Source organism: Janthinobacterium leeuwenhoeki (genome assembly GCF_051380795.1).
Classification (GTDB): Bacteria; Pseudomonadota; Gammaproteobacteria; order Burkholderiales; family Burkholderiaceae_D; genus Janthinobacterium.
This window is the reverse complement of sequence record NZ_JBNYXT010000007.1, coordinates 1-226949: the sequence shown is the minus strand read 5'-3', so window position 1 is coordinate 226949 and position 226949 is coordinate 1. Positions and strand designations below refer to the sequence as shown.

General features: G+C 61.4%; 214 protein-coding genes, 3 tRNA genes and 1 pseudogene (1 of these 218 running past the window's edge). 90 read left to right on the top strand and 128 right to left on the bottom strand.

All coding sequences use genetic code 11. The annotated features are described in order from the left end of the window. Positions 1 to 2138: the 5' portion of an aminopeptidase N gene (gene pepN / locus ACQ4WS_RS09305; protein WP_436475607.1), read on the bottom strand. 517 nt of this gene lie to the left of the window's left edge; 2138 of the gene's 2655 nt are visible here — the first part of the coding sequence; the start codon lies at positions 2136 to 2138; its stop codon lies off the left edge, out of view. A gap of 196 nt (positions 2139 to 2334) precedes the next feature. Between pepN and ACQ4WS_RS09300 the strand changes: the two genes are divergently transcribed. Then, positions 2335 to 2952, top strand: a complete 618-nt coding sequence (locus ACQ4WS_RS09300) for a DUF4136 domain-containing protein (RefSeq protein WP_436475605.1) — start codon at positions 2335 to 2337, stop codon at positions 2950 to 2952. A 318-nt stretch (positions 2953 to 3270) separates the two neighbouring features. Here the strand turns inward: ACQ4WS_RS09300 and ACQ4WS_RS09295 are convergent, their stop codons facing one another. From ACQ4WS_RS09295 to ACQ4WS_RS09280, 4 genes are all read right to left on the bottom strand, one after another. Then, on the bottom strand, positions 3271 to 4260 hold the full coding sequence (locus tag ACQ4WS_RS09295) for a quinone oxidoreductase family protein (RefSeq protein WP_436475604.1): 990 nt from the start codon (positions 4258 to 4260) through the stop codon (positions 3271 to 3273). 23 nt (positions 4261 to 4283) lie between these two features. Further along, positions 4284 to 4673 (bottom strand): methylglyoxal synthase, encoded by a 390-nt coding sequence (locus tag ACQ4WS_RS09290; protein WP_436475602.1) that lies wholly within the window; start codon positions 4671 to 4673, stop codon positions 4284 to 4286. Between the two features lie 29 nt (positions 4674 to 4702). Next, positions 4703 to 5623, bottom strand: a complete 921-nt coding sequence (locus ACQ4WS_RS09285) for a DMT family transporter (RefSeq protein ID WP_436475600.1) — start codon at positions 5621 to 5623, stop codon at positions 4703 to 4705. 158 nt (positions 5624 to 5781) lie between these two features. Then, complete coding sequence (locus tag ACQ4WS_RS09280) at positions 5782 to 8253, bottom strand: alkaline phosphatase D family protein (protein ID WP_436475598.1); 2472 nt, start codon at positions 8251 to 8253, stop codon at positions 5782 to 5784. 155 nt (positions 8254 to 8408) lie between these two features. On the opposite strand from ACQ4WS_RS09280, the gene ACQ4WS_RS09275 reads away from it, so the two are divergent. The 13 genes from ACQ4WS_RS09275 (at position 8409) to ACQ4WS_RS09215 (ending at position 19024) form a co-directional block, all read left to right on the top strand. Further along, a complete protein-coding gene (locus ACQ4WS_RS09275) occupies positions 8409 to 9134 on the top strand; it encodes a YebC/PmpR family DNA-binding transcriptional regulator (protein ID WP_034786485.1) in 726 nt (241 codons plus the stop codon). A gap of 70 nt (positions 9135 to 9204) precedes the next feature. After that, positions 9205 to 10473 carry a phosphoribosylamine--glycine ligase gene (gene purD / locus ACQ4WS_RS09270; protein WP_436475596.1) on the top strand — a complete coding sequence of 423 codons (1269 nt, stop codon included), beginning with the start codon at positions 9205 to 9207 and terminating at the stop codon, positions 10471 to 10473. A 373-nt stretch (positions 10474 to 10846) separates the two neighbouring features. After that, complete coding sequence (locus ACQ4WS_RS09265) at positions 10847 to 11068, top strand: hypothetical protein (RefSeq protein WP_436475595.1); 222 nt, start codon at positions 10847 to 10849, stop codon at positions 11066 to 11068. Positions 11069 to 11071: 3 nt separating this feature from the next. Next, a complete protein-coding gene (locus tag ACQ4WS_RS09260; RefSeq protein WP_436475593.1) occupies positions 11072 to 11719 on the top strand; it encodes a hypothetical protein in 648 nt (215 codons plus the stop codon). Further along, on the top strand, positions 11716 to 12519 hold the full coding sequence (locus tag ACQ4WS_RS09255; protein WP_436475591.1) for a hypothetical protein: 804 nt from the start codon (positions 11716 to 11718) through the stop codon (positions 12517 to 12519). The genes ACQ4WS_RS09260 and ACQ4WS_RS09255 overlap by 4 nt, the downstream gene beginning before the upstream one ends. Positions 12520 to 12620: 101 nt before the next feature. Then, complete coding sequence (hemF, locus tag ACQ4WS_RS09250) at positions 12621 to 13535, top strand: oxygen-dependent coproporphyrinogen oxidase (RefSeq protein ID WP_436475589.1); 915 nt, start codon at positions 12621 to 12623, stop codon at positions 13533 to 13535. Then, positions 13532 to 14227 carry a nicotinate-nucleotide adenylyltransferase gene (locus ACQ4WS_RS09245; protein WP_436475587.1) on the top strand — a complete coding sequence of 232 codons (696 nt, stop codon included), beginning with the start codon at positions 13532 to 13534 and terminating at the stop codon, positions 14225 to 14227. Before hemF ends, ACQ4WS_RS09245 begins: the two co-directional genes overlap by 4 nt. Then, entirely contained in the window at positions 14228 to 14917 is a 690-nt protein-coding gene (gene rsfS, locus ACQ4WS_RS09240) for a ribosome silencing factor (protein WP_436475585.1), read from the top strand. It abuts the gene before it with no gap. Between the two features lie 6 nt (positions 14918 to 14923). Beyond that, positions 14924 to 15394 (top strand): 23S rRNA (pseudouridine(1915)-N(3))-methyltransferase RlmH, encoded by a 471-nt coding sequence (gene rlmH, locus ACQ4WS_RS09235; protein ID WP_034747108.1) that lies wholly within the window; start codon positions 14924 to 14926, stop codon positions 15392 to 15394. Positions 15395 to 15402: 8 nt separating this feature from the next. Further along, entirely contained in the window at positions 15403 to 16023 is a 621-nt protein-coding gene (locus ACQ4WS_RS09230; RefSeq protein ID WP_436475582.1) for a Maf family protein, read from the top strand. A gap of 43 nt (positions 16024 to 16066) precedes the next feature. After that, positions 16067 to 17530, top strand: a complete 1464-nt coding sequence (gene rng / locus ACQ4WS_RS09225) for a ribonuclease G (RefSeq protein ID WP_010401074.1) — start codon at positions 16067 to 16069, stop codon at positions 17528 to 17530. Positions 17531 to 17532: 2 nt separating this feature from the next. Then, the gene (locus ACQ4WS_RS09220; protein WP_436475581.1) at positions 17533 to 18321 is read left to right on the top strand and encodes an AraC family transcriptional regulator; all 789 of its coding nucleotides are present in this window, start codon (positions 17533 to 17535) and stop codon (positions 18319 to 18321) included. A gap of 79 nt (positions 18322 to 18400) precedes the next feature. Then, positions 18401 to 19024 (top strand): LysE family translocator, encoded by a 624-nt coding sequence (locus ACQ4WS_RS09215; protein ID WP_436475579.1) that lies wholly within the window; start codon positions 18401 to 18403, stop codon positions 19022 to 19024. On the opposite strand, the gene ACQ4WS_RS09210 is transcribed toward ACQ4WS_RS09215, so the two are convergent. After that, positions 19000 to 19539, bottom strand: a complete 540-nt coding sequence (locus ACQ4WS_RS09210) for a hypothetical protein (protein ID WP_436475577.1) — start codon at positions 19537 to 19539, stop codon at positions 19000 to 19002. The genes ACQ4WS_RS09215 and ACQ4WS_RS09210 overlap by 25 nt on opposite strands. 73 nt (positions 19540 to 19612) lie before the next feature. Beyond that, the gene (locus ACQ4WS_RS09205) at positions 19613 to 20638 is read right to left on the bottom strand and encodes a LacI family DNA-binding transcriptional regulator (protein ID WP_436475575.1); all 1026 of its coding nucleotides are present in this window, start codon (positions 20636 to 20638) and stop codon (positions 19613 to 19615) included. A gap of 207 nt (positions 20639 to 20845) precedes the next feature. On the opposite strand from ACQ4WS_RS09205, the pseudogene ACQ4WS_RS09200 reads away from it, so the two are divergent. The 4 genes and pseudogenes from ACQ4WS_RS09200 to ACQ4WS_RS09185 form a co-directional block, all read left to right on the top strand. Beyond that, a pseudogene (locus tag ACQ4WS_RS09200) lies at positions 20846 to 22084 on the top strand (malic enzyme-like NAD(P)-binding protein); the annotation flags it as partial. Positions 22085 to 22337: 253 nt separating this feature from the next. Further along, the gene (locus ACQ4WS_RS09195; RefSeq protein WP_436475573.1) at positions 22338 to 23549 is read left to right on the top strand and encodes an O-antigen ligase family protein; all 1212 of its coding nucleotides are present in this window, start codon (positions 22338 to 22340) and stop codon (positions 23547 to 23549) included. A 49-nt stretch (positions 23550 to 23598) separates the two neighbouring features. Continuing rightward, complete coding sequence (gene msbA, locus ACQ4WS_RS09190) at positions 23599 to 25332, top strand: lipid A export permease/ATP-binding protein MsbA (RefSeq protein WP_436475571.1); 1734 nt, start codon at positions 23599 to 23601, stop codon at positions 25330 to 25332. Between the two features lie 35 nt (positions 25333 to 25367). Next, on the top strand, positions 25368 to 26468 hold the full coding sequence (locus ACQ4WS_RS09185) for a glycosyltransferase family 9 protein (RefSeq protein WP_436475569.1): 1101 nt from the start codon (positions 25368 to 25370) through the stop codon (positions 26466 to 26468). A gap of 15 nt (positions 26469 to 26483) precedes the next feature. On the opposite strand, the gene ACQ4WS_RS09180 is transcribed toward ACQ4WS_RS09185, so the two are convergent. From ACQ4WS_RS09180 to ACQ4WS_RS09165, 4 genes are all read right to left on the bottom strand, one after another. After that, a complete protein-coding gene (locus ACQ4WS_RS09180) occupies positions 26484 to 27095 on the bottom strand; it encodes a response regulator transcription factor (RefSeq protein ID WP_436475567.1) in 612 nt (203 codons plus the stop codon). Continuing rightward, on the bottom strand, positions 27082 to 28677 hold the full coding sequence (locus ACQ4WS_RS09175; protein ID WP_436475565.1) for an ATP-binding protein: 1596 nt from the start codon (positions 28675 to 28677) through the stop codon (positions 27082 to 27084). Before ACQ4WS_RS09175 ends, ACQ4WS_RS09180 begins: the two co-directional genes overlap by 14 nt. Before the next feature lie 119 nt (positions 28678 to 28796). Continuing rightward, positions 28797 to 30185: an ATP-binding protein gene (locus ACQ4WS_RS09170; RefSeq protein WP_436475563.1), complete on the bottom strand. Its 1389-nt coding sequence runs from the start codon at positions 30183 to 30185 to the stop codon at positions 28797 to 28799. Then, on the bottom strand, positions 30182 to 30868 hold the full coding sequence (locus tag ACQ4WS_RS09165; RefSeq protein ID WP_436475561.1) for a response regulator: 687 nt from the start codon (positions 30866 to 30868) through the stop codon (positions 30182 to 30184). The genes ACQ4WS_RS09170 and ACQ4WS_RS09165 overlap by 4 nt, the downstream gene beginning before the upstream one ends. A 157-nt stretch (positions 30869 to 31025) precedes the next feature. Here ACQ4WS_RS09165 and ACQ4WS_RS09160 point away from each other — a divergent pair, with 157 nt between their 5' ends. The 3 genes from ACQ4WS_RS09160 (at position 31026) to ACQ4WS_RS09150 (ending at position 33400) form a co-directional block, all read left to right on the top strand. Continuing rightward, positions 31026 to 31847 (top strand): MipA/OmpV family protein, encoded by an 822-nt coding sequence (locus ACQ4WS_RS09160; protein ID WP_436475559.1) that lies wholly within the window; start codon positions 31026 to 31028, stop codon positions 31845 to 31847. A 206-nt stretch (positions 31848 to 32053) separates the two neighbouring features. Continuing rightward, a complete protein-coding gene (locus tag ACQ4WS_RS09155) occupies positions 32054 to 33112 on the top strand; it encodes a VirK/YbjX family protein (RefSeq protein WP_436475557.1) in 1059 nt (352 codons plus the stop codon). Positions 33113 to 33169: 57 nt separating this feature from the next. Further along, positions 33170 to 33400: a DUF6139 family protein gene (locus ACQ4WS_RS09150; protein ID WP_436475555.1), complete on the top strand. Its 231-nt coding sequence runs from the start codon at positions 33170 to 33172 to the stop codon at positions 33398 to 33400. 63 nt (positions 33401 to 33463) lie between these two features. On the opposite strand, the gene dnaE is transcribed toward ACQ4WS_RS09150, so the two are convergent. Next, the gene (dnaE, locus tag ACQ4WS_RS09145) at positions 33464 to 37003 is read right to left on the bottom strand and encodes a DNA polymerase III subunit alpha (protein ID WP_436475554.1); all 3540 of its coding nucleotides are present in this window, start codon (positions 37001 to 37003) and stop codon (positions 33464 to 33466) included. Positions 37004 to 37140: 137 nt separating this feature from the next. Here dnaE and ACQ4WS_RS09140 point away from each other — a divergent pair, with 137 nt between their 5' ends. After that, positions 37141 to 38037 (top strand): sulfurtransferase, encoded by an 897-nt coding sequence (locus tag ACQ4WS_RS09140; RefSeq protein ID WP_436475552.1) that lies wholly within the window; start codon positions 37141 to 37143, stop codon positions 38035 to 38037. A gap of 37 nt (positions 38038 to 38074) precedes the next feature. On the opposite strand, the gene ACQ4WS_RS09135 is transcribed toward ACQ4WS_RS09140, so the two are convergent. From ACQ4WS_RS09135 to ACQ4WS_RS09070, 14 genes are all read right to left on the bottom strand, one after another. Further along, positions 38075 to 39313 carry a lipopolysaccharide biosynthesis protein gene (locus ACQ4WS_RS09135; protein ID WP_436475551.1) on the bottom strand — a complete coding sequence of 413 codons (1239 nt, stop codon included), beginning with the start codon at positions 39311 to 39313 and terminating at the stop codon, positions 38075 to 38077. Positions 39314 to 39408: 95 nt separating this feature from the next. Then, the gene (locus tag ACQ4WS_RS09130) at positions 39409 to 41319 is read right to left on the bottom strand and encodes a polysaccharide biosynthesis protein (RefSeq protein ID WP_436475549.1); all 1911 of its coding nucleotides are present in this window, start codon (positions 41317 to 41319) and stop codon (positions 39409 to 39411) included. A gap of 117 nt (positions 41320 to 41436) precedes the next feature. Beyond that, positions 41437 to 42615 (bottom strand): DegT/DnrJ/EryC1/StrS family aminotransferase, encoded by a 1179-nt coding sequence (locus ACQ4WS_RS09125; protein WP_436475547.1) that lies wholly within the window; start codon positions 42613 to 42615, stop codon positions 41437 to 41439. A gap of 1 nt (position 42616) precedes the next feature. After that, the gene (locus tag ACQ4WS_RS09120) at positions 42617 to 43285 is read right to left on the bottom strand and encodes an acetyltransferase (RefSeq protein WP_436475545.1); all 669 of its coding nucleotides are present in this window, start codon (positions 43283 to 43285) and stop codon (positions 42617 to 42619) included. Next, positions 43286 to 43891 (bottom strand): sugar transferase, encoded by a 606-nt coding sequence (locus ACQ4WS_RS09115; RefSeq protein WP_436475543.1) that lies wholly within the window; start codon positions 43889 to 43891, stop codon positions 43286 to 43288. Between the two features lie 5 nt (positions 43892 to 43896). Continuing rightward, on the bottom strand, positions 43897 to 45135 hold the full coding sequence (locus ACQ4WS_RS09110) for a glycosyltransferase family 4 protein (protein WP_436475542.1): 1239 nt from the start codon (positions 45133 to 45135) through the stop codon (positions 43897 to 43899). A 23-nt stretch (positions 45136 to 45158) separates the two neighbouring features. Further along, complete coding sequence (wecB, locus tag ACQ4WS_RS09105; RefSeq protein ID WP_436475540.1) at positions 45159 to 46289, bottom strand: non-hydrolyzing UDP-N-acetylglucosamine 2-epimerase; 1131 nt, start codon at positions 46287 to 46289, stop codon at positions 45159 to 45161. Positions 46290 to 46292: 3 nt separating this feature from the next. Next, complete coding sequence (wbjC, locus tag ACQ4WS_RS09100; protein WP_436475538.1) at positions 46293 to 47420, bottom strand: UDP-2-acetamido-2,6-beta-L-arabino-hexul-4-ose reductase; 1128 nt, start codon at positions 47418 to 47420, stop codon at positions 46293 to 46295. Next, complete coding sequence (locus ACQ4WS_RS09095) at positions 47401 to 48435, bottom strand: polysaccharide biosynthesis protein (RefSeq protein WP_436475536.1); 1035 nt, start codon at positions 48433 to 48435, stop codon at positions 47401 to 47403. The genes wbjC and ACQ4WS_RS09095 overlap by 20 nt, the downstream gene beginning before the upstream one ends. 33 nt (positions 48436 to 48468) lie before the next feature. Further along, positions 48469 to 49665 carry a hypothetical protein gene (locus tag ACQ4WS_RS09090; protein ID WP_436475534.1) on the bottom strand — a complete coding sequence of 399 codons (1197 nt, stop codon included), beginning with the start codon at positions 49663 to 49665 and terminating at the stop codon, positions 48469 to 48471. Further along, positions 49658 to 50650: a glycosyltransferase family 2 protein gene (locus ACQ4WS_RS09085; RefSeq protein ID WP_436475532.1), complete on the bottom strand. Its 993-nt coding sequence runs from the start codon at positions 50648 to 50650 to the stop codon at positions 49658 to 49660. Before ACQ4WS_RS09085 ends, ACQ4WS_RS09090 begins: the two co-directional genes overlap by 8 nt. A 15-nt stretch (positions 50651 to 50665) precedes the next feature. Continuing rightward, positions 50666 to 51895 (bottom strand): oligosaccharide flippase family protein, encoded by a 1230-nt coding sequence (locus ACQ4WS_RS09080; RefSeq protein ID WP_436475530.1) that lies wholly within the window; start codon positions 51893 to 51895, stop codon positions 50666 to 50668. Positions 51896 to 51976: 81 nt separating this feature from the next. Then, positions 51977 to 54178, bottom strand: a complete 2202-nt coding sequence (locus ACQ4WS_RS09075; protein WP_436475528.1) for a beta-glucosidase family protein — start codon at positions 54176 to 54178, stop codon at positions 51977 to 51979. Positions 54179 to 54896: 718 nt separating this feature from the next. Beyond that, the gene (locus ACQ4WS_RS09070; protein WP_436475526.1) at positions 54897 to 56450 is read right to left on the bottom strand and encodes a DEAD/DEAH box helicase; all 1554 of its coding nucleotides are present in this window, start codon (positions 56448 to 56450) and stop codon (positions 54897 to 54899) included. Between the two features lie 170 nt (positions 56451 to 56620). Here ACQ4WS_RS09070 and ACQ4WS_RS09065 point away from each other — a divergent pair, with 170 nt between their 5' ends. Continuing rightward, positions 56621 to 57043, top strand: coding sequence for an oxidoreductase-like domain-containing protein (locus ACQ4WS_RS09065; RefSeq protein ID WP_436475524.1), 423 nt, complete (start codon positions 56621 to 56623; stop codon positions 57041 to 57043). 10 nt (positions 57044 to 57053) lie between these two features. On the opposite strand, the gene ACQ4WS_RS09060 is transcribed toward ACQ4WS_RS09065, so the two are convergent. Together ACQ4WS_RS09060 and ACQ4WS_RS09055 are read right to left on the bottom strand one after the other, a co-directional pair. Next, entirely contained in the window at positions 57054 to 57263 is a 210-nt protein-coding gene (locus tag ACQ4WS_RS09060; RefSeq protein WP_436475523.1) for a hypothetical protein, read from the bottom strand. Next, positions 57260 to 57430, bottom strand: coding sequence for a hypothetical protein (locus ACQ4WS_RS09055; RefSeq protein ID WP_436475521.1), 171 nt, complete (start codon positions 57428 to 57430; stop codon positions 57260 to 57262). Before ACQ4WS_RS09055 ends, ACQ4WS_RS09060 begins: the two co-directional genes overlap by 4 nt. A gap of 539 nt (positions 57431 to 57969) precedes the next feature. Between ACQ4WS_RS09055 and ACQ4WS_RS09050 the strand changes: the two genes are divergently transcribed. Next, a complete protein-coding gene (locus ACQ4WS_RS09050) occupies positions 57970 to 58689 on the top strand; it encodes a Crp/Fnr family transcriptional regulator (RefSeq protein WP_035828139.1) in 720 nt (239 codons plus the stop codon). A gap of 48 nt (positions 58690 to 58737) precedes the next feature. Here the strand turns inward: ACQ4WS_RS09050 and ACQ4WS_RS09045 are convergent, their stop codons facing one another. Beyond that, on the bottom strand, positions 58738 to 59166 hold the full coding sequence (locus tag ACQ4WS_RS09045; RefSeq protein WP_436475519.1) for a GFA family protein: 429 nt from the start codon (positions 59164 to 59166) through the stop codon (positions 58738 to 58740). Between the two features lie 121 nt (positions 59167 to 59287). Between ACQ4WS_RS09045 and ACQ4WS_RS09040 the strand changes: the two genes are divergently transcribed. Both ACQ4WS_RS09040 and ACQ4WS_RS09035 read left to right on the top strand, forming a co-directional pair. Then, entirely contained in the window at positions 59288 to 59779 is a 492-nt protein-coding gene (locus ACQ4WS_RS09040) for a DUF4265 domain-containing protein (protein WP_436475517.1), read from the top strand. 168 nt (positions 59780 to 59947) lie between these two features. Beyond that, positions 59948 to 60268, top strand: a complete 321-nt coding sequence (locus tag ACQ4WS_RS09035; protein ID WP_436475515.1) for a hypothetical protein — start codon at positions 59948 to 59950, stop codon at positions 60266 to 60268. Here ACQ4WS_RS09035 and ACQ4WS_RS09030 read toward each other — a convergent pair. Next, positions 60259 to 60984 (bottom strand): pyridoxine 5'-phosphate synthase, encoded by a 726-nt coding sequence (locus ACQ4WS_RS09030; RefSeq protein WP_436475513.1) that lies wholly within the window; start codon positions 60982 to 60984, stop codon positions 60259 to 60261. The two genes, ACQ4WS_RS09035 and ACQ4WS_RS09030, sit on opposite strands and share 10 nt — an antisense overlap. Positions 60985 to 61113: 129 nt before the next feature. Here ACQ4WS_RS09030 and ACQ4WS_RS09025 point away from each other — a divergent pair, with 129 nt between their 5' ends. Both ACQ4WS_RS09025 and ACQ4WS_RS09020 read left to right on the top strand, forming a co-directional pair. Next, entirely contained in the window at positions 61114 to 61827 is a 714-nt protein-coding gene (locus ACQ4WS_RS09025) for a YjjG family noncanonical pyrimidine nucleotidase (RefSeq protein ID WP_436475511.1), read from the top strand. A 97-nt stretch (positions 61828 to 61924) separates the two neighbouring features. Further along, positions 61925 to 62401: a DUF2726 domain-containing protein gene (locus ACQ4WS_RS09020; protein ID WP_436475510.1), complete on the top strand. Its 477-nt coding sequence runs from the start codon at positions 61925 to 61927 to the stop codon at positions 62399 to 62401. A 16-nt stretch (positions 62402 to 62417) separates the two neighbouring features. Here the strand turns inward: ACQ4WS_RS09020 and ACQ4WS_RS09015 are convergent, their stop codons facing one another. The 19 genes from ACQ4WS_RS09015 to ybiB all read right to left on the bottom strand — a co-directional run bounded on the left by ACQ4WS_RS09015 (position 62418) and on the right by ybiB (position 80909). Beyond that, positions 62418 to 62753 carry an FKBP-type peptidyl-prolyl cis-trans isomerase gene (locus ACQ4WS_RS09015; protein WP_436475508.1) on the bottom strand — a complete coding sequence of 112 codons (336 nt, stop codon included), beginning with the start codon at positions 62751 to 62753 and terminating at the stop codon, positions 62418 to 62420. A 221-nt stretch (positions 62754 to 62974) separates the two neighbouring features. Then, a complete protein-coding gene (locus ACQ4WS_RS09010) occupies positions 62975 to 63415 on the bottom strand; it encodes a type II toxin-antitoxin system YafO family toxin (protein ID WP_436475506.1) in 441 nt (146 codons plus the stop codon). A 113-nt stretch (positions 63416 to 63528) separates the two neighbouring features. Next, entirely contained in the window at positions 63529 to 63723 is a 195-nt protein-coding gene (locus tag ACQ4WS_RS09005; RefSeq protein ID WP_436475505.1) for a hypothetical protein, read from the bottom strand. 274 nt (positions 63724 to 63997) lie between these two features. Beyond that, positions 63998 to 64882 carry a tyrosine-type recombinase/integrase gene (locus ACQ4WS_RS09000; RefSeq protein WP_436475504.1) on the bottom strand — a complete coding sequence of 295 codons (885 nt, stop codon included), beginning with the start codon at positions 64880 to 64882 and terminating at the stop codon, positions 63998 to 64000. 59 nt (positions 64883 to 64941) lie between these two features. Next, complete coding sequence (locus ACQ4WS_RS08995) at positions 64942 to 65844, bottom strand: rolling circle replication-associated protein (RefSeq protein ID WP_436475502.1); 903 nt, start codon at positions 65842 to 65844, stop codon at positions 64942 to 64944. 219 nt (positions 65845 to 66063) lie between these two features. Next, positions 66064 to 66333: a hypothetical protein gene (locus tag ACQ4WS_RS08990; RefSeq protein ID WP_436475500.1), complete on the bottom strand. Its 270-nt coding sequence runs from the start codon at positions 66331 to 66333 to the stop codon at positions 66064 to 66066. A 237-nt stretch (positions 66334 to 66570) separates the two neighbouring features. Next, positions 66571 to 67878 carry a type II secretion system protein GspD gene (locus ACQ4WS_RS08985; protein ID WP_436475499.1) on the bottom strand — a complete coding sequence of 436 codons (1308 nt, stop codon included), beginning with the start codon at positions 67876 to 67878 and terminating at the stop codon, positions 66571 to 66573. Beyond that, a complete protein-coding gene (locus ACQ4WS_RS08980) occupies positions 67875 to 69020 on the bottom strand; it encodes a zonular occludens toxin domain-containing protein (protein ID WP_436475497.1) in 1146 nt (381 codons plus the stop codon). Before ACQ4WS_RS08980 ends, ACQ4WS_RS08985 begins: the two co-directional genes overlap by 4 nt. 346 nt (positions 69021 to 69366) lie before the next feature. Beyond that, complete coding sequence (locus ACQ4WS_RS08975) at positions 69367 to 70584, bottom strand: hypothetical protein (protein ID WP_436475495.1); 1218 nt, start codon at positions 70582 to 70584, stop codon at positions 69367 to 69369. A gap of 366 nt (positions 70585 to 70950) precedes the next feature. After that, complete coding sequence (locus tag ACQ4WS_RS08970; protein WP_436475494.1) at positions 70951 to 71166, bottom strand: major coat protein; 216 nt, start codon at positions 71164 to 71166, stop codon at positions 70951 to 70953. A 514-nt stretch (positions 71167 to 71680) separates the two neighbouring features. Beyond that, positions 71681 to 72022, bottom strand: a complete 342-nt coding sequence (locus tag ACQ4WS_RS08965) for a hypothetical protein (RefSeq protein ID WP_436475493.1) — start codon at positions 72020 to 72022, stop codon at positions 71681 to 71683. A 45-nt stretch (positions 72023 to 72067) separates the two neighbouring features. Beyond that, a complete protein-coding gene (locus tag ACQ4WS_RS08960) occupies positions 72068 to 72286 on the bottom strand; it encodes a hypothetical protein (RefSeq protein ID WP_436475492.1) in 219 nt (72 codons plus the stop codon). 480 nt (positions 72287 to 72766) lie between these two features. Next, a tRNA-Ile gene (locus ACQ4WS_RS08955) sits at positions 72767 to 72845 on the bottom strand. A gap of 108 nt (positions 72846 to 72953) precedes the next feature. Beyond that, positions 72954 to 75194 carry an RNA polymerase sigma factor RpoD gene (gene rpoD, locus ACQ4WS_RS08950; protein WP_436475490.1) on the bottom strand — a complete coding sequence of 747 codons (2241 nt, stop codon included), beginning with the start codon at positions 75192 to 75194 and terminating at the stop codon, positions 72954 to 72956. Positions 75195 to 75659: 465 nt separating this feature from the next. Further along, the gene (gene dnaG / locus ACQ4WS_RS08945; protein ID WP_131685402.1) at positions 75660 to 77456 is read right to left on the bottom strand and encodes a DNA primase; all 1797 of its coding nucleotides are present in this window, start codon (positions 77454 to 77456) and stop codon (positions 75660 to 75662) included. 129 nt (positions 77457 to 77585) lie between these two features. Then, positions 77586 to 78038 carry a GatB/YqeY domain-containing protein gene (locus ACQ4WS_RS08940; RefSeq protein ID WP_034746974.1) on the bottom strand — a complete coding sequence of 151 codons (453 nt, stop codon included), beginning with the start codon at positions 78036 to 78038 and terminating at the stop codon, positions 77586 to 77588. Between the two features lie 211 nt (positions 78039 to 78249). Further along, on the bottom strand, positions 78250 to 78462 hold the full coding sequence (gene rpsU, locus ACQ4WS_RS08935) for a 30S ribosomal protein S21 (protein WP_008451879.1): 213 nt from the start codon (positions 78460 to 78462) through the stop codon (positions 78250 to 78252). Between the two features lie 183 nt (positions 78463 to 78645). Then, positions 78646 to 79860: a BaiN/RdsA family NAD(P)/FAD-dependent oxidoreductase gene (locus tag ACQ4WS_RS08930; protein WP_436475488.1), complete on the bottom strand. Its 1215-nt coding sequence runs from the start codon at positions 79858 to 79860 to the stop codon at positions 78646 to 78648. 56 nt (positions 79861 to 79916) lie between these two features. Continuing rightward, on the bottom strand, positions 79917 to 80909 hold the full coding sequence (gene ybiB, locus ACQ4WS_RS08925; RefSeq protein WP_436475486.1) for a DNA-binding protein YbiB: 993 nt from the start codon (positions 80907 to 80909) through the stop codon (positions 79917 to 79919). 161 nt (positions 80910 to 81070) lie between these two features. Between ybiB and ACQ4WS_RS08920 the strand changes: the two genes are divergently transcribed. After that, the gene (locus ACQ4WS_RS08920) at positions 81071 to 81748 is read left to right on the top strand and encodes a hypothetical protein (protein ID WP_436475484.1); all 678 of its coding nucleotides are present in this window, start codon (positions 81071 to 81073) and stop codon (positions 81746 to 81748) included. Positions 81749 to 81908: 160 nt separating this feature from the next. After that, positions 81909 to 82970 carry a 3-deoxy-7-phosphoheptulonate synthase gene (locus ACQ4WS_RS08915; RefSeq protein WP_436475483.1) on the top strand — a complete coding sequence of 354 codons (1062 nt, stop codon included), beginning with the start codon at positions 81909 to 81911 and terminating at the stop codon, positions 82968 to 82970. 111 nt (positions 82971 to 83081) lie between these two features. Here ACQ4WS_RS08915 and ACQ4WS_RS08910 read toward each other — a convergent pair whose 3' ends face one another. Beyond that, the gene (locus tag ACQ4WS_RS08910; RefSeq protein ID WP_436475481.1) at positions 83082 to 83489 is read right to left on the bottom strand and encodes a nitrite reductase (NAD(P)H) small subunit; all 408 of its coding nucleotides are present in this window, start codon (positions 83487 to 83489) and stop codon (positions 83082 to 83084) included. A gap of 210 nt (positions 83490 to 83699) precedes the next feature. Here ACQ4WS_RS08910 and tsaD point away from each other — a divergent pair, with 210 nt between their 5' ends. Then, entirely contained in the window at positions 83700 to 84740 is a 1041-nt protein-coding gene (gene tsaD / locus ACQ4WS_RS08905; protein ID WP_436475480.1) for a tRNA (adenosine(37)-N6)-threonylcarbamoyltransferase complex transferase subunit TsaD, read from the top strand. 108 nt (positions 84741 to 84848) lie between these two features. Here tsaD and eutC read toward each other — a convergent pair whose 3' ends face one another. The 21 genes from eutC to ybaK all read right to left on the bottom strand — a co-directional run bounded on the left by eutC (position 84849) and on the right by ybaK (position 106055). Then, positions 84849 to 85622 (bottom strand): ethanolamine ammonia-lyase subunit EutC, encoded by a 774-nt coding sequence (eutC, locus tag ACQ4WS_RS08900; protein WP_436475478.1) that lies wholly within the window; start codon positions 85620 to 85622, stop codon positions 84849 to 84851. A gap of 9 nt (positions 85623 to 85631) precedes the next feature. Further along, positions 85632 to 87020, bottom strand: coding sequence for an ethanolamine ammonia-lyase subunit EutB (locus ACQ4WS_RS08895; RefSeq protein WP_436475476.1), 1389 nt, complete (start codon positions 87018 to 87020; stop codon positions 85632 to 85634). 44 nt (positions 87021 to 87064) lie between these two features. Continuing rightward, positions 87065 to 88528, bottom strand: a complete 1464-nt coding sequence (locus ACQ4WS_RS08890) for a TIGR01777 family oxidoreductase (protein WP_436475474.1) — start codon at positions 88526 to 88528, stop codon at positions 87065 to 87067. Then, on the bottom strand, positions 88525 to 89169 hold the full coding sequence (locus ACQ4WS_RS08885; RefSeq protein WP_436475472.1) for a DUF4166 domain-containing protein: 645 nt from the start codon (positions 89167 to 89169) through the stop codon (positions 88525 to 88527). The genes ACQ4WS_RS08890 and ACQ4WS_RS08885 overlap by 4 nt, the downstream gene beginning before the upstream one ends. Beyond that, on the bottom strand, positions 89166 to 89720 hold the full coding sequence (locus ACQ4WS_RS08880; RefSeq protein ID WP_436475470.1) for a GbsR/MarR family transcriptional regulator: 555 nt from the start codon (positions 89718 to 89720) through the stop codon (positions 89166 to 89168). The genes ACQ4WS_RS08885 and ACQ4WS_RS08880 overlap by 4 nt, the downstream gene beginning before the upstream one ends. A 67-nt stretch (positions 89721 to 89787) precedes the next feature. Continuing rightward, on the bottom strand, positions 89788 to 90903 hold the full coding sequence (locus ACQ4WS_RS08875; protein ID WP_436475468.1) for a fatty acid desaturase family protein: 1116 nt from the start codon (positions 90901 to 90903) through the stop codon (positions 89788 to 89790). After that, the gene (locus tag ACQ4WS_RS08870; protein ID WP_436475467.1) at positions 90900 to 92012 is read right to left on the bottom strand and encodes a sterol desaturase family protein; all 1113 of its coding nucleotides are present in this window, start codon (positions 92010 to 92012) and stop codon (positions 90900 to 90902) included. The genes ACQ4WS_RS08875 and ACQ4WS_RS08870 overlap by 4 nt, the downstream gene beginning before the upstream one ends. Then, positions 92009 to 92632, bottom strand: a complete 624-nt coding sequence (locus ACQ4WS_RS08865; protein ID WP_436475465.1) for a phosphatase PAP2 family protein — start codon at positions 92630 to 92632, stop codon at positions 92009 to 92011. Before ACQ4WS_RS08865 ends, ACQ4WS_RS08870 begins: the two co-directional genes overlap by 4 nt. 11 nt (positions 92633 to 92643) lie before the next feature. Beyond that, complete coding sequence (locus ACQ4WS_RS08860; protein WP_436475463.1) at positions 92644 to 93957, bottom strand: F390 synthetase-related protein; 1314 nt, start codon at positions 93955 to 93957, stop codon at positions 92644 to 92646. Beyond that, the gene (locus ACQ4WS_RS08855) at positions 93954 to 94784 is read right to left on the bottom strand and encodes an MBL fold metallo-hydrolase (RefSeq protein ID WP_436475461.1); all 831 of its coding nucleotides are present in this window, start codon (positions 94782 to 94784) and stop codon (positions 93954 to 93956) included. Before ACQ4WS_RS08855 ends, ACQ4WS_RS08860 begins: the two co-directional genes overlap by 4 nt. Then, positions 94777 to 95814 (bottom strand): NAD-dependent epimerase/dehydratase family protein, encoded by a 1038-nt coding sequence (locus tag ACQ4WS_RS08850; protein WP_436475459.1) that lies wholly within the window; start codon positions 95812 to 95814, stop codon positions 94777 to 94779. Before ACQ4WS_RS08850 ends, ACQ4WS_RS08855 begins: the two co-directional genes overlap by 8 nt. A gap of 10 nt (positions 95815 to 95824) precedes the next feature. Beyond that, positions 95825 to 96805 (bottom strand): 3-oxoacyl-[acyl-carrier-protein] synthase III C-terminal domain-containing protein, encoded by a 981-nt coding sequence (locus ACQ4WS_RS08845; protein ID WP_436475457.1) that lies wholly within the window; start codon positions 96803 to 96805, stop codon positions 95825 to 95827. Positions 96806 to 96854: 49 nt separating this feature from the next. Next, on the bottom strand, positions 96855 to 97763 hold the full coding sequence (locus ACQ4WS_RS08840; protein ID WP_436475456.1) for an ion transporter: 909 nt from the start codon (positions 97761 to 97763) through the stop codon (positions 96855 to 96857). Between the two features lie 80 nt (positions 97764 to 97843). Beyond that, positions 97844 to 99595 (bottom strand): cation:proton antiporter domain-containing protein, encoded by a 1752-nt coding sequence (locus tag ACQ4WS_RS08835; RefSeq protein WP_436475454.1) that lies wholly within the window; start codon positions 99593 to 99595, stop codon positions 97844 to 97846. A 111-nt stretch (positions 99596 to 99706) separates the two neighbouring features. Then, the gene (locus ACQ4WS_RS08830) at positions 99707 to 100939 is read right to left on the bottom strand and encodes a metal-dependent hydrolase (RefSeq protein ID WP_436475452.1); all 1233 of its coding nucleotides are present in this window, start codon (positions 100937 to 100939) and stop codon (positions 99707 to 99709) included. A gap of 103 nt (positions 100940 to 101042) precedes the next feature. Continuing rightward, positions 101043 to 102695 (bottom strand): GDYXXLXY domain-containing protein, encoded by a 1653-nt coding sequence (locus tag ACQ4WS_RS08825; RefSeq protein WP_436475450.1) that lies wholly within the window; start codon positions 102693 to 102695, stop codon positions 101043 to 101045. Positions 102696 to 102700: 5 nt separating this feature from the next. Next, positions 102701 to 103663, bottom strand: a complete 963-nt coding sequence (locus ACQ4WS_RS08820; RefSeq protein WP_436475448.1) for a DUF2157 domain-containing protein — start codon at positions 103661 to 103663, stop codon at positions 102701 to 102703. A gap of 41 nt (positions 103664 to 103704) precedes the next feature. Further along, entirely contained in the window at positions 103705 to 103995 is a 291-nt protein-coding gene (locus ACQ4WS_RS08815) for a DUF427 domain-containing protein (RefSeq protein ID WP_436475446.1), read from the bottom strand. 70 nt (positions 103996 to 104065) lie between these two features. After that, positions 104066 to 104731: a DsbA family oxidoreductase gene (locus ACQ4WS_RS08810; protein ID WP_436475444.1), complete on the bottom strand. Its 666-nt coding sequence runs from the start codon at positions 104729 to 104731 to the stop codon at positions 104066 to 104068. A 90-nt stretch (positions 104732 to 104821) separates the two neighbouring features. Continuing rightward, complete coding sequence (gene plsY / locus ACQ4WS_RS08805) at positions 104822 to 105466, bottom strand: glycerol-3-phosphate 1-O-acyltransferase PlsY (protein ID WP_436475442.1); 645 nt, start codon at positions 105464 to 105466, stop codon at positions 104822 to 104824. 97 nt (positions 105467 to 105563) lie between these two features. Beyond that, entirely contained in the window at positions 105564 to 106055 is a 492-nt protein-coding gene (ybaK, locus tag ACQ4WS_RS08800) for a Cys-tRNA(Pro) deacylase (protein ID WP_436475440.1), read from the bottom strand. A gap of 37 nt (positions 106056 to 106092) precedes the next feature. Here ybaK and ACQ4WS_RS08795 point away from each other — a divergent pair, with 37 nt between their 5' ends. Continuing rightward, entirely contained in the window at positions 106093 to 107055 is a 963-nt protein-coding gene (locus ACQ4WS_RS08795) for an endonuclease/exonuclease/phosphatase family protein (RefSeq protein WP_436475438.1), read from the top strand. On the opposite strand, the gene ACQ4WS_RS08790 is transcribed toward ACQ4WS_RS08795, so the two are convergent. Beyond that, positions 107052 to 109586 carry a sensor domain-containing protein gene (locus ACQ4WS_RS08790; RefSeq protein ID WP_436475436.1) on the bottom strand — a complete coding sequence of 845 codons (2535 nt, stop codon included), beginning with the start codon at positions 109584 to 109586 and terminating at the stop codon, positions 107052 to 107054. The genes ACQ4WS_RS08795 and ACQ4WS_RS08790 overlap by 4 nt on opposite strands. Positions 109587 to 109979: 393 nt before the next feature. Between ACQ4WS_RS08790 and ACQ4WS_RS08785 the strand changes: the two genes are divergently transcribed. The 4 genes from ACQ4WS_RS08785 to ACQ4WS_RS08770 all read left to right on the top strand — a co-directional run bounded on the left by ACQ4WS_RS08785 (position 109980) and on the right by ACQ4WS_RS08770 (position 115725). Next, positions 109980 to 111212 carry an efflux RND transporter periplasmic adaptor subunit gene (locus ACQ4WS_RS08785; protein WP_436475434.1) on the top strand — a complete coding sequence of 411 codons (1233 nt, stop codon included), beginning with the start codon at positions 109980 to 109982 and terminating at the stop codon, positions 111210 to 111212. Positions 111213 to 111215: 3 nt separating this feature from the next. Then, complete coding sequence (locus ACQ4WS_RS08780; protein ID WP_436475432.1) at positions 111216 to 114329, top strand: efflux RND transporter permease subunit; 3114 nt, start codon at positions 111216 to 111218, stop codon at positions 114327 to 114329. 362 nt (positions 114330 to 114691) lie between these two features. Beyond that, entirely contained in the window at positions 114692 to 115414 is a 723-nt protein-coding gene (locus tag ACQ4WS_RS08775) for an MgtC/SapB family protein (protein WP_436475430.1), read from the top strand. Further along, positions 115414 to 115725, top strand: a complete 312-nt coding sequence (locus ACQ4WS_RS08770) for a hypothetical protein (RefSeq protein ID WP_436475429.1) — start codon at positions 115414 to 115416, stop codon at positions 115723 to 115725. Before ACQ4WS_RS08775 ends, ACQ4WS_RS08770 begins: the two co-directional genes overlap by 1 nt. Here ACQ4WS_RS08770 and ACQ4WS_RS08765 read toward each other — a convergent pair. After that, positions 115717 to 117114 (bottom strand): HAMP domain-containing sensor histidine kinase, encoded by a 1398-nt coding sequence (locus ACQ4WS_RS08765; protein WP_436475427.1) that lies wholly within the window; start codon positions 117112 to 117114, stop codon positions 115717 to 115719. The two genes, ACQ4WS_RS08770 and ACQ4WS_RS08765, sit on opposite strands and share 9 nt — an antisense overlap. After that, entirely contained in the window at positions 117107 to 117787 is a 681-nt protein-coding gene (locus ACQ4WS_RS08760) for a response regulator transcription factor (RefSeq protein ID WP_353660083.1), read from the bottom strand. Before ACQ4WS_RS08760 ends, ACQ4WS_RS08765 begins: the two co-directional genes overlap by 8 nt. 227 nt (positions 117788 to 118014) lie before the next feature. Here ACQ4WS_RS08760 and ACQ4WS_RS08755 point away from each other — a divergent pair, with 227 nt between their 5' ends. The 3 genes from ACQ4WS_RS08755 to ACQ4WS_RS08745 are packed head-to-tail and all read left to right on the top strand — an operon-like array spanning position 118015 to position 123500. Next, positions 118015 to 119139: an efflux RND transporter periplasmic adaptor subunit gene (locus ACQ4WS_RS08755; RefSeq protein ID WP_436475424.1), complete on the top strand. Its 1125-nt coding sequence runs from the start codon at positions 118015 to 118017 to the stop codon at positions 119137 to 119139. Next, positions 119132 to 122236, top strand: coding sequence for an efflux RND transporter permease subunit (locus tag ACQ4WS_RS08750; RefSeq protein ID WP_436475423.1), 3105 nt, complete (start codon positions 119132 to 119134; stop codon positions 122234 to 122236). Before ACQ4WS_RS08755 ends, ACQ4WS_RS08750 begins: the two co-directional genes overlap by 8 nt. Next, the gene (locus ACQ4WS_RS08745; RefSeq protein WP_436475421.1) at positions 122223 to 123500 is read left to right on the top strand and encodes a TolC family protein; all 1278 of its coding nucleotides are present in this window, start codon (positions 122223 to 122225) and stop codon (positions 123498 to 123500) included. Before ACQ4WS_RS08750 ends, ACQ4WS_RS08745 begins: the two co-directional genes overlap by 14 nt. 76 nt (positions 123501 to 123576) lie before the next feature. On the opposite strand, the gene ACQ4WS_RS08740 is transcribed toward ACQ4WS_RS08745, so the two are convergent. The 6 genes from ACQ4WS_RS08740 to ACQ4WS_RS08715 form a co-directional block, all read right to left on the bottom strand. After that, complete coding sequence (locus ACQ4WS_RS08740; RefSeq protein WP_436475419.1) at positions 123577 to 123777, bottom strand: hypothetical protein; 201 nt, start codon at positions 123775 to 123777, stop codon at positions 123577 to 123579. Positions 123778 to 123857: 80 nt separating this feature from the next. Continuing rightward, entirely contained in the window at positions 123858 to 124775 is a 918-nt protein-coding gene (xerD, locus tag ACQ4WS_RS08735) for a site-specific tyrosine recombinase XerD (protein ID WP_436475417.1), read from the bottom strand. After that, positions 124772 to 125284: a methylated-DNA--[protein]-cysteine S-methyltransferase gene (locus ACQ4WS_RS08730; RefSeq protein ID WP_436475415.1), complete on the bottom strand. Its 513-nt coding sequence runs from the start codon at positions 125282 to 125284 to the stop codon at positions 124772 to 124774. Before ACQ4WS_RS08730 ends, xerD begins: the two co-directional genes overlap by 4 nt. A gap of 364 nt (positions 125285 to 125648) precedes the next feature. Further along, positions 125649 to 126929: a TRAP transporter large permease gene (locus ACQ4WS_RS08725; protein WP_116745490.1), complete on the bottom strand. Its 1281-nt coding sequence runs from the start codon at positions 126927 to 126929 to the stop codon at positions 125649 to 125651. Next, entirely contained in the window at positions 126926 to 127498 is a 573-nt protein-coding gene (locus ACQ4WS_RS08720; RefSeq protein ID WP_077408389.1) for a TRAP transporter small permease, read from the bottom strand. The genes ACQ4WS_RS08725 and ACQ4WS_RS08720 overlap by 4 nt, the downstream gene beginning before the upstream one ends. 118 nt (positions 127499 to 127616) lie before the next feature. Further along, a complete protein-coding gene (locus ACQ4WS_RS08715) occupies positions 127617 to 128609 on the bottom strand; it encodes a TRAP transporter substrate-binding protein (RefSeq protein WP_436475619.1) in 993 nt (330 codons plus the stop codon). 136 nt (positions 128610 to 128745) lie between these two features. On the opposite strand from ACQ4WS_RS08715, the gene ACQ4WS_RS08710 reads away from it, so the two are divergent. Then, positions 128746 to 130779, top strand: coding sequence for a sensor histidine kinase (locus tag ACQ4WS_RS08710; RefSeq protein ID WP_436475413.1), 2034 nt, complete (start codon positions 128746 to 128748; stop codon positions 130777 to 130779). Positions 130780 to 130797: 18 nt separating this feature from the next. Continuing rightward, positions 130798 to 131382, top strand: coding sequence for a response regulator transcription factor (locus tag ACQ4WS_RS08705; protein WP_034780029.1), 585 nt, complete (start codon positions 130798 to 130800; stop codon positions 131380 to 131382). Positions 131383 to 131464: 82 nt separating this feature from the next. Here the strand turns inward: ACQ4WS_RS08705 and ACQ4WS_RS08700 are convergent, their stop codons facing one another. From ACQ4WS_RS08700 to queG, 3 genes are all read right to left on the bottom strand, one after another. Beyond that, a complete protein-coding gene (locus tag ACQ4WS_RS08700; protein WP_436475411.1) occupies positions 131465 to 132292 on the bottom strand; it encodes a siderophore-interacting protein in 828 nt (275 codons plus the stop codon). Between the two features lie 22 nt (positions 132293 to 132314). Beyond that, the gene (locus tag ACQ4WS_RS08695) at positions 132315 to 132989 is read right to left on the bottom strand and encodes a PadR family transcriptional regulator (protein ID WP_436475410.1); all 675 of its coding nucleotides are present in this window, start codon (positions 132987 to 132989) and stop codon (positions 132315 to 132317) included. 178 nt (positions 132990 to 133167) lie between these two features. After that, entirely contained in the window at positions 133168 to 134259 is a 1092-nt protein-coding gene (gene queG / locus ACQ4WS_RS08690; RefSeq protein WP_436475409.1) for a tRNA epoxyqueuosine(34) reductase QueG, read from the bottom strand. Positions 134260 to 134337: 78 nt separating this feature from the next. On the opposite strand from queG, the gene tsaE reads away from it, so the two are divergent. From tsaE to ACQ4WS_RS08675, 3 genes are read left to right on the top strand one after another with little or no spacing between them, the layout of a single operon-like run. Then, positions 134338 to 134826: a tRNA (adenosine(37)-N6)-threonylcarbamoyltransferase complex ATPase subunit type 1 TsaE gene (gene tsaE / locus ACQ4WS_RS08685; RefSeq protein ID WP_436475407.1), complete on the top strand. Its 489-nt coding sequence runs from the start codon at positions 134338 to 134340 to the stop codon at positions 134824 to 134826. Beyond that, positions 134790 to 136187: an N-acetylmuramoyl-L-alanine amidase gene (locus ACQ4WS_RS08680; protein ID WP_436475405.1), complete on the top strand. Its 1398-nt coding sequence runs from the start codon at positions 134790 to 134792 to the stop codon at positions 136185 to 136187. Before tsaE ends, ACQ4WS_RS08680 begins: the two co-directional genes overlap by 37 nt. A 14-nt stretch (positions 136188 to 136201) precedes the next feature. Continuing rightward, positions 136202 to 137038: a D-hexose-6-phosphate mutarotase gene (locus ACQ4WS_RS08675; protein WP_436475403.1), complete on the top strand. Its 837-nt coding sequence runs from the start codon at positions 136202 to 136204 to the stop codon at positions 137036 to 137038. Here ACQ4WS_RS08675 and ACQ4WS_RS08670 read toward each other — a convergent pair. After that, positions 137035 to 137934: a carbonic anhydrase gene (locus ACQ4WS_RS08670; RefSeq protein WP_436475401.1), complete on the bottom strand. Its 900-nt coding sequence runs from the start codon at positions 137932 to 137934 to the stop codon at positions 137035 to 137037. The genes ACQ4WS_RS08675 and ACQ4WS_RS08670 overlap by 4 nt on opposite strands. On the opposite strand from ACQ4WS_RS08670, the gene ACQ4WS_RS08665 reads away from it, so the two are divergent. Then, a complete protein-coding gene (locus ACQ4WS_RS08665; protein ID WP_436475399.1) occupies positions 137933 to 138136 on the top strand; it encodes a hypothetical protein in 204 nt (67 codons plus the stop codon). The two genes, ACQ4WS_RS08670 and ACQ4WS_RS08665, sit on opposite strands and share 2 nt — an antisense overlap. A gap of 99 nt (positions 138137 to 138235) precedes the next feature. Here ACQ4WS_RS08665 and ACQ4WS_RS08660 read toward each other — a convergent pair whose 3' ends face one another. Continuing rightward, the gene (locus ACQ4WS_RS08660) at positions 138236 to 138886 is read right to left on the bottom strand and encodes a VTT domain-containing protein (protein ID WP_436475397.1); all 651 of its coding nucleotides are present in this window, start codon (positions 138884 to 138886) and stop codon (positions 138236 to 138238) included. Positions 138887 to 139134: 248 nt separating this feature from the next. On the opposite strand from ACQ4WS_RS08660, the gene ACQ4WS_RS08655 reads away from it, so the two are divergent. The 9 genes from ACQ4WS_RS08655 to ACQ4WS_RS08615 all read left to right on the top strand — a co-directional run bounded on the left by ACQ4WS_RS08655 (position 139135) and on the right by ACQ4WS_RS08615 (position 149425). Beyond that, the gene (locus ACQ4WS_RS08655) at positions 139135 to 140073 is read left to right on the top strand and encodes a peptidylprolyl isomerase (protein ID WP_436475395.1); all 939 of its coding nucleotides are present in this window, start codon (positions 139135 to 139137) and stop codon (positions 140071 to 140073) included. Between the two features lie 69 nt (positions 140074 to 140142). Next, complete coding sequence (mutL, locus tag ACQ4WS_RS08650; RefSeq protein WP_436475394.1) at positions 140143 to 142050, top strand: DNA mismatch repair endonuclease MutL; 1908 nt, start codon at positions 140143 to 140145, stop codon at positions 142048 to 142050. Positions 142051 to 142167: 117 nt separating this feature from the next. After that, positions 142168 to 143109, top strand: a complete 942-nt coding sequence (gene miaA, locus ACQ4WS_RS08645) for a tRNA (adenosine(37)-N6)-dimethylallyltransferase MiaA (protein ID WP_436475392.1) — start codon at positions 142168 to 142170, stop codon at positions 143107 to 143109. A gap of 208 nt (positions 143110 to 143317) precedes the next feature. After that, positions 143318 to 143394: transfer RNA gene (locus ACQ4WS_RS08640), tRNA-Met, on the top strand. A gap of 61 nt (positions 143395 to 143455) precedes the next feature. Continuing rightward, positions 143456 to 143532: transfer RNA gene (locus ACQ4WS_RS08635), tRNA-Met, on the top strand. Positions 143533 to 143697: 165 nt separating this feature from the next. Then, the gene (locus ACQ4WS_RS08630; protein ID WP_436475390.1) at positions 143698 to 144243 is read left to right on the top strand and encodes a sigma-70 family RNA polymerase sigma factor; all 546 of its coding nucleotides are present in this window, start codon (positions 143698 to 143700) and stop codon (positions 144241 to 144243) included. Then, the gene (locus ACQ4WS_RS08625; protein WP_436475388.1) at positions 144240 to 145244 is read left to right on the top strand and encodes a FecR family protein; all 1005 of its coding nucleotides are present in this window, start codon (positions 144240 to 144242) and stop codon (positions 145242 to 145244) included. The genes ACQ4WS_RS08630 and ACQ4WS_RS08625 overlap by 4 nt, the downstream gene beginning before the upstream one ends. An 81-nt stretch (positions 145245 to 145325) precedes the next feature. After that, positions 145326 to 147806: a TonB-dependent siderophore receptor gene (locus ACQ4WS_RS08620; RefSeq protein WP_436475386.1), complete on the top strand. Its 2481-nt coding sequence runs from the start codon at positions 145326 to 145328 to the stop codon at positions 147804 to 147806. 110 nt (positions 147807 to 147916) lie between these two features. After that, positions 147917 to 149425: a histidine-type phosphatase gene (locus ACQ4WS_RS08615; RefSeq protein ID WP_436475384.1), complete on the top strand. Its 1509-nt coding sequence runs from the start codon at positions 147917 to 147919 to the stop codon at positions 149423 to 149425. Positions 149426 to 149484: 59 nt separating this feature from the next. On the opposite strand, the gene ACQ4WS_RS08610 is transcribed toward ACQ4WS_RS08615, so the two are convergent. The 7 genes from ACQ4WS_RS08610 to ACQ4WS_RS08580 all read right to left on the bottom strand — a co-directional run bounded on the left by ACQ4WS_RS08610 (position 149485) and on the right by ACQ4WS_RS08580 (position 156458). Then, entirely contained in the window at positions 149485 to 150783 is a 1299-nt protein-coding gene (locus tag ACQ4WS_RS08610) for an MFS transporter (RefSeq protein ID WP_436475383.1), read from the bottom strand. 517 nt (positions 150784 to 151300) lie between these two features. Continuing rightward, a complete protein-coding gene (locus ACQ4WS_RS08605; protein WP_436475381.1) occupies positions 151301 to 151624 on the bottom strand; it encodes a thioredoxin family protein in 324 nt (107 codons plus the stop codon). A gap of 18 nt (positions 151625 to 151642) precedes the next feature. Beyond that, positions 151643 to 152338 carry a fumarylacetoacetate hydrolase family protein gene (locus ACQ4WS_RS08600; protein ID WP_436475379.1) on the bottom strand — a complete coding sequence of 232 codons (696 nt, stop codon included), beginning with the start codon at positions 152336 to 152338 and terminating at the stop codon, positions 151643 to 151645. A gap of 76 nt (positions 152339 to 152414) precedes the next feature. Further along, positions 152415 to 153710 carry an MFS family transporter gene (locus ACQ4WS_RS08595; RefSeq protein ID WP_436475377.1) on the bottom strand — a complete coding sequence of 432 codons (1296 nt, stop codon included), beginning with the start codon at positions 153708 to 153710 and terminating at the stop codon, positions 152415 to 152417. Positions 153711 to 153863: 153 nt separating this feature from the next. After that, complete coding sequence (pcaF, locus tag ACQ4WS_RS08590) at positions 153864 to 155066, bottom strand: 3-oxoadipyl-CoA thiolase (protein WP_436475375.1); 1203 nt, start codon at positions 155064 to 155066, stop codon at positions 153864 to 153866. Beyond that, positions 155063 to 155749, bottom strand: a complete 687-nt coding sequence (locus ACQ4WS_RS08585; protein WP_436475374.1) for a 3-oxoacid CoA-transferase subunit B — start codon at positions 155747 to 155749, stop codon at positions 155063 to 155065. Before ACQ4WS_RS08585 ends, pcaF begins: the two co-directional genes overlap by 4 nt. 10 nt (positions 155750 to 155759) lie before the next feature. Then, positions 155760 to 156458 (bottom strand): 3-oxoacid CoA-transferase subunit A, encoded by a 699-nt coding sequence (locus ACQ4WS_RS08580; RefSeq protein ID WP_436475372.1) that lies wholly within the window; start codon positions 156456 to 156458, stop codon positions 155760 to 155762. A 165-nt stretch (positions 156459 to 156623) separates the two neighbouring features. On the opposite strand from ACQ4WS_RS08580, the gene ACQ4WS_RS08575 reads away from it, so the two are divergent. After that, positions 156624 to 157451 carry an IclR family transcriptional regulator domain-containing protein gene (locus ACQ4WS_RS08575; RefSeq protein ID WP_436475371.1) on the top strand — a complete coding sequence of 276 codons (828 nt, stop codon included), beginning with the start codon at positions 156624 to 156626 and terminating at the stop codon, positions 157449 to 157451. Between the two features lie 98 nt (positions 157452 to 157549). Continuing rightward, complete coding sequence (locus ACQ4WS_RS08570; RefSeq protein WP_436475369.1) at positions 157550 to 158518, top strand: IS1595 family transposase; 969 nt, start codon at positions 157550 to 157552, stop codon at positions 158516 to 158518. 2 nt (positions 158519 to 158520) lie between these two features. On the opposite strand, the gene ACQ4WS_RS08565 is transcribed toward ACQ4WS_RS08570, so the two are convergent. The 4 genes from ACQ4WS_RS08565 to ACQ4WS_RS08550 are packed head-to-tail and all read right to left on the bottom strand — an operon-like array spanning position 158521 to position 160645. After that, a complete protein-coding gene (locus ACQ4WS_RS08565; protein WP_436475367.1) occupies positions 158521 to 159375 on the bottom strand; it encodes a ChaN family lipoprotein in 855 nt (284 codons plus the stop codon). Positions 159376 to 159418: 43 nt separating this feature from the next. Then, complete coding sequence (locus ACQ4WS_RS08560) at positions 159419 to 159850, bottom strand: DUF6691 family protein (RefSeq protein ID WP_436475365.1); 432 nt, start codon at positions 159848 to 159850, stop codon at positions 159419 to 159421. 8 nt (positions 159851 to 159858) lie between these two features. Beyond that, positions 159859 to 160284 (bottom strand): YeeE/YedE family protein, encoded by a 426-nt coding sequence (locus tag ACQ4WS_RS08555; RefSeq protein WP_436475364.1) that lies wholly within the window; start codon positions 160282 to 160284, stop codon positions 159859 to 159861. 7 nt (positions 160285 to 160291) lie between these two features. Further along, on the bottom strand, positions 160292 to 160645 hold the full coding sequence (locus ACQ4WS_RS08550; protein WP_436475362.1) for an ArsR/SmtB family transcription factor: 354 nt from the start codon (positions 160643 to 160645) through the stop codon (positions 160292 to 160294). Between the two features lie 333 nt (positions 160646 to 160978). Between ACQ4WS_RS08550 and ACQ4WS_RS08545 the strand changes: the two genes are divergently transcribed. After that, the gene (locus ACQ4WS_RS08545; RefSeq protein ID WP_436475360.1) at positions 160979 to 161386 is read left to right on the top strand and encodes a hypothetical protein; all 408 of its coding nucleotides are present in this window, start codon (positions 160979 to 160981) and stop codon (positions 161384 to 161386) included. 70 nt (positions 161387 to 161456) lie between these two features. Here ACQ4WS_RS08545 and ACQ4WS_RS08540 read toward each other — a convergent pair whose 3' ends face one another. From ACQ4WS_RS08540 to ACQ4WS_RS08525, 4 genes are read right to left on the bottom strand one after another with little or no spacing between them, the layout of a single operon-like run. After that, positions 161457 to 161636 (bottom strand): hypothetical protein, encoded by a 180-nt coding sequence (locus tag ACQ4WS_RS08540; protein ID WP_436475358.1) that lies wholly within the window; start codon positions 161634 to 161636, stop codon positions 161457 to 161459. Then, a complete protein-coding gene (locus ACQ4WS_RS08535) occupies positions 161633 to 161908 on the bottom strand; it encodes a DUF3224 domain-containing protein (RefSeq protein WP_436475356.1) in 276 nt (91 codons plus the stop codon). Before ACQ4WS_RS08535 ends, ACQ4WS_RS08540 begins: the two co-directional genes overlap by 4 nt. After that, complete coding sequence (locus ACQ4WS_RS08530; RefSeq protein ID WP_436475354.1) at positions 161908 to 162495, bottom strand: DUF1697 domain-containing protein; 588 nt, start codon at positions 162493 to 162495, stop codon at positions 161908 to 161910. Before ACQ4WS_RS08530 ends, ACQ4WS_RS08535 begins: the two co-directional genes overlap by 1 nt. 15 nt (positions 162496 to 162510) lie before the next feature. After that, entirely contained in the window at positions 162511 to 164073 is a 1563-nt protein-coding gene (locus ACQ4WS_RS08525) for a sensor histidine kinase (protein WP_436475352.1), read from the bottom strand. A gap of 205 nt (positions 164074 to 164278) precedes the next feature. Between ACQ4WS_RS08525 and ACQ4WS_RS08520 the strand changes: the two genes are divergently transcribed. Together ACQ4WS_RS08520 and ACQ4WS_RS08515 are read left to right on the top strand one after the other, a co-directional pair. Beyond that, positions 164279 to 164617 (top strand): hypothetical protein, encoded by a 339-nt coding sequence (locus ACQ4WS_RS08520; RefSeq protein ID WP_436475350.1) that lies wholly within the window; start codon positions 164279 to 164281, stop codon positions 164615 to 164617. Then, the gene (locus ACQ4WS_RS08515; protein WP_436475348.1) at positions 164614 to 165459 is read left to right on the top strand and encodes an HDOD domain-containing protein; all 846 of its coding nucleotides are present in this window, start codon (positions 164614 to 164616) and stop codon (positions 165457 to 165459) included. Before ACQ4WS_RS08520 ends, ACQ4WS_RS08515 begins: the two co-directional genes overlap by 4 nt. Before the next feature lie 166 nt (positions 165460 to 165625). On the opposite strand, the gene ACQ4WS_RS08510 is transcribed toward ACQ4WS_RS08515, so the two are convergent. Continuing rightward, entirely contained in the window at positions 165626 to 165952 is a 327-nt protein-coding gene (locus tag ACQ4WS_RS08510; protein WP_101482733.1) for a hypothetical protein, read from the bottom strand. Between the two features lie 641 nt (positions 165953 to 166593). On the opposite strand from ACQ4WS_RS08510, the gene miaB reads away from it, so the two are divergent. The 11 genes from miaB to ACQ4WS_RS08455 all read left to right on the top strand — a co-directional run bounded on the left by miaB (position 166594) and on the right by ACQ4WS_RS08455 (position 178013). Further along, the gene (gene miaB / locus ACQ4WS_RS08505; protein ID WP_436475346.1) at positions 166594 to 167961 is read left to right on the top strand and encodes a tRNA (N6-isopentenyl adenosine(37)-C2)-methylthiotransferase MiaB; all 1368 of its coding nucleotides are present in this window, start codon (positions 166594 to 166596) and stop codon (positions 167959 to 167961) included. Further along, positions 167958 to 169022: a PhoH family protein gene (locus tag ACQ4WS_RS08500; protein ID WP_436475344.1), complete on the top strand. Its 1065-nt coding sequence runs from the start codon at positions 167958 to 167960 to the stop codon at positions 169020 to 169022. Before miaB ends, ACQ4WS_RS08500 begins: the two co-directional genes overlap by 4 nt. After that, entirely contained in the window at positions 169006 to 169470 is a 465-nt protein-coding gene (gene ybeY, locus ACQ4WS_RS08495; RefSeq protein WP_436475342.1) for an rRNA maturation RNase YbeY, read from the top strand. Before ACQ4WS_RS08500 ends, ybeY begins: the two co-directional genes overlap by 17 nt. Positions 169471 to 169474: 4 nt before the next feature. After that, positions 169475 to 169894: a DUF4259 domain-containing protein gene (locus ACQ4WS_RS08490; RefSeq protein WP_436475341.1), complete on the top strand. Its 420-nt coding sequence runs from the start codon at positions 169475 to 169477 to the stop codon at positions 169892 to 169894. Positions 169895 to 170011: 117 nt separating this feature from the next. Beyond that, a complete protein-coding gene (locus tag ACQ4WS_RS08485; RefSeq protein WP_034746750.1) occupies positions 170012 to 170890 on the top strand; it encodes a CorC family transporter in 879 nt (292 codons plus the stop codon). Positions 170891 to 170969: 79 nt separating this feature from the next. After that, a complete protein-coding gene (gene lnt / locus ACQ4WS_RS08480) occupies positions 170970 to 172496 on the top strand; it encodes an apolipoprotein N-acyltransferase (protein ID WP_436475339.1) in 1527 nt (508 codons plus the stop codon). Between the two features lie 145 nt (positions 172497 to 172641). Then, the gene (gene glyQ / locus ACQ4WS_RS08475; RefSeq protein ID WP_436475337.1) at positions 172642 to 173559 is read left to right on the top strand and encodes a glycine--tRNA ligase subunit alpha; all 918 of its coding nucleotides are present in this window, start codon (positions 172642 to 172644) and stop codon (positions 173557 to 173559) included. A gap of 39 nt (positions 173560 to 173598) precedes the next feature. Beyond that, positions 173599 to 175701 (top strand): glycine--tRNA ligase subunit beta, encoded by a 2103-nt coding sequence (glyS, locus tag ACQ4WS_RS08470; protein ID WP_436475335.1) that lies wholly within the window; start codon positions 173599 to 173601, stop codon positions 175699 to 175701. Next, positions 175701 to 176288 carry a D-glycero-beta-D-manno-heptose 1,7-bisphosphate 7-phosphatase gene (gene gmhB / locus ACQ4WS_RS08465; protein WP_436475333.1) on the top strand — a complete coding sequence of 196 codons (588 nt, stop codon included), beginning with the start codon at positions 175701 to 175703 and terminating at the stop codon, positions 176286 to 176288. The genes glyS and gmhB overlap by 1 nt, the downstream gene beginning before the upstream one ends. 16 nt (positions 176289 to 176304) lie before the next feature. Next, positions 176305 to 177045: a lysophospholipid acyltransferase family protein gene (locus ACQ4WS_RS08460; RefSeq protein WP_100874414.1), complete on the top strand. Its 741-nt coding sequence runs from the start codon at positions 176305 to 176307 to the stop codon at positions 177043 to 177045. 44 nt (positions 177046 to 177089) lie between these two features. Next, the gene (locus ACQ4WS_RS08455) at positions 177090 to 178013 is read left to right on the top strand and encodes a M48 family metallopeptidase (RefSeq protein ID WP_436475617.1); all 924 of its coding nucleotides are present in this window, start codon (positions 177090 to 177092) and stop codon (positions 178011 to 178013) included. On the opposite strand, the gene waaA is transcribed toward ACQ4WS_RS08455, so the two are convergent. The 4 genes from waaA to ACQ4WS_RS08435 all read right to left on the bottom strand — a co-directional run bounded on the left by waaA (position 178010) and on the right by ACQ4WS_RS08435 (position 182128). Then, on the bottom strand, positions 178010 to 179287 hold the full coding sequence (waaA, locus tag ACQ4WS_RS08450; RefSeq protein WP_436475330.1) for a lipid IV(A) 3-deoxy-D-manno-octulosonic acid transferase: 1278 nt from the start codon (positions 179285 to 179287) through the stop codon (positions 178010 to 178012). The genes ACQ4WS_RS08455 and waaA overlap by 4 nt on opposite strands. A gap of 32 nt (positions 179288 to 179319) precedes the next feature. Next, on the bottom strand, positions 179320 to 180342 hold the full coding sequence (gene waaC, locus ACQ4WS_RS08445) for a lipopolysaccharide heptosyltransferase I (protein WP_436475328.1): 1023 nt from the start codon (positions 180340 to 180342) through the stop codon (positions 179320 to 179322). A gap of 4 nt (positions 180343 to 180346) precedes the next feature. Next, positions 180347 to 181729, bottom strand: coding sequence for a phosphomannomutase/phosphoglucomutase (locus ACQ4WS_RS08440; RefSeq protein ID WP_436475327.1), 1383 nt, complete (start codon positions 181727 to 181729; stop codon positions 180347 to 180349). Positions 181730 to 181819: 90 nt separating this feature from the next. Beyond that, positions 181820 to 182128 carry an H-NS histone family protein gene (locus ACQ4WS_RS08435; RefSeq protein WP_436475325.1) on the bottom strand — a complete coding sequence of 103 codons (309 nt, stop codon included), beginning with the start codon at positions 182126 to 182128 and terminating at the stop codon, positions 181820 to 181822. A 452-nt stretch (positions 182129 to 182580) separates the two neighbouring features. Between ACQ4WS_RS08435 and ACQ4WS_RS08430 the strand changes: the two genes are divergently transcribed. The 7 genes from ACQ4WS_RS08430 (at position 182581) to ACQ4WS_RS08400 (ending at position 189018) form a co-directional block, all read left to right on the top strand. Beyond that, positions 182581 to 183420, top strand: a complete 840-nt coding sequence (locus tag ACQ4WS_RS08430) for a symmetrical bis(5'-nucleosyl)-tetraphosphatase (RefSeq protein ID WP_436475323.1) — start codon at positions 182581 to 182583, stop codon at positions 183418 to 183420. 93 nt (positions 183421 to 183513) lie between these two features. Beyond that, positions 183514 to 184434, top strand: coding sequence for an AraC family transcriptional regulator (locus ACQ4WS_RS08425; protein ID WP_436475321.1), 921 nt, complete (start codon positions 183514 to 183516; stop codon positions 184432 to 184434). A 118-nt stretch (positions 184435 to 184552) separates the two neighbouring features. Continuing rightward, positions 184553 to 185107 (top strand): carboxymuconolactone decarboxylase family protein, encoded by a 555-nt coding sequence (locus ACQ4WS_RS08420; RefSeq protein WP_436475319.1) that lies wholly within the window; start codon positions 184553 to 184555, stop codon positions 185105 to 185107. Between the two features lies 1 nt (position 185108). Next, positions 185109 to 186194, top strand: a complete 1086-nt coding sequence (locus tag ACQ4WS_RS08415; RefSeq protein ID WP_436475317.1) for an acyl-CoA dehydrogenase family protein — start codon at positions 185109 to 185111, stop codon at positions 186192 to 186194. Next, positions 186191 to 186985, top strand: coding sequence for an ABC transporter ATP-binding protein (locus tag ACQ4WS_RS08410; protein WP_436475315.1), 795 nt, complete (start codon positions 186191 to 186193; stop codon positions 186983 to 186985). Before ACQ4WS_RS08415 ends, ACQ4WS_RS08410 begins: the two co-directional genes overlap by 4 nt. A 21-nt stretch (positions 186986 to 187006) precedes the next feature. Beyond that, positions 187007 to 188251 carry an ABC transporter substrate-binding protein gene (locus ACQ4WS_RS08405; RefSeq protein WP_436475313.1) on the top strand — a complete coding sequence of 415 codons (1245 nt, stop codon included), beginning with the start codon at positions 187007 to 187009 and terminating at the stop codon, positions 188249 to 188251. Between the two features lie 2 nt (positions 188252 to 188253). Then, a complete protein-coding gene (locus ACQ4WS_RS08400; protein WP_101482751.1) occupies positions 188254 to 189018 on the top strand; it encodes an ABC transporter permease in 765 nt (254 codons plus the stop codon). Positions 189019 to 189027: 9 nt separating this feature from the next. Here ACQ4WS_RS08400 and ACQ4WS_RS08395 read toward each other — a convergent pair whose 3' ends face one another. The 6 genes from ACQ4WS_RS08395 to ACQ4WS_RS08370 form a co-directional block, all read right to left on the bottom strand. After that, positions 189028 to 189774 (bottom strand): lysophospholipid acyltransferase family protein, encoded by a 747-nt coding sequence (locus ACQ4WS_RS08395; protein WP_436475311.1) that lies wholly within the window; start codon positions 189772 to 189774, stop codon positions 189028 to 189030. 107 nt (positions 189775 to 189881) lie between these two features. Further along, positions 189882 to 191183 carry a dihydroorotase gene (locus tag ACQ4WS_RS08390; protein WP_436475309.1) on the bottom strand — a complete coding sequence of 434 codons (1302 nt, stop codon included), beginning with the start codon at positions 191181 to 191183 and terminating at the stop codon, positions 189882 to 189884. A gap of 24 nt (positions 191184 to 191207) precedes the next feature. Then, entirely contained in the window at positions 191208 to 192173 is a 966-nt protein-coding gene (locus ACQ4WS_RS08385; RefSeq protein WP_034746695.1) for an aspartate carbamoyltransferase catalytic subunit, read from the bottom strand. Beyond that, positions 192166 to 192690, bottom strand: a complete 525-nt coding sequence (gene pyrR, locus ACQ4WS_RS08380; RefSeq protein ID WP_436475308.1) for a bifunctional pyr operon transcriptional regulator/uracil phosphoribosyltransferase PyrR — start codon at positions 192688 to 192690, stop codon at positions 192166 to 192168. Before pyrR ends, ACQ4WS_RS08385 begins: the two co-directional genes overlap by 8 nt. 38 nt (positions 192691 to 192728) lie before the next feature. Beyond that, the gene (ruvX, locus tag ACQ4WS_RS08375; RefSeq protein ID WP_223278885.1) at positions 192729 to 193127 is read right to left on the bottom strand and encodes a Holliday junction resolvase RuvX; all 399 of its coding nucleotides are present in this window, start codon (positions 193125 to 193127) and stop codon (positions 192729 to 192731) included. Continuing rightward, complete coding sequence (locus tag ACQ4WS_RS08370) at positions 193124 to 193726, bottom strand: YqgE/AlgH family protein (RefSeq protein WP_035822086.1); 603 nt, start codon at positions 193724 to 193726, stop codon at positions 193124 to 193126. Before ACQ4WS_RS08370 ends, ruvX begins: the two co-directional genes overlap by 4 nt. A 387-nt stretch (positions 193727 to 194113) precedes the next feature. Here ACQ4WS_RS08370 and ACQ4WS_RS08365 point away from each other — a divergent pair, with 387 nt between their 5' ends. After that, positions 194114 to 195577 (top strand): cryptochrome/photolyase family protein, encoded by a 1464-nt coding sequence (locus ACQ4WS_RS08365; protein ID WP_436475305.1) that lies wholly within the window; start codon positions 194114 to 194116, stop codon positions 195575 to 195577. A gap of 105 nt (positions 195578 to 195682) precedes the next feature. Here the strand turns inward: ACQ4WS_RS08365 and ACQ4WS_RS08360 are convergent, their stop codons facing one another. The 6 genes from ACQ4WS_RS08360 to ACQ4WS_RS08335 all read right to left on the bottom strand — a co-directional run bounded on the left by ACQ4WS_RS08360 (position 195683) and on the right by ACQ4WS_RS08335 (position 204937). Next, on the bottom strand, positions 195683 to 200953 hold the full coding sequence (locus tag ACQ4WS_RS08360) for an Hpt domain-containing protein (RefSeq protein ID WP_436475303.1): 5271 nt from the start codon (positions 200951 to 200953) through the stop codon (positions 195683 to 195685). A 40-nt stretch (positions 200954 to 200993) separates the two neighbouring features. Further along, positions 200994 to 203231: a methyl-accepting chemotaxis protein gene (locus ACQ4WS_RS08355; protein WP_436475301.1), complete on the bottom strand. Its 2238-nt coding sequence runs from the start codon at positions 203229 to 203231 to the stop codon at positions 200994 to 200996. Beyond that, positions 203231 to 203866: a chemotaxis protein CheW gene (locus ACQ4WS_RS08350; RefSeq protein WP_436475300.1), complete on the bottom strand. Its 636-nt coding sequence runs from the start codon at positions 203864 to 203866 to the stop codon at positions 203231 to 203233. The genes ACQ4WS_RS08355 and ACQ4WS_RS08350 overlap by 1 nt, the downstream gene beginning before the upstream one ends. 8 nt (positions 203867 to 203874) lie before the next feature. After that, positions 203875 to 204240, bottom strand: a complete 366-nt coding sequence (locus ACQ4WS_RS08345; protein ID WP_034780235.1) for a response regulator — start codon at positions 204238 to 204240, stop codon at positions 203875 to 203877. Between the two features lie 36 nt (positions 204241 to 204276). Then, entirely contained in the window at positions 204277 to 204699 is a 423-nt protein-coding gene (locus ACQ4WS_RS08340; protein WP_436475297.1) for a response regulator, read from the bottom strand. A gap of 85 nt (positions 204700 to 204784) precedes the next feature. Then, positions 204785 to 204937 carry a rubredoxin gene (locus tag ACQ4WS_RS08335; protein WP_010401308.1) on the bottom strand — a complete coding sequence of 51 codons (153 nt, stop codon included), beginning with the start codon at positions 204935 to 204937 and terminating at the stop codon, positions 204785 to 204787. A gap of 96 nt (positions 204938 to 205033) precedes the next feature. Between ACQ4WS_RS08335 and thiD the strand changes: the two genes are divergently transcribed. After that, a complete protein-coding gene (gene thiD / locus ACQ4WS_RS08330; protein WP_131685497.1) occupies positions 205034 to 205891 on the top strand; it encodes a bifunctional hydroxymethylpyrimidine kinase/phosphomethylpyrimidine kinase in 858 nt (285 codons plus the stop codon). A 45-nt stretch (positions 205892 to 205936) separates the two neighbouring features. Beyond that, positions 205937 to 207226 (top strand): glutamate-1-semialdehyde 2,1-aminomutase, encoded by a 1290-nt coding sequence (hemL, locus tag ACQ4WS_RS08325; RefSeq protein WP_436475295.1) that lies wholly within the window; start codon positions 205937 to 205939, stop codon positions 207224 to 207226. Between the two features lie 6 nt (positions 207227 to 207232). On the opposite strand, the gene ACQ4WS_RS08320 is transcribed toward hemL, so the two are convergent. Next, a complete protein-coding gene (locus ACQ4WS_RS08320; RefSeq protein ID WP_436475293.1) occupies positions 207233 to 207949 on the bottom strand; it encodes an HAD family hydrolase in 717 nt (238 codons plus the stop codon). On the opposite strand from ACQ4WS_RS08320, the gene ACQ4WS_RS08315 reads away from it, so the two are divergent. Next, positions 207948 to 208181 carry a hypothetical protein gene (locus tag ACQ4WS_RS08315; protein ID WP_436475292.1) on the top strand — a complete coding sequence of 78 codons (234 nt, stop codon included), beginning with the start codon at positions 207948 to 207950 and terminating at the stop codon, positions 208179 to 208181. The two genes, ACQ4WS_RS08320 and ACQ4WS_RS08315, sit on opposite strands and share 2 nt — an antisense overlap. A 53-nt stretch (positions 208182 to 208234) precedes the next feature. On the opposite strand, the gene corA is transcribed toward ACQ4WS_RS08315, so the two are convergent. From corA to mpl, 8 genes are all read right to left on the bottom strand, one after another. After that, complete coding sequence (gene corA, locus ACQ4WS_RS08310) at positions 208235 to 209200, bottom strand: magnesium/cobalt transporter CorA (protein ID WP_034746658.1); 966 nt, start codon at positions 209198 to 209200, stop codon at positions 208235 to 208237. Between the two features lie 211 nt (positions 209201 to 209411). Then, positions 209412 to 210158 carry a monofunctional biosynthetic peptidoglycan transglycosylase gene (mtgA, locus tag ACQ4WS_RS08305; protein WP_436475614.1) on the bottom strand — a complete coding sequence of 249 codons (747 nt, stop codon included), beginning with the start codon at positions 210156 to 210158 and terminating at the stop codon, positions 209412 to 209414. Beyond that, positions 210140 to 210967, bottom strand: coding sequence for a shikimate dehydrogenase (aroE, locus tag ACQ4WS_RS08300; RefSeq protein WP_436475290.1), 828 nt, complete (start codon positions 210965 to 210967; stop codon positions 210140 to 210142). The genes mtgA and aroE overlap by 19 nt, the downstream gene beginning before the upstream one ends. Positions 210968 to 210978: 11 nt before the next feature. Beyond that, entirely contained in the window at positions 210979 to 211836 is an 858-nt protein-coding gene (locus tag ACQ4WS_RS08295; RefSeq protein ID WP_436475613.1) for an energy transducer TonB family protein, read from the bottom strand. Between the two features lie 138 nt (positions 211837 to 211974). Next, positions 211975 to 214062: a ribonuclease catalytic domain-containing protein gene (locus ACQ4WS_RS08290; RefSeq protein ID WP_436475288.1), complete on the bottom strand. Its 2088-nt coding sequence runs from the start codon at positions 214060 to 214062 to the stop codon at positions 211975 to 211977. A gap of 2 nt (positions 214063 to 214064) precedes the next feature. Next, positions 214065 to 214679 carry a chorismate--pyruvate lyase family protein gene (locus ACQ4WS_RS08285; protein WP_436475286.1) on the bottom strand — a complete coding sequence of 205 codons (615 nt, stop codon included), beginning with the start codon at positions 214677 to 214679 and terminating at the stop codon, positions 214065 to 214067. After that, on the bottom strand, positions 214676 to 215260 hold the full coding sequence (locus tag ACQ4WS_RS08280) for a YqiA/YcfP family alpha/beta fold hydrolase (protein WP_436475284.1): 585 nt from the start codon (positions 215258 to 215260) through the stop codon (positions 214676 to 214678). The genes ACQ4WS_RS08285 and ACQ4WS_RS08280 overlap by 4 nt, the downstream gene beginning before the upstream one ends. Next, positions 215257 to 216645 (bottom strand): UDP-N-acetylmuramate:L-alanyl-gamma-D-glutamyl-meso-diaminopimelate ligase, encoded by a 1389-nt coding sequence (gene mpl / locus ACQ4WS_RS08275; protein WP_436475282.1) that lies wholly within the window; start codon positions 216643 to 216645, stop codon positions 215257 to 215259. Before mpl ends, ACQ4WS_RS08280 begins: the two co-directional genes overlap by 4 nt. Before the next feature lie 114 nt (positions 216646 to 216759). Between mpl and ACQ4WS_RS08270 the strand changes: the two genes are divergently transcribed. The 8 genes from ACQ4WS_RS08270 to ACQ4WS_RS08235 all read left to right on the top strand — a co-directional run bounded on the left by ACQ4WS_RS08270 (position 216760) and on the right by ACQ4WS_RS08235 (position 223708). Further along, positions 216760 to 217398 (top strand): hypothetical protein, encoded by a 639-nt coding sequence (locus tag ACQ4WS_RS08270; protein WP_436475281.1) that lies wholly within the window; start codon positions 216760 to 216762, stop codon positions 217396 to 217398. 19 nt (positions 217399 to 217417) lie between these two features. Beyond that, entirely contained in the window at positions 217418 to 217972 is a 555-nt protein-coding gene (locus tag ACQ4WS_RS08265; RefSeq protein WP_436475279.1) for a TlpA family protein disulfide reductase, read from the top strand. Positions 217973 to 218054: 82 nt separating this feature from the next. Next, positions 218055 to 218492, top strand: a complete 438-nt coding sequence (aroQ, locus tag ACQ4WS_RS08260) for a type II 3-dehydroquinate dehydratase (RefSeq protein ID WP_436475278.1) — start codon at positions 218055 to 218057, stop codon at positions 218490 to 218492. A gap of 90 nt (positions 218493 to 218582) precedes the next feature. After that, on the top strand, positions 218583 to 219044 hold the full coding sequence (accB, locus tag ACQ4WS_RS08255; protein ID WP_436475277.1) for an acetyl-CoA carboxylase biotin carboxyl carrier protein: 462 nt from the start codon (positions 218583 to 218585) through the stop codon (positions 219042 to 219044). Positions 219045 to 219145: 101 nt separating this feature from the next. Continuing rightward, positions 219146 to 220561, top strand: a complete 1416-nt coding sequence (accC, locus tag ACQ4WS_RS08250) for an acetyl-CoA carboxylase biotin carboxylase subunit (protein WP_436475275.1) — start codon at positions 219146 to 219148, stop codon at positions 220559 to 220561. Beyond that, positions 220558 to 221502: a 50S ribosomal protein L11 methyltransferase gene (gene prmA / locus ACQ4WS_RS08245; protein ID WP_436475273.1), complete on the top strand. Its 945-nt coding sequence runs from the start codon at positions 220558 to 220560 to the stop codon at positions 221500 to 221502. Before accC ends, prmA begins: the two co-directional genes overlap by 4 nt. A gap of 8 nt (positions 221503 to 221510) precedes the next feature. Continuing rightward, positions 221511 to 222758, top strand: a complete 1248-nt coding sequence (locus ACQ4WS_RS08240; RefSeq protein ID WP_436475271.1) for a DUF3426 domain-containing protein — start codon at positions 221511 to 221513, stop codon at positions 222756 to 222758. Between the two features lie 11 nt (positions 222759 to 222769). Continuing rightward, positions 222770 to 223708 (top strand): carbohydrate kinase family protein, encoded by a 939-nt coding sequence (locus tag ACQ4WS_RS08235; protein ID WP_436475270.1) that lies wholly within the window; start codon positions 222770 to 222772, stop codon positions 223706 to 223708. Between the two features lie 117 nt (positions 223709 to 223825). Here the strand turns inward: ACQ4WS_RS08235 and ACQ4WS_RS08230 are convergent, their stop codons facing one another. Continuing rightward, positions 223826 to 224359 (bottom strand): YggT family protein, encoded by a 534-nt coding sequence (locus ACQ4WS_RS08230; protein WP_436475269.1) that lies wholly within the window; start codon positions 224357 to 224359, stop codon positions 223826 to 223828. Positions 224360 to 224665: 306 nt separating this feature from the next. Between ACQ4WS_RS08230 and ACQ4WS_RS08225 the strand changes: the two genes are divergently transcribed. Beyond that, on the top strand, positions 224666 to 225652 hold the full coding sequence (locus ACQ4WS_RS08225; RefSeq protein WP_436475268.1) for a hypothetical protein: 987 nt from the start codon (positions 224666 to 224668) through the stop codon (positions 225650 to 225652). Between the two features lie 778 nt (positions 225653 to 226430). On the opposite strand, the gene ACQ4WS_RS08220 is transcribed toward ACQ4WS_RS08225, so the two are convergent. Then, positions 226431 to 226949: group II intron maturase-specific domain-containing protein (locus ACQ4WS_RS08220; protein WP_436475267.1), on the bottom strand; the 519-nt coding region annotated here is incomplete at its 5' end.

The following is a 226949-nucleotide window of genomic DNA, read 5'->3' as shown; positions in this document are numbered from 1 at the left end:
GCCAGGTCCAGCTCCGCCGCTTCGGGCGCGATCAACAGATACGACAGGGCCAGGTTTTTCAACGCCCGCTTGCCGGCCGACAGTGCATCCGGGCTGTACTCGCCCGGCGTCTGGTTGGCGTGGTATTGCGCCAGCAATTCAGGCTTCAGCGCGGCCGCGATGGTGCGGCGCATGAACTGGCGCGCCGCATGGATCGCTTGCGGGTCGACTTGCGCCATGCGCTCGGCGATGATGGTTTCCGACGGCAGGATCAAGGCCAGCTCGCGGAAGGCAGGATCGAGGGTTACGTCGGCCAGCAGGGCGCGCTGCGCTTCGATGAAGGTGTCGTCCAGCGCCAAAGCCTCTCCGGCGGCGACGGCGCTGGTCAGTTTCAGCAGGCGCTCCATGGCCAGGCGCTGACCCGCTTCCCAGCGGTTGACCGGGTCGCTGTCGTGACGGAACAGGTGCAGCAGTTGCGCATCGGTGTAATCGTATTCCAGCACCACGGGCGCGGAAAAGTCGCGCAGCAGCGACGGCACGGGCGATTCCTTCACGTTCGTAAAGCGGAAGGTTTGCGACGCTTCGCTCAGCTCCAGCACGACGCTGGTGGTGCCGTTCGACGCCACGCCATCGATCTGCAGCGGCAGGTCGCGGCCGTCCGCGCCCAGCAAGCCGACGGTGACGGGAATGTGGAATGGCAGTTTCTTCGGCTGGCCCGGCGTGGCGGGGCAGCTTTGCGCCAGGGTCAGCTCGAACTTCTGGCTGGCGGCGTCGTAGCGCGTGGATGCGTTCACGATGGGCGTGCCGGCCTGGCTATACCAGCGCTCGAACTGCTTAAAATCGCGGCCATTCGCGTGCGCCATGGCGGCGCGGAAGTCGTCGCACTGCACGGCCTGCCCATCGTGGCGTTCAAAATACAGGTCCATGCCCTTGCGGAAACCGTCGCGGCCCACCAGGGTCTGATACATGCGCACCACTTCGGCGCCTTTTTCGTAGATCGTGACCGTGTAAAAGTTATTGATTTCGACGAAAGAATCGGGACGCACAGGATGCGCCATCGGGCCTGCGTCTTCGGGGAACTGCGCCTGGCGCAGGGTGCGTACCTGGTCGATGCGCGTGACGGCGCGGCCCGTGTCCGTGCCGATCATGTCGGCCGAGAATTCCTGGTCGCGGAACACCGTCAAGCCTTCCTTCAGCGACAGCTGGAACCAGTCGCGGCACGTGACCCGGTTGCCGGTCCAGTTATGGAAGTATTCATGGCCCACCACCGCTTCGATGCCCGCGTAATCGACGTCGGTCGCCACGCGCGAATTGGCCAGCACATACTTGGTATTGAAGATGTTCAAACCCTTGTTTTCCATGGCGCCCATATTAAAATCGCCCACGGCGACGATCATGAAGCGGTCCAGGTCCAGTTCCAGGCCGAAGCGCTCCTCGTCCCAGCGAATCGAGTTTTTCAGCGACTGCATGGCGTAGTCGGTTTTATCGAGGTTGCCCTCTTCCACCCACACCTGCAGCAGCACTTCGCGGCCCGACTTCAGGGTGTAGCGCTCTTCCTGACACACCAGGCGCGCCGCCACCAGGGCAAACAGGTAGGACGGTTTCTTGAACGGGTCTTCCCACTTGGCGTAATGGCGGCCGTCACCGAGGTCGCCCTCTTCGATCAGGTTGCCGTTCGATAGCAGCACCGGATATTTATCCTTGTCGGCGCGCAGCATGACCGTGTACCTGGCCATCACGTCAGGGCGGTCCGGGAAGAAGGTGATGCGGCGGAAGCCTTCGGCTTCGCACTGCGTGAAGAAATTGTGGTTCGACACGTACAGGCCGGACAGCGAGGTATTGTCTTGCGGCGCCAGCACGGTTTCGATATCGAGCGTAACATCGTCCGGTGCCTTGGGGATGGTCAGCATGCCGGCCGTCAACCTGTACTGCGACGGCTTCAGCACTTTGCCGTTCAGGCGCACCATCACCAGTTCGATATGTTCGCCGTGCAATTCGATGCTGCGGCTGCTGCTGGCGGGGTTATGGCGCATGCGGATCCGGCTCGCCACCACTGTGCGGGCTGGATCAAGATCGAAACCAAGTTCGACGCTGTCGACCAGGAAGCTGGGCGGCGTGTAATCTTTGCGGTAAATCGTCTGAGGGCTGTCTGTGCGCATAGGGAATGGGTGGGAGCGGAGGCAAAAGCCTATTTTACCAACACCAGCCCCCGATAGTCGCGATTCAGCTCAGGAATGTTGGATTCCCTTGCACTCAGACATGCCAGGTAACATTCTGTAATAATGAATGGAAACAAATAGAACTATTCTTATAATACTAAGCGATGAATTGTGTCTACTATCAGGAGGTCATGCAATGAAACGTTATCTCACCATCATGATGGCCGCATTGACCGTGTTGCTGACCGGATGCGCCACCACCATACGCAGCGATGTCACCGTCTTCCATGAATGGCCTGCGCAATTGCAGGACAAATCGTATGCGTTTGAAGCGCCAGCGGCGGAAAACGACACGCTGGAATACCGCAGCTACCAGAACCTGGTGCGCGCAGAACTGGCCAAGCACGGCTTCGGCGAAGCTTCCGGCCCGGCGGCAGCCAATTTGCGCGTGGCGATGCAGTTTTCCACCGTCGACTATCCTGAACGCGTGCTGCAGGCGTCCGATCCATTCTGGTATGGCCCTGGCTACTGGCCTGGCCGCTACGGCGCGTGGCCAGGCTATGGCCGCTTCAGTTACAACCCCTACTGGTATGGTCCGATGGATCTGGAAGAAAGCGTGCGCCATAAATATGAACGCGAATTGCGCGTGACGATCAATGACCGCAACGGCAAGAAACTGTACGACGTGACCGTGCAATCGACCAGCAACAAACGCGCCACCCCGCAGGTGATGCCGGCCATGGTGGCCAGCGCCTTTGCCGACTTCCCCGGCCAGAGCGGCGTGCCCCGTAAAGTCGAAGTCAAGGTGGAATAACTGAAAGCGCCAGTCAAAACCTACTGCGCGTCGTGATCTACGGCCTGCGATGCTCACTGTACCTTCGTACAGTTGCGCTTCTCGACCGCAGCTCCCTTCCGCTCGCTACGGTTTTGTCAGGCGCGAGAAGTCTGGAGTATTTTTAAAAAACCGGCTTGTGCAGCAATGCGCAAGCCGGTTTTTTTATGTCTACGTTTTATGCCTATGAGTAATACGCCTCGGCGGCAAAGGTGAGCACGCCGATCAGGGCCACGGCCAGTAACAGCACGATCAGCAGGCGGCCGAACTTCGGCGTGCCGTCTTTTTCGCTGCCGCCGCTCATGGCACGATGATGGTCGAACCGGTCGTCTTGCGCCCTTCCAGGTCCGTGTGCGCCTGGGCAATATTGGCCAGGCCGTAACGCTGGTTGATCTCGATCTGCACTTCGCCACTGCTGACGACGCCAAACAGCGAGGCCGCCATCTCTTCCAGGTTCGCGCGGTTGGAGGCATAGCTGAACAGGGCCGGGCGCGTGAGGAAGAGCGAGCCGCGCGAGGCCAGCTCACTGAGGGTGAAGGCGGGCACGGGACCGGACGCGTTGCCGAAGCTGACCATCATGCCCAGCGGCGCCAGGCAGTCGAGCGAGCCCGTAAACGTATCCTTGCCGATGGAATCGTAGACCACCGAGACGCCCTTGCCGCCCGTGATCTCGCGCACGCGCTCGACGAAGTCTTCCGTGTTGTAGTTGATGACGTGGGCCGCGCCGTGCGCCTTGGCCAGCGCTGCCTTCTCATCGGAACCGGCCGTGCCGATCAGGTTCACGCCCAGCACCTTCGCCCATTGGCAGGCAATCAGGCCGACACCGCCCGCAGCCGCGTGAAACAGGATAGTATCGCCCGCCTTTAAGGCTACCGTGCGATGGAACAGGTATTGCACCGTCAAGCCTTGCAGCATCATGGCGGCGGCCGTATCGAAAGCGATGCGCTCGGGCAGCACCAGCAGCAAGGCCGCCGGCAAGTTACGCTGCTGCGCATACGCGCCATTGATGCGCGCCGCGTAGGCCACGCGGTCGCCGATTTTCACTTCCGTGACGCCCTCGCCCACCGCCTCGACGATGCCCGCGCCCTCGACGCCGAGGCCATTGGGCAGCGGCTGCGGATACAGCCCCGTGCGGAAATACACGTCGATGAAATTGAGGCCGATGGCCTCGTGTTTTACGCGCGCCTCGCCTGGACCGGGCGGCGGCAGTTCCACGTCCACGTATTCCATCACTTCCGGGCCGCCCACGCGCTGTACGCGAATGGCTTTGGTGGTGATCGTTGCGCTCATGCTCATCTCCTCATCTAGGTGAATCAGGCGGCCGCGTTGGCCAGTGCCTGCAGCTGCGACAGCACCAGGTGCGCCGACGACAGATTCGTCGCGCACGCCACGTTGTGCACGTCGCAGGCGCGCACCAGGGCGTTGATGTCCGGCTCATGCGGCTGCGGCGTCATCGGGTCGCGCAGGAAGATCACGCAATCGATCAAGCCTTCCACCAGCAGCGAGCCTATCTGCAAGTCGCCGCCGAACGGGCCGGAATGCTTGCGCTCCACTTGCAAGCCCAGCTCGTTGATCAGGCGGCCGCCCGTGGTGCCCGTGGCCGACAGTTCGCAACCCTTCAAAAAGTCCAGGTATTCGCCCGCCAGGGTAATCATGTCATCTTTTTTCTTGTCGTGGGCAATCAGGGCGATGCGTGTTTTCATGGTGAGGACCATTTCAGTGGGTGGAGGAATTATTTCTTTTTCGACAGCAAGTAAATACCGGCCAATACGAGGCTGGTGCCAGCCAGTTGCCAGTTGGTGATCGGTTCATCGAGGATCATGGCGCCCAGGAACAGGGTCGACACGGGGCCGATCATGCCCGCCTGCGAGGCGACGGGAGCGCCGATGCGTTCGACGGCGATCATCGTCATGAAGACGGGCATCACCGTGCAAAAGATGCCGTTCAGCAAGGACAAGCCATACACGGGCATGGGCTGAATCAGCAACTCGACGGGGCGCAGGATGAAAAACTGGGCGATGCACGCAAAGCTGGCCACGCACATCGCGTAGGAAACGAGCCGCATCGAGCCGATGCGCTTCACCAATTCGCCGGAGCCCAGCAGATACACGGCATACGCACAGGCCGAGCCCAGCACGAGAGTCGACCCCAGCGCCACATTGCTGGCGCCGCCCTGCAAGTCGTGCACGAAGACCAGCACGATGCCGCAATACGAGGTGAGCAAGGCCAGCCACTGCAAGCGGCTGATGCTCTGCTTGAAGTACACGGTGGTAATCAGCAGCACGAAAGTGGGCGTGAGGAACAAAATCAGCCGTTCCAGTCCCACAGAAATGTATTGCAAGCCAAGAAAATCCAGATAGCTGGACAGGTAGTAACCGACGAGACCCAGCCCAACGAGGCGCCAGCGGTCGCTATTCGACAACGGCGGCTCCGTGCGCATCTTCCACCAGGCGATGACGGCGAAGACGGGTAGCGAAAAGATCATCCTGAAGGCGATCAGGGTGACGGCGTCGATCTGGTAGCGGTACAGCAGCTTGGCGACGATGGCCTTGGTGGAAAACAGCACCGCCCCGCCCACGGCGATGGCCAGGCCACCGAGGTAGAGGGAACGGGGAAGCGAAGATGGGGTTGCTTGCGGGGAACTGGAGCTCATGCCCAGATTGTAAGGCAAAAGCCAAAGGCGACTGATAACCCCAACAGCAAATACTGGGGTCGGACCCTGAGGGTCCGACCCCGGCCCTTGCCTTGGGGTAGGGCGTAGGTCGGGTTAGCCCAAAGGGCGTAACCCGACAACACCACCATTGCCCGCCTTTACGCCACCACCACCGCCGCCGCGCCCGCCGTCACTGTCGCCGTCGTCACCCTTGCAATCACCTTGCTTGGTGCCGCCATGCCGATCAGTTTATTTACCTGCTTGAACTGCGCCACCAGCTTGCCCGGCGTCAAGGTCACCACCGTGTAACCCTGCGCGTCCGTGTTCAGATGCTTGATCCACGGATTGTTGCCCAGGCCGGACAATTGCTGCGCCAGGCCCAGCAGGGTCGTATTGAAGTCAGCGCTCGCTTTCAAGCCCGCCTGTACGGCTGCCACCGTCGCATCGAGCTGCGCTTCCGGCATGCCCTTGGCGGCCAGGGCGCCGCGCAGTTGCACGCGCAACTGCTCGAGCAGGCTGTCGACGGTAGGTGCCGCCTTGCCCATGGTGTAGTCGAGCAGGTTGATGTCGAGGTTGAGCGTACCCAGGCCCGTCACGGGAATCGCCAGCGGATAACTGACGAGGGTACCGATATCGCCCATGCTGCCGGCAGCCGACTTCAGGTAGCTGAAGAAGGAATCCGAGCTCACGCCCGCCGACACCAGATCCACCATGACAGGCGTGCCGCCGCCAGCCGCATCGAAGTCGTCGCTGACCGTGCCGGCAAAGAAGGAGTGGATATCGCCGGTCAGGGCCACCACGTTGCCGATGGCATTCGTTTTCAGGTGCGCCATCAAATTCTTGCGTTCGCTGTTGTAGCCATCCCACTGGTCGCAATTGAGCAGGAAACGCGTGAAGAAAGGCGCCAGCGCCGCTTGCTGGCCGGAAGCGGCGACAAAGCTCGATGCCGCGCCCTTGGCCTGCACGTCGGGCTTGATCCAGCCGAAGGCGATCACTTGTGCGGCGGCGGCCGGCGAAGCACTGTTATAGGCAGCTACCGTGATGCCGGCCTGGGCCGCGCTCAAGCCGGCGCCCACGGCAGCGGCGCCTTGCGCGCCGGCGTTGGCTGGCGCGCCGGCAATCGCCATGGCCGCCGTTTGCGCCAGGGTCGTCGATGCGCCCGCCGTCGAGGCAGCCACGATGGCCGAGGCCAGCGGCACGCTGCCGCCCACCAAAGGCAGCGTGCTGGCGATGGCCTTGCCCACGTTAGCCATGGCGCTCAGGGCCAGCAAGGTGGCAATCGCATCCGTGCCATTCAAGCCCATGCGCAGCAATGACACTTCATTGCCCCACAGCTTCCAGGTGGACGTGGCCGCCTTCATCTTGCCTTTCCACCAGTCACGCTGCGTGCTGCCCAGCATGCCAACGGCGGCCAGCGGATCGGCGCCAGCCTTGGTGGCGACGGCCATTTTCTGCCCTTCCACGCTGTCGAACAGCGCCTGCGGCACCAGGTAGCGGCTGCCGACGCTGCCCAAGGGCTTGCCCGTGGCCGGGTTGATGGTCGACTCGGCAATCGCATGGTCGGCACGATACAGGCGCTCGTCCGTCATCACCAGCTGCATCAGTTTGCCGAACTGGAAATCGCGGTAGATCTGGATGTTCTGGAACGTTGTCGCGGCGGCATCGAAGGTGACGTCGGCCGGCATGTATTCGAACCAGGCCTGGTTGGCGCTGCGGCGCCGCGCCGGCTGGTGCAAATCGCTGCCGTCGGCGGCCACGATACCTTCGTAGGTGGACGCGTCCTGCCAGGCGTCGTCCGTGAATTCATGGTCGTCCCAGATGGCGATGAAGGCAAAGCGCTCGTGCACGGCTTGCAGGCGCGTGTCGGTGCGGTATTTCTTGTACAGGTAGCGGTAATCGGCCACCGTGGTGGCGTATTTGGCGCCCGCGTTGCCGCTCTTGTAAGTGCCGTCGGGCAGTTTCAGCTGGTCGTGGCGGCCTTCCACGGCACCGCTCTGGAAGGCCTCGCCCACCGTTTCATAGATGTAATCGCCCAGGTGGACGATGAAGTCGAGCGCCTCGTTGGCGGCGATGTGCGACAGCGCGCCCCAGTGGTTGATGCTCCAGTCCTGGCACGTCAGGTAGGCGAACTGCAGCTGTGCCACGTCGCTGGTCGCGGCGGGGGCCGTCTTGAAGCGGCCCACGTTCGAGCGCACGTCGCCGGCGATGAACTGGTAAAAATACACCTGGCCCGGCTGCAAGCCTGTCACCTTGTGGCGCAGGGTATTGTCGAAATCGGCTTTCAGGGGCAATTTCGCATCGACGATGGGCGTGCCAAGCAGAGCCGTGTTGCCGCCCAGGGCAGCCGTATTGTCGCTGGCACTGACGATCAGCCGCACGGCCAGGTCGGACTTGCCGGCCACGGCGGGCGCGACGGCGTCAAAACTGGCGGGCACGACGCGCGTCCACAGCATGGCACTGTCGGCGCGCGGGTCGCCAGAGGCCACGCTTTGCGGGAATTTCCAGTCGCCGCCCGTAGCGAGAGGCACGCCGGGATCGCTGTAATCGGTGCTGCCGCAGGCGGCGAGGCCGGCAGTGGCCACGGAGACGGTGATAAAGCCTCCCAATTTCAGAAATTGCCGCCTATCCATTTGACTTGCCATGATGTAGCGCCCTCGATATGGTGAAAGCGCGTCACTTTAGCAACAGATTGTGTCATCCTGATGACGGGGCCATGCCGCTTCGCAGGGGGCCGATATGCTAAAATGTCGGCCACAATTGAACACCCGTCTAAGGAAGATTCGACATGGCAGGACATAGCAAATGGGCCAATATCAAGCATAAAAAGGCTGCCACCGATGCCAAGCGCGGCAAAATCTGGACGCGCCTGATCAAGGAAATCACGGTCGCGGCCCGCATGGGCGGCGCCGATGCCATCACCAATCCGCGCCTGCGCCTGGCCGTCGACAAGGCGGCTGACGCCAATATGCCAAAAGACAACGTCCAGCGCGCGATCAACCGCGGCAGCGGCGGCGTCGATGGTGCCAACTATGAAGAAGTGCGCTACGAAGGCTACGGCGTGGGCGGCGCGGCCGTCATCGTCGAATGCATGACCGACAACAAAGTACGCACGGTGGCCGAGGTACGCAACGCCTTCAACAAAAACGGCGGCAACATGGGCAACGAAGGCTCGGTCGCCTTCATGTTCCAGCATTGCGGCCAGCTGCTGTTCGCGCCGGGCACCGATGAAGACAAGCTGATGGAAGCGGCGCTGGAAGCGGGCGCCGACGACGTCATCGCCGATGAAGAAGGCGGCTTCGAAGTCGTCACTCCCGTGCACGATTTCGCCACCGTCAAGGAAGCGCTGGAAGCGGCCGGCTTCAAGGCCGAAGTGGCCGAGGTCATCATGAAGCCGGCGACGGAAACCGTCTACGCGGGCGACGACGCCATCAAGATGCAAAAGCTGATCGATGCGCTGGAGCTGCTGGACGACGTCCAGGAAGTGTTTACGAATGCCCTGATCGAAAATTAAGCAAAAAATAAGCTGTATACCTCAAGGGCGGCAGCGCCGCCCTGCAACCCACATTGAACGAACGGTCCCTATGAAAATTCTGGTAGTCGGCTCTGGCGGCCGCGAACACGCCCTGGCCTGGAAACTGGCCCAGTCCGAACGCATACAGATGGTGTATGTCGCGCCGGGCAATGGCGGCACCGCGCGCGATGCGCGCCTGGTCAATCTCGACATCAGCGACCCGCAATTGCTGGCCGACTTCGTTCAACAGGAACACATCGGCTTGACCGTGGTCGGCCCGGAAGTGCCTCTGGCGGCGGGCATCGTCAACCTGTTCCGCTCGCGCGGCCTGAAAATCTTCGGCCCGACCAAAGAAGCGGCGCAGCTGGAATCGTCGAAAGACTTCGCCAAGGCCTTCATGCAGCGCCACGGCATCCCGACGGCCGCCTACCAGACGTTCTCCGACGTCGCTCCCGCGCATGCCTACATCGACGCCGTGGGCGCACCGATCGTCATCAAGGCCGACGGCCTGGCTGCCGGCAAGGGCGTGGTCGTTGCCATGACCCTGGAAGAAGCGCACCAGGCGGTCGACATGATGCTGTCCGATAACCAGTTCGGCGACGCCGGCGCGCGGATCGTCATCGAGGAATTCCTCGCCGGCGAAGAAGCGAGCTTCATCGTCATGTGCGACGGCAAGAACATCCTGCCGCTGGCCACCAGCCAGGATCACAAGCGCCTGAAGGACCACGACCAGGGCCCGAACACGGGCGGCATGGGCGCGTACTCGCCGGCCCCCATCGTCACGCCGGCCATGCATGCGCGCGTCATGCGCGAAATCATCGTGCCGACCATCCAGGGCATGGCCAAGGATGGCATCACGTTCACGGGCTTCCTGTACGCGGGCCTGATGATCGACGACAAGGGCACGCCGAAGACGCTGGAATTCAACTGCCGCATGGGCGACCCGGAAACGCAGCCCATCATGGCGCGCCTGAAAACCGACCTGGTGACCGTCATGGAACATGCCGTCAACGGCACGCTCGACGCCGTGGAACTGGAATGGGACCGCCGCACGGCCGTCGGCGTCGTCATGGCTGCCGCCGGCTACCCGGACGATCCGGTCAAGGGCACGCAGATCGGCGACATCCCGGCCGAAACCGTCGATTCTGTCACCTTCCATGCGGGCACCCGCATCGAGGGTGAGCGCCTGGTCACCAACGGCGGCCGCGTGCTGTGCGTGGTGGGTCTGGGCGACAGCATCAAGATGGCGCAAAAGCAGGCGTATGAAACCGTGGAAAAAATCCATTTCGACGGCGCCCAGTACCGCCGCGACATCGGCTGGCGCGGTTTGAAGCACTAAGCACGCCCCTGGCGAAAAACGGCGGGGCCGGCGCGGAATGCATCCGCCCCGGCCCGTTTTCATTTTGATTGCCCGCCATTGCTCGCCATGACAAGGAAGTATTGTCCGGCGTGCTTTCGTGCCGCCGGCTGCTGGCCCATGACGACCTTGCGCCCGCTGTCGCAACAAAGGTGCTGGCAGTGTCGGTGCTGCAGCGAGGCGACTTTGCTTTCCAGCGCAGCAAGGAAGGCAAGAACTGCTCAGCAACACCGTAGTTCAGGATAGAACTGGATCAGGCGCAACTTCAATAGTACGCTGGGGAAACGAGATTGCATTGTAAAATTTATCATCTTGATTCTTGATAAACCCACCCTCGATGACAAGCTATCTACCTATGTGCACGCATACTTGCGTCGAAGCGCTTGCGCATCCCGACTTGCCACAGCTCGCCATCGGTACGCCGCTACCCGACACCTTGATGTGCTTGTACCGGCGCCAGATCATGCTGGAAGGCAACTTCACCTTCCAGCGCGGCAGCGAAGAAAGCGCCGGCAAGGGCTGGTCGGTGACGCCGCAGTTTGCCGGCGAACTGCGGCAGGCCAAAGTAAAAGAGTAAGCCATGCATAGCGAACCACCGCACGCATCGCTGCAGCAGTTGCACCAGCTTGGCCTGATCACCGCGCAGCAACTGGACGAGGCCAGCTCGGAACGCGATATCGCCGCCCATGAACGCCTGCACCCGCCCGAGGATCCGGTCGACATGCCGGAACTGGCGCAGGACGCCGACCTGGTCAGCACCCTGGGCTGGCTGCTACTGACCGATCTGCTGCCCAAGAATGACTTCGACCAGCGCGTGGCCAAACTGCCACCCAGGCAACAGGCGCTGGCAGCAGAGGGGGTGCGCCACTACAACCGCCGCGAGGTCGACGCCTTGTACGAGCTCGATTTGCTGAACCAGTTCCAGCGCGATGCTGCACACGCGGCGGTGCCAGCCGACCGCATGTTTTATACGCCCTGGATCGCCATGCGCTGGCTGGTGGTCAACGACATCCTGCCAACGGCGCAGTTCGAGGCGCTGGAAGTGCACGTGCGTGAACATGGCAGCGAACTGGCGCGCGAAGTCATGGAAGCGTCCAGGCTACGCCATGGTCACGACCGCATCCCGTACAAGCGCCCACCGGCCTGGAAAGGCGCGCTGATCGTGCTGGGGTTGATCCTGGTGACGTCCGTCGTGTATGGCTTGCTTACCGGTGGCCTGCAGCCATGAGCACCGATCCACGCCTGCTACCGCTGGCAGAACTGCTGCGCCTCGGCCTGATCACCAGCGACGAATACGACGATACGCTGGCCGAGCTGGAGATCATCGAGCTGCAGCGCGCGCACAATGCTGCCGAAGACATTGATGTGCCGGAACTGGCGATGAATGCCGACCAGGTCAGGACGCTGGCCTGGCTGCTGAGCGCCGAACTGGTGCCCGAGGAGCGTTTTTTCAAGATGCTGCACAAGCTGCCCGCCGATGAACCACGCCGGCAACTGGCCAGCGCCGCGCTGCAGCAAGTGAACCGGCAGGCGGTCGACGCGCTGCACGAGCAGAACCTGATCAACCCGTGGCAGCGCGACGCCGCCCACAACAGCCTGCCAGCCGATCACCTGGCCGCCACGCCCGTCGCGGCCTTGCGCCATATGCTGAAACAGGGCACGCTATCGCCGCTGCAATACAAGGAGCTGCAAGCGCGCACACGCGCGAACGGCTCGCAACTGGCGCGCGTGATCGTCGATGCTGCCGGCAAACCGCCGGCCCAATATGGTCGGCGCGCCGCGCGCCCGTTCAACGTCCTGATGATAGTGCTGATACTGGTGATGCTGATGAGCGTGGCGATTGTGGGACCGTTGTGGTTCAAGCGCGGGCAGCCAACGCCTGTGGCACCGCTGGCGCAGCCGGTCGACACGGTGGAACGCGACGACCTGCAGCAGCGTGCGGCGCAAGCAATCGACGCCGCCCGCCAACCGCGCCTTGACAGCGTGCAATATGATGTCCATGTGGTGCAGGACAAACCACCTCAGTAAAGCAGGGCGGGCAACAGCATCGCCGGTTTTGCTATCACAAAAATCCGCAACAGGGTACAATCCCTCCTCAGTTTTTTATTCCGCCTTTCACGGCCCCCAAGATGTCGTCAACTCCCTCTGCTTCGGCTGTCAAGGCCTATTTGCTCAATTTGCAAAGCCGTATCGTGCAGGCGCTCGAAGCGCAGGACGGCAAGCCCTTCCTGACCGATGCCTGGCAGCGCCCCGAGGGCGGCGGCGGCATTTCGCGGCTGATCGAGGAAGGCAATGTATTCGAGCGGGGCGGCGTGAATTTTTCGCACGTCACCGGCGCCGCATTGCCGCCATCGGCAGCGGCCGCGCGCCCTGAACTGGGCGGCAAGGCGTGGGAAGCGATGGGCGTGTCGCTGGTGCTGCATCCGCGCAATCCATACGCGCCCACGGTGCACATGAATGTGCGCTTTTTCAGCACCGTGAATACCGATGGCGAAGCCGTATGGTGGTTCGGCGGCGGCATGGACCTGACGCCGTATTATGGCGACGCAGGCGACGTGAAGCACTTTCACCAGGTATGCCATGATGCGCTGGCGCCGTTTGGCGCGGAACTGCATCCGAAGTTCAAGCAGTGGTGCGACGATTATTTCTACCTGAAGCACCGGCGCGAAGCGCGCGGCGCCGGTGGCATTTTCTTCGACGATTTCAATGCCCTGGGCTTTGACGACAGTTTCGCCATGATGCGCAGTGCCGGCGACGCTTTCATCGACGCCTATGTGCCGATCCTGGCGCGCCGCAAGGATACGCCCTATGGCGAACGCGAACGCGATTTCCAGTGCTACCGGCGCGGACGCTATGTCGAGTTCAACCTGGTGTTCGACCGCGGCACCCTGTTCGGCCTGCAGTCGGGTGGCCGCACCGAGGCGATCCTGATGTCGATGCCGCCCGTGGTCAAGTGGCGCTACGACTGGCACCCGGAAGCGGGCAGTGCCGAAGCGGCGTTGTATACTGACTTCCTCGTGCATCGCGACTGGCTGCAGGCGTGACGGAAGCTGGCACGGCGGGTAGTACTGCGAGTAGTACGGCATGCGTGGCGCTGCTGGGCGGCAGCTACGATCCAGTACATATAGGCCATGTCGCGCTGGGCACGCATTTTTCCAGCCTGCTGCACGCCGATGAACTGCGCGTGATTCCGGCCGGCGCGCCCTGGCAAAAGGGTGACCTGGGCGCCACCGGCCAGCAGCGCGCCGAGATGGCCAGTCTGGCGTTTGGCGGCCTGCCCCTGCCGGTCGTGATCGACCGCCAGGAAATCGAGCGCAGCGAACATGGCCAGGCCAGCTACACCATCGATACCTTGCGCCAGGTACGCGCCGAGCTGGGAGCGCGTGCATCCATCGTTTTCCTGATGGGCGCCGACCAGTTGCAGCGGCTCGCGACATGGCGCGAATGGCAGCAATTATTTGAATACGCGCATATCTGCGTCGCGGCCCGCCCCGGCTTCGCGCTGAATGACACCGCAGTGCCGCAAGTGGTCGCCGAAGAATTTTCGCGCCGCCTGGGGTCACTGGAAAGCATCCGCAACACGCCGCACGGTCTGACTTATCTGGCACAGGACTTCGCGGTGGATATCTCCGCCACCGAAATACGTGCGGCATTACAACGGGGGAATCGGGCAAACTCGCTTGTTTCCCCGCTAGTGCTAGACTATATTGAACAACATAATTTATACAAAAGCTAAATGGACATCAAAAAACTGCAAACCCTCGTCGTTGACGCCCTTGAAGACGTCAAAGGCCAAGACATCGCCGTCTTCGAAACGAGTCACCTGACCAGCCTGTTCGACCGCATCGCGATCGTCTCCGGTACCTCGAACCGTCAAACCAAGGCGCTGGCCGCCTCGGTGCGCAACAAGGTCAAGGACGCCGGCGGCGATATCATCGGCATGGAAGGCGAGGAAACCGGTGAATGGGTGCTGGTCGATCTGGGCGACATGATCGTCCACATCATGCAAGCGCCTATCCGCGCCTACTACCGCCTGGAAGAAATCTGGGGCGACACCCCGGTCAAGCTGGGCGCCGCCAAGCGCGCGCCGAAAAAAGCGGCCGGCGACGAGCCGAAAAAGGTCAGCGGCCATCTGGCAGCGAGCAAGGCCAATGTGGAAGCTTCGCCTGTGATCGAGAAAAAGACACCGGCCAAGAAAGCCACGGCAACCACCGCCGCCAAGAAAGCCCCGGCGAAGAAAACCACCGCTTCCAAAGCCGTCGGCAAGACCGTAAAAGTCGCGCCAACCAAGACCGAAGCGGCCGCCGTGAAAGCCTTGAAAGCGCTGCCAGAGAAAAAAGTGCGCGCCCCACGCGCGGCCAAGCCGGCAGCCGATGCTGCACCGGCAAAAACCGTGATCAAGCGTATCAAAAAAGTCGAAGCGTAAGCCTCGATGCAGCTCATCATCGCTGCGGTCGGCCATAAAATGCCGGCCTGGATAGAGACGGGCTTCGCGGAGTATGCGAAGCGCATGCCGCCGGAATTGCGCATCGTGCTGAAAGAAATCAAGCCGGTGGAGCGTTCCGGCAGCAAGACCGCCGCCACGGCGATGGCGCTGGAACGCGAACGCATCGAAGCCGTCCTGCCCAAGGGCGTGCGCATCATCGCCCTCGACGAACGCGGCAAGGACCTGACCAGTGTCGGCCTGTCGCAGCAGTTGATGGCGTGGCAGCAGGATGGCCGCGACACCGCCTTTCTGATCGGCGGCGCCGACGGCCTCGATCCGCAACTCAAGGCACGTGCCGAAGGCATGCTGCGCATTTCCAGCATGACTCTGCCGCACGGCGTGGTGCGCGTGATCCTCGCCGAGCAGCTGTATCGTGCCTGGTCGATCACGCAAAACCACCCCTATCACCGCGTCTGAACTCCCCCATGAAAACGGCTGATCACAAGATCTACCTTGCTTCCAAAAGTCCGCGCCGGCGCGAACTGCTGCGCCAGATCGGCATCGATTTCGAATTGCTGCTGCTGCGCAGCGATGGCCCGCGCGGCGCCGACGTCACCGAGGAAGTCCTGCCCGGCGAATCGGCGCTCGACTATGTCGCCCGCGTGTCGAATGAAAAAGCCGCCTTCGCCTGGGACCTGGTGCGCCGCCGCCACCTGACCCCGCGCCCCGTGCTGGCAGCCGACACCACCGTTACCATCGACGGCGTCATCCTCGGCAAGCCGGCCGACCGCGCGGAAGCCGTGGCGATGCTGCAGCAACTGTCGGGCCGCACGCACGAAGTGCTCACCTCGATCGCCGTGCATTACAAGGATTTCGCGGAACAGCGCACACAGGTGTCGCAAGTACGCTTCGGCCTGCTCTCGCCCGCCTCGATCGCCGCCTATTGCGCCACGCCCGAGCCCTACGACAAGGCCGGGGGCTACGGCATCCAGGGCAGCGCCGCCCTGTTCGTCGAGCATATCGAAGGCAGCCATTCCGGCATCATGGGCCTGCCCCTGTACGAGACGGCGCAATTGCTGCGTGAAGCAGGTTTGCCCCTGCCCTGATCCCGGGTATGATGTCATTCGTTGCCTCCACTCCCGCGCCTCCATGAACGAAGACATCCTGATCAATATCACGCCGCAAGAAACGCGCGTCGCCCTCATCCTGCAGGGCGCCGTGCAGGAATTGCACATCGAGCGCACGCTCACGCGCGGCCTGGCCGGCAATGTGTATTCCGGCAAAGTGGTGCGGGTGTTGCCGGGCATGCAATCGGCCTTCATCGACATCGGCCTGGAGCGCGCCGCCTTCCTGCACGTGGCCGACATCTGGGAAGCACGCGGCCACGACGGCCAGAACACGACCCCGGCGCCGATAGAAAAAATCCTCTTCGACGGCCAGGTGCTGACGGTGCAGGTGATCAAGGACCCGATCGGCACCAAGGGTGCGCGCCTGTCGACGCAGATTTCCATCGCCGGGCGCATGCTGGTGTACCTGCCACAAGACAAGCACATCGGCATCTCGCAAAAAATCGAGAAGGAAGCGGAACGCGAACAGTTGCGCGTGCGCCTGCAAAGCCTGCTGCCGCCCGATGAAAAGGGTGGTTACATCGTGCGCACCATGGCCGAAGACGCGTCCGACGCGGACTTGAAGGCGGACGTCGACTATCTGCGCAAGACCTGGAGCACCATCACGCACGGCGCGCGCACGCGTCCCGCCACCAGCCTGCTGCACCAGGATTTGAGCCTGGCGCAGCGCGTGCTGCGCGACTTCGTCGGCGATGAAACGGCCACCATCCAGGTCGACTCGCGCGAAAACTATGTGAAATTGCGCGAATTCGCGGAAATCTACACGCCCAGCGAACTGACGCGCCTGCAACACTACACGGGCGAACGCCCGTTGTTCGACTTATATGGCGTAGAAGAAGAAATCCTGCGCGCACTGGGCCGCCGGGTCGACCTGAAATCGGGCGGCTACCTGATCGTTGATCAGACGGAAGCGATGACCACCATCGACGTCAACACGGGCGGCTTTGTGGGCGGGCGCAATTTCGCCGACACGATTTTCAAGACCAACCTGGAAGCGGCGCACGCCATCGCGCGCCAGCTGCGCCTGCGCAACCTGGGTGGCATCATCATCCTCGACTTCATCGACATGGACAATGCCGAGCACCGCAACGCCGTGCTGGCCGAACTGAAACGCACCCTGTCGCGCGACCGTACCAAGGTGTCGGTGAGCAATTTCTCGCCTTTGGGCCTGGTGGAAATGACGCGCAAGCGCACACGCGAATCGCTGGCCCACATCCTGTGCGAACCGTGCCCCGCCTGCGCCGGCAAGGGACAAGTCAAGACCTCGCGCACGATCTGCTATGAAATCTTGCGCGAACTGCTGCGCGAGGCAAAACAGTTCAACCCGCGCGAATTCCGCATCCTCGCCTCGCAGGAAGTGGTCGACCTGTTTTTGGAAGAAGAATCGCAGCACCTGGCCATGCTGGGCGATTTCATCGGCAAGAAAATCTCGCTGCAGGTGGAGAATGCCTACCACCAGGAGCAGTACGACGTGATTTTGATGTAGCCATGCCCGGCAGCACCGCCTTCTGGCGCGACCCGCTCCTGCCCCACGTGGAGAGCCGGCGCGCCTGCCACAGCCGGGCGTGCTACAAGCAGCACAGCCATCCCACGTTTTCCATCGGCGCCGTCGACGCTGGCGGCAGCATCTTTGCGGGCAGCAAAGACGGCAAGGTCGCTCTCGGCAATGGCAGCCTGGTGCTGGTACCGGCCGGCTGCGTACACGCCTGCAATCCCCTGCCTGACTCCCTCTGGAGTTACCAGATGCTGCATCTCGATGCGCAGTGGCTGCAAGCACACGCACCGGCGCTCGATGGCGACACGGCGGCGGTGTTGCATTGCCCAGTACTGTACGCGCAGTTTTGCGCCATGAATGCGCTGCTGTTTTCAAGGGCCAGCGCGGCGCAGAAGGATGCGGCGCTGCTGGCGTTTCTGGGCGCCTGCGCCAGTGTCCGCACAGACCTGCTGCCGTCGGAACGCAAGCCGCTGCCACAGCAGTTGGCGCCCGTGCTCGAAACGCTGCAGGCGCGGCCTTCGGCCAGCCTGCGGCAACTGGCGCAAGCGGCAGGCCTGAGCCCGTATCAACTGATCCGCGCCTTCCGCGCCGCCACCGGCATGACGCCGCATGCCTACCAGCTAAATATGCACGTCAACCGCGCGCGCAGCCGCTTGCAGGCAGGGACGGCGCTGGCGCAACTGGCGCATGAGCTGGGCTTTGCCGACCAGAGCCATCTGCAGCGCGTCTTCAAGGCGCATGCGGGCATCACGCCGGGGCGCTATCGCGGCCAAGGCGGCTAAGGCGCCTGCAATTTTCTTCAATACAGCTTGTCGCCGGCCCCAGCATACTCGCGCATCGCCATTGCCGGAGCCGACTTACATGCAGGATTTCCTCTTCATCGCCGCTGCCCACTTTCTTTCCCTGCTGTCGCCCGGTCCCGATTTTTTCCTGATCGCGCGCACCTCGCTGGCACACGGCTGGCGCAGTGCCGCCGGCACGTGCATGGGAATTACCGCAGCCAATGCGGTGTTTATCGTGGCGGCGTTTGGCGGACTATCGGTGCTAAAGGCGGGCAGTACGGCATTCATGCTGGTGCGCCTGGCGGGATGCGCCTATCTGCTGTACCTGGGCTGGCTGTTCTTGCGCCATGCGGGCAAGAGCAGCCTGGATGCAAAGCCCGCCACTGGCAAGGCGCACTGGCGCGGCGGTATCGTGATGGGGTTTGTCTCCGCCATCCTGAACCCGAAGAATGCGCTGTTCTATGTCAGCCTGGCCACCGTGCTGGCCGGCAGGCAGACCAGTCCCGCTGTGATGGCAGCGTATGGCGCGTGGATGGTCTTTGCCGTGCTGGCATGGGATATGGCGGTGGCGCTTGCCATCGGCAGCAACGCCCTGCGGCAGCGCTTTGCGCGCGCGCTGCCGCTGCTGGAGCGGCTGTCGGGCGTGATGCTGATCGTGCTGGCGGTGGCGCTACTGGCTCAAGCTGGCAGTGGATCCAGGTAAAACACGGCATACACTTTCAGTGGCGACGTCTCAGTGGCTTTTTCCGAGCGCACGACGGAGCAATCGTCGGCGGCCAGGCTGCGCCAGTTCTGGATGCCGGCCTTGGCGAACATGGCGTGCGCGGGGGCATTCGCGGCCAGGTCCAGCACCAGGCAGGCGTTGCGCGGGCCGGCACCGTAGTTGACGGCGCGGATCTCGATGCCGAAGGTCGTCATCCACGGTTCCCACAAGCCTTTTTCCTTGCCGGCGGCCATGCGATCCAGCATCTCGCCGAAGGTCAGGCCTTTCTTGACGGTGTCGCGCAAGGCTGACAGCGACGGCGCCAGACGGGGATCGGGCTGCTTGTTGCCGGCGCGGATCTCGGCAATGGCTTTCAATTCCTTGATGATGGCCGCATCGCGCTCCGTGTAGTCGCGCATGCGCGCGTAGAACTCGGCATCGAGGAAGGGATTGACGGTCAGCTTGGCGACGCCCTCTTCGCGGCGTTTCGGGGAAGGCGTGTTGGTTTTGGTCATGGCGATAGAGGGGCAAAATACGTTGAGGGGCGCCAGTGTACCACCTTGCAGCGGCGCGGCCCCAGGGGCGGCTTCAGCCCTTGGGGGCGGCCGTCGATTCGCGCACCACCAGCTCGGGTTTCAGGCGCACGTCGAGCACCGGGGAATCGGGCGAGGCGATGGTTTGCAGGATCAGCCGGGCCGCTTCCGTGCCGATGCCATGGTGGCGGATGCGGATGGTGGTCAGGGGCGGACGGATCATGTCCATGTATGGCATGTCGTTGTGGCCCACCACGGAAATATCTTCGGGGCAGCTCAAGCCCAGTTCGCGGATGGCGTCGTAGCAGCCGAGGGCCACCAGGTCGCTGCCCGTCACCACGGCCGTCGTCCGCGGCGACTGGCGCAGCAGTTCCAGCAGGGCCGCCTTGCCGCATTCGCGCGAATAGCCACTGCTTTCAAACACAAAGGCTTGCGAGGGATCGAGTTCGCTGGCCTGGATAGCGGCCAGGAAACCGAGGCGGCGCACGTGGCCCGTGGACAGGTTTTCCGGGCCAGCAATGTGCGCGATATGGCGGTGGCCCAGCGCCAGCAAGTGTTCCACGGCCAGGCGCATGCCGACCACGTCGTCGCTGACGACGCAGGACGCGACGCCCGTCTCGTCGCTGCGGTTGACGGTAACGACAGGCACATTCTGATCGATGCACATCTTGATGACGGGATCGTCGCGCCGTGCGGTAGCCAAAATCAGGCCGTCGACCTGCTGCCCCAGCAAGCGATTGATGACGAACAGTTGCTCTTCCTCGTCGGCGCCCACATTGGCGACGATGGCCAGGTAGCCATGCTTGCGCAAGCCTTCCTCGATGCCCAGCAGGATCGGCGGGAAAACCGCGTTGGTTATGTCGGGCAAGACCACGCCGATGATGCGCGACTTGCGCGTGACGAGGGTGGAGGCGGCGCGGTTCGGCCGGTAGCCGAGCCGGCCCGCTTCGGCCAGCACGCGCGCGGCCACCTCGGCGCTGACCATTTGCCGCGTTGCCGGATTCATCACGCGCGAGACGGTGGAAAAGTGCACGCCGCTGGCCCGCGCAACGTCGCTTAAGGTGGGGTTCTTGTTTGTCATGGGCTTCCCGGATCGCAATACCGTGATTTTATCGTAAAAATTCCCCATTCCGTCAAAAACCGAGCAAACGCTTGCATTGAAATAATACCGTTGCCCAAAGCGGTTTTGGCAGGATTAAGCACAATCCAGCCTTGACAGCGTGCAAACGCTTGCATAACATGCCCCGGATTGACCACTCGGGCCCAATATGCCCTCCCCAGAATTCTTATGTCTACTTCCCACAGCAAGCACGCCGAACAGAACGGCGAAACCTTCAACCTGAAAGAAGCCGCCCTCGCCTACCACGCGGAACCCCGCGCAGGCAAGATTTCCGTCACGCCAACCAAACCGCTGGGCGACGCCCGCGCCCTGACTCTGGCGTACTCGCCAGGCGTGGCCTTTGCCTGCGAAGCCATCGTGGAAGATCCGCGCACGGCCGGCATCTACACTTCGCGCAGCAACCTGGTGGCCGTGATCACGAATGGCACGGCCGTGCTGGGCCTGGGCGATATCGGCCCGCTGGCCAGCAAACCGGTGATGGAAGGCAAGGCTTGCCTGTTCAAGCAATTTGCCGATGTCGATGTGTTCGACATCGAACTGGCCGAGAACGATCCCGACCTGTTCATCGACACCGTGGTGCGCATGGAGCCGACCTTCGGCGGCATCAACCTGGAAGACATCAAGGCCCCGGACTGCTTCTACATCGAACAGCAATTGCGCAAGCGCATGAACATCCCCGTCTTCCACGACGACCAGCACGGCACGGCCATCATCGTCGCGGCCGGCATCCTGAACGGCCTGGAACTGGTGGGCAAGGATATCGGCAACGTCAAAGTGGCGGTCTCGGGCGCTGGCGCCGCGTCGATCGCCTGCCTGGACTTGCTGGTCTCGCTGGGCCTGAACAAATCGCTGCTGAAAGTCTGCGACAGCCAGGGCGTGATCTACCCGGGCCGCGATGCCAGCATGGAAGAGAACAAGGCGCGCTACGCGAACGACACGAGCGACCGAGACCTGGCCGACGCCATGGTCGGCGCCGACATCTTCATCGGCGTCTCGAAGGGCGGCGTGGTGAGCGCGCAGATGGTCGAATCGATGGCAGCCAAGCCGCTGATCTTCGCCCTGGCCAATCCACATCCGGAAATCGCCCCGGAAAAAGTCCATGCCGTGCGCGACGACGCTATCGTGGCCACGGGCCGCTCGGATTACCCGAACCAGATCAACAACGTGCTGTGCTTCCCGTACATCTTCCGCGGCGCGCTCGACGTGGGCGCCACCACCATCAACGAAGAAATGAAGCTGGCCTGCGTGCGCGCCATCGCCGCGCTGGCCAAGGAGCCGTTGCCGGGTCACGAGAGCAGCGCGCTGACGCCGCTGCAACTGATACCTTCGCCGTTCGACGAGCGCCTGCGCAGCTGGGTTGCACCTGCCGTGTCGCAAGCGGCCATCGCCACCGGCGTCGCCACCCGCGTGCCGACAACTGCCTGATGCACTTGGCAAGGACTTCCTTGCATTAGCAAAATAACAACAAGTTACCATTGCTTACAAAAAAACCATGGCTGAAAACCATGGTTTTTTTCATTCCCCCCTTGAAACCACCGATGCAGTTGCCAAAGAGTAAATTCCCAGGGACGTTTTTGCCACCGCCTTCGATTACAATGGCGCCTACTTTATGTTGCTACAGTTGCCAGAATGGCGACGACGTGCGTTACCAAGGATTTTCATGCTCGGCCTGACTTCTGTTTCTGTTTTTCTATTTTCGGCATTGACGCTGGCTGTCAACAGCGGATACTCCCTTGGCGCGCTGGTGCTGCTGCTGGCCAGCAGCTGGCTGCTATGGAAACGCCCCCGCCTGAACTTGCAACGCCAGGATTATCTGCTGCTCGGTGCGCTGCTGCTGTACTTCCTCGTCTTTACCGCCAATATGTTGTACCACGGCGATCCTGCCCGCGAACTCGATATGCCATTACGGGCACTGCTAGCCGCACCCGTGCTGCTGCTGCTGCTGGCATATCCGCCCCGGCCAGAGGCCTGGTGGAGCGGCCTGGCCATCGGCGCCATCAGTGGAGCGGCTCTGGCTTTCTGGCAATTTCTCGCACTCGAGATGTACCGCCCGCAAGCGGCAACCAGTAATGCCATTCATTACGGCAATGTCAGCATGCTATTTGGCATGCTAGCCCTATGTGGCATGGGATGGGCACGAGAGCATAGCCGCCGCCTGGCATGGAGCCTGCTCCTGCTAGCGGGCGGCCTGTCCGGTATTCTGGGATCCGTCATCAGCGGTAGCCGCGGCGGCTGGCTGGTATTACCCGTCTGTGGCTGCCTTTTTTCATACTATTATTCGAAGGGCCGCGGCACACGCTATCTGGCCACTACGCTCGGTACACTGCTGGCGGCGTTCATACTTGCCTACACACTTCCCAACTCCCCCGTGCCCGAGCGCGTGGCAGTGGCTGTCAATGACATCAAACAGTTCCAGGACAGCGACAATGTGACCACGTCCATTGGCCAGCGCATAGAAATGTGGCGCTCCGCATGGTCCTTATCAAGTAACCATATCTGGCTCGGCATGGGCCGCAATGGTTATTTGGCTGCAAAGCAACAGATGGCAGACGAAGGCAAAATGGATAAAGTCATCAAAAACCATACCAACGCCCACAACGACTACCTCGATGCCCTGGTCAAGCGCGGCATTATCGGTGTCTTGGCCTTGCTGGCACTCTTCCTCGTTCCATTTGTCCTGTTTGTCCGCGCCCTTCGCCGCAGTGCCCCAGCAGCCCAGCCCTATGCCCTGGCCGGCGTGGTGCTATGCGCTTGTTATATGATTTTTGGCCTGACGACAAGCTCGCTTACCCTGAATATCGGCATCATCATTCTGGTCTTCCCGATGGTGATACTGTGGGCCATGCTGCGCCAGCAAGAACGCATTGCCTGAGCTGTTTTCCGCCTGACCGTTTTTGCTGTCCCTGCAAGGAACCATACCGATGCTCACGCCCGACCTGAAGCGCCTCACCGCGCTGCACTCGCCCTACAAGAAACACCTGGCCCTGGCCTTGCTGGCGATGGTCGTCACGGCGGCCACGGAACCGCTGCTGCCGTATGCGCTCAAGTTGCTGCTCGACAATGGTTTTGGCGGCAAGGTGAGTTTTTCCTTCTGGCTGGTACCGCTGATCGTCATCGGCATCTTTGCCATGCGCGGCGCGTCGACGTTTGCCAGCAGCTATCTGATGAGCTATGTTTCCACGCGCATCCTCAACGAGTTGCGGCGCAGAATGTTTGCCAGCATGCTGAACTTGCCCATCGACTTCTACAACACGCACACGGTGGGCAAGGTCATCAATTCCATCATGTTCGAAGTGCAGCAGATCATCGAGATGGTGACCAAGGTGTTTACCTCGATCGTGCGCTCCTCGCTGACCGTACTGGGCCTGCTGGCGTGGCTGCTGTACCTGAACTGGGTGCTGACCCTGGTCACCCTGGTGCTGCTGCCCCTGCTGACCATCGTCGTGCGCACCACGGGCAAACGCCTGAAAAAACTCAACCGCGACTCGCTGGCCGTCAATGCCGAGCTGACCCAGGTCATCGAGGAAACCACGCGCGCCCAGCAAGTGATCAAGATCTTCGGCGGCCAACACTACGAAAAGTCGCGCTTCGAAGAGCGTGCCGAGCAATTGCGCCGCTACAGCATGCGCATGACCACCACCTTTTCCGCCACCGTGCCTATCACCCAGGTGATCACGGCTGCCGCCGTGGCCCTGGTCATCGTAATGGCGCTGTTCCAGTCGGAGCAGGGGCAGATCACGGTCGGCGGCTTTGTTTCCTTCATCACGGCCATGCTGATGCTGCTGACGCCATTGAAGCAACTGGCTGAAGTCAACGGCCCCCTGCAGCGCGGCATGGCCGCCGCAGAGGAAGTCTTCCAGCTGATCGACAAGACGCCGGAACGCACGGGCGGCAAGCCGCTCGCTGGCCGCAGCAAAGGCCGCATCGAATTCAAGGACGTGAGCTTTGCCTATCCAGGACATCCGGAACCGGCCCTGCAACACATCGACCTGAGCATTGCGCCAGGACAAACGGTCGCCTTTGTCGGCATGTCCGGCGGCGGCAAATCGACCCTGGTCAGCCTGCTGCCCGGGTTTTACTCGGCCAGCAGAGGCGAGATCTTGCTCGATGGGCAGAATATCGATGCCATCGCCCTGACCAGCCTGCGCAGCCAGATCGCCATGGTCAGCCAGCAGGTAGTGCTGTTCGACGATACCCTGGCCGCCAATATCGCGTATGGCGATGCGGCGCCGGACCGGCAGCGCATCGAAGCGGCCGCCGCAGCCGCCTTCCTGTCGGACGTCATCGACGGTTTGCCCGATGGCCTGGAAACGCGCTTGGGCGACAACGGCTCGCGCCTGTCCGGCGGCCAACGCCAGCGCGTGGCCATCGCCCGCGCGATCTACAAGGATGCGCCCATCCTGATCCTCGATGAAGCCACCTCGGCACTGGATACGGAAGCGGAACGGGCCGTGCAAGCGGCATTGGAACACCTGATGCAAGGTAAAACCACCCTCGTTATTGCTCATCGGCTATCAACAATTGAACGTGCGGACCGTATCGTGGTATTGTCACATGGGAAAATAATGGAAACCGGCAATCACCAGCAATTATTGGATGCCAACGGCGCGTATGCCAATCTGCATCGCCTGCAATTTTCCCAGCAAGTGGTTTGACACCATCGAATGAATACCTGAAATCGTACTGATACATGACGCCTTTGATTCCCGCCGAACTTCTACAAAAGTCGGACAAAATTCTTTTCATCGCCCATCTGGCGCTGGGAGACTTTACCTACCTGCAGAACGGCTTCCGCGCCTTTGCCGCGGCCTATCCCCATATCCAGATCCACTTGTGGGTCGATGAAGTCCGCCGCACCTCCGACGCCCGGCAATGGGAAGGCTTGCGCACCTATTCGCTGTACGACTGGGTAGAGCAATCGGGCCTGTTCGCCAAGGTGTACCGCAAGACATACAGCCCGGCGCTGTACGAAGAGTCACTGCGCGAGGCCAAGGAGGAACACTATCCTGTCGTCGTGTCACTGGCCCACGTACGGCCACAGCAGTACGCGGATCTCGCCCGCGCGATCAGCCCTAACGGGCTGGTGATCGGCACGCGCAAACCGTTCAGCCCGCTGCGCCCCTGGCATTACCTGGCCTACCGCAAGATCGACGCCGTGCTGGCATCGTATGCGGGACAGGATGCCGGTGAGCACCATATCAGCAGCGTATACGCGGACTGGTTCCGTCAATTGACGGGACTCGACATTCCCGTGACCGAACGCTATCCCTTCGTGCACATTCCCGAGCCCGCGCTGCAGCAGGCTCAGCAACAGCTGGCTGCCTGGGGCTTTGCCCCGCGCCAGGGGCCGCTCGTACTCCTGAACCCGTTTGCCAAGTCGCACAAGCGCGGCTGGCCGCTGGAGCGCATCGCCGAGCTGATCGCGCGCATGCAGGCGATGCCGAAGTGGGAAAATGCTTGCTTCCTGATCAATGCCATGCCGCAGGAACTGGCCAAGGTGAATGCCGTCGTGCAGGCGCATGGCTTGCCGCGCACGCAAGCCTTCAGCGCCGTCGACAACTTTTTCCAGCTGCCGGCCATGCTGGCGCAATGCGACCTGATTATTTCGGTGGAAACGTCGATCATGCACCTGGCGAACGCCGTGCATGTGCCGGTGGTGGCATTGATGCGCAAGAAGAATCCGGAATGGGCGCCATTCGACAGCGCCAACAGCACCGTCATCACGGTGGCGCGGCGCAGCGACTGGGTCAAGGCGATCTCGGTCGATCAGGTATTGCAGACCATCGCCTAGACAACGCTGCAGTGGTTAACCGGTGCCCAGCATGCTAATGCGCACCAGGTCAGCCACATTGTCGACACCCAGCTTGTCCATCAGGCGCGCCTTGTGCACTTCCACCGTACGCACGGAAATGCCCAGTGCCGGGGCGATATCGCGGTTGTGCTGGCCCGTCACCACCAGATGCATCACTTCCCGCTCGCGCGGCGTCAAGGCGCGCAGCAAGGCTTGCCCCTCCACCTGGCGCAGCAATTGGCCGCGCGCATGCGCCTCGTGCGAAAACGCTTCATCGATGGCTGCCAGCAACTTGTCGTGGTCAAACGGTTTTTCCAGGAAATCGCTGGCCTGCGCCTTGAAGGCCTGGCGTGCCAGGGCGACGTCGCCATGTCCCGTGATAATGATGATGGGCAGCATGCATTTAAGCTCCAGCAAGCGTCGCTGCAGGCTCAGGCCATCCATGCCCGACATGCGGATATCGATGAGCAGGCAGCCGGCCCACTCGGGCCGCCAGCTGTGCAGGAAATCCTCGCCGCAGGAAAACAGGGCCGTGCGGTAGCCGCGTATGCCCAACAGCAAACCCAGCGCATCGCGCACGGCGGGATCGTCGTCGACGATAAACACCGTCAAATTACTTGTCACCATACTCTCCTCTAGCGGCCGCACTGGCGCACGCCAGGGGCAGGACAAAACGAAAAATGCCATGCTTGCCCACTTCGGCCCATAGCTGGCCGCCATGCGCTTCGACGATGCTGCGGCTGAGCACCAGCCCCAGACCCAGGCCGCTGGCCTTACTCGAGACGAACGGCTCGAACAGGCGTGCCGCCAGGCTATTGGAAATGCCGGGGCCGCTATCTTCCACGGACAGGCGCAGCCGCCCGCCTTCGCGCCGCTCGGCAGAGACCGTGATGCGGCGCCGGCCGCGCGGCTGGCCCATCACCGCATCCTGCGCATTGGCCAATAAATTACGCAGCACCAGCTCGATTTGCAGACGGTCCGCGTTGACGGCCAGCGGCGACGGCGGCGCCAGCACCAGCTCAATGCCATGCTCATGGAACAGCGGCGTGAACTGGCGTGCCATGCCCTCGATCAGGGCGCTCGCCTGCACCGCTTCGAGCTGCATCGCGCCCGTGCGGAAAAAGTCGCGCAGGCGGCGCACCACATCTGCGGCGCGCCCCGATTCGACGATCATATGTCCCACTGCGCCCTGCAGCAAAGCGCCGGTCTCGCCCCGTTCCAGCAAGTATTCGCATGCCTTGCCATAGGTCGACAAGGCCGTCAGCGGCTGGTTCAGCTCATGCGCCAGGGCGGCCGCCATCTCGCCGGCGGCCGCCAGGCGCAGCGTGTGTTTCAGTTCGTCGGCCACTTGCCGCATTTCATCGACGACGATGCCGATAAAAAAACCCACCAGCGCCAGTACGGCATCGAGCAGTTGCAATTCATAAAACTGGATATCGACCGCATGCGTCCATTTCACCAGGGTGATGATGCACAGTTGCAATACAAACACAGCCAGCACGGCGCCATGCAAGCCCTGGCGCGAGGCGGCCCAGATCACGGGAAGAAACAGGAAGTAGAAATGCTTGTATTCGGAACGCACAATGGAACCGAAGAGGCTCCACAGCACAAAACTCGCCAGGGCCAGATAGGCCAGGGTTTCCCAGCGCCAGACGGCGGCATGCAGGCGCTCACGCCCGCGCTCGCTGAACAATACCCAGATCAGCGGCATCGACACCAGCATGCCGACCATGTCGCCGATGCCGAAGCGCCAGACCGCCGTCCCCCATTCGCCGGCCGGGATGCGTCCCGTCAGCGACAGCAAGGAAATATAGCCGAGCGCATTGAGCACGGTGCCAAGCAGCACGATGGCGACCCAGGCGCTCAGGCGGCGCCGGTTGTCGAAGATGTCGCTACTGCTGAAACTGCGGCGCAGGACTGCGCCGATACCGCCATAGCCGAGCACCAGCCACGCCGAACAGAGCAAGGTCAAAGGCAGGCATGCCGGCATGCCGCGCACCAGCACCTCGCCAGCCAGCAAGGCGATAAACCACGGCAGCGCCGCCTTGCGGCCGTGGATCAGCCAAAATACCAGACCCAGCGCGGGATCGGGATTCCAGGGAGTGATGTTCAGCCCGTACATCGGGTCGATATACGTGGCCCAGTCAAACAGCAGATACAGCCCGACAAAGGCGGGATACGGCAGGTAGCGGGACAGAAATGGGCGCATAACGGTGTTTTTTTAACTGTCCCGCATTATGCATCGCAAGCGTGCGCCACGCCATGCCATCTTGCGTTATGAGCACATGCAATAATCTTCATGCAATATCGCAAGGCACGTCAGCGCAGTCAGGCCTCGGCCAGCGGCAAGCGCACCTCCACCAGCAAGCCCAGGCCGCCATTACCTCTGTGCAACTGAATCGTGCCGCCATGCTGGCGCACGACGGAAGCGACGATGGACAAGCCCAGGCCGCTGCCCGGCTGCGCTTGCTGCGGCGCACGGAAAAAGCGGTCGAATACGCGCGCATACAGGGCCGGCGCAATGCCCGGCCCCTGATCGGCCACATGCAACACGGCCTGGCCCCGCTCCGCATGCAGCGACACCGTCACGCTGCTGCCGCGCGGGCTGTACTTGATGGCGTTTTCCACCAGGTTGTCGATCAGCGAGACCAGGCTCTCGCGCTGTCCGGCTACGCTGAGCGAGACGCTGGCTTGCAATTCGAGTTCGATATCGCCCGCCTGGGCCAGGCCGGACAGGGCCGCCAGGCGGTCTTGCAGCAAGGTATCAAGCGCCTGCCGCCGGGGCAACTCGCCCCCGCCCGCCTGCACTTCGCTGCGCGTCAGCTGCAGCAACTGACCCACCAGGCGCGCGGCACGGTTGCCACTGTTCAATATCCCGTCCAGCAGTTCTTGCTGGCGTGCATCATGCGCCTGCCCCTGCAAGGCTTCGACATTCACGCGCATGGCCGCCAGCGGCGTGCGCAGCTCATGCGTGGCATCGGCGATGAAGCTGCGTTCACGCGCTGCACTGGCATCGACCCGCTGCAGCAGGGCATTGATATTGTCGACCAGTCCCGCCAGTTCGCCATGCGGGGGCTTGAACGCCAGCGGACGCAAATCCTGCGGCCCGCGCGCCGCTACCTCCTGCGCCACCTTGCGCCACGGGCGCATGGCAAGGCGGATCGACAGCCAGGCCGGCACCAGCAGGAATGGCAGGCTGATCAATAGCGGCAGCAGGTAATAGCCGTGTGAATTGATCGTGATGAAAAACTGCCAGGCGCCACCCACCTCCAGCACCGTCACGCGGGTGGTCCCCTCGGTCAGGCTGCGGCTGCGCCAGGCCTGGCCCTTGATGTAGATCACTTCCATCTGGTCGGGGCCGGCACTGCGGATACCGCTGGGCGCTGCGGGAGACTTGTAGACCAGCTTGCCTTCGCGCCAGACCAGGATGCGCGGCGCCAGTTCCGGCACCTGTCCCATTTCAAATTCCTCGCGCAAGGCTTCATCGATGGCGCGCAAGCTTTGCTCCTGGCGCTGCGGCTGCTCGGCCAGGTTGTCGGCCACGCTGATAATGGCATGCAGCACGCCCCGGGTCACATTGCTCGCTTCGCCCGTTCCCTCGAACAGCACATACGCCACGGCCAGGCTCCACAGCGCGGTCAGCATCAGCATTTGCGCCATCATCAGGCGGCGCACCAGGGTAGGCCGGCGCAGCATGGCCCAGAAACGCCCCATCATGCGCCAGCACCCGGCGCGGTGGATGTCTCACCCTGCTGGTCGATGACGTAGCCAACGCCGCGCACGGTACGGATATACCCTTCACCTATCTTGCGGCGCAGGTTGCCCATATGCACATCCAGGGTATTGCTGGCATTGGCCAGCCCGCCGGGCAGGATATGTTCTTCCAGCACGCGGCGCGTGATAACCCGGTTGGCGCGCATCAGCAGGGTCTTCAGCAGGGCATATTCGCTGGCAGTGAGTTCCACCGGCCGGCCATGCACGCTGACACGGCGTGTGGGCACTTGCAGCATAAGGCCGCGCAATTCGATGGTGTCGCCATCGAAGCCATAACTGCGGCGTGCCAGGGCGCGCACGCGCGATAGCAGCTCGGCCAGCACAAACGGTTTCACCAGGTAATCGTCGGCGCCCCCGTCCAGGCCCCGCAAGCGCTGTTCCAGCGTATCGCGGGCGCTGAGGATCAGCACCGGCAGGCGCGCCGCGCGCAGCCGGGCCAGCAAATCGAGGCCATCGCCATCGGGCAAGCCCAGGTCCAGCAGCACCAGCTCGCAACTGTCGTGCTCGATGCTGCGCGCCGCATCCTCCAGGCTGCGCACCCAGACCACTTGCATACCCTGGTCGCGCAAGGCGATCCGCACGCCATTGCCCAGGTCCATATCGTCTTCAATCAGCAGTATCTTCATGCTGAGCATTAAACCACCGCCAGCTGAAGAATGGGTAAAGAAGCGTTCTTCATGCAATCTTAATAAAAGACTCATTTTTCCTTCATGGCACGGACAGATACTGTCGGCTGTCAATCGAGCCACTCCGGACTCGGTTCTCCACCTGACGGAAAACTCCATGCACGCATCTACAACCTTGTTGACCTCGCTGGCACTGGCCTGCGGCCTGAGCTTGAACCCCCTGGCCGCTGCAGCGGCCAAACCGGTTGCGGAAAATGTCTTCACCATCGGCGGCGGCGTCGGCGCCGTGTCCAGCTATTCCGGCGCCGGCAAGCTATCGGCCTCGCCCCTGATCATCCTCGATTACGCCATGGCCAATGGCCTGTTCATCAGCACCTCGCGCGGTATCGGTTATGGCGGCCAGGCCGGGCCCTTCAGCTACAGCACCGCGCTGGGCTACCGCGGCAAGCGAGAAGACCACAAGCGCACGGGTGTCAACGGTTTCGGCGGCAGCGATTATCTGAAGGGTATGGGCGAAGTCAAGGGCAACGCCAGCGCCCTGCTCAGCGCGGGCTATTCGCCATTGCCGGGCCTGTCGCTGAGCTTCTCGAGCGACATTCCCCTGTCGAATCGCGAGAATGGCGCGAATGTGCATGTCGGCGCAACAGGGCAGATCTACGGCCGGGCCGATGCCAAGGGCGTGCAGCAGGACAGCGTGAGCATCGGCGGCCAGCTGGGCTGGGGCGAGCGCAAGTACGTGCAGACCATGTACGGCGTGACAGCCGCCCAGGCCGCGAATACCTCGTTCAAGCAATACACGCCCAAGGGCGGTTTCTATGAGGCGCAGGCCACCGTCAACTGGGAGCACCGTTTCGATGCGCGCTGGGGCATCAATACCCTGGTCGGCGTCGAACACCGCATGGGCGACGCGGCCAAGAGCCCCATCGTGCAGCGCAAGACATCGCCGGTCGGCGCCGTGTATGTCACCTACCGCTATTAATACCGGGGCGGCATAAGGGGAACCCGTACGCTGTTTCGCCAATTTACAGAGGGAGATGGCATGGATAACATGACCTGGTTTTCCGACTATGGTCATGCCTTCCATGCATGCATCGCGCCTTGCCCCGCAACGTCACCGCGCTGCGGATAACGCCCCGCACAGCGCTGCGGGCGCCCGGCTCCTCCCAATACACATGGAACCCTTTGATGACACAAGCCATTACCCTGCATGCGGGCCTGAGCAATATGCAGCCGGGCATGTCACGCGTGCGCGAGTTGCTCAAGCTGCAATTGCGGGCACAGCTGCAGCGCCGGCAGACGCGCATCTGGCTGCAGCTGCTCAATTCCCATCCCGTGTTCCAGGACTTGCTGCAAGCCTATCCGCGCATGATGCACAAGGTGTACCGCCATTACCTGAGCACGAACCTGTCATGCCGCCAGCGTGTCGCCTTGCTGGTCGAACACTATCATTTCATCCTGCAACAAGGCTGGGGCAAGCTGATGACGCAGGCGGCGCGCGCGCCCGTGCGGCTGGGCTGCGTGCCGGGAAAATCCGGCGCGCCCTACCACTTGCAGCTGTGTTCGCTACAACCGATGGACCGCGAAGGCGAGATGGTGCTGCAACTGGCGCATGGCGATGATGTGATCTACTCGGTCGCGTTTACCTTTTTCGGTTCCCGCGCGCGCGCCAGCATGGGCGTGGGCATCGGTTGCATCCAGGGTCCGCGCGGCGCGGAAGGCTTGCGCCGCGTGCGCGAGGCAACGCGCGACCTGCATGGCATGCGCCCCAAGGCCCTGATGGTACGCCTGGTGCGCCAGCTGGGACATGAACATGGCTGCCGCAACATGGTACTGGTAGGTAACGCCAACCGCGCCGTCCATCACTCCGCAAAAAAGGGCCGTTTGTTCGCCGACTACAATGCCCTTTGGCAAGAACTAGGCGCCCAGGCACGCAAGGATGGCGATTTTGAGCTGCCATGCGAAAACCTGCCCCTGCCGGCACTGGAAGACATTCCGTCAAAAAAACGCTCGGAAGCACGCAAACGCCACGAACTGACGCTGGCCATGATCGCCAGCCTGCGCAGCGGCCTGGACGCCCATCGCAGCCCGCTGCAGGTCGCCACGGCAGGCACTGCGGCCGCCGCCAACGAGGCACGCCAAGCGGCCGACCTGGACGACGAAGACTACGCTTCCGCTGCCGCCGGAGCGCCGCCCCTGCTGCAGCACACGCTTCAACCCAAGCGCGGCCCAATCCTGTTACGCTAGCGCTATCGGTACGCATTACGGTGCGCCGGTTCCCCCAACGTTTACTAGGAGGCATTCATGCGCGTAGACATCTACCGCCGGGCCGAGCACGACGGCATTTTTTCCTACCTCGCCGTGCCGGAAGGAAAGCTCATTCCGGAAGAAGTTACCAATACCGACTGGCAACTGGAAGTACGCGCCAGCGAAGTGGCCGACGATGCCCAGGCCTTGCCCGACTACCATATTGAACAGCCGCACCAGCAGATCGCCGCCAAGGGCTATGCGATCACGGGCCTGAAAGACATGTAAACGAAAAAAGCCAAACCAGCATGTCTGCGGTTTGGCTTTGTTGTAGGCGCCGGACGGTGCCGGTCAGTATTCGACCGCCACTTCTTGCGCGCCCAGCATTTGCTCCAGCGCCATCTGCAATTCATCCGATGGCGCCACTTTCCACTCGTCACCAAACTGCAGCACGCAGCTGACGCCTTGCGGGCTGACCCGCGCGGCAATCGGCAAGCCCGTCTCGGCCCGGTGCGGCAGGATCACGTCACGGATGCGCTTGGCGTCCAGGGTGGCGGGCAAGGTCAGGCCTAACTGGCGGCCATACTGCACGCGCGCAGCGATGATGTCGAAGGCGCTCTCGGCGGTGATGCGCAAGCCACCCGAAAAACGGTCTTCCGACACCTTGCCGACGACGGCCAGGAATTCATCTTCCTTGAAGATTTTCCGGTTGGCGTCGAACAATTCACCGTATACCGTCACTTCCACCGTGCCGCTCTTGTCATCGAGCGTGACGATGAGAATCTTGCCGCGCTGCGTCATCTGCGTGCGCAAGCCCGTGATGACGCCGGCCATCATGCGCGGTTCGCGCGACGGCGACAATTCAGACAGCTTCGTGCGCGCGAAACGGCGCGCCTCGGGCGCATACGAGTCGAACAAATGGCCGGACAGGTAAAAGCCCAACGCGATCTTTTCTTCCGTCAGACGCTGCTTGTCGCTCCACACGGGTACTTTGACGTACTCGGGCGGCGCCACCATGTCGCTGTCATCGCCACCGAACAGGCTCACCTGGTTCGCCGCCTTGGCGGCCTGGTCGGCGCATTCCATGGCGAACGCCACGGAAGCGAGCAGGATGGCGCGGTCAACCTTCAGGCAGTCGAAGGCGCCGCTGCGGATCAGGGACTCGATGGTGCGGCGGTTGATCTGCTTCTTGTCCACGCGCTTGCAGAAGTCGAACAGGCTCGTGAAGGGCCCGCCCGCCTCGCGCGCGGCGATGATGGCTTCGATGGCGTTCTGGCCGGAACCCTTCACGGCGCCCAGGCCGTAACGGATCTGCGTGACTTTCTTGCCGCTCACGGAAGGCGCCGCGCCGCTTGGCGTGAAGCGGTAATCCGATTCGTTGATATCCGGCGGCAACAAGGTCAGCTTGCAGATTTCCAGCGAGTCTTCCACCAGGATCTTGATCTTGTCCGTATCGTCCATGGCCAGCGACAAGTTGGCGGCCATGAAGGCGGCCGTGTGGTGCGCTTTCAGGTAGGCCGTGTGATACGACAGCAGAGCATAGGCGGCGGCGTGCGATTTGTTGAAACCGTAGCCGGCGAACTTTTCCATCAAGTCGAAGATCTCGTCGGCCTTTTCCGCCGTCAAGCCATCTTTTGCCGCACCTGCACGGAAGATCTCGCGGTGCTCGGCCATCTCTTCGGCCTTCTTCTTGCCCATGGCGCGGCGCAGCATGTCGGCGCCGCCCAGCGAGTAGCCGCCGACGATCTGCGCCATCTGCATCACCTGCTCCTGATACACCATGATGCCGTAGGTTTCGGACAGAATCGATTCCGTGCGCGGATCGGGATAATCGAAGCGCTCGCCATGCTTGCGCTTGCAAAAATCCGGAATCAGGTCCATCGGGCCGGGACGGTACAGGGCCACCAGCGCGATAATGTCTTCGAAACGGTCGGGCCGCGCATCTTTCAGCATGCCCTGCATGCCGCGCGACTCGAGCTGGAACACGGCCACGGTCTTGGCCTTGGTCAGCAAGTCGTACGATGGCTTGTCGTTCAGCGGCAAGGTCGCCAGGTCGAAGTTCGCCTGCGCCGGATCGAGCTGCTTGATGTAGCGCACGGCGCGGTCAAGAATCGTCAGCGTGGTCAGACCCAAAAAGTCGAACTTGACGAGGCCGACGGCTTCCACGTCATCCTTGTCGTACTGCGACACGACGCCCGAGTCGCCGCCCTGCGTGTACAGCGGGCAGAAATCCGTCAGCTTGCCCGGGGCGATCAGCACGCCCCCCGCGTGCATGCCGATATTGCGCGTGATGCCTTCGACTTGCTGCGCCAGGTCCAGCAGCTGCTTGACCTCTTCCTCGTTTTCCAGACGCTCCTTGAGCAGCGGTTCCTCTTCGATGGCGTCGGCAATCGACACGGGTTTGCCGGGTTTGAACGGAATCAGCTTGGAAATGCCGTCGCAAAAATTGTAGCCGAAGTCCATCACGCGGCCCACGTCGCGGATCGCGCCCTTGGCCGCCATGGTACCGAAGGTGGCGATCTGCGAGACGGCCTCCTTGCCATACAAATCCTTGACGTGCTGGATGACCCGGTCACGCCCTTCCTGGCAAAAGTCGATATCGAAGTCGGGCATCGAGACGCGTTCGGGATTCAGGAAGCGCTCGAACAGCAGGTTGTATTGCAATGGATCGAGGTCGGTAATGAGCAGCGAATACGCCACCAGCGAACCAGCACCCGAACCGCGGCCCGGGCCGACGGGCACGCCGTTTTCCTTGGCCCACTGGATAAACTCGGCCACGATCAGGAAGTAGCCGGGGAATTTCATGTTGCAAATCGTGTCCGTCTCGAACTTCAAGCGCGACTCGTAGCGCGGACGCTCCTTTTCACGCTTTTCCGGGTCCGGATACAGCTGGATCAGACGTTTTTCCAGGCCTGCCTGCGATTCGGCGACGAGGAACTGGTCGATCGTCATGCCGTCCGGCGTGGGGAAGTTCGGCAGTTGCGGCTTGCCCAGGGTCAGGGTCAGGTTGCAACGCTTGGCAATTTCCACGGAATTGGCCAGCGCGGCCGGCAAGTCGGCGAACAATTCCGCCATGTCGGCCTGCGACAGGAAGCGCTGGCTGTCATTGAAACGCTTTACGCGCTTGGCGTTGGCCAGCATTTCGCCTTCGGCGATACAGGTCCTGGCTTCGTGGGCAATAAATTCTTCGGGGGAAATGAATTGCACGGGATGCGTGGCCACCACGGGCAAACCCAGCTTGGCCGCCAGCGCCACCGCGTGGCGTACCTGCGCTTCCTGGTTGGCCTGGCCGCCGCGCTGGATCTCGACATAGAAATGGCCAGGGAAAATCTCGGCCCAGCGCTGGGCGTTGCGCTCGGCCAGGGCCAGGTTGCCATTTTCGATAGCAATACCGACATCGCCGAAGTGCGCGCCGGACAGCACGATCAAGCCATTCGCCGCGCTTTCGCCCGGATACAAATCATAAGTATTCGTCGCCAGCGCCTGCAGCCACTCGATGCGCAGTTCGGCGCGGCCCTTGTACTGGTTCGTCAGCCAGGCCATCGACAGCAATTCGCACAGTTGCAGATAGCCCATGCGGTTCTTCGCCAGCAACAGCAAACGCGACGGTTTTTCGCGGTTGTCGTCATTCGTGATCCACACATCGACGCCGACGATGGGCTTGATGCCCTTGCCGCGCGCTTCCTTGTAGAACTTGACCATGCCAAACAGGTTCGACAAGTCGGTGACGGCCAGCGCCACCTGCTTGTCCTTCGCCGCCGCCTTGACCACGTCGTCGATGCGCACCAGGCCATCGACGATCGAGTACTCCGAGTGCACGCGCAAGTGGACGAAGGCAGGACCGGGCTGCATCGCTTGCTGTGAACCTGCCGGAGCGCCGGCCTCTTGCATTACCATTTCCATCCTGTGTACCGTTTCGTGCAAAATTCAATGGGGTCTATTCTACCGCGTCGCGGGTACGGACCGGGTATCCTGCCTGGCCTGTCGGGCTTATAATATCGGCTGTTCAGTCTAACCCGATCGCCATCATGCAAGCCATCACCCCAGCCACACCCACCGTTTCCGTCGCCGTCAGCCCGCTGGCCGCCACGTTTGTCAATATCGCCGCGTATAAATTCATCACGCTAGCCGATACGGAAGCCATGCGTCCCTTGTATCAGGAGCAATGCCTGGCACTGGAACTGAAGGGCACGATCCTGCTGACGCCGGAAGGCATCAATATGTTCCTGTCCGGCACGCGCGAGCATATCGATGCCTTCCTCAACTGGGTGCGCAGCGACGAGCGTCTGGCCGATCTGGAATGGAAGAAAAGCTTATCGAACGAGCAATCGCACAAGCGCATGCTGGTCAAGCTGAAAAAAGAAATCATCACCATGCGCATGCCGCTGATCAAGCCGGAACTGGGCCGCGCCCCGTCCGTCGACGCACACACGCTCAAGCGCTGGCTCGATGCCGGCGTCGATGATGCGGGCAAACCGGTGGTCATGATGGAAACGCGCAACGCCTTTGAAGTGGACGTGGGTACGTTCAACAACACGCTCGATTACCGTATCGACAAGTTTACGGAATTCCCTGCCGTGGCCGCTGCCCACAAGGATGAACTGGAAGGCAAAACGGTCGTCACCTTCTGCACGGGCGGCATCCGCTGCGAAAAGGCCGCCATCCACATGAAGGAAATCGGCTACGACAGCGTGTACCAGCTCGACGGCGGCATCTTGAAATATTTCGAGGAAGTGGGCGGCGAGCACTACACGGGCGACTGCTTCGTCTTCGACTACCGCACGGCGCTGAACCCGAAACTGGAACCGACGGAAACCGTACAATGTTTCGTCTGCCGCGCCGTCGTCACGCCGCGCCAGCAGCTGGCGCCGGAATATGTGTATGAGGTTTCTTGCCCGCATTGCTACGGTAAGCACGCCGGATAAATTACCAGTAATTTATCCGACTGTCCCATCAACCGGCTTACGCAGCCGGTTTTTTTGATTTGGTCGTCACCCATTGACGCGCCAACACAAGCAGTCCGGAAAGCAATACACCTCCTAGGAAGCTCATCATCAAGGCGGTCGAAAGCCGGGTCGACGGATGTTCAGGCAAACTCGGGCCTGCAATGAAACGGCTTTTCTCAAGGTACACGTTCATTGCACTTTGATTATCAATAGTTATACGGTTATACACTTCCTTTACTAATTCATCATTCAAGTCCTTACCCTTGAAGACCGCATCTTTGACCTCCTCCAGCGCACGCAATACCGTCTCACCGGATTTGTTGTTATCGATTAAAACTTTGGCCTTATCATAATATTCGCGCATCAACAAGTTCTGCTTCTTCTCGCGCTGAAATTTTATAATCGATTCATTCGCCGATAGTGCTTCAAATTCTGTCGACATAAGATGAGTTAATGGCGACAAGTAACGAGAATTTTCTTCCGTAATAGTGACTACCTGTCTATTACCTTGGTTCGCCGCATCCGGATAATGGTTGACGATCTGCTTCAACGCTCCGCCTTGACGCTGGTAACTTACAAGCTTTTCCTTAAGGTCGATAATCTGATTATCCAGACGAGTTATTCGTGTCGTAATCTCAGCATGTTTAAAACGCAAGGCATCCGAATAAATCAAATAAACGATGCTATCCATTGCATATCGCCCCAGAAACGCAACCATTGCCTGTGCGTCGGCAGGATTACGCGCCTCAAAATTAATACGCAAACCGATCACATTGTTGTCGCTATCTTTTGGCGGCTCCATTAATTCTTTGGCATCGATTTTTGTGAACGGATATACCGGTTCAATAATCTTTCCAATTCCATCACGCGAAAAAAAGGCCTTGCGCAGCTCACTTAGACTTGGATCGTTCTGCAACTTTTTTTGCGCTACAAAATCATTAAACCTACCGCCGGTGCTGTAGGCTGCGGCGTAGCGTTTATAGTCTGCCAAGGAAATTCCATTCGCAGCTTCCTTGCTCGTGGTATTCTTCTCAATCTTGACCGGCAATGGGATGGGGCCACCAAACTGTAAAAATCCATCGCTGCGGTATTTGGAGAAATACATCGTGCCCGACACGCCCAATATCATGATCAGCGCCGTACCGCCCACTAATGTCTTCCGGCCATTCCACAGCGTAGAAAAGACCTCGCTCCATACGATAGGTTCATCATTGCTATTACTTTTCAATTCAGGCATATCATCTAATTTTTTCATAGTTCTCTTCTAACATTTCATTAACCATTGCCAACCCAAGTTACTACCTATATACGCCGTTTCTTCGTTCAACGTACCACTGTAACCACTGGATTTCAATCACATGTAGTCTGGCTATCTTGTACAGACCAAAGCAAATCCTCAATACCGCATTGCGGTGTGTATTCACGCACTATGCGCAATAACAAGGCACGTATTTGTTCATGGTCAAAATTATTACAGGCTTGAGTCATCTCGTTCAACATTGGCTCTAATTGTTGCCAAGGAATTTCCGACTCCTGCGCCCGCATAATCAGCGGATGTTCAGTCCCTTCCACATTCTCACCGATCAACAATTCCTCATACAGTTTCTCGCCCGGCCGCAAGCCCACATGATGAATCTCAATTGTTCCATCAGGGGTCAACTCGCTTTTCACTTCCAGTCCACTCAAATGAACCATACGCTTTGCGAGATCAACAATCTTCACCGGATCGCCCATGTCCAGCACAAATACATCACCACCAGCCCCCATCGCTCCTGCCTGCAATACCAGTTGAGCAGCTTCAGGAATCGTCATGAAGTAGCGGGTTATCTCCGGGTGGGTGATAGTAATTGGGCCACCTGCCATAATTTGCTTGCGGAATAACGGCACGACCGATCCGGAAGAACCCAACACGTTTCCGAAACGCACCATACAGAAACAGGTATGGGCTTGCTTGCGCGAAAATGCCTGCAAAATCAATTCGGCCATCCGTTTTGTCGATCCCATTACATTCGTCGGACGTACTGCCTTGTCCGTTGAAATCAATACAAAACGCTTGACTCTAGCCGATACTGCCGCCTGCGCCAAGCTCCATGTACCCAGCGCATTATTTCGAATGCCATCGATCGGATTATGCTCGACCAATGGCACGTGCTTATAAGCCGCAGCATGATAAACCGTTTCGACATTGAAACTGCGCAGAATCTTTTCACATTTCTCCGTTTCCAGCACCGATCCCAGAAAGGGAAGCAACTCTACCTCGATGCGCAAGGACTTGCGCAACGCTTGCAGTTCCTGTTCAATGGAATACAGCGCAAATTCCGACATTTCCAGCAAGATCAGGCGTGCTGGCTGCTGGCGCAATATTTGACGGCACAGTTCCGAGCCTATCGAACCACCAGCGCCACTCACCATTACGGATTTTCCAATAATGCACATGGCCATCAATTCATGGTCAGGCTCGACTGCATCTCGCCCTAACAAATCTTCGATCTCGATTTCACGGATGTCTTGCACCCTCGCAACGCCGCTAACCAAACTCTTGATTGGCGGCGTCACCAGGGTTTTGATCTTCAGCGGCTCCAACTGATCCAAGATACGGCGTTGCTGCGCCTTGGACAGTGAAGGCATCGCTACGAGGATCTTGCTAATCTGTTTATCGACGATCAAATCCGGCAACGCTTCTGGTGCATAGACACGAATACCACCCAGTGTTGCTCCTTGCAATTCCTTTTTATCATCAATAAAAAATAGAGGGCGATATTCACCAGCGCCGTTAAGTGCTTGAGCCAATTGATTTCCTGAGCTTCCTGCACCGTAGATGGCAACCCTCACGCCACCATCGGTTCTCGCCGTCCGCATAAAATAAGCACGCGCAAAGAACCGACTGGCCAACATGTACATGATGGCGTTCAGCCAATAGATGCCAAATACGCCCCTCGACAGGCCATTGAGTCCACTCACAAACGCCGCTAATGTCACCAGCACGGCAACAGACAGGGTCACCCCTATCATGACCACATACACAATTTTGTAGTCAATAAAGCGGATGACGGCCCGATATAAACCAAATCGGATAAAAATCGGAATGGCCACCAATGGCGCGGCAACGATCAGCCATACATATGGCCGGAACAAAGCGAGGTTGAAGCCGTCAAAACGCAAAAAAATCGCCACACAAAAAGTTAATGGTAAGAAAAACATATCCACCATTATCGCGACAATTTGTTTACGTAACCGCGAAAAACTTAATAACGGTTTCATTAATTATTACCCATCTAAATATAAACTACGGCACGTTCACGGGCCAGAACCGCATCGCTAAAATTCACACTAGCGCCTTCGCCGACACAAGCGCTGTGCCAAATGCGCTGCAGCCAGTTAATGCGATGCTTGCGCAAATACCTTCCGCAATACCTCACCGACCGCCTGTATATACTCAGGTGTCAACGTAGGATGAACCAGAAACATCAGGCTCGTCTCCCCTAGTTCGTGCGCCACTGGCGTATGCACGGCACGCTCAGGCAAGCTGTCGAATGCTTTTTCAAGATGTATTTCACTGCAAGAACCGGAGAAGCAAGGGACACCTGCGGCATTGAGTTCTGCCATGAGACGGTCACGACTCCAGCCAGGCGCAAGGCATTCCGGCCTTACGAACACATAATACTTATAGTAAGCATGACCAATCTCTGGTGGCGGCAATGTCAGTCGCAGCACGGGAATCGTGGAAAATAACTCTGTCAAGAAAGCCGCATGTAGTTTGCGTGTGGCGATCCAGTCATTTAATTTGGCAAGTTGCAGACGACCTATCGCCGACTGAACCTCGGTCAATCGCCAATTCGTCCCGAAGGTTTCAGTAAGCCAACGAAAGCCTGGTGGATGCTCGCGCCGATAGACAGCATCGTAGCTTCGACCAATATCTTTGTAGGCCCAGGCCTTTTCCCATACAGCCTCATCGCTAGTGGTCATCATTCCACCCTCGCCGCCAGTTGATATGATTTTATCCTGACAAAAAGAAAATGCCGCCGCATGGCCAATCGACCCAACTTGACGCCCTTTATAGGTAGCACCATGCGCTTGCGCGCAGTCCTCGATCACCTTCAGGTCAAACTCTTCAGCCAGTGTCATGATCGCATCCATGTCGCATGGCCAGCCAGCCAGATGCACAACTAGAATCGCTCTGGTTTTCGGCGTGATTGCTGCGCGAATAGCAGCAGGCGAAATATTTTGCGTGTCACGGTCAACGTCGACGATAACAGGCACAGCGCCTCGCATTACTGCACAACTTGCCGAAGCGATATAAGTACGACTGGTGGTAATGACTTCATCACCTGAGCCTATGCCCAGCGCGTACAAGGCAAGCTCCAGCGCTACAGTTCCATTGGCAACCGCAATGGCATGCCTGCTGCCGACATAGGCGGCATACTCACGCTCAAAAGCCCGGCCAGTATCGCCAGTCCAATAGTTAACTTTCCCTGACCGCAATATATCAGTCACGACAGCAATTTCATCTTCCGGATAAACAGGCCATGCCGCAGGAGGAGGTAATATAGATTTCATCTTATAATCCATGATGCCAGCCAGGCTGACGGGTTTTAATCACTTTGGCGGGAACGCCAACAACGGTAACGTCAGAGGTGACGTCATGTATAACAACAGTTCCGGCGCCGATAATCGACCAGGGACCTATACTTTTTCCCTGAATAATGGTACTACCAATTCCAAAATCGCAGCCTTCGCCAACTTGAACTGCGCCAGCAATATTTACTGACGGTGCAATAGTTACGTAATCATGAATACGTGCGTCATGAAAAATTCTGGCATCAACATTCACAATGACATGCTTGCCAATCACAATATCCGTTGTAAGCCGCGCGCCGGAACAAATAATCGCGCCATCGCCGATCACTACACGATTGCCGATCCAAGCATGCGGATGCACCAATTTAAGAAATTTCACCTCACAGCGTTGTTCAATGCTCGCAACGATCTTGCGTCTTGCGCTCGTATTGCCAATCGCAATTACGACGTACGTATCGCTGTGCTGCTCCAGCCATTCCAGACCGCCCAATACAGGAAAACCATGCACATCGCAGCCATGATTCTCACGCTTTTCGTCTAAAAAACCCAGAAAGTTAAATTCAGGCGCCGTTGCATTTATATCCTCGACGATCTGGTGCGCCTCGCGCCCCATGCCGCCGATTCCAAAAATCACTAAGTTCTTATACATTTAGCTTTTATCCTTGATACCCCCCTGAAAGCGTGGCATCGTCTCCACTCCGTCAGCGCTAATACCTTCCTTAACCAGTACTTTTTTTACTGTAAGAAACAATATTTTTATATCTAAAAGAAAAGACTGATGATCTACATACCATGCATCAAGTTCAAATTTTCTTTCCCAGCTAATAGCATTGCGTCCATTTACTTGCGCCCAACCAGTGATACCTGGCCGGACCAGATGCCGGCGAGCCTGCTCCGAGGAATAGAGTGGCAAATATTCCATCAATAACGGCCGGGGGCCAACCAGACTTACATCTCCTTTCAATACGTTGAACAACTGAGGCAGTTCATCGAGACTGCTGCGACGCAAAAACAAGCCAAAAGGCGTCAAACGTATTTCATCAGGCAACAATTCACCTGTTGCATTTTTCTCATCCGTCATGCTACGAAACTTATAGACAGTGAAAGGCTGCCCATGTAACCCAGGACGCGTTTGCGAAAATAGGATGGGCGCGCCAAGAAACAGGCGTACCAGCAGTGCCAGTAAGGCGATCAGAGGTGACAACACTATGATCGCTAACAAGGCGGTCATAAAATCGAAGGTTCTTTTCAACATATGAATCAGTACTTTCCCGCATTTTTTTTTGAAAACAAAACATGCTCAAAAACCTTGACAAATGCGGCGACACCCACACTCAAGGAAAGCTTGTTCTTATAGAACTGGACAGCCCTGTGTCCCATCGCCTCGCGCTCGGACAACGGTAACTGGGCTAATTGCAACACGCCTTGCGCAATCGACTCCGGGTTCTCCGGTATCGCCACGACGCCAGCATCAGCTTCACGCAGCAAATCAGCTGCGTCACCTCGCACCGCCATGATAATTGGCCGTCCTACAGCAAAATACGCTTGCGTCTTGGATGGAATGGTGATGGAGAACAAGGGATCATCCTTCAGGTGGACGAGCAAGGCATCTGCACGAGCCAATACCTCTCCAACCTCGCTCATCGGCATACGGGGCACAAAACGCAAATTTTGCAAGTTGTGCTTCGCGCATAACGCCTTCAGGTTTTCCACCTCAACCCCGCCACCAACCAGTACAAATTGTACGCTGCTATTTTCCGCCGCCACCAGCTGCGCAGCAGCGATGACCGCCTCCAGCGCCTGTGCTTTTCCCATATTTCCAGCAAACACCACATTAAAGCGGTCGTTCATAAACGACAGATCCCCAGCTCCGCCCACCGGCGCTTGCAGCCCAGTCTCGTCACACCAATTATAAATAAGCGACATCTTCTTGTCGGGTACCCCACGCTCGGCCAACAGGCTCCGAAAACCTGGTGACAATACAACGATATGGCTGGCTCGGCGATAAATCCAATTACATACGGCTCCCGCGACACCCAATATACGGGGATTGCCAATCATACCTGTCGCCTTTAGAGTATCCGGCCACAGGTCCTGAATATCATAGACAAAAGGCGTACGCCGGAACCAACCGATCAAGGCACCAGCGACACCAACTGTCATTGGTGGATGATAAACGTAGATGACTTCGGCCTTGCGCGCCATGAAAATCCCGTACAAGCTGGACGACAAAGCAAAACTAAAATAATTCAACAGACGCTTCAAGGCAGAGCTATCGTGGCTAGCATAAAGCGGTACGCGTGCTATTCGCACGCCGCCAATGATTTCGCGATGGCACCACGCCTGACGATAACCGGCATATATTTTTCCCTCAGGATAATTGGGAAAACCGGTAACTACCTCGACCTCATGTCCGAGTTCCTGCAATTTCTGGGCAAACAGCAGCCCCTTGAAAGTTGGTTCAGGATCGAACCACTGGGTTAACAAAAGAATACGCAAGGGGTTCCTTTTCGTGAGCGGGCTTACGCCTTTTTCCACACTACGCGATTAACATAGTCGGTATAGCTATGGATAATACGCAGCACCTTTTCCGACACGTTTGGCATGCTGTAATCGGCAATTTGGCGCAAGTTGCGCTGCGCGCCACGGGATTGCGTTTCGAGAATCGCCAATGCCTGTAAGATGCGCTCGCCATCCAGACCAGTCATCATCACAGACGCTTCTTCCATGCCTTCGGGACGCTCATGCGCCTCACGAATATTCAGCGCGGGAAAGTTCAGGATGGAAGACTCTTCGGTAATCGTGCCGCTATCGGACAACACGGCACGCGCCCGTGCTTGCAGATGTACATAGTCCTTGAATCCCAGCGGCTTGAGCAAGCGCACCAGCGGATGAAAAACGAAACCCTTGGCATCAATGCGCTTTTGCGTCCGCGGATGCGTCGACACAATGACGGGCAACTGATAGGTTTCCGCCACCAGATTCAATGCATGCATCAGCTTGAGAAAATTGATATCCGAATCGATATTTTCCTCACGATGCGCACTTACCACGAAATACTGCCCCTCTTCCAGGTCGAGGCGTACCAGCGCATTCGAAGCGTCGATGCCTGGCAAATAATGATGCAAGACTTCAAACATCGGGCTACCAGTCTTGATAATACGATCAGGCGGCAAACCTTCGCGCAACAGATACTCGCGAGCAATATCGCTATAGGTCATGTTGATATCGGCAGTATGGTCGACAATCTTGCGATTCGTTTCTTCAGGCACCCGTTGATCGAAACAGCGATTACCCGCCTCCATATGGAAAATTGGTATCTTACGACGCTTGGCAGGAATTGCCGAAAGGCAACTGTTCGTATCTCCTAAAATCAACACGGCATCAGGCCGCTCCTGCTCCAGCACCGCATCGACCGCAATGATGACTTTTCCAATGGTTTCCGCCGCGTTGCTTCCTGCAGCATTCAAAAAATGATCGGGCTTGCGTACTTCCAGGTCCTGGAAAAAAATCTCATTCAGCTCGTAATCATAATTCTGTCCGGTGTGGGCGATCACATGATCGCAATGCCGATCCAACACGGCCATGACACGCGACAGGCGAATAATTTCCGGACGCGTGCCAACCACTGTCATTACTTTTAATTTTTTCATCTCTTAAACCTCGTACGTAATTGTGTCTGGATGCGCCCGGTCAAATATCTCATTCGCCCACAACATCACAATCATTTCTTCCTCACCGATGTTAGTAATGTCGTGCGACCATCCAGGAATGGTTTCCACAACTTGCGGGGTCTCACCATCCGTGAGCAGCGTATAGGTTTCGCCAGTATCAATCTGGCGGAATCCAAACCGGGCACGTCCTTTTATGACAAGAAACTTCTCTGTTTTAGTATGATGATAATGTCCACCGCGGGTAATCCCGGGATGCGCTGTGAAATAGGAAAACTGGCCAGCATCGCGGGTTTTAAGCATTTCGACAAATACGCCACGCGGATCCGCATGGCGGGCCAAAGGATATGCAAACTGATCCGGGCTGAAATAGCTGATATAAGTGGAATACAAGGCACGTATCAGGCCTGTCCCAACAGCCTCGATGACCATGGATGTGCGGCTGTCGCGGAACGCCTGCAACTGTTGAGCAAGTGCACCAACTGTAATTGCATAGACAGGCGCGACCTCTCGCTCGCCAGCCACTGGTTTTGTATCTAGCGCGCACAAAAAGTCAGTAATCACATCATCAACATACACCAGCTGCAACGGCGCGGCCGGGTCATTGATCTGAATCGGCAAACCGTGCGCAATATTGTACGAAAACGTCGCTACGGCAGAATTGTAATTGGGCCGGCACCATTTACCGAACACGTTGGGCAAACGGTATATATAGGTTGGCGCCATGCCCTCGGACGACAGGGACCGTAACGCATCTTCCGCGCTACGCTTGCTGACGCCATACGGGTTTTCGCGGCTTGCCTGGGAAGACGATGCGTACAACACAGGGACACCCCGCCCATCTGCGCGCACAATTTCGCAAAGGCGCTGCGTCAGGTCGGTATTTCCCTCGACAAACTCCGCTTCATTCTGTGGCCGATTTACGCCAGCCAGATGAAAAATGAAATCAGCCTCGGCCACCTTCTCGGCCAGAGAGGACAGCCGTTCCCCACGTACGAAAGTAAGGATATCAATATTGCCGCGCTCGCGTAAACGAATCAACAAATTCTTGCCGATAAAGCCATTTGCGCCAGTAACAAGTACTTTCATGGCATTAGCTTTCTGCAACAGCATTTTCGCCGCGGACGATACTCTTGATGAATTCCAGTTTCATCAAGAGTGCCTGCATGCCCTTCACATCAAGGCGGTGCGTATTATGCGAATTATAGTCCTCGGCGGTCGAAATCTTCTGCTCGCCATGCTCGACAAATTTTCCATAATTCAAATCCCGCAAATCAGGGGGAACACGGAAGTAATCTCCACGATCCTCCGCCGCCGCCATTTCTTCACGGCTAAGCAACGTTTCGTAAAGTTTTTCACCATGGCGCGTGCCGATGATATCCACCTGATGGCCGGATTTGTCCAGCAATCCCAGCAATGCTTGTACGAGTGTATCCACTGTGGCAGCCGGCGCCTTTTGCACAAAAATGTCGCCATTGCTACCATGCTCAAAAGCGTACAACACCAGATCAACCGCATCTTCCAGGGTCATCATAAAGCGCGTCATAGCCGGATCAGTAATGGTGAGCGCGGCTCCAGCTCGTATCTGATCGACAAACAAGGGGATGACGGAACCCCGCGACGCCATCACATTACCGTAGCGGGTACCGCAAATGACAGTCTTGGCATCATCCACATTGCGTGACTTGGCTACCATGACTTTTTCCATCATGGCTTTAGAAATACCCATGGCGTTAATCGGATAGGCAGCCTTATCCGTGCTAAGACATACCACACGTCGGACACCGTTCTGAATTGCGGCCTCCAGCAGGTTTTCGGTCCCGATGATATTCGTCTTGACAGCCTCCATCGGGTGGAATTCACACGATGGTACCTGCTTTAATGCAGCAGCATGAAAAATAAAATCAACTCCACGCGTAGCATTGAGCACGCTGGAATAATCGCGCACGTCGCCGATATAGAACTTCAGCTTGGGATGATTATATTTCTTGCGCATGTCATCTTGCTTCTTCTCATCCCGACTGAAGATCCGGATTTCGCCAATAGATGTGTTCAAGAAACGTTTCAATACAGCATTTCCAAATGAACCTGTGCCGCCGGTAATCAACAAAACTTTATCTTTAAACATAATATTTTCTTTATAAATAATTTACATGACACATCATATACGACCGCGCATACGCGCCACGTATATTACCGACACCCATAAAATAATCGCAATCACTGGCTGGAAAAAATTCCCACTTGCAAAAAGCATATTTAGCATGGACATGAGGAAAATTAGTACGCTCACTTTCCGATCTATGCCTGCACTCACCAACGTACCAAAGTAATAAATTGCTTTATAAACCAGCGTGATGAAGTAGATCAACAAGGCACTAAACAACGGCAATCCTGCGATTGAAATTATATCAAAATACGCATTATGCATCATCGGTAAATCAGGATAACCAAGAGAGCCAGAACCACCAAATACGCCCATACCCCAGAAAAGCCGGTTTAAACCATAAAACTCGAAGACAATTCCAGGCAATTCAACAATACGATCAAAAGCACTTTGCAATAGGGAGACATCGGATTGAACATCCTCACCCGCTGCACCTAGCGAACTCTTAAATCCAACTTCAGCAATATCATATAGTCCAGTGCTCCACAAAACGACTGCGCCAATGATCAGAACAATCAAACCAACCTTAAATAATTGTCTAAAAGAAATCTTCTCAATAATCGCTATGCCCAATGCCGCAATGAAAATATTGGCAATCGCAGCTTTTTGCAGAGAAATAAAACCTCCGGAAACAATTATGGATATCAATAATATTCTCTTCCAACCCTGATAATAAAAATAGCTTGATATTATCGCCATTCCACAGATTACGCCGTATACGGTCAGGCTTCCTGCGAGTGAAGCATAACGTGAAAAACCAGCCCGCTCGCTTGATTCCGCAAACCAATCAATAGGACCAAAAATAAATTGAAAATACAATGACAAGGCACACAATGCCATGAACTGACTAAAGATCATCCAGAACACCTCAATCTTATCGCTCCGGATAACCATTAACGCGCTCAAAAATGCCATAATCAAGCTTGAGAATCGAAAAATACCAAGCGCAGCACCGCCATAATCATCATTATAAATAACGGACAATAACAATACATAAAAAAACACACAGCTAAGCATGACGATGGCAATGACATCGCTCTTTATTAGCTTATAATTCACACAAAACCAAGCACCAGTCGCCACAAAAATAATACCTTGAATTGCAACATATGCGCCATTTACATTTCGTAATAAATGAAGAAAAAATGACCATATGAGCAACGATATTAATAAATTATAGACTTTATTCATACCATCCCGCCCCAACAGCGGCTTCCGTCAGGCGATGTTCACGCGACCCGACTCCGGCAAGATAATTACACAGCAGAACATAACGATATGCTCTCGGAAAATAGAAATTTCTTTTTTTATCTGTTTTTTGTAGAAAATACTCAATGGCACGACAAAGGTATCGATTAAACAAAACTGAAGAAATTGCTCTTACCAAAATAGTCGGAACCTTTTTTCCAGAATAGATCATCTCGATCATACTCAGTTTTCGATGCGAAAACACGATTTCTGGTGCTAAACATGAAAGCATATACATCCCATCACGCGCAGTGCAAAATATTTTCCGCTTATATTTAACAATATCACCATCGTATTCATGATGATCAATACAAAACTCTCCCATCTTGATCTTCAGCCCTGCCTTAAGTACACGCCATGGAAATTCATGATCCTCGCAACCATAACCAATGAAGCGCTCATCATAAGACAACCCTGCTTGCATCAAATCTGATTTTTTCGCCACCATGTTCATTGAAACAAAACTCCACTGGTCCAACTCGCGAAATGGCCGAGATAAAAAAGTAGGATGTTTAGAATCTCGATAACGATAATAATTACTGCCCGTTACCAAGTTCGTCGGGAAGCGAATTTCGCCGCACAATATATCACCTGGATGTTTTAGCACGTCAAGGAAGACATTTTTCAAATAGTCCGCTTGTGGCACACAGTCATCATCAAGAAAAATCAACAAGTCATGACGAGCCTCGCGCATACCAACATTTCTTTTTTGTGCAACAATATTCTCACAATGCAAATGACGGATATTCAGGCATGGATATATTTTCCGAGCGCGAATAATAATTTCTTCAATTTGTCCGCCACTATGACTATCACACACCAGGACTTCAGCTTCTACGTCAAGTGGCATTTGTTCAGCCAAACTGGAAAACATCAGCTCTATCTGCTTCTCACGCTTCCAGTAAGGAATAATTATTGATATATTCATTTTCCTTGCTATTTCCTAGTTTTTATAACTACGTATGCGCAACGCCATACAGATGCCGACGACCAATTCGACCACCAGCAACGTCAAAGCACCGCCTGTTTCTTTAAGATAATATGCCGCCGGCGCCACAATCAGCAGACTGACTGCGGCTCCAGCAAAAATTGATCCCAAATAACCTTTCATATCACCACGAGGAATCATGAACAAGAGTCCCATCACTGAATTTATCAGAATAAAAAGCGGTGCAAAGGCGAGAACTTTTAATGCTGGGATAGCCGCCAAATACTTTACCCCAAATGCCTTTTCAATGATTATTTCCGACATAAAAAACAGAACTAAAGAGAGTACGAACAGCATCAACGCCATCCATTTTAATATCGTTTTCGCTAGAAAACGTGATGCTTCCGGTTGATCAATATATAGCGCGTTCACTTTAGGAAAATATGCTTGCAGAATGGGAGAAAACAACCCGCACACTGCCTGCTTGACAGTATTCGCGACATTCAAATAACCTACCGATTCGGGTCCGGCAACAAATCCAACTACTACCGGTGTCATCAGCGTATACATACTGGTCAATAGTGTCGATGAAAATACCTGGGCGCCTTCGAAAAATGCTTTCCGGATTTCAAAAAAAGAAAATGCCACCCAATAGACCAGACGCCCATAATATATCGTCATGATCGCAAATATTCCGGCCAATAAATTTGGAATGGCTAGCAAGAGCATCGCCATATTGATGTCCGACTCACCATTTACCACAAAATAAAATGATATCAATACGCAGGCACGAGACAGGATGGAAAAAGCGGTAATAGAACCCATCTTCTCAAGTCCCTGAAATAACCAAATTGGGTATATTACTGTGCCAATTACCGCCACGAAATTTATAAATAACAATTCTTTGATTGCACTAAAAGCGTCAAATACCGCAATCAAAATCAGCATCACGAATAATGAAACAATGCTTAATATCGCTTTCGCCCATATAGTACGAAAAAAAACAGCCGAAATAATCTGCTTGTCTTTTCCCGCTATCGAGATGCTTTTAGTTGCACTATAATTAAAGCCGAAGTCGGTCAGCAAAATCAAGAACTGCATTGTCGCCAGCGAGAAACTTAGAATGCCGAATTTTAAAGGGCCCAACGTATGCATCAAAAATGGGAGAACCAAAAGTGGCATCAAATAATTAACGCCCTGATTCCCCATAAGATATACAACATTCAACTTTTGCCGGGAAATCACATCCACTCCCCGTAAAAAAAGGAAACCATTGATCTAATTATTTCTTAAAGTAAAAACCAATCATTAATTCTAGCAGTATATTTACAATGACTTGGTATTGCGTAAAATGTTGCGGGCCCTTGATGAATTTGCGACACGAAACTCGTAACTGCCTTTGGGTATGAACCATTGCCGTTTTAGTGCATCCCATACCTGCAAGCGTTCCCGCGCAATTAATAACTCCACGGTTCGTTGTTGACCGCTGGTCAGATGTACTTTCGCCCACCCTATCAGACGTTGCGGTGGTTCGCCATCGGATGGTATCGATGCATAAATTTGCATGACTTCAGCGCCGCTGCGGCTGCCAGTATTTTTCAAACTAAAGCTGATTTTGACTTCACCATTCTGACTTAACTCAGTTTTCATATCTGTATAATCGAAACTGGTGTATGACAATCCATAACCAAATTCGAACAATGGCTCTATCTTATGATAATCGTACCACCGATACCCCATCATCAGCCCTTCGTTATAGATGACATTCAAATCGCTTGATGAAATTTTTCTCTGGGGTAAATCTTGCTCTGTTTTGGGAAAAGAAATGGGTAACTTTCCCGAGGGATTGACATCACCAAATAAAATATCAGCGATGGACTCCCCGCCACTATCTCCCGGATACCACGCGGCCAGCACCGCAGAAACGGAATTCAGCCATGGCATAGTCACTGCGGTACCATTTTCCAGTACTACTACAGTACGCGGATTCTTTTTGGCCACAGCCTCGATCAAGACGCGTTGATCATAGGATTGATTGGCGGGATCGGTATGCTGATCAGGCAATGCCAGGGAAATCAGATCCCGTCCTTCGCCGCTGAACTGCGAGGCAAAAATAATTGCCACGTCAGCAGTCGCTGCGGCATCCGAGGCTGCGCGGACATCATTGCCATCAAAATAACGCACTTGGGCAAGCCCAGCCTTAGCTTTGATTGCCTCCAATGGCGACGACGCGGAATAGGGGGCACATTCCGAAAACATTTTTTCTGGCAACAAGCAGGCCACTGGATTGCTCACTGAGGCGAAAGGGCCACCAGAGCCGCCTCCTGCCATCACCCCAACAGAAGCGTGGGCACCTATGACGACAATAGATTTGACAGCCTTGCCATCAAGCGGCAAGAGTTTTTTTCCCGCGCCATTTTCGCTTTGGTTTTTTAACAGTACGATGGAAGCGTCAGCAATTTTTTTTGCGACTGCTCGTCCATCGGCGCGGTTTATCACGCCACCAGAAACTGGTGGGGAATCCATAATACCGCCCTGAAACAGAGCTCGCAACTTCCGTGTCACCATGTCATCCAACCGGCCCATGGATACTTGGCCAGTAGCCAGTGCAGACTTCAGCTTCTGGTTAAAGTACGTTGGTTCCCCACCGGCACCCACAGCGTCATCCAGCGAGCCTGGCTGCTCTTCATCCAATCCAGCGTTGGCCGCTCTCACGGCATTACTGATGGCGAAACTCCAGTCAGACTGTACGTACCCCTTGAATCCCCACTCATTCTTTAACACAGAATTCAATAGATAGGAGTTTTCACATGCCTTGATCCCATTAACATAGTTATAAGCACACATGACATTGCCAGGCTGGCCTTCCTTGATCGCTATTTCAAACCCGAGCAGGTATAGTTGCCGCATGGTCCGTTCATCGACTACAGAGTTTGAAGTAAACCGGTTTGTTTCCTGGTTATTCAATGCGAAATGCTTGACCGTAGCGATAACCTTCTGCTGCTGCGTACCCCGAGTGCGCTGCGCCAAAAGATATCCTGCCAGTACAGGATCCTCGCCCAGATATTCGAAAGTACGACCGTTCCTCGGCTCTCGAATCAAATTAATGCCGCCCCCGAGCCCTTCAACGAAGCCCAACGTCCGCAATTCTCGCCCGATCAAAGCACCGTACTCAAATGCCATATCCCGATCCCAACTAGCAGCGAGGGCCAACGTCGACGGCATGACCGTCGCATTCACGTTGGCAACCCTGACACTGGTCGAAGAGTCAGCCATGTTAATATCTGGAATACCAAGACGCTTGATACCAGGAATATATCCCGCTCCGTTCAACGGTGAAGCACCGGGCCCAATCCCGTGAACCAATTGGATTTTTTCGTCCAGCGTCATCTTCTGTACCAGAGCGGAAGCCCGTGCATCGGGACCATTTTCTGCCACGCGCGGCACTTCAGCCCTATTGTTGCCACACCCCATGAGAAAGGTGCCAATAAAAAAGACAGCCGATGAAAAAAAAACCGATGACTGCATTGTTGTTTAACCCTTCTCTATTATTTGTATTGGCAATGCACTTGAGAATTCAATCTCAAACGATACCCCAGATGACCGCATCTCCAACACTCGTTGAGCTCTCGAATTTCCACTAAAAAACAATAGATTCAGACTGGCCATTCATAACAAGTATCGAAGTGGACAATGGAAACGACATGAGAAATATGAGGATGAAAAATCATTGGAAAGCGGCGAAAAAGTTAATAAAAACACATCAAAATTGACGGATTTAGTATTTTATACGAAAATACAAACCGCAACCACAGACGTTTTACATACTTCATTCTTTTTTAATGTTCACTCTTTTTCAATGAACAAGAAAAATATACAAACAACCAACAATGACAATGAAATACTATAATGCAATGAATTAAATTCTAAATAAGTTATCATAAATGAAACTATTTAAATGAAATTCATACTGCACGCATCTTATCACGCAGGATAAACATGATTAGCACATGTAAAAATAAATCTTACAATTAGATATATTTGTTACAAAGTGAAGTCGCACCGATGCAAACAACCCATGCTGAAAATGCATGGGGCCGGGTAACACATAGACAGGAAAGCAACAAATGACTAAAGCGCTCAGGGAAAAATAGCAAAACCGCTCTTTCTTGCCTACGCCAAAATCAAATAAGGACAAGGTGGAGTTCAACGGAATGGCCGCACGGAAATACGGCCCCGAAAGATATCAATTCTTCAGCAGCCCACCCAGCAACGCGGCCACCTTCTGCTTCGGCTTGGCCGCGACAGGCGCCATGCTGGCGGCAGCCGGGGCTGCGGCCTTGGCGGGCTCATACGGCTTCAGGAACCAGGGATCGGCCTTTTCGCGGCGGGCGCCAGGACCAAAGGCGGGACGCGCACCGCGCTCGGCGGAGCGACTGTCGCGGCTGCTGTCCCCAGCATGGCGGCTCTCTGGGGCGCGTGCGGGACGCGCCTCGCCACCTTCGGTACGGCGCGGCGGACGGCGCTCGCTGTCGCTGCTGCGGGCAGGAGCCGGGTTGAAGCCCGTCAATTCACCGCGCTTGATGCTTTGCTTGATGAGTTTCTCGATGTCGGCCAGCAAGCGCTCGTCTTTATCCGAGTAGATCGAAATGGCGTCGCCCGAGGCGCCAGCGCGGCCCGTGCGGCCAATGCGGTGCACATAATCTTCGGCGTTGTACGGCAAGTCGAAGTTGATGACGCAAGGCAAGTCGGAAATATCCAGGCCACGCGCCGCCACATCGGTGGCCACCAGCACGTCGATCTCGCCTTTCTTGAACGATTCCAGCGCCGCCATGCGTTCCTGCTGGCTCTTGTCGCCGTGAATCGCCGTAGCGCTCATGCCTTCCTGCTCCAGCACGCGGGCCAGGCGCGAAGCGCCGATCTTGGTATTGGAGAATATGATGACCTGTTTCAGGTCACGCTGGCGCAGCAAATGGGCCACCACGGCGTGTTTCTGATCTTCCGTCACCTTGTAGACCACTTGCGTGACCTTGTCGGCCGTCTGGTTGCTGCGCGCCACTTCGATCGTCAGCGGATCGTTGAGGAAGGTGGCGGCCAGCTTTTTGATTTCTGGCGAGAACGTGGCCGAGAACATCAGGTTCTGGCGTTGTTTCGGCAGCAAGTTGATGATGCGCTGCAAGTCCGGCAGGAAGCCCATGTCCAGCATGCGGTCCGCTTCATCCATGACCAGCATCTGCACCTGGCTCAGGCTGATGTTTTTTTGCTCGATATGGTCGAGCAAGCGGCCCGGCGTGGCGATGACGATTTCCACCCCGCCACGCAGGATGACGGTTTGCGGCTTCATGTCCATGCCGCCGAAGACGACGGTCGAGCGCAGCGGCGTGTGTTTGGCGTAGGCCTTGACGTTTTCGGCCACCTGCACCGCCAGCTCACGCGTCGGCGTCAGGATCAGCGCGCGCACCGGGTGGCGTGCCGGCGACATGCTGCTGCTGGCATGCGCCATCAGCAACTGGATGATTGGCAGTGAGAAGCCGGCCGTCTTGCCGGTGCCCGTTTGCGCGGCACCCATCACATCGCGACCTTGCAGCACGACGGGAATCGCTTGTTCCTGGATCGGTGTCGGATGGGTGTAGCCTTGATCGGTCAGTGCGCGCTGGATTTCAGGCGCGAGGCCAAAGTCGGCAAAAGTCAGGCTGGGAGCAGCGGATGCGGCAGGTGCTGGTGCAGGTGCGGCGGCGACGGGCGCCGCTTCAGGGGCAATCGCCGGGCTGGGCGTAGGAGTCGATTCGGTTTCAGACATAAATTTTCTGGTGTGCCTCCGCACTGCGGAAGCCATGCTTTCTCAATAAACAACATTTCGGGGCACAGGCAGCTCCGTCTTGCAAGCCATGGATCATTGTTCTTGCGGCACCTCCGTGCTCCGGGACATGCTGTATGGCGTATGCGGGAGCGTCGAAGAGATGTGCTGCGATGGCGGCGGAGATCGCGCCGGCGGAACATCGCGCGCAGAAGATACAATATCAGTGCTGTAAACGATACCCTAATTCACCGCAACTGTACACGGAAACCGTGATTTTTGAGCAAAAATCGTTCCACCAACGGCACGTTGGGATGCCGTATGATGCCAGCTTCGATGCCAGTTCCGATGCCTCCTCCGCCGTCCCTGCCTTCACCATGTCCACCCCGCCTTCCCCCCATGATCCGCAACCACAAGCGCCCAGCAAACCGGGCAATGACGAGTGCTGCCACAGCGGTTGCACCTTTTGCGTACTGGAAATGTACCAGGAAGACTTGGCCTCCTACGAAGAGGCCCTGAGGGCCTGGCAGCAGCGCCAGCAAGCCGCTGCCGCGCCCGCTGCCCCAGGCATCAAGAAGCCGCGCAAGCCCGCTTAACTTCATCCAATCAAAAGCTTTCCCACTCATCCATTGGCGCCGCCACGCGGCGCACCGTGCTGGCCAGTTGACGCGGCGCCGCAGCCGGCGTCACGGCTGCCGGCGCCTTGAAGGTGACGGGCGCCCGCGCCCAGGGTGCGGCGGCGCTGGCGCCCGAGCGCACGCCGCCGGTCGTGTTAATCGACACCAGTTTATCCAGGGCCAGCAACATGTCCGTCATGACCTTGGCCGATGGCCCCACGGCCAGCGCGCGCGATCCGTCGACACGGTATTGATGCGCGCCACGGAAAAGATCGCCGACATGCCCAGCGCCGCCGTCAACAGCAGCACGGCGCCCAACGACAAGATGAGCTTGCTGGTAATTTTCAGATCAACAAACCATTTCATGCATTGCTTTCCAACATTAAACGGGTAAAGGGAACAAGATGACCCACGCGCCGACAAAGGCACGGCGCGGGCAGTGAAGTCAGACTGCACAGTGATGGAGAGCAAGGACAGCAGCGCATCCCGAAACACAAACCAAATTTCCGCAGTGCAATATTTCATCACCGTCGTACTGCAGCGCAGAGTGGTTTGATCAAGACATGCGGCCAAAGTTCGCGGGCAGCGGACAGCGTGGCGGATTTTTTGCCACAGCACGATTGTTTCCGCAGGGAAAATTCAGCAGCAGGCGTAGGAGTCGGATGACACAAGGCAATGTTCCTAGCCTACATAAGCGCGTCGGCTCATCCGATGCCCACCCGCCGCCCCTGGTTCTATAGTGGATACAAGATTCAGCACAACGCTAGCAAGCCAGAAAAGCAGCGCCATCCCACAAAATCAGAAGACGAGGCCCTACCATGTACAAAGCTTATAGCAACCTGACCCCAGCAACGAATAGCCACGCCGCCGCCCAGCACAACTGGCAAGCCGCTCCCGCCACGCCCATGATCAGCATCACGGGCGCGCAACAGAACGAATTGCTGCGCGCCTTGTCGCGCGCCGATCTGGAGCGCCTGTTTTGCCAACTGGAACTGGTCGCTTTGCCTGCCGGCAAGCACCTGTTCGATTGCGGCGGCAAGATTGAATACACGTATTTCCCCACCAACGCCATCGTTTCCCTGCTGTATGTGATGGAAGACGGCGCCACCACCGAGATCGCCGTCATCGGCCGCGAAGGCGTGGCCGGCGTGGTGCTGTATGAAGCCGAGCGCGCCACCTGCACCGCCATCGTGCAAACGGCCGGCTACGGCTACCGCCTGAAAACAGCCTTCCTGCGCGAAGTGTTCAATGAGGGTGGTGCGCTGGCACAATTGTTGATGCGCTATACCAGCGCCATGTTTGCGCAAATGGCGCAGAACGTGGTGGGCGGTCGTCATTGCAGCATCGAACAAAAACTGTGCCGTTGGCTGCTGGACCGCCTTGACCGTTCACTGTCGAACGAGTTGAAGGTAACGCAAGACACCATGGCCAACATGCTGGGCGTGCGCCGCGAAAGCGTCACCGTCACGGCACGCAAGCTGCAGGACGAAGGCTTGATCCAGTACCGCCGCGGCACGGTCGAAGTACTCGACCGCGAAGGCCTGGAAGCGGCCGCCGGCAATTGCTACAAGGCAGCCCGCGCCGGTTTCGAACAGTTCCGCAGCGGCATCAGCGCCCACAACTAACTCATCAGCGCCAAGTCATCCCCGCGAGCACGCTTCGGCGTGCTTTTTTCATTCCGGGGTGTTGACTCCATTGCAAACCGAACGCGCTTCATCAGCAGTAGTGGTGACCAAGCACCAGCGCGGCTTGCCATCTTCAAACGCGTGATATTCAGGCGCAAAGGCCGCCGGGGTGGGGTCATCAAAACTGCCCACCAGCAAGGCCACCGTGGGCCCATCGTCGATGGCGCCGATGGAACTGCCGCAAGCGGCGCAAAAGGCCCGGCTGGAATACTCGGAAGAGCGGTAGGTGGCCGGCGTACCGGCCGCGCCCGTCCAGCGCACCTGATCGCGCGCAAACTCCACCCACGCCACCGTCGGCGCGCCCGTGTGCTGCTGGCAATTTCGGCAGGAACAGCTGTGCGGATTGCTGCCCTCGCCCGTCACTTCGAAGCGCACGGCGCCACATAAACAGCCGCCTGCCCGCACCACATTCTCCATTGCATCTCCTCGTTTGCACCGTTGCGTACCCGGCCAGCTGGCACCTACCCGGTACAATATTGCCATAAACCCCAACCTGGCGCGACCCGCAGCGCATCGCGCCGGCACTATGAAAGAATGAATGGAAGACATCAATTGCGAAGGCTTGCCGCATATCCGCGTACTGGCAGGCGAAAACACCAACGGCCCCGTGTATGAAACACTGCCGGCGCGCCAGATCGACGAGCACGTCTACGAACTGCTGGCCTCGCCCGGCCTGACCCTGAACCTGGCGCGCGGCGACATCGTCAGCATCGCCGACCCACTCGCCCCCGCCAAAGTATTAAAGCGCGGCGGCAACTTCTGCATCCAGATCTACGCCGACGACGTGCCACAAGAAGCAGTGGACCAGCTCGAACGCGACGTGCAAGAGCAGCTGGGTGGCACCCTCGACGGCCAGTACAAGGGCAACCTCAGCTTCAGCGTGCCGGGACACCACGGCATCTACAGCGTCAACGGCCCCTTTGATGCCTTCCGCACAGCGACGGGCGTGGAATGGTACTTCGCCAATATCTACGTCAACCTCGATGACGACGATGATGAAACCTTGCTCAACTGGTGGGTGGATATGTAATCGCCACTCAAGAATCGGACTGCAGCCCGCCCTCGCCACCCGCCAGCGCCCCATGTGGCCGGCACCAGAGGAACTTGCCCGTGGCAGGCTGGTACAGCAAGGGTCCCTCGTCAGAAATGGCCAGCAAGCAAGGCCGGTGTCAGCGCATAGGCGCGCGCCCGGCTGGCCATGAAAGTGAGAAGAGAGAAATGCGGCCACGCGGCCCTCTTGCGCCGGGCGCTCGCCGGAAACAGCGTCAAACTCGGCCAGCCAATCCGGCCCCGATACCGTTGGCTGCAAGCGATGTCCCTCGCGCAGCTGCACGGGGTGTATTTCATCGGGATGGGCCGACACATGACGCGCCCACAACTGCGCCGCGGCATCGGGCGTCAGCGCGTGCACCTGCGCCAGCATCTTTGCCGACACGAAAAAATCGGCATCGAAGAACGGCCAGTCCGGTTCAGGCTGCAGCGGCCGGCTGGCGCCGTCGCCCAAGGCTGCTACGATTGACATATCTCAAGGTAACTGCCCAGCACCTTGTCCATGCCCAGCTCAAGGCATTCAACCACCAGCGCATGGCCGATCGACACTTCCAGGATGCCGGGAATGTCCAGGAAGCGCTCCAGGTTGTGCAGATCGAGGTCGTGCCCTGCATTCACGCCCAGGCCCAGCGCCTGCGCCCGCCGCGCCGCCTGCAGATACGTATCAAACACGGCATCGGCCTGCGCGCCGCCATAACTCTCGGCAAACCGCTGCGTGTACAGCTCAACCCGCGCCGCCCCTACCTCGCGCGCCCATTCCAGCGCCGGGTAATCGGCATCGACAAACAGGCTGACGCGGATGCCAAGGTCGTTCAATTGCGCAATGGCGGGACGCAACAGCGCCGCGTGCTGCGCAATATCCCAACCATGATCGGACGTCAATTGCCCCGGCATATCGGGCACCAGGGTGCATTGCGCCGGGCGCGCGCTTTTCACCACATCCAAAAAATCCGCCGCAGGATACCCCTCCACATTCAGCTCGCGTCCCCGCTGCGCGCACAGCCGCTGCAAAGCGGCAACATCATCGTAGCGTGCATGGCGCTGATCCGGGCGGGGGTGCAAGGTAATGCCGGCGGCGCCCAAGTCGAGAAAGCGCGCGGAAAACGCGAGCAAGTCGGGGAAATTGCGGCCGCGCGAATTGCGCAGCAGGGCGATTTTATTGACGTTGACGGAGAGCTGGGTCATGGGCAGGAAGTGAGTGAAGGTGACGAGTCTGGCAGCGATTGTAGCGGATCACCCGCGCAGGGCACGGCCAACCGAACTCAGCGCTACGTGCTACGATGCAAGACAAGTTCCACGCTCTCAATACTTACCATGACCTACCAGCTATTCCTGTTTGACCTGGACGATACCCTGCTCGATTTCCGGGCATCCGAAAAACGCTCGTTCCTGCACACCATGCACGAACTGGGCTTGCGCGACGGCATCGATGGACTGTTCACCCAGTACCAGGCGATCAACGTCGACCTGTGGAAACGTTTCGAGACGGGTGACGTGAGCAAGGATTTTCTGAAAGTGGAGCGCTTCCGCAAGACGTTTGCACTGAACCGTATCGCCATCGACCCGGAACTGGCCAGCCGTTTGTATCTGGACTCCCTGCCGGACACGGTCGTGCTCATCGATGGCGCCAAGCAAGTGTGCGAAACGCTGTCGCGCATCGGCGAACTGGGCATCATCACCAACGGCGTCGAGTCCATCCAGAACCGCCGCATCGCCGCCTCCGGACTGAGCAACTATATTTCTTTCGTCGCCACCTCCGAAGCGTGCGGCCACGCCAAGCCGGACGTGCGCTTCTTCGAATACGCGGCCAACATGGCGCGCACATTCAGCAAGGATGCGACCGTCATCATCGGCGACCGCCTGGACGCCGACATCCTCGGCGCCAACCGCTATGGCATAGCCAGTTGCTGGTTCAACCCGGACCGCGTGGCCAATGCCTCGGCCGCCATCCCCACCTATGAAGTAGCCCGCCTGCAAGACATCGTGCCGGCACTGGACATGCTGCAAGTCAAGCTGAAACAGGCTTGATCTTCCACAAGCGCGCCGCCTGAAATATGCTGGTAGCGGCACGAAAACACGCCACTACTCGCGTACCATCAGGACTTGACCATCCTGGTGCCAGCCCATGCCTCGCTTCATCGTCCTGCTCGCCATAGCGGCCTTGATCCTGTTCCTTGCCATGCTGGCCACGCGCCAGGCTGCCAAGTCTCGCAGGCAGCTGAGGCTGCACAAAAAAACCGTCATGACGGCGCGCGAGCGGCAGATGTACCACCTGCTGCAGACGGCATTGCCGGAATGCACGGTGCTGGCGCAAGTGGCGTTTTCCGCGCTGGTGACGGCGAAGGGATGGGCAAACAGAAACCGTTTCGACCGCAAGGTAGCCGATTTTGTCGTGTGCAGCCAGCAACTGAACGTCATCGCCGTCGTCGAGCTCGACGACCGCAGCCACGCCGGCCGCGAACGCCACGACAAGGAGCGCGACGCCATGCTCAGGCTGGCCGGCTACGTGACCTTGCGCTATGCAAACTTTCCCACGCAACAAGCGCTGCGCGCGGATGTCGAGCAACTGCTGCTGAAAAAAGCCGGCGTCGTATCTGCCTGACTACACCATCCAGATATCAATCGCGTGTCAGCACTTCCAGCAACTCAATCTCGAAGATCAAATTGGAATTGGGCGGAATCAAGCCCACCTGACGTTCCCCATACGCCAGCGCCGCCGGCACCCACAGCTTGCGCTTGCCACCGACCTGCATGCCAGACAAACCCACAATCCAGCCCTGAATGACCTTGTTATTGCTCAACACGCAGCGAAATGGTTCCCCACGTTGATGCGACGAGTCGAACTCCGTGCCATCTTCCAGCCAGCCACGGTAGTGGGCCGTGATCAGCGCGCCACGCGCCGCCGCCTTGCCGTCCCCCACCACGATATCGTCAATCTTCACTTCCGCCGTCATCTCGTTTCATCCCTCATCAATCGCCATGCCGCGATTGTACGACAGCATGAAAAAAGCCCCGGCAGTCACCCGCCGGGGCTCATTCTATTGCTGCAAATTCTGGTGGGCCTCCCGTGAGTCGAACACGGCACCAACGGATTATGAGACACATGCTCTACGAAATGCAGCCAAGCATCATCTCAAACCTTCACTAATAAAGCTTAAAAAAACATTATTTCATCTTAAGCAATAATCTTACCTGTATCCAAGAATTCTGCGGCCACCTCTGCAAAACCAGACATCACTTCACGATGCTCAGGTGTTTTCATCTCAGCCACCTCATGAGCATCCGGCTCTTCCAAGATAAAGATCAACAGATAGTCCCCCTTGCCGTTCGAAACGTACACGAGCGCCCGATCACTGGTCTTTCGAGTCTTACGCTTGAACTTGACGTTCCATTGCGCCAACTGTGCGATATCGGCAATGGGAACCAAATGAACATGCCTAAGCATATATTTCTTGCCATCTACGTTCGGACGCGCGTAAGCGCCATCCTTACCAAACCATTTGCTACTGTACTCGTCGCCTGCCTTCCAGTGCTCAAACTGCGACAAAAACTCATCAACGTTCAAGCCCTCAGCCAACATTGTTTTTTTCAAAACCTCAGTAATTTGTACGCCCATAGCTTTTCATTATAGTTTTTCACTCAGCCATAGAAAAAGCCGCTGAGATAGCAAGATGCTATTCTACAACGGCTTGGTGGCTTTTCTGTGAATTACCTACAGGCAATAGCCTATCAACGCGAGCGCTTGACTCCTGCGAACAACCTATGAGCAGTCTCAAAAGTAAATTGCTTACTGTTGTGAATACCAGTAAACAGCTCTAAAGCCTTGTCAGAATGATCAACAACGATTCCATCTTGCGCATGAGCGCCGCCCCCACTTTTCAGTGGAAAAGATGAATTCACTGCATGTTTTTTTGAATTTTTCATGATAGGGCCTCACCGTATGGGACCATCTACTTAATCGAATATGATTAATTCTAACATATAGTCCGTATCGCTATACACTATTCCGATGATGCGGCGATTCTTCTGAGGATGATGCGGCGATTCTTCTGAGGATGATGCGGTGACTCTTCAGAGGGTGATCCGATGACTCTTCGGAGGATGATGCGGCGATTCTTCTGAGGACAATGCGGCGACTCTTCTGAGGATGATGCGATCACTCTTCAGAAGATGATCCGGGAACACATCATTCAGCAGGTCATGCCTCAACCGGCGACTGTACAACGCCCAAGCTATAGTTTGAAACCATCAGCATAGGTAAATTGGCAGCATGAACAGCCAAATGACCTGCCGAAAAGTGAGCGTAACGCCTTACCATCTGCGCCGACTGCCAGCCGCCCAACTCCTGCAACACGTGCAATGGCGTACCTCGCTGCACATGCCAACTCGCCCACGTGTGCCGCAAGTCATGCCAGCGAAAATCGTCAATACCACAACGCTTAAGAGCCTTATACCAAGCTGCTGTAGTAGCAGCAACTACTGGCTCACCGTTGTACGCAAAAACTCGTGTCGCATGACGACCACGCTGCAACGTAAGCACGCGCATAGCGTCATCATTAAGGGGCACAACAATGGCCTTGCGGGTCTTACTCTGATCGGGATGTATCCAGGCAACACGCCTATCAAGGTCAATCTGCGACCAGCACAGGCCAATCACATTCCCCTTGCGTAGGCCCGTAGCAAGACTGAAGGTCACCATATGAGCCAAATGCTCAGGCAACTCAAACAATAGCGCAGACGCCTCCCCATGTGTCAGGTAACGCACCCGACGGTCAGGCTCCTTCAGCAGTCTAACCTTCGGAATAGCATCAACCCATTCCCAATCAACACAAGCTCGGATCAAAACTGAGCGTAACAAAGCTAACGTCCTGTTCACAGTACCATTCGTAACACCTGTAGCACGCTTTTTCTTCGTGATCGCATCCACAACAGAACGATTTATATCGTTTAGTTCATAACCAGACAAAAGCGGTTCAAGCCAGCGAAAAATACACTTGTCAGAATGCAAAGAAGCCTTATCAGCCTTCTCAGTTAACCAGCGATCAACTGCATCACACCATGTCTTACCAGACAGCGATTCCAACACCAATCCAGCAACTACCATCTTACGCCTCACAACAATGTTGCCATAAACCAACTATATCAGAATGGACATTCGTCCGTCGTATCAGGCAAACCGGGAGCCGTCGCAAGGTAGACAACCCCCAGTCCGTTATTGCACCAAGTCTGTAAACCGTCCATGCAATGCCCTTCAATCGCACGGAAAGCGGCCTGTGCGGCGCCGAGCATCGACGTGCAACCCAACAACCGCCAAGAGTGGACTTCGGGCACCACAATGCCCTTAGAACGAAAATAGCGCTTTTGATCGAGCGCCCTGCATTGCATTTCCTTGCCGCAGTATTTGGCAATGTAGCTGGCGATCTTGTGCGCACCAGTGACGCCAAAGCCGAAGCGATGCGGATCGCGGACGTTGACTTGCCCCATCTGCTCACCGTCCGGCCCACGCCCCAATACGCTTTGCCAGATCGAGCGCAGGAGCGCATACATTTGCCGACCGGCCACCGCCACATGGAAGTGCAACGCGCCGCGCTCCTGTTCCTCGATAACGGCGACATAGTGAAATTGCTTGTGCTTGCCGAGCTTGCGGCAAAATGCTTTCCAGTGCTTGAGTGCTGTCTCACGATCCACCATATTTTCTCGATACGTCAACGTGACCATGCGATCAGCGCCGATCTGTTTGCAGCAGTGCTTGACGTTCTTTTTCGCACGGCGGCCAGCATCATCATCGTTTGCTTCGCGGTTTTCAGACTCGCCGCGCTTGGCCTTCGTTTTGAGCAGCCTAGCGGGGCCTACAAAGTGCCGTTCCTTGGTTACTGTCACTTCGCACTGTCCGTCCGGAAAAACGCGCTTACGGGCCGTATAGTTGTCGTTCCACGTATTCTTGATCCTATCATCGTCCCACCACTCCGGGCGATGTTGCGCAGATGGCTCTACAGGCGAGAAATCAATTGACGCTAAAGCGTTTTCATAATCTAATTCGGTCATTCGGTAGTCCTGTAACGGCAGGTTTATCGAAGGCCCCAGAGATTTAGTAGATGCCTGGGGCTTTTTTTTTGTCCATCAAAAACTGGTCTGAAATCCTGTGCTGCACATGCCCGTAACTGCGATTTCTACTGCTGTGTTCTTAAGTGTCCCTAATACAAGTTTAGCGGCGCTTCGCGCCGCCACCCGCGCTGCGCACAGGTAGCGGCACGAAGCTTTCCGCTACCTTTTGCGCAGCAATTGCTGACGCAGTAATTTCTCTATCACCTGATCCGGCGTAATGTCCTTGAAGCGGATATACGCCTTCAATCCTTCCAACACCTGAGCATCTACATGCACCGTCAAAAATGCCTTGCCATCGTCACGCAAGCGATCCCTGCGATCTTTTTGCCGTTGCGCACTAGTCTTTGCCGCACCAGTAACCGGACGCCCCCTGCCGCGTTTAATCGGGCCGAGTAGATCAATCGTCTTGTCATCCTCAAGCTGTTTCATATGCATACTTTCAAAACGGTTTTTCAGAGTGGGCCGTACTGGCCGACGTGCAGCGACGCGGTGCTAAGCGTGGCAGCGGACTACCCGCTAAAACTTTGAAATCGTGTCGCTCCTCGCTCCGATGCGCACGGGCCGTCTGGCGCTATTACTTCAAAGTCAAACGCCGACTTCGATATGCCCTCAAAGATTTTGCCCTCCGGGCCGCTTGTGCCGTCACCCCGAAATTAACGTGACAAATCACTGTTTTTCAGAAGTACGCGGAACCTGCGCACTCAAGATCAGCACCAGATCGGTATGCAGCCTTGTCCCCGACCGAGCGGCCCACGAAGACGGCAGAAACGAGAAGCCAGAGGAGCTATCGACGGTTTGCGCATCGTTCAAGCCGCCAATCAACAGCACCTCGCCATCGTTGACCGTCACCGCTGTTTTGACCTGGCGCTTAATCAGCGTGGGCGAACCAGTCACGCCGCTTCCCGTGGGCTTGAAACTGGAAATTTGCCCATCGATGGCGAGATTGATTTTGCCGTTGCCAAGCACCTTAGGCAGCACGTCGACAATGACGCCGGAAGGCCGATAAACGATGTTTTGAACACTGTTGCCGGAATTGTCTTTACCCGTGCTGGCAATCGTTGGCGTTTCATCGCCTACCGTCAGCACCATCTTTTGATAGTCATCACCCACAATACGACTGTTCGACACTTGCTTAAAACGGCCGTCAGTATTGAGCGCGTCAATCACCAGCTGGAAATTTGTGTTGCGCAAGCTGATAGCGGAAGCCGAATTGACACTGCCAAGTGACGCGCCGAACTTAGCACCCAGCACATTGGCCATGATGGAAATACCGCGGCCCGAGCTGGCGTTATCCGTGACCTCGACCCACGACGCGGAAACGTCAACCATGCGCGGCAACTGATCGAGTGCACCGAGCAAGATACGCATCTTGCTTAACTCCGATGGGCTACCGGTCAACACAATTTGATTGCCAGCGGCAACCGCACTACGCGGACCAAACGCAGCCGCCACGACCCCAGCCAAGAAATCAGCCGAACGGCCAACCGGCGCGAATACCTCAGAATCATCATCACGACGCCGGCCGGCAACAACAGGACTCGAATCGACAGCGCCCTCATCGACATCGACACGCAAAGAACGCGATATCGACCTATCAGAAAAAGACGAAGAGGAACCGCCACCCGGCCCGTCTGCAGGCGCTAGACGGATAGCAGATAGCGAAGATGCCGAGGACTGTGCAGCGCGGAGATAGTAGACGCCATCGCGCAATTCAGAGGCTATACCCTGATCGCGCAAAATGCCCTCGACAAACGTCGGCAACCGATCAGCATCGAGGGAACTAACCGACACCGTGAGCTTACGATCAAGGGCCAATGCATCCGGCGATATTACAAAATCACGAGCAAGCATATTCTTGAAAGTGGCCTGAGCAAAAGCGACAAGCGACACGGAAGAAAGATGTATCGAAACAGGCTGACCAGCACCAAACGCGACACAAGGCAGCCAAATAAACAGAATAAACAGTTTTTTCATGACACACCCCTCACCCAGGTATCAGCATCGACAAGCGCAAGCCAGCCGCCATCGATGAAACGAAAGCGCAACGCCGTCACAATGCGGCCATCCGACAAAGTGACAACGTACACACTCCCCCGCGCGATATAACCGATGCCAGTGAGATTTTTTGATGGGACTATTTCAGGCTGTTTTTGAACGATTGCAGGAGCGAGAACTGGCCTGCCAAAGTGATAGCCGAACACGCCCAGGGCGCCGCCAAGGCACAGCGCAGCAAAGAGAAATTTAGTCATATGTTTGTGAGGTGGCTTCGGAGGAAGAGCGCGATAGCTCAACATCGACAGAGCGGCAGGCGTCGCCTGCAATGGCCCGATGAAATCGGGAGGAACACCAGCAATGGCAGACAAGTGCCAAGCCGAAAGCAAGGAGTGCGTTCCGTGCGGATAGGTATCCGAAAAAACTTGCGTCGTGTTGTAGGCCTTGTTCAGATCATCACCACGGAAATACCAACGATCCGCGACCAACGCGTCAGGAGACGCCCCCAATCGCACGACACCGATATGCAAACGCGGCATGCTACCGTTCGACGCCCCGGCGGTCATCAAGGCGATGGCGGGGCTCAAAACAGGCACACGCATACGATCCAACCGGTTCAGCCTGACGACATACTCAAGCAAGGAATCACGCAACTGTTTATCAACCTGGCTGATGTTCTGCATGATGAAAAAAACGTCCCATCCATACTTGCGCGCATGGATAGCCCATTCCAGCATTTCAGCACGACCCTTGTCTTGGAAATTGCGAGTGTTCAACCAAGAACCGCACTCATCGAGCAGAAGCGCGCCATTGTGTGACTCATCAAATCCTGGCAACAACTTAGGCGCCGGAGCAGACGCCGTAATCCCTGCGCGACCATGATGCAAAATTGGCTCAAAATCGATAAAACGATTACCGCTACCAATCATGTACAAATCCACCGCAGATGGCTTATCCGGCACCCTAATAACCACACTGCGATCCCGAGCTGGCATCAAGTGTTCAAGGAAGACATCACAGTTTGTAGCAACACGCTTGCCATCACGCAAGTAACGCCGAATTTGATCAATTGCAGCCTTGCCCTTGCCACTGCCCAATTTACCTGTAATCGCATAAACAGCCATATCTTTTGCCTATTTAATGACAAGATTCAAGCCTTTTTTCTGCATTACGTATAGTTGGCAACCAAGCCAGACAGTAACGTAACAAGTAGCGGCTGTAATAGTTGTGGAATTGAAAGCGATACCAAGACCAACGGCAAAACTAGGATGTGACGAAGACATACTAGAAATACCCTGTGAACAAACGCCCTTGGCACAGGAATACATCAGGCCGATCATGACGCTAGCAAGCGACAACATAAGAATCATTGCAGAGAGCCTGAAAGCTTTTTCCAATATCATAAATCTGGAAAATAGATTAATCAGAAATACGCATAAATTAATAAGCAAAGTACCGAGAAGAGGCATATTAAGCTTTCATTGCAGATTGAACCTGTTGAACGGAGCCGATAAGCGCAAAGAAACAAATAACACCGCTTATAAACTTAGCGAATATATTTACATAATCACATATATCGACTTTTACGCTAGCGCCCGTAATAGGATTAGGTACAGAGGGATTACTACACGCAGCAACAGGAATTACAGGGAACCAGTCACCTAAACCAAGTTTATCTTTAGTTATATCTTTGACACCATCAATATTATCTTTATTAGATGCATCAACAGCGTCGTAACCTTTTTTACCTAAATCGTCATCAATCTTTGGCATTCCAGTTTCATCGATTCGACAAGCAGGCTGGCCAGGAGCACCACAACCATCTTTACCCGTACCAGGAGTGCCGCCTGGATTACCACCTGGATTACCACCAGGATTGCCACCTGGATTTCCGCCGGGATTACCACCAGGATTGCCACCTGGATTGCCACCTGGATTGCCACCTGGATTTCCGCCGGGATTACCACCAGGATTGCCACCTGGATTTCCGCCGGGATCACCACCTGGATTTCCGCCGGGATTACCACCGGGATTTCCACCTGGATTTCCGCCAGGATTACCACCAGGATTACCGGGATCAGTTGGATTAGTTGGATTGGTTGGATCAGTGGGTTTAGTTGGATCAGAACCACCCTTATAAGGAGGGGCTTTAGTATCAGGAAGTTTATCCACCTTACAACGCGCGCCATCTTGGGTGAGCTTCATATTCCAATAAAACAAATACACGCCATTCGCATCTGAAGGCCCCTCAGAAGCATCACCTATGTCATTTTTTGACTTCACCTTAGCGATACACCGATCTACACAATATGAGGTGTTCATTAAACTAAGGTCTTCGATAATTGGCTGCACCATCTTATTATCGCCATTAGGAAAATGCCTGTAATAAGCTGATGGAATTTTATAGCTTCCCGCACTATCCCCATCCAAACAATCGCCTAATTTAGTAGCGTATACCCAACGCTCAGTATTCTCACCGTAACGTTTAATAACGCAATGGAAATCATCCTTTTGAACATCTTCAACAATACTAACTATTGTATTGAAATACTCAAAGGAAGTTTGAAATTTAGTACAAAGCTCAGTTAAACTAGGCCAAACAGTACCCATAGAATCCTGATAATAACTAGGCTTAGCAAAGACTGGCTGAATATAAAATAACGGCAAGAGGAATAAAATATATTTCATTTCTATCCAATAAAAAAGGGCGACATAAACCGCCTGAAAAGACAGTGATTTGAGCCAAGCAGATCAAGCATCTTGTCCCCCTCAAGCTGTTGCATATACATACTTTCAAAACGGTTTTTCAGAGTGGGCGTTACTGGCCAACGTGCAGCGACGAGGTGCTAAATAAAGCGGCAGACTACCCGCTAAAACTTTGAAAACATGTCGCTCCTCGCTCCGATACGCACGGGCCGTCTGATGCCATTACTTCAAAATCAAACGCCGACTTCAATATGCCCTCAAAGATTTTGCCCTTCGGGCCGCTTGTGCAGCCACCCCACAATTAAAAAGGGCGACATAAGCCGCCCTGTACGTCCCGACGCCGACGAATTAGCCAGCTTTCGAAAACGATTTTTTCATCATCTTGATACCCCAGAAGCCACCGGCAACCAAGACAGCAACGGCAAAGGCCGCAGTGATGTAACTGGAAGCCTGACCGGACAACGCCGTGATAGCATCGATACCCGGATCGCCAGCCGCCGCAGCAACGCCCGAAACAGCAACAGCGCCCACCAGAGCCAAACCACGAATGATATTTTTGTTCATTTGCACATCCTTTAAAAATGACGGTCTACATACGATTGACGACGACCCGGCGCCAAAAGACTACTAATCCAAAATTTCAATGGAGCGACGGATAACTCGCTGCATCGCACCGGCTGCATACCCGATACCAAAGGCACTCAAGGCGTAACCAACAGCTGCGGCAATGGTCATTATTTGTGCTCCAAAAATCGGGAAATAACGTACCTCACCAGATGCACAGCGCAGAAGAACAGGCCAGCTAAAAACAGAATCGGCCAGAGACTTTCAAGCAGCATCATCGTTGCGCCCCTGCGATCCAACCCAAAGCGAACAGCACGACCACCGCCGCCACGAAAAATATATCCAGGGCCTTATCCTGCGCAGCCAGAGCAGCCGAATATTCAGGGCCTGACTCAACCACATAAGCGCACTTAGACAGCTCTGTGGGAGCGCTAGACACCGTGTACAGCACGGCACCAGACGGAGCATCCGGCCCCGTCATTTGTGTGGAATCGACGCAGGAAGGCATGGAAAATTACGAGGCGGTTTGTTGACCTGGGTTCGCCTTGACGGCGGGAGCCGCTGCAGCGGATTTTGCTTGCGAGGCAGCAGTAATAGGAGTTATGGAGAAGACCTGTGCGCCGACACGCTTGTCTTGCGAGATAGATACTTCGAATTCGACCTCATACATGCCCGGCTGAGTGTCTTTGAAGCGCTCCGGCAACACCAGTTCACCGATTAACGGCTCGATGACGCCGGTCTCGCGGTTTGGCTTGTGGACGATGCATTGCGCCATGCGCATATCATAGTCATTGCCGGTTTTTTTCGAACGGCCAGCCACTTGGGTAACGTGCAAAATTTGAATGGTATTTTTCATGGTCTTTTCCTTGGAATGAGTCGCCCGCTAGAGCGATTATTTAGATTACTTAGATAAAGCCGGAATGCTGAAATTGACACGATCAGCAAGCCCATCAGCGTAGTGAGCGGAAGTACTCCACAAAGCTTCCACAACAGGCACATAGACGTAAGACATGCCTTCGTTACCAGCAGTCCCATCGACGATATCCATCGGCAAATTGAAGGACACCTCACCCTGTGGATCACATTGCTGCAACAGCGAGAGCAGTTCATGCACTTTCATGGCACACCTCCGAAATTTCGCCCACTAGAGCGATTGTGTTTTGCACGGATCAACAGCAGAAAAAACCTCCCAAGGCGTACCAGTGGGCAAACAGGCGGCCCGTGGGCCGGAGACTGAGCGGTTTACATTCAACCTAGATGTGCTATCGTTTACTTACCCAAACGGACAAGCATTTGCGCGTTTGGACAAATACATATTATTGTCCAAACGTGTAAATTGCAAACAGGAAATAACTATGAACTATGCGGAATTGATAGAAAATGCAATGAAGGGACGCCCAACGCTGGCGATGTCCAAGCTGTGGGGACTGCCAAACTCAACGCTGGTGAAGTATGTGAAGGGGGAGCGTATGCCAGACTTCAATACGGCCCTGAAGATCGTAAAAGAAGCTGGCGTAGACCCTGCCGTGGCCTTTGAGGCGCTGGCAGAAGAAGAACGCAACCACAAATCGAAAAATTTCAAATTGCAGTTGCAAGATAATGGTGGGCCTCCCGTGAGTCGAACACGGCACCAACGGATTATGAGTCCGCTGCTCTAACCAAGCATGAGCTAGAGGCCCGGGGACTGCGGCGTGGCGGCGCTGTTGATGCCCGCCTCGCGCGGCCGTTTTGGAAACGGACACGCGAGGATAGGGGTATCAGGGGCGCACGTCAAGCCCTATTGGCTTCTAGTTGCCTTCCAAGAAGCTTTTCAGCTTGTCGGAGCGCGATGGGTGGCGCAGCTTGCGCAGCGCCTTGGCTTCGATCTGGCGGATGCGCTCGCGCGTCACGTCAAATTGCTTGCCCACTTCTTCCAGCGTGTGGTCGGTGGACATTTCGATGCCGAAACGCATGCGCAGCACTTTCGCTTCGCGTGGCGTCAGGGAATCGAGCACGTCCTTGACCACGCCCCGCATGGAGGCGTGCAGCGCTGCGTCGGCGGGCGCCAGGGTGTTGTTGTCCTCGATGAAGTCGCCCAGGTGGGAATCGTCGTCGTCGCCGATCGGCGTTTCCATCGAGATCGGTTCCTTGGCGATTTTCATGATCTTGCGGATCTTGTCCTCGGGCATCTCCATCTTGATCGCCAGGGTGGCCGGATCGGGCTCCGCGCCTGTTTCTTGCAGGATCTGGCGCGAGATGCGGTTCATCTTGTTGATTGTCTCGATCATGTGCACGGGAATGCGGATCGTGCGCGCCTGGTCGGCGATCGAGCGCGTGATGGCCTGGCGGATCCACCAGGTTGCATACGTCGAGAACTTGTAGCCGCGGCGGTACTCGAACTTGTCGACGGCCTTCATCAGGCCGATATTGCCTTCCTGGATCAAGTCGAGGAATTGCAAGCCACGGTTCGTGTATTTCTTGGCGATCGAAATGACCAGGCGCAAGTTGGCCTCTGTCATTTCGCGCTTGGCCTTGCGCGCCTTCATTTCACCGGCCGCCATCTGGCGGTTGATGTTGCGCAAGTCCGGCAGCGGCAAGACGACGCGCGCCTGCAGGTCGATCAGGCGCTGCTGCAGTTCCTTGACGGTCGGAATGTTGCGGCCCAGGATGGCGCTGTACGCGTGTCCTGCGTTGACTTCGCCATCGACCCAGTCGAGGTTGGTTTCATTGCCAGGGAAGACCTTGATGAAGTGGGCGCGCGGCATACCGCAGCGGTTTACGGCCACGTCGAGAATCTGCTTCTCGATATGGCGCACTTCGTCAACCTGGCCACGCAGGGTGTCGCACAGCTTTTCCACGACCTTGGCCGTGAAACGGATGCCCAGCAACTCTTGCGAAATGGCTTCCTGCGCCTTGGCGTAAGGCTTGGAGTTGTAGCCTTCCTTTTCGAAGGCACGGCGCATCTTGTCGAACTGCTGCGAAATGATGGCGAATTTTTCCAGCGCCGTGCGTTTCAGAGTTTCCAGCTGTTCGGCGGAGAAGCCGGCCGCGCCCGAAGCGCTCGCCTCTTCCTCTTCTTCGACTTCCTCTTCTTCCGCTTCGCCTTCTTCCTCGTCTTCTTCGACAGGAGCGGCGACGACAGGGGCGGCGGCAACCGGCTCGTTTTCATCGACGAGGCCATCGACGATTTCGTCGATCTTGATCTCTTCGTTGGCGATGCGGTCGGCGGCGGCGATGATTTCGGCGATCGTCACGGGGCAGGCGGAAATGGCCTGTATCATGTCTTTCAAGCCATCTTCGATGCGCTTGGCAATCTCGATCTCGCCTTCGCGCGTCAGCAGCTCGACCGAACCCATCTCGCGCATATACATGCGCACGGGGTCGGTGGTGCGGCCAAAATCGGAGTCGACGGTCGACAATGCGGCCTCGGCTGCCGCTTCCGCCTCGTCATCGCTGGTGACGACGGCAACGTTATCGGACAGCAACAACGTTTCCGCATCGGGCGCGTGCTCGTAGACGGCGATACCCATGTCATTGAAGGTACCGATGATGCCTTCGATGGCTTCCGGGTCGACGATGTTTTCGGGCAAATGATCGTTGATTTCCGCGTAGGTCAGGAAACCGCGTTCCTTGCCGAACTTGATCAGGGTCTTGAGTTTCTGGCGCCTGCGCTCGAGTTCTTCCTCGCTCGCTTCCGTGTCGGACGAGAAGGCGTCCTTCAGCAGCGCGCGCTCTTTCGCCTTGCGGTCCTTGGCCTTGGCCTTGTCGACGGCCTTCAGTTCGGCCCGCTCGACGGCGTTCAGGGCGGCGACTTCATCATTTTCTGGCTGGAATTCTTTTGGCTTGCGGCCGCGGCGGCCTGGCACTTTTACCGACGGCAAGACATAGCCAGACGTATCGATGGCTGCCAGGGTGGCAGCGTCAGTGGTCTGGCTGACCACGGGCGCGCTGGTGACGCGCACTTCTGGCAGGTCGAGCGCCTTTTCGGCTTTCGTGGTAACTTTAGTGGGCTTTACAGCCGCTTTGGATTCGGGTTTCTTGATTGGCACAGGCGCTTTCGATTACACAACGACTTGCTTTACGGTGGATTAGGATAAAGTTTGCTGCCAGTTCCCTGTCTACCTGCGGGAACCACCATCTTCGAACCTGCCGACTACGCAAATTCGACACTGTTACGTTACTTACACCTCATCGGCCACGATCCGCGGGAAGCGCAGCAATTCCTGTCCACCGGCTGTTGCCAGCCTTCTCGGCAAAAATTCCTGCATCGACCGCGTTGGGAGCGAGAGCCTGGCGCGGCTTGCCAGCGTTTGCTGGCCACGCCCGCAACGCCGAAAAACGCCAGTTGGCCCTGGCTGCCGACACGATCCACCGCGCCGATCAAGAGCCTAACTTACTGAAAACAAATACTATTTACGAAACAGAACTAGCTTGCCAAAGCACACAATACTTAGCATTTAATTATAGCACGCGAAAAATGTTTTTCCAGTGCGCGACATAACTCCAAAGCAAGGTTAGCGATTCACCAACTCGGCATCGCGCTCGCGCTCCAGCTCGCCTTGCTCCTGCATGATTTCGCGGTAGCGTACACCAATTTTCTCGGATGGCAAACCCGACGCAAACAATTGCTGCAATTCCGCCTTCAAGGCGTTCAATTTGATCTCGCGGATGGTACTCACCAGCCACGACAATTCACTGTCATAATCGGATTCCGTGCCAGCCGCGATCTCGCCGATGATCTCGTCGTATTCGCTGCCCAGCTCCTTCAATTGCTGCGCCAGCGCGGCGAAACTGCCATGCTCGCCCAGCGCCTGGCCCACGGCCACCAGCTGCCCCAGGCTGTGGGCCGCATCCGGCCCCAGGTGCTGGAAGGCGGTGAGGGCGGCCTCGTCGATGCGCATGGTCAGGGGCGGGTGCGCCACCAGCATGCGCATGATCTTCAATTCCAGGCCCACAGGCACGGGGCGGCCCGATTTCGGCGGCGCGCGGCGCGCCACGGCAACGGGTTTCGCCAGCTCGAACAGGGCTTCGATCTCGGCCGGCGTGGACTGCGTCAGCTGCGCCAGGCCGCGCACGATCTGCAGGCGCAAGGACGACGGCGCCATCAGCTGCAGCAGGGGCTTGGCGTCGAACTGCACGCGGGCGCGCCCTTCCGGCTCCGACAGATCATGCTCGCCCGACACTTCTTTCAGCAAAAATTGCGACAACGGCATGGCTTCATGCACTTGCTGCTCAAAACCTTCGGCGCCAAATTCGCGGATATAGCTGTCCGGATCGTGTTCCGACGGCAAGAACAGGAATTTGATGGTTTTATTGTCCGATACGTGGGCCAGGCTCGCTTCCAGCGCGCGGCGGGCGGCGCGGCGGCCGGCCTTGTCGCCGTCGAAGCTGAAAATCACGTTATCCGTCTGGCGCAGCAGTTTTTGCACGTGGGTGGGCGTGCACGCCGTACCCAGGGTGGCCACCGCTTGCGGGAAACCCATCTGTGCCAGCGCCACCACGTCCATATAACCTTCCGTCACCAGCACATAACCGGCGTCGCGGATGGCCTGGCGCGCCTCGAACAAACCATATAGTTCGAATCCCTTGGAAAACAAGGGGGTTTCCGGCGAGTTCAGGTATTTCGGCTCGCCATGGTCGAGCACGCGACCACCAAAGGCGATGACCTGGCCCTTGGTATTGCGAATCGGAAACATGATGCGCTCGCGGAAACGGTCGTAGCGCTTGCGGTTATTGCCCTCTTCATCGACCTTGTCGATCACGAGACCAGCCTCGGCCAGGGCCACCACGTCGTAGTCGGGGAAGACGGAGCGCAAATTGTCCCAGCCGCCTGGCGCAAAGCCCATGCCGAAGCGAGCGGCCACTTCGCCCGTCAAGCCCCGGTTCTTCAGGTAGGCGATAGCTTCCGGCGCGTGGCGCAATTGCCCGCGGTAATAATCGCAGGCCTGCGTCATGGCGTCGGACAGGGCCATGCTTTGCGCCTGGATCTGCGCGCGCTGGGCCGGCGGGATCTTGTCGTCCGCTTCCGGCACGACCATGCCCACGTTTTGCGCCAGGTCCTTGACGGCGTCGACAAAGCCCATGCCCGAGTACTCGATCAAAAAGCCGATCGACGTGCCATGCGCGCCACAGCCGAAGCAGTGATAGAACTGCTTGGTGGGGCTGACGGTAAAGCTGGGCGATTTTTCACTGTGGAACGGGCACAAGCCCATGAAATTGGCGCCACCTTTTTTCAGTTGCACATAGCGCCCCACGACATCGACGATATCGACGCGGTTGAGCAAATCGGAAATGAAGGATTGAGGTATCACTGGCTAGGGCGGGTCTTGTTATAGGTCAGACTATACTACCGCACGTGGCCTGAGGTTGAGCCAGGTCAACGTGTGGGCGATTGAGCGGCTGCCAGCATGGGCCGGCAGCCGATGACTACTATTGTATGCTTACGCTGCTGGCGTCAAGGCTTTCTTGACCAGCGCGGACACCACGGTCATGTCGGCGCGGCCCGCCAGCTTCGGCTTGACGATGGCCATGACCTTGCCCATGTCTTGCGGACCGGCGGCGCCCGAGGCGGCCACGGCGGCAGCCACTTCGGCCGCCACTTCTTCGTCCGACAGGCCGGCAGGCATGTAGCCCGTCAGGTGCACCAGCTCGGCTTTTTCAATGTCGGCCAGGTCGGCGCGGCCACCGGCTTCGAACTGGGTGATCGAATCCTTGCGCTGCTTGATCATCTTTTCCACGATGGCCGTCACGTGGGCATCCGTCAATTCGATGCGCTCGTCGACTTCCTTGCGCTTGATTTCCGCCAGCAACAGGCGAATCGTGCCCAGCTTGCCCGCTTCCTTGGCGCGCATGGCGTTTTTCATGTCTTCGGTAATTTGTTCTTTCAAGCTCATGGCAATCCTCGTGTTGGTAAGTGGGGCTCGGTGCTCGTGTGGCCAGGTGCTCGCGTGTGCAGACTAAGCAGGCGGCCACAAAAGCGAAAACCCGCTGCGGCGAACCGGAGCGGGTATGCGACTCATCTGAAGTATCACTCCAGGCGAATCAAAACAAAACCCGTGGCGAACAATGCGCCGAACTACCCGGGTTGGTTCTGACTGAACAGTCTTAGAATAATTTTTTCGGCAGTTGTTGGCTGCGGATGCGTTTGTAATGACGCTTTACAGCAGCTGCCAGCTTGCGCTTGCGCTCAGCTGTTGGCTTTTCGTAGAATTCGCGTGCGCGCAATTCGGTCAGCAGACCCGTTTTTTCGATGGTGCGTTTGAAGCGACGCATTGCGACTTCGAACGGCTCGTTTTCTTTAAGGCGAATAGTGGTCATGTAAAATTCAAACCGTTGAGGTGGTGTATAGGAAGAGATGGATAGTAGCAGCTTTTATTCGGAAAGGGAAGCCCCTCCCCCACTTGCGTGCGGCATGCAGCCTGCGGTCGCTGCCGGAATGTGGCGTAAACCACGCACCGGAGTCGGCGCACCGGGCGCCAGAACCCCATCCTACAGACTTGCTTACTGCAAGGCAATACCTGCCGCCACGCCGGAAGCCCAGGCCCACTGGAAGTTGTAGCCGCCCAGCCAGCCCGTCACGTCGACCGCTTCGCCGATGAAATACAGGCCCGGCACTTTATTGGCCATCATGGTCTGTTGCGACAGTTCGCGCGTATCGATACCGCCTCGCGTCACTTCGGCCTTGCGGTAGCCTTCGGACCCGTTCGGCACGATGGACCAGGCATTGATGGCTTGCCCCAGCTTGCGCAGCTGCGCGTCGGGCATGTCGGCGATGCGCGCGTCCGGCGCCAGGCCATTCGTGGCCAGCAAGCAGTCGGCCAGGCGCTGCGGCAGCCATTGCGCGACGATATTGCCCAACTGCTTCTTCAAGGTGCCCTTGCCTTCAATCAAGGTCTGCGCCACATCCACTTCCGGCAACAGATTGATGACGATGGGCTCGCCCGGCAGCCAATAGCTGGAAATCTGCAAAATCGCCGGGCCCGACAGGCCGCGATGCGTGAACAGCAAATCTTCGCGGAAACGCGCGCCCGTTGCCTTGCGGCCTTTCAAGCTGCCCGTTTCCACATCGACTTCCAGCGCGATGCCGGACAATTCCGCAAACGGCGCCCAGCTGGCCGCATCGAACGTCAGCGGCACCAGGGCCGGACGCGGTTCGACCATCATCAAATCGAATTGCCTGGCGATGCGGTAGGCAAAATCCGTGGCGCCGATCTTCGGGATCGACAAGCCGCCCGTGGCGATGACGATGCTGGCCGTCTCGATGTCGCCGCTATCGGTCTGCAGCACGAAGCCGCCATCATCTTGCTGGACAACATTATCTATCTTGCACGGCATGCGCCAGTGCACGCCGCCAGCGGCGCACTCGTCCTTGAGCATGTCGATGATCTGCTCGGCCGATTCATTGCAGAATTGCTGGCCCTTGTGCTTCTCATGGTAGCCAATACGGTATTTCTTGACCAGCGCGAGGAAATCCTGCGGTGTGTAGCGCGACAGCGCACTCTTGCAGAAATGCGGATTTTCCGAGAGGAAATTTTGCGGGGTGGCGTTGACATTGGTGAAATTGCAACGCCCACCACCCGAGATGCGGATCTTTTCGGCCAGCTTGGCCGCGTGATCGATCAACACCACGCGCTTGCCTTGCTGGGCGGCAACAGCCGCACACATCATGCCGGCCGCGCCCGCGCCGATCACTGCCACATCAAATTGTTTTGCCATAAGAATTCCGCTCACCGCTGATTACAAAGACGCCATTGTAAACTGCGGCGACGCGGCTAGCGCGGCCGTGCTGCAATCTGTCGCGATGCCATCAGGCATTGCGCCACCTGCCCGGTGATCGATGGCGGCACGGGCACCTCGCCGCGCAGCACGGCCGCGATCCAGACCGCCGTGGTGGCCGCATCGCGCTCGGCCGGCAAATGCGGCAACTCTTCCACCAGCAACTGTTTTTCCACCAGCACCGTGCGCTCCACGCCATGGAACCAGTCGATCTGCTGCGCCTTGTTGGCGTTGGCCACCGTTTCTCCCTCCGTGCCGCGCATCAGGAAAGCATCGCCGCGCGCGGAATCTGAGGCGGTCAGGAAATATTCACCGAGCATTTCCAGGTATTCCGGATGCGTGTACGACACCAGGCGCAGGGCGGGCCCGGCGAAGGGCTGCATGATTTTCACCAGGGTATGCGTGGAATTGCGCACGCCCAGCACACGCCGCAGCGACAGCATGTGCGCCAGACGCGGCGCCAGTGATGCTATGGGCAGGAAGGCGGCTTCCCCGCGCGCCATGGCGGCCTCGGCCTGCGCATGGTCCGGCGAGGCCGGCACGCCCAGCGCAGCCAGCACTTCGGCCGTGGTGATGCGGCCCGGGTCGCTGGTGACGCCATGCACGAGCACGGGCGCCCCCGCGCGCGCCAGCAGCAGCGCCAGCAAGGCCGTCAGATTGGCCATCTTGCGGGCGCCGTTGTAGCTGGGAATGATGATGGGGGCAAATTCACCGGCCGGCAAGGCCAGCGGGGCGAACGACGCTTCGGCCGCATCGAGGAAGCCGGCGATCTCGTCCACAGACTCGCCCTTGATACGCATGGATAACAAAATGCCGCCCAGTTCCAGGTCCGACACGCGGCCGTCGAGCATGGCGCGGTACAGGGCGCGGGCGTCGTCGCGCGTCATACTGCGCGCGCCATTCTTGCCGCGTCCTATTTCTTTGATGAAACGTGCAGCGGGAAATGGCTCACCGGCCACATCGGTATGGGGGATGGATACAGTCGTCATGGCGCCAGCTTACACGGATTTTTCCCCGTGCAGAGGGGCTGAAAGACGGCTTGGGCGCCAATGCAACAGTCCCGGTGAAAAATATTTCATCCAAGAATATGCATCCACGCTGAATCCAGCCATGCCACCCCTGCGTATATCTTTGCAGGGGAGGACTCATCATGGAACACGCGATCAAACAGGAAAGCGCCTTCGTTGGCATCGAAACGAGCAAGCTGCTGCTGAAAGCCGTGCTGCTCTCGGGTGGAGAGGTGCTGTGCAAGGTGCTGGAAAACGACGTGGCTGGCTACCGCTGGCTACGCAGCTGGCTGCAAAGGAACGACGTGCCTGTCATGGGCTTGCGCGTCTGCATGCGCCTCGATATGCCGTACAGCGAGGCGCCAGCCCGCGCACTAGCGGACATGGGCATGCTGGTGTGCGATGCCCAGCCCGCGCAGCTGACAGACTATCTGCGCGGCCAGGGCTTGCCCGACGACGCGGCGCACGGCGCCGTGGTGCTGGCCAACTACTGCGAGCACAAACGCCCCGCGCGCTGGACGCCGCCCTCGCCCGCCTACGTGGAACTGCGCCTGTGGCTGCGCCGCCTGCATGCCATCGAAGGCGTGCGCAAGCAGGAGTCGGTGCGCCTCAATGCCCATCTGCAGGCCGGCCAGCAGGCGCTGTACGCCCTGTTGCGCCAGCAGATAGCCTGCCTGGACGCGCAGATACGCCAGCACGAAACGGCCATCCTGGAGCACGTGCGACGCCATCCCGGCCTGCCCCGGCCGCCCGAACTGGCCGGCAACTACCAGCGCATCGCCCGCTACAGCTTTGGCGCCAACCTGGCCGGCGGCCAATAGCGACCAATAAGCGCCCGGGAGCAAGGGGCCGGCAGCGTGCCGGCCCTGCCATAAAAACAACTCATGTATTCCCGTTTTGCCCCCATCCCCGCCGCCAGGCCGCATTTCCGCTACACTATTGCCTCTTAAAGAACGCAATAGCGAAAGCCGAGCCAGAATCATGAATACGCCAGACATCGAAAATATCAACGTCACCTCTTTCGCGCCCATGCCGACACCGGCCGAACTGCACGCCAAACTGCCCCTGTCGGAGAACGCCTTCGACACCGTCAGCCGCGGCCGCGAAGCGCTGCGCAACATCATCGACCGCAAGGACCAGCGCCTGTTCGTCGTCGTCGGCCCGTGCTCGATCCACGACCCCGTCGCCGGCCTCGATTACGCGCGCCGCCTGCAAGCGCTGCAAGAGGAAGTCAAGGACACGATGCTGCTGGTGATGCGCGTGTATTTCGAAAAACCGCGTACCACCACGGGCTGGAAGGGCTATATCAACGACCCGTACATGGACGACTCGTTCAAGGTTAACGAAGGCATGGAAAAGGCGCGCCAGTTCCTGCTCGACGTGTGCGAACTGGGCTTGCCCACCGCCACCGAAGCGCTGGACCCGATCTCGCCGCAATACCTGGGCGACCTGATCGCCTGGACCGCCATCGGCGCGCGCACCACGGAATCGCAGACGCACCGCGAAATGTCGTCGGGCCTGTCGACCCCGGTCGGCTTCAAGAACGGCACCGATGGCGACATCAGCATCGCCGTCAACGCCATTCTATCGTCGGCGCACCCGCACTCCTTCCTGGGCATCAACGCCGAAGGCAATGTGGCCATCGTGCGCACGCGCGGCAACGCGTATGGCCACGTCGTACTGCGCGGCGGCGACGGCCGTCCGAACTACGATTCGGTCTCGATCGCCATCGCCGAACAGGCGCTGGCCAAGGCCAAGTTGCCGGCCAACCTGGTAGTCGACTGCTCGCACGCGAACAGCTACAAGAAGCCGGAACTGCAACCGCTGGTGATGGCCGACGTGGTCAACCAGATCCGCCAGGGCAACCGCTCGCTGGTGGGCGTGATGATCGAATCAAATATCGTCAGCGGCAACCAGAAGATTCCGCAAGACCTGTCGCAACTGACCTACGGCTGCTCCGTCACCGACGGCTGCATCGACTGGGACACGACGGCCACCATGCTGCGCGACGCGCATGCGCATCTTCTCAATCGCCCAAAATAATGCCAGCGATGTTGTCGGATTACGGCGCTTTGCGCCTAATCCGACCTACGAATTGTGCCGCGTAGGTCGGCTTAGCGCGCAGCGCGTAAGCCGACACCACCACGAGGTATATCACGCCATCTGCACATGCGGCAGCACGGCGAACGATCCCGCCAGCGCCTGTTCGGCCTTGCTGGCCGGGATAGCGAGTTCATTAATGTCCAGGTAGATGCGCCCGTCCATGAGGCGCACGGCGTACATACGCGCCATGCCCTGCACGGGTGCCACCAGGCGGCCCGAATCGAGCTCGATGATCCAGCTGTTCTTCGGTCCCATCAAATTTTTCTCCATCAGCACCCCATGCGCCAGCGGGCCGCCCAGGCAAGGCACGGAGTCGAGCAAGGCGTACACCCTATCGTCAGCCGCGCGAAACAGCGCCACGCCGGGCAAGTCCTGCCACGCCAATCCCCGCTGCACCATGCGCACGCCCGCCAGCGGCATGTCCTTCAGGCGGCAAATCATTTTCCATTGTTCTGGCATTGCTAGCTCCCTTGAGAAAGGCACACGCCTGTCTAAGCAAGAGCGGTGCCAGTGGCGATGCAGGAGAAGAATGGTCAACATCCGGGCAGAAACGGCACCGCGGCGCACTGCGCAAGTGCACACTGCCGCCGAAATGGTGCGCTGGCCGCACGGTGGACTGCCCGGCTTTCCTTTACAATGGCGGATTACTCCTCCCTACTTAGCACCTTCATGATTGTTCTTGGCGTCGAATCCTCCTGTGACGAAACCGGCCTGGCCTTGTACGACACGCAACGCGGTCTGCTGTCGCACGCCCTCTATTCGCAAGTCGCCATGCACGAGCAATATGGCGGCGTGGTGCCGGAACTGGCGTCGCGCGACCATATCCGCCGCGCCATCCCGCTGCTGGAAGAGACGCTGACGAAGGCCGGCATCACCCTGCCCGAGATCGATGCCATCGCCTACACGCAAGGCCCGGGCCTGGCAGGCGCGCTGCTGGTCGGTTCCTCGGTTGCCTGCAGCCTGGGCCTGGCCATCAACAAGCCGGTGCTGGGCATCCACCACCTGGAAGGCCATCTGCTGTCGCCGCTGCTGGCGTCCGAGCCGCCAGAATTCCCCTTCATCGCCCTGCTGGTGTCGGGCGGCCACACGCAGCTGATGCGCGTCGACGGCGTGGGCCAGTACACGATGCTGGGCGAAACGCTCGACGATGCGGCCGGCGAAGCGTTCGACAAGTCGGCCAAGCTGCTGGGCCTCGGTTATCCGGGCGGCCCCGCCATTTCGCGCCTGGCCGAATTCGGCGACCCGCTGGCGTATAAACTGCCACGCCCGATGCTGCACTCGAAGGATTTCAATTTCAGTTTCTCCGGTTTGAAAACGGCCGTGCTGACGGTGGTGAAAAACCATGAAGAAAAAGTCATCGCCAATATCTGCGAGCAGGACAAGGCGAATATCGCGCGCGGCTTCGTCGACGCCATCGTCGACGTGCTGACAGCCAAATGCGTATCAGCCCTCAAGCACACGGGTTTGAAACGCCTGGTGATCGCCGGCGGCGTGGGCGCCAACACGCAACTGCGCGCTTCGCTCAACGCGGCCGCCGCCAAGAAGCGTTTCAAGGTGTATTACCCGGAGCTGGAATTCTGTACCGATAACGGCGCCATGATCGCCTTCGCCGGCGCCATGCGCCTGCAGATAAACCCGCAGGCCGCCAAGCACGATTATTCGTTTAATGTGCGCCCGCGCTGGGCGCTGGACGAGATCCGCGAAGTCTAATAAAAAACCCCTAAAGCGAAGGGCTGGGGTTAGTCCTTCAGGATCGGAATGTACCCCATTGGGGCACATTCCCCCTGAGGGTCTGACCCAGGTCGTTGCTATAGGGTTTTACTCCGCCAGCAAAAAATTCCGGCCCACCGCCACGCTACCCTCTTCCACCGTTTCATCCTTCAATGCCACGCCCGACAGCTGCCGGCTGAACGCCTGCGACAGCAAATAATGCAGCCGGTACGCGGCCGGCGCATACGCCAGGCCCTCGGGGCGCACGTTCGAGATGCAGTTGCGGCGCTCGTCCAGCAAGCCCACTTCGGGTGCCCACGTCAGGTACAGGCCCAGGCTGTCCGGGGAACTCAGGCCCGGCCGCTCGCCGATCAGCACCAGCACGGCCTTCGCATGCAGCAATTGCCCCACCTCGTCGCCGATGGCAACCCGTCCCTGCACCACGATGTGTACCGGCGACAGCGTCCACGCTTCCAGCGCCAGCCGCTCGCGCAAGGCAGCCAGGAAAGGCGCCGCGTGGCGCTGCGCGGCCAGCGCCGACAGGCCGTCGGCTGCCACCAGCGCCAGATCCACGCCTTGCGGCACGGCGGACAGCCGCGCGCGTGAAACGTCGTCGAGCCGGCGTCCCAGATCGGGGCGTTGAAGATATTCGGCGCGCGTGGCGGCGGCGCTATGCAGTTGCACGCAGTCTTGTCCTTGCCCGTCCAGCGCGCGCGCCAGGGCGTCGCCATCGAGTTCCAGGTGCACGGCGTCGCGCGCCTGCGCGTGAGCCAGCTGGAACGCCAGCTGCGCCTTGGTCGGCACGCTCACGCCGCGGCGTCCCAGCGCGATGCGCGCCGCCGTATGCGCGCGCAGCGCTTGCCAAGGATGGTTCCCGTCCATGCCTACCTCCTAGGTATCCAGGCGCAGCAGAGCCGCCTGGAAGGCTGGCGCCGGTACCACGCTCAGGCGGCCCTGCGCATCCGTGATCTGCATGCGCGCCAGCCAGGCCTCGAATTCGGGCGCAGGACGCAAGCCCAGCACGCGGCGCGCATACAGGGCGTCGTGGAACGAGGTGCTCTGGTAGCCGAGCATGATGTCGTCCGCGCCCGGCACGCCCATGATGAAATTGCAGCCGGCCACGCCCAGCATGGTCAGCAAGGCATCCATGTCGTCCTGGTCCGCCTCCGCATGGTTGGTATAGCATACGTCGCAGCCCATGGGCAGCCCAAGCAGCTTGGCGCAGAAGTGGTCTTCCAGCCCCGCGCGCATGATCTGCTTGCCGTCATACAGGTATTCCGGGCCGATGAAGCCCACCACCGAATTGACCAGCAGCGGCTGATACGCGCGCGCCACCGCATACGCGCGCGCCTCGCACGTTTGCTGGTCCATGCCGTGGTGGGCGCCGGCCGACAGGGCGCTGCCCTGCCCCGTCTCGAAATACATGACATTGTTGCCCAGCGTGCCGCGCCCCAGCGACAGGGCCGCCGCCTGACCCTCGGCCAGCAGCGCCAGGTCGATGCCGAAGCTGCGGTTGGCCGCCTGCGTGCCTGCCACCGACTGGAACACCAGGTCGACAGGCGCGCCGCGGCGTATCGCTTCCAGGGTATTGGTAATGTGCGTGAGTACGCAGGACTGGGTAGGTATTTGATACTGGCCGATGACGGCGTCGAGCAGCTGCAGCAGCGAGACCACCTGCGCCACATTGTCGGTGGCGGGATTGATGCCGATCACGGCGTCGCCGCTGCCCAGCAGCAGGCCATCGAGGATGGAGGCGGCAATCCCCGTGGCATCGTCCGTCGGGTGGTTCGGCTGCAATCGCGTGGACAAGCGGCCTTCCAGGCCCAGAGTATTGCGGAAAGACGTGACGACCTTGCACTTGCGGGCCACCAGCACCAGGTCCTGCAGGCGCATGATTTTTGAGACGGCGGCCGCCATTTCCGGCGTGATGCCGGGTGCGACATGGGACAGCACCGCCGTATCCGTCGCGTCGTCGAGCAGCCAGTCGCGAAAGTCGCCCACGCACAGGTGCGCGATGGGGGAAAACGCGGCGCGCTCGTGGCTATCGATGATCAGGCGCGTGACTTCATCGTCTTCATACGGCACCAGCGCCTCGTTGAGGAACAGCGATAGCGGCACCTCCGCCAGCGCCAGCTGCGCCGCCACCCGTTCCCGCGCGCTCGATGCCGCCACGCCGGCCAGCACATCGCCCGAACGCAACGGCGTGGCCTTCGCCAGCAGCTCCTTCAGGCTGGCAAACGCATAGGTATGGCTGTCTATCGTATGGCTGAAGCGGGGCATAGATTGAGCTCCAAGGCATCTCCAATGCCCCATTCTACGCCAGGCTACAGGCTGCGCAGCGCGCCTTCCAGCTGCGGATAGCGGAAGACAAAGCCGTCAGCCAGCATCCGGCGCGGGGCGACCCGCTGGCCTTCCACCAGCAAGTCCGCCTGCTCGCCCAGCAAGGCGCGCATGAGGAAGGCCGGCGTGGGCATGAAGCTGGGGCGGTGCAGCACCGCGCCCGCTACCTGGGCGAAGCGGCGCTGCTCGATGGCTTCCGGTGCGCAGAAGTTGTATGCGCCGCCCACTGCCTGCTCTTCGCTGCGGCGCGCCAAATGGGCGATGCCGCGGATCACGTCGCGCACGTGCACCCATGACACCCACTGCTTGCCGCTGCCCAGCGGGCCGCCCACGCCGAAGCGTATCGGCAGCAGCATCTGCGGCAGCGAACCCTGGTGGCCGAAGACGAGGCCAAAGCGCATGCAGCCCACTTGCACGCCATAGCGCTCCGCCTGGCGCGCGGCAGCTTCCCACTCCTGGCACAGCTGCGACATGAAGATGGCTTGCGGCACGCTGTCTTCGTCCAGTTCCGTCGCGTTGCCCTGCGGCTGCACGCCGTAATAGCCGATGGCCGACGCCGACAGCAGCAGCCGTGGCTTGTGCTGTGCGCGGGCGATCCACGCCACCAGTTCCTGCGTCAGCGCCACGCGGCTGCGGCGCAGGGCCGCCTTGCGCGCGTCCGTCCAGCGACGCCCGACGATGCGCGCGCCGGCCAGGTTGACCACCATGTCGATGCGCTGCGCATCCGACAATTCGTCCAGCGCCTGGATGCAGCGCACCTGGCCGCCGAACGTCCATGCGGCCTGTTTCGGCTGGCGCGTCAGCACCGTCACCGCATGGCCGTCGGCCAGCAGGGCGGCTACCAGTTGCTGGCCGATGAAACCCGCGGCCCCCGTCACCAGCACGGACTGCGGCGCGGCGGCAAAGCGCAGGTGCTCCTCTTGCTCTGCTGTCTCTTGCTCCTTGCGCCGGCCCAGCTGCCACACGGCATACGCATCGCGCAGGCCGGACAAGCCCACGCCCACTCCGCACAGGGCGAGGAAGACGCTGAGCCAGCCATACGGCTGCCACACGAGGGCCGTCGGCAAGGTCGCCCAGTGGCTGCTGTTGAGGGCCAGCAGCGCGATGAAGGCGCCCGCGTTAATCGCCAGCACCGTGTGCGTGACCCGCTCCGTAGCGGGCAAGAGGCGGGTCTGGTCTTCCACGACGAAGTCCCACAGGGTCAGCACGATTTCCACGCCAAACACGATCACCAGCACCCAGGCCCAGGCGCCATGCCATTCCCAGGCGGCCAGGCCGACGAACAGCAGGCTGTAGATCAGCGCACGCGTGGCGTGGATAGTCAGCTCCAGGCGCGCCGAGGCCTTTTGCGGCAGCGCCTCCGTGATTTCATGGTGGTAGATGGTGTCGAAGGCGCCCAGGCAGCCTTGCGCCGCCATCAGTTGCAGGGCCAGCAGATGCGTATTCATGGTGTCTCCTTGTGTAGGGCGGGCGCCGCGCTTTCGCGGAACACGCCGGCCTGGGTAAACGTGGTGCCGAACAGGGCGTGGCGTATCTCGATACGGATATTGAATTGCTGCGGCGTCTCATTGCGGTGGCACAGATAAGTCTTGCCGGGCGTGAGCACGCCCGGCAGCGGCATGCGCCAACCAAAAATATCCAAAAAATAGCCGTCGCTGGTGAAGTGCAGGTTGCCATCCTCGACATGCAGCAGCAGCTTCATGCCCAGCCCCATGCCCACGTATTCGAGCACTTCGCCCTTTGCGCTTTCGGCCATGTAGGACGTGAAGCGGATCGGTGCGCGTCCGTGCAGGCGATAGGTACGCTGCTTGAAGATGAAGGGGCAAGCGGGGCGCGAATAGACTTCGATATCCACGGGAAAATCCGCGTCGTCATACGGAATCAGGGCGCCGTCGATGAAGGGGCGCGTCAGCCAACCGAGGAGTTTCCCCAGGCGCGAGCTGGTCAGCTCACTGAGTTCACCCCGGTAGTACAGGGGCTGGCCAGGCGCGGGATTTTTTTCGAAGCGGCGGCGGATATCCGGATGCAGGGTAAGCCACTGCTCGCCCATGACCTTCTTGAACAGTTCTCCTTCCGAGGGGCCGTTCATGATTTTACACGCTTGCCCGGTTTGTCTTCCGGACTGAGGAACTTGGCCACCTTGCCGCCCATCGACAGCATGCGCTGCAGGGTCGCCGGCGGCAGGTTTTTATAGTCGCTGTAGGTGCTGCTGAGCATTTCCAGGAAGGCCAGCACTTCGCCCATGCGCGCCAGCGTTTCCGGCGGTATCGCCGCATCGTGCTCGCCCTCGATCGCACATTCACGCAGCACCGTCAGGGTGGGGTCGATCTCGCGCCGCTTGCGCTCTTCCATGATGACGCGGAAGATTTCCCACACATCCTGCAGGGCGACGAAATGGTCGCGCCGGTCGCCCATCACGTGCGTGATGCGCGCCAGGCCCCAGCTTTGCAATTCCTTCAGGCTGTTGCTGACATTCGAGCGGGCCACGTTCAGGCTGGCCGCGATGTCTTCCGCCGTCAGCGGTTCGTTGGCCAGGAACAGCAGCGCGTGGATTTGCGCCACCGTGCGGTTGACGCCCCAGCGCGTGCCCATCTCCCCCCAGTGAAGAATGTACTTCTGCGTAGTTGGACTCAGTTCCATGGCCTTCTCTTATTTCTGTCGTTACAGAAATGTAAGACAGAACGAAAACCCAGTCAAGCACGATTCGTCAAGACTTTGCGGGCGGCTGGCCCATGGCCCGTAGGAATTGCTGCTGCGAGGCGTGCAGCTGGCCGTAACCGAGTTCGCGGTAGACGAGGCCGTGGCGCGGCGCCAGTTCGGCCAGGATGCGCGCCAGCGCCGGGTAGTGGCGGTGATTCCAGGTGGGGAACAAATGATGCGTGAGGTGCAAATTCAAGCCACCGAGCCAGTAGCCTAGCCAGCGCAGGCGGCGCGGTTTCGGAGTCCAGTCGCAGGCCGTGTAAAACGTGTGCTGGTACCAGTCGTGCGGCAGGGTGCCGTCCTGGCCCGGCTGGAAAAACTCCACTTCGGCCCAGTGCGTGCCGAGGATCAGCGCCACCAGCGCGCACGAGGCGATCATCTGGCCCACGAAATACGCGCCCAGCACCACGCCCCAGCCTATGCCGTGCTGCTGCAGCACCCACATGGGCAGCGCCAGCACCAGCGCCACGTGGCCCAGTTTCCAGCCCAGGAACGACAGCCAGCCGCGCCAGCCCTGCAAGCGGCTGTGCGCCGCCACGGGCGTCTTGCCGAAGCGGTCGAGCCAGTCGCCATACCAGTTCAAATAAGGCAGCGACAGGGCCGCCACCACGGGCCAGTACAGGTATTGATAGCGGTACTGGGGCGCCCAGCGTTGGTACGGCGTCTGGCGCAGAAAGGGATTCGGTTCCGTGTCGAGGTCATAGCCTTCCACGTTGGCATACGTGTGATGAAAATGCACGTGGCGGATGGTCCAGAAATCCGTATCCACGCCCACGGGCAAGCCCACCAGGCGGATCAGGATGCGATTCCAGGCTCCCTGGCGGAAGACGGCGCTGTGGGCCGCATCGTGCAAGGTGTTCATGGCCAGCGCCATGGCCAGGACCAGGCAAGCCACGTAGCTGGCGACAAACGGCCAGGTGCTGTCGGCGTTCAAGGCCAGCGCATACAGCCCCACCGTCAGCGTGGCCAGGAAGACGGTTTTCGCATGCAGGCGCGCGTCGCCAAAGCGGTGTTTTCCTTCGTCCGCCAGATAGGCGTCGGCGCGCGCCCGCAGTTCGCGGCGGAAGGCGGAATCGCGTGTGGGCTGGAAGCGCAGCGGCGGCAAGGAAGGCACAGGCGTCACGCGCGCGTCCCCGCCGCCGGCCACCACAGGCGGCGCGCGCCGTCGAGGCCATGCGCCAGCAGCGCGGCCAAAAACACCATGCCCCACGCATCGCGCGCGCCATACCAGCCCAGGAACAGCAGCGGCATGGCCAGCGCGATGGCGACCCAGGCGATGGCGCCCCAACGTCGCGCATCCGACAGCCCGCCCAGCGCCAGCGTGCCGCCAAAAATCAGCGCGAACAGGATGGCTTGCTGCGCACCGGCCAGCGCAGCTTCGTGGTTGACGTAATAGATCACCAGGCCAAACAAAATCACGCCGCCGCTGCCGATGAACAGTTCGGGCACCTCGAAAGTGCCGCGCGACTGCCAGTGGGGAAAGCGCGCGCGCAGCCATGTGAACAATTTGCCGTTGCTGGCCAACAGGGGGTTGTGCGTGGGCGTCATGCCCTTCACGCCATAGCGCATTTCCACGCCCTCGAGTTCGGGCTGGAAGCTGCCGAACAGCCTGTCCCACAGCAGCAGGGTGCCGCCGAAATTGCGGTTGATGTAGCGTTTGTCCGTGCCGTGATGAACGCGGTGGTGCGACGGTGTGACCATGAAGCTATCGAGGATGCCGGACTTGTTCACCAGCGCATTGTGGTTATACAACTGCACCGTGTAATGCAGGGACGAGACGACAAGGAAGATTTCCAGCGGCACGCCCAGCACGGCCAGGATGGCGATGAAGGGGAAATTCGTCAGCGACGAATACCAGGAATTGCGCACGCCCAGCGACAGGTTGAAATGCTCGCCCTGGTGGTGCACCACGTGCACGGCCCACAGCAGCGGGATTTTATGGTGCAACCGGTGCATCCAGTAAAAGCACAGGTCCCAGGCAAAGAAAGCAAACACCCATTGCGCCGCCACCGGCCACTGGTCGACGATGTGCAGGTTTACATGGCGCAGCAGCAGGGCGAAGGCCGCCACTTCCACGCCGCGGAAGACCCACATCAGGATGTGGCCGGAATTGAGATTGAAGATCACGTCTTTCCACGGCACGGGTGTCTTGCGCACCCATTTCAGGATCAGCAGTTCGGCCAGCACGAAGGCCAGCATGATCAAAAATGACAGGGCAAAAGGATTCATCATGGTGCGGTTTTGATGGAAACGGCGCGGCGGGCAGCCAAGGATACCTGCATTTTCGCCAACATGCCGCCAGCGATGCCAACAGCCAGGCCGGCGGCCAGGTCGATGCTCACGTGCCGGCGCAGCGCGATGATGGCGTAGCAGATGGCCAGGCCCAGCACCACGGCCAGCGCTGAGCGCAGCAGGTGGCGTTTGTCGCACAAGGCCCACACGCACAGCAATGTCAGGGCGCCGTGCAGCGATGGCAGGCAGTTTTGCGTGGAGTCCGCTGCCTGCAGCATGCGCAGCGCCTGCGTGCTCCAGGCGCTGCCTTCACCGACGGGCGGATACGCGAGGGTGGTCGGGAACAGCAGGAAGACCACGCCGCACGCCAGCGCGGAAAGCGCCATGGCGCGCGCCAGCCAGCGCACGCGGGCCGCATCGGCAGCCAGGTAGGCGTACGGGATCAGGATGAAGAAGGACAGGTACAGCCAGATGGCGGCATCCGTGTAGGGGATGGCGCGGTCGATGGCTGTTTCAGGCAAAAGTATCCCCTGCCCTTGCAGCAGATCGCTGGAAAAATACACGAGGCCGACGCTGCCCCAGCCGGCCAGCAAATGCAGCAGGCGGCTGCGTACAGTCATGGAAGAAGGGTTCATGCGCTTGCAAGGCGCCGGATGCGGCGCCGTTTCATGGTGGGGTCAAAGGGAGGCAATTCGGCGCTCGTCGTCCAGGCCAGACCGTCGACGGCCACGCCGAGGCCCTGCAGCACCGTTGCCAGGTGCGCGCGCAGGGCGGCCAGGCCGGCATCGTCCAGGGCCGCGTGCAGTTGCAAGCCAGCTTCGCCCGACTGCACCAGGCGGTAATCGGCGTCCGGCGGCAAGGCTTGCGCGAAGGCGCGCGTCAGCACGTCGGCAAACACGGCGACGGGGGTGCCGCCGTTCGCCGACAACATGGATGGCAGGGATGGCAAGAGCAGCATATCGTCGCAACGCCCTTCGATGCCATCGATGGCGCGCGTGGCGCGGCCGCAAGGGCATGGCGTGGCGCGCGCGAGCAGGATATCGTCCAGCCGGTAGCGCACGATGGGCTGCGTGATGCGCGTAAAGTCGGTAATCACGGGTACGAAGCGACGTTGTTCATCATCCAGCCACTGCGGCTCGATGTGCACATATTCCTCGTTCAGATGCAGCACGCCATGTTCGCAGCTGCTGGCGAGGAAACCCTCGGTGGCCTGGTAGATTTCATGCACGGCGCCAAACGCCTGCACGATCAGCGCGCGGTCCTGGGCTTCCAGCACTTCGGCCACCGAGATGACTTTTTTCGGCGCCAGCGCCAGGCTGCCATCGATGACGCGCAAGGCCAGCTGGCGCAGCACCTGCGCGGGCGCGACGATGACGGAGGGCCGATATTGCGCCAGCTGCGCGCACAGGCTGTCGAACGGTTCGAACAAATCGTAGAAGGCAAAGGTCAGCCATGGCGAGCGCACGGCCGTATACAGATTGCTGTTCGCGCGCAGGAACAGCGCCACCTTTTCGCCGGAAAACAGGCCGTCGGGCAACGCCTTGGCCAGCATCACGCCTGCCCATTGCGCCTTTTCGCGGGGGCTGACGGTAAACACGGCGCGCCGCGACGAGGTGCCCGACGATAGCCCCACGGTGATGTCACCGACGGCGGGCGTGAAGTCGCGGCTATGCTCGGCCGCCATGGCCGCGTCCATCGCCTGCGCCAACGTCACCCCCTCAGTGTTCATGGCGTCGAAATGCTCGAGCATCAGCGCCTTGTTCATGGTGGGCCACTGCGCCAGCGGCAGCTTGCGGTACGGCGCAAAGTAGCGGCTGCGCGCACACAGGGTGTCGATGAAACGCGCCAGCTGCTTCCGCTGGTAGGCGTCGAGCTGCGCGCGGCTTGTAAAACGCAGGCGGCGCGTGCGCCAGTACGACAGCAATAACCAGAAAATACGCTTCACGGGCGGCCCGCCACTGGCAAATAATCGAGCGTATCTTCATGCGTGATGCGTATCTGCGCATTGCCCGACTGGTGCAACTGATGCAAGCGGTTCAAGGTCGCGTAATACGGCGCGCGCTTGTGCTGGATGATGAACGACAGTTCCGACGGCCCACGCAGTTGCTGAAAACTTTCCGGCACCCAGGCCGCGTCCGACGCCAGCAGGGTCCAGCCGCCCTCCTGCAGCACGAAGGCGCCCAGATGGCCGATGGCGTGGCCCGGCAAGTCGACGATGTAGATCTCGCCCGTGCCGCTGACGTCGCGCCCGTGCGCAAACGGCAGCAGGGCGGCCGGCAAAGCCGTCTCCGGGATGCTTTCAACAAAAGCCAGGCGGTCGGCAATGTCGGGCGGCAGCAGCTCGGGCACGAAGGCCTGGCGCACGGCGGCCACGCCGGACAGGCCGCGCACGGCGTCCCAGCCGGTTTTGGAGGCCATCAGCCGCGCGCCAGGAAAGTCGCGCAGGCCGGCGATATGGTCGGCGTGGAAGTGCGACAGCAGCAAGGTGTGGATGTCGCCGGGCGAGACGCCATGCGCGCGCAACTGGCCCTGCAGCGACTCATTCTCGTCGAAGAAAATCGGCGTCACCCACGCGTACATGCGGTACACGCCTTTCGACGTGGCGGCGCGGAAGTGTTCGGCGTAACCGGTGTCCCACAGGTACAGGCCCGCGCGCGTCTCGATCAGGTAGGCGCGCGAGGGGAAGCAGCGGCTGGCCAGCCCGCTGCCTTTCAAGACCATGCACGAAGGGTGGGTGCAGTGGCCGACGCGAAACGCGGTGATGCTAGCCATTGCGCTCCTTGCCCACCTTGTGCGCCGCCGCTTCCTGACGCATCCACTGCGCCGTGCGGGCGATGCCTTCCTGCAGGCTGACGATGGGACGGTAGCCGAGCACCTTGCGCGCCTTGGCGTTATCGAGCGTCATGTCGAAACTGAGCGCGCCGATGCTGTAGGGCGTCAGCGATGGTTCGCGGCACGTGAAGCGCGAGGCGAACTGCATCAGGCGGGCAAGCAGCGCCAGCACGCGATACGGCACGCTGACGATCTGGAACGGCTGCTGCAGATGCTCGCAAAACAGGCTGCGCAAAATGTCGCACAGACGCGCCGGTTCGCCATTCGTGATGTTGAAGGCGGCGCCCGAAGCGATGCTCTTGTGCACGGTGGCCAGCCACATCGCGTGCACGACGTTGTCGACATAGGTGATGTCGATGCTGACCGCGCCGCCATTGGGCAGGGGCAGCTTGCCGCCGCGCTGTTCCAGCACGCGCGCCAGGCGCGGAATCAAGACCTGGTCGTGCGGGCCGAAGATGGCGCGCGGGCGCAGGATCACGCAGGTCATGCCACGGTGGCGGTCGACGCAATCCTGCACCAGTTTTTCCGCCATCGCCTTGCTGCGCGCATACGCGTTGACGAAGGCATCGGGACGGAAGGTTTCCGGCACCTCGTAGCGGTTGCGGTAGTCGAAATAGATGGCCGGGGTGGAGATGTGCACGAAGCGCTCCACATGCAGGCTGGCGGCCGCGCGCAGCAACTGGGCCGTGGCCGTGACATTGGCGGCGATGAAGTCGCGCTCGGGGCCCCAGGGCGACGACAGCGCGGCGCAATGCCAGACGGTATCCATGCCGCGCACCAGCTCATCGACCTGGCGTGGCGATGCCTGCGCCAGGTCGAGCGCCACGAATTGCGCGCCCATGCGTTCGAGTTCGCGGCCGACGGCGGCGTTGCGCCCCGTGGCACGCACTTCCACGCCCTGCGCCAGCAGGGTGCGCACGGCATTGCGCCCCAGCCCGCCCGTCGCTCCCGTGACCAGTATCCGCCTCATCACACCACCTTCACAGGTCAAGAATCATGCCGCCGATGGTCAGGCCTGCGGCCGTGCCCATCATCAGCAAACGCTGGCCTGCCACGGCCCGCCCCGTCATCACCGCCTCGTGCAGGGCGGTAGGCAAGGACGCGGCCACCTGATTGCCATGCGTTTCAAAGATCTTGATGATTTTAGCATCGGGAACGTCAAGGATGCGCGCCGCATGCGCGAGCCCCAGCGGGCTGGCCTGGTGCGGCACAACCACGTCGACCTTTTCCAGTCCCGCGCCCGATTCGGCCATCAATTCCGCAAGAAAATCCGGCATCACCTTGACGGCCAGGCGGAACACGGCCTTGCCATCCATGCGGAACAGGTAGTCGCCCGGTTCGCAGCCGTTGCGCGGGTTGCGCTCGGTGCCGCCGCCGCGGATTTCGCAGTAGCGCCGCCCTTCCGGATACGTGCCCATCTTGTAGGCGCGGATGCCGGCGCTGCCGTCGCCCCGCTCGACGATGACGGCGGCAGCGCCGTCGCCAAAGATCATCGACGCTTCCGGCTCGCTCCAGTCGACGCCGCGCGACGCGAGGTCAGACGAGACGATGGCGATGCGGCGGTAGGCGCCGCCGGCCAGCATCGCGGCGGCCACGCGGAACGCTGCCATGAAACTGAGGCAGCTGGCATTGACGTCGAAGCTTTGCGTGCCTGGCGGCAATCCCGCATGTTCGGCAACGAAACAGGCCGTGTTTGGCAACGCTTGCTCGGGCACGCCGTTGGCGCAGATCAGCAAGTCGATGTCGGCCGGACGCAGGCTGGCGTTCTTCAGCGCGTCGAGCAGGGCGGCGGCAGCCAGCTGGCTTTGCGACTCATCGGGGGCGGCGACAAAGCGCGACAGCACGCCGCTCTTGCGCAGGGTGTAGCCGGCCGGATGGCCCAGTTTCAGATCCAGGCTGGCGGAAGTCACACTATGCGACGGCACGGCTTTGCCCGTCGCGATCAGGCGAACTGGAATCATGTTGGCCTTAAAAAAGTAAAGTAAATACGGTTGATGTACGGTCTATACGCTAATCGCGCGCCAAGGGCGGCAAATCGACACCGCAGTTCTTGCAGAAATTGGCATCATCATCGAGCCCTTCTTTCAGACACGTGGGGCAGGTGCGCGTGGTGACCAGCTTGGAACTGCGCTGTACCGTCATTTCCGCGCTGATAATGCCGGTAGGCACTGCCAGGATGCCCCAGCCGAGCAGCATCATCAACGAAGCGATGGTGCGCCCGATGTCGGTCTTCGGCGTGATATCGCCGAAGCCCACGGTGGTCATGGTGCTGATGGCCCAGTATATCGACGTGGGAATGCTGCTGAAACCGTTATCCGGCCCTTCCACGACATACATCACAGTACCCAACAGAAAGACCACCATCATGACAAAAGACAAGAAAATGAGGATCTTGCGCCGGCTGGCCAGCAAGGCCCGCCCCAGCACCGTGTATTCATGTACATACGACGTGAGCTTGAGGATACGGAACATGCGCAGCAGGCGCAAAATACGCACGTCGATCAGCACATGCGCGCCCGGCAGCAACAAGCCGATGTAGGTTGGCACGATGGCCAGCAAGTCGATGATGCCGAAAAAACTCTTGGCATAGCGCACCGGATGCCGCAGGCACGACAGGCGCGCGCAATATTCGATGGTAAATAAAATGGTGAAAAACCATTCCAGCGCCGTCAGCCAATTGCCATAGCGCTCGGCCACGGAGGCGACACTGCTGAGCACGACCACCGTCACGCTGATCAGGATGGCGGCGATCAGCAGCAAATCGAAGGCGCGGCCCGTGCGCGTTTCCGCCTCGAAAATGACGGTGTACACCCGCTCGCGCCAGCCCCGCTCGGGCTTGCCAAATTTTTGCTGCGTTTCCTGCGCCGCCAGCTGCTGCGGCGTCAAGGGCGCATCTGCGCTCTTCGTCGCGGCTTTCATGTGTTTAGTCTGCTCATATACTATTATTGTATAGATAATTTACAAAGCACGACGACACGCACGGTTGGCTACAGCTTGCACTACGGCAGCTTTTTCGCCAGCAACACGGCATTGCGCCGGTCGCGCTCGGCTTGCACGATGTCCGTCGTGCGCGCTTCCGAGAGGCCCACCGTGTGCAGCACGGTGGCCGTCAGCTGCAGCGCCGATTCCAGCGCCTCGGGCACGACCAGCGTAGCGCCCGCCTGTATCAAGGCCACCGCATGCGCCTCGTCGCGCGCGCGCGCATACACGGGCAGTTGCGGATATTCGCGGCGTATCGATTTCACGGCATGCAGCACGGAGGCCGCATGGTCCATGGTCAGCACCACGGCGGCAGCCCGGTCCGCATTCACCTTTTGCAACAATTCCGCGCGCGACGCATCGCCGAAATACACGGGGAAACCGCGCGGATGCAGGGTCGTCACCAGGCGCGCATCATTTTCAATCGCCACATACGCGATATCCTGCTCCGTCAGCACCTTGGCCAGCAACTGTCCCACCCGGCCGAAACCGGCGATGATGACGGTGTTGCCCTGCGGCGGCAGCGCGCCGTGCGCCAGGTCGGCCAGCTGATGGTGGTGGCGCTGTTCCCACCAGTTGCCGAAAGCGCGCGCCGCCTTGGCCAGCGCCGGCGTGGCGAACAGGCTCAAGCCCACCACCAGCATGACGAACTGTGCCACCTGCGGGCCGATCAGCTTGGTACCGAGTGCATACGCGACGACGATGAAGGCGAACTCGCCGCCCTGCCCCAGCAGCACGCCCGTTTCCACGGCGCGCCCCCAGTGAAAACCGCCGATGCGGAAAATCACGCTGATGACCAGGGTTTTCACCGCAAACAAGCTCAACACGGCCAAGGGAATCAAAATCGGCGACTTGAGGATTTCGCGCACGTCGATCTGCATGCCCACCGACATGAAGAACAAGCCCATCAGCAAGCCTTTAAAAGGTTCGATCGTCACTTCCACTTCGTGGCGAAATTCCGTTTCCGCCAGCAGCAGGCCGGCCAGCAAGGCGCCCAGCGCCATCGACAGACCCGCCAGGTAGGTCAGGCCCGCGATGCCCAGGGTGCTGAGCAGGGTCAAAGCCATGAACACGTCAGGCTGGCGTTTCTTGACGAAAAACTGGAACAGGGGGCGAATGACCCTGCGTCCCAACAGATAGATGAGCAAAATGGCGCCGGCCGATTTCACGGCCGCAAAGCTGAGCAGATACGCCAGGTCGTCGCTGCGCCCGCTGGCGAAGACATCGATCAGGATGAACAGCGGCACCACCATCAAATCCTGCAACATCAAGATGGAAAAGCCCGCCTGGCCGGCTGGCGTTTGCAGGGAGCGCTGGTCGGTCAGCAACTGCATCACCACGGCCGTGGACGACAGCGACAGCACCAGCCCCAGCACGATGGACGCTTCCAGCGACAGGCCAAAGTAGTACGCGACACTGCCGATCAGACAGGCGCTGACAGCCACCTGCCCCACGCCCGCGCCAAACACCCAGCGCCGCAGCGCCCACAGCCGTTCCGTTGACAGTTCCAGGCCGATCATGAACATCAAAAACATCACGCCCAGCTCGGCCAGGCCGCTGACTTGCTCGGCGCGCACGAACGAGAAATACGTCAGCCACGTGAAGTCGCCGGCCCACAAGCCGAAGCCGAAGGGGCCGAACAGGGCGCCGACGGCCAGGAAACCGAGCACCTGGTTGACCTTCAGGCGTTGCAATAGCGGAATAAAAATCCCGGCCAGGGCGAGAAACAGCAGGGTTTCCCGCAGATACGGTAAGGCGTGTTGCTCTTCCAAAATAGTCCTAACTAAATATCATTCTTGCTGAATTGGTAGTGTCGCATGCTGGGTCACGGCGAAGCAGGCCCACACGCGATATTTTTTGCCCAAGAGCAACACATCCGTTCTCTATTTCGGCGGCGCCAGCATGTCAGCACGGGGGCGGTCCCAGCCCGGCACGTAGGCGGGACACGGCCGGCTACGGAACTGCTGCAGCTCCACCGTCGTGAAATTGGGCAGCATGCCGGGATTGAAGCGCACGTCCGTCAGCTTGTCCGCATTCAATCTGGGCATGCGGGCAAAGCGGAACCAGGCGTCGACATAGCAATTGTCTTCCTGCAAGGTGCGCAGGGTGGTCAGGCTGCCCGCCGCCTGGGCAGACACGGCGATGCCGGGCGCCAGTTGCTGTCCCTGCTTGCCCGTCTCGGCCAGCCCGGCCGGGCAAGCGGCGGGCGCCAGCGACTCGGGCAGCAGGCTCAGGGTGCCGCGCCGCAGGGTGTACACGTCCGTCTTGCTGTCGAGCGAGACATAGATCCAGCACAGCGGGTTGCTGGGAAACGCCGTCATCGCCACATCCCACACGCGCGTGCCGGGGTCCAGGCGCTGCACAGCCGCTTCGATGCGGCTACGGCCAAGGGCCGAGGCCACGCCCTGCGTGCCGATAAAAGTGGCTGCCAGCGCGAAGGCCAGCAGCAGCGCTCCGCGCCCCCGCTCGACGGCCCGTCCTTGCAGCACGGCCAGGATCACGCCCAGCCCCAGCAGAATCGCCAGCGAGGCCGGTGCCAGATAGGTTTTATAGGTAAAGAAACACAGGGCCGCCGCCAAGGCCGCCAGCAGCACGCTTTTGACGCTGCCGTAGCGCAAGGACATGATCACGGGCACGCCCAGCAAGACCCAGAACATGGGCTCGACAATGAAGACCATGTCGCCATACAGCCAGCGGTTATCAAACGGGTAAAACGGGTGCAAGCCATAGGAATTGAGGAAATCCATGCCCATGTGCAAACAGAATCCCAGCAGCAAACAAGCCGCCAGGCCGATGCGGGCAGGTACGCTGCTTTTCAGCAGGCGGCGCGCGCCGGGCCATAGCAGCCATAGCAAGGCCAGCAACAGCAGCGCCTGCGGCAAGGCCAGCAGCAAGGTATGCGTGTGGCCCCGGTGGTGCAACATGTAGCCAAACGGACGCGGCAGCAATCGGGTCAGCACCAGATCCAGGTCGGGCGCGTTGCTGGCAAACCATGCCGAAAACCACAAGAGCGCGCGCCGGGTGCGCTGTGCGGGGGCTTGCGGCTCGGGCGGCAGGCTGCGGTGTACCAGTTCGCCAACCCCGAGGCCGATGACCGAATGCGTAATATTATCCATCGGGCAATTTTACAGGATGCAGCCACCCCAAGAGCAAAGGCTGGCGTCGTACCCTCAGGGTACGACCCCGGATTCTGCCATTGGGTTTGTTCAAATCAAGCGTCTACAGCACCTGTAAATCTTCCCCGCGCATACCTACCAGCAAGGCGCGGCCATCGGGCATGACACGGAACTCGCCATAACGGGCTTTTTCCCAGCGCGCCGCCTCGCCTTCCTTGAAGAACCAGGCATCGCTGACCAGCACCCAGTTGCCATCTTTCGGCGTCAGTTCGAGCAGGAATTCGCCGGGCGCCAGCGCCTCTTTGGTGTATGGACGCAGCAATTCTGCCACGCCGCGCGCATCGCGCGTGGCTACCACGAGAGGCCGGCCTGGCGCCCTGTCCACGCTGGCCAGAGTGGAGAGGACGCCCAGGTTGACGAAATTGAGGCGCATGTAGTCGCCCTGCATCAGTGAGCGGGGATCGACGGGTTCCAGTGCCACGAAGATCGCTTGTCCTTTGGCAATCAGCTGCTCTTTCTGCCAGATCCCGCCATTGGCGACCAGCAACACCAGCAGCAAGCCGCCCAGCACGCCCATACGCGCGACGCGGTGTTCGGCCGCTACGCTCACCGGTTTGCTTTCCACCAGGTGCAGCACGGCGCCGCGCATGACCAGCCACGACAGGGCGCACAGCACGGCGCCGGCCACGGCCAGCAGCGCCGCCTTGCTGGCCAGCGGCCAGGCCAGCTGATAATAAAAGCTGCCGAGTATCCACGCCGCCGCCAGCGCGGCCGCCACGGCCACGCGCGCGCGCCCGCTCGTCAGGCAATACGCAAGGATCAGCAGCACGGGCCCCAGCGCCGGCATGAACCACGCCAGCACGACCAGCACCAGCGCCACGCCGATGGCGGGCAACTGGCGCAACGCCGGCCAGCGCCATCCCGCCCAGGCGGCGGCGGCCGTGGCAAGCACGAGCGACACACCATTCAAGGCCTGCGCATACCAGGCTACGCCCTGGTGCCGGGTCACTTCACGCGCCACCTCGCCGGCAAAACCACCGCCCAAGGCGCCGCCCAGCATGAAGGTCATGCCGGACCAGAAGACCAGCCCCAGCAAGATTGCCAATACCCACCCCGTCGACAGCGATTCCAGGAAGGCGGCGACAGACGCGCCGCGGCCATCGTTGAAGGCTTGCTTCTGCAGCCAGTGGGCGCCCAGCCAGAGGGCCAGGGCCAGCATCCAGGCCAGATACAGTTGCGTGGGGTCATTCTCGAAAATCCAGTCGCGCGTGCTATCGACGATGCCCAGCCCCAGCAAGCCGCAGGCGACCAATCCCAGCAGCACGCGCAGCCAGTCGCGCGGCAAGGCCGCGGCCACCACCAGGCATGCCAGGCACAGCAGCAGCGATGCCGTCTGCGTGGAATAGTCGCGGTACAGGGCATAACCGAGCAAGCCGCCGCCTACCAGCAGGCAGGGCACGGCCAGCTGCTCGACAAACAGTGCCACGCCGCGTGCACGGATCAGCAGCACGGCCACCACCAGCACGATGGCGGCCACGACATACGCGCCGGGGCCCTGGCGCACCACGCTTTCCAGGCCCACGCCCAGCGCAATCATCAGGGGAATGGCGGCCAGCCAGGCGCCAAAGGCCGTCATCAGCACCAGCGGCCACGGCCGCACATCCTGCACCGGTCGGCTGGTACCAAGCGGCAACAGGCCGGCGCGCGTGGCGTCGTCGATCAGGGTAGCGAGCGCATCGGCTCGTTGACTATTCATATTGCTCATGCCGCCTCCTGGCGCGTGCGCCACAGGATGCCTTGCACGGTCAGCGCCAGCAGCACGGCTGCCAGCAAGCCCAGCATGGCCAATCTGCCGACGCCATCGCCATTGCCTCCATTAAGCAGCACGCGCGCCAGGCCACCCACCAGCAAGATATTCAAGCCCAGTGCGACGGCACTCAGGCCGAACACATCAAAAAGCTTGCGCGTGGCCAGCAGGACGCCGGCGATGGCCAGCAAGCCCAGTCCCGCCCAGTACGGCGACTCGATATTGCTGCCGAACAGGGCACTGACGGCCGTGCCCGTGATGAGGATGGTGGCGAGCACCAGGCCCAGGCGCAAGGCCCAGCTGCCTGCGCCCGTCCAGCGCGCCAGCAGGGGCGAGACAAACGCACAGGCCAGCAGCACGGCCAGCCAGCCGCTGACAAAAATGGACAAGTCGGCCGAATCGATGCGCCAGCTGTGGTGCGCATGCGCCTGCACCCACAGGGCGGCGGCCGTCGAAAAAATCAGCATCCACGGCGTCCACAGCACGTCGCTGCGCGCCACCAGGCACAGGGGCAAGGCCAGCGCGGCCCACAGGGCGAACAGCTGCCACGGATCGGCACCCGTCTGGTAGGTCTGGCCGAAATACGCGAACAGGCCGCCGATGGCCAGCAAGGCCAGCAGCAGCAAGGGCACGCGTGCCTTGGGCACGGCGAATGCGCCCACGCAGGTGGCGGCAAATACGCCTTGCAACAGGGCAAAGCGGCCCATGCGGCCCAAGTCTTCCCAGTTGGCGGCGACCCAGCAGATCAGGCCCATGCCCAGCAACGCGGCACCCAGCACGGCCACCCCACGCGGCAGCCAATAGGCCAGGCGCGCCGGTTCGCGCTGGAAACCGGCCACTTCCTGCAACTGCCGGGTTTGTTGGGCATCGAGCGCGTTGGCCGAGGCGAGCTGATACACGGCGAGGCGTAGATCCATCGTCTGCTTTCTATTAATTTTTAGTATTTTAGTATGGCGCGTCAGCGTTCGACGCTCACGCCGCGCCAGAAGGCGACGTGGCCGGCAATTTGCTTGGCGGCATCCTTGGGCTGGGGGTAATACCAGGCCGCGTTGGCATTCGTCTGGCCATCGACGACGAGGTCGTAATAGCTGGCCGTGCCCTTCCACGGGCAGATGGTGGTGTGGCTGCTGGGACGCAGATACTCCTGCGTCACCTTGGACAAAGGAAAATATACATTGTTTTCAACGACTTGCACCTGCGCATCGGTGGCTTGCGCAATGACGGCGCCATTCCAGCGGGCTGTTGGCATTTGACTATCCTCCTTCTGCGCCGAGTGTAGCGCAAAAAGTCTGCCATGGCGCGCGCCATTGGCGCCCGGCTTAACCGCCGGCGATGATCTGGCGCAAAGCTTGCTCAAACACTTCAGGCGGCTGGCCGCCGGAAATCAGGTGACGCTCGTTGATGATGACGGCGGGCACCGAGTTGATGCCGTTCTGCTGGTAGAACTGTTCCTGCGCGCGCACCTCGTCCGCATAGGCATCGGACGCCAATACTTCGGCCGCTTTGACGCTGTCCAAGCCCACCTTGCCGGCCACGGCCAGCAAGACCTCGTGCGAAGAGGGATTTTGTCCCTGCGTGAAATAGGCATCGAACAGGGCCATTTTGAGTTCTTTCTGGTGCCCTTGCAGTCCGGCCCAGTGCAGCAGCCGGTGCGCATCGAAGGTGTTGTAGATGCGGCCGCGCTTGTCCATGGCAAAGGTAAAGCCCAGCTGCTCGCCGCGCGCGCGGATGGCTTCGCGCGACTGCGCCATCTGTTCCGGGGTGGACCCGTATTTGCGAGCGATGTGTTCGCCGATATCCTCGCCTTCGGGCGGCATATTCGCGTTCAGTTCGAAAGGCTGGAAGTGGATGTCGGCCTGGACGGTGTCTTGCAGCTTGGCCAGCGCCTGCTCCAGCGATTTCAGGCCCACCACGCACCAGGGGCATGAAACGTCGGAGACGAAATCGATACGGATGGGAGTGGGTATGATGGGAGTGGAACTCATGGTGGGCAGCCTTTGCGCGAGTCGGTGGCGGCCGCACCGCGCGGCGCCGCAAGCACAGCATATGCGTGCGGGCCGCGGGAAATCAAGCGCTTACTTCTTCTTGCCGGCGGCCTTGGCCACGTCCTTCTTGCCGCCGATCTTGCTTTCCTTGCCAGAGAGCAAGTTAGCGATGTTCTGGCTGTGGCGGTAAGCCAGCAGCACGCTCATGATGATGACGGACAGCAAGATGGGATCGACGCCGAACAGCAAGCCATAGTAAAACGGCGCAAACAGGGCCGCCACCAGGGCTGCCAGCGAGGAATAGCGGAAGGCGTAGGCGATGATCAGCCAGGTGGCCAGGGTGGCCAGGCCCAGCCAGGGATTGATGCCCAGCAACACACCGAGGGCCGTGGCCACGCCCTTGCCGCCGACGAAGCGGAAGAACACGGGCCACAAATGACCGAGGAAGACGGCGATGGCCACCAGGGCCACGGCCATGTCGCCCACGCCCAGCGCCGTGGCAAAATGGTCGGCCAGGAACACGGCCAGCCAGCCCTTGGCGCCATCGCCCAGCAAGGTCATGATGGCCGCGCCCTTGTTGCCGCTACGCAGCACGTTGGTGGCGCCCGGATTTTTCGAGCCATAGGTGCGCGGATCGGCAATGCCGTAGACCTTGCTCATCACCACGGCAAACGATATCGAGCCGAGCAAGTAAGCGGCCACTGTCATTGCCACGGTTGTGATTACTGGATTCATTTCTTCCCTTTGTTGTGTTTATTGCACCAGCGTCGAGGCTGGCGCAGCAGAATATACACCATGCTCTATACCCAGCAACAGGCTTTGGACGATTTCCTTAATCCTGCAGGGCGCACTGCACCGGCTTGGCGTGCAACAAATCAAGCAGCACCTGCGGCGCCAGCGAGACGAGAAAACCGCGCCGCCCGCCATTGATGTAGATGCGTTCGAGCGCCAGGATCGATTGCTCCACGTACACGGGCATGGCCTTCTTGGTGCCGAACGGCGAGGTGCCGCCGATCATGTAGCCGGAATGGCGCTGCGCCACTTCGGGCTTGCACGGCTCGACGGCCTTGCAGCCGATGGCGCGCGCCAGGTTCTTGGTCGACACCTTGCAATCGCCATGCATGAGCACGATCATCGGCTTGGCCGCCTCGTCCTGCATTACCAGGGTCTTGATGACCGCGTGTTCGGGCACGTTCAGTTCGCGCGCCGAGACGCTGGTGCCGCCGTGCTCCTCGTACGGATAAGGGTGCTCGTCGAAGGAAACTTGATGCTTGCGCAGCAACTGCGTCGCCTGGGTTTCGGAAATATGCTCTTTTTTAGCCATGCGTGATACGCTGATCGTTCAGTGAGGAGTGCTAATTATGCAGGAAGAAATCCGCTTTGCCACATTCAATGTCTGCAACCTGGCTCCCGCCGGGGCGAAATTGTATGACAACCTGGAACCGTTGAGCCCGGCGCAATACGAAGCCAAGGCGGAGTGGACGGCGCGGCAAATCGACCTGCTCGACGCCGATGTGATCGGTTTCCAGGAAATTTTCTCGCAAGCAGCCTTGCGCGACGTGCTGTCGCGCACGCGCCATTACCGCGCAGCCATCCTGGCCGGCCACGACGCGATGGATGCTGCCGGACGCATGCTGCCCACGGTGGCGCTCGTGTCGCGCCTGCCGCTGGCCGGCGCCGGTGTTGCCTGGACGAATTTCCCCTCTGGCGTGAGCGTGCCCGCCGAAGACAATGCCAGCCGCTTCGCCCGCGCGCCCCTGCACGTGCAGGTCATCTTGCCTGGCGGACAACTCACCGACGTGGTCGTGGTACATTTGAAATCGCGCCGGCCCGACTACCGCCATGGCGACGGCAACGATGCCGCTGCCTATGCGCTGGCCAACCTGCGCTCGCTGCAGCGGCGCGGCGCGGAAGCCGTGGCCCTGCGCGTGCTGGCAAGCGAACTGGGCCACAGCGGCAGGCCCCGCATCGTGCTGGGTGACTTCAACGACATCGCCAATGCCGTCACCACGGCCATCGTCATGGGGGCGGGCGCGCCGTGCGAACCCGGCATGGAAATGCGCGCGCGCCTGTACGACGCCAGCGCCATCCAGCAGCGCCAGGATGCCTTGCGCCACATGGCTTACACCAACATCCACGACAGCGCCTACATGACGATCGACCACATCCTCGTGTCCGAACATTTCCACGCCGCCTCGCCGCGCGCCATCGGCGTGCTGCAGGAAGTGACTTATCTCAACGACCATTTGCTGCTGGGCTTGCCACATGCGTCCGACCATGGGCAGGTGCTGGCACGCATCAAGCTGCTGGGAAATATTAACTAATGTAACAACTTCGCCAGCGCGCTGCCCTCCACTTGCGCGCTGGCATAGCGTCCCTGGTATTGCTGGCAGCCCTGCCCCCGCAGATAGGCCAGCTGCTGGGCCGTTTCCACGCCTTCGGCAATCACCGTCAATTGCAGCTCGCGTGCCATGGCGATGATGGCGGCGGCGACGGCCGTGTCCGACGCTCCTGCCGCGCCATCCACCGCAGCGGGCAGGAACGATGGATCGATCTTGAGTTTATCCACCGGGTAATGGCGCAAATTGGCCAGGCGCGAATAGCCGGTGCCGAAGTCATCGATGGCCAGCCTGGCGCCCAGCGCGCGCAGCTGCGCCAGCACACCGGCCAGACGCGCGCCGCCCTTCATCAGCAAGGACTCCGTCACTTCCAGTTCCAAACAGCCGGCAGGCACACCCGACACGGCCAGCGCTTCTTGTACGCTAAGCAATAAATTATTGTGCAGGCATTGCGCCGGCGACAGATTCACGGCCACGCGCCAGGCATGGCCCGCATCGTACCAGGCGCGCGCGCGCTGGCAAGCTTGCTGCAGCACCCAGTTGCCAATCGATACCATCAAGCCGCACTCCTCGGCCACGGCGATGAAGCGCTCGGGCGGCAGCAAGCCCAGTTGCGGGTGGCGCCAGCGCAACAGGGCTTCGGCGCCGACGATTTGCCCACTGGCCACATCGAACGCGGGCTGGAACTCCAGCACGAATTCATCGCGGCCCAGCGCTTCGCGTAAGCTTTGCTCCAGGCTGGCCCGCTCGACGATTTGCGCATTCATCTCGGCATTGAAAAACTGGAAATTGTTACGCCCGCCTTCCTTGGCATGGTACATGGCGATATCGGCGTTGTGCACGAGGGTATCGATGTTGTCGCCATCGCTGGGAAAGATGGCCACGCCGATCGAGGTCGACACCTGCAGTTCGTGTTCGCCCAACTGATAGGGCTGCGTGACGGCATGCAGCAGGCTGGACGCCACATGGGCCACCTGGTCGATGCCGCCCACCTCGGCCAGGATGATGACGAACTCGTCACCGCCATGCCGGCTGACCGTGTCGACGCCGCGCACGCAGCGCACCAGGCGCCGCGCCACTTCCTTGAGCAGCAAATCGCCCACGTGGTGGCCCATGCTGTCATTGATGTGCTTGAAGTAGTCGAGGTCCAGGTACAAAATGGCCAGCATGCTCAGCTTGCGCCGCGCGGCCGCCAGGGCCAGCGACAGCCGGTCCAGCAGCAGCACGCGGTTCGGCAAGTCGGTAAGGAAATCGTGCTCGGCCAGGTGGCGCGTGTGCTCCTCGTTTTTCTTGCGTTCGCTGATATCGCTGAGTATGGCCAGGTAATTGCTCAATTGCCCTTGCGAGTCGCGGATGGCCGTCAGCGACAGCCAGGCCGGATAGCGTCCGCCCACCTTGCGCTGGCCCACGATATCGCCTTGCCAATAGCCATTCGCATCGACTTCGTCCCACACATGCTCGAAAAACGCCGGCACGTCCGGCTCCACGCCGTGCAGGACAAAGGGTTTACCCAGCATGTCGTCCAGACTGTAACCGCTGATCTCGCTGTACGCGGGATTCATGCTGACGACCCGCTGCTGCGGGTCCATCACGACGATGGCGACACTGGCATGCTCGATGACCTGCATCGACAGGTACAGGGCCCGCTCGGCCAGTTTGCGCGAGGAAATATCGCGGATCACGGCATAAAACAGATAGGTGTGGTCGAGCGTGACGGAAGTGAGCTGCACCTCACCCCAGAACATCTGCCCCGCGCACGTCTGATAGCGCCAGTCATAGCGGCAATTGCCGTCGGCGTGGGCCTGCGCCGCCAGTTGCCTGCCGCGCAGCGAGGACAAGGCACCATCGGGCTGGCGCAAGGGCGAAAAATCGCTGAGACGGCGCCCCAGCAGGCGTTGCCGGTCTTCGCATTGAAACAGGGCAATCGCCGCCGGATTCGCTTCGGCAATATGCTCATCGCGCAGCAGCAGAATGGAGTCGGCGGATTTCTCGTACAACTGGCGGAAATTGTCGCCCATCAGCAACAAGGCGCCCTGCGCGGCGCCATCCTGGCCGCTGGCCGTGATGTCGACATCGATGCAGACCACTTGCCGCACTCTTCCGGACTGCATGACAGGGAACACGGTGGAACAGATGCAGCGTGGCGCGGCGCCATCGGCGCCGAGCTTCCACAGGCGTGTGCTGCGCGCCTTGCCACTGTCCCACACTGCCGCCAATTCACCGGCAAGCTCCTCGGCGACGGGGGCGGCATCCGGCAGCGCGGCGGCCACCCTGGCCCACGGCTGCCCCAGCGCCAGCTCGGCCGTCACGCCATACAGGCGCACCGCGCCAGTACTCCAATAGCGCACGATGCCGTCGTGGTCGATGCCGCGCACGGCCAGGCCGGGTGCCTGTTCGACGGCGGCAACGATGATGGACAGCAAATCGAGCGCCTTGCCGGCCGCTCCCGGCAGCGGTTCGGCAGCAGCCAGCAAACGGCCCGGCGAAGGGGTGGCTCCGGCAATCCGATCAGACATCAGGCCCCCGTGGCGCGGCCGCGCGGCGACCGGCGGGTGAATGGCCTGTCCGGTGGCGCAACCATCCCGACCATTCTTGCGCGCCGGCGAATCGGCTTCTTGAGGATGCGCAAGCATCGTGACATGCACGGCGCCGATGCCGGCAGTGTCTCTGGTCGCCGTTTTTTGCATTCCAGCCCCGATTTTGTGCAATCTGTCGCACGGCGATGGCGGCCGGACTTGAATCTTCCTAAAGTGGCAACATGCGCATCGCCGTGAACGGCCGCAGCGGCAGGCGTGCTGCCTGCGGCCGCCACGGTGATGCGCTACCCGAATTCTCCCGGCCAGCAACAGGCCGGGTCCGCATCGAGACCTGGCGCCGAACCCCTGCGCCGCTCCTGACTACACATACCTATGAAAAACGAGACCCTGCCCCCCGCCTCCCCCCTTGCCGCCACGCGCCGCCGGCGCTGGCGCACCCCCGTGCTGATCCTGGTCGTGCTGGGCCTGGCCGGTGGCGGCTGGACGGTGATGCAATCGAAGCAGCAAGCCGCCAAGGCTGCCGAACTGCAAGCGAGCAAGAAGAAGGAACAGGAGAAGACGCCCGTGCATGAACTGGCGCAGGGCGACGTGGCCGCCATCGATGCGCGCGCGCTGGCAATCAGCCTGCCCCTGTCCGGCTCGCTGGCGCCCGTGACCCAGGCCACCATCAAGGCCAAGGTCTCCGGCGTGGTCCAGGAAACCACCTTGCAGGAAGGCCAGCCAGTGGCGAATGGGCAAATCCTCGTGCGCCTGGACGCTGCCGACCAGCGCGCCCGCCTGACGCAGCAGCAAGCCATGCTCGACGAAGCGCAGGCGCGCCTGTCGATGGCGAGCAAAAACGAAGCCAATAGCCAGGCGCTGCTCAAGCAAAAGTACATTTCGCAGACGGCCTACGACACCACGCAAAACTCGGTCGACCTGGCGCGCGCCAACGTCAAGTCCGCCGCCGCCATGCTCGATATCGCCCGCATCGCCCTGGCCGACACGGTGATCCGCGCACCGATGGCCGGCATCGTCAGCAAGCGCCACCTGCAGGCCGGCGAAAAAGTCTCGCCCGACATGCCCGTCTACACCATCGTCAACCTGGCGCAACTGACCCTGGAAGCGCCCGTGCCCAGCGCGGACATCCCCCGCATCAAGCTGGGCCAGGACGTGCACTTCAAGGTCGACGGCTTCGGCGCGCGCGACTTCGCTGGCAAGGTCGCGCGCATCAACCCCACCACCGAGAGCGGCTCGCGCGCCATGCTGGTCTACATCGCCGTCGACAATGGCGATGGCGCGCTGCGCGGTGGCATGTTCGCCAAGGGCAGCATCGTTACCGAGCGATCAAACGTGGCGCCGCTGGTGCCGTTGACGGCCGTGCGCAATGAAAAGCAGGGTCCCGTCGTGTATGCGCTGGTCAACAACAAGGTGGTCGCGCAACCCGTCACGCTGGGACTGCGCAATGAGGATGAAGGTTACGCCGAGGTCAAGTCCGGCCTGGTGCCGGGCACGAAAGTCATCATCGCCAGACTCGATGGCGTCAAACCGGGCCACAGCGTGACCTTCGCCGCGCCAGCCAGTGCGCCCGCCGCGCCGGCAGCCGTGCTGGCACGGAAGGATTAAATCATGTGGATGACCAAAGTCAGTATTCAAAACCCCGTCTTCGCCACCATGGTCATGGTGGCGCTGGTGGTGCTGGGCATCTTCTCCTACCGTGGCCTGGGCGTGGAAAGCATGCCCAGCGTGCAGTTTCCGTTCGCCGCCATTGAAGTGAACTACCCGGGCGCCTCGCCCGAAGCCGTGGAAAACGACATCACGCGCCCCATCGAGGACGCCGTCAACACCGTCAGCGGCATCAAGACCATCCGCGCCAACTCGTGGGAAGGACGCGCCGGCGTCTACCTGGAATTCGAGCTGTCGACCAACATGGACAAAGCCATGCAGGACTTGCGCGACAAGGTGGCCCTGGTGCGCCCGCGCTTCCCGAAAGAAGCCAAGGACCCGTTCATCGCCCGCGCCGAGGGCGACAACGAGCGTCCCATCGCCACCATCGTACTGACGTCGACCGGGCATGACCTGCGCTCGCTGTCGACCATGACGGAGCAGATCATCAGCAAGCGCTTCCAGGGCGTGGCCGGCGTGGGGCAAGTCAAGCTGCGCGGCTTGCGCGCACGCCAGATTCTCATCAGCATGAAGCCGATCGAACTCAATGCCCAGGGCATCGGCGTCGATGAAGTGATCCGCGCCATCCAGGCCACGAATACCAATTTGCCGGCCGGCTCCATCAGCCATGGCGCGGCCGAACAATTGGTGCGCGTGGAAGGCAAGATCAAGGATGCGCGCGAATTCGGCAAGATCATCGTCGCGCGCCGCGCCATCGGCCCCGTCTACCTGGACCAGGTAGCCACCGTGGTCGACGGCGAACAGGAAGAACTGTCGATCTCGCGCATGAACGGCCAGCAAGCCGTGACCATGGAAATCACCAAGGTACAGGACGCCAACGTGGTGGAAGTGGGCACCGGCATCCTGAAAGTGGCGGCCGACCTGCAAAAGACGCTGCCGCCCGATATCAAGCTGCGCGTGCTGGACGACGAATCGGAACGCGTGCAAAGCCAGCTCAATAACGTCAAGCGCACCATCATCGAAGGCGCCGTGCTGACCATGGTGATCGTCTTCCTGTTCCTGCACTCGTGGCGCTCGACCATCATCACGGGCTTGACCCTGCCGATCTCCGTGCTGGCCAGCTTCATCGCCATGAAGGCGTTTGGTTTTACCCTGAATTTCCTGACCCTGATGGCGCTGTCCCTGTGCATCGGCCTGTTGATCGATGACGCCATCGTCGTGCGCGAAAACATCGTGCGCCACCTTGGCATGGGCAAGAACCATTACAAGGCAGCCAACGACGGCACCAATGAAATCGGCCTGGCCGTGATGGCCACCACGTTCGCCATCGTCGCCGTGTTCGTGCCGGTGGCCTTCATGGACGGCATCATCGGCCGCTTCTTCCTGCAGTTTGGCATCACCGTGGCGGTCGCCGTTCTCGTCTCCCTGTTCGTCAGCTTCACGCTCGACCCCATGTTGTCGTCCGTCTGGCGCGACCCCGTCAAGGACCGCTTCAAGTACGCGCCGTGGCTGGGCCGCTTCATGGCCTGGATCGAGACAGGCATCGACCGCCTGCACGTCTGGTACGGCAAGGTACTGAAAGTGGCCCTGCGCTGGCGCAAGACGACGCTGGCCACGGCCGTGGCGCTGTTCGCGGGCAGCCTGATGCTCGTGCCCATGATAGGTGGCGAGATGTTCCCCGAGACGGACCAGGGCTGGGTCAACCTGCGCTTCAAGACGCCCGTCGGTTCCAGCCTCGCCTACACGGATTCCAAGGTGCGCCAGATCGAAACGGCCCTGAAGGAATTTCCCGAAATCGACAGTCTCGTGGCCAATATCGGCACGCCGGATGGACGCAATGCGGCCGAAGTGAACCTGAAACTGACGGACCTCAAGACGCACAAGCGCCGCTCGCAGCAGGAACTGGAAAAGCTGATCCGCGAACGCCTGGCGCCGATTGCCGGCATCACCCTGTCGGTCGGCAACCGCCCCATCTTCATCGCCATCCTGGGCACGGATGAAGGCAAGCTAGATGAAGTGGCGCACCGCCTGATGGACAAGATGCGCACCATCAAGGGCCTGGCCGACATGGAATACAGCCAGGAAGGCGCCAATCCGTCGACCACCGTGAAGATCAACAACGAGCTGGCCAGCGACCTGGGCTTGTCGGTGCAGCAGATCGGCAATGCCCTGCGTCCGTTTGTCGCGGGCGACACGGTCAGCCACTGGCTGGCGTCCGACGGGCAAAACTACGATGTCAACGTGCAGTTGCCGAAGTCGGGCCGTCAGAAAGTGGCCGACCTGGCCGACCTGTCGCTGGCGTCCAGCAAGCTCGATGCGAATGGCAAGCCGATCATGATTCCGCTGCGCCAGGTGGTCGAATTCGTGCCCTCGTCCAGCCCGCAGGTGCTGAAACGCCAGGCCTTGCAGCGCCGGGTCGCCATCTATGCGGGCGTGCAGGGCCGCCCTGCCGGCGACGTCGACGCCGACGTGCAGAAAGCCATCAAGTCCATCGACCTGCCGCCCGGCGTGCGCTTCGACGTGGCCGGCAATGCGCAACAGATGGCCGAAACCATGGGCGGCGCGATGATGGCGCTGGGGATCGCCGTGATCTTCATCTATCTGGTGCTCGCGTCCCAGTTCGGCAGCTTTTTGCAGCCGATCGCCATCATGGTGTCCTTGCCGCTGTCGCTGATCGGCGTGCTGCTGGCCCTCCTGATCACGGGCAGTACCCTGAACATCTTCTCCGTGATCGGCTTCATCATGCTGATGGGCTTAGTCACCAAGAATGCGATTCTGCTGGTCGACTTCACCAACCAGCGCCAGCGCGAAGGACTGGGGCAGTTCGAGGCGCTGATGGAAGCGGGGCAAGTACGTTTGCGCCCCATCCTGATGACGACCCTGGCGATGGTGTTCGGCATGCTGCCGATGGCCATCGGCATGGGCGACGGCGGTGAATCGCAGGCGCCGATGGGCCGCGCCGTCATCGGCGGCGTCATCACCTCGACCCTGTTGACGCTGGTGGTGGTGCCTGTCGCCTACACCTATTTAGATAGCCTGGGCAAGCGCGCCGCACGCTTCTTTGGCGGCGGCGCGCATGCCCACGAGGATGCCGACGCCGCCAGCGCCACACACTAAGCTTTTTACCGGTCGCCTTCACCGTCCCCGCATTGGCGGGGACGACGCGGCGGCTTCCTGAAGAGAGCTTCAGTTGACCAAAGCTGCCCCACTGGCTAGACTGTCCCCGTTATCAATGATATGGAGTGACTCGTGGGTGCTTGTTCCAGTGACAGTAGTCGATTGACCATCGGCGATCAGCCTTAGGCAAGACGCGCGCATTCCGCCCGCCCTGCCCTCGGCAAGGTGCGGTTTTACCAGCGGCGATGTCCATTCGCCGCCACTCCCTCCTCATCGTTCCACCGTTATCGTCTGCTGCCCCCTTTCGGGGCGAATTGTCTTCGCCCTTGCACTCGCCTGTTCCTCTCCAGCCGGGAGAAATAATGGTGGTATTTGACTTTGCGCTGCGCGTTGCCGCAGCCTTGACCCTGGGCGCCATGATCGGCGCCGAACGCCAGCTGCGCCAGCGCATGGCGGGCTTGCGCACGAACGCGCTGGTGTCCGTCGGCGCCTCGCTGTTCGTGATGGTTTCCGTGCTCGAAGGCGATAGCGCCGGCCATATGCGCATCGCCGCGCAGGTAGTGTCGGGCATCGGCTTTCTGGGCGCCGGCGTCATCATGCGCGAAGGCATGACGGTGCGCGGCTTGAACACGGCCGCCACCCTGTGGTGCTCGGCCGCCATCGGCATCCTGTGCGGCCTGGGGTTTGCCCTGGAAGCGGCCATCGGCACGGGCTTCGTGCTGGTCGCCAACCTGGTGCTGCGCCACCTGGCGCAGCGCATCAACGCCCACGGCAGCGATGCCGGCATCGAGACGGAAAGCATCTATCGCGTCACGGCAGTCTGCGAGGCGGAGCAGGAAATCGTCGTGCGCAAGCTGATGCTGCACTTGATCAGCGGCATGCCGGCGCTGATGCTGCAATCCTTGCACAGCGAGGATGCGGCGCACGCCGGGCGCATCGAAGTGCGGGCCGACCTGCTGACGCCCTTGTCCAGCCTGGGATTGCTGGAGCAAATCGTCAGCCAGGTGAGCCTGGAAGGCAGCGTCTCGGCCGTGCGCTGGGCGCTGGTCAACAACGCGGAATTTGTCGCCGAGCGGGGAGTGTAATGATGAAAAAATTCTTCCATTGGTTTGCCAGGCGCGGTCCTGTCCTGGCCACCTACCGCCTGACCGTCACCTGCCCTGTGGCGCAAGCGGACCACGTCGTGCGCCTGCTGCTGGCGGAATTGAAAGGCGCGGGCCTGGCGCCGTCGCAGATGTTGCGCAGCTGGGACGAGGCCAGGCAGGTGGTGCGCCTGATCGCCACGGTGCTGTGCCAGGCCGTGCAGCGCGCCGTGCTGGTGCGCTTCGTCAACCGCGCTGGCGCCTGGCCGCAAGTGCGGCAAGTGCGCTGGGAAGGCGTCGCACCGTCAATCTGAGGCGGGCAGGCGCAGGAGGAACAGCGCGCCGCCTTCCGGGCGGTTGCGCGCCTCGATACTGCCGCCGTATGCATGCACGATGGCTTGTGACAGGGCCAGGCCCAGGCCGAAGCCGGGCGCCTCGCCCGCGCGCGCCTGGGCACCCCGATAAAAACGCTCGAACAGATGCGGCAAGTCTTCCACGCCGATGCCCGGCCCCGCGTCGGCGACGCCCACCAGCGCGTGTTCGCCCTCGCGCGCCACGTGCACGGTGATGCTGCTGCCGGGCGGCGAAAACTTCACGGCGTTATCCAGCAGATTGGCCAGCACCAGGTCCACCGGCCCGGCCGCCACCCTGGCCTGCACGGCCACACCTTCATCAAAGACGATGCGGATGCCGCCCTGCGCCGCCGCCTTTTCCAGGCGCTGCGCGGCCGCCAGCACCAGCGGATTGAGTGCGACCGTTTCCACGGCATTGCGCTCCTGGCCCACGTCCAGGCGCGTGAGCATCAAGAGTTCTTCCACCAGGGTCGTCAGGCGCTGCACTTCATCGAGGCAGGACGCCAGCGCGTCGACATACTCGGGCGACTCGCGCGGGCGGCGCAGGGTGATTTCGATTTCCGTGCGCAGGCGTGACAGGGGCGAGCGCAGTTCATGCGAGGCGTCGGCCGTGAAGCGGCGCTGCGCATCGTAGCCGTGTTCCAGGCGGTCCAGCATGGCGTTCAGGGTATCGACCAGGCGGCCGATTTCGTCCTGCGTGCCGGGATGGGGCAGGCGCTGGTGCAGGCTGGCTTCGCCGATCGAATGCGCCTGGTCCACCACGTCGTCGATAGCGCCCAGCACGCGGCGCGTGAGCATTTCGCCGGCCAGCCCCACGGCCGCCAGCAAGGCCAGCGCCATGGCGCCAAACAGCACCGTGGCCGCAGCCAGCACGTGATTGGCGTCGTCGAGCGAACCGGCCACCTGCACCGCCAGGCCTGCGCCGGATGAGGGCACGGGAATCGAGACCATCCGCAGCGGCTCTTCGCCAAACTTGGGCAGGGTTTCGAAGACGGTCTCGCCGGCCGCCAGGCGGGCCAGCAGGGCGGCAGGCGCCGGCAGCTGCGCCGCCTCCAGGTTGCGGCTGCGCGCCAGCACGCGGCCTTCGCCATCGATGATTTGCACCAGGCGGTCGAGGCGCGTCAACGACGGCGGCGCCAGGCCCGGCGCCACCTCGTGCACCTGCACGGGCTGGCGCGGCGCGGCCGGCAGCATGGCCATTTCCGTTTCGGCCAGCGCCAGCAGGGCCGCATCGAGCTGGCCATGCACGGCGCGCGACAGGCCCCAGTAGCCGGCCAGCGCCGTGCAGGCGACGATGGCGAGGATGACGGCCAGGTGCACCAGCAGCAATCGCTTGCGAAAGCTAGCCACCGTTGTTTTCCGCCAGGCGGAAACCGCGTCCGCGCACCGTGTGTATCAATGGCGGCAAGCCCGGTGCATCCACTTTCCCCCGCAGATTGCGCACGTGGACGTCGATCAGGTTATCGATGCCGATCAGGTCCGCCTGCCATATCTGCTCGGCCAGGCGCGCGCGGCTGACCACTTCGCCCGCCTGGCGCAGCAGGATCAATAAAATCGCATATTCCTTGGGTGTCAGCACCAGCGGCGTACCGGCCCGCGTCGCCTGGTGGCTGACAGGATCGAGCGTCAAATCGGCCAGCGCCAGCACCAGCGGGCGGCTGATGTCGGAGCGGCGCAGCAAGGCGCGGATGCGCGCCAGCAGCTCCTCGAATTCGAACGGTTTGGTCAGGTAATCGTCGGCGCCCGTGTTCAGGCCGGCCACCCGGTCAGCCGTGGCGTCGCGCGCCGTGAGCATCAGCACGGGCGTCTGGATGCCACGCGCGCGCAAATCGCGGCAAAAATCGATGCCCTGCTTGCCCGGCAACATCCAGTCCAGCACGATCACGTCGTAGTCGACGGCGTAGCTTTCATCCTCGCCCTCTTCCGCGCTGTGCGCCACGTCAATGACAAAGCCTTCTTCCTGCAAGCCACGGGCCAGCAGGCGCGCCGCCTTGCGGTCGTCTTCCACCAGGAGGATTCTCATGCCAGCCTTTCGCGTCGCGCCGTGTTTTCCATGCTGGTATTTTACCGCGCTCCACCGCGCGCACACCGAACCTGAAGAATGATTCATGCATTCTTGGGCGCTTCTTCAGGACCACATTGCTATGCTTTCCCGGCGCTGTCATATCTCTGCCCGCGCCCCCTCTGACCGCCCGCCTGGGCACGGCATCCATGCATGCCCCATCACCATCAATAACAAGGAAACACGGGATGAACACGACCACCCGCAACGCCCTGGGCGCCAGTTGCGCCCTCGCTCTCGCCTGTTCGGCCCTGGCCGGCTGCGCCAAGCCGACGGCGGCAGCCACGCCCGCCGCTCAAACTATGCATCTGGACGACGGCAGCATCGCCGTCGACAAGATGTCGCCTCTGCGACAACGCCTGCAGATCGCCACCGTGCAGGAACAGGACATCGCCACGCAGACGGAAGCGCCGGGCAGCATCGTAGCCATGCCGGAAAAACTGGTAAAAATCACGCCGCCCCTGGCCGGGCGCATCACGCGCCTGCAGCGCGCCCTGGGCGACAGCGTGAAGGCGGGCGACCCGCTGTTCACGCTCGATTCTGCGGAACTGAGCGCTGCCTACGCGGACGACAGCAAGGCGAAGTCCGCCCTGCTGCAGGCGCGCCAGGAGCTGGAGCGCCAGAAAACCTTGTTTGAGGCGGAAATCGCCGCGCGCAAGGAGTACGAGGCGGCGCAGGCAGCTTTTGCGCAGGCCGGCAGCGACGCCCAGGCCAGCGCCGACAAGCTGGCCCAGTACGGCGCCGGCGCACGCGGTTCGCGCCGCGATTATGTACTGCGCTCGCCGATCAGCGGCACCGTGATCGCCATGGAAGGCGCACAGGGCGGCTACTGGAACGATATCAACGCGCCCGTCATGACGGTGGCCGACCTGTCCACCGTGTGGCTGTCTGCCAACGTGGCCGAGAAGGATCTGGCGCAGGTGGCCGTAGGACAGACGGCGCGCATCGCTGTCGATGCCTGGCCGGGAAAAAGCTTCGATGGCAAGGTCGCGTATGTGGGCGCCGTGCTCGATCCCGAGACGCGCACGGTGAAGGTGCGCGTAGCCATCGACAACCGCGCCGGCACCTTCAAGCCGGGCATGTTCGCCCACGCGGGATTCGCCGGCGCTCCCCGCCGCGCCCTCCTCGTGCCGGCATCGGCAGTGCTGCAAAGCGGGCCATCGACGCGCGTGATGGTCGAGCGCAGCCCGCTGGTGTTCACGCCGCGCACAGTGGAAGTGGGCGCCAGCCATGCCGACCAGGTGGAAATCGTCTCGGGCTTGCGCGCGGGCGAACGCATCGTCGTCAAGGAAGGAGTGCTGCTCAATGATTGACCGTTTCATCGCCACCTGCTGCCAGCGGCGCGGCATCGTCTGGCTGGTACTGCTGTTTGTCGCCATCTACGGCGTGTATTGCTGGAAGCAGCTGCCCATCGAAGCCTACCCCGACATCGCCGACGTCACCTCGCAAATCGTCACGCAGGTACCGGGCCTGGGCGCCGAGGAAATCGAGCAGCAGATCACCATTCCGCTGGAACGCGCCCTGCTCGGCACGCCCGGCATGCACGTGCTGCGCACGCGCAGCCTGTTCGCCCTGTCGCTGATCACGGTGGTGTTCGAGGATGGCAGCGACGGCTACTTCACGCGCGAACGGCTGCAGGAGCGCCTGGCCAGCGTGAACCTGCCGTACAACGCCAAGCCAGGACTCGATCCCTACACCTCGCCCACGGGCGAGATCTACCGCTACACGCTGGAATCGAAAACACGCTCCCTGCGCGAACTGTCCGAGCTGCAGTTCTGGAGCGTGATTCCGCGCCTGCAGCAGGTGCGCGGCGTGGCGGACGTCAGCAATTTCGGCGGCCTCACCACCCAATTCATGCTGGAACTCGATCCCGCAAAACTGGACAGCTACGGCTTCTCGCTGGCGCAGGTCAAGGACGCCATCAACGCCAACAACATCAGCGGCGGCGGCAGTGTCATTGACCGCGGCCAGCAATCGTACGTGGTGCGCGGCGTGGGCTTGCTGCACTCGCTCGACGACATGGGCAATGTCGTCGTCAGCAGCAAGGACGGCGTGCCCGTGCTGGTGAAGGACCTGGGCAAGCTCGCCTACGGCAGCGTGGAGCGGCGCGGCATCCTGGGCAAGGATGACAACCCCGACACCATCGAAGGCATCACCCTGCTGCTGAAGGATTTCAATCCGTCCGAGGCACTCGCCGGCATCCATGCGGCCGTCGATGACTTGAACGCCAATGTGCTGCCTAAGGATGTGAAAGTGGTGCCCTACCTGGACCGCAGCTCGCTGATCGACGCCACCCTGCACACGGTCAGTTATACCTTGGGCGAAGGCATGCTGCTGGTCGCGCTGGTGCTGCTGCTGTTCCTGGGCAGCCCGCGCGCGGCCGCCATCGTCGCGCTGACGATTCCGCTGGCCCTGCTGATCGCCTTCATCTTCATGCACCATTTCAGAATTCCCGCCAACCTGCTGTCCCTGGGGGCGATCGACTTCGGCATCCTCGTCGATGGTTCCGTGGTGGTGCTGGAAAACATGCTGCGCCGCCGCGAGCGGGAACAGGAGCGGCCCCTCACCTTGCAGGACGCCATCGAGGCGACCTTGCAGGTGGCGCGCCCCATCCTGTTCGGCATGGCCGTCATCATTGCCGCCTACCTGCCCCTGTTCGCCTTCCAGCGCATCGAGTACAAGCTGTTTTCGCCGATGGCGTATGCGGTGGGTGCGGCGCTGGTGGGCGCGCTGGTGGTGGCGCTGGTGCTGATTCCGGGCCTGGCCTGGCTGGCCTTGCGCAAGCCGCGCCGCACCTTCCATCACCGCGCGCTGGACAAGCTGGCGGCCGCGTATGGGCGCTTCCTCGAACGCATGGTGGGCAAGAAGCGCTGGGTGGCTGCCGTCTGCGCCGCTTCGCTGGCGGGCCTGGCCCTGCTGGGCGGCAGCATCGGACGCGACTTCCTGCCCTATCTCGATGAAGGTTCTCTGTGGCTGCAGGTGCAGATGCCGCCCGGGATCACGCTGGACAAGGCGTCCGAGATGGCCAGCGAACTGCGCCGCGCCGCGCTGGAATTCCCGGAAGTGTCGACCATCGTCACGCAGACGGGGCGCAACGACGACGGCACCGATTACTGGACACCGTCGCACATCGAGGCCAGCGTAGGACTGCATCCGTACAAGACCTGGAAGTCGGGCATGAGCAAGCAGCAGCTGATCGCGAAAATGAACGAGCGCTTCGCCCGCATGCCCGCAATCACGGTGGCCTTCATGCAGCCGATGATCGATGGCGTGCAGGATAAATTGTCCGGCGCGCACAGCGACCTGACGGTGAAAATCTTCGGCAACGACCTCGATGAAGTGCGCGCCATCGCCGGCAAGGTGGCAAATGTCCTGAAGACTGTCCCTGGCGCCTCCGACGTGGCTGTGGACGTGGAGCCGCCGCTGCCCAACCTGAAGGTGGAACTGGACAGGGCGAAGGCGGCCCGCTACGGCATCAACGCGGCCGACGTGGCCGACCTGATTGCCACCGGCATCGGCGGCGCGCCCATCGGCCAGGTGTACGTAGGCGAGAAAAGCTACGACATCGCCGTGCGCTTCCCGCCCGCCACGCGTTCCAGCCCGGACGCCATCGCCAGCTTGAAGCTCACCGCCGCCAACGGCGCCAGGATTCCTCTGGCGCAGGTGGCAAACATCAGCACCACCTCGGGCGAAAGCGTGATCGTGCGCGAAATGGGACGGCGCCACATCATCGTGCGCCTGAATGCCCGTGGGCGCGACCTGGCCGGCTTCCTGGCCGAGGCGCGTCCGCTGGTGGCGCAAGCCGTGGCAGGCGAGCACCAGCGCATCAGCGTCGAATGGGGCGGCCAGTTCGAAAACCTGCAGCGCGCGCAAAGCCGCTTGGCCCTGATCCTGCCGATGACCCTGGGCGCCATGTTCTTGCTGCTCTTTGGCCAGTTCCGCAACCTGCGCCAGCCCGCGCTGGTCTTGCTGGCCGTGCCGCTGGCCATGCTCGGCGGCCTGGCCGCGCTGCACCTGCGCGGCATGACCCTGAACGTGTCGAGCGCCGTCGGCTTCATCGCCCTGTTCGGCGTGGCCGTATTGAATGCCGTCCTGATGCTGGCGCAGATCAACCGCTTGCGCGCAGACGAAGGCAAGAGCTTGCGCGACGCCGTGCTGGAAGGCGCGCGCGACCGTATGCGCCCCGTGCTGATGACGGCCACCGTGGCCGCCCTGGGTTTGACACCCGCCATGCTGGCCACGGGCCTGGGCAGCGACGTGCAGCGCCCGCTGGCCACCGTCGTGGTGGGCGGCCTGGTGACGGCGACGGCGCTGACCCTGCTGCTGTTGCCGGCCCTGTATTACCTGATCGAGGCGCACGTACACAAACGCCAGACCGATACCGAAGGAGTGAACCATGACCCGTTTTAATCTGCTGCTGGCGGCCTGGCTGATCGCCCCCAGTGCCATCGCCGCGCCCTTGAGCTTCGAGACCTACCTGTCCGCCGTGGAAAGCCACAGCCTGGAACTGCAGGCGCAGCAGGAAGGCATCACGTCGGCCAGGGCGGGCATCGGCATCGCCGGCCTGCGTCCCGATCCCGAATTCACCCTGGGCGCCACGCGCGAGACGGTGCGCAGCGTCGAACACCGTCCCGTCACGTGGAACCCGGCCATCAGCATGGCCATCGAGACGGGCGGCAAGCGCGCCGCGCGCTTGAAGGCCGCGCACAGCAATGTCGCGCTGGCCGAAGAGACGGTGGCCGGTTTCAGGAGCGAACTGTATGGCACGGCCGCCGCCGCGTTCACGCAAGCGTGCCGCACGCGCGAAGTCGCCGCGCGCAAGGAGCAGACCATGGCGGCCCTGTCGAAGGTGGTCGAGGCAAATGCCGTGCGGCGCAAGGCGGGCGACGTGGGCGGCATCGAGCTGCTGCAGTCGCGCGTGGAGCGCGACCAGTTCCAGGCCGACCTGGCGCAGGCGCGCAGTGAAGCCGACAGCGCCATGCTGGCCCTGTCGCCGCCGCTGGGACGCCAGTTCGACGCGCTGTTTCCGGACGCGCAACTGGAATGCGACTTCGCCGCGTATGACAACAAGGATGCCAGCGTGCTGCTGACGCAAGCGCTCGACGCGCGCAACGACGTGCGCATCGCCCGCGCCACCTTGGACAATCTGCGCGACGGCGCGGCGCTGGTGCGTGCCAACCGCGCCGTCGACCCGACCATCACGCTGGGCCTGGCCGCCGCGCGCGGCTACCATGACGGCATCGACGCCAGCGGCAATCCCGTCGATGGCGCGCCCCGCTCCCGTGCACTGTCCATCTCGCTGGCCATCCCCATCCCCCTGTCGCGGCGCGACAAGGGCGACATCGTGCAGGCGGAATCCGGCGTGACGCAGGCCATGCTGGCCCTGCGCCAGGCGGAACTGACGGCGGAGACGCAAGTGCGCACGGCACAGCGGCAGTTGCGTGCGGCGCAGGACAGGCTGGCGCGCTACCGTGACGGCGTGCTGGCCGATGCGCAAAAAGTGGTCGATGGCATGCGCCTGTCTTACGTCAAAGGCAATGCTTCGCTGCTGGAATGGCTGGCGGCCCAGCGTTCGGCCGATGAGGCGTACCAGGGCTATGTGCAGGCGCGCGCCGATGCCGCCATCGCCAGCACGCAGTTGCAACTGGCGATCGGCCAGCGGCCGCGCTTGTAGCGGAAGGGAAGAGAGAACGGGTAGAACGAGGAGATACCGGCGCGGCGACGCCGCACCGGTCGTCAGGAACGGGGAATTACTGCGGCTGGGCGGGCGCGTCGCCGTCGGCGGCCGCATCGGCGTCGGCGTCGTCCGCTTCTGGCTCATCGCCCTCGCTGCCATCGGCCGGCTTCGGATTGTTCTTCGCTTCCAGCTTGCGTCTGGCTTTTTCCTCGGCTTTCTTCTTCTTTTCCAGCTCTTTTTGCCGTTTTTCGTATTGGAAATTTGTCTTGGCCATTTACTACCTCTTTAGTTTTTAGATGTTACAGATAAGCATATAAGACACATTATGACGTAATTGGACCAAACACCAAATATTTAGCCTCGCGGATGATGCTGCGCATGCAGCAGTTTCAGCCGTTCGCGGGCTACGTGCGTATAAATCTGCGTGGTGGAGATATCGGAGTGTCCCAGTAACAATTGCACAACACGCAAGTCCGCGCCATGGTTCAGCAAATGCGTGGCGAACGCGTGGCGCAGGGTGTGCGGCGACAGCGGCGCAGTGATGCCGGCGCTCAGCGCATGTTTCTTGATGATGACCCAGAACATTTGCCGCGTCATGGCACCCCCGCGCCGCGTGACGAACAACGCATCGTCCATCTGGCCATCGAGAATGACGCCACGCGCTTCCTTCAGGTAGCGCTCGATCCACAGCCGCGCCTGTTCGCCGAACGGCACCAGCCGCGTCTTGCTGCCCTTGCCCGTGATGCGCAGCACGCCATCGTTCAGGCTCAGCTCCACGGCTTGCAAGTCCACCAGTTCCGACACGCGCAAGCCGCTCGCATACATGAGTTCCAGCATCGTGCGCTCGCGCAAGCCCAGCGGCGTGCTCACGTCGGGTGCCGCCAGCAAGGCTTCCACCTGCGCTTCGCTCAATGTGTGCACGAAGCGCGCGGGCTGCTTGGCCGAGACCATCTTCAGGCACGGGTCAGCTGCGATATGCTTCTGCCGCAAGGCCAGCTGGTAAAAGCGCTTGAGCACAGACAGGCGCCGGTTCGACGACGTGGCCTTGCTCTCGTCGTGACGGGCGGCGAAATATGCCTCGATATCGGCCGTGGACACGTCGTACAGGCTATCGCGCCCGGGCCGCGCCACTTCCAGCCAGCGCGAAAACAGCCGCATGTCGCGCCGGTAAGCGTCCAGCGAGTTTTTCGACAAGCCGTCTTCCAGCCACAGGCTGTCGCAAAATTCGTCGATCAGGGTCGTGTTGTCGGGCGCCAGCAGGCTGTTCATCATCGTGTTGACCACGCCATGCCCGCCACACCTTCATGCGCCAGCAGCCAGCGCTTCACGCCCAGGTGGAATCCCGTCGCATCGTCGTGGTGGGCAAAACCGCCCAGGCCGCCAGCGGCAGTGACCCGGTGGCAGGGTATGACCACGGGAAACCAGTTAGCGCCGCAGGCCTGGCCCACGGCGCGCGGGGCCGAGCCGATCAGGCGCGCCACGTCGCCATAGGTGCGCACCTGGCCGCGCGGGATGCCGGCAATCGCCGTCCATACGCCTTGCTGGTAGGCGCTGCCCGAGTTTGCCAGCGGCAGGTCGAAGACATGATCGGGATCGCGGAAATAGCGCGCCAGTTGCTGGCAGGCCCGCTCGGAGACGGCATCCTGCGCGTCTTTTTCCGTAAAGTGCGGCGGCAGATAAACCAGTTCGCATAAATGGCCATCCTGCGCGCGCACCCCCATGGCGCCGAACGGCGCGGCCACAATGGCGCTGAACAGCTCACTGCCCTGTTGTTTTTTCATCTGCTGATCATTATTCAAGTGTGGCATATATGCCTGGCGCACCGAAAAAAAAAAAAAAGCGCACCAGCCGGTGCGCTTCAAATATTGCTTCACGTTCCCGGTCATTTGGGTCCGCCGGTGCCGGCTTGTGGCCGCAGACAGCTATGACTCAACAACTTCTGTGAAACGTGTGTCTCCTCAATATATCCCCGGTATCAATACCGTTTTTATAGACCACTCCCCCACTAACTTTATTGCCAATTCTGTATTTCAGCCTTACTACCGGAGCGTATAAGCAACTACGTATTTCCCCTTAAGGCTGCCCATCATAGCGCATTTATTCGGCCGGATCGACTTTTTTTGCACCATGACGGGGACAACTATTTTAGTTGTAAATTAAATTTGGCAGCCACAGCGAGATTTGTGGTACGTAGGTAATCAGCATCAGGAAGGCCAGCATCGTCAGCAGCCATGGCATCACGGCCACGGTCAGCTCCGAAATGCCCATCTTGGTGATGCCGGACGCCACATACAGGTTCAGGCCCACAGGTGGATGGCACATGCCGACCTCCATATTGACCACGATCAAGATGCCGAAGTGCACAGGATCGATGCCCAGCTTCATGGCGACGGGGAACAAAATCGGCGCCATGATCAGCACGATGGAAGACGGTTCCATGACGTTACCAGCCAACAACAACAGCACGTTGACCACCAGCAGGAAGCTGATCACGCCCAGGCCCTTGCCCGTGATCCATTCGGCCATCGCTTGGGGAATGTTTTCACTGGTCATCAGGAACGAGAACAGCACGGCATTGGTGATGATGTACAACAGCATCGCCGACATGGCGGCCGAATCGAGCAAGACCTTGCCCACTTGCTTGATCTTCAAGTCCTTGTAGACGAAGACGGCGATGATGAAGGCGTACACGGCAGCCATGGCGGCCGCTTCCGTCGGCGTGAACGCGCCCGAGTAAATACCGCCCATGACGATGACGATCAGCAGCAGGCCCCAGGCACTTTTCTTGAATGTGACGAAGCGCTCGCCCCAACTGGCCTTTTTCATGCGCGGATAGTTGTGCTTGCGCGCCAAAAACCACGTGGTCAGACCCAGCAGCATGGCCAGCATCATGCCGGGAATCACGCCCGCCATGAACAGCTTGCCTACCGAGGTATTCGTGCTGACGGAATACATCACCATCACGATCGATGGCGGAATCAGGATGCCCAACGCACCCGAGGTAGTGATGACGCCGGCGCCGAAACCGCGCGGATAGCCCTGCTTGACCATGGCCGGCAGGATGATGGAGCCGATCGCCACCACGGTGGCGGGGCTGGAGCCGGAGACGGCGGCAAACAGCGCGCAGGCCATCACGCCGGCCAGCGCCAGGCCGCCATGCCAGTGGCCCACCATGGAGCTGGCGAAGTTGATCATGCGCCGCGCCACTCCGCCATGCGTGAGGAAGTTGCCCGCCAAAATGAAGAAGGGGATGGCCATGATCTCGAACTTCTCGATACCCGTGAAAATCTTCAGGGCTACCGATTCGATGGGCACGCTGGTCATGGTAAACAGGAACGTGAGCACCGTCAGGCCCAGCGAAATGGAAATCGGCATGCCGGTCAGCATCAGCGCCAGCAGCAATACAAAAATAATCAGCGCGTTCATGCCTTGGCTCCTTTTTCTTCCGCCGTCAATTCCTCTTCCAGCCCCTCGACATGCGAGTGGTCGTGTTTGGGCAAGGCGCCCGTCTTGATGAAATGCACCATCACCTGCAAGAAGCGGAAACACATCAGGTAGGAACCGAGCGGCACGGCCAGGTAGACCAGCCACATCGGCACTTCCATGTCGGCCGAGGTCTGGTCCGTGTGGCCGATCGACCACACGAAGCTGGCGCCCAGGGTGCCCACGACACCCGTAAACAGGGCGCCGGCAGCCAGGCCGAAGACGATGAAACGGTCGCGCCAGCGCGGGTTCATGCGGTTGATCAAGACGTCGACGCCCACGTGGATGCCCGTGCGCACGCCGTACGCGGCGCCGAACTTGGCCATCCAGACGAACATGTAAATACACAGTTCCTGGGCCCAGCTGGTATTGATTTGAATCAGGAAGTCTTGCACGACCGGTATCGGCAAGCCTGCCAGGTAGCGGTGCACGACCGCGACGAAGATGATGAAGGTGGCCGCGCCCATCAGGGTCGCGATCAGCCACTCTTCCAGGTGATCCAGAAATTTCATGGTGGACTTTCAAAGAATGCGGGTACACGGACTCCCGCGCAGGACGCGCAGGAGTCATTCGAGCGAGTGGCAGGGATGCCCTGCCTGGCGCACCAGGCGGTGCGCTAAAGCCTGCGCCTTACTTCGCGCTTTCCTTGTTGATGGCCGAGATCAGGTCCTTGCCGATGCGCGCTTCCATGGTCTTCTGCACGGGCGCCAGCGCGCGGCGCCACTCGGCCTGTTCCTGCACCGTCAAGGTGTAGATCTGCGTCTTGCCCGCTTTCTTGATGGCGTCGAGGGCCTGGTCGTTATCGCGCTGGGCGATGGCTTTTTCAAACGTGGTCGCCTCGCGCATGGCTTTTTCCAGCTGGCTGCGGATATCGGGCGGCAAGCCATCCCAGAATTTCTTGTTGACGATGACGGCATAGCCCAGGTAGCCGTGGTTCGACACGGTCACGTGCTTTTGCACTTCATGCATCTTTTGCGTGTACATATTCGATGGCGGATTTTCCGTGCCGTCGACCACGCCCGTCTGCAGCGCCTGATACACTTCCGAGAAGGCCAGCACCTGCGGATTGGCGCCCAGCGCGCGCATTTGCGCGTCGAGCACCTTGGACGACTGGATGCGCATTTTCAGACCCTTGAAGTCGGCCGGATTGTGCAGCGGCTTGTTGGCCGACATCACCTTGAAGCCGTTGTCCCAGTAGGCCAGGCCCGTGATACCCTTGGGTTCCAGTTTTTTCAGCAGGCTCTTGCCGATTTCGCCCTCGGTGACGTTGTACAGCGCCGTCTTGGTGGGGAAAATATAGGGCAGGTCGAAGGCTTCGAATTCCTTCACGCCCAGCGGACCGAACTTGGCCAGCGACGGCGCCAGCATCTGCACGGCGCCCAGCTGCAGCGCTTCGAGTTCTTCCTTGTCCTTGTATAGCTGGCTGTTCGGGTACAGTTCGACCTTGACCTTGCCATTCGTGGCTTTCTCGGCCAGCTGCTTGAAGCGTTCGGCGGCCTGGCCTTTCGGCGTGTCCGTCGCCACGACGTGGCTGAACTTGATGACGATGGGGGCTTGCGCGTAAGCGTGGACGCCGGCGGTGGCGCCAATGGCCGCGCACAGCGCGACGAACATGGTTTTCATCTGCATTTTTGTCTCCTGAGTGGTTTTTTAAAAAACTTTATTATTTGTCTACTTGGATATTGTGCCAAAGAAACTGCCTCCGCTATTGTGGTTAACCACAATAGCCGGCTCCCGATAAGCCGCTACCCTGCCAGCCATGCCGACTCCCCCCACCCTTGCACGCCGCTTCAAGCTATCGAGCCCGATGCGCTGGCTGCTGCCCGTCATCCTGCTGCTGCTGTTCCTGTCCATCCTGTTCTGGCTGCCCTGGCAAGCGCGCCAGATGGAAAGCAACGAGCGCCAGGAACAATTGATCGCCGACACCCTGTGGGTGGAGCAAACCATTCGCTTCCAGCTGGCGCGCAACGAGGAAAGCCTGTTTAACCTGGGCGTGGACATCGCCAGCGCGTCGCTGGGCGCGGAAAAAGTGCACGAACGGCTGCAGCAGATGTTGCGCAATGGCCGCGAACTGCAGCGCGTGCTGTGGCTCGACACCAGCGGCAAGGTGCTGGCGACCAGCGACAACAGCCTGCCGCATGCCCTGTCATTTTCGCCCGCCTCGCTGACGGCGGCCGACAATGCGCGCCGCCTGCACCGGGGGCAATATGTCCAGCCGTCTCAGCAGAGCGGCTTTCCCGACGCGCCGCCGGGCGCCATGCTGATGGATTACCACCAGCCCCTGTTCGATGGCCAGCGCTATGTGGGCAGCCTGGTGGCCACCTATCAGATCAGCAGCCTGCTCGATGAAATGGTGCCGTGGTGGTTCGCGCAGGATAACCAAATTTCGCTGATCGACCGCGACGACAAGGTGCTGGCGCGCCGCGCCGCCGCCGGTCCCGGCCACGGCGTGTACACGCACAAGCGCGCACTCGACGTGCCAGGCGCGAACATCACTTTGTTTACCGACAGCGTGAAAAGCCAGCCCAAGCTGCTGCCCAATTTGCTGGTCGGCTCCGTCATCGCCCTGTCACTGGGTTTGCTGTGGAGCTTGCTGGCCCTGTGGCGGCATATTTCGCGCCGCCTGGTGGCCGAAGGCGCGCTGCGCCAGCAGATGCTGTTTCGCACGGCGATGGAAAACTCGCTGGTGACGGGCATGCGCGCGCGCGACCTGGAAGGCCGCGTCACGTATGTCAATCCCGCATTTTGCCAGATCGTCGGCTATCCGCCCGAGGAAATCCTGGGGCGTTTGCCCCCCATGCCCTACTGGGTGCCCGAGGCGCTGGAGGAATACCAGCAGCGCTTCGTCAAGGCCCTGGCCGGCAATCCCACGCCGCAATTCGAAACCTATTTCCAGCGTCCCGACGGCACGCGCGTGGCGGTGCTGATCTTCGAAGCGCCGCTGGTGGACAAGAACGGCCAGCAGACAGGCTGGATGGGTTCCGTGCTCGATATCTCGGACCGCAAGCGGGTCGAGGAACTGAATCGCCAGCAGCAGGAAAAACTGCAAACGAGTTCGCGCCTGGCCACCATGGGCGAACTTGCCTCGATGCTGGCGCATGAGCTGAACCAGCCGCTGGCGGCCATTTCCAGCTACACCACGGGGGCGCTGAACCTGATCCGCCGCGCCATCGAGCATGACGCCCCCGTCGATCCGGGCACCTTGAAACCGGCGCTGGAACAGGCCAGCGCGCAGGCGCAGCGGGCCGGCCAGATCATCCGCAGCGTGCACGACTTCGTGCGCAAGAGCGAACCGCAGCGCCAGGATATCGCCATCCGTACCCTGATCGACGGCATCCGCGCGCTGATCGACCTGCAGGCGCGCAAATACTATGTCACCATCCAGGAAGAGCTGCCGCCGGACCTGCCGCTGCTGCGCGCCGATCCCGTGATGATCGAGCAGGTGCTGCTGAACCTGACGCGCAACGCCATCGAGTCCATGCAGGATGCGGCGCCGGGACGGCGTATCATGCGCCTGCGGGCCAGTCACGACGCGCAGCAAGGCATGGTGACGGTGGACGTGATCGACCATGGCCACGGCATCCCGCAGGACGTGGCCGAGCGGCTGTTTTCGCCGTTTTTCTCGACCAAGTCCGAAGGCATGGGCATGGGCCTGAACATCTGCCGCACCGCCATCGAATTTCACGGCGGCGCGCTGACCTTCAACGCCAACCCCGCTGGCGGTACTATCTTTACATTCAGTGTGCCGGCCGCGCCGCGCACTAAGCACCAAGCACTAACCCATAACGAATAACGACGAGCCGGAGACACCATGCTACACATCATCGACGACGAAGAAGTCGTACGCGACTCCCTGTCCTGGCTGGCCGCCTCGCGCAGCATCGAGGCGCGCAACTATGCCAGCGCCCAGCAATTCCTCGATAGCCTGGACGGCAGCTTCGACGCCGCCGGCGACTGCGTGCTGCTCGACGTGCGCATGCCCGACATGAACGGCATCGCCCTGTTCGACCAGCTGGTCAAGCGCGACCTGACGGCGCGCCTGCCCGTGATTTTCCTCACCGGCCACGGCGACGTGCCGATGGCCGTCGACAGCCTGAAACGGGGCGCCTTCGATTTCTTTGAAAAGCCGTTCAACGACAACGACCTGATGGACCGCGTGCAGCAGGGCCTGGCCAACTCGCGCCAGGCCGGCGAACTGGCTGCCGTGCACGCGCGCCTGGCCACCTTGTCGACGCGCGAACGCGAAGTGCTGGACCTGATTTTGGCGGGCAAAATGAACAAAGTGGTGGCCGACAAGCTGGGCATCAGCATGCGCACCGTGGAAGTCCACCGCGCGCATATCTTCGACAAGATGCAGGTCAAGACGGCGGTGGAGCTGGCGGGGTTGTTGAAGTAAGTTGAAATCTGGGGTCAGACCCTCAAACGCGTCGACGTAATATCATACGTCGACGCATGAGGGGGTCTGACCCCGGCTTTAATCAGTCGTCATGGTGCTCATGGTGCTCTTCCACCCCATGCTTCCAATAACTCGCCACATGCAGATGCTGCTTCGGCATGCCGGCGTCGATAAAGTGCCCGCGCAAACCCTGCACCTGTGCATGCTCGCACGCGACCCAGACGTAGCCGTCGCCCTCTGACGGCAGCGCGATCTGGCGCAAGGCGTCGAGCAGCAGCGGCCCTTTGCGGCCATTGCGCGCCACCCAGCGCACCTCCAGCTGCGCCGCGCAATCGAGCGCGATCTGTTCGCCGTCTTCGACGATCTCGATCACGGCCATCGCTCGCGCCGTGGCCGGCAACTGCTCCAGGCGGCGGGCAATCGCCGGCAAGGCCGTCTGGTCGCCCACCAGCACATACCAGTCGAAGTCAAGCGGCACCAGCATCGAGGCGCGCGGGCCGCCCACGCCCAGGGTCTGGCCGGGCGCAGCTTGCGCCGCCCAGCTGGCCGCGGGACCGTCGCCATGCAGCACGAAGTCGATTTCCAGCTCGCGCCGCGCGGCGTCGTAGCGGCGCGGCGTGTAGTTACGGGCGATGGGACGCGCGCCTTCTGCATACTGGATGGGATTCGGGCCATTGCCCAGCATGGGAAACACGGGGGTAGTCTGCCCCGGGGCGGGGAAGAACAGTTTCACGTGGTCGTCGTGCGCCGGCGAAACAAAGCCGTCCAGGTCATCGCCCGCCAGGGTGATGCGGCGCATGTGCGGCGTCAGCTGCTCGGTGCGTACAACGGTCAGCACGCGCAGTTTCAAGTCATGCCGCACGCGCTCGATGGCGTGCTGGCGTGGCGCTGTAGGTGATGCAGTAGTCATTGCTTGTCCTTGTAAAGTGGGCTCAGTGGCCGTCGACGATGGCGTTCGCCGCCTGTTCCAGCACGGCGGAGACGCGCTCGGCTTCCGCGTCACTCCAGTTGGTCTTGTTCAGCAACAACGCATGCTTGAGGGTGTGCATGGCCTGGCGCACGCGCTCGGGCAAGGCGTTTTTCGCCTGGACCCGGGCGAACATGTCGAGGCGGGCCAGGATGCCGTCCACCTGGGCGCGGTTCTCGTCGAGATATGCGCGGCCCAGGTCCGTGATCGTGTAGAGCTTCTTGCCGCTGGCGCTTTCGCCCGATGTGACGTGGTCCTGCTCTTCCAGCAAGGTCAATGTCGGGTACACGGCGCCCGGGCTGGGGGCGTAGGCGCCGCCGCAACGCTCTTCGATGGCCTTGATGATTTCATAGCCGTGACGGGGGCTGATTTCGATCAGCGCCAGCACGATCAGCGGCAGGTCGCCACGGCCGAAGACGCGCTCGGCCCGCTCGCCGCGCCCGCCGCGTCCGCCAGGACCACCGCCCATGCCGCCCATGCCATCACCGCGCTCGTCGAAGCCGCGCGGGCCGCGTCCATGCATGAAGTGCTCATGGCGGTGTTCGTGGCGATGCTCGCCGTAATGGTGATGCGGCTGGCCGCAATGGCCGTGATGATGATGGCCATGCTGGCCGTGTTCTGCGTGGTGTGAGTTTCTCATGTTTTCTCTTTAAAGATATATCGTTAGTAGGTATCGTCATTTTATAACGATATATCTATAAGTCAAGGAGAGTTTGTCATGTACGTCTTTTCATCATCGGGTAGCCCACCAGGCCCGACAAAACCATCGCTGAAAAAAAGTAGGTGAACAATGTGCAGGCGCTGCGCCTCAAACAGCTCTAGGCGATGCCGTGCAGCGCCAGCGCCCATTCGACGTGTTCGCGCACGATGGCCGACGGGTGCTCGCGGCGCGACAGCAGGGCCGCGACGATGTCGGCCTGGCCATGGGCCTTGGCAGCCGCGTTGCCCATGCCGACGGCCAGATTGCGCAGCCAGCGTTCGTGGCCGATGCGGCGGATGGCGCTGCCTTCCATGCGGCGGTTGAATTCCTCTTCCGTCCAGGCGAACAGCTCCACCATGCCGGCGCTGCCCAGGCTGTGGCGCTCGTCAAAGTCCGGCACCACGGCGCGTTGGGCGAATTTGTTCCACGGGCAGACGGTCTGGCAATCGTCGCAGCCATATACCTTGTTGCCGATCAGGGGGCGCATCTCGACGGGAATGGCGCCCTTCAATTCGATCGTCAGGTAAGAGATGCAGCGGCGCGCATCGAGCTGGTACGGCCCCAAGATGGCTTGCGTCGGGCACACCGTGATGCACGCCGAGCACTGGCCGCAGCGCGGGGTCTCCGGCGGGTCGACGGGCAGCGGCACGTCGATGAGAATCTCGCCGAGGAAAAAGAAGGAGCCGCCCTGGCGGTTGATCAGCAAGGTGTGCTTGCCGCGCCAGCCCAAGCCACCTTTTTGCGCCAGCTCGACTTCCATCACGGGCGCCGAATCGCTGAAGACGCGGTAGCCGAAGTCGCCGATCTCGCCCTTGATACGCTCAGCCAGCTGCTGCAGGCGAGAGCGCATGACCTTGTGGTAGTCGCGGCCCCGTGCATACACGGAAATGACAGCCGCCGATGGATCGGCGTCGCGCGCCGCCTCGTGCGTGCGCCAGTCGGGCCCCAGCGCCGTCGGCAGGTAATTCATGCGCGCGCTGATGGCGCGCACCGTGCCCGGCACCAGTTCGGCCGGGCGCGCGCGCTTCATGCCGTGGCTGGCCATGTAATCCATTTCGCCGTGGTACCCTGCAGCTAGCCAGGCTTGCAAGGGCGCTTCCATGTGCGACAGATCGACATCGGCGATGCGCACCTCGGCAAAACCCAGCTCGCGCCCCCATTCTTTGATGGTGCGCGCCAGGGCGGCGAGATCGGTGACGGTGGCGGACATAGGGAACTTTACGGAAAACGGCGAGCGCGCGGGCGGTTACAATGACGGCAGCCTCCATTTTATGCGATACCGAAGATAATGACCGAACACTTCAAAGCCCACCTCCACGACGAAGCCGGCACCGCCGCGCTGGGCGCCGCGCTGGCGCGCGCACTGGCGCCGGGCCTGGCGATCTACCTGCACGGCGACCTGGGCGCCGGCAAGACGGCCCTCACGCGCGCCCTGCTGCACGCGGCCGGCCATGCAGGCCACGTGAAAAGCCCCACCTACACCTTGTCCGAACCTTACACAGTGCAGCTCGATGGCCAGAGCGTCAACGTCATTCACTTCGACCTGTACCGCATGGGCAGTGCCGAGGAATTCCTCGATGCCGGCTTTCGCGAAGACTTCGACGGCCGCAATATCTGCATCGTCGAATGGCCGGAGAAAGCCGAACCGGTGCTGCCGCCGGCCGACCTGAATATTTATTTGAACGTTGCGGGGTCAGGACGTGATGTAGAATTGCACGCGTCTTCTGAATTGGGTCTGTCATGCCTTCACCGTCTCAAATTCGCCCCGAACCTTTGATCTCCTCGCCCATCACCCGGCGCACGGTACTCAAGGCCGGCGGCACCCTGCTGTTGTCCGTGTTCGCGCCCATGTCGGCGATGGCGGCGCAAATTCTCGCCGTGCGCGTCTGGCCGGCCGAGGACTACACCCGCGTCACGCTGGAAAACGACAGCATCCTCAAGGCGACCCACTTCATCGTCAAGGATCCGGAACGCCTGGTGGTCGACATCGAAGGCCTGGAACTCAATCCCACGCTCAAGGGCCTGGTGGCGAAGATCCAGTCGAACGACCCGTACATCAAGCAGGTGCGCGTGGGCCAGAACCGGCCCAACGTGGTGCGCCTGGTCTTCGATCTGAAAGAGGAAGTCACGCCGCAGCTGTTTACCCTGCCGCCGGCCGGCTCCTACAACCACCGTTTGATTTTCGACCTGTATCCCGTGCGCGAGCCGGACCTGATCGCGCAAATGATCGAAAAGGGCGACTGGTCGAGCGACCCCGCCAAGCCACCGATGGCAGGCACGCATACGCCGCCACCCGCGCTGCCACTGCCCGAGAGCGGCAAGCCGCCCGTGGCCGTCGCGCCGCCGGTGGCGGCCATCGTGCCGCCCGTGCCCGATATCCGCCCGGAACAGCGCCCCGAAGCACGCCCGCTGCCAGGCCAGAAAGTGGTGCGCATGATTACCATCGCACTCGATCCCGGTCACGGCGGCGAAGACCCGGGCGCCATAGGCAGCCGGGGCAGCCGCGAAAAAGACGTGGTGCTGGCCATTGCCAAGCGCCTCAAGACCAAGCTGGAACTGCAAAGTAACATGCGCGTCATGCTCACGCGCGACGCCGACTTCTTCGTCCCGCTGGGCATGCGCGTGGAAAAGGCGCGCAAGGTGCAGGCCGACCTGTTCGTCTCGATCCACGCCGACGCCTTCATCCAGCCGACGGCGCGCGGCTCCTCCGTCTTCGTGTTGTCTGAAAAAGGCGCCACCTCGACGGCCGCGCGCTGGCTGGCCAACAAGGAAAACCAGGCCGATCTGATCGGCGGCGTGAACGTGAAGAACCACGACAAGCAGCTGGCCAGCGTGCTGCTCGACCTGTCGACGACGGCGCAGATCAATGACAGCATGAAGCTGGGCAAGGCTGTGCTGCGCGAAATCGGCGGCATCAACCGCCTGCACAAGGGTTCCGTCGAACAGGCCGGCTTCGCCGTGCTGAAAGCGCCGGACATCCCTTCCATCCTGATCGAGACGGCTTTCATCTCGAATCCGGAAGAAGAAGCCAAGCTGACCGACAACGGCTACCAGGACCAGATGGCCGACGCCATCGTCACGGGCATCAAGAATTACTTTGCCAAGAATCCGCCACTGGCGAAAAGCCGTTTGACCTGACATGAAAGCCTAGCATGAGCGAGAGCATCTTTGGCGAGCTGCCGGCCGTGACCATCCGCGCCGCCGACGGCGCACAAGCCACCGTCACCCTGTACGGCGGCCACCTGGTCTCGTGGCAGACCAGCGATGGCCAGGAGCGCCTGTTCTGCAGCCGAGATTCCGCGCTCGATGGCAGCCGCGCCATCCGTGGCGGCGTGCCCGTGATCTTTCCCCAGTTCGGCGCGCGCGGCACGGGCATGCGCCACGGCTTCGCGCGCGTGGCGACCTGGCAGCTGGAATCGAGCGGCAACGCCGATGGCGCTGCATGGGCGCAATTTGCCCTGACCCAGGCTGACTTGCCGGAAGCGATCGCCGCCACCTGGGCTTACGCATTCACCCTGCGCCTGCGCGTGGCCGTCAAGGCGCAGGCCCTGGAACTGAGCCTGTCCGTGCACAACACGGGCGAGCAGGCGTTTCCGTTCTCGGCCGCCCTGCACAGCTATTTTGCGATTGATCAATTGAGCGAAGCGCGCGTTGGCGGCTTGCAGCGCGTGCGCTATTCGGACGAGACGCCGCAAGATGCCTTGCAGGCGGAAGAGGTGCTGCAATTCGCCGACAAGCTGGATCGCATCTATTACCAGTTGCCGGGCGCCTTGAGCCTGCAGTCTGGCGGCCATACGCTGCGCCTGGAGCAGCAGGGCTTTACGGATGCCGTTGTGTGGAACCCCGGTGCGCAAGACGCCGCCGCCCTGCCCGACCTGGCCGACGACGAATACCAGCGCTTCCTCTGCATCGAACCGGCCCTGATCCAGCCCGATACGCTGGCCGCCGGCGCCGAATGGGTCGGCCGCCAGCACCTCGAATTCGTTTAGTTCGACTCTTTGATGATGCGACCGTTACCCGGCTGAATCGGGCGCGCATTCAAGGGATACAAGCGGCTGAACAGCGCCATCTGCGCCGGCGAGGCCTGGACCGGCTGCTTCATCACCATCCACAGCACGCCTTCGCTGCAAGGCGGCTCCGTCATCGATCCCATGTAGGTGTAGTAATCGCGCCGCGCCGGCAGCATTTCGGCCGGGTCGAGCAGGATGGTCGGATGCATGGTCTCGAATTTTTCCAGCGGCAGATTGTTCCACACTGTCTGGATGGTCGCTTGCGGCGCGCCCCGCTCCAGCAGCAGCGCCAGCACGGCTAGCCGGCCTTCCGCGTCGCGGTGCACCAGGTGCACCACCATCTCGAATGCCTTGCCATTGATACGCTCTTCGGACGGACGGTGGAAATGGAATTGCTGCAACTCGAACATGCGGTTCTGCACCGTGATGTAATTGCCGCCACTCACGCCCACCTGCACCGTGTGACCGTTATCGACCACATTGAACGACGATGGGCGGTAGTCAAAGCTGATCTGTTCGAGTTCCACCTTCATGCCATCGCGGATATCGATCGGCGACTGGCGGTTGCCATTGCCGCACTTGGCCCAGTCGACATTGATCTTGCTCCAGTGGGCCGGGCCGCTGTCGCCCTCGTACGACCAGTGCGTGCCGCGCGCCACGGGCGGCGGCGGTGGCGGCGCGGCCTTCACCACGGCAACGCGCTTGGCGCGGGCGGCGGCGCGGGCAGCCTGGGTGGCGCGCATTTCCGCCAGGCGCGCCGCGATGCGTTCGGACAGGTCGACTTCGGCCGCTTCTTCCTTCTCGCGCGCCGTGGGCGCGACGACGACAGGCGCCTTGGCCTCCTTGCCCTTCACCGATTCGGTCAGGGTTTTCATGGCGGCCGCGCGCGCCGACGCCGACATGGGCGCGCTCGCAGGCGCGGATGCGGCGGCGCTCGCCGAAGCGGGGGCATCTTTGGCGCTTGCCATGACCGCCATCGCGGCAAGGCTGCAAGCTAACAGGGCGCTCAAATGTCGCATGGAAATCCAGAAAGTGAGAATACCCTCTGGTTTACGGCTGGAAAGCAACAAAACTTGAATCAGCGCGGGAGTAAAACAGAAACAAGGCAGAGAAAAACGGGATCCGGGGCCGGCTGCGGGCTGTGCCGCAGCGCGCTTGCCCCGGATCCATGCGGCCTTACGCCGACTTGCCGACCATGCGTTTGTAGAGTTTCCACAAGCCGCCCAGTACCACCGGCACCACGGCGGCGCCGACACCGATCAGCACGATCAAGGTCAGGTGGTCGCGGATCCACGGGATATTGCCGAAGAAGTAACCCGCCGTCACGAGACCGACCACCCACAACAGGGCGCCCGTCACGTTGTACATCTGGAAGCGCGCATGCGTCATGTCGGAAATGCCGGCCACGAACGGCGCGAAGGTACGCACCACCGGCACGAAACGGGCCAGGATGATGGTCTTGCCACCGTGCTTTTCAAAGAATTCATGCGTGCGGCGCATGGCATCCTTGTTGATCCAGCGGTAATCGTGGGTAAACACCCTTTGCCCGATGGCCTCGCCTATCCAGTAATTGAGCGTGTTGCCCGTGATGGCCGCCGTGACGAGCAGGAAGATCAGCAAGCCCAGGTGCATCTGTCCCGTCGCGCAAAACGCGCCGGCGATAAACAACAAGGTATCCCCAGGGAAGAAAAACAGCACCACGAGGCCTGTCTCGCAAAAAATAATGGCGAACAGCACCGCATACACGAGGGTACCGTACTGCTCGATCAAGATACCCAACGTCTTGTCGACATGCACGATCATGTCGAGGAATTGCACAAAATCCATATATTTTTCCCTAAAGGTAGCGGCGGAATCATACACCACCCAGCCAGTGCAACGGCAGTCCCCGGCCCGATATTTCGTGATTAATTCGGCAGCGCCCTTGGCGGTGTGACATTTTAAGTAAAGGTTAAGGAAACGCGGTAGCGGCAGGCAACTATCAGGATTGCTATATGCAATGTTTTTCAAACGAAATATTGCCATTCCGGTATACACTTTCTGCACGGCGCAACCCGCGTCGACCAGGAGAAAACATGTATCGACACCCACTGAGCGGCCTGAGCATGGCCACCGTACTGGGCCTTGCACATCTGACTGCCCAAGCGGCGCCCGTCCAGATCAAGGCGCCCGCCGAACTGCCCGCCAAGGCGACCTTGGCCGACGCGATCAAGGCATCGAAGCCATCCGACTGGCGTCCGCTGGACCCGGACAACACCCTGTACCTCGACATTCCCGCTGGACGCGTGGTGATCGAACTGGCGCCGGACTTCGCGCCGAAGCACGTGGCCAACATCAAGGCCCTGGTGGCGGAACAGTATTACGATGGCCTGGCCATCACGCGCGCGCAGGACAACTGGGTGGCGCAGTGGGGCGATCCGAACGAGAAAAATCCCAAACCGATCCAGCATGCCCGGCGCACCCTGCCCGGCGAATTCACCGTGCCCTTGAAAAACATCAAGAGCTTCACGCGCCTGCCGGACGTTGACGGCTATGCGCCGCAAGTGGGCCATTCGAACGGCTTCCCGTCCGCGCGCGATCCGAAAACCGGCACGGCCTGGCTCACGCATTGCTACGCTACCGTGGGCGTGGGCCGCGACAGCGCCAGCGACAGCGGCGGCGGCACCGAGCTGTACGCCGTCATCGGCCAGTCGCCGCGCCACCTGGACCGCGACATCACCGTCGTCGGCAGAGTCGTCTCCGGCATGCCATTGCTGTCGACCCTGCCGCGCGGCGCGGGCCCCATGGGCTTTTATGACAGCCCCGAGAAAAACGTGCCGATCAAGGCCATCCGCCTGGCTGCCAGCGTGCCTTTGGCGCAACGCAGCGACCTGGAAGTGATGCGCACCGACAGCACCGCCTACCAGGCCGTGCTGGATGCCCAGCGCTACCGCGGCGGCCCGTGGAGCAAGGTCACGGCCGGCCATATTGACCTGTGCAATGCGCCGATACCGGTGCGCGAGGTGGGAAAGTAGGCCAACTTTTAGCCCAAGAACAAGGGCTGGGGTCAGACCCGGCGGGTCTGACCCCGGTATAATTGGGGCATGAACGCTCCCATCACGCCCAACCGCCCGATCCAGGCCTTGCCTGACCAGTTGATTTCGCAAATCGCCGCCGGCGAGGTGGTCGAGCGGCCTTCCGCCGTGGTCAAGGAATTGCTGGAAAACGCGCTTGACTCGGGTGCCACGCAGATCACGGTACGGCTGGAAGAAGGGGGCGTAAAACGTATCGCGATTACCGACAACGGGCGCGGCATCGATAAAGATCAGCTGCCGCTGGCCCTGGCGCGCCACGCCACCTCGAAGATCGCCTCGCTGCACGACCTGGAAAACGTGGGCACCCTGGGCTTTCGCGGCGAGGCGCTGGCCTCGATCGCCTCGGTGGCCGCCGTCAGCGTGACCTCGCGCACGGCGGACGCTGCCCATGCGTGGGAAATCGTCGGCTCGCACAATGGCAGCGTCTCGCCATCGTCGGGCGCGCACGGCACCACGGTCGACGTGCAAGACCTGTATTTCAACACGCCCGCGCGGCGCAAATTCCTCAAATCCGAGCAGACGGAATACGGCCATTGCGCCGAAGTCGTGCGCCGCATCGCGCTGGCGCGGCCGGACGTGGCGTTCTCGCTGTCGCACAACGGACGCACCATCGACCAGTGGAATATCAGCGAACTGGCCAAGCGCAGCGCCCACATCCTCGGCAATGACTTTGCCGAGGCGCGCCTGGCGCTGGATGAATCGGCCGGCACCTTGCGCATTCACGGCTTTGCCGGCTTACCGACGGCGTCGAAGGCGCGCGCCGATGGCCAGTTCTTTTATGTCAACGGGCGCTTCGTGCGTGACAAGCTGCTGGTGCACGCCGTGCGCATGGCGTACCAGGACGTGCTGCACGGCGACCGCTTCCCGTCGTACGTGCTGGCGCTCGACCTCGACCCTGCCCTGGTCGACGTCAACGTGCACCCGTCGAAGATCGAAGTGCGCTTCCGCGACAGCCGTTCCGTGCACCAGTTCGTCTTCCATGCGGTGCAACGCGCGCTGGCGCAGACCTCGGCGACAGCCTTCGGCAGCGTGCCGGCGCCGCTGCCGGCCGCTTCCAGCCTGGGTGCTGGCGACGCTGGCGCCGCCAGCGGTGGCCCCGGCATCTGGCGCCGCGAACAGACACAGACTTCGTTCGGCGCGCAATTCACGAACACCTTTGCGCCCGCCTCGCCCGGCGCGGCCCATCCCTTCTTTGCCGAGGCGCCAGGCGTGGCGCAGGACACGGCGGCCTACGGCGCCCTGTTCGGCGGCGGCATCGCAACGTCGCCGATCACCCAGGTCGAGCCCTACATCGCCTCGCCCGAAGCGATGGCACGCGAAGAGTATCCGCTGGGCTTTGCCCTGGCCCAGCTGCACGGCATCTACATCCTGGCGCAGAATACCAAGGGCCTGGTGCTGGTCGACATGCACGCGGCGCACGAGCGCATCCTGTACGAGCAGCTGAAAAACGCACTGCAGGCGCAAGTCTCGGGCCAGGACATGCAGGTGCAATCGCTATTGATCCCCGTGACGTTCTACGCGGACGCCATCGAAGTGTCGACGGCGAATGAAAACCAGGACACGTTAAAAGCGCTGGGCTTCGACATCGCCGCCCTGTCGCCCACCACCCTGGCCGTGCGCAGCGTGCCGACCCTGCTGAAAAACGCGGACGCGCAAACCCTGGCGCGCGACGTGCTGCGCGACGTGCGCGAATACGGCGGCTCGCGCGTGCTGATCGAGCGCCAGAACGAATTGCTGGGCACCCTGGCCTGCCACACGGCCGTGCGCGCCAACCGGATTCTATCGGTGCAGGAAATGAACGCCCTGCTGCGCCAGATGGAGAGCACGGAACGCGCCGACCAATGCAACCATGGCCGGCCCACGTGGGTGCAGGTCGAAATTAACGCGCTCGATAAACTGTTCCTGCGCGGCCAATAAACTTCCGGGGTCAGACCCGCCGGGGGGATGCGGCCCAATGGGACGTATCCCGATCTCGAAGAGACTGACCCCAGCCTTTGCCTTGGGGCTCCCATCGCAAACACATCACAAAGCACCATGACAAACACCCCACACCTCCCCCTGGCCGTCGCCATCATGGGCCCCACGGCCAGCGGCAAGACGGCCAGTGCGCTGGCCATCGCGCAAGCCATCCCGTCAGAGATCATTTCCGTCGATTCCGCCCTCGTCTACCGGGGCATGGATATCGGCACGGCCAAGCCGTCGAAAGAAGAACTGGCGGCCGTGCCGCATCATTTGATCGACATCATCGACCCGCTGGACGCCTATTCGGTGGCGCAGTTCCGCAACGATACCCTGCGCCTGGTCGCCGAGATCACGGCGCGCGGCAAGCTGCCGCTGCTGGTCGGCGGCACCATGCTGTACTTCAAGGGCCTGGCCGATGGCCTCGACGATTTGCCTGGCGCCGATCCCGTGCTGCGCGCCCAGCTGGAAGAAGATGCGGCCGCCATCGGCTGGCCCGCCATGCATGCGCGCCTGGCGCAGCAAGACCCCATCACGGCCGCGCGCCTGGCGCCGCAGGACGCGCAGCGCATCGGCCGCGCGCTGGAAATCATCGCCCTGTCCGGCCAGCCCATGTCGGCCCTGCTGGCCCGGCGCGAAAAGACCGTGCTGCCATTTCAACTGCAATCGTTCGCGCTGGAACCGTCGGACCGCGCCGTGCTGCACGCGCGCATCGCCACGCGCTTCGACCTCATGCTGAAGAACGACGCCCTGCTCGATGAAGTGGAGCAGCTGCGCCGGCGCGGTGACCTGCACCCGGGCTTGCCCTCGATGCGCTGCGTGGGCTATCGCCAGGCCTGGGAGTACCTCGATGGCCGCATCGACCGCGCCACCTTGCGCGAGACGGGCATCATCGCCACGCGCCAACTGGCCAAGCGCCAGCTGACCTGGTTACGCGCCATGCCGGAACGTATCGTCATCGATTGCCTGGGCGCTGATCCAGCCAGCGCCATGCTGGCACAACTGACCAGGCGCTAGGCTCGACTTAGGTTACGCGCCATGTCGGAGCGCATCGTCATCGATTGCCTGGGCGCTGACCCGGCCAGCGCCATGCTGGCGCAGATCCAGCCCTTGCTGAGGCCGTTATAAAAATAATCACACCGGCAAAGTGCCACGAAAAACCCACAGATTTTTCATGGCCGGCATTGACAAGGAAATGGGAAGACTGGATAATGCTCGGCTGTTGGGTGATATAGCTCAGTTGGTTAGAGCACAGCATTCATAATGCTGGGGTCGGTGGTTCAAGTCCACCTATCACCACCAAAGAACAAGGATCATGGTGTCACCATGGTCGCAACCAGCATCCGGTCTGACCGGTCTGTTTGGTGATATAGCTCAGTTGGTTAGAGCACAGCATTCATAATGCTGGGGTCGGTGGTTCAAGTCCACCTATCACCACCAAGAATTAGCAGCACCAAAAAACCCGCTACTGCCCCGTGCAGCGGCGGGTTTTTTCATTTATGGGCCGCCTCGCGTGCGGCCTGTAAGCAACACCTGCCTCATCCGCAAGCATTGGGGATTGTGGCAAGCCGTCTCTGGCGCTTACAATGAGAATAATTCTCATTCATGGCCTTTCGCAAAATTATGTCCATCGCCCAGCCCAGCCTGCAACAGCAAGTGCAGTCGCTTTACAGCGAGCATCACGGCTGGCTGGTGGGCTGGCTGCGCAAAAAACTCAGCTGTCCACATGGCGCAGCCGACGTGGCGCAAGATACGTTCGTGCGCATCATCACCTCGCGCGACGCGCTGTTCGGCATGCGCGAGCCGCGCGCCTATCTGTCGACGGCGGCAAAGCGATTGCTGCTCGACCGCGCGCGCCGCCAGATACTCGAACGCAGCTACCTGGCGGAACTGGCCCTGCTGGCAGACAGCCTGCCCGGCGCGCCCTCGCCGGACGATATCCTGATGGCCGTGCAGGCGCTCGAGCAGATCGCCACGGCGCTGGGCGGCTTATCGGCCAAGGCACGCGACGCCTTTTTGCTGCACTACCTGGAAGAACAGCCGCAGGCCGCCGTCGCCGCGCAATTGAACGTCTCCACGCGCATGGTGCAAAAATACCTGGTGCAAGCCTTGCTGGCCTGCCGCCACGCCTGCCCGGCCATGGCGGCATGAATAGCATCTGCACCGACGTGGCAGCCGAGCAAGCCGCACGGTGGATCGTGCGCCTGAGTGCCGACGACCCGGCCGAGCGCGACACCGCGCAGGCCGGCTTCGCCGCGTGGAAGGCGGCCGACCCGCTGCACGCGACAGTGGCCGCCGGCATGGAAAACCTGCTGCATCAATTGAGCGCCGTGCGCGAGCCGGCCGGCGGCGACCATAGGCCCGCGCGCGCCGCCCTGGCCGCCATCGCCCCCAAGCGGCCCCGCCAGCGTCTGCGCCAGCTGGCAGCGGCCAGCGCCGTGGCCGTGCTGGTGCTGACAGCTGCGCTGACCATCAGCGAGCGCCCCGCCTACCTGCTGGCCGACCTGCGCAGCCCCACGGGACAATGGCAGACGCACACGCTCGCCGATGGCAGCCAGATTACCCTGGGTAGCGACAGCGCCGTCAACGTGCGCTTCAATGCGGGCGAGCGGCATGTGGAACTGGTGCGTGGCGACATCCTCGTCGATGTGGCCAAGGATGCGCAGCGTCCGTTCATCGTCGACAGCAAACAGGGGGCGATCCGCGCCCTGGGTACGCGTTTCAGCGTGCGCAGGGACGATGGCGCCACCATCTTGAGCATGCTGGAATCCACAGTGCTGGCGCAGGTGCCGCAGCATCCGGCCGTCGTGGTGCAGGCGGGCCAGCGCGCGCGCATCACGGACGATGGCGTGGGGCCGTTGACGACCATCGATGCGGCCAGCGTGCAGGACGCGTGGCGCGCGCACCAGCTGGTGGTCGACGACTTGCCGCTGGCCGAGGTGCTCGACGAGCTGGCCCGCCACCGGCCCGGTCAGCTGCATTACGACCGGGCGCAGATCGCGGGTATTCGCGTGGCCGCCGTGCTGCCGCTGAACGACACGGACAAGGCGCTGCAGCTGCTGATCGACAACTTCCCGCAGCTGCGCATCCGCATGCTGACGCGCTACCTGGTGATGGTCGACGCGCCCGCCAGCGGCCACGCCAAAAAATAACGAACTATTTTTGCTTTCGCGGTTCCACTTTGCACATCTCGTGCGTCAAGGCAGCTGAGATCATTCAAAAAGGCTGTCACCATGTCCGTTCAAGTCGTTGCCGTTTCCTCCCCGAACACCCTGCGCACGCGTCTGCGCCCGCTGGCCCTGGCGGCCATGCTGCTGGCTGGCACCGGCCTGCATGTCCAGGCAGTCGCCCAGGCTGCACCGGCTGTCGCCAGCTACGCCATCCCCGCCGGTCCGCTGGCCGGCGCCCTGAACCGCTATGCCCAGCAGGCGGGCGTGTCCATCGTCATCGACGCTGCCAAGGTGCAGGGTTTGCACACAGCCGGCCTGCAGGGCAGCTACGCCATCGATGACGGTTTCGCCGCGCTGCTGCGCGGCAGTGGCTATGCCATCGGCAAGACGGCCACCGGCTATGTGCTGGTGCCCGCGCCGGCAGCCACGCCAACGGCGGCGGCAAGTGCGGCCTCGGCGGCCGAGCGCACCATGCCCTCGATTACCATCGTCGGCCAGACCGAGCAAGGCGCCACCACGGAAGGCAGCGGCTCCTACACGGCGCGCAGAATCACCCTCGGCAAGGGCGAGCAATCGATGAAGGACATGCCGCAATCGGTCAGCGTGCTGACGCGCCAGCGCCTGGACGACCAGGGCATCACGGACTTGCGCGAGGCCGTCAACAACGTCACCGGCGTGGTCGGCGTGCATGGCGTGGGGCCGGGCGTGGTGATCACGGCGCGCGGCTTCCAGATCGACCAATGGCAGTACGACGGCGTGCCGATCGACCGCAATACCTATGCGTTGGGTAACTGGGGCCAGGAAAACATGGTGATCTACGACCGCCTGGAAGTGCTGCGCGGCGCTTCCGGCATGCTCGTTGGCACGGGCAGCCCCGGTGGCTCCGTCAGCCTGGTACGCAAGCGCCCGACCGCCACGCGCAGTGTCAGCATGACGGCGCGCGCCGGCTCGTGGGACCATTATGGCGCCCAGCTCGACGTCAGCAGCCCCTTGAACGCGGACGCCAGCCTGCGCGGACGCGTCATCGTCGATGAAGACGATACCCACTCCTTCGTCGACCAGGTGTGGAGCAAGAACCGCACCCTGTATGCGGCGCTCGACTACGACCTGGGTCCCGCCACCACCTTGGGCCTGGCCATCAGCAACGTCAATGACCGCGGTCGCCCCACCTTCGTCGGCCTGCCCCGCTATGTGGACGGCAGCGCGCTGAACCTGCTCCGCTCCACCTTCACGGGCGCCGACTGGAACCGCAGCGAGGCCAGGCAAACCAACGTTTACCTTGACCTGGAACACCATTTCAATAGCCAGTGGAGCCTGAAGGCATCGGCCGTGAACATGCGGGAAAACACCAGTTCCGCGCACCAGCGCGTGGCCATGCCCATCCGTCCAAACGGCAGCGGCGCGAGCTATGGCGACTTTGCCATGGATTTCGACAACCGCAAGCGCGGCATCGACGCCTACGTACGCGGCAAATTCGACGGCCTGGGCATGGCGCAGGAAGTCCTCGTGGGCGCCAGCTATGTCACGCTGGCGTCGGACGACCGCTTCGCGCGCGTCTGGGAAGGAGGGGCAAACGTCTTCAACATCAACCACCACCGCCCATGGCAAGACCTCGACACTATCGCCGCGCGCCCAAAGGGCGTGACCAGCGACAGCACCTACGAAATACGCCAGAAAGGCCTGTACGGCAGCTGGAACGGCCAGTTGACCGGCAAGCTGAAAGCCGTGCTGGGCGGACGCTTCAGCTGGTATGACTTCCTGTATGCGACGCCCGCAGGTCCTGGTGAACAACTCAACGCCAGCGCCCAATTCACGCCCTCGGCGGGACTGATCTACGCGCTCGATCCGCAATGGTCGGCCTATGCCAGCTATGCCGACATCTTCACGCCGCAAAGCAACCGCGACGTGCAAGGCAAGGTCCTCAAGCCCGTCACGGGCAGCAACTACGAGGCGGGCATCAAGGGGGAACTAATGGATGGCAAGGTGAACACCTCGCTGGCCGTGTTCCGCTACGATCACAAGAACCGCGCCGTCACCGACTATGCCGCCGACCTCGCGTGCGACGGGCAGTACTGCTCGCGCGCTTCGGGCAAGGTGCGCAGCCAGGGCCTGGAAGCGGAAGTTTCCGGCGAAGTGGCGCGCGGCTTGCAGCTGTCGGCCGGTTACGCCTATACGACGACGACCTACCTGGACGATCCGGACGAGCAAGGCAAGGTCTTTTCCACCTGGACGCCGAAACACATGCTGCGTGTCTGGTCCAGCTATACCCTGCCCGGCGCCTGGGACAAGTTCAGCGTGGGCGCCGGCATCAACACGCAAAGCCATACGGTCGATACCGGGTACAAGTTCAAGGTTGGCGGCTTCTCGATCTGGAACGCGCGCCTGGCCTGGCAAGCCACGCCGCAAATGGCCCTGTCAGTCAACGTCAACAATGTTCTCGACAAGCGCTATATCATCCCGGCCTACAACAACACCGGTACGAATAACTACTATGGCGATCCGCGCAACGTGCAGTTCACCCTGAAATACACGCCGAAGTGGTAGGCTGACACCGACCTGTGACAGTACGGGCGGGCACGGCATTGAGCCGTGCCCGCTTTTTTTTCGTTCAGTGCTAGGCTTGCAGCCAAGAAATTATTCCCTCAGAAAAAACCATGCTCCCTCCACCTCCCCTGTCCGGCATTGCGCTGGTCCTGGTCTGCTGCGCCGCTCCCGCCCTCGCCTTCGACGGCCATTACCAGACCAAGACGCCTTACGCGCCGAAGCAGGATCCGGCCACGTATGCCGCGCCGCCGGCCGGCTTCCTGCCCATCTACACGCAACTGGTGGCGCGCCACGGTGCGCGCGGGCTGACCGGCATGAAGGGCGACGCGGCCCTGTACGCGATGTGGCAGCAGGCGGCCGCGCAGGATGCCTTGACGCCGCTGGGACGCGAACTGGGGCCCGATATCCTGGCCCTGATGCAGGCCAACGCGCTGCTCGGCTATGGCGTGGCCGGCATCGAGCGGCCCGGCTACGGCAATCTGACGCAGACGGGCATCGAGGAGCACCGGCAACTGGCCGTACGCCTGCTGGCGCGCCTGCCCGACCTGTTTGCGCAAGTGGAGCAAGACGCGGCCACGGCACCGCGCCAACTCGTCACCATCCACTCAGGCGTGGACCGCGCACGCGACAGTGCGCGCTTTTTCACGCAATCGCTACTCGAACACGCGCCCGCGCTACAGCCGATATTACAAGCCGATGGCGTCAACCGCTTCCTGCTATACGCGCACAAACTGGCACCGAAAACGCACCTCGTCGCCGATCGCGCCAACCCGCATTACGCCACTTATGCCGCCAGCCAGGCCTACCAGCACTACATCAGGACCAAGCGGCTGGACACCCTGATGGCCCCCCCCGCCAGGCAGCCGGCAGCAGCCAAGCATGCGCGCCATGTGCTGGAGCGCTTGTTCACGCCCGCCTTCCTGGCGCAGTTTAACGGCGGCACCACCAGCTATGCGGACACGGGCAGCTACACCTTCACCAGCGCGGACGGCAAACTCACGCGCACCCTGAAGGGCAGCGGCAAGACGGCCATCCGCAGCGTGAATGCGGCCGCCACGACGCTGTATGAGCTGTACGCCATCGCCGCCGGCATGCGCCATGAAGTGCCGGCCGATTTCAGCCGCTACATGCCGGCCGAGGATGCGCGCTATTACGCCTCGGTGGCCGACCATGAGGATTTTTACAAGAAGGGGCCGTCCACCACGGATAGTGCCGGCGTCACCTGGCGCTTCGCCGTGGCGCTGCGCGAGGATTTTTTCCGGGAAGTCGATGCGCTGGCCGCAGGCGACCTGCGCCACGCGGCCAAGCTGCGCTTCACGCATGCCGAGATGATCATCCCGCTCGCTTCGGCCATGGGCTTGCAGCAGGCGCTGCCGCCAGAGACCAGCTACAGCCATGCAGACAGTCCGTGGCGCGGCCAGAGCGTCTCGCCGATGGCGGCCAACATGCAGTGGGACGTGTACCGCAACGGCGCAGGGCAGCTCATCGTGCGCCTGCTGTATAACGAAAAGGAAACGCCATTTAAACCAGCCTGCGACGGCGCGCGCATCGCCCCTGGCAGCGTATTCTACGACTACGCGGGACTGAAAGCCTGCTACGGCCACGTGGCGGCGCGGTAGAAAAAAAGCCGCCAGCTGGGTAGCTGGCGGCTTTCGGGGGATTCAGCTAGCGCGGGCGTTTATTCCCACGCTTCCTTGCCCGCGCGTGGCTTGCCCACAATCAGCAGGGCAGCCAACGTCAGCACGGCCGCCAGCGACAGATAATAGCCCACGTATTGCAAGCCGTAGTTAGTGGCCAGCCAGGTGGCGATGTACGGTGCCAGCGAGGCGCCAAGGATGCCGGCCAGGTTGAACGTCAGCGAGGCGCCCGTATAACGCACTTCGGGTGGGAACAGTTCGGACAGCATCGTGCCCAGCGGTCCGTAGGTCATGCCCATCAGGCCCAGGCCGACGGCCATGAAGACGGTCACTTCCCAGGTCACGCCCGAGCCGAACATGGGCGCGAGCACCAGGCCGAAGATGGCGATGGCGACGGAGACCCAGATCATGGTGGCACGGCGGCCGCGGCGGTCAGCCAGCACGGCCGAAAACGGAATCGTCAGGGCAAAGAACAGTACGGCAAACAGTTGCACGATGAGGAATTCCTTGCGCGTAAAGCCCAGCTTGGTCGTCCCCCAGCTCAGCGCGAACACCGTCATCAGGTAGAACAGCACGAAGGTGGCCAGGGCGATGATGGTGCCCAGGAACAGCATGCGGCCATGCTGGCGGAACACGGTGGCCACCGGCAGTTTGACGACTTCGTTCTTGTCGATGACTTTCTGGAAGTCCGGCGTTTCCGTGATCTTCAGACGCACATACAGGCCGACGATGACCAGCAGCGCGCTGGCCAGGAAGGGGATGCGCCAGCCGTAGCTGAAGAACTGTTCATCGGTCATGGTTTCGCTCAGCAGCAGGAAGATACCGCCCGACAGGAAGAAGCCGATCGGCGCGCCCAGCTGCGGGAACATGCCGTACCAGGCACGCTTGCCCGGCGGCGCGTTTTCCGTTGCCAGCAGCACCGCGCCGCCCCACTCGCCACCGAGACCCAGGCCCTGGCCGAAACGGCACAGCGCCAGCAGCAGCGGCGCAAGGGTGCCGATGGCGGCATAGGTCGGCAGCAAGCCGATGATGACGGTGGAGATACCCATGGTCAGCAAGGCTGCCACCAGGGTGGCCTTGCGGCCGACGCGGTCGCCGAAGTGGCCGAACACGGCCGAACCGATGGGGCGGGCAAAGAAGGCGATGGCGAACGTGGCCAGCGACTGCAGCACGGCGGCCGACGGATCGCCGGCGGGAAAGAACAGTTTCGGGAACACCAGCACGGCGGCGGTGGCGTAGATATAAAAGTCGAAGAACTCGATGGTGGTGCCGATCAAGCTGGCGAACAGCACCGTGCCGGGGGAATTTTTCTTGGGGGGGGTGCTCCGGGGCTTACTCATTTACTGCGCTCCTTGGGGAGGGTGTCTAAAGGCCATTCTCTGGATGTTTTTTCAGGCAGCAGCACAGCACGTTGTCTAGGCGCGTTGTTGGCATATCATAGCCGTGCGCGCCAGCGTTTACCGCGCATTTGCTATTAAATTTGCAAACAAATTCCACGCTGCAACACGCCGTTGTTAACGGTAGACAACGGAGTACCAACGCGCGCCAACGCGCTGTGATCAGTGCTGATTTAGAGAAACAACGGTCGTGCGCCATCCGGTTACCCGGGGCACGGCAGGAAAGGCGTCAGGGGATGGGCGACGTGTATCAGGCCCGGCGTATCGCCAGGCATTCCGTACCAGACCCGCGCGTCGGCATCGCGGCATCGGTCATTTGTGGTGAATCCTTGCCTGCGGCCCCTCCGGGTGGAGCGGGCCGGCGATGATCGCGCCTACATCACTAAGGATGCGGTTGATCTTGCTGTAAGCGACTTATCATACGCGCAGTGGTGCACTGCGGCAAGATAATGCAAGCCAGTTACGCCTCAATCAGGGCAAACGCCCTGGCGATCTCCGCACTGTCGAGCGGGCGCACGAGGCGCGCCACTTCCTGGCCATCTTTCAAAAAGATCAGGGTTGGCCACAGCTTCACCCGGAATGAACGCCCCAGCGCGCGGCCGGGGCCGTCTTCCACGCGCAGATGCGGCACTGCGGGGTGCTGCGCAAAGGCGGCGGCCAGCGGCGCCTGGGTGGCGCGGCAGTGGCCGCACCAGCCCGTGCCAAACTCCAGCAGGGCCGCCCCCGTCAAGGCGTCGATCTCGGCGCGCGTGGGTTGCGCTACAGAATACGTGTCGTTCATCATGCCAGTCTCCCAGTCAGCTTAGACCACTTTCACGCGCAAGGTACCCAGGCCATCGATGGCGCCCACCAGTTCGTCGCCGCGCTGCACGGCCGCCACGCCGGCCGGCGTGCCCGTGTAGATCAGATCGCCCGGCTGCAAGCTAAAGTAGGTCGACAGGTCGGCGATGGTTTCAGCCACGTTCCAGATCAGCATGTCGATGCTGCTGCCCTGGCGCAGCGCACCATTGACGTGCAGGGTGATGGCGGCATGGCTGACGTCGCCTGCCTGCGCGGCCGGGGTGATGGGACCGATGGGCGCCGAGTGCTCGAAGGCCTTGCCCGTCTCCCACGGACGACCCAGTTTTTTCGCTGCGCCCTGCACGTCGCGGCGCGTCATGTCCAGGCCTATCGCATACCCCCAGACGTGGCTCAGCGCATCGGCCACGCCGATATCGCTGCCGCCCTTGCCGATGGCGACGACCAGTTCCATCTCGTGCTGAAAATCCTGCGTTTGCGCCGGATACGGCAGTTCGCCCGTCGTGCCGGCTGGCACGGGCAGCACGGCGTCGTTTGGTTTCATGAAGAAAAACGGCGCCTCGCGGCCCGTGTGGCCCATTTCCTTGGCGTGGTCGACATAGTTGCGGCCCACGCAATAAATGCGGTGGACGGGAAAGGTATCGGTGCTGCCGGTGACGGGAACGCTGGGCTGGATGGCTGCGGGAATGACATACGGCATGAAGACTCCTGATCGGCACGATAAATAGGCGGTGATGAAAAAGGGACACCGCAGTGTCCCCCATTTTACGGCAACCTTACTTCAGCAGGCCCGAGCGGCTCGGGTCGGGCATGCGGATGGCGACGATGAAAGAAATCAGGCACATGATGGTGACGTACCAGTAGAAGTAGTCTTCCACGTGCCAGGCCTTGAACTGCAGCGCCACGTATTCGGCCGAACCGCCGAACATGGCGTTGGCGACCGCGTACGACAGACCCACGCCCAGCGCGCGCACTTCGACGGGGAACATTTCCGCCTTGATCAAGCCGCTGATCGACGTGTAGAAACTGATGATGGCCAGGGCGATGATGATCAGGCCAAACGCCGCGTACGGGCTGCTGATGTCTTTCAGGGCATGCATGATCGGCAGCACGCACAGGGTGGCCAGGCCGCCGAAGAACAGCATCGAAGTACGGCGGCCGATGCGGTCGGACAGGGCGCCGAACACCGGTTGCAAAATCATGTACACCAGCAAGGCGCAGGTCATGACGGCGCTGGCCGTCTTGGTATCCATGCCGGCCGTGTTGACCAGGTACTTCTGCATGTAAGTTGTAAACGTGTAGAACACGAGCGAGCCGCCGGCCGTAAAGCCGAGTACCGTGATGAAGGCGCGCTTGTGCTTGAGCAAGCCGCGCAGGCTGCCCGCGTCCTTGTCCTTGCGCTCGCTGGCGGTGGTCGTTTCCGTCAGGGATTTACGCAGGTTCAGCGACACCAGAGCGGCCAGGGCGCCGAAGACGAACGGGATGCGCCAGCCCCAGGCACGCAGTTCTTCCAGGGTCAGCAATTGCTGCAAGACCACCAGCACCAGCAGCGCCAGCAGCTGCCCGCCGATCAGGGTCACGTACTGGAACGAGGCGAAGAAGCCGCGCTTGCCCGACTCCGACACTTCACTCATGTAAGTGGCGCTGGTACCGTATTCGCCGCCCACCGACAAGCCCTGGAACAGCCGCGCCACGAGCAGCAGGAACGGGGCGAAGGCACCGATGGTTTCATACGTGGGCAACACGGCGATCATCAAGGAACCGCCGCACATCATCAGCACGGAAATCATCATCGACTGGCGGCGGCCGTATTTGTCGGCGATGCGGCCGAACAGCCAGCCGCCCACCGGGCGCATGAGGAAGCCGGCGGCAAAGATGCCGGCCGTCTGCAGCAGCTGCGTGGTGGGATTGCCGGAAGGGAAGAAGGCGTGCGAAAAGTACAGCGCGCAGAACGAGTAAATGTAGAAGTCGAACCATTCGACCAGGTTACCGGAGGAAGCGCCAATGATGGCCTTGATGCGCTGCTGGGAAGTCAGCTGCGCAACGTCATGCGGAGTATCGTGGGATGTCATATCAATCTTCTTGTTCGTGTAAAAAAGCCAACGCCAGCCGGGTTGCCCGGGCCGGTTTGGCATCATACGCGCTGGATCAGGCTCAAAAAGGCGCCCGGCATACGCGTTAATACGTATCGCCGGCAACTTTTTTCGCCTGCCGGCGCGCAGTATCTAGACCCGTTCCAGCACCAGCGCAATACCCTGGCCCACGCCGATGCACATGGTGCAGAGCGCATAGCGTCCGCCCGTGCGGTGCAGCTGGTTGACGGCCGTCATGGCCAGGCGCGCGCCCGACGCGCCCAGCGGATGGCCCAGAGCAATCGCGCCGCCGTTCGGGTTGACGCGCGGGTCGTCATCCTGCAAGCCCAGCTGGCGCAGCACGGCCAGGCCCTGCGCGGCAAACGCTTCGTTGAGTTCGATGACGTCGAAGTCGGCCAGGCTCAAGCCCGTCATGGCCAGCACTTTCAAGGTGGCGGGCGCGGGGCCGATGCCCATGATGCGCGGCGCCACGCCGGCCGTCGCCATGGCCACGACGCGGGCGCGGGGCGTCAGGCCGAAACGGGCCGCGTTCGCTTCGTCGGCCAGCAGCAGCGCCGCCGCGCCATCGTTGACGCCGGACGCGTTGCCGGCAGTAATCGTGCCGTCCGCGCGCACGACGGGTTTTAATTTGGCCAGGGTGTCCAGCGTGGTGGCGCGCGGATGCTCGTCGCGGGCAACGATGAGGGGTTCGCCCTTCTTTTGTGCGATGCTGACGGGGCAGATTTCACTGTCGAACACGCCCGCCTGCTGCGCCGCCAGCGCTTTTACCTGGCTGGCCAGGGCGAACGCATCCTGGTCAGCGCGGCTGATGCCAAACTCGACGGCAACGTTTTCCGCCGTTTCCGGCATCGAGTCGACGCCGTACTGGGCCTTCATCTGGGGGTTGATGAAACGCCAGCCGATGGTCGTGTCTTCCATTTTCATGCCGCGCGAAAAGGCGCTGTCGGCCTTGCCCATGACAAACGGTGCCCGGCTCATGCTTTCCACGCCGCCGGCGATCAGCAAGCCCGCTTCGCCGCTCTTGATGAAGCGCGCCGCGCTGCCGATGGCGTCCAGGCCCGAGCCGCACAGCCGGTTCAGAGTGGCGCCCGGCACGCTGTCGGGCAAGCCGGCCAGCAGCGCGGCCATGCGCGCCACGTTGCGGTTATCCTCACCCGCCTGGTTGGCGCAGCCGTACAGCACGTCGGTGACGGCAGTCCAGTCCACCTCGGGGTTGCGCGCCATCAAGGCACGGATGGGTACGGCGCCCAGGTCGTCGGCGCGCACGCCAGCGAGTCCTCCGCCATAGCGGCCAAAGGGCGTGCGCTGGGCGTCGCAAATGTATGCGTGGGTCATATTCTTTTCTCCAAGAAAGTGGTTTGCGTATTGATGGTGCATTCACGTCCGTCCGCCAGCGGCACGGCCGTCAACGCTTGTAGTTGCGCAAAGCTCAAGCCATCGGCCAGTTCGACGACCGTGGCGCCGTTTGGCCCCAGATCGAGCACAGCCAGGTCGCTGTAGATGCGGCTGACGCAAGCGATGCCCGTCAGCGGATAGCTGCAGGCCTGCACCAGCTTGCTTTCACCCGTCTTGGTCAGCAATTCCATCATGACCCAGGTTTTTTTCGCGCCGATGGCCAGGTCCATGGCTCCGCCCACGGCCGGAATGGCGTCTTGGGCGCCCGTGTGCCAGTTGGCCAGGTCGCCCGTGGCGGACACCTGGAAGGCGCCCAGCACGCAGATGTCCAGGTGGCCGCCGCGCATCATGGCGAAGCTGTCGGCATGGTGAAAATAGCTGCCGCCCGCCAGCAATGTGACGGGCTGCTTGCCCGCGTTGATCAGGTCGTAATCTTCCTCGCCGGGCGCGGGCGCGGGGCCCATGCCGATCACGCCATTTTCGCTGTGCAGGATGATGTCGGCGCCAGCCGGCAAGTGATTCGCCACCAGGGTCGGCAAGCCGATACCCAGGTTCACCACGGCGCCTTCATGGATGTCGGCCGCCACGCGGGCCGCCATTTGCTCTCGATTCCATTTATTCACTGGATACTCCTCAAACAGCTTTGAAGCCGGCGGGGCCGGTGGCCGTGCGCGGCACTTGCACGATGCGCTGCACGAACAAGCCCGGCGTGATGACGTGTTCAGGGTCGATGCTGCCCAGCTCAGCAACTTCATGCACGGAAGCAATGCTGACTTTCGCGGCCATGGCCATGATCGGGCCGAAGTTGCGCGCCGTCTTGCGGTAGGTCAGGTTGCCCCAGCGGTCGCCCTGCTCCGCCTTGATCAGCGCGAAATCGGCGTGGATGGGCGACTCGAATACCTGCATGCGGCCATCGATCTCGCGCGTTTCCTTGCCTTTGGCCAAGTCCGTGCCATAGCCGGTGGGCGTGAAAAAGCCGCCGATGCCGGCGCCGGCGGCGCGGATGCGCTCGGCCAGGTTGCCCTGCGGCACCAATTCGAGCTCCAGCTTGCCCGCACGGTACAGCGCGTCGAAGACGTGGGAATCGGCCTGGCGGGGAAACGAGCAAATGATCTTGCGCACTTGCCCGTTTTTCAGCAGGGCAGCCAGGCCCGTATCGCCATTGCCCGCATTGTTGTTGACGATGACGAGGTCGCGCGCGCCCTGGGCGATCAAGCCGTCGATCAGCTCGGCCGGCTGACCCGCGCCGCCGAAGCCGCCAATCATGACGGTGGCGCCATCGTGGATATCGGCCAGCGCATCAAGCGCGCTGGAACGCAGTTTGTCGATCATTGCTGCCTCCTACAAATCAAACCCATCAGTTATTTGTTCGCATTGCGAACATATATTCGTATTTAGAACTTATTCGTGAGAATATGCCTGATCGGGGCGCTTGTCAATTTGCCGCTTTCACCAGCGCCATGGCTATAATTGCCACCTTGATCCATTGGAATCGCCATGACCGCACGCAGCAGCACCTCCCTTTCCGCCGAAGCAACCGTCGATGCCGACGGCGCCCCCCGTCCCGGCGACAGCTATGTGCAATCGTTCGCGCGGGGCCTGGCCGTCTTGCGCAGCTTTGGCGCGGACGCGCCGCAACAGACCCTGAGCGAAGTGGCGGAGCGGGCGCAGCTGACGCGCGCGGGCGCGCGGCGCATCTTGCTCACCTTGCTGCATCTCGGTTATGTGGAAGCGGACGGGCGCCTGTTCCGCCTGACGCCCAAGGTGCTCGACCTCGGTTACGCCTATCTGTCGTCCCTGCCCGTGTGGACGCAGGCGCAGCCGCTGCTGGAAGAATTGATGCAGACCTTGCGCCAGTCGTGCTCGGCCACCGTGCTCGACGGCGACGACATCGTGTATGTGGTGCGCCTGTCCGCGCACCGCACCATGTCGATCAACCTGGGCATCGGCAGCCGATTGCCCGCCTACTGCACCTCGATGGGACGGGTTTTACTGGCGGGCCTGGCGCCCGAGGTGCTGCGCGAACGGTTGTCGACAATGACGCTGCTGAAAATTACGCCGGCGACCAAGGTCGATATCGAAGTCTTGATGGAAGAGATTGCGCAAGTGCGGCGCCAGGGCTGGTGCCTGGTGCAGGAAGAGCTGGAACAGGGCTTGATCGCCCTGGCCGCGCCCGTGTTCGACCGGGCAGGCAAGGTGGTGGCGGCGATCAATGTCAGCGGCCAGACGGCGGGGCCGTCCGTGGCGCACCTGCTGGAACACAGCTTGCCGAAACTGCTCGATACGGCAAGCCGGGTCAGCGCCCTGGTGCGGGTGCAGCAGTGATTATTTTTGGCTCTGTCCTCAGTAAGTAGGGGAAATGCCGGAATCTTCCCTTGGCTGTGCTGTCTGACTCTGCATACTCACCACAGAGGGAGCAGATCATGCAGCCAGCCGAATGGATCAGCTTTATTGCGCAGTTTGCTCAGTTGAACCGGCGCCAGCGGCAGGCAGGCATGGCCCTGCTGCGTGGCAACGCGCCACACGACGCAACCGTCGCGCTGCTGGAAAATGTGGCGCAGCCGCGATTGGCCTGTCCCGCCTGCCACTCGCATCACCTGCACCGGCATGGCCATGCGCACAGCCTGCAGCGCTACCGCTGTGTGCCTTGCGGGCGGACCTTCAACGCCTTGACGGGTACGCCTCTGGCGCACTTGCGCTATAAATCGTTGTGGCTCGATTATGCCGATTGCCTGCTCGGCTCCGCCTCGGTGCGCCAGGCGGCCAGCCAATTGGGCGTGCATCGCAACACCACGTTTCGCTGGCGGCACCGTTTTCTCAGCGTAGCCAAGACGGACCGGCCGCATGGCCTGCATGGTATTACCGAGGCCGACGAGTTATATCTGCTGGAATCGGAAAAGGGATCCAGGCAGATGACGCGTCCAGCCCGCCGCCGGGGCGGCCGTGCCCACCAGCGCGGCATATCGAATGAACAGGTCTGCATCCTGGTGGCGCGCGATCGCACGGGCCAGACTCTCGATTTCGTCACGGGCAGAGGCGCGCTGACCAAGGCACAGCTGCACCGCTGTTTGTTGCCCGTCATCGACAAGGATATTCTGCTGGTGACCGATGGCCATGCGGCCTACCGGGCTTTTGCGAGGGAAGCGGGCATCAGCCACCAGGCCGTCAACTTGCGCGCAGGCATCCGCGTGCGGGGTGCCACTCACGTACAGAACGTCAACGCCTATCACAGCCGCTTGCGCGAATGGCTGCGCCCCTTTCACGGCGTGGCGACGCGCTACCTACCGAACTACCTGGGATGGCGCTGGGTACTCGACGCCAGGCGCATCCGTTCACCAGAAACGTTATTGAAAGCAGCGCTGGGAGCATTCCCACACTTGACGGTGACATAGCCTTATTTTTTAAACTTCGCGCACGGATCGGGGCGCGGCTGCGCCGGCATCGTTTGCGTCAGGTCGAAGGTGCCCTGGTAGCCGCCGCCCTGTTCCAGGTAGCCGATGCTGCGCTGGTTCAGTTGCGGGTCGGCCAGCTTCAGCCAGCGGGGCACGCCGATATCCTTGCGCACATGCGCATTGCTGGCGATCAGCACCACGTCGCGCGGCGCCTGATCGCGGATCAGCTTAGCCATCCAGATATCGCGCGCCACCTGGGCGTTGACGACACCTTTCATCATCATGTCGGGCAGCATATTGCAGCGGGCCGCCTGGACTTCCTTCTGTTGCCCTTCCAGAATATCGGCAGGTACAGGCGCGGCCAGGTAAGTGGCCACCATGGCAGGCGGCATGGACCACTGGATGCCGTCACGCACGATGCGCGAGGCATCGGCCGGCGACAAATTGCCGGCGACCAGGCTCAGCTGGTAGCTGATGACGAGGTCCAGCACGGGCCGGTACAAGCTCCAGTCCCAGCGCGGCTGCTCCATCACGCGGATGATGCAGTCGGGGTCGGCGCAATCGCGCGCGGCGCGCGTCAGCAAGTCCTGGTTTTCGCGGTCGAACTGTTCCATGACAATCACGGGACGCCAGCCAGCTGCCAGGCGGCGGCGCAATTCCTCGACGCGCAAGCGCTGGCCTTGCGCATTGTCATGCACTTCACCCAGCAGTAGCACTTGCGGATTGGGCAAGGTGTCGGCCACGGGCACGGGAGCGGGCGGCGCTTCCTTTTTCAGCAAGCTGCCGCAGGCGGCCAGCGCCAGCACGCTGCATAGCAGGGTGGCGCGCGCGCCGGCGCGGAAAATCACGGTCTTCATGTAAGCGGGTATCCAAAGTGGCGATGGGCCAGATTGTACCGTCTCAGGCCGGCGCGGGCAGCTTGCGGCGCTCCAGCACTTCAAACAGGGCCATGCCGGCCAGCATGGCGCCGACAAACAGCCAGGCCTTTGGCTGGCCCGCCAGCAGGGACACGAGGGCGGGGCCGGGACAGAAACCGGCGATGCCCCAACCCGCGCCAAAGGCCAGGCTGCCCAGCAGCAAGCGCCGGTCGATGCGCCGCGATGCAGGCAATTGCATGGGCTCGCCCAGCAGCGACTTGCTGCGCCGCCGCGCCAGCCAGAAGGCCGGCAGGGCCACGCCGATGGCGCCGCCCATCACCAGCGCCAGCGACGGATCCCAGGCGCCGGCCAGGTCGAGGAAACCGAGCACCTTGGCCGGGTTGCCCATGCCGGAGACGATCAGGCCCAGGCCGAAGACGAGGCCGCTCAACAGGGAAAGGATCAGCTTGCTCATAGGCTTGCTCACAGATGGCGCAACAGATACACGGTGAGGAATCCGGCCGCCATGAAGGCACAAGTGGCCGCCAGCGAACGGGGAGACAGGCGCGACAGGCCGCATACGCCGTGGCCGCTGGTGCAGCCGGCGCCATAGCGCACGCCCACGCCCACCAGCAAGCCCGCCACGATCAAGGCTGGCGTGCCCGCGTCGATCTGCACGGGCGGCAAGGCTTGCCACAACTGGTACAGCAGGGGCGTGCCGAGCAGGCCGGCAAGAAAGGCGATGCGCCAGCCCAGGTCGCCCTGGCGCGGACGCAGCAAGCCGCCGAGGATGCCGCTGATGCCGGCGATGCGGCCATTGAACAGAATCAAGAGCGCAGCCGCCAGGCCGATCAGCATGCCGCCCGCCAGCGAGGCCCACGGCGTGAAGTGCTGCCAGGTTATGTTCATGGCGGGTTCAGTCGGCTTCGTCGTTGAACGGGGCGCGCGGCGCGCAAAATTGCGCGTACAACACTTGCAGCACGGCCAGCACGGGCGCGCTGGCGACGCGGTAATAAATCTGCTTGCCGTCGCGTCGCGTGGCCACCAGCATCTCTTCGCGCAGCACGCCCAGCTGCTGCGACAGGGTCGGCTGGCCGATGCCCACTTTTTGTTCGAGGTCGCTGACGCAATGCTCGCCCTGCGATAGCTGGCACAGCAGCATCAAACGGTCGGCATTGCCCATGGCCTTGAGCAGCGAGCTGGCCTTGTAGGCCGAGCCACGCATGGCGTCGAGGCTGTATTCGGCGTGTTGTGTTGCGACTGTCTCCATCTTGCCCTCCCACAGGCGGTCATATTGATCATCATGCGATAAACAATATATTAATCAATATACTGTTTTCCTGCTGGCGATTCGCACAAAAAAACAACAGTGTTTTTCGGCGATAGCGTGCTCATGCCAAGTGTGCGGCAGCGATCATGTTTACGCTATCAGAATGACAAATATTCGTAATAAACAGGAAATAAACGTATCAAAATTGTTACGATCCATGCTGTAATAAGAGAACAGCAGAAAAACCATGATACGCCCCCGTACAGGCGAATTGTCCGTCCATGCGCAAGCCGGTTTCGGCGGCGCCGCGCGGTGAACAACAGGGAGAGCAAGATGGGAATCAATCAGCTGCTATGCGTGGCCTTGCTGGCGCTGTCGGCCAGCGCAGGGAGCGTGGCGGCAGTCAGCGACACCGCGCCCGGCAAGCTGCACGAAGCCGGCGAACACGTGACGATCGATGAAAGCATCAGCTTGAATAATAATCCCGGCTGGGAAACGCCGGACTTGCCGTATGCACGTCTGCTGGCCAGCAGCAGCGCGACCGCGGCACCGCACTGGAGCACCGGTGGCGCGCGTCATGTGGCACTGGCGCCGCCCAGGTCCATGACGGCCGCGCCCGCACAGCAAGCCAACGTGCCGGCCCCCGTGCCTGAAGCAAGCATGGTCTCGATGCTGCTGGTGGGATTGGGCCTGGTAGCCTTGAGCCTGCACGGCGAGAAACAGGAAAAATTCGATAATTGACGGCGCCGGCACTGGCAAGACACTGTTGAAAAACATTCCGCCTGGTGCGGAATGTTTTTTCATGACGCCATCATTTGTCCAGCAGGCGGCACACCCTTTCGATATTTCCAACAGGAATGCCTGACTTCAGGGCGCGCGCGATGCAGCCTGCCTTGTCCGGCCCCGAGGCGGACATGAGTACGAAGGCCATGCCCAGGGCGCCGACGGCGACCAGCAGGATCAGCACGCCCTTGACGATATCCCAGTTCATGGCGTCTCAGCAATGTCATACGTGAAAGCATAATAATGCTTGCCGTCTTCGATACGGATGGTCAGGCTGCCTTCCGCCCGCTCCAGCGCCACATAGCCTGCTGAACCGGCCACGGCGGCGCGCACGCTGAGCATTTCGCCCTGCGCGCTGGCGTCGAGAACGTCGTGGTAGCGCTTGGCTAGCGGCAAACGTCCCAGCCCCGATTGCGCGGCCGTGTCCGACGAGGTTTCCGCGGTGATGGTGACGTCGAAGGTACCGGCAATGGAAGGCATCAGTGCTCCTTGCCAAATGAGGATGTGGCTGCCGCATCCGGCCCGTTCAGCAGCGCATGCAATTTTTGCATGGTGGCCCAGTTGCGCGAGGTGACGCCATCGCCCAGCAGCACGCCCAGCGCCGCCACCACCTTGCTGGCCAGTATGCCATCGGGACACCAGGCATACGCGGCCCAGCGGCCCAGCGCCAGCGCTTCCGGCTGCCACGGCTGCTGCACCAGGGGCGCCAATCGCTGCATGTCGGCCGGATTATTCAGCACCAAGGTCAGCAGACGGGCCGCATCGGCTGCCGGCGCCAGGGGGTTTTGTTCGATCAGTTCGGCAAACTGGCTGGCCGACAGCACCGTCACCCTGGCCGCCACGCCCAGTTTCAGCACCAGCGCTTCCTCGATGCGGGCAGCGGCGTCGGCCGGCGCGACCTTGCCGCCGTCATACACGACGTTACCGCTGTTGAGCACGGTACGCACCTGCGCAAACCCCAGGTCGCCCAGCAGCTTGCGCAGGTCGGCCATGGCCACGCGCTTGGCGCGGCCCACATTGATCCCGCGCAAAAGCGCCACTTGCTGAGTGTTTTCTAGCTGTGCCATGTCTCTTCTCCTTGCCTATACCGGGCTGCTGCTTTCCGGCAACGGCGTCACCATGGGCAGGCGCAGCAGGAACGTCGCGCCCTGCCCCAAGGTGCTGCTGACCGTGATGGTGCCGCCAAACTGCTTGGCAATCAAGTTGAATACGATATTCAAGCCCAGGCCCGTGCCGCCCTGCCCGCGCCGCGTGGTGACAAACGGGTCGAACACGCGGTCGAGCATGTCGGGTGCGATGCCACGGCCGTTGTCGCGCACCTGCATGGAGATCCACTCGCCGTCGCGACACACGTCGATATGGATGTTGCCGGCCGTGTCCGCGTCGAAGGCGTGCTCGACACAGTTCAAGACCAGGTTGGTCAGCACCTGCGCCAGCGCGCCCGGATAGCTGTCGAGCATGATGCCAGGCGGGCAATCGATAGCGATGCGGATGCGCGTCTTTTTTAGGGTCGGCTGCAGGCTCGATATCACTTCACCGATATAGTCGCGCAATTCGAACAAACGGCGCGCCTCGCTGACCTGGTCGACGGCGATCTGCTTGAAACTGTGAATCAGGTGCGCGGCGCGGTAGGCATTGTTCATGATCAGGCGCGCACTTTCGCCGGCCGTTTCCAGGTAGCGCACGATATCGGTCTTCTTCACGCCCCCCCCCGCCACCGCCGCGCTGATGGCATCGGTGGCTTCCTTCAGCACCGATGCGCTGGTCAGCGCGATGCCGACCGGCGTGTTGATTTCATGCGCCACACCGGCCACCAGGCTGCCCAGCGAGGCCAGGCGTTCCGACTGCAGCAACGACTCCTGCGCGCGGCGCAGCTCGTCCATGGCCTGCGCCGTCTCCTGCTGCGAGCGGCGCGCCATGTCTTCCGCCTCGCGGCTGCCCTCGATGATGGACTTGAGCTTGCGCTGCACGGCATTGAAGCCGCGGATCACATCGCCCAATTCGTCGCGCCGGTTTTCCGGCAGCTCTTCGACGTCGTCGCTGCCGCGCGTGGCCAGGTCGAACAAGCCGTCGCGCAACTGTTTCAAGGGGCCGAAGACGATGCGCAGGCTCAGCGCCAAGGCGCCCACCAGTATGATGTCAAGTAGCAACACTTCCAGCACCTTGCGCCGCACTTCGCCGCGCAGGGCCGCATCGATCTGCGCGCGGCTGAAATTGACGACAACCTTGCCGACGATGACTGGCTTGCCGCCACTGGCCACGGCCACGGCGTCGCGGAACACCAACGGCGCCTCGACGGGCGTGCCACCCATGGCCACGTCGGAGGTCAAAGGCACCAGGGTGCCGGCCGCGTCGCGCACTTCGCCCGCGAACAGGCCGACGGAGGCGTCGTAGACGCGGATGCCGACCAGTTCCGGTGGCAGCATTTCGGCAGCAACGATGCTGTCGACCTTGGATTTGTCGAGATCCCACAGCGCGGAAGGCAAGCTCGTCTGCAAGCGCGTGAGCACGCCGCTGCGCAAGCGCGCGCTGCCCGATTCGAGTTCCTGGCTCAGTGTATATTGGGTATAGCTACCCGAAATACCCAGCACCAGGGTGACGATCACGACAAAAAGCAGGGTCAGCCGGACTTGGATACTCACCATCGATCAACACTCCCCTGGCCAGGCCGGCCGCCGGCCCGCGGCGCGGGCGCAGAGACGTCAGCGGACAACAGCCTGAATCAAATGTACGGTATGGCATGCTTAATGGCAAGATTTACAGCAATGCCGTTTTCCGCAGGGCATTGATACAGCTTGAGACATTGCGTCATGGCAATGGTAATATCCCGCAATCATCTAAGGAGTCGTCATGGCGGTCATGCATCAACATCTACCCCTGGAACAAGTTCGTCCCGGCATGGTTTTGTCGGATGTCTTGCTCGATGCGCATGGACAAGTGCTGTTGCCGCAAGGCGCGGTATTGACAGAAAACATGCTGGCCCTGATGCCGCGCCACAACATCGACATGCTGCCGATCCAGGCGCCGCCCCCCTCGCCGGAAGAAATCGCCGCGCAACAGGCTGCCGACAGCGAACGGCTGGCCTACCTGTTCCGCAAGCATGACCCGGACAATCCCGAAGACGCGGCCACCACCTTGCTGCGCAGCTATGTCACGGCGTACCGCCTGGGCACGGGAGAGGCCGCATGAGCACCCAGCTGACCCTCGACGACATCGTCACCCACCTCGATGACTTGCCTTCGCTGCCCGCCGTCGTCATGGAACTGTTGAATAGCATCGACCAGGAAGACGTCGATATTTCCGTGCTGGCCAAAAAAGTGTCATACGACCAGGCACTGACAGCGAAAACCCTGCGCCTGGCCAACTCGTCCCAATATGGCTTGCAAGTGAAGGCCACCACCATCCAGCAGGCGATCACGTACCTGGGCTTCCAGACCACGCGCAGCCTGATCACCTCGGCCGCCATCACGGGCTGCTTCCCGGAAGGACGCTGCTCCGGCTTCGACGACAAGGCCTTCTGGCGCCATTCGGTGGCGACGGCCGCCTGCGCCAAGGTGCTGGCGCGGCAGATCCGCTTCAACCAGGATTATGCGTTCACGGCCGGCTTGCTGCACAACATCGGCCGCCTGGTGCTGGTCAGCAGCTTTCCCGTGCACTACGCGCAAGTCATCGCGCACCAGGCGGCGCACGATTGCAGCCTGCTCGAAGCGGAGCAAACCGTGCTGGGCGTGGACCACGTGCAGGCCGGCGTGGCCCTGGCCGAACACTGGAATTTTTCCGACACCATGCGCCTGGCACTGGCCAACTACCTGCAGCCGGAAACGCCGGGGGCAGGCTTCCTCGCGTCGCTGATCCACGTGGCCAATGCGATTGTTTGCGCGCTCGACCTGGCGCAGGCGGGCGACGAGATGGTGCCGCGCGTCTCGCCGGTAGCCTGGGATGCGCTGGGCCTGGGCGAAGACGCGTATGTGCAACTGTTCCGCGAAACGGAGCTGCGCTACGATGAAATCACTTCTGCACTGCTGAGCTAATCAATCTCCTCACAAGGCCGTAAACGCAAACGGCTCTCGCTGCGAGGCGAAAGCCGTTATGGGTACTGCGGTGTATCCCTGTTACCCGGTCCATGCTGCCCGGTCCACGCCAGCCTGTTGCCGCCAGCAGCTACGCAAGCGGCACAGTCAGCGCGCAACCGCCACATCAGTGCGCGTAATTCGATTCTTGCGCATCGCCGCGGTCTTCCGCTTTTGGACGGCCCTGGGCATCGGACAGACGATACTTGGTGCGGCGGTCGCCCATCAAGTCGCGCAAGTCACGGATGCTCATGCCCGTCACTTCGTGCATGCGGATCAGCAGCGAGGCGCCGACCGGCAAGCGGTGGTGGCGGATCTTGCTGATGACCGGTGGCGCCACTTCGAGCAGACGCGACAGGGCTGCATCGTTTTTCAGCTGCATCTTGCTCAGCAGAATGTCCAGCAGGTGGTTCGGGTTGTAACTCTCTTGCGATGCTAATGCATGATGTGTCATGATTTTTCCTCGTCTGGTGAATGTAGAAAATAATGCCGATACGAACTTAAGGCTGGCTTAGAGTGTTCAAATAAACGTCTTTCCATCAAATTCAGCCCTCCCTCCTTATCGTCATGCCTGCACAGGACTCGCACAGCCACGCCCAGCCAACGTCCGCAGCTTGCCGCGTGAGTAAAAGCACTGCAACTCACTGAAATGAATTGCATATAAGGCAATATACTAGCCCAAACACGCAGCATCTGCGCCTCGCGCAAACTTCCTGATTGTTAAATATCAATCAAGCTGCTAGTTGGCTTGGCAACGATGCTATTTCAACACATTAGGACGCCAGCGGGCGCACACAAGGCTTTGCAGCAACTTGTTACAAATCAACGGTGTCGTACGGCAATAAATACTTTTGGGCATCATGAGACATGGCAGTGTAGGCAGGCGGCAACCTTGTCTGCAAGGTCAGCACAACATGGCCCGCCCCGGCGATTTACGCTAAACTATGGCCTGAACTTGCAGCGAGTCTGCCAGCGGGCAGCCAGAGGCACCCGGCCGGTCATCCACCGCGCCCCACCCTGAGCGCCCCCCTGCGCTGCAGCATCCTGCCCAGCAATCTTGTTTGCCGCCACATTTACCGATAAGCACACGACTCCATGCAGAAAAAAGTATTCATTAAAACCTTCGGCTGCCAGATGAACGAGTACGACTCGGACAAGATGGCCGACGTGCTGGGCGCCTCCGATGGCCTGGTGCGCACCGACACGCCGGAAGATGCCGATGTGATCCTGCTCAACACCTGCTCCGTGCGCGAAAAGGCGCAGGAAAAAGTGTTTTCCGACCTGGGCCGTTTGCGCGAGCTGAAACTGGCCAAGCCGCACCTCTTGATCGGCGTAGGCGGCTGCGTGGCCTCGCAGGAAGGCGACGCCATCGTCAAGCGCGCGCCGTATGTCGACATGGTCTTCGGCCCGCAAACCCTGCACCGCCTGCCGCAGATGATCGAACTGCGCCGCGCCAGCGGCGCCTCGCAAGTGGACATCAGCTTCCCGGAAATCGAAAAGTTCGACCACATGCCGCCGGCCAAGGTGGACGGCGCTTCGGCGTTCGTCTCCATCATGGAAGGCTGCAGCAAATATTGCAGCTACTGCGTCGTGCCCTACACGCGCGGCGAGGAAGTGTCGCGCCGCTTCGAGGACGTGCTGACGGAAGTGGCGGGCCTGGCCGCCCAGGGCGTCAAGGAAATCACCCTGCTGGGCCAGAACGTGAATGCCTACCGCGGCGCGATGGAAGGCGGCGAGATTGCCGACTTTGCCCTGCTGCTTGAGTACGTGGCCGACATTCCCGGCATCGAGCGCATGCGCTTCGTCACCAGCCACCCGAAGGAATTCACGCAGCGCCTGATCGACGCCTACGCAAAGATCCCGCAGCTGGTCGACCATCTGTACCTGCCGGCGCAGCACGGCTCCGACAAGATACTCGGCGCCATGAAGCGCGGCTACACGGGCCTCGAATACAAGTCCATCATCCGCCGCATCCGCGCCGTGCGGCCGAACATGGCCATTTCGTCTGACTTCATCGTCGGCTTCCCTGGCGAGACCAAGGCCGATTTCGATGCCATGATGAAGCTGATCGCCGACGTCGGCTTCGACAACAGTTACAGCTTCATCTTCAGCAAGCGCCCCGGCACGCCGGCAGCCAGCCTGGAAGACGACACGCCGCACGAAATCAAGCTGGCCCGTTTGCAGCAGCTGCAGGCGGCCATCGACGCCAACACGCGCAAATACAGCCTGGCCATGGTGGGCACGGTGCAAACCATCCTCGTCGAAGGCCGCTCCAAAAAGGATACGGACGACAGCGAGCTGCAAGGCCGCACCGAAAACAACCGCGTGGTCAATTTCGACGCCGGCCCGGACGCGCTGCAGCTGGTCGGCCAGCTGGTCGACGTGCGCATCACCGAAAGCCATTCCTACACCCTGCGCGGCGAACTTGTCGCCAGCGCACCCGCATTGAAAAGAGCCAGTTGAAAACCAAAGCCCCGATACAGCCGCATTACTTCATCCCCGAGCCGCTGGACAACACGCGCCTGGCGCACTTGTGCGGACCGCTCGATGAAAACCTGCGCCAGATTTCCGCAGCCCTCGACGTGACGATCTTCCGTCGCGGCGAAAAATTCATTGTCGGCGGCAGCAATGCCGAGCGCGCCGTGGAAATCCTGGAACAGTTCTACGCCATCGCCAACAAGGTCGTGCCGCTGGAAGAAGTGCAGCTGGCTCTGGTGGAACAGCGCGCGGGCCTGTCCGCCGCCTCGGAACACCACGCCAATGCGCCCATCAGCACTTTCGTCGAACCGGACATCGCCAGCCCCGTGCTGAAAACGCGGCGCGCCGACCTGCGCGGACGCACGCCGCACCAGATCGCTTACCTGCGCGACATCCTCGAACACGACATCAGCTTCGGCGTGGGTCCGGCCGGCACGGGTAAAACCTATCTGGCTGTCGCCTGCGCCGTCGACGCGCTCGAACGCGACGCCGTCAAGCGCATCATCCTGACGCGCCCCGCCGTCGAAGCGGGCGAGCGCCTGGGCTTCCTGCCGGGCGACCTGGCGCAAAAGGTCGATCCGTACCTGCGTCCCCTGTACGACGCGCTGTACGATTTGCTGGGCTTTGACCGCACACAGAAGCTGTTTGAAAAACAGGTGATCGAGATCGCCCCGCTGGCCTACATGCGCGGGCGCACCCTGAACCACGCGTTCGTCATCCTCGACGAGGCGCAAAACACCACCGTCGAGCAAATGAAAATGTTCCTGACGCGCATCGGCTTTGGCAGCAAGGCCGTGGTGACGGGCGACGTGACGCAAGTCGACCTGCACAAGAGCCAGACGAGCGGCCTGATTGACGCCGTGCAAGTGCTGAAAGACGTGCGCGGCATCGGCTTCACGCAATTTAACAGCACCGACGTGGTGCGCCATCCGCTCGTCGCGCGCATCGTCGACGCCTATGAAACGGCGCAAGCGGCCGGCGCCGACGCCGCCCAATTACTCCCCCTGATCAAACCAGCCGCCGCCAAAAATGTCCGAAAAAAATAAACTGTCCTTGTCCGTGCAATACCCGGATACCCGCCTGGAAAGCCTGATCACGCGCCCGAAAGTGCGCCGCTGGGTGAAGGCGGCCCTGTTCGCGCCCGCCGAATTGACCATCCGCTTCGTCGACGCGGAAGAAGGCCGTACCCTGAACCGCGATTACCGCGAAAAGGACTACGCCACCAACGTGCTGACGTTCGCCTACAACGAAGGCGAAGAGTTAAGCGACGACGAGCCGACGCGCGCCGACATCATCCTGTGCACGGACGTGCTGGAAAAGGAAGCGCAAGAACAAAAGAAGAACGTGGAAGAGCACACGGCCCATTTGATCGTGCACGGCGTGCTGCATGCGCAGGGCTACGATCACATGGATGACGAGGAAGCGGCCGAGATGGAGGGCCTGGAAACGGAGATCCTCGCAAAGCTCGGCATTACCGACCCGTACAAGGAGTAAGGCCATGGGAACCTGGGCGCTAGACGCCTTCGGCAACGACTACGCCATGGATTGGGCGCAGGATTTGCACGAATATAAAACCCTGGAACTGGTCGAGACCACGCTCGACAACGTTATCGACAGCCAGGAAGCGGAACTCGAAGCGCCTTTCGCCGCCGAGGCCCTGGCCGCGCTGGAAGTAATCGCGCGCCTCCTGGGCAAGCCGGGCGAGGACGACCCGGCCACCGCGGAAGTGGACGAATGGGTGGCCGCCTGCAAGAAGAAAGTCACGCCGCCGCTGCTGGAAAAGGCGCGCCTGGCCTTCGACAAGATCGGCGCGGAAGCGTCGGAACTGCGCCAGCTGTGGCAGGACAGCGAGCATTTCGCCGACTGGCAAGCCGACGTGGCGGCATTGCGCGCGCGCGTGCTGGGCGCGGACGCCTGAAACGTCGGGCAACGGCGCACTTCAGCGTATTAAATTTGCATCAAAAGTGGGGAAATCCGGTATTCCCTCACTTTTGGTGTATCCTATATCCCTTCGCAACAACGGCTCACGCCTCCTATGCCCGAGCACCCTAGTGGCGTCAGAACTGACGTCAAGCCCCACCGGTCACTGTTTGAACGCCTGACCGCACTCATTTCCCCCGAGCCAGAGAACCGTGCAGAATTGCTCGAAGTTCTACACGATGCGCATGAACGCAAGCTGATCGACGCCGACGCCCTGTCGATGATCGAAGGCGTGTTTCAGGTATCGGATCTCTGTGCGCGCGACATCATGATTCCCCGTTCGCAGATGGATGTCATCGACATCAGCAAGCCGATCGAGGAATGGATGCCGGAAGTCCTGTCCACCGCCCACTCGCGCTTCCCCGCGATCGAAGGCGAGCGCGACAAGGTCATCGGCATCCTGCTGGCGAAAGACTTGCTGCGCTATTACGCAGAAGAGACTTTCGACGTGCGCGACATGCTGCGCCCCGCCATCTTCATCCCCGAATCGAAACGCCTGAATGTGCTGCTGCGCGATTTCCGCGCCAACCACAATCACATGGCCATCGTCGTCGATGAATACAGCGGCGTCGCAGGCCTGATCACCATCGAAGACGTGCTGGAACAGATCGTCGGCGATATCGAGGACGAATACGACTTCGACGAAGCCGAGGACAATATCCTCTCGCTCAAAGAAGGCCAGTTCGGCCCGCGCTGGCGCGTCAAGGCGCTGACCGAGATCGAACAGTTCAACGAAGAAGTGGGCAGCCACCTGGTGGACGACGACGTCGACACCATCGGCGGCCTCGTTTCGAAGTACCTGGGCCGCATGGCGCACAAGGGCGATATTTTCGACCTGGGCAATCTGCGCTTCGAAGTGCTGCGCGCCGATGCACGCCAGGTGCACGTGCTGCTCGTCGAGCGCCTGCCCAATGTGCCGGAACTGGAACTCTGACATGCGCGTGCTGTAAATGCGTTTCAGACGCGTAGACCCCAATGCCCCCGCCAAACCGCCCCGCAGCACGTGGGCGCGCATGCTGACTGCCGCCATCGCCGGCGCCGTCGCCGTGCTGGCGTTCGCCCCTTTCGGTTACTGGCCGCTGCAAATCTTCAGCCTGGGCGTGCTGTTCTACCAGGTGCTGCGCGCTTCCAGCGTGAAAAGCGGCGCGTTGATCGGCTGGGCCTACGGCTTCGGCTGGTGCGCGGCCGGCACGCACTGGCTGTATATCTCCATGCACCGCTATGGCGACATGGCGGCGCCCCTGGCCGTCATCGCCGTGGCCCTGCTGGCCCTCTTGATGGCCATTTACGTGGCCCTGGCCATGGGCGCGGCCGCCTGGCTGCGCCAGCGCTGGGTGCTGTCCCTGCCCGCCATGACCCTGCTGGTGCTGCCGGCCACCTGGACGCTGTTCGAATGGACGCGCGGCTGGCTGTTTACGGGTTTCCCGTGGCTGGCCACCGGCTACGCCCACAATACCAGCCCGCTGGCAGGCTTTGCCCCCATCGTCGGCGCGTATGGCCTGGGCTGGCTGGCGGCCCTGTCCGCCGGCGCCCTGCTGCTGCTAGTCCCCCCCCTGCACCGCACACGCTGGAGCGCACTGGGCGGCGTCATCGCACTGTACGCGGCCGGCATCGGCTTGCAGTATGTGGCGTGGACGCACCCGGTCGGGCGCCCCATCACGGTACGCCTGTTGCAGGGCAACGTGCCGCAGCAGCAGAAGTTCGATCCCGGCTTCGTGCTGGGCGCCTTGCAGATGTACCAGAGCGCCATCACCAGCGCGCCGGCCGACCTGATCGCCACGCCTGAAACGGCCGTCACCGTGCTGCCGCACCAGCTTCCGCCCGGCTATCTGGATAGCCTGGCGACTTATTCGCAGCAGACGGGCAGCACGATTTTGGTCGGCATGCCGGTGCTCGACGAACAGCAGCGCTTTTACAATGCGGCGCTGGGGATCACGCCACAAGGCGCGCCGGGCCCCTACTACCAGTACCGCAAGCACCACCTGGTGCCGTTCGGCGAATTCGTGCCGCCCGGCCTGCACTGGTTTGTCGCCATGATGGCCATCCCGCTGGGCGACATGGGCCGCGGCGCCGAAGTGCAACCGCCTTTGGCCGTGCGCGACCAGCTGGTGTTGCCGAATATCTGCTACGAAGACTTGTTTGGCGAAGAAATCGCCGGCCAGCTGGCCAGCGCCCACCGCCATGGCAAGCAGTCGGCGTCCGTGCTGCTGAATATCTCGAACCTGGCCTGGTTTGGCGATTCGATCGCCATCCCGCAGCATCTGCAGATTTCGCAGATGCGCAGCCTGGAAACGGGCCGCCCCATGCTGCGCTCGACAAACACGGGCGCCACCGCCGTCATCGACGGCAAAGGCGTGGTGCAAAGCCTGCTGCCGCCGGAACAGCAAGCCACGCTGGCAGCCAAGGTGCAAGGCATGGGCGGCATGACGCCATACATTCTGTATGGCAATAAACTGGTGCTGGCCCTGGCTGCGCTGGCCTTGCTGACGGCCTTCCTGCTGTCGCGTGCCGCCCGCCGTGGCCGCGCCGCGCAGCAATAAGCGGCCGATATTGCCCGAAGAGTCACAGTGGGCCCGTAAAAACCGCTAAAATTAGCAAAACTCCGGCCCGGACGCTAGCCCAACAGCGTGCGGGCTTCAAGCAAACCTTAACAAAGCGCAGCCTCCCGCGCGGCGAACTCATACGATGCTCACATTTCAACAAATTATCCTGACCTTGCAAACCTATTGGGACAAGCAAGGTTGCGCCCTGCTCCAGCCTTACGACATGGAAGTCGGCGCCGGCACCTTCCACACAGGTACCTTCCTGCGCGCGATCGGCCCGGAACCCTGGCGCGCCGCGTATGTGCAGCCGTCGCGCCGCCCGAAGGATGGCCGCTATGGCGAAAACCCGAACCGCATGCAGCACTACTACCAGTACCAGGTGGTCTTGAAGCCGGCGCCGGAAAACATCCTCGACCTGTATCTGGGTTCGCTGGCCGCCCTGGGCCTGGATCTGCAGCAGAATGACGTGCGCTTCGTCGAAGACGACTGGGAAAGCCCGACCCTGGGCGCCTGGGGCCTGGGCTGGGAAGTCTGGCTGAACGGCATGGAAGTGACCCAATTTACCTACTTCCAGCAGGTGGGCGGCCTCGATTGCAAGCCCGTGCTGGGCGAAATCACCTACGGCATCGAACGCCTGGCCATGTATCTGCAAGGCGTGGAAAACGTGTATGACCTGGTATGGACCGAGTGGGAAGAAAACGGCACCACGAAAAAACTGAGCTACGGCGACGTCTTCCACCAGAACGAAGTGGAACAATCGACCTACAACTTCGAGCACGCGAATACGGACCTGCTGTTCGAACAGTTCGGCAACTATGAAGCGGAAGCGAAGCGTTTGATCGAGCTGCAACTGACCCTGCCCGCCTACGAAAAGATCATGAAAGCCTCGCACAGCTTCAATATGCTGGACGCGCGCGGCGCCATCTCGGTGACGGAACGTGCCGCCTATATTGGCCGCGTGCGCACCCTGTCGCGCCTGGTGGCACAAGCGTATTACGATTCGCGCGAGCGCCTCGGTTTCCCGATGCTGCCCGCCGCAGACCAACCCGCCGCCGCTTGATCGCCTAGCTCATACACCGCCGTACCAGACAAGAACACCATGAACCAAACACTGCTCATCGAACTGCTGACCGAAGAACTGCCGCCGAAAGCGCTGGCCAAACTGGGCACCGCCTTCACGGCCGGTATCGTCAACGGCCTGAAAGCGCGCGACTTCCTGGAAGCCGACAGCGTCGCCACCAGCTACGCCTCGCCGCGCCGCCTGGCCGTCTCCATCACCAACGTGCGCGAAGTCTCGCCCGATAAATCGATCCGCGAAAAAGTCCTGCCCGTCTCCGTGGCGCTGGACGCGAACGGCAACGGTACACCGCCGCTGGCCAAGAAACTGGCCGCGCTGGGCTTCCCCGACCTGACGGTGGCGGAACTGGAACGCGCCGTCGATGGCAAGGCCGAAAGCTTCTTCTACACCTACACGGCGCCAGGCAGCCAGCTCGCCACCGGCGCGCAGGCGGCATTGACGGAGTCGGCCGCCAAGCTGCCGATTCCAAAACTGATGAGCTATCAGCGCCCGGACGGCACCACCGTGCAATTCGTGCGCCCGGCCCACAGCCTGATCGCCCTGCACGGCATCAATATCCTGCCCCTGACGCTGCTGGGACTCACGGCCGGCCGCACCACCCTGGGCCACCGCTTCCTCACCGACGGCAAGGCTATCACCATCGCGCACGCGGAAAACTATGCGCCGTCGCTGATCCTCAACGCCAGCGTCATCGCCAGCAACGAGGAACGCAAGGAGCGCATCCGCGCCCAGTTGTTGGACAAGGCGGGTGCCGACCAGGTGCTGATGCCCGAAGCGCTGCTCGACGAAGTGACGGCCCTGGTCGAATGGCCGGTCGTGTATGAATGCCACTTCGAGGAAGAATTCCTGGCCGTGCCGCAGGAATGCCTGATCCTCACCATGCAGACAAACCAGAAATATTTTGCGCTGACCGACAGCGAAGGCAAGCTGCGTTCGCGCTTTTTGATCGTCTCGAACATCGAGACGGACACGCCGGAACACATCATCGGCGGCAACGAGCGCGTCGTGCGTCCGCGCCTGTCCGACGCCAAGTTCTTCTTCGAGCAAGACAAGAAGAAGACCCTGGCAGCGCGTCTGCCGCTGCTGGCCAACGTCGTGTATCACAACAAGCTGGGCACGCAAGCGGCCCGCACGGAAAGAGTCAAAGCATTAGCCGGCGCCATCGCGGCAAAATTGGGTGGCGACGTGGCATTGGCCGAACGCGGCGCCCTGCTGGCCAAGGCCGATTTGCTGACCGACATGGTGGGCGAATTCCCCGAGCTGCAAGGCATCATGGGCACGTATTACGCGCGCCATGACGGCGAACCGGAAGAAGTGGCGCTGGCCGCTTCCGAGCACTACCAGCCGCGCTTTGCCGGCGACGCCCTGCCATCGACCGCCACCGGCACCGCCGTGGCCCTGGCCGACAAGCTCGAAACCCTGGTCGGCATCTGGTCTATCGGCCTGGTGCCGACGGGCGACAAGGACCCGTTCGCGCTGCGCCGCCACGCCCTGGGCGTGCTGCGCATGCTGCTGGAAAAGCGCTTGCCCTTGTCTATCCAGGGCTTGCTGGCGGATGCTGCCGCACAGTTCGCAGCCATTCCCGGCTTCAAGGACCCGGTGGCGGATGTGACCACCTTCATGCTGGACCGCCTGCGCGGCATCCTGCGCGAACGCGGCTTCTCGCCGAATGAAATCGAAGCCGTCGTGGCGCAAAACCCGGACCGCCTGGACGACATCGTGCAGCGCCTGGAAGCCGTGCAGGCGTTTGCCGCCCTGCCGGAAAGCGCTTCGCTGGCAGGCGCCAACAAGCGCATCACCAACATCCTGAAAAAGAACGAGGAAGCCGTCAACCAGGTCGCCGCCGGCGGCGTCAACGTGGCGCTGCTGCAGGACGAGGCGGAGAAGAAACTCGCCGCCGCCGTCTCGCGCGTGCAGCCGGAAATCGACGCGGCCTTCGCCAAGGGCGATTTCACCAGCACCCTGCAAACGCTGGCGCAGTTGCGCGACGACGTCGATGGCTTCTTCAATGACGTGATGGTGATGGCCGAGGATGTCGCCCTGCGCAACAACCGCCTGGCCTTGCTGTCGTCGCTGCACGGCATGATGAACCGCGTGGCCGACATTTCCAAGCTGGCGGCATAATGGGCATTCCGGCGCTGAAATTGATTATTCTCGACCGCGACGGCGTCATTAATCATGACTCGCCGGACTTCATCAAGTCGCCGGCAGAATGGCTGCCGATTCCCGGCTCACTCGAAGCGATCGCCCGCCTGAACCAGGCTGGTTATCGCGTGGTCATCGCCTCGAACCAGTCGGGCATCGCGCGCGAATATTTCGACATGACGGTGTTGAACGCGATCCACCAGAAGATGCACACCCTGGCGCAGCAGGTGGGCGCCGATATCGATGCCATCTTCTTTTGCCCGCATGCGGGCGCGGACAATTGCGACTGCCGCAAGCCCAAGCCCGGCATGTTCCATGAAATTTCGCAGCGCTACAACACCAGCCTGAAAGGCGTGCCCACGGTCGGCGATTCGTTGCGCGACCTGCAGGCCGGTTTCATCAGCGGCTGCGTGCCCTACCTGGTCTTGACCGGCAAGGGCGAAAAAACCAACGAAACGGGTGGCCTGCCGCCCGGCACCCAGGTCTTCCCCGACCTGGCCGCCGTCGTTAGCCACCTGCTCAAGGCGCCAGCGGCACCGGCGCCCAGCGTGGCATTCAGTATCTAATCTTCGGAGAACCGCATTGCGTAATATTTCCCTGTTCCTGCGATCCCTGCTGTTCATGACCATCATGATCGTGGCGACCATCGTCTGGGCCTGCGTGTGTTTTTTTGCCGCGCCATTGAGCTACAACAAGCGCTATTGGGTCACCTCGCGCTGGAACGTGTTTATCCTGTGGTGTGCCAAGGTCATTTGCGGCATCCGCTATGAAGTCAAGGGCGCCGAGAATTTCCCCGATGCGCCGGCCATCGTGCTGTCGAAGCACCAGTCGGCATGGGAAACCATCTTTTTGCTGCCCAGCCTGCCCCGTCCGCTCGTGTATGTATTCAAGAAGGAGATCCTCTACATCCCTTTCTTCGGCTGGGCCATGGCGCTGCTGCGCATGATCCCCATCGACCGCAAGCAGGGCAAGCATGCGTTCAAGAGCGTCGTCGCGCATGGCAAGCGCCGCCTGGCCGACGGCCAATGGATTATCATGTTCCCGGAAGGCACACGCATCCCCGTGGGCCAGGCGGGCAAGTACAAGAGCGGCGGCACGCGCCTGGCCATCGCCACGGGCGCCGTGGTGGTACCGATTGCGCATAATTCAGGCGAATGCTGGCCCAAGCAGTCATTCCTCAAACGCCCGGGACTGATCACCGTCTCGATAGGCAAACCGATTTCGCCGGAAGGGCAAACCCCGGACAGCATGATGCAACAGGTGGAAAATTGGATAGAATCAGAAATGCGCGTCATTTCGCCTCACGCCTACAACGCTGGCTAGACGGCATCAGCGCGATCATCCAGGAGCCGACACTGCGCCAGCAGATGAAGACCATCAAGGTCGGCGACCAGCAACTGGATTTGTTCGCGCATGACGTCTCGACCAGCACGCCCCCGGCGGTGCGCCCCACGGCACCGCCAGCGCCGCCCGTGGCGCCACCGCTGGTGGCACCCGCGCCCCACATCGTCCGTCCTGCCCCACCTCCCCTGCCTTCCCCGCCACGCACCGCCGATGGCCCGCCGCTGCGCCAGTTGCAGCTGGGCAACCACCTCGTCGAATTCGCCCTGCGCCGCTCCACGCGCCGTTCCATCGGCTTCATGATCGACGATAACGGCTTGCGCGTCACGGCACCCAAGCGCGTCACCCTGGCCGAAATCGACAACGCTATCCGCGCCAAGCAAGGCTGGATCGTCTCGAAGCTGCTGGAACGGGGCGAGCGCAAGGTGCAGCGCCAGCAGCGCCAGCCCGTGGCATGGGTCGATGGCGCCGTGCTGCCCTACCTTGGTGGCGAGATCACATTGCGACTGCACCAGGCGCCGCGCCACCGCGCCAGCTTCCAGCGCGAAACCAATGAGCTGCACGTATGGGTCACGCCCACGGGCAGCGAACAACAGTTGAAGGAAAAAGTGAAGGGCTGGTTCCAGCACGAGGCGCGCCAGCTGTTCGAAGCGCGCCTGGACGTGTATGCGGACAAGCTGGGCGTGCGCTACGATTCATTGTCGCTATCGTCGGCCGGCACGCGCTGGGGCAGTTGCACCATCGAGCGCAAGATCCGCCTGAACTGGCGCCTGATCCACTTCGCCCTGCCGCTGATCGACTACGTGGTGGCGCACGAACTGTCGCACCTGCTGGAAATGAACCACAGCCCCCGCTTCTGGGCCACCGTGGAATCGATCTATCCCGACTACGATGGCGCCAAGCAGACGCTCAGAAAACGTTCGCAGGAATTGCCCGTCCTGTTCAATTAAGCTGGCAGCAAAGGTTTGAGCGCAGCAATGGTGCGTGGCGTGGCCCCCCGGTGCTGGTTGGCAAACGCCAGCGCTTTTTCTCCCATCGCCGATAAACGCGCAGTATCCTGCAGCAATGCCGCCGCTTGCGCCATCAGCGCGTCGGCATCCGCCACCCGCGCGGCGCCGCCGGCGGCAATCGCCTGCTCGGTCACCAGCGCAAAGTTGAAGGTATGGGGACCGATCAGCACGGGCTTGCCCAGGGCCGCCGGCTCGATCAGGTTTTGCCCGCCCAGCGGCAGCAGGCTGCCGCCGACGAAAGCGCAATCGCAAGCCGCGTAATAGGCAAACATCTCGCCCATCGAGTCGCCCAGCAGCACCTGCGTGCCCACGGCAACGGCGTCGTCCTGCGTCAGGCCGGACCTGCGCTGCACGGCCAGGCCGTGCGCGGCGATTATTTTTTCCACCTCGTCGAAGCGCTGCGGATGGCGCGGCACGATCAGCAGCAGCGCGTCAGGTGGCAGGCTAGCGCGCACCAGCGCTTCGAGGATCAACTGCTCCTCACCTTCGCGCGTACTGGCGCACAGCAGCACGGGGCGTGTACCGATGGCGCCGCGCAGCCAGGCGCCCGTCGCCAGCGCCGCCTCGGGCACGACGACGTCGAACTTGATGCTGCCCGTGACGAGCACGCCCTGCACGCCCAACTGGCGCACGCGATCGGCGTCATCCTGCGTTTGCGCCGCCACCAGGGTGATGCCGCGCGCTGCATCGGTGATGAGCTTACCCAGGCGCTGCGCCTTGCCCAACGAACGCTGCGACAATCGCGCATTGGCCAGTACCACGGGCACTTTGTAGCGATTACATTGGTGGATCAGGTTAGGCCACACTTCCGTCTCCATCAGGATGCAGATGCGCGGCGCGAAATGGCGAATGAAACTGGCCGGCATGGCGCCCGTATCATACGGCAGATAGCTTTGCACCAGGCGCGCGCCGTGTTTGGCGAACAGAGACTTGCCCGTGGCGCGCCCCGTCGGCGTCATGTGCGTGAGGACGATGCGGCATGCGGGCCATGCTGCCAGCAGCGCATCGATCAGCGGCTCGGCCGCGCGCGTCTCGCCGACGGAGACGGCGTGCAACCAGAGCGTCGGCATCTGGGACTCGGACTTGCGCCCGTAAAAGCCCAGGCGTTCGCCCCAGTGCTGGCGGTAGCCGGGTTCCTGGCGTCCGCGCAGCCACAGCCGCGCCAGCACCAGGGGCAAGGCCAGCCACCAGGCGAGGGTATAAAGAAGTCGCATGATTGTTTAATGTTGAAGTCTGGCGGTTGAAGTCAGGCGGGAGGGTAGTCGGCCAGCAGGCGCTGTGCCGCGGCCAGCACTTCCGGCACGCCGGGCGGCGCACCCTTGTCGCCCAGGTTGATGATTTTCGGCGACCAGTTGCCTTCCGTTTTCCATAGTGGCGAATCGGCATAGATTTCCACCGTCGGACGCACAAAGGCGGCGGCGATATGCGTCAGGCCCGTGTCGACGCCGACCACCAGCGCCGCGTGGCGCGCCAGCAGGTTGGCGTCGCCCATCGACAGTTTCGGCAGCACGCGCGCGTTCGGCAGGCTGGCCGCCAGTTGTTCGGCTTCCGCCTTTTCCTTGGGCGACCCCCAGGGCAGCAAGATGGACATGGGCGCGAGCGCATGGCCCAGGGCGATCCAGTTCTGCGGCGCCCATTTCTTGGCGTCGCGCGCCGTACCGTGGAAATACACGCAGTAGGGCGCCGCGCCCATCCAGTCGGGGCGAGGCTCGCTGCCTGACACTGTCGGCAAGCCGAAATCGGCCGGCGTGTCGACCGTGTAGCCGAGTGCGGCGGCGGCCACCAGGCGACCGCGCGCTACCGCATGCGTGCGCGGATCGAGCGGAATGCTTTTCGTGTGAAACAGGCGCGAGATGCCTTCGTAGCCGGAGCCTTCGCTGCCATTGGCCAGGCCGACCTTCTGTCCGCCCGGCGCCAGACGCGCGGCGCCCATGATGATGCCCGTCTTGAGCAAGCCCTGGGTATCGAACACATAATCGTAACGCGTCTGGCGCAGGCTGCGGAAGAAGGCGGCGATTTCCGCGCGCGTCTCTTTCTTGCCCAGGCTCTTGCGCCAGCGCCGCAGCGCAAACGGAAAAATCGTATTCACGCGCGGGTTCAGGCGCACCAGGCTGGTATAGCCTTCCTCGACCACCCAGTCGATGGTCGCGTGCGGAAAATGGCGGGCGATGTCCGCCACCATCGGCAGGTTATGCAGCACGTCACCCAGCGAAGACACCCGCACCAGCAGGATTTTCAGGGGCGCCTGTGCGCCTGATTGACCGGCCATGCTGTCAGAACGGCAGCATGGCGTCTGGCTTGGCGGCCAGGATCACGCTCTTGAACTGCCCCTGGATGCGTGCCAGGGCTTGCGGCGTTTCCGCTTCGAAGCGCATGACGATCACCGGCGTGGTGTTCGAAGAGCGGGCCAGGCCGAAGCCGTCCGCGTATTCCACGCGCAAGCCATCGATGGTGATGATCTGTTCATTGCCCGGGAAGACGGCATCGCGGCGCAGCATGTCCATCAGCGCGACGTTCTCGCCTTCCTTCAGTTCCAGGTGCAGTTCCGGCGTGCTGTCGGACTGCGGCAGGGAGTTCAACAGGGCCGAAGGATCGGCTTCGCGTGTGAGGATTTCCAGCAGGCGGGCGGCCGAATACAGGCCGTCGTCAAAACCGTACCAGCGGTCCTTGAAGAAGATATGGCCGCTCATTTCGCCGCCCAGCGGCGCCCCCGTCTCGCGCAGCTTGGCTTTCACCAGCGAGTGGCCCGTCTTGTACATCAGCGGCACGCCGCCATGTTTGCTGATCCACGGCGCCAGGTGGCGCGTGCATTTCACGTCATACAAAATCTGCGCGCCTGGGTGGCGGGTCAGCACGTCGGCGGCAAACAGCATCATCTGGCGGTCAGGGTAGATGATCTGGCCATCCTTGGTGACCACGCCCAGGCGGTCGCCGTCGCCATCGAAGGCGATGCCGATTTCGGCATCCGTCTCGGCCAGGCAGCGGATCAGGTCTTGCAGGTTTTCCGGATGCGCCGGGTCCGGGTGGTGGTTAGGGAAATTACCGTCGACTTCGCAGAACAGTTCGATGACTTCGCAACCCATGCCGCGGAACAGATCGCCCGCGAATGCGCCGGCCACGCCATTGCCGCAATCGACGGCGATCTTGATCGGGCGCGCCAGCTTGACGTCGCCCAGGATGCGCTCCAGATAGGCGGCGCGGATATCGTGCATGGTGTAGCTGCCCGGGTTGGCGCTGGCGCTGCCGTCATGCGCGACGATGCTGTGGTACAGCGCCTGGATCGCCTCGCCGTGGATCGCTTCGCCCGCGAGCACCATCTTGAAGCCGTTGTAGTCGGGTGGATTGTGGCTGCCCGTGACCATGATGCCGGAGCGCGTGTCGAGCACATTCGTGCCGAAATAAACCATCGGCGTGGCCACCACGCCCAGGTCGATCACGTCGACGCCTGCCGCTTGCAAACCCTGCGCCAGCGCCGCCGTCAATTCCGGCCCCGACAGGCGGCCATCGCGGCCGATCACGACCCGCTGCTCGCCCTTGGCCAGGGCTGCCTGGCCAAATGCCTGACCGATCTTGTGGGCCACACTGGCATCGAGGGTTTTAGCGATGATGCCGCGAATATCGTAGGCCTTGAAGATCGTTCTGGACAATGGAAGCATGGTGTGGGCGGTATAAAGTAGGGTCAAATGGGGTGCCTGGCAAGTAGCAACGCGACCAAACGCTTGCTACTGCGCCAAGAGTATACCGAATTATACGCGCAGCAGATCGATCGACTTGCCCGATTCCACCCACTGCTTGACCCACAGCGGCTGGCGACCACGGCCTGTCCATTGCTCGGCCGCATTGTCAGGATGGCGGTAACGTACTGCGACTTTGCCCGTGCGCGGGTGCAAGCCGTCGAGTATCAGCTGTTTCAGCGGAATACCCGCTTGCTGCGCGATGGCCATGATCTGTTCGCGCGCCTTGTTCAAATCTTCACGCTCGCGGCCGTTCAATTCCTGCTTCACATTATCTTCCAGCTTGCGCAATTCCAGCAACGTCATCGTAGACAGATCCATCCGGTATATCCTTTACATTATTAAATAATAAAATCACGTGAAATATACTACATTGCATAAACATCTGCGCACCGTTGCATAATCCATCGCCCATTAAATCACAGCCATCGGCATATTTATCTGCTCAACATTAAGATTGCATGAGGAATATGCCGAAAGCGGGCGTGAAAAATAAATAAATATGGATGAGTGGCATTCCGGCATGCCTGCGCATGCTGCTTGCAAGGCTGGCATGGCGCGGCGATCCATGCCGAAAAACCTGCTGAGGGATTATTATCGATATGCGGCAGCGGGAAATGCAGCTCAATTAAATCCCCATGCAGCATAATCGGTATCCGCTTCTTCTTCCCGTCGGCCGTGCGCGCAATTGCTGAAAGAAAGGCAATGTACCCAACGCCAAAGGGCTGGCATGCTTATAATGCAGGCGCGCAGTTCACTTCCCCCTGGCACATATGAAAACTTACTTTATCGGCGATCTGCAAGGCTGCCATGCACAAACCGTCGAGCTGATCGAACGGATCCAGGCGGCGGCAGATGGCCCGTACCGCCTGCTGTTCGCGGGCGACTTGATCAATCGCGGCCCGGCCTCGCTGGCCACCCTGCGCCACGTATACGCGCTGGCGCAGCAGGGCCTGGCCGACAGCGTCCTGGGCAACCATGACTTGCACCTGCTGGCCGTGGCCAACGGCATCCGCCCCGAGCATGCGTCCGATACGCTGGCAGAAATCCTCGACGCGCCCGACCGCGATGAGTTGATCAACTGGCTGCGCCAGCGGCCACTGGCACTGGAACACGATGGCCATGTGCTCGTGCATGCGGGCTTGCTGCCGCAATGGAGCGCGGCCCAGGCCCTGTCCCTGAGCGGGGAAGTGTCCGCCATGCTGCGCAGCGACGGTTGGGTGGCGTTCCTGCGCAGCATGTACGGCAACGAGCCGGCCGCCTGGCGCGACGAGCTGCAGGGCGCCGACCGGCTGCGCTGCATCGTCAACGCCATGACGCGCCTGCGCTTTTGCACGCCGGACGGCGTGATGGACTTCAAAATGAAGGAGAGCGGCAGCCCGCCGCCGGGCTCCGGCCTGCTGCCCTGGTTCGACGTGCCGGGACGGCGCAGCGCTGGCGACACCATCGTCTTCGGCCACTGGTCGGCGCTGGGACTGCAGTTGCGGGAGCACCTGATCGGCCTTGATAGCGGCTGCGTGTGGGGTGGAAAACTGTCGGCCGTGTGCCTGGAAGACCGCTCGCTGCTGCAAGTCGACTGTCCTGCTTTCCAGCAGCACAGTGGCAAGCAGTAAGCGGCAGGCATGGCACGCATATGCTTAGTCGAAATCGGTCGTTGGCCTTGCCGCGCGTGGCCCGTATGATGGCGCTTTTGCCTGTGCGATCCCATGCATCCTGATACCGACAGACTGGCGCGCTGGCTGCTCGGCAGCCTGGAACTCGACACCGCCGTCCTGCATGTGGGCCAGTACTGTGGCCGCTGGCGCGCCTCCACGGCGGGCCGTGAACTGGGCAGCTTTCACCTGGTGCTCGATGGCCACTGCTATTTGCACCTCGATGGCGCGGCGCCGATTGCCCTCGGCCCGCGCGACGGCGTCTTCCTGCTGCGCGACTTGCCACACTTTCTCAGTCCCCACAGCGACCCGCTGCAGGCGGCGAGCGCGCAAGCCATGCTGCCGCTGCAATCGCCCACGGACGAGCAGGCGACGGCGCTGGCCTGCGGCTTCTTTCAATTTCGCGGCGCCCTCTCCGCGCTGATCGTCGACTCCTTCCCGCCGTATCTGCTGATACGCGGCGACGCGCCCGCCTTCAGCGCCGCCGCTTCGCTGTTCGACCTGATCCTGCTTGAAGCGGGCGGCGATCCGGAACAACCGTCGCCGCTGATCGCGCGCCTAGTCGAACTGCTGTTCTTTTACCTGATCCGTCATGTGGCGCAGGGGGAGCAGGTGGCGGCCGGCCTGCTGTCGCTGCTGCACCAGCCCGCGTTTTCGCCGCTGCTCGAACGCATGCTCGACGCCCCCGCCGCCGACTGGTCGATCGAGAACATGGCCAAGGCAGCGTGCATGTCGCGCGCCAGCTTCTGCAAGCATTTCGCCAGCGCCAGCGGCCACTCGCCGGCCCAGTTCCTGCTCCTGCTGCGCATGAAGATCGCCGCGCGCCGGCTGCACGATGGCCTCTCCGTCGAACGCGCGGCCGAACTGGTGGGCTACCGCTCGCACGCCGCCTTTACGCGCGCCTTCAAGCGGGTCACGGGCGAGCAGCCGGGCGCCTACCGGCGCGACCAGCGCCTGCGCCAGCTGGCAAACTGAGATCAAGGTTGGCGAAATCAAAGACGAACGAGCACAAAAGGACGACGCTGACGTCTGTTACGCGCACGGCATGGCCGATATAATGCCCGGGTGACTTACCAACTTAGCAAGGTACCCCATGTCCCGTCTGACGCTGCACACTCTCGATACCGCCCCGGCCGACAGCCGCCCCTTCGTGGAAAAGGCTATCGCCAACAATGGCTTCCTGCCCAACCTGATCGGCGTGCTGGCCAACGCCCCGCTAGCCCTGGAAACCTATCTGACCGTCTCCGGCATCAATGCGCGTGCCAGCCTGACGTTAATGGAACGCGAAGTGGTGCAGATCACGGCAGCGCGCATCCATGGCTGCGACTTCTGCATCGCCGGCCATAGCGCCATCTCGCTGAAAAAAGCGGGCCAGACGCCAGACACGGTGCGCGCCCTGCAGCACGGCCAGCCGACGGGTGATGCCAAACTGGATGCCGTCGCCGCCTTCGCCACGGCCGTCATCGCCACGCGCGGCGCCGTCAGCGACGCCGAATATCAAGCCTTCCTGGCAGCCGGCTACAACGAACAGCAGGCGCTGGAAGTCGTGCTGGGCATCAGCCTGGCCACCCTGTGCAATTTCTCCAATAGTCTCGCCGGCACGCCCGTCAATCCGCAATTGACGCCCTACCTGCCTGGCGCCGTCTGACATGGGCAAGCTCACTGACTGGCTGCACACGCATGCCGACCAGCTCGACCAATCGTCGGCACTGGCTGAAACCGTTTTGCCCGCCCTCGCTGGCGACCAGCTGCTGGCCATCGGCGTGCCGCAGGAACATGGCGGCGCGGGCGGCGACGTGCGCGACGCCATCGCCGCCATCGCCAAAGTGGCCGGGCAATCGGTGACGGCCGCTTTTGTCTTCTGGGGCCAGCGCTGCTTCATCGAATTCCTGCTGCAAAGCGAGAACCGCGCGCTGGCCGAGCGCCGCTTGCCAGGCCTGCTGGCAGGCACGCAGGCAGGCGCCAGCGGTTTGTCGAACGCCATGAAATTCTTGTCCGGCATCGAGCAGCTGCAAATCACGGGCGCGCGCCACGACGACGGCTTGCTGGTCGATGGCGGCCTGGCCTGGGTGACGAACTTGCGCAAGGCGGGCTTTGTCGCGGCGGCCGCCGTGGCGCCCAACGACGGCGCCCCACCCGTCATCGTCGCCTTTGACAGCAGCACGGCAGGCGTCAAGCGCAGCGACGACCTGGACCTGATCGCCCTGCGCGGCAGCAATACGGCCTCCGTCAAACTGGCGCAGGTACACATCCCCGCCGCGGACATCATCAGCGACAACGCGCCAGCCTGGCTGCCGCAGGTGCGTCCATCGTTCCTCGGCATGCAATGCGGCCTGTCGATCGGCCTGGCGCGCGCCAGCCTGGCCAAAGCGGCGCAGATTTCCGCCGGTTCGCGCAACCAGCTCACGCCACGCATCGAAGCGCTGCAAGCGACCCTGGAGGCCGCCGTCGACACCTTGCTGGCCGGCGTGCACGATGGCCGCTTCAAGACGCAGGCGCCAGCCATGTTCCGCCTGCGCATACAGCTGGCCGACGTGCTGCAGCAGGCGCTGATGCTGGAACTGCAAGCCATGGGCGGGCGCGCCTACCTGAACGCGGAGCAGCAGGGCTTTGCCCGCCGCTGGCGCGAATCGTCGTTCATCCCCATCGTCACCCCCAGCCTGACGCAATTGCAGGCAGCCTTGCAGCTGTTCGACAGCCAGCAGGCGGCCAAGGCCGCGGGAGCACCCGCATGACGGCAGCTGCGCAAGACTGGGCGCTGCAGGCGCAGGACCTCAGCTACGCCTATCCTGGCACGGCGCCCGTGTTCCAGCACGTCTCGCTGGGCGTGCGCAAGCGCGAAATTGTCTGCCTGCTGGGCGGCAGCGGCTGCGGCAAATCGAGCCTGCTACGCGTGCTGGCCGGCTTGCAGCCGCCGTCGACGGGCGCGATCCAGTTTCTCGATACGCCCATGCGCGAACCGGATCCGCGCAGCGCCCTCGTGTTCCAGCAGGCGAGCCTTTTGCCGTGGCTGAACGTCACGGGCAATGCCGGTTTTGGCCTAGACTTCAAGCACCAGCCGCAGCTCACGCGCGAGGCGCACCAGGCGCGCGTGGCGCAAGCCATCGAAGCGGTGGGCCTGAAGGGCCGCGAAAAGCTGTACCCGTCCGCCCTGTCGGGCGGCATGGCGCAGCGCGTGGCCTTGGCCCGCGCGCTGGCGCGCGAACCGGAACTACTGTTTGCCGACGAACCATTTTCCGCGCTCGACGCCATCACGCGCGCCGAGATGCAATCGCTGCTGGTCGACGTGGTGCACCGCTGGCACACGGCCGTGCTGCTGGTCACGCACGATATCGATGAAGCCATCCTGGTGGCCGACCGCATCTTGCTGATGGGTGGCAAACCGGGCAACATCGTGCGCGAGTGGCCCGTCGCCATCGCCCAGCCGCGCATCGGCCACAGCACCGAGGTGATCGCCCTGAAAATGGATATCCTTGCCGCGCTGCAGGCGCTACAACAGCAAGACCAGGCCCACGCCGCACATTAATGCACCTTATTGGAACCCATCATGCCCCTCCCCAACGATAACAAACCCCTGCACATCTGCGCCTCGTCCGATTGCGACTGCGGCCTGACGCGGCGCGACTTCCTGCGCATGTCGGCCCTGGCCACGGCCAGCGTTGCCTCGCCGCTGCTGTTCGCTGGCGACGCCATGGCCCAGCAAGGCCCGAAAGGCGACGACCAGCCGGTGAAAATCGGCTACCTGCCGATCACCGACGCCACCCCGCTGCTCGTCGCCCACGCCCGAAAAATGTTCGAAGCGGAAGGCTTGCAGGCGGAAACGCCGCGCCTGTTCCGCAGCTGGGCGCAGATCATCGAAGCCTTCGTCGCCGGCCAGGTCAACGTGATTCACCTGCTGTCGCCGGCCACCCTGTGGGTGCGCTACGGCGCCAAGTTCCCGGCGAAAGTCGTCGCCTGGAACCACGTCAACGGCTCCGCGCTGACGGTGGCCAACGAGATCAACAAGGTCTCCGACCTGGGCGGGCGCACGGTCGCCATCCCGTTCTGGTACTCGATCCACAACATCCTGCTGCAGCAAATCCTGTCCTCGAATGGCTTGACGCCCGTCACGCGCGCGCGCAACGCGGCCATCAAGCCGAATGAAGTCAACCTGATCGTGCTGGCGCCGGCCGAAATGGTCTCCGCGCTGGCCAGCAAGTCCATCGCCGGCTACATCGTGGCCGAGCCGTTCAATGCGGCGGCGGAAAACGCCGGCATCGGCAAGATCCTGCGCTTCTCGGGCGACGTGTGGAAAAACCATGCATGCTGCGTCACCTTCCTGTCCGAACGCGACATCAACACGCGTCCCGAATGGGCGCAAAAGGTCACCAACGCCATCGTCAAGGCGCAGCTGTGGACGCGCTCGAACCAGGTCGACACGGCCAAGCTGCTGTCGAACGTGGGCGAGCACCGTTACACGCCGCATCCGCTGCAGGTGCTGACCAAGGTGCTGGCCACCACCGATTACGCCGGCTATGAAAAGCAGGGCCTGATCGTGCACAAGAACTGGCAGCAGCGCCGCATCGACTTCCAGCCGTATCCATTTGCCTCATACACGGAAGAACTGGTGCGCGCCATCGGCCGCACCAAGGTCGAAGGCGATACGCGCTTCCTGGCCAAGCTCGATCCGAAGTTCGCCGCGCGCGACCTGGTCGATGACCGCTTCGTGCGCAAGGCCATCACGGCAGTCGGCGGCCCGGCCGCCTTCGGCCTGCCTGCCAATCTGCTGCGCAGCGAAACCGTGGCGGTCTGACGATGGCAAGCAAGTTGTTCACGAAGTTCGGCCTGCCCCTGGTGGGGCTGGCCTGTGCCTTGCTGCTGTGGTCCATGGGCGTGACGGCGCTGGAGAAATCCACGCCCATCGCCACCGCCTTTGCGCCGCTGCCCACGGCGCTGGCATTCAAGGAAATGCTGGGCGGTTCCGACATCTGGCTGCACGTGGTACTGAGCCTGCAAAGGGTGGCCGTCGGCCTGGGGCTGGCCATCGTCATCGGCGTGCCGCTGGGCGTGCTGGTGGCCATGTCGAAAAGTTTTTCCGGCGCGGCCATGCCGCTGTTCCAGCTGCTGCGCATGATTTCGCCGCTGTCGTGGATGCCGATTGCCGTGATGGTGCTGGGCGTCGGTGACGCGCCCGTATACTTCCTGCTGGCGTTTGCGGCCGTCTGGCCGATTCTGCTCAATACGGCGGCCGGCGTGGCGCGGCTCGATCCGAACTGGCTGCTGCTGGCGCGCAGCCTGTCGGCCACGCGCAGCGAGATCGTCTTCAAGGTGATTTTACCGGGCATCACGGCCGACATCCTGACGGGCGTGCGCCTGGCCATCGGCATCATCTGGATCGTGCTGGTACCGGCGGAAATGCTGGGCGTGTCGGCCGGTCTCGGCTACTTCATCCTCGACACGCGCGACCGCCTCGCGTATTCGGAGCTGATGGCCGCCATCGTGCTGATCGGGATTTTAGGGTTTATCCTCGACTACCTGGCCCGCGCCGCGCATGCGCGCTGGCTGCACGTGAAGAACTAAGCCAATGAGCTAGGCAGCCTTTTCCAGCGGCAGCGCGGCGGCCACCGCCGCCTGCGTTGCCGCCGCCAATTCACGCCGGTGCGCGTCCAGCGTCGCCACTGGCGCCAAACAGGTCAGGCGCGCCGTGATCGGCGGGCCACTCAGGATCGCCACCATGCTTTGCGCGAAGCTCATGTCGCCGATGAAGTCGACGGCGTGGTGCAAGGCCCCCTTGTCATCCACATACACGAGCGCGAACGGCTGCACCGGCACTTGCGCGTCGATGGCCGCCTCGAACAGGTTGGCGTGGAACGGCAGTATCTGTCCTTGCGCGGCGGTGGTGCCCTCGGGGAAGAAGGCAATGCGCTCGCCCGCCGTCAATTTATCTACCAGACCCCGAAAGATCAGGCGCAGGTCACGCTTGCTGCCGCGCGAAATGAAGATGGTGCCGGCGCGTCCCGCCAGCCAGCCCAGGATCGGCCAGGCGCGGATTTCCGCCTTGGCGACGAAACGGCAGGGGTGAACGGCATTGATGACGAAGATGTCGAGCCACGAAACGTGGTTCGCCACCACCATCGCATGGTCGAGTGCCAGCACGCTGTCTGCCGGCTGCGCCACGTGCACGCCACAAATATCGAGCAGTTGCGTCGACCAGCGGCGGATGCGCCGGTTGCGTCCTTCCAGGTCCAGCCAGGGAAAGAGGACGGCGCTCTTGGCCATGCCGCAGCCCAGGTGAATGGCGATGCGCGCGAGGCGGTAGGTAAGCAGAAGTTTCAAATGACACCAACAAATTAAATAAGGCTCTCAACCCCAAGCAAAATCTGGGGTCAGACCCGGCGGGTCTGACCCCGGCTTCGACACCTTCGCTGGTGCACTAGCTGCAATTAGCGCTGAAACGCCACCTGTCCAGCCACGATGGTCGCCTTGACGATGCCGCTCAGCTCATAGCCGAGGAAAGGCGTGTGCTTGCCCTGGCTTGCCAGCGATGCCGACGACACGGTCCAGCGCGCGGCAGGATCGAAGACGCAGATATCGGCCGCTTCGCCCACGGCCAGGCTGCCGGCCGGTATGCCGGCGACACGGGCCGCGTCGGACGTGACCTTGGCCACGGCGCGCGCCAGCGGACGGGCGCCCGCTTGCGGCTGCGCCAGCGCGTAGTCATCGGCCCATTTCAGGGCCAGCGACAGCAGCAGCTCCAGGCCTGTGGCGCCGGGCGAGGCTTCGCCGAACGGCAGCAATTTTTCATCGTCGTCGACGGGCGTATGGTCGGAGCACATGGCGTCAACCGTGCCATCGAGCAGGCCGGCGCGGATCGCGTCGCGGTCGCGCTGGCTGCGGAACGGCGGCGTCACGCGCGCGTTCGGATCGAAAAAGCCGATATCGGCGTCCGTCAGGTGAACATGGTGCACGCCCACGTCGCAGGTCACGGGCAAGCCTTCGGCCTTGGCCGCGCGGATCAGTTCCAGGCCCGCCGCCGACGAGATGCGGCACAGGTGCACGCGCGCGCGGCTGGCGCGCATCAATTCGAAAATTGTGTGCAGGGCGATGGTTTCGGACATCACGGGCACGCCCGACAGACCCAGGCGCGACGCCAGCGGGCCGCTGTGAGCGATGCCGCCGCGGCCGATATGCGGGTCCTGCGGGCGCAGCCAGACGGTGTAGCCGAAGGTATTCGCGTACTGCATCGCGCGCAGCAGCACGGTGGTGTCTTCGATCGGCTCTTCGGCCTGCGCGAAACCGATGCAACCCGCTTCCGTCAGTTCGGCCATTTCCGTCAGCGACTTGCCCTTCAAGCCCATGGTCAGTGCGCCCAGCGGGTGTACGTGGGCCTTGTTCTGCGTCTTGGCGCGGTATTTCAGCATTTCCACCAGGCCCGGCTCGTCAAGCACAGGGTCGGTGTCGGGCGGGCACACCAGGCTCGTGACGCCGCCTTGGAGGGCCGCCTGTAATTCCGATTCCAGGGTCGCCTTGTATTCGTAGCCCGGCTCGCGCAGGCGCGCGGACAGGTCGACCAGGCCGGGGGCAACCACCAGGCCGGCCGCGTCAAAGGTGGTGTCGGCGGTGAAACCGGCCGGGGCGCTGCCCACGGCCAGCACTTTGCCGTCGGCGATAAACAGGTCTTGCAAGCCATCGATGCCGTTGGCAGGGTCGATCAGGTGGCCGTTCTTGATATGTAGTGTCGTCATGCTCGCTTACTCGTCCTTGGGCTATCAGCCCTGATTACCAGCCAAAATACTCATCACCGCCATGCGCACGGCGATACCGAACGTCACCTGCGGCAGGATCACCGCCTGCGGGCCATCGGCCACGGCCGAATCGATCTCCACGCCGCGGTTCATCGGGCCCGGATGCATGACGATGGCGTCCGGTTTCGCCAGTGCCAGGCGCTCGGGCGTCAAACCATAGCTCTTGAAATATTCCTGCGCCGATGGCAGCAGCGCGCCGCTCATGCGTTCATTTTGCAGGCGCAGCATGATGATCACGTCCACGCCTTTCAATCCTTCATCCATGTTGGTGAAGGTGCGCACGCCCATCTGCTCCAGGCCGCCCGGCAGCAGGGTGTGCGGGCCGATGGCGCGCACTTCCGGCACGCCCAGTGTGGTCAAGGCGTGGATATCGGAACGGGCCACGCGGCTGTGCAGGATGTCGCCCACGATGGCCACCGTCAGATTCGTGAAATCCTTTTTGTAGTGGCGGATCGTGTACATGTCGAGCAAGCCCTGGGTCGGGTGCGCATGGCGTCCGTCGCCCGCGTTGACGACGTGGACGTGCGGCTGCTTGGTATCGATCAGGTGCTTTGCGATCAGGTACGGCGCGCCCGACTGCGCGTGGCGCACGACGAACATGTCGGCATGCATGGCCGACAGGTTGTCGATGGTGTCGAGCAGGGACTCGCCCTTGCTGGCCGACGACGCCTGGATGTTCAGGTTGATGACGTCGGCCGACAGCCTTTTTGACGCGATCTCGAAGGTGGTGCGGGTGCGCGTGGAGTTTTCAAAGAACAGGTTGAAAACGCTCTTGCCGCGCATCAGCGGGACCTTTTTCACATCGCGGTCGGAAATGCCGACGAACGAGGATGCGGTATCGAGGATGTGGTTGACGATAGACTTCGGCAAGCCTTCAATCGTCAGCAGATGTTGCAGTTCGCCGTGTTTATTCAGTTGCGGATTAAGCATGGTGGGTATCTATGGTGAGCGTGAATTTTCCATCGTCGGCTTGCTTCAGGACCAGGGCCTGGCCAGGCGGCACGGCAGTGAAGGCGGCCACGAAATCGGCGGCCACCGGCAACTGGCGTTCGCCGCGGTCGACCAGGGCGGCCAGCATGATCTTCGCCGGACGGCCATAGTCGAACAATTCATTGATGGCCGCGCGCGTGGTGCGGCCCGTGTACAACACGTCGTCGACCAGCAGGATGGTGGCGCCGGCCACGTCAAAGCTGATTTGCGTCGGCTTCACGTCCGCATGCAGGCCCTTCTGGGCAAAGTCGTCGCGGTAGAACGAGACATCGAGCACGCCCAGGCGGCCCGGCAGGTTCAAGTCGCGCGCCAGGCGTTCTGCCAGCCAGGCGCCGCCCGAATGGATGCCGACGATGGCCACGTTGGGGATGCCCGCCAGGCCGTTCTGCACCTGTTGCAGCAAGACCGCGTACAGGGCCTCGGCGTCGAGTTGGGAAGGATTCGTTGGATGCGGCATAGAGTTCTTGATCATTCAGGAATGGGTCTAAGGTCGGATTAATAATTCGCGTCGAAATACTGTTGCAGGATGATGGCGGCGGCGCGGTCGTCGATGACTTCGCCGCGTTTGGCGGCGATGACGGCCGATGAATAGCGCTCGTCGACCAGTTCCACCGGCAGGTTGAAGCGGCCATGCACCTGGTTGGCGAAACGGCGGCAGCGCGCGCTCATCTCGTGTTCGGTGCCATCGGGATGGCTGGGCAAGCCCACCACGATGCGGCTCGCGCCCCACTCCTTGATCAGGCTATCGATGGCGGCAAACTTCGGCTCGTTCGCCGTGGCCGTGATCACGCTGAGCGGTTTGGCCTGGCAAATCATGGTATTGCCGATGGCCACGCCGATACGTTTCAAGCCGAAATCGAAGGCGAGGATGGTGTCGATGGCGTCACCGCTCATGCGTGTCCGGCTTCCGATGCCAGCATCAGGGGATCGATGCCCAGCAATTTGATGGCCGCGACGTAACGCTGCTCGATGGGGAAGTCGAACAGGATGTCAGCCGAGGCGCCCACCGTCAGCCAGCCATTGCGGCCGATCTCGTCTTCCAGCTGGCCCGGACTCCAGCCTGAATAGCCGATCGAGACCAGCATACGCTCCGGGCCATCGCCCTTGGCGACGGCTTCGAGCACGTCGATCGAGGTAGTAAACGCGATTTCATCGGTCACCGTCAGCGACGAGGAATAGCGCGCACCCGGCGTGTGCAGCACGAAGCCGCGGTCGTCCTGCACAGGGCCGCCGAACATGATCGGTTCGTTGATGATGGGCGTGTCGCTGCCGGCCGCCAATTTCAGGTCGATGCGGTCGAACAGCACTTCCATGGTCATGTCGGTGGGCTTGTTGATGACAACGCCCAGCACGCCGTTTTCATTATGTTCACACACGTAGACGACTGTGCCGCCGAAGATCGGATCTTGCATGGCCGGCATCGCAATGAGGAAATGGTTGGCCAGATTCAGGGTGGAGGAGCCGGTCGCGGCCGGCTCTCCCACACCCTGCATCAAACGATGTCCTGGTAGAGTCTGGTCGATTTTACTCTTTTTCATACGCGATGCTCTCTCTGTGGGCTTGCTGGCAAGTCTCGCTTACCCCGCTATCGTACGCCTGGCACATCCTGCCGCGAATGCTGGGCGGCGAGAAGCGTGTTACCAGGCGCTATTCTTGTTATGTTATAAATTAATGATCAATTTGCTTCGCCTGCAGGCGCATTTGAATGTCAATTGTAAAATTGATTGCAAAATCGCCTGCCGCACATAAAGCACCATGAACATACCCAGTAGTTTACACTGAATTGCCGCCGCAGCGACGCCAAAGGCACGACGCGAGCGGCCATAAAGCCCTGTTGGCGGCAAAAAATCGCCTATCTTTGACACTGAACACGTGAAATAATGACAATCAAGACTACCTTGGTGTGGTTCCGGCGCGATCTGCGCGCATTTGACCATGCTGCACTGCATCACGCCCTGCGCCAGAGCCAGGCCGTGCATTGCGTCTTCGTGTATGACACCGCCATCCTGGCAACGCTGCCGCGCCGCGACCGGCGTGTCGATTTCATCCATGCCAGCGTGGCAGAGCTGGCCGGCGAGTTGCGCCAGCTGGGCGGCGACCTGATCGTGCTGCACGCGGACGCCGCCGAAGCCATCCCGCGCCTGGCCGCCGAGCTGAACGCCGACGCCGTGTTTGCCAACCACGATTACGAACCGCAAGCCATCGCCCGCGACGCCAGCGTGGCCGCCGCGCTCACGCGCGAGGCGCGCCTGTGGTTCAGTTTCAAGGACCAGGTGATCTTTGAAAAGGACGAGGTGCTAACGCTCTCGGCCAAGCCGTACACGGTCTACACGCCATACAAGAATGCCTGGCTGAAGAAAATGCGCGCCGAACCCGCCTGCCTGGCGCCGTTCGCTATCGAGCCGCACGCGGCCAGCCTGGCGCCACCGCGCAGCGGTACACCGGCGCCCCTGCCCACCCTGGGCGAGCTGGGTTTCGAGGCCAGCAACCTGGCCGAACTGGCCATTCCCACGGGCATGTCGGGCGCCAGCACGCTGTTCGAGGATTTCCTGCCGCGCGTGGCCCGCTATGACGTGGCGCGCGATTTTCCCGCCCTGAAGGGGCCATCCTACCTTTCCATGCATCTGCGCTTCGGCACCGTGTCGCTGCGCTACCTGGTGCGCACCATCGTCGACCTGATGGACCGGGGCGGCGGCGGCGATGGCGCGCCCGTGTGGCTGGCAGAGCTGATCTGGCGCGATTTCTACGCCATGATCTTGTACCAGAACCCGCATGTGGAAGGCGGCGCCTTCAAACCCGCCTACGACGCCATCGCCTGGGAAACGGGGCCCGAGGCCGATGCTGCCTTTGCCGCCTGGTGCGAGGGGCGCACCGGCTATCCGCTGGTGGACGCGGCGATGGCGCAGCTGAACCAGACGGGCTATATGCACAACCGCCTGCGCATGGTCACGGCCTGCTTTCTGATCAAGGATCTGGGCATCGACTGGCGCCGCGGCGAAGCGTATTTCGCCCTGCACCTGAATGACTTCGACCTGGCGTCGAACAACGGCGGCTGGCAATGGGCGTCGTCATCAGGCTGCGACGCCCAGCCCTACTTCCGCATTTTCAACCCCATCACGCAATCGGAAAAATTCGATGCCAGCGGACGCTTCATCCGCCGCTACCTGCCGCAGCTGAAGGCGCTGGGCGACAAGGAAATCCACGCGCCCTGGCTGGTGCCGCGCATGCTGCTCGAGCAAAAAAACATCGTGCTGGGACGCGATTATCCGGAACCGCTGGTGCAGCACGACGAGGCGCGCAAGGAAACGCTGGCGCGCTATGCGGTGGTGAAGGTGGTGGCGTAATCCGGCCGGTGGTGGCGCCGGTTTACGCCGTCGTGCAAGAGCGTAGGTCGGATTAGCGGGGCAAGGCCGCGCGTAATCCGACAACATGGTTGGCGTTGGCGTCGATTACGCCACCTCACCGCCCAGCAAGCGCCCCACTTCCGCCAGCAATTCCTCTTCCTGAAACGGCTTGCCGAAATACGCATTCACGCCCAGCTCGAACGCATGCGCGCGGTGCTTGTCGGCGCTGCGCGAGGTGATCATGATGACGGGGATGGCGCGCGTCTTGTCGTCGCTGCGCACATTGCGCGTCAGGTCGAAACCATCCATGCGCGGCATTTCCACGTCGACCAGCAGCAGGGCCGGCATGGCAGCCGGCTCCAGCGCATGCAACTGCTCCAGCGCATCGACGCCATCCTTGGCCAGCAGCACCTGGTAACCTTCGCGCTCGAACAGGCGCTGCATCACGCGGCGCACCGTCAGCGAATCGTCGACCACCATCACGCGCACGGCTGGCACGGCCAGCGCGCTGGAAGCGGCTTGCTGCTCGCTGCTGGCCAGCGCATACTGCGACAACAATTCAGGATGATGCTCCAGGTGCTGCGCCAGCGCCACCGGGTTCAGGATCAGCACGATGTCGCCCGTACCCAGCACCGTGGCGCCGGCGATGCCGGGCATGCGCGCCAGTTGCGGGCCCACGTGCTTGACCACGACTTCGCGGTTGCCCACCACGTCATCGACCTGCAAGGCCAGCCTGTCATTGCCATTCCTCAGCAACAGCACGGGCGCATAACGCTGCGTGGCCTGCGCCGCCGGCGTTTCGCCCAGCATGGCCGACAGGTGGTGCAGCGCCAGCGACTGCCCGTGCGACTCGATGCGCCCGGCCGCCCGCACCTGCTCCAGCTGCTCGCCTTTCAGGTGCAGCACCTGCTCCACCAGCACCGATGGCAAGGCATACGTCTTGCCGCTGGCCGCCAGCAGCACCACTTGCGTGACGGCCAGGGTCAGCGGCAGGTGGATGGTGAAACGCATGCCCAGGCCCGCCTGCGTCAGCGTTTCCACGCGCCCGCCCAGGGCCAGCGCTTCGGAGCGCACGATGTCCATGCCAAAACCGCGCCCGGCCAGTTCCGTCAGGCTGTCGGCGGTGGAAAAACCGGGCGTGAAAATCAGCTCGGCCGCCTGCGCGTCGCTCAAAGGCGCATCCGTCGCCACCAGGCCGGCGCCGTGCGCCTTGGCCCGGATGCGTTCCAGGTCCAGCCCGGCGCCGTCGTCAGAAAAGGCAATCGCCACTTCATTGCCCTGCTGGCTGACCTGCACCAGCAGCTCGCCCGTCTCGCTCTTGCCCCCTGCCAGGCGCGCATCGCGCGGCTCGACACCGTGCACGATGGCGTTGCGCAGCAAATGCTCGAAGGGCGCGGCCATGCGTTCGAGCACGCTGCGGTCGATTTCCACGCCACCGCCGCGGATGTCGAGGTTGACCCGCTTGTCGACTTCTTTTGCGCTTTGCCGCGCCACGCGGAACAGGCGTTCGGCGATGCTGGCAAACGGCACCATGCGGATCTGCATCAGGTCGCGCTGCAGCTCGCGCGTCAGCCGCGCCTGCAGCACCAGGTCGTCCGTCACCGCATCGACGCTGTGGCTGAGATTTTCATGGAACGAGGCCACGTCGTTGACGCTTTCGGCCATCATGCGCGTGAGTTCCTGCAGGCGCGTAAAGCGGTCGAATTCGAGCGGATCGAATTCGCGCTCGCTGCCGACGGCCATGCGCGAGGCGATCTGCGATTCGGCCTGCATTTCCACTTCGCGCAACTGGCGCCGCAGGCGCGCCAGGTTGTCGGAAAACTCGGACAGCGAAGCACCCAGCACACCGACTTCATTTTCCATTTTAGAACGCGTGATCGACACTTCGCCGGCCTGGTTTACCAGACGGTCGAGGATATCGGCACGCACGCGCACCAGCGCCGCCTTTGGTTCGGCGGCCGGCGTGTCTTCCATGCCCGGCAAGGGCAGCAGGGGCTGCTGCAACTGCTCGAACAGGTGCAACGCATGGTCGTAATGGGCCAGCAATTCCTCGAAGGCCTGCGGCGTGGCGGTACCCGCATGCAGCATGTTTTCGATATGCGTCTCGATTTCATGCGCATGCTGGCCCAGGCGCATGGCGCCGGCCATGCGCGCGCTGCCCTTGACCGTATGCAGGGTGCGCAGCAGCATCTGCGCCTGGCCGCTGTCGTGCGGCTGTTGCTGCCAGCTGCGCAGCGCCTCGCCGATCTGCGGCAGCAGGTCGGCACCTTCTTCCAGGAAAACGGACAATAAATCGAGGTCGAGTTCATCGCTGATGCCGGCGCTCGCCGCCAGCAGCGCGGCCGCATCGGCCGGCATGATGGCGGGCGCCGGCGCTTCCGGCGCCGCATGCTCCAACGGCGGTGCGTGCTCGAAGCCCGCGTCGAACAGGTCGTCGCTGGCGCCGATATCCGGTACAGTTGCTTCGGCATCAGCCAGCCGCAGCGCATCGGCGACGATGCTCGCATACGTCGCCTCGAACAAGGTCTCGAGCTGGGGCGCAGGCACCTCGGCCAATGCGTCGACCAGCGGCTCGGCGGGCTGCACCGGCGCGCCGACGATGCTGGCGTAAGCAGCCGCAAACAGGGCGTCGAGCCGGTCTTCCTGGCTCTCGCCGGGCGGCGCCGTCAGGGTGCGCCACAGGGTGTTGAGCGCTTCGATCATGTCCGGCTGCGTTGGCGCCAGATCGCCCAGCGCAAACGCCTGCAGCATCTGCGCGATGCGCTGCGTGGCCTGCTCCAGCACGTCGTGCTGTTCGGCGCGCAGGCCGGCCAGCGGTGGCACCACCGTCTCGATCACGGTCTCGAGCGCATGCGCCAGGTCGCGCAGGGACTGGAAGCCGACCGTGCCGGACGTCCCCGCCAAGGTATGCACGGCTTGCAGCGCCTCCGCGCTGACGGCGCGCTGTTCATGGCGCCATTCGCCGAAGTCGCGCGTCAGCACGCGCAGCAGTTCATCCGTCTCGGCCAGGTAGATGTTGTACAAGGGAAGGCTGATGCGCAGGTCGCCCACGTGCTTGAGGTGATCGTCCGGCGCTTCGTGCAGCGTGGGCGCCGTTGCCAAGGGAAGTCCAATCACATTGCCATTGCTGATCACGGGCGCGGCCGGGCGCGGCTTGCGCAGTTCGAACGGCCCGCCTTCGCGCACGCGCTCGGCCGCCATCAGCAGCATGCCCGCCTCGCGCTCGCGCCCGGCGCCGCCTTCCAGTTCCGCCACCCATTCACTGAGCTGGTACCAGCCGTAATTGAGCAAGGTAAACAAATCGTCGCTGACGGGGCGCGCCTCGGCCAGCCAGGTATTCATGACGCGCTCGATGGCGCCAGCCGCTTCGGCAAACTGCGCCAGGCCAATCATGCGGCTGCTGCCTTTCAGGGTATGGAACGAGCGGCGCAGCATGGCCAGGTGGTCGCCGCTGGCGGCTTGCTCGCGCGGCAGGGCCAGGGTGGTGTCGATGAAGGCCAGCACTTCGCGCGCTTCGGCGATAAAAATGTCGAGCATCTCCGCATCGACATCGTTCACTGCCGGCGCGGCATCCATGCCGGCAGGCGCGGCGGGCGCCAGGGCCTGGTCGAGCAAGGGTACCGGCACGGCGCCGGCGGCAGCGACTTTTTCAAACGGCAGGGCGCGGAAGGTGCCGGCGGCGGCATCGAAATGGAAACGCCCGCTGGCCGCCTGCGCGTTGCGGCCCAGCATATCGACAAAAAAGCCCAGCGCGCTGACATTTTGCGCGATCTCGTCGAGCGCCTCGGCATGCGCCTCCGCATTGGCTTCACCACCGGCCAACTGCCGCACGGCCGCATCGACCTGCAGCACGGCGGCGCGCGCGTCTTCCTGTCCCAGCCCGGCCAGCTGCTGCTGCAACTGGGCCAGCACGGGCGCGGCACCGTCGAGTGTCCCCACCGGCCGCAACGTATCAGCGTAATACGCGTTGAGCACCTTTTCCACCTGGCGCAAGCCCGTCTTCATGTCCTCGGCCAGCGCAGCCACAGTCTGCCCCTGCTCGATCTGGCGCGACAGCTCGCCCGCCGTGACGGGCGGCGGCGCTTCGCCGGCCAGCAGTGCCTGCAGGCGCGCGGCGATGGTTTCCGCATTGCCGGCGAAATCGTCGGGCAGGCGGCGCAGCTGCTCCAGGCCCGTGTCGGCAAACAGCAGCGCCATGCCGATTTCATTTTCCAGGGCCGCACTGCGTCCGCTGGCCACGGCTTGCCGCGCCACGGCCGCGCATTCGCGCAGCAGGCTGGCCAGGGCCGGCTGCTTCAAGGACTCCGCATGTGCCGCCACCTGTTGCAGCGACTGTTCAAAATCCGTGCCCAAGGCTGGATCGAGGTCGGCTTGCGCCAGGCGGCTCCAGCTGGCGCGCGCCTGCGCCAGGGCCGTACGGGCGCCTTGCAAGGCATCCTGGTCAACCTGGCCGTAGCGCCGCGTTTCCACGTCGGCGGGCAGCGTGCCTTCCAGCGCGAAAGCGGCACGCAGCTGGCGTGCCTCCGGCGTCGGCTCGGTGGCGGCGGCGATGACGTACAGGGCGTCGCGCAGCATCGATTCGGGCAGGCTGGCCGTGCCCTGCGCCAGGCGGCGCAATTGCAGGTTGATCAGGCCGAACAGCTGTTTGACGTTGAGCGTGCCCATGCCCTCGCCGCTGGCCGCCAGCCCGGCAAAGGCTTGCATGGCGAACCAGAAGGTGCGCGCCGGTGCTTCCTGCTGCGCGTCGGCCACCAGGGTCAAAGTGGCGTGCAGGTCGCCCGCATGCTGGCGCCGCGCCGCATCATCCTGCGCCTTCAGGAAAGGCAGCAGGGACTTTTCAAAGCGTCCGCGCCAGGCCGGATAATCGGCCACCGGGGGTGCCTCAGCCAGCGCGATGGCATGCCCTTCCAGCATCGATGAAGGCGGAAAAAACAGATCGGCCGGGTGGATGCGCTCGGCGCCCAGCATAGTTTGCAGGTCGCGATAGTAAGGAAACAAACGCGTCGGCTGCGGCGGCGTGCCGGCCACCAGGTCTTCCAGGTATTCGGTCAGGGCCTGATACAGTTCGGCGACGACTTGCGCATGGTCCAGCGTGTATTCGAGGCTGCCGTCGCGAAAGCGCGCCAGCGCCAGTTCCGCGCCGTCCGTCAGCAGGCTGGCGCCGGCCACGTCGACCATCACCAGCGCGCCATGCGCCTGGTGCAGATGCGAGCGCGCATGCTGCAGCGCCGTGGCACGTTCCTCGCGCTCGCGGCCACCCGCCTCGAACAGGGCCGTTTTCGAACGGCCCAGCGCTTCACGGATTTCCACCATCACCCACGACAAAGGTTCGCTGTCGAACGGCTTGGACTGCTGTGGACTATCAGGTGTGCTCATGCATGCCTCGGTAAAGAAATCGCCTGGACTGGCGTGGCGTTCAGGCGGCGACGCGGAAGCGCGACACCGAATTTTTCAGTTCCTGCGCCAGCATCGACAGTTTATGGATCGATTGCGCCGTTTGCTGCGTGCCATCCTGGGTCTGCTCCGTCACGCTCAGGATATGCTGGATATTCAAGGCCACGCCGCTGGCCGAACCGGCCTGCGTGCCGGTGGCGAACGAGATGCCCTGGATCAGTTCGGCCAGGTGTTTCGACACCTGGCTGATGTCGTTCAAGGCCGCGCCGGCCGCGTCCGAGAGGCGCGCGCCCTCGACCACGCCCTGCGTGGAGGTTTCCATCGCCCGCGTCGCATCCTGGGTATCGGCCTGGATGGTGCGCACCAGCGCGCCGATCTGCTTGGCGGCGGCTGCCGAGCGTTCGGCCAGGCGCTGCACTTCCTCGGCCACGACCGAGAAACCACGCCCCGCCTCGCCGGCCGATGCGGCCTGGATGGCGGCGTTCAGCGCCAGTACATTCGTCTGCTCGGTGATGTCGGAAATGAGCTCGGTGATTTCGCCGATTTCCTGCGACGATTCGCCCAGACGCTTGATGCGTTTGGAGGTATCCTGGATCTGCTCGCGGATTTCATGCATGCCCTTGATGGCGTTTTCCACCGCCGTCGAACCCTGCTGCGCCGCCGCCACCGACTGGCGCGCCACATCGGCCGAGACGCTGGCCGACTTCGACACGTCGGTAATCGCATTGGCCATCTTGACCACGGTGGCGCTGACGCCCTGGATTTCGCGCGACTGCTGCTGCGACGCGATCAGCAGCTTGCTGGAGATGCTTTGCGCCTGCGTCGAGGCGCGGTTGACCTGTTCGGCCGTCGCCGTCACCCTCCCCACCAGGCCGCGCAATTCCTCGACCGTGTAGTTGACGGAATCGGCGATGGCGCCCGTGATGTCTTCCGACACGGTGGCCTGTACCGTCAGGTCGCCATCGGCGACCTTCTGCAATTCGTTCATCAGGCGCAGGATGGCCGCCTGGTTCTGCTCATTCTTGGCCTTGGCCTGTTCTTCCTTTTCCTGCGACAGCAAGCGCAGGATTTCCGCTTCCTGGCGCCGCCGCTCGGCGTCGCGCGTACGGTTGACGGAATCCTGCAGCAGCACCCTGCCGATGCCGGCCGCCGCGATCAAGGTCAGCAACACGCCGCCGACCATCATCCAGAAAGCGACGCCCAGGGTTTCCTGGTTCACGTGGTACATCTGCTGCAGCAGGGTCAAACGCTGGCGCAGGTCTTCATTCTCGTTGAAGATCAGCTGCTCTGCGCTTTTCGCCGCACTGAATTTGTCGAGCCGGTCGAGTATCGACGAGACCAGCTTCTGGTAAGTGTCGAAACTGGCTTTCAGCGCCACCAGCCGGTCGCGCAGTTCGGCGTCGCGCGTGGGCGCCAATTGCAGCGACACGCTGCCATTGAGCAAGCCTTCGACGGCGGTGCGGAAATACGTTGTGTCGCGCCCCAGCGAAAACGCCGTTTCCGAGCTGATGCTGCCCGACGACAGGAACTCGCTGGCGCTGCGGCTCATGCGCTGGCTCAGCATCATCAGGCGGCCGATGACGGCCAGGTCGCGCGCATTGCCGCCACGCTGCACCTTCAGGGCGGCGATTTCCTCGGTCTGCGCCAGCAGCGCAGGCGACAGTCCATTCAATTGCTGCAAGGTCTTGTCGAATTCGCCCAGCTCCGTTTTCAGGCGCAGGATGGTGCTGGCCGCGCGGTCGCTGCTGGCCCACTTCTTGCGCGCGTCGGCCACCGCCGCCAGCAGGGCGGCACGCGACTCGCCGATATCGCGGCCGTGATATGTCCCGCCGCGCAGCATCAGGCGGAAATCCTGGTTCAGTTCATTACGGCTTTCCTCGAGCTGGCGGAAGGCTTCCGGATTGCCTTGCACGGCGTTCGGCGCGGCCTTGCCGATGCGCTGCGAATGCATCAGCGCATCGCTGGCCAGCTGCGTTTGCGCCGAGGCGATATTGCCGCTGCGCGTATTGAGGCCGACGAACAGCAGGCTGGCGGCCAGGCTCAGGGCCATTACCGTCGACAGGATGCTCAGCTGCTTTTGCAGCGGAAAATGGCCGATCAACGGCAGCGTCCAGTCGCTGACCGGCGCGCTGGCCAGCGACTTGCGCCGTCCCAGCGCGTCGCGCAGGCGCAGCGGCAGGTCGGCCGCCGATGCTGGCTCCCCGGGCGCGTGCTGCGCTTCGTGCATGCCGGCCGCCAGGATAGGAGAATTGGCGCCCATCAGCAAATATCCTTGTGTTCAGGGAAGCCGTCAAAGCCGGCATCGAGGAAGCGCTCCGATTGCGCCAGCTGCGCCAGGTCCAGGCGCAACCACTGCTGCCCTTCGCTGTCGCGCAGCGCCTGCGCCGCCCACGATGGGAACACGCCGTGCGCCGCAGCGTGAACGGGCACGGATTGCATCGCGCGCAGCTGGCGCAAGCCCAGTACGCGCTCGACCAGCAGGGCGCAATTGAGGCCCAGGCGGGGAGAAAACGTGATGATGCGGCAGTGATTGCCCGGCGCGCAAGCCGGCTCGCCCATGTAGCGGGCCAGGTCGACAACCCCCGTCAGGCGTCCGCGCATGGCCGCCAGGCCCAGGTACCAGTCCTGCGCCAGCGGCACGCCCTGGATCTGCACGCCGGAAGCAATGACGATTTCGCCGAGCTGCGTCAGGTCGAGCAGGCACGGCCGGCCACCGAGCATCACGCCCAGTTCCTTGCGCGCTGCCAGCGCGCCGCTGCGCGCGGCCTGTATCCGCTCGATCAATTGCAGCTGATACTGGCGCAAGCGCCCCTGCCGCGCGCCCGTCTCGAAAGACGGCATGGCGGCAGCGGCAGGCGAAAAGGCCGCGGTGGACACGCCTTGACCTGGCATCATTGGCATTTTCAGGAAATCGCGGCGATCTTGGCCAGCAGCTCGGCTTCGACTACCGGCTTGACCAGGTAATCGCGTGCACCCTGGCGCAAGCCCCAGATGCGGTCTGTTTCCTGGCTCTTGCTGGAGCAGATAATCACCGGCACGTCCTGCAGTTCGGGATCGCGGGCGATGGCGCGCGTGATCTGGAAGCCATTCGCACCGGGCATCACCACATCCATCAGGATCAGGTCGGGCCTGGCCTGCTTCAGTTGCGCCAGCGCGTCGGCGCCGTCCTGCGCCGTGAGGACGGCATAACCGGCACGCACCAGCATCTCGCTCAGGTAGTAGCGTTCTGTCGGCGAGTCATCGACGATCAGAATTGTGTGTATGGCCATCTGCATCCTTGCTGCGTTGTCAATCAATAAAACCACTTACTCAAAATGCCCCGCCAGGTGCAGCCGCACGGCCTCCAGCAGCGCCTCGCGCGCCAGCGGCTTGGCCAGGCAGGAGCTGGCGCCTGCCATGGCGCCGCGCGCCCGGTCGAACAAGCCTTCCTTCGACGACAGCATCAGCACCGGCGTGGCGTGATACGCCGCACTGGCCTTGATCAGCGCACAGGTACGGTAGCCGTCCAGGCGCGGCATCACGATGTCGCACACGATCAGCGCCGGCTGGCAGTCGGCGATCTTGGCCAGGGCCTCGAAGCCGTTTTCCGCCACCACCACGCGATAACCGGCCTCGCCCAGGATGTTCGCGGCCGCGCTGCGTATCGTCGCGCTGTCGTCGATGACGAGGATCGTGGCGCTGGCGCACGCGGCATCGAATGGCGCCTCGGGCAAGAAGGGACGCGTCATGTGATTATTCGACAATCTTTCATACGATAGCACAGGCTGCCGCGATACCTGCGTGCGGCAGCGGCATCCCGTGAACCTCGATTAATTAAAGCGCCACCATCTCGAAATCATCCTTGCGCGCACCGCATTCAGGACAGGTCCAGTTCATCGGAACATCAGCCCAACGCGTGCCGGGAGCGATGTCTTCGTCGGGCAGACCGGCCGCTTCATCATAAACCCAGCCGCAAATAAGACACATCCACGTTTGGAATTGCTGCGTTGTTTCGTTGCTACTCACGTTCTGCCACCCTTCAATCAAGTAAAATGCTGAATTAGGTATCTTAATCTACCCGCCGTGCAAAACCAAACTTCTCCCCTCATATTAAGCTTCGGCGTGTCCGATCCGGTCGGCGCGATCGGCATCCAGGCCGACCTGGCCACATTTTCAGCATTCGGCTGCCATGGCCTGTCGGTCACCACAGGCCTGTTGATCAGCGATACGGCGCGCGTGGAAGACGTGCAAGCGGTCGACCCGGACTGGGTTTCCGACCAGGCGCGCGTACTGCTGGAAGACATGTCCGTCGCCGCCATCAAGATCGGCGCTCTGGGCAGCGTGGAAAACGTCACGGCCATCGCCGAAATCGTCTCCGACTATCCGAACGTGCCGCTGATCCTCGATCCCTTCATTTCGGCGCTGCCGGAACAGGGCATGGACGATGAAGACATCCTCACGGCCGTGCGACAGTTGCTGATCCCGCAAACGACACTACTGGTACTCTCGCCGGTGGAACTGGAGCGCCTGGCCGAAACCTGGCGCGACGCCGATCCGGACGACACCCTGCAAAACGACGTCGATTACCTGGTGGCGCTGGGCTGCGAATACGTGCTCGTTACCGGCATGCCGGCCGACGCCAGCAAATCCGGCACGGGCGAGGGCAAGCTGCGCGCCAATACCCTGTTCGGCGAAGACGGCGTGGTGCGCCACGACGAGTGGCAGCACCTGCCAGGCATCTTCAACGGCGCCGGCAGCACCCTGTCGGCAGCGGCAACCGCCCTGCTGGCCCTGGCGCAAAACGAAGACGATGTGCCGCAGGTGGTCGTGGCGGCGCAGGAATTCACGGCCGGCGCGCTTACCCACGCACAGCGCCACGGCATGGGCAAGCTGGTGCCGAACCGGCTGTTCCGGCAGCAGCGCCAGCGCGGCGCCCAATAAGTACAGACGACACAGACAACGATCCACTTTCAAGGCACGATTATCATGACGACGACTTCACAGAACGACATCCTGTTTGCCCGCGCACAAAAAACCACGCCAGGCGGCGTCAATTCGCCCGTGCGCGCCTTTCGCTCCGTCGGTGGCACGCCGCGCTTCATCACGCGCGCCGAGGGCCCGTACTTCTGGGATGCAGACGGCAAGCGCTATATCGACTACATCGGCTCGTGGGGCCCGGCCATCGTCGGCCATGCCCATCCGGAAGTGGTGAAAGCGGTGCAGGATGCGGCCGCGCTGGGTCTGTCGTTCGGCGCGCCGACCGAAGGCGAAGTACTGATGGCCGAGGAAATCACGCGCCTGGTACCGTCGATCGAGCAGGTGCGCCTGGTCTCGTCGGGCACGGAAGCGACCATGAGCGCCCTGCGCCTGGCGCGCGGCGCCACGGGACGCGACAAGATCGTCAAGTTCGAAGGCTGCTACCACGGCCATGCCGATTCGCTGCTGGTGAAAGCGGGCAGCGGCCTGCTCACCTTCGGCAACCCGACGTCGGCCGGCGTGCCGGAAGATTTTGTGAAGCACACACTGGTGCTCGACTATAACAACGTGGAACAGCTGAAAGACGCCTTCGACAGCTTCGGCGCGGAAATCGCCTGCGTCATCGTCGAACCGGTGGCCGGCAACATGAACCTGGTCAAAGCCACGCCGCAATTCCTGCAGGCGATGCGCGAGCTGTGCACGCAGCACGGCGCCCTGCTCATTTTCGATGAAGTCATGTGCGGCTTGCGCGTGGCCCTGGGCGGCGCGCAGGCGCTGTACGGCATCAAACCCGATCTCACGGCGCTGGGCAAGGTGATTGGCGGCGGCATGCCGGTGGCGGCCTTCGGCGGCAGCGCGGCGCTGATGCACCATATGGCGCCGCTGGGCGCCGTCTACCAGGCCGGCACCTTGTCGGGCAACCCGGTCGCCGTGGCGGCCGGCATGGCCACCTTGAAACTGATCCAGCAGCCTGGCTTCTACGAGCAGCTGGGCGCCACGGCCAAGCGCCTGGCCGAAGGCCTGACCGCCGCCGCAAAAGAGGCCGGCGTGGTCTTCTGCGCCGACTACATCGGCGGCATGTTCGGCATCTATTTCAGCGAAACGCCACCGACCAGCTACGCGGAAATGATGGCGGGCGACCGCAGCAAGTTCAACACCTTCTTCCATGCCATGCTGGACGAGGGCGTGTACTTCGCGCCCGCCGCCTTCGAAGCGGGCTTCGTCTCGGCGCAGCACGATGATGCCGTCATCGACGCCACCATCGCTGCCGCGCGCACGGTATTTGCTAAATTAGCTTAAGCGCGCTCAGACGGTCGCGGCGTCCATCACCGCGGCCACCAGCGCCGGCAGCTTGGCCATGTCATTGAACACGACATGCGCGCCGGCCGCCTTCAGGCGCTCTTCCTGGCCGGCGGCGATATGCCCGCCGCCGATGAATCCCAATACTGTCATGCCCGCCGCCACGGCAGCCGTCACGCCCGTGACGCTGTCTTCCAGCACCAGACACTGGCCCGGCGGCACGCCAAACGCGGCAGCTGCCGCCAGGTAGACGCCCGGATGCGGCTTGGCATGGCCGACCAGGTCCGGCGTAAACACGCGTTGATCGAACAGCGGCGCCATGCCCGTACGTTCGAGCGAGGACAGCACGCGCGCACTGACGCTGTTCGAGGCCACGGCCTTGGGCAGGGGAATGGCGGCCAGCGCCTGCGCCACGCCGGGCACGGCGCGCAATTGCGCATCGCAAGCTACATCGACGGCATTGCCGATGGCCATGATCTCGTCGGCCGGCAATTGCGGCAAGCCCAGCTCCTTGTAGATATCCTGCATCAGCGGCACCAGGCGCTGGCCCAGGCGCGGCTCGATCAAGCCTTGCAGGGTAACGCCCTGGGGCAGGTTCGGCAGGCGCGGCCCCAACAACTCCAGCAGCGCTTGCAGGGCCACGGCTTCGCTGTCGACCAGCACGCCATCGCAGTCGCTGATCAAATGGGTAAAGCGCGGTGGGGTAGTGGCGGTATCAGGCATGGACTCTCCAGAAGGCAACGGTGACGGGAAATGCGGCGGCCAGCCGGCCAAGGCAGGCATCGCAACGATCATAGGTGGAACAGGCGGACGCTACTACGCAGAAAACGTCTCAATGACGATACTTTTCTGCAAAAAACAGCCAAAGGGGGAAAGAATCGGGTGCCAGGCAAGCAGCTACACGCAAATACCAATTCAATACCACGCAATACCAGTGATTATCGCTGATTTTTGAAATTGCTGCGTTCGTCTTGAAACCGGGACGCGGAAGCGTCCCGGCGATAAGGCTTATTTCAGCCAGCCGCGGTGGCGGAAGTACAGGAAGGGCGCGATGGCGCTGGTGATCATCAAGCCCCAGGCCCAAGGATAGCCGAACGACCATTCCAGTTCCGGCATCAGCTTGAAGTTCATGCCGTACACGCTGGCGATCAGGGTGGGCGGCAGGAAGGCCACGCTGGCCACCGAGAAAATCTTGATGATCTTGTTCTGGTTGATGTTGATGAAACCGACGGTGGCATCCATCAGGAAGTTGATCTTGTCGAACAGGAAAGAGGTATGACCATCGAGCGACTCGATGTCGCGCAAAATCTGCCGCGCTTCCTCGAACTGCTCGGAATTGAGCAAGCGGCCGCGCATCAAAAAGCTCACGGCGCGGCGCGTATCCATCATGTTGCGGCGGATACGGCCATTCAAATCTTCCTCGTGGGCAATCGCGTTCAGCGCTTCGGCCGCGTGCGCATCGGTAAATTCCTTTTGCAGCACGCGCGTGCTGACTTCTTCCAGGTTTTGGTAGATGCCTTCGAGCACGTCGGCCGAATATTCGGCATCGGTGGCGTACAGGTCGAGCAGCACATCCATGTAGTCGGCAATCGAACCGGGCCGCGAACGGGCGCGCATGCGCACCAGGCGGAACACGGGCAAGTCGTCCGTATGCATGGAAAACAGGATTTTGCGGGCAAGAATGAAGGCCACGGTGATGACGCGCGAGGGACCGTCGTCCTCTTCGCGCAGGAAATCCGTGCGCAGGTGCAAGTCGCCGTTTTCCGCTTCGTAATAGCGGGCAGACGCTTCAATATCCTTGACTTCGTCTTCGCCCGGCAGGGTGACGTTGTAGATGGCCTTGACCCAGGCCCGTTCATCATCGGTGGGGTCGGTCAGGTCGACCCACACCGGTTCGGCATTTTCGAGGTCAGCGCGGCTGTCGATCGGCACCTGGTTGAGCCGGCCATTCTGTAATACAAAGACATTGATCATGCGCGCTCTCAGCCGGATGTTGGGTTATCGTGATGTGCTGGCGCTGGCGCCAAAAATGAAAACAGCGCAAGTGTACCCGCAAAGGCCTTTTCACGACCACCCCCGGCACCGCTTTTTCACGGAAAAAGTGCGGCATTGCACCATTAAGATGCTGCGCCACAATAGTGCCAATCAGGCAGCTTTGATTTTATACAAACAAAGCCGGCCGCCATCAAGGCAATTCGGCCGCTCCCATGCGGCGCAGGATGACACTGGTGCGCCGGTTCAGGTAGCCTGTATCGCGGTGACGGTCATAAAAACGGGGATTCGGCAGCATCACGGCCAGTTTCGCTGCCTGGCCGGCGCTCAGGCCCGCCGCGCTGACCCTGTAATAGTGGCGTCCGGCCGCTTCGGCGCCAAAGATGCCCGTGCCAAATTCCACCACGTTCAAATAAATCTCGAAGATACGCTGCTTTTCCATCAGGCTTTCCAGCATATACGTAATGATCAGTTCCTGGCCCTTGCGCACATAGCTGCGCGAGCCGGACAGGAACAGATTCTTCGCCAGCTGCTGCGTGATGGTGGAGCCACCCGCCACGACCTTCTGCTTCTTGCTGTTTTTTTCATATGCCTTTTGCAAGGCATCCCAGTCCACCCCTTCATGTTCGGAGAAATTCGCGTCTTCCGAAGCGATGATGGCCCGTTTCAGATTGTTCGAGATGCGGTTGTACGGCACCCATGTCTGCTTGATGGTGGCATTCGGATTCTTGTCCTGCAAGACAGACAACTGTTCGCGCATGAAGGCCGTGCTGGATGGGTTATGGTCGATCCACCACCAGATTTGCAGAAAGAAATACAGTTGCACGACGACAAAGGCCAGCACGGGCACGATGAACAGCCACTTGATCCAGCCGTAGCGGCTGGCGCTACCACCTTTGCGCGCACCCTTCTTGCCGGCGCTCACAGGCTGCCCCGCAATTGCGCCAGCAAGTCCTGCGTCTGCGGCCGCACGCCGCGCCACACGTAAAACGCGACTGCCGCCTGCTCCACCAGCATGCCCAGGCCGTCTCGCACCTGCGCGCCATGCTGCGCGGCAAAGTCCATGAAGACGGTGGGCTGGGCACCATACATCATGTCCAGCGCCAGGGTGTGGCTGCCGAAGATACTCGGCGGCACGGGCGGCAAGTCGCCCGCCAGGCTGGCCGAGGTGGCATTGATGACGATATCGAACTGGCCGCCTGCCTGCGCGAAAGCACCGGCACGCAGCTGCTCAGGGTGAGCTAGCGCGTCGGCAAACTGCGCCACCAGCGCCTCGGCCGTGGCCACGGTGCGGTTGGCAATGAATATTTCCTGTGGCCCCTGTTCCAGCAAGGGCAGCACCACGCCGCGCGCCGCGCCGCCCGCGCCCAGCAGCAGGACGCGCTTGCCAGCGATGGCCACGCCCGCGTTGCGCATGATGTCCGCCACCAGGCCCGCGCCATCGGTATTGTCGCCAAGAATGGTGTCGCCATCGAAACGCAGGGTATTGACGGCGCCGGCTGCCTTAGCCCGGGGCGTCAGCTGCGTGGCCAGCGCCCACGCGTCCAGTTTGAAGGGCACCGTCACGTTCGCGCCCTTGCCGCCCTCGGCGGCAAACGTACGGGCCGCCAGGGCAAAGCCATCGAGCGGGGCCAGCCGGCGCTCATAGACCAAGGACTGCCCTGTCTGCAGGGCAAACGCGGCGTGGATCAATGGGGACTTGCTGTGGGCGATGGGATTACCGAAGACGCAATATTGATCGGGATTCATCTCTTGCTTGTTCAATTGCTGCCGCCAGTCAGGTTAGCTTCCATTTTTTCTTCGCGCGTAAATTTGAAGCGGGTGATGACGACCCACAGGTCATCCTTGTCACTCGACAACATGTTCGGTGGAAAACGGCCGAAGGGCGCCGCGCGGCGCACGATGGCCAGGGCCGCCGCATCCAGCGCGGGGTTGCCCGAGCTTTTTTCCACGCGGGCGCCGCCCTCTTTCTGGTAAATCGTGCCGTCCTGGAAGATGGGGATGTAGACGACCAGTTCACCATATATCTTGCGGCCATTCTTTTGCGGGAAATTCAGGGTGCCGATTTCCTCGATGCGCCTTTGCAAGGTCTTGTAATACATGGCATAGCCGACCTCTTGCGTGCTGGGCGTAATGAAGGTCTTGCGGGGACGCTTGTTCTGGTCTTCCACGGTCTGGCTGATCTCGGCCGCCATGCGCGCGATGGCCTTGCTGCTTTCCATCAAGTCCGAACCGGAGGCCAGCGGATTGGGCTTGTCCTTTTCCGTGACGGGTGCGGCGCTGTAAGGCGTCGGCCTGGCTGCTTGCGTCAGCAATTCCTGCTGTTTTTGTTCCAGTTCGGCGATGCGCCGGGCGCTGGCCTTGACGCTGTCCCCCTCTTCCACCTTGCGCATGTCGGGCAAGGGCGACTTGGCGCTGCCCTTGTCGGCTTGTCCACCGCCATCGAGGTTGGCTTGCGCCAGGGCATCGGCCTTCAGCGGCTTGTTGGCATGCTTGGCGTTGACCAGGATCACTTCCAGGCCGGGATCGGTCGCCACGGCCCGCTGCGGGGCCGGGGCGACAAAATGCATCGCCAGCAAGGCGCCGTGCGCCAGCAGCGATACCGCCACGGCTATCATCAGGAAACGATACTCTCGGAAAGACTTCACGCGCAACCCAGTTCGCAACAAGCACACCATACAAGATGGCTGAATTCTACGTCAAAGGGCGGTGCCGGCAACAGTTTTCAGCACCGCCCTCATGGCCTGACGGGCGCCTTACTTGACCTCGGGTTCGCTGACCACGTCTTCGCTGGCCAGTTCCGCCACTTCCGCGTCGGCGTCACTGACCTGGTTTGCCGCTTCCGGCGATGCTTCCGGCGCCACGTCGTCCTCATCGGCACCTTCGTCGCCCGCATCTTCCTCGTAATCGAGCCCGGCGTCGGCCGCCGCATCCGGCACGGTGGCGATTTCCAGCAGGCGCGCTTCGATGCTCAGGTCGACTTCATCCCAGCGCAGCAAGTCCAGTTTCACCTGGGCGCCGCGCGCCACCGCTGGCATGCCCGGCAGCTTGATGACCAGCGGAATATCGACCAGGCGCAAGATCTCGTCTTTCAGCACGACGGCATCGACCTGGCGCGCGTTTTCCTGGTGCAGCCAGCGCAAGCACCAATAGCGTTCCATGTTCGACTGGAAATCGCCATACGCGGCATACGCGGCGTCAAACGCCGAGACGATGGCGAACAAATTCGCATCACGGGGCTTGAATGGCGCCACCAGCGGCGCCGTCACGCCATGCTCGGCGCAGGCGATGATTTGCCACTGGTTCACCAGATCCGTGTAGCGGCGCAAGGGCGAAGTGCTCCACGCGTACTGATCCACGCCCAGGCCCTGGTGCGGCGCCGCATGGGTGACCATGCGCACCTGCATCTTTGCCGCCCAGCTATTGCCGCTGCCGCCGCCCTGGCTGCGGTAGATGCCCGGCACGCCATGGTCGTGCAGCATCTTGCCCCAGGTACTGTTGGCAAAAATCATCAGCTCGGCGACGATTTTGTCCAGCGGCGCGCCACGCTTGCGGCGCGCCACGGTGACGATGTCGTTTTCCACATAGAAATTGAAATCGACGCGGTTATTCTGTTCCGGCTTCAGGCCAAACGCTTCGCGCTTCTTCATGCGGCCCTGCTCCAGCTGCTGCGCCCATTGCCACAGCACGGCGAAATCGGCCTTGTGCGGATAGTCGCCTTCGCCGCTGGCCAGGGTTTCCTCGTTGACCACGTCGTCTAACTGGTTATGGCGCAAGTTGCTGGCAATCGGCACCAGTTCGGCGCGCGTCTGCGTGCTGACCACGGCCCAGTCCGCTTTCGGGTCCAGGGTCGCGTACAGCGACAGGGCCGGGCACGTCGTGCCTTCCGCGAGCGTGAAAGCATTCACGATTTCGTCCGGCAGCATGGTGATCTTGTCGCCCGGCATGTAAACAGTCGACATGCGCTGGCGCGCCATCTTGTCGATCACGTCTTCCGGGCGGATGCCCAGGCCTGGCGCGGCGATGTGGATGCCCACTTTCACGGTGCCGTCCGGCAAGGGCTGCACGGAGAAGGCATCGTCGATCTCGGTGGTGGTCACGTCGTCGATGGAGAAGGCGGCCACGTCGGCCAGCGGCAGCTTGGCCGTCACGGACGGCACGGGCACGCTCGGGAAGCCGGCGCCTTTCGGGAAATTTTCAAAGAGGAATTTCGACAGGTGCAAGTCTTTCGGCGAAGCAATACCACCGACGGCCAGCATCAAACGCGGCGGCGTCGTGTGCAATTGCGTGCAGGCCGCTTCCAGCGCCTTGTATTCGATGGTGTTCTTGTCCGGCTTGAACAGCAGTTGCAGCACCATGGGCTGCATCGAGGCAGGCAAGCGGTTCTGCTTCAGCTCTTCGACATAGCTTGCCTGCACCAGCGCCTGCTGTTTTTTCTTTTCGATGCCCGCCAGGGCCGCCTTCAGCGACGCTTCCGGCGCCGCCTTGTAGCGGCCACGGCCCTTCTTGTAGAAATACACGGGCGCCGAATGCAGGGCCAGGATCAGGCCGGCCGCTTCCGGCGGCAACGGTGCGTGGCCGAAGTACTCGGCGCCCAGCTCGGCAAAGCCGAACTCGTCTTCGCCCGCCACTTCCCACAGGAAATCGAGATCGATCTCGGCCGCGACGGCCTTGGCGTGCTCCAGCAGTTCGGCCGGGGCCGGCTTTTCATACTGCAGCAGCACATCCTTGACCTTGACCTTGGTGCGCTTGCCACTGGCCATTTCGACCTGGTACGCCTCACCCGCTTGCGACAGGACCGTGCCGACCTTGAAATCGCCGGATTCTTCAAAAAATAGATTCATTGTTATGCTTTGTTTATTAATGTGTCGGTTGCAACGGTGCGAGTGATCGACGTCAACTCCAGCACCGCCGGCAAAAATACTTCTGTTACCAGCAGCAATCCCTGGTGACGCTGATACAGGCAGCGGCGGGCAAAAAACAGCGACTTGTCATCGGCGCGCCGCCCTTCCCCTGCCAGCGCCGCCTGCGCCCGCTGCACCAGCGGATGCCCGGCACGCAAGCGGGCAAATTCCAATGTACCGCGGCGTACCATGCGGTCGCCAAACAGGGTCGTGCCCAGCGAACGCTCGCCCAGCGCGGAAAACAAGGGCCAGTCCGTGGCCGTCGCCTGCATGGGCACGACGGTATGGCCAAACACGGCCGGTCTGTTATCACAACGCAACAACACTTCGCGTTCCCACACCCGGCCTGCGCGGTGTAAGCCAATGATGGCCGCCTCGTCGCTCAAACAGCGTGCCGTTTCCTGATGCAAACATTGCACGCGAAACGCCTGGCTATGCGCTTTCAGCTTTGCCGTCAGCGAACCGCCGCCCGTCAGCCAGTGGCGCAAGGCCGGCGGCGCATTGACGGCGTTCACGTGCGCATGCCATTGCGCCTGCCGCAGCGAACCCGACCTCACCGGCCCGCGTCCGCATCGATGCCGCAAAAGGCCAGCACGGGCGCCAGGTAATCGGCAAATTCGCTGATGCCATGGTCGCTGCCGTCGATGACGCACTGCTGCGCCCCCCGATAATGCGCCAGCATGTCGCGGTAGTCGAGTACTTCATCGCCGGTGGCGGCAATCAGGAAATAACGTTGCGGCTGCGTAATTTTCTCTACGGCAAAGGTAGCCAGTTCGTTTATGTACTCGCGCTTGAACTCGAATGGCTGGTCCGAATGGAACTCGGTCGTCACGCCCACATGCTGTTCCAGATCGATCAGGGGAACAATCGCGGGATTGAGCAGCACGGCGCGGCAACCGAGTCGCTCGGCCAGCCAGGTGGCGTAATAGCCGCCCAGCGAAGAGCCGATAATCGTCAGGTCGGCTGGCGCCACGTCCTTGACCAATGACAAGGCCAATGCGATGGCCAGCTTGGGCGAAGCCGGCAATTGCGGGCACAGCCACTCTGCCTCGCGGCCCAGCGCCTGCATCTGCGCGGCCAGCAGGCGCGACTTCATCGACAGGGGCGACGAGCGAAATCCATGCAGGTACAGAATCATCGGCCCAGCGCCTCCAGCAATTTCTGGTGCACGCCGCCAAAGCCGCCGTTACTCATGACCACGATCTGGTCGCCGGGACGCGCGCTGGCGGCCACGGCCGCCACCAAGGTATCGATGTCTTCGTAGGCGCTGGCAATCTTGCCCAGCGGCGCCAGCGCGTCACCCAGGCTCCAGCCCAGCGCAGCATGGCTGCCGTAACCGAAGACCAGGTCGGCATCCTTGAGGCTGCCAGGCAGCGCATCTTTCATGGCGCCCAGCTTCATGGTGTTCGAACGCGGTTCCAGCACGGCCAGGATGCGGCCACTGCTGCCGACGGTGTGGCGCATTTTTTGGCGCAGGCCGCCCACGGTGGTGGCAATGGCCGTCGGGTGATGCGCAAAATCGTCGTACACGGTAATGTCGTTGACCACGCCGCGCACTTCCATGCGCCGCTTGACGCTCTCGAACGTGGCCAGCGCGATGCAGGCCTGGGCAATGGGCACGCCCACATGGCGCGCGGCGGCGATGGCCGCCAACGCATTGCTGCGGTTGTGCTTGCCCGTGAGCGCCCACGCCACATGACCTTCCTGCTGGCCATTGAAAACCACGTCGAAGCTGCCATCGGCCTGCTCTTGCAGTTGCCAGTTGGCATCCTGACCAAAACCTTCCTTTTCACTCCAGCAACCGCGCGCCAGCACGCGCTGCAGCGACGCTTCGTCGCCGTTGTACACCAGGCGGCCGATACCGGGCACGGTGCGCACCAGATGGTGGAATTGCGTCTCGATCGCGTGCAGATCGGGGAAGATGTCGGCGTGATCATATTCCAGATTATTCATGATGGCCGTCTTCGCGTGGTAATGCACGAATTTGCTGCGCTTGTCGAAGAAGGCCGTGTCGTATTCATCGGCTTCGATGACGAAGAAGTCCGAATCGGCGCTCTTGCCGTCGATCTTGCCGCTGAGGCGGGCGGAAATGCCAAAGTTCATCGGCACGCCGCCGATCAGGAAGCCCGGCGCGTAGCCCGCGTCTTCGAGTATCCAGGCCAGCATGGCCGAAGTGGTCGTCTTGCCATGCGTGCCGGCCACGGCCAGCACCCACCGATTGCGCAAGATGTGTTCGCCGATCCACTGCGGGCCGGAGACATACGGCAGGCTGCGGTTGAGGATTTCCTCCACCAGCGGGTTGCCGCGCGAGACCACATTGCCAATCACATACAAATCCGGGTTCAACTTGGTTTGTTCCGGATCAAAGCCCTGGATCAGTTCGATTCCCTGCGACTCCAGCTGGGTGCTCATCGGCGGATATACGTTGGCATCGCAACCAGTGACTTTATGGCCGGCTTCCTTGGCCAGGACAGCCAGGCCGCCCATGAAGGTACCGCAAATGCCGAGAATATGAATATGCATGTGATCAGTGCGAAAGGTGCTCGGTTAGTCAGTAAGACGGTGAGATAAAAAAGTGCAAGTGCAGGATTTTACCTGACGCCATGACTTTTTCCGCTTCGGAGTATCATCTCGCTCATGACGAACGATGCATTTGACGATAGCGCGCAGCTGCGCCTGGAAATCGCCGCCGCTGCCGCGCGCCTGGTGGCGCAGGATGGCGCCGACTATGGCAGCGCGAAGCGCAAGGCCGCGCGGCAGGTACTCGGCGACGCGCCGAACCGGCCCAATATACTGCCTGACAACGACCTGATCGAAGAGCAGGTGCGGCAATACAATGCCCTGTTCCTGGCCGACAGCCAGCCGGCGCGCCTGTTCCAGCTGCGCACGATTGCGCTGCAGGTGATGGAAGCGTTGCAACAATTTCATCCCCTGCTCAGCGGCCCCGTGCTCAATGGCACGGCCGGTCCCCACGACGAGATCTATTTGCAGCTGTTTGCCGAGAGCGCCAAGGATATCCATATCTTCCTGCTCAATAAAAATGTCGTGCTCGACATGTCGGAAAGCCCGCATTTCAAGGGAGCGCGTTATGATGCGGTCGAGACAGCCAGTTTCTTGTGGAAAAACGAAGGCGTGCACGCGGCCATGTACGAACTCGACGATATGCGCGGCGCGCTGAAAACCAAGGCGGACGGCAAGGTGCTGCGCACCGATATCGGCGGGCTGCGCAGCCTGCTGGCCGCCAGCCTCGCCGGTGGCGTGCCAGCTGCCGACTAACATTGATATAGATAAAGTTATGACAAAAAAGAATTGGATCGCCTGCGCCATCGTGGCGCTGATGTTTGGCGGCATGGGCGCCTACGTCGGCTTAAGCAAGGAAAAAGCAAAAGAAACGGGACCGCTGACGACCACCATCGCGCCCGGCGCGACGGGTCCCGTGAATGAACTGTATGCGCTGTCCCTGCCAGACGCGGCGGGCGCCACGCAAGCCTTGTCGCAATGGAAAGGCAAGAATGTGCTGGTCAATTTCTGGGCGCCGTGGTGCCCGCCTTGCGTGGAAGAAATGCCGGAGTTATCCGAAGTGCAAGGCCACTACGCGGCGAAGAACCTGCAAGTTATCGGCATCGGCATCGATTCGGCCAGCAATATTGCCACTTTTGCCAGCAAGTTCAAGATCGCTTATCCCGTGTATGTATCCGGCCTGAGCGGCACGGACCTGTCGCGTCATTTTGGCAATGCTACGGGCGGTTTGCCCTTTACGGTGCTGATCGGCGCCGATGGCGAAGTCAAAAAGACCTATCTGGGCCGCTTGAAATTTGATCAGTTGCGCGCCGATCTGGATAAATTGTAAATTCGGAGCGTGCTTTTTTCTCTTGCCAATGCGTATCTTTGGCGGCAAAATGCGGAACTTTCGCTAAAACGGTCTTCCATACATGGCAAAAAACCTCCTTCTGCTCAACGGTCCCAACCTGAATTTGCTGGGAACGCGCGAGCCTGAGGTCTACGGCGCCAGCACCTTGGCCGATATCGAGCAGGCAGCAATGGCGCAAGCCATGGCGGCCGGTGCCGACCTGGTCTGCTTTCAAAGCAACCATGAAGGCGCGCTGATTGACCGCATCCATGCCGCGCGAGCGGAAGGGATCGATGCCATCGTCATCAATCCGGGCGGCCTGACCCATACCAGCGTTGCCTTGCGCGATGCGCTGGCCGGGGTCGCCATTCCGTTTGTGGAAGTCCATATCTCCAATATTTATCAACGCGAAACGTTTCGACATCACTCATTTCTCAGCGCGATCGCGCAGGGGACGATCTGCGGCCTGGGACTCGATGGATATCGGCTTGCCATCGACTTTGCGCTTAAAAAACGTTAATCTACGCGATCTGCACGTATTTAGCGCGGCGATAGGTTCTGGACATCACCGCATCACTCATAAAACAAACTACATTCCTAGGGGTTTTACATGGATCTACGAAAACTCAAGACCTTGATCGACCTGGTCGCCGAATCGGATATCGCAGAGCTGGAAGTTACCGAAGGCGAAAGCAAGGTTCGCATCGTCAAATCGTCGGCCATGCCGCAAAACCAGATGGTCATGATGCAGCCGCAAGGCATGCAAGCCCACTACCAGCCAGCCGCGCCAGCCGCCGCCCCCGCTGCGGCAGCTGCCGTCGTAGTCGCCGAGCCAACGGGCTATGTGGTCAAGTCGCCGATGGTCGGTACCTTCTACCGTTCCTCCGCTCCTGGCAGCGCCGCCTATGTTGAAGTGGGCGCTACCGTCAAGGAAGGTGATACCCTGTGCATCATCGAAGCGATGAAGCTCCTGAACGAAATCGACTCCGATAAAGCCGGTGTCGTGACCCAGATCCTGGTCGAAAACGGCCAACCGGTCGAATTCGGTCAACCCTTGTTTGTGATCGGCTAAAACCCAGTCCACACGGCCGGCAACGGCCGTTTGCAGTTTTAGCCCCTCACACTTGTTGTTTCGCCGGCTCGCCGGCTCTCACAGACATACGCGAACCTACCATGTTTGAAAAAATCCTGATTGCCAACCGTGGTGAAATTGCCCTCCGTATTCAGCGCGCCTGCCGCGAAATGGGCATTAAAACGGTTGTAGTCCACTCCGAAGCCGACAAGGACGCGAAATACGTCAAGCTGGCCGACGAATCCGTTTGTATCGGCCCGGCCCAGTCGTCCCTGAGCTACCTGAACATGCCCGCCATCATCAGCGCCGCTGAAGTGACGGATGCACAAGCGATTCACCCTGGCTATGGCTTCCTGTCGGAAAACGCCGACTTTGCCGAGCGCGTCGAGAAATCGGGCTTCGTCTTCATCGGCCCCCGCTCCGAATCGATCCGTTTGATGGGCGACAAAGTGTCGGCCAAGCAAACCATGATCAAGGCTGGCGTACCGTGCGTCCCCGGCTCGGAAGGCGCGTTGCCGGACGATCCGAAAGCGATCGTGCAAATTGCCCGCAAGGTCGGCTACCCGGTCATCATCAAGGCTGCCGGCGGCGGTGGCGGACGCGGCATGCGCGTGGTGCACACGGAAGCGGCCCTGATCAACGCCGTGGCGATGACCAAGACGGAAGCCGGTACGGCTTTCGGCAACCCTGAAGTGTATATGGAGAAGTACCTGGAAAATCCGCGCCACGTGGAAATCCAGATCCTCGCCGACGAACACAAGAACGCCGTCTGGCTGGGCGAGCGCGACTGCTCCATGCAGCGCCGCCACCAGAAAGTGATCGAAGAAGCACCAGCGCCAGGCATCCCGCGCAAACTCATCGAGAAAATTGGCGACCGCTGCGCCGAAGCTTGCCGCAAGATCGGCTACCGCGGCGCCGGCACGTTTGAATTCCTGTACGAAAATGGCGAATTCTATTTCATTGAAATGAATACCCGTGTGCAAGTGGAACATCCTGTCACCGAGATGATCACCGGCATCGACATCGTGCAAGAGCAGATCCGCATCGCCGCCGGCGAAAAACTGCGTTTCCGCCAGCGCGACGTCTTGCTGTCGGGCCACGCCATCGAGTGCCGCATCAACGCCGAAGATCCCTTCAAGTTCACGCCATCGCCAGGCAAGATCGTGTCGTGGCATGCGCCGGGCGGCCCTGGCATCCGCGTCGACTCGCACGCCTACGCCGGCTACTACGTGCCGCCGCACTACGACTCGATGATCGGCAAAGTGATCGCTTACGGCGCCACGCGCGAGCAAGCGATCCGCCGCATGCAGATCGCCCTGTCCGAAATGGTGGTCGAAGGCATCAACACGAACATCGCCCTGCACCGCGAACTGATGATCGACGCCCGCTTCATCGAAGGCGGCACCAACATTCACTATCTGGAACAGAAACTGGCCGACATGCCGGACCTGGGCAAGAACCTGAATGGCGGCAGCCCCAGCATCGCCAAGAAATCTGAAATCAAGGCGGACGCATGAGCTGGACGGAAATCGTCATCGAAATCGCCCGTGACAACGCCGAGGCCATGTCCGATGCCTTGATGGAGGCGGGTGCCCTGTCGGTGTCGGTGGAAGACGCCGATGAAGGCACGGATGCCGAGCAGCCCTTGTTTGGCGAGCCCGGCATGGAACCGAAGGAAGCGGCGTGGGAACGCAGCCGCGTGGTGGCGCTGACCGACGTCGACGCCGACCAGGCCGCCATCGTGGCCGCCGCCGCCGAAGCTGTCGGCATGGCAACGGTACCGGTGTTTACCATGCGCCCCGTGGAAGAGCAGGACTGGGTGCGCCTGACCCAGTCGCAATTCGCACCGATTCACATCGGCAAGAATATCTGGGTCGTGCCCAGCTGGCACGAGGCACCGGATCCTGACGGCCTGATCCTGGAACTGGACCCGGGCCTGGCCTTCGGCACGGGCAGCCATCCGACCACGCGTTTGTGCATGGAGTGGCTGGAAGCCAATCCGGCCCCTGGCAAGACCGTGCTCGACTACGGTTGCGGTTCCGGCATCCTGGCCATGGTAGCCAAGAAACTGGGTGCGCAAACGGTGGCCGGCGTCGATATCGACCCGCAAGCCATCGAATCGGCTGGCTTGAATGCCGAACGCAACCAGTGCGAGATCGAATATTTCTTACCAGACACGTTTGCCACGTCGGCACACGCCACGGCCAAGTTTGACATCGTCGTCGCCAACATCCTGTCGAGCCCATTGAAACTGATGGCGCCGATGCTCTCTAGCCGCGTTGCCGACGGTGGCGCACTGATCCTGTCCGGCGTGCTGGCACGCCAGGCGGAAGAAGTGGCCGCTGCCTACGCGCCATTCATCGAACTGGGTGTGTGGGCCGAGCTAGACGGCTGGGTGGCCCTGCATGGCCGCCTGGGCAGCACGCAAGCGCCTGCGCCCCGCGCGGAAGGTGCATAAGCGCAGCAATGGCCCTCGCCACCAAATGCCCCCATTGCAACACGATATTTCGGGTCGCTGCTGACCAGTTGAAGTTACGTGGGGGCATCGTGCGCTGTGGCACGTGCAGGGAAGTCTTTGACGGCAATGCCGCGCTGGTCGATCCAGCCGCGGCATCGCCGTTTTTAACATCCCCTTCCAGCACTGCTGCCCCCCTGCCGACCAGTTATCCGGCCGACAACAGCCTGCCGTCCGCCACGGATGACGAACCCATTTATTCCCTCGACTTCGACACCTCGTTTGACCCGTTCGGCATCTTGCCGGCAACGGCGCAGCTCAAGGACGATGCAGACGATGGCGAACACATCGAGCTGGACCTCGACGTCAGCCTGCCTGCCGAGGTACCGGCCGACACACCGCTCGAACTGCCTGCAACAACTGCACCAGAGGCGCCCGAACCACCGTTGCCCCAGCCGATGGCGCCCTTCAAGCGCCGCCAAATCGATGACGCGCCCGCCTTCGCCACGTATTTGCGCGATAGCCGCCGCGAACCGAACCTGGAAACGGTGGCAGCCCCGGCAGCCCCAGCCGAAAAAGTCAGCCTGGACAAGCCCCTGCCGCCTGCGCCTGCCGCAGCCAGCCCCGCGCGCCGGGAACCCACGTTTGACGACCAGCCAGACACACCGCAGCCGGCCGCCCCCATCGCAGCGGATGCAACCGACGATCAGGAGGAGCCCGTCCTGCCGCCGGCCGACGACGAGCCGGCCTTCGTCACCCAGGGCCGGCGCCGCGAACAGAGCGGCAAGGCTTTGCGCGTGGCCATGGCTGCCGGCTCGGTAGTACTGCTGCTTTTGTTATTCCTACAAGTAATGACCACCTTCCGCAATCCGCTGGCGGCACAATTTCCGCAGTGGAAGCCGGCCCTGGTCACACTGTGCAAGCTCAGCGGCTGCCAAGTCGACTTGCCGGCGCAGATCGAGGCGCTGGCCATCGAGCAAGGCGAGTTGCAGACCTTGAAGGAACAAACCTTTTCCTACGTCTCGCTGCTGCGCAACCAGAGCCGCAGCGTGCAAGCCTGGCCCAGCATCGAACTGATCCTTAACGACGCCAACGACAAGCCCCTCTTGCGCCGCGTGATCGCGCCGCGCGACTATCTGCCGGCCAGCATCGACGTGAGCAAGGGGTTTGCGCCGCGCTCGGAACAAACCATCAAACTGTACTTTGCATTAGACCAGCTCACGGCGTCTGGCTACCATATCGCCATCTTTTACCCTTAACAGACACTATCATGACCAAAACATCGCTGATCTGCGGCTCGCTTGCCACCGACACCATCATGCAATTCCCTGGCCGCTTCGGCGAATCCCTGCTGGCCGACCAGCTGCACAAGGTGAACGTCTCCTTCCTCGTGCCCACCATGCGCACGGAGTTCGGCGGCTGCTCGGGCAACATCGCCTACAGCCTGAAAATGCTGGGTGGCGACCCGCGCATCGTCGGCGTCATGGGGCAGGATAGCGCCGCCTACCTGGAGCGCCTGCAAAAGCTGGGCATTTCCACCGCCAACATCCTGATCAAGGCCGATAGCTACAATGCGCAGTGCTTCGTCACGGCCGATGCGGACAATAACCAGATCAATGCCTTCCACCCGGGCGCCATGTCGTTCGCGCATGAAAACCCGATCGCCAATGCGGGCCCGGCCAAGATCGCCATCATTTCGCCGGATGGCGACCAGGGCATGCTCAAGCACGCCGCCGACCTGGCCGAGCTGGGCATCCCCTTCATGTTCGACCCAGGTCAACAGTTGCCACGTTTCAATGGCGACCAGTTGATCGACTTCATCAACAAAGCCACGTATGTGTCGGCCAACGATTATGAAATGGAAATGTTGATGGAACGCACGGGCTTGACCTTGCCGGACATCGCCAGCCGCCTGGAAGCGCTGATCGTCACACGTGGCGAAAAAGGTTCGGAAATCTATACGGGCGGCAAGCGCATCGACATTCCTGTCGTGACCGCCAAAGAAGTGCTGGACCCGACCGGCTGCGGCGACGCCTACCGTGCCGGCTTGCTGTTCGGCATCACCAACGACCTGGGCTGGGAAACCAGCGGCCGCCTGGCCAGCCTGCTGGGCGCCATCAAGATCGCCACCCAGGGCGCGCAAAACCATGTGTTTACGCCAGCCAGCATCGCCGAGCAGTTCGAAGCGGCATTTGGTTACCGCTATTAATAGGTAGGTCGTAGGTCGGATTAGCGGGGCGCAGCCACGCGTAATCCGACAACATCATTGGCATGGCGGGTGACGTCGGGTGACGCTACGCTAACCCGACCTACGCCACCATCACCGTCATCGCAGCACAACAATCATCCCCACCAGCACTTGCGCGATCTGCAACAGGATCAGCGCTACCAGCAGCGACAAATCCAGGCTGCCGATCAGCGGCACGACCTTGCGGATCGGACGCAGCAGCGGCTCGTTCAGGGCCCGTACAAACGGCGCCAGCGGCGCATGCGGGTTGACCCAGCTGAAGATGGCTTCGATGATCAGCAAGGCCATGAAACCGTAGAGTATCCATTGCAGGAAGCGTTGCAGCGCCTTGAGCAGCACCACCTCGATGGGAGCGCCGGAAATGAACAGGACCGAGCTGGCCAGCAGCACGATCAGGAAGGCGCCGATCAGGCTGGCCCAGTCATACCCGCCCACGCCCGGCACCACGCGGCGCAGGGGGCGCACCAGCCAGTCGGACAATTGAAACGTGAATTGCGCCACCGACGAGGGCGGCCGCACGCGCACCGCCTGCATCCAGAAGCGCAGCAGCAACACGCCGCCCAGCAAGGTAGCGATGGTATCAACGATCAATGTAAGGATAACGATCAGCACGACTAATTCTCCAAAAAAAAACCGCTGTGTGATTGAGTCACACAGCGGCGTGTTGCCTCATCCGGGCACCCGTATCGCAGGAATTACGATGGGCGGGTGCTGGTTGGGAATGGCCAGGCTGCAGCCGGTGCCAACACGGTTTTTGCTACAGGTGCGATAGGTGCCGATGGCTTGGCGACAGGAGCTGCCTTCTTCGGAGCGGCCTTTTTAGGCGCGGCCTTCTTGGCTGCTGGCTTGGCGGCCACGGCGGCTGGTGCCGCTGGAGCTGCTGCCGGTGCTGCTGCCACGACTGGCGCTGCGGCTGGCTTGGCTGCAGGTTTCGCTGCCGGCTTGGCCGCTGGCTTGGCTGCAGCTTTTGCTGCTGGCTTTGCTGCAGCTTTTGCTGCTGGCTTCGCTGCTACCTTGGCCGCAGGTTTCGCTGCAACCTTGGCTGCAGGTTTCGCTGCTGCTTTGGCTGCCGGCTTGGCCGCGACTTTAGCTGCTGGCTTAGCGGCAACTTTCGCTGCCGGCTTCGCTACTACCTTGGCTGCTGGCTTCGCTGCAACCTTGGTCGCTGGCTTGGCTGCTGCTTTCGCTGCCGGCTTCGCTGCCACCTTGGCTGCCGGCTTCGCTACTACCTTGGCTGCTGGCTTCGCTGCAGCCTTAGTTGCTGGCTTGGCTGCTGGCTTAGCTGCGGCTTTGGCGGCCGGCTTTGCTGCTGCCTTGGCGACGACTTTTTTCGCTGCTGGCTTGGCGGCTGCTTTGGCGGCCGGTTTAGCTGCTGCCTTGGCTGCAGGTTTCGCTGCGGCTTTTTTCACTGCTGGCTTGGCTGCTGCTTTGGCCGCTGGCTTGGCTGCTGCCTTGGCAACGACTTTTTTCGCTGCTGGCTTGGCGGCTACCTTGGCTGCAGGTTTCGCTGCAGCTTTTTTCACTGCTGGCTTGGCTGCTGCCTTGGCCGCTGGTTTTGCTGCTGGCTTGGCGACCGGTTTGGCTACGGCTTTTTTCGCTGCTGGCTTGGCTGCTGCCTTGGCTGCAGGTTTCGCTGCTGGCTTGGCTGCCGGTTTTGCTGCTGCCTTTGCCGCTGGTTTTGCTGCGGCTTTCGCTACTGGCTTGGCAGCCACTTTTGCTGCAGGCTTGGCTGCGGCTTTGGCGACTGGTTTGGCGGCTGGTTTCGCTGCGGCTTTGGCAGCTGGTTTAGCGGCAACCGTCTTCGCTGCGGCTGCCGGCTTCTTCGCGGCAGGAGCAGCCTTGGCGGCTGGTTTCTTTACTTCTGATTTCTTAGCGGCTGTTGCCATTTGTCTCTCCTTCATCTGAGATGAGAAATTTAAGCTACAAGATTTAAACCCGTCCGACCCACCACAGGGATAGGCCAGGCGAATTATTCATCGGCACAAACGGTCGTTTGCGCTAATGAATTCGGCACCAGCTGAACTGCTGCAACTCCTCACGTTTGCAGCACTTCAGCCATCGTCGGTGCCACCCTGCTTTATCTCGCAGCTGGTGGCAAAGTCTGAATTCGGTCATTCGTTTTCGATGCCGTGCGTTTTTTCGCTCCTCGCATCGCGCTCGCCACAACACCGATGCGTCAAATAAAAAACCGCCATGCCTGAAAAAATTCGGGCACGGCGGCAGACGAAAACGGTGTGGTTTTGTGCATATCCGTGTAAATCTGTATCCCTGTTTTGCGAGGTTTTTTCGCTACCGCGCTGGTTAAAAAACCCCGCATTCTAACGCTCGCATTTGCAATCTCATAAAGTACACGAAAACCTTGTCAATGCGCAACCGGCACGACACGTTTTGGCCCGCTTTTTTGCACGATACGCGTGCTATCGCACAATCGCGCGGCAAATGCCGCCGCCAGCGTGTCCGGAAACGATTTTTTGGGCCGGCTATACGGCCGTTCGCGGCCTCCAAAAAACCTGGCACAAGCCTCTTCGCATCGCTGAATGAAGCACGCATTTTTCCGCCGCGCTGGAGGCGCTTTTAACTGCCCGTAGCGGCAGCATTTTTCGCCGCCTGCAATCGAGTAGGGGGCTGAGTTACCTCAGCCGCCCTCTCACACCACCGTACGTGCGGTTCCGCATACGGCGGTTCATTTCACAAGCTGGAAGCGCTGCTGGGTGTCCAGCAGCGAAACTAACCCCAGCGCGTCGAACGTCTTCTTGGGATACGCCGCGTTCATGTGGCTTGCTCCGGCGTTCCACCATGGGCCACGTCCGTTGCTTGCCGATTTCCATGCCCGTATTGCATCCAATCCCCGCCCTTGCAGCTTCCGGTTACGCGTTCTCGGATATTTCCATTGACGCCATATCAGACAGCGCAGTTTGCGACGGATCCATCCGTCCAGGTCCTGCAGCGCACCTTTCACCTCGGTCAGTCGGAAGTACGATGTCCAGCCACGCAGCACAGGGTTTAGTTCGTTAATCGTGGCCACGAGGTTGCGCGATGCATTCCCGACGACGATGTCACGCGCTTTGTCCTTGAGCCGCTGCAAACTGCTGTCAGCGATTTTCAGGCGTACCTGTTTGTGCCACGTGAAGCTGTAACCCAGGAACTTCCTCGCCCAAGGTCGGGCAACGGCGCTTTTGTCATGGTTGACCCGCAGCTTCAG

Excerpts from the sequence above, each read along its gene's own strand:
- ACQ4WS_RS09300 (WP_436475605.1), top strand. The coding sequence starts at position 2,335 with ATGAAACGTTATCTCACCATCATGATGGCCGCATTGACCGTGTTGCTG.
- ACQ4WS_RS09295 (WP_436475604.1), bottom strand. The coding sequence starts at position 4,260 with ATGAGCGCAACGATCACCACCAAAGCCATTCGCGTACAGCGCGTGGGC.
- ACQ4WS_RS09290 (WP_436475602.1), bottom strand. The coding sequence starts at position 4,673 with ATGAAAACACGCATCGCCCTGATTGCCCACGACAAGAAAAAAGATGAC.
- ACQ4WS_RS09285 (WP_436475600.1), bottom strand. The coding sequence starts at position 5,623 with ATGAGCTCCAGTTCCCCGCAAGCAACCCCATCTTCGCTTCCCCGTTCC.
- ACQ4WS_RS09280 (WP_436475598.1), bottom strand. The coding sequence starts at position 8,253 with ATGGATAGGCGGCAATTTCTGAAATTGGGAGGCTTTATCACCGTCTCC.
- ACQ4WS_RS09275 (WP_034786485.1), top strand. The coding sequence starts at position 8,409 with ATGGCAGGACATAGCAAATGGGCCAATATCAAGCATAAAAAGGCTGCC.
- purD (WP_436475596.1), top strand. The coding sequence starts at position 9,205 with ATGAAAATTCTGGTAGTCGGCTCTGGCGGCCGCGAACACGCCCTGGCC.
- ACQ4WS_RS09265 (WP_436475595.1), top strand. The coding sequence starts at position 10,847 with ATGTGCACGCATACTTGCGTCGAAGCGCTTGCGCATCCCGACTTGCCA.
- ACQ4WS_RS09260 (WP_436475593.1), top strand. The coding sequence starts at position 11,072 with ATGCATAGCGAACCACCGCACGCATCGCTGCAGCAGTTGCACCAGCTT.
- ACQ4WS_RS09255 (WP_436475591.1), top strand. The coding sequence starts at position 11,716 with ATGAGCACCGATCCACGCCTGCTACCGCTGGCAGAACTGCTGCGCCTC.
- hemF (WP_436475589.1), top strand. The coding sequence starts at position 12,621 with ATGTCGTCAACTCCCTCTGCTTCGGCTGTCAAGGCCTATTTGCTCAAT.
- rsfS (WP_436475585.1), top strand. The coding sequence starts at position 14,228 with ATGGACATCAAAAAACTGCAAACCCTCGTCGTTGACGCCCTTGAAGAC.
- rlmH (WP_034747108.1), top strand. The coding sequence starts at position 14,924 with ATGCAGCTCATCATCGCTGCGGTCGGCCATAAAATGCCGGCCTGGATA.
- ACQ4WS_RS09230 (WP_436475582.1), top strand. The coding sequence starts at position 15,403 with ATGAAAACGGCTGATCACAAGATCTACCTTGCTTCCAAAAGTCCGCGC.
- rng (WP_010401074.1), top strand. The coding sequence starts at position 16,067 with ATGAACGAAGACATCCTGATCAATATCACGCCGCAAGAAACGCGCGTC.
- ACQ4WS_RS09220 (WP_436475581.1), top strand. The coding sequence starts at position 17,533 with ATGCCCGGCAGCACCGCCTTCTGGCGCGACCCGCTCCTGCCCCACGTG.
- ACQ4WS_RS09215 (WP_436475579.1), top strand. The coding sequence starts at position 18,401 with ATGCAGGATTTCCTCTTCATCGCCGCTGCCCACTTTCTTTCCCTGCTG.
- ACQ4WS_RS09210 (WP_436475577.1), bottom strand. The coding sequence starts at position 19,539 with ATGACCAAAACCAACACGCCTTCCCCGAAACGCCGCGAAGAGGGCGTC.
- ACQ4WS_RS09205 (WP_436475575.1), bottom strand. The coding sequence starts at position 20,638 with ATGACAAACAAGAACCCCACCTTAAGCGACGTTGCGCGGGCCAGCGGC.
- ACQ4WS_RS09195 (WP_436475573.1), top strand. The coding sequence starts at position 22,338 with ATGCTCGGCCTGACTTCTGTTTCTGTTTTTCTATTTTCGGCATTGACG.
- msbA (WP_436475571.1), top strand. The coding sequence starts at position 23,599 with ATGCTCACGCCCGACCTGAAGCGCCTCACCGCGCTGCACTCGCCCTAC.
- ACQ4WS_RS09185 (WP_436475569.1), top strand. The coding sequence starts at position 25,368 with ATGACGCCTTTGATTCCCGCCGAACTTCTACAAAAGTCGGACAAAATT.
- ACQ4WS_RS09180 (WP_436475567.1), bottom strand. The coding sequence starts at position 27,095 with ATGGTGACAAGTAATTTGACGGTGTTTATCGTCGACGACGATCCCGCC.
- ACQ4WS_RS09175 (WP_436475565.1), bottom strand. The coding sequence starts at position 28,677 with ATGCGCCCATTTCTGTCCCGCTACCTGCCGTATCCCGCCTTTGTCGGG.
- ACQ4WS_RS09170 (WP_436475563.1), bottom strand. The coding sequence starts at position 30,185 with ATGATGGGGCGTTTCTGGGCCATGCTGCGCCGGCCTACCCTGGTGCGC.
- ACQ4WS_RS09165 (WP_436475561.1), bottom strand. The coding sequence starts at position 30,868 with ATGAAGATACTGCTGATTGAAGACGATATGGACCTGGGCAATGGCGTG.
- ACQ4WS_RS09160 (WP_436475559.1), top strand. The coding sequence starts at position 31,026 with ATGCACGCATCTACAACCTTGTTGACCTCGCTGGCACTGGCCTGCGGC.
- ACQ4WS_RS09155 (WP_436475557.1), top strand. The coding sequence starts at position 32,054 with ATGACACAAGCCATTACCCTGCATGCGGGCCTGAGCAATATGCAGCCG.
- ACQ4WS_RS09150 (WP_436475555.1), top strand. The coding sequence starts at position 33,170 with ATGCGCGTAGACATCTACCGCCGGGCCGAGCACGACGGCATTTTTTCC.
- dnaE (WP_436475554.1), bottom strand. The coding sequence starts at position 37,003 with ATGCAAGAGGCCGGCGCTCCGGCAGGTTCACAGCAAGCGATGCAGCCC.
- ACQ4WS_RS09140 (WP_436475552.1), top strand. The coding sequence starts at position 37,141 with ATGCAAGCCATCACCCCAGCCACACCCACCGTTTCCGTCGCCGTCAGC.
- ACQ4WS_RS09135 (WP_436475551.1), bottom strand. The coding sequence starts at position 39,313 with ATGAAAAAATTAGATGATATGCCTGAATTGAAAAGTAATAGCAATGAT.
- ACQ4WS_RS09130 (WP_436475549.1), bottom strand. The coding sequence starts at position 41,319 with ATGAAACCGTTATTAAGTTTTTCGCGGTTACGTAAACAAATTGTCGCG.
- ACQ4WS_RS09125 (WP_436475547.1), bottom strand. The coding sequence starts at position 42,615 with ATGAAATCTATATTACCTCCTCCTGCGGCATGGCCTGTTTATCCGGAA.
- ACQ4WS_RS09120 (WP_436475545.1), bottom strand. The coding sequence starts at position 43,285 with ATGTATAAGAACTTAGTGATTTTTGGAATCGGCGGCATGGGGCGCGAG.
- ACQ4WS_RS09115 (WP_436475543.1), bottom strand. The coding sequence starts at position 43,891 with ATGTTGAAAAGAACCTTCGATTTTATGACCGCCTTGTTAGCGATCATA.
- wecB (WP_436475540.1), bottom strand. The coding sequence starts at position 46,289 with ATGAAAAAATTAAAAGTAATGACAGTGGTTGGCACGCGTCCGGAAATT.
- wbjC (WP_436475538.1), bottom strand. The coding sequence starts at position 47,420 with ATGCTGTTGCAGAAAGCTAATGCCATGAAAGTACTTGTTACTGGCGCA.
- ACQ4WS_RS09095 (WP_436475536.1), bottom strand. The coding sequence starts at position 48,435 with ATGTTTAAAGATAAAGTTTTGTTGATTACCGGCGGCACAGGTTCATTT.
- ACQ4WS_RS09090 (WP_436475534.1), bottom strand. The coding sequence starts at position 49,665 with ATGAATAAAGTCTATAATTTATTAATATCGTTGCTCATATGGTCATTT.
- ACQ4WS_RS09085 (WP_436475532.1), bottom strand. The coding sequence starts at position 50,650 with ATGAATATATCAATAATTATTCCTTACTGGAAGCGTGAGAAGCAGATA.
- ACQ4WS_RS09075 (WP_436475528.1), bottom strand. The coding sequence starts at position 54,178 with ATGCAGTCATCGGTTTTTTTTTCATCGGCTGTCTTTTTTATTGGCACC.
- ACQ4WS_RS09070 (WP_436475526.1), bottom strand. The coding sequence starts at position 56,450 with ATGTCTGAAACCGAATCGACTCCTACGCCCAGCCCGGCGATTGCCCCT.
- ACQ4WS_RS09065 (WP_436475524.1), top strand. The coding sequence starts at position 56,621 with ATGGCGGCGGAGATCGCGCCGGCGGAACATCGCGCGCAGAAGATACAA.
- ACQ4WS_RS09060 (WP_436475523.1), bottom strand. The coding sequence starts at position 57,263 with ATGACGGACATGTTGCTGGCCCTGGATAAACTGGTGTCGATTAACACG.
- ACQ4WS_RS09055 (WP_436475521.1), bottom strand. The coding sequence starts at position 57,430 with ATGAAATGGTTTGTTGATCTGAAAATTACCAGCAAGCTCATCTTGTCG.
- ACQ4WS_RS09050 (WP_035828139.1), top strand. The coding sequence starts at position 57,970 with ATGATCAGCATCACGGGCGCGCAACAGAACGAATTGCTGCGCGCCTTG.
- ACQ4WS_RS09045 (WP_436475519.1), bottom strand. The coding sequence starts at position 59,166 with ATGGAGAATGTGGTGCGGGCAGGCGGCTGTTTATGTGGCGCCGTGCGC.
- ACQ4WS_RS09040 (WP_436475517.1), top strand. The coding sequence starts at position 59,288 with ATGGAAGACATCAATTGCGAAGGCTTGCCGCATATCCGCGTACTGGCA.
- ACQ4WS_RS09035 (WP_436475515.1), top strand. The coding sequence starts at position 59,948 with ATGAAAGTGAGAAGAGAGAAATGCGGCCACGCGGCCCTCTTGCGCCGG.
- ACQ4WS_RS09030 (WP_436475513.1), bottom strand. The coding sequence starts at position 60,984 with ATGACCCAGCTCTCCGTCAACGTCAATAAAATCGCCCTGCTGCGCAAT.
- ACQ4WS_RS09025 (WP_436475511.1), top strand. The coding sequence starts at position 61,114 with ATGACCTACCAGCTATTCCTGTTTGACCTGGACGATACCCTGCTCGAT.
- ACQ4WS_RS09020 (WP_436475510.1), top strand. The coding sequence starts at position 61,925 with ATGCCTCGCTTCATCGTCCTGCTCGCCATAGCGGCCTTGATCCTGTTC.
- ACQ4WS_RS09015 (WP_436475508.1), bottom strand. The coding sequence starts at position 62,753 with ATGACGGCGGAAGTGAAGATTGACGATATCGTGGTGGGGGACGGCAAG.
- ACQ4WS_RS09010 (WP_436475506.1), bottom strand. The coding sequence starts at position 63,415 with ATGGGCGTACAAATTACTGAGGTTTTGAAAAAAACAATGTTGGCTGAG.
- ACQ4WS_RS09005 (WP_436475505.1), bottom strand. The coding sequence starts at position 63,723 with ATGAAAAATTCAAAAAAACATGCAGTGAATTCATCTTTTCCACTGAAA.
- ACQ4WS_RS08995 (WP_436475502.1), bottom strand. The coding sequence starts at position 65,844 with ATGACCGAATTAGATTATGAAAACGCTTTAGCGTCAATTGATTTCTCG.
- ACQ4WS_RS08990 (WP_436475500.1), bottom strand. The coding sequence starts at position 66,333 with ATGAAACAGCTTGAGGATGACAAGACGATTGATCTACTCGGCCCGATT.
- ACQ4WS_RS08985 (WP_436475499.1), bottom strand. The coding sequence starts at position 67,878 with ATGAAAAAACTGTTTATTCTGTTTATTTGGCTGCCTTGTGTCGCGTTT.
- ACQ4WS_RS08980 (WP_436475497.1), bottom strand. The coding sequence starts at position 69,020 with ATGGCTGTTTATGCGATTACAGGTAAATTGGGCAGTGGCAAGGGCAAG.
- ACQ4WS_RS08975 (WP_436475495.1), bottom strand. The coding sequence starts at position 70,584 with ATGAAATATATTTTATTCCTCTTGCCGTTATTTTATATTCAGCCAGTC.
- ACQ4WS_RS08970 (WP_436475494.1), bottom strand. The coding sequence starts at position 71,166 with ATGAACAAAAATATCATTCGTGGTTTGGCTCTGGTGGGCGCTGTTGCT.
- ACQ4WS_RS08965 (WP_436475493.1), bottom strand. The coding sequence starts at position 72,022 with ATGAAAAATACCATTCAAATTTTGCACGTTACCCAAGTGGCTGGCCGT.
- ACQ4WS_RS08960 (WP_436475492.1), bottom strand. The coding sequence starts at position 72,286 with ATGAAAGTGCATGAACTGCTCTCGCTGTTGCAGCAATGTGATCCACAG.
- ACQ4WS_RS08940 (WP_034746974.1), bottom strand. The coding sequence starts at position 78,038 with ATGAGCTTGAAAGAACAAATTACCGAAGACATGAAAAACGCCATGCGC.
- rpsU (WP_008451879.1), bottom strand. The coding sequence starts at position 78,462 with ATGACCACTATTCGCCTTAAAGAAAACGAGCCGTTCGAAGTCGCAATG.
- ACQ4WS_RS08930 (WP_436475488.1), bottom strand. The coding sequence starts at position 79,860 with ATGGCAAAACAATTTGATGTGGCAGTGATCGGCGCGGGCGCGGCCGGC.
- ybiB (WP_436475486.1), bottom strand. The coding sequence starts at position 80,909 with ATGACGACTGTATCCATCCCCCATACCGATGTGGCCGGTGAGCCATTT.
- ACQ4WS_RS08920 (WP_436475484.1), top strand. The coding sequence starts at position 81,071 with ATGGAACACGCGATCAAACAGGAAAGCGCCTTCGTTGGCATCGAAACG.
- ACQ4WS_RS08915 (WP_436475483.1), top strand. The coding sequence starts at position 81,909 with ATGAATACGCCAGACATCGAAAATATCAACGTCACCTCTTTCGCGCCC.
- ACQ4WS_RS08910 (WP_436475481.1), bottom strand. The coding sequence starts at position 83,489 with ATGCCAGAACAATGGAAAATGATTTGCCGCCTGAAGGACATGCCGCTG.
- tsaD (WP_436475480.1), top strand. The coding sequence starts at position 83,700 with ATGATTGTTCTTGGCGTCGAATCCTCCTGTGACGAAACCGGCCTGGCC.
- eutC (WP_436475478.1), bottom strand. The coding sequence starts at position 85,622 with ATGGACGGGAACCATCCTTGGCAAGCGCTGCGCGCGCATACGGCGGCG.
- ACQ4WS_RS08895 (WP_436475476.1), bottom strand. The coding sequence starts at position 87,020 with ATGCCCCGCTTCAGCCATACGATAGACAGCCATACCTATGCGTTTGCC.
- ACQ4WS_RS08890 (WP_436475474.1), bottom strand. The coding sequence starts at position 88,528 with ATGAATACGCATCTGCTGGCCCTGCAACTGATGGCGGCGCAAGGCTGC.
- ACQ4WS_RS08885 (WP_436475472.1), bottom strand. The coding sequence starts at position 89,169 with ATGAACGGCCCCTCGGAAGGAGAACTGTTCAAGAAGGTCATGGGCGAG.
- ACQ4WS_RS08880 (WP_436475470.1), bottom strand. The coding sequence starts at position 89,720 with ATGGAACTGAGTCCAACTACGCAGAAGTACATTCTTCACTGGGGGGAG.
- ACQ4WS_RS08870 (WP_436475467.1), bottom strand. The coding sequence starts at position 92,012 with ATGATGAATCCTTTTGCCCTGTCATTTTTGATCATGCTGGCCTTCGTG.
- ACQ4WS_RS08865 (WP_436475465.1), bottom strand. The coding sequence starts at position 92,632 with ATGACTGTACGCAGCCGCCTGCTGCATTTGCTGGCCGGCTGGGGCAGC.
- ACQ4WS_RS08855 (WP_436475461.1), bottom strand. The coding sequence starts at position 94,784 with ATGGCTAGCATCACCGCGTTTCGCGTCGGCCACTGCACCCACCCTTCG.
- ACQ4WS_RS08850 (WP_436475459.1), bottom strand. The coding sequence starts at position 95,814 with ATGAGGCGGATACTGGTCACGGGAGCGACGGGCGGGCTGGGGCGCAAT.
- ACQ4WS_RS08845 (WP_436475457.1), bottom strand. The coding sequence starts at position 96,805 with ATGATTCCAGTTCGCCTGATCGCGACGGGCAAAGCCGTGCCGTCGCAT.
- ACQ4WS_RS08840 (WP_436475456.1), bottom strand. The coding sequence starts at position 97,763 with ATGAAAGCCGCGACGAAGAGCGCAGATGCGCCCTTGACGCCGCAGCAG.
- ACQ4WS_RS08830 (WP_436475452.1), bottom strand. The coding sequence starts at position 100,939 with ATGGATAATATTACGCATTCGGTCATCGGCCTCGGGGTTGGCGAACTG.
- ACQ4WS_RS08825 (WP_436475450.1), bottom strand. The coding sequence starts at position 102,695 with ATGAATAGTCAACGAGCCGATGCGCTCGCTACCCTGATCGACGACGCC.
- ACQ4WS_RS08820 (WP_436475448.1), bottom strand. The coding sequence starts at position 103,663 with ATGGATCTACGCCTCGCCGTGTATCAGCTCGCCTCGGCCAACGCGCTC.
- ACQ4WS_RS08815 (WP_436475446.1), bottom strand. The coding sequence starts at position 103,995 with ATGCCAACAGCCCGCTGGAATGGCGCCGTCATTGCGCAAGCCACCGAT.
- ACQ4WS_RS08810 (WP_436475444.1), bottom strand. The coding sequence starts at position 104,731 with ATGAGTTCCACTCCCATCATACCCACTCCCATCCGTATCGATTTCGTC.
- plsY (WP_436475442.1), bottom strand. The coding sequence starts at position 105,466 with ATGAATCCAGTAATCACAACCGTGGCAATGACAGTGGCCGCTTACTTG.
- ybaK (WP_436475440.1), bottom strand. The coding sequence starts at position 106,055 with ATGGCTAAAAAAGAGCATATTTCCGAAACCCAGGCGACGCAGTTGCTG.
- ACQ4WS_RS08795 (WP_436475438.1), top strand. The coding sequence starts at position 106,093 with ATGCAGGAAGAAATCCGCTTTGCCACATTCAATGTCTGCAACCTGGCT.
- ACQ4WS_RS08790 (WP_436475436.1), bottom strand. The coding sequence starts at position 109,586 with ATGTCTGATCGGATTGCCGGAGCCACCCCTTCGCCGGGCCGTTTGCTG.
- ACQ4WS_RS08785 (WP_436475434.1), top strand. The coding sequence starts at position 109,980 with ATGAAAAACGAGACCCTGCCCCCCGCCTCCCCCCTTGCCGCCACGCGC.
- ACQ4WS_RS08780 (WP_436475432.1), top strand. The coding sequence starts at position 111,216 with ATGTGGATGACCAAAGTCAGTATTCAAAACCCCGTCTTCGCCACCATG.
- ACQ4WS_RS08775 (WP_436475430.1), top strand. The coding sequence starts at position 114,692 with ATGGTGGTATTTGACTTTGCGCTGCGCGTTGCCGCAGCCTTGACCCTG.
- ACQ4WS_RS08770 (WP_436475429.1), top strand. The coding sequence starts at position 115,414 with ATGATGAAAAAATTCTTCCATTGGTTTGCCAGGCGCGGTCCTGTCCTG.
- ACQ4WS_RS08760 (WP_353660083.1), bottom strand. The coding sequence starts at position 117,787 with ATGAGAATCCTCCTGGTGGAAGACGACCGCAAGGCGGCGCGCCTGCTG.
- ACQ4WS_RS08755 (WP_436475424.1), top strand. The coding sequence starts at position 118,015 with ATGAACACGACCACCCGCAACGCCCTGGGCGCCAGTTGCGCCCTCGCT.
- ACQ4WS_RS08750 (WP_436475423.1), top strand. The coding sequence starts at position 119,132 with ATGATTGACCGTTTCATCGCCACCTGCTGCCAGCGGCGCGGCATCGTC.
- ACQ4WS_RS08745 (WP_436475421.1), top strand. The coding sequence starts at position 122,223 with ATGACCCGTTTTAATCTGCTGCTGGCGGCCTGGCTGATCGCCCCCAGT.
- ACQ4WS_RS08740 (WP_436475419.1), bottom strand. The coding sequence starts at position 123,777 with ATGGCCAAGACAAATTTCCAATACGAAAAACGGCAAAAAGAGCTGGAA.
- xerD (WP_436475417.1), bottom strand. The coding sequence starts at position 124,775 with ATGATGAACAGCCTGCTGGCGCCCGACAACACGACCCTGATCGACGAA.
- ACQ4WS_RS08730 (WP_436475415.1), bottom strand. The coding sequence starts at position 125,284 with ATGAAAAAACAACAGGGCAGTGAGCTGTTCAGCGCCATTGTGGCCGCG.
- ACQ4WS_RS08725 (WP_116745490.1), bottom strand. The coding sequence starts at position 126,929 with ATGAACGCGCTGATTATTTTTGTATTGCTGCTGGCGCTGATGCTGACC.
- ACQ4WS_RS08720 (WP_077408389.1), bottom strand. The coding sequence starts at position 127,498 with ATGAAATTTCTGGATCACCTGGAAGAGTGGCTGATCGCGACCCTGATG.
- ACQ4WS_RS08715 (WP_436475619.1), bottom strand. The coding sequence starts at position 128,609 with ATGAAAACCATGTTCGTCGCGCTGTGCGCGGCCATTGGCGCCACCGCC.
- ACQ4WS_RS08710 (WP_436475413.1), top strand. The coding sequence starts at position 128,746 with ATGCCGACTCCCCCCACCCTTGCACGCCGCTTCAAGCTATCGAGCCCG.
- ACQ4WS_RS08705 (WP_034780029.1), top strand. The coding sequence starts at position 130,798 with ATGCTACACATCATCGACGACGAAGAAGTCGTACGCGACTCCCTGTCC.
- ACQ4WS_RS08700 (WP_436475411.1), bottom strand. The coding sequence starts at position 132,292 with ATGACTACTGCATCACCTACAGCGCCACGCCAGCACGCCATCGAGCGC.
- ACQ4WS_RS08695 (WP_436475410.1), bottom strand. The coding sequence starts at position 132,989 with ATGAGAAACTCACACCACGCAGAACACGGCCAGCATGGCCATCATCAT.
- queG (WP_436475409.1), bottom strand. The coding sequence starts at position 134,259 with ATGTCCGCCACCGTCACCGATCTCGCCGCCCTGGCGCGCACCATCAAA.
- tsaE (WP_436475407.1), top strand. The coding sequence starts at position 134,338 with ATGACCGAACACTTCAAAGCCCACCTCCACGACGAAGCCGGCACCGCC.
- ACQ4WS_RS08680 (WP_436475405.1), top strand. The coding sequence starts at position 134,790 with ATGCCTTCACCGTCTCAAATTCGCCCCGAACCTTTGATCTCCTCGCCC.
- ACQ4WS_RS08675 (WP_436475403.1), top strand. The coding sequence starts at position 136,202 with ATGAGCGAGAGCATCTTTGGCGAGCTGCCGGCCGTGACCATCCGCGCC.
- ACQ4WS_RS08665 (WP_436475399.1), top strand. The coding sequence starts at position 137,933 with ATGGCGGCCGCGCGCGCCGACGCCGACATGGGCGCGCTCGCAGGCGCG.
- ACQ4WS_RS08670 (WP_436475401.1), bottom strand. The coding sequence starts at position 137,934 with ATGAAAACCCTGACCGAATCGGTGAAGGGCAAGGAGGCCAAGGCGCCT.
- ACQ4WS_RS08660 (WP_436475397.1), bottom strand. The coding sequence starts at position 138,886 with ATGGATTTTGTGCAATTCCTCGACATGATCGTGCATGTCGACAAGACG.
- ACQ4WS_RS08655 (WP_436475395.1), top strand. The coding sequence starts at position 139,135 with ATGTATCGACACCCACTGAGCGGCCTGAGCATGGCCACCGTACTGGGC.
- mutL (WP_436475394.1), top strand. The coding sequence starts at position 140,143 with ATGAACGCTCCCATCACGCCCAACCGCCCGATCCAGGCCTTGCCTGAC.
- miaA (WP_436475392.1), top strand. The coding sequence starts at position 142,168 with ATGACAAACACCCCACACCTCCCCCTGGCCGTCGCCATCATGGGCCCC.
- ACQ4WS_RS08630 (WP_436475390.1), top strand. The coding sequence starts at position 143,698 with ATGGCCTTTCGCAAAATTATGTCCATCGCCCAGCCCAGCCTGCAACAG.
- ACQ4WS_RS08625 (WP_436475388.1), top strand. The coding sequence starts at position 144,240 with ATGAATAGCATCTGCACCGACGTGGCAGCCGAGCAAGCCGCACGGTGG.
- ACQ4WS_RS08620 (WP_436475386.1), top strand. The coding sequence starts at position 145,326 with ATGTCCGTTCAAGTCGTTGCCGTTTCCTCCCCGAACACCCTGCGCACG.
- ACQ4WS_RS08615 (WP_436475384.1), top strand. The coding sequence starts at position 147,917 with ATGCTCCCTCCACCTCCCCTGTCCGGCATTGCGCTGGTCCTGGTCTGC.
- ACQ4WS_RS08610 (WP_436475383.1), bottom strand. The coding sequence starts at position 150,783 with ATGAGTAAGCCCCGGAGCACCCCCCCCAAGAAAAATTCCCCCGGCACG.
- ACQ4WS_RS08605 (WP_436475381.1), bottom strand. The coding sequence starts at position 151,624 with ATGATGAACGACACGTATTCTGTAGCGCAACCCACGCGCGCCGAGATC.
- ACQ4WS_RS08600 (WP_436475379.1), bottom strand. The coding sequence starts at position 152,338 with ATGCCGTATGTCATTCCCGCAGCCATCCAGCCCAGCGTTCCCGTCACC.
- ACQ4WS_RS08595 (WP_436475377.1), bottom strand. The coding sequence starts at position 153,710 with ATGACATCCCACGATACTCCGCATGACGTTGCGCAGCTGACTTCCCAG.
- pcaF (WP_436475375.1), bottom strand. The coding sequence starts at position 155,066 with ATGACCCACGCATACATTTGCGACGCCCAGCGCACGCCCTTTGGCCGC.
- ACQ4WS_RS08580 (WP_436475372.1), bottom strand. The coding sequence starts at position 156,458 with ATGATCGACAAACTGCGTTCCAGCGCGCTTGATGCGCTGGCCGATATC.
- ACQ4WS_RS08575 (WP_436475371.1), top strand. The coding sequence starts at position 156,624 with ATGACCGCACGCAGCAGCACCTCCCTTTCCGCCGAAGCAACCGTCGAT.
- ACQ4WS_RS08570 (WP_436475369.1), top strand. The coding sequence starts at position 157,550 with ATGCAGCCAGCCGAATGGATCAGCTTTATTGCGCAGTTTGCTCAGTTG.
- ACQ4WS_RS08565 (WP_436475367.1), bottom strand. The coding sequence starts at position 159,375 with ATGAAGACCGTGATTTTCCGCGCCGGCGCGCGCGCCACCCTGCTATGC.
- ACQ4WS_RS08560 (WP_436475365.1), bottom strand. The coding sequence starts at position 159,850 with ATGAGCAAGCTGATCCTTTCCCTGTTGAGCGGCCTCGTCTTCGGCCTG.
- ACQ4WS_RS08555 (WP_436475364.1), bottom strand. The coding sequence starts at position 160,284 with ATGAACATAACCTGGCAGCACTTCACGCCGTGGGCCTCGCTGGCGGGC.
- ACQ4WS_RS08550 (WP_436475362.1), bottom strand. The coding sequence starts at position 160,645 with ATGGAGACAGTCGCAACACAACACGCCGAATACAGCCTCGACGCCATG.
- ACQ4WS_RS08545 (WP_436475360.1), top strand. The coding sequence starts at position 160,979 with ATGGGAATCAATCAGCTGCTATGCGTGGCCTTGCTGGCGCTGTCGGCC.
- ACQ4WS_RS08540 (WP_436475358.1), bottom strand. The coding sequence starts at position 161,636 with ATGAACTGGGATATCGTCAAGGGCGTGCTGATCCTGCTGGTCGCCGTC.
- ACQ4WS_RS08535 (WP_436475356.1), bottom strand. The coding sequence starts at position 161,908 with ATGCCTTCCATTGCCGGTACCTTCGACGTCACCATCACCGCGGAAACC.
- ACQ4WS_RS08530 (WP_436475354.1), bottom strand. The coding sequence starts at position 162,495 with ATGGCACAGCTAGAAAACACTCAGCAAGTGGCGCTTTTGCGCGGGATC.
- ACQ4WS_RS08525 (WP_436475352.1), bottom strand. The coding sequence starts at position 164,073 with ATGGTGAGTATCCAAGTCCGGCTGACCCTGCTTTTTGTCGTGATCGTC.
- ACQ4WS_RS08520 (WP_436475350.1), top strand. The coding sequence starts at position 164,279 with ATGGCGGTCATGCATCAACATCTACCCCTGGAACAAGTTCGTCCCGGC.
- ACQ4WS_RS08515 (WP_436475348.1), top strand. The coding sequence starts at position 164,614 with ATGAGCACCCAGCTGACCCTCGACGACATCGTCACCCACCTCGATGAC.
- ACQ4WS_RS08510 (WP_101482733.1), bottom strand. The coding sequence starts at position 165,952 with ATGACACATCATGCATTAGCATCGCAAGAGAGTTACAACCCGAACCAC.
- miaB (WP_436475346.1), top strand. The coding sequence starts at position 166,594 with ATGCAGAAAAAAGTATTCATTAAAACCTTCGGCTGCCAGATGAACGAG.
- ybeY (WP_436475342.1), top strand. The coding sequence starts at position 169,006 with ATGTCCGAAAAAAATAAACTGTCCTTGTCCGTGCAATACCCGGATACC.
- ACQ4WS_RS08490 (WP_436475341.1), top strand. The coding sequence starts at position 169,475 with ATGGGAACCTGGGCGCTAGACGCCTTCGGCAACGACTACGCCATGGAT.
- ACQ4WS_RS08485 (WP_034746750.1), top strand. The coding sequence starts at position 170,012 with ATGCCCGAGCACCCTAGTGGCGTCAGAACTGACGTCAAGCCCCACCGG.
- lnt (WP_436475339.1), top strand. The coding sequence starts at position 170,970 with ATGCTGACTGCCGCCATCGCCGGCGCCGTCGCCGTGCTGGCGTTCGCC.
- glyQ (WP_436475337.1), top strand. The coding sequence starts at position 172,642 with ATGCTCACATTTCAACAAATTATCCTGACCTTGCAAACCTATTGGGAC.
- glyS (WP_436475335.1), top strand. The coding sequence starts at position 173,599 with ATGAACCAAACACTGCTCATCGAACTGCTGACCGAAGAACTGCCGCCG.
- gmhB (WP_436475333.1), top strand. The coding sequence starts at position 175,701 with ATGGGCATTCCGGCGCTGAAATTGATTATTCTCGACCGCGACGGCGTC.
- ACQ4WS_RS08455 (WP_436475617.1), top strand. The coding sequence starts at position 177,090 with ATGAAGACCATCAAGGTCGGCGACCAGCAACTGGATTTGTTCGCGCAT.
- waaA (WP_436475330.1), bottom strand. The coding sequence starts at position 179,287 with ATGCGACTTCTTTATACCCTCGCCTGGTGGCTGGCCTTGCCCCTGGTG.
- waaC (WP_436475328.1), bottom strand. The coding sequence starts at position 180,342 with ATGGCCGGTCAATCAGGCGCACAGGCGCCCCTGAAAATCCTGCTGGTG.
- ACQ4WS_RS08440 (WP_436475327.1), bottom strand. The coding sequence starts at position 181,729 with ATGCTTCCATTGTCCAGAACGATCTTCAAGGCCTACGATATTCGCGGC.
- ACQ4WS_RS08435 (WP_436475325.1), bottom strand. The coding sequence starts at position 182,128 with ATGGATCTGTCTACGATGACGTTGCTGGAATTGCGCAAGCTGGAAGAT.
- ACQ4WS_RS08430 (WP_436475323.1), top strand. The coding sequence starts at position 182,581 with ATGAAAACTTACTTTATCGGCGATCTGCAAGGCTGCCATGCACAAACC.
- ACQ4WS_RS08425 (WP_436475321.1), top strand. The coding sequence starts at position 183,514 with ATGCATCCTGATACCGACAGACTGGCGCGCTGGCTGCTCGGCAGCCTG.
- ACQ4WS_RS08420 (WP_436475319.1), top strand. The coding sequence starts at position 184,553 with ATGTCCCGTCTGACGCTGCACACTCTCGATACCGCCCCGGCCGACAGC.
- ACQ4WS_RS08415 (WP_436475317.1), top strand. The coding sequence starts at position 185,109 with ATGGGCAAGCTCACTGACTGGCTGCACACGCATGCCGACCAGCTCGAC.
- ACQ4WS_RS08410 (WP_436475315.1), top strand. The coding sequence starts at position 186,191 with ATGACGGCAGCTGCGCAAGACTGGGCGCTGCAGGCGCAGGACCTCAGC.
- ACQ4WS_RS08405 (WP_436475313.1), top strand. The coding sequence starts at position 187,007 with ATGCCCCTCCCCAACGATAACAAACCCCTGCACATCTGCGCCTCGTCC.
- ACQ4WS_RS08400 (WP_101482751.1), top strand. The coding sequence starts at position 188,254 with ATGGCAAGCAAGTTGTTCACGAAGTTCGGCCTGCCCCTGGTGGGGCTG.
- ACQ4WS_RS08390 (WP_436475309.1), bottom strand. The coding sequence starts at position 191,183 with ATGACGACACTACATATCAAGAACGGCCACCTGATCGACCCTGCCAAC.
- ACQ4WS_RS08385 (WP_034746695.1), bottom strand. The coding sequence starts at position 192,173 with ATGCTTAATCCGCAACTGAATAAACACGGCGAACTGCAACATCTGCTG.
- pyrR (WP_436475308.1), bottom strand. The coding sequence starts at position 192,690 with ATGCCGCATCCAACGAATCCTTCCCAACTCGACGCCGAGGCCCTGTAC.
- ruvX (WP_223278885.1), bottom strand. The coding sequence starts at position 193,127 with ATGAGCGGTGACGCCATCGACACCATCCTCGCCTTCGATTTCGGCTTG.
- ACQ4WS_RS08370 (WP_035822086.1), bottom strand. The coding sequence starts at position 193,726 with ATGCAGGGTGTGGGAGAGCCGGCCGCGACCGGCTCCTCCACCCTGAAT.
- ACQ4WS_RS08365 (WP_436475305.1), top strand. The coding sequence starts at position 194,114 with ATGACAATCAAGACTACCTTGGTGTGGTTCCGGCGCGATCTGCGCGCA.
- ACQ4WS_RS08360 (WP_436475303.1), bottom strand. The coding sequence starts at position 200,953 with ATGAGCACACCTGATAGTCCACAGCAGTCCAAGCCGTTCGACAGCGAA.
- ACQ4WS_RS08355 (WP_436475301.1), bottom strand. The coding sequence starts at position 203,231 with ATGGGCGCCAATTCTCCTATCCTGGCGGCCGGCATGCACGAAGCGCAG.
- ACQ4WS_RS08350 (WP_436475300.1), bottom strand. The coding sequence starts at position 203,866 with ATGATGCCAGGTCAAGGCGTGTCCACCGCGGCCTTTTCGCCTGCCGCT.
- ACQ4WS_RS08345 (WP_034780235.1), bottom strand. The coding sequence starts at position 204,240 with ATGGCCATACACACAATTCTGATCGTCGATGACTCGCCGACAGAACGC.
- ACQ4WS_RS08340 (WP_436475297.1), bottom strand. The coding sequence starts at position 204,699 with ATGACGCGTCCCTTCTTGCCCGAGGCGCCATTCGATGCCGCGTGCGCC.
- ACQ4WS_RS08335 (WP_010401308.1), bottom strand. The coding sequence starts at position 204,937 with ATGTGTCTTATTTGCGGCTGGGTTTATGATGAAGCGGCCGGTCTGCCC.
- hemL (WP_436475295.1), top strand. The coding sequence starts at position 205,937 with ATGACGACGACTTCACAGAACGACATCCTGTTTGCCCGCGCACAAAAA.
- ACQ4WS_RS08315 (WP_436475292.1), top strand. The coding sequence starts at position 207,948 with ATGGACTCTCCAGAAGGCAACGGTGACGGGAAATGCGGCGGCCAGCCG.
- ACQ4WS_RS08320 (WP_436475293.1), bottom strand. The coding sequence starts at position 207,949 with ATGCCTGATACCGCCACTACCCCACCGCGCTTTACCCATTTGATCAGC.
- corA (WP_034746658.1), bottom strand. The coding sequence starts at position 209,200 with ATGATCAATGTCTTTGTATTACAGAATGGCCGGCTCAACCAGGTGCCG.
- aroE (WP_436475290.1), bottom strand. The coding sequence starts at position 210,967 with ATGAATCCCGATCAATATTGCGTCTTCGGTAATCCCATCGCCCACAGC.
- ACQ4WS_RS08295 (WP_436475613.1), bottom strand. The coding sequence starts at position 211,836 with ATGATAGCCGTGGCGGTATCGCTGCTGGCGCACGGCGCCTTGCTGGCG.
- ACQ4WS_RS08290 (WP_436475288.1), bottom strand. The coding sequence starts at position 214,062 with ATGAATCTATTTTTTGAAGAATCCGGCGATTTCAAGGTCGGCACGGTC.
- ACQ4WS_RS08280 (WP_436475284.1), bottom strand. The coding sequence starts at position 215,260 with ATGATTCTGTACCTGCATGGATTTCGCTCGTCGCCCCTGTCGATGAAG.
- mpl (WP_436475282.1), bottom strand. The coding sequence starts at position 216,645 with ATGCATATTCATATTCTCGGCATTTGCGGTACCTTCATGGGCGGCCTG.
- ACQ4WS_RS08270 (WP_436475281.1), top strand. The coding sequence starts at position 216,760 with ATGACGAACGATGCATTTGACGATAGCGCGCAGCTGCGCCTGGAAATC.
- ACQ4WS_RS08265 (WP_436475279.1), top strand. The coding sequence starts at position 217,418 with ATGACAAAAAAGAATTGGATCGCCTGCGCCATCGTGGCGCTGATGTTT.
- aroQ (WP_436475278.1), top strand. The coding sequence starts at position 218,055 with ATGGCAAAAAACCTCCTTCTGCTCAACGGTCCCAACCTGAATTTGCTG.
- accB (WP_436475277.1), top strand. The coding sequence starts at position 218,583 with ATGGATCTACGAAAACTCAAGACCTTGATCGACCTGGTCGCCGAATCG.
- accC (WP_436475275.1), top strand. The coding sequence starts at position 219,146 with ATGTTTGAAAAAATCCTGATTGCCAACCGTGGTGAAATTGCCCTCCGT.
- prmA (WP_436475273.1), top strand. The coding sequence starts at position 220,558 with ATGAGCTGGACGGAAATCGTCATCGAAATCGCCCGTGACAACGCCGAG.
- ACQ4WS_RS08240 (WP_436475271.1), top strand. The coding sequence starts at position 221,511 with ATGGCCCTCGCCACCAAATGCCCCCATTGCAACACGATATTTCGGGTC.
- ACQ4WS_RS08235 (WP_436475270.1), top strand. The coding sequence starts at position 222,770 with ATGACCAAAACATCGCTGATCTGCGGCTCGCTTGCCACCGACACCATC.